185 protein-coding genes and 1 other RNA gene (1 of these 186 cut by a window edge) are annotated in these 230686 nt (G+C 65.3%); 100 read left to right on the plus strand and 86 right to left on the minus strand.

Features of this window, described 5'->3' with window-relative positions; all coding sequences use genetic code 11:
* The 12 genes from dnaA (at position 1) to ABQY64_RS00060 (ending at position 13898) form a co-directional block, all read left to right on the plus strand.
* Positions 1-1329: a chromosomal replication initiator protein DnaA gene (dnaA, locus tag ABQY64_RS00005; protein WP_016901843.1), complete on the plus strand. Its 1329-nt coding sequence runs from the start codon at positions 1-3 to the stop codon at positions 1327-1329.
* A 277-nt stretch (positions 1330-1606) separates the two neighbouring features.
* On the plus strand, positions 1607-2707 hold the full coding sequence (gene dnaN, locus ABQY64_RS00010; protein WP_016901842.1) for a DNA polymerase III subunit beta: 1101 nt from the start codon (positions 1607-1609) through the stop codon (positions 2705-2707).
* A 1087-nt stretch (positions 2708-3794) separates the two neighbouring features.
* Positions 3795-4901, plus strand: a complete 1107-nt coding sequence (gene recF, locus ABQY64_RS00015) for a DNA replication/repair protein RecF (RefSeq protein WP_349779586.1) — start codon at positions 3795-3797, stop codon at positions 4899-4901.
* A gap of 114 nt (positions 4902-5015) precedes the next feature.
* On the plus strand, positions 5016-7460 hold the full coding sequence (gyrB, locus tag ABQY64_RS00020) for a DNA topoisomerase (ATP-hydrolyzing) subunit B (protein WP_016901840.1): 2445 nt from the start codon (positions 5016-5018) through the stop codon (positions 7458-7460).
* 67 nt (positions 7461-7527) lie between these two features.
* Positions 7528-8364, plus strand: coding sequence for a CPBP family intramembrane glutamic endopeptidase (locus ABQY64_RS00025; protein WP_104646553.1), 837 nt, complete (start codon positions 7528-7530; stop codon positions 8362-8364).
* Between the two features lie 62 nt (positions 8365-8426).
* Positions 8427-9233 (plus strand): M48 family metallopeptidase, encoded by an 807-nt coding sequence (locus tag ABQY64_RS00030; RefSeq protein WP_016901838.1) that lies wholly within the window; start codon positions 8427-8429, stop codon positions 9231-9233.
* 152 nt (positions 9234-9385) lie between these two features.
* Complete coding sequence (locus tag ABQY64_RS00035; RefSeq protein ID WP_039529494.1) at positions 9386-10582, plus strand: lipopolysaccharide assembly protein LapB; 1197 nt, start codon at positions 9386-9388, stop codon at positions 10580-10582.
* Between the two features lie 267 nt (positions 10583-10849).
* Positions 10850-11407: an energy transducer TonB gene (locus ABQY64_RS00040; protein ID WP_016901836.1), complete on the plus strand. Its 558-nt coding sequence runs from the start codon at positions 10850-10852 to the stop codon at positions 11405-11407.
* An 85-nt stretch (positions 11408-11492) separates the two neighbouring features.
* On the plus strand, positions 11493-12254 hold the full coding sequence (exbB, locus tag ABQY64_RS00045) for a TonB-system energizer ExbB (protein ID WP_005912445.1): 762 nt from the start codon (positions 11493-11495) through the stop codon (positions 12252-12254).
* Positions 12255-12299: 45 nt separating this feature from the next.
* Complete coding sequence (locus ABQY64_RS00050; RefSeq protein ID WP_011035268.1) at positions 12300-12722, plus strand: biopolymer transporter ExbD; 423 nt, start codon at positions 12300-12302, stop codon at positions 12720-12722.
* Between the two features lie 3 nt (positions 12723-12725).
* Entirely contained in the window at positions 12726-13136 is a 411-nt protein-coding gene (locus ABQY64_RS00055) for a biopolymer transporter ExbD (RefSeq protein ID WP_011035269.1), read from the plus strand.
* 354 nt (positions 13137-13490) lie between these two features.
* A complete protein-coding gene (locus tag ABQY64_RS00060) occupies positions 13491-13898 on the plus strand; it encodes a biopolymer transporter ExbD (RefSeq protein ID WP_349779587.1) in 408 nt (135 codons plus the stop codon).
* Positions 13899-14025: 127 nt separating this feature from the next.
* On the opposite strand, the gene ABQY64_RS00065 is transcribed toward ABQY64_RS00060, so the two are convergent.
* The 3 genes from ABQY64_RS00065 to cls all read right to left on the minus strand — a co-directional run bounded on the left by ABQY64_RS00065 (position 14026) and on the right by cls (position 16608).
* Positions 14026-14793 carry a pyridoxine 5'-phosphate synthase gene (locus ABQY64_RS00065; protein ID WP_349779588.1) on the minus strand — a complete coding sequence of 256 codons (768 nt, stop codon included), beginning with the start codon at positions 14791-14793 and terminating at the stop codon, positions 14026-14028.
* Between the two features lie 10 nt (positions 14794-14803).
* Positions 14804-15073, minus strand: coding sequence for a hypothetical protein (locus tag ABQY64_RS00070; RefSeq protein WP_024939143.1), 270 nt, complete (start codon positions 15071-15073; stop codon positions 14804-14806).
* A 74-nt stretch (positions 15074-15147) separates the two neighbouring features.
* Positions 15148-16608 carry a cardiolipin synthase gene (gene cls / locus ABQY64_RS00075; protein ID WP_039816493.1) on the minus strand — a complete coding sequence of 487 codons (1461 nt, stop codon included), beginning with the start codon at positions 16606-16608 and terminating at the stop codon, positions 15148-15150.
* A gap of 135 nt (positions 16609-16743) precedes the next feature.
* Here cls and ABQY64_RS00080 point away from each other — a divergent pair, with 135 nt between their 5' ends.
* Positions 16744-17838 (plus strand): PA0069 family radical SAM protein, encoded by a 1095-nt coding sequence (locus tag ABQY64_RS00080; protein ID WP_349779589.1) that lies wholly within the window; start codon positions 16744-16746, stop codon positions 17836-17838.
* Positions 17839-17934: 96 nt separating this feature from the next.
* Here ABQY64_RS00080 and ABQY64_RS00085 read toward each other — a convergent pair whose 3' ends face one another.
* Together ABQY64_RS00085 and ABQY64_RS00090 are read right to left on the minus strand one after the other, a co-directional pair.
* Positions 17935-18636: a 2OG-Fe(II) oxygenase gene (locus ABQY64_RS00085; RefSeq protein ID WP_166763799.1), complete on the minus strand. Its 702-nt coding sequence runs from the start codon at positions 18634-18636 to the stop codon at positions 17935-17937.
* Between the two features lie 334 nt (positions 18637-18970).
* Positions 18971-20311 carry an outer membrane protein transport protein gene (locus ABQY64_RS00090; RefSeq protein WP_166763800.1) on the minus strand — a complete coding sequence of 447 codons (1341 nt, stop codon included), beginning with the start codon at positions 20309-20311 and terminating at the stop codon, positions 18971-18973.
* Positions 20312-20528: 217 nt separating this feature from the next.
* Here ABQY64_RS00090 and ABQY64_RS00095 point away from each other — a divergent pair, with 217 nt between their 5' ends.
* From ABQY64_RS00095 to ABQY64_RS00105, 3 genes are all read left to right on the plus strand, one after another.
* Entirely contained in the window at positions 20529-21221 is a 693-nt protein-coding gene (locus ABQY64_RS00095; protein WP_003482177.1) for a rhomboid family intramembrane serine protease, read from the plus strand.
* Positions 21222-21312: 91 nt separating this feature from the next.
* Positions 21313-21633: a DUF1820 family protein gene (locus tag ABQY64_RS00100; RefSeq protein ID WP_016901574.1), complete on the plus strand. Its 321-nt coding sequence runs from the start codon at positions 21313-21315 to the stop codon at positions 21631-21633.
* The gene (locus ABQY64_RS00105) at positions 21633-22619 is read left to right on the plus strand and encodes a D-2-hydroxyacid dehydrogenase family protein (RefSeq protein WP_104645554.1); all 987 of its coding nucleotides are present in this window, start codon (positions 21633-21635) and stop codon (positions 22617-22619) included. Before ABQY64_RS00100 ends, ABQY64_RS00105 begins: the two co-directional genes overlap by 1 nt.
* Before the next feature lie 204 nt (positions 22620-22823).
* Here ABQY64_RS00105 and ABQY64_RS00110 read toward each other — a convergent pair whose 3' ends face one another.
* Positions 22824-24332 (minus strand): S41 family peptidase, encoded by a 1509-nt coding sequence (locus tag ABQY64_RS00110; protein ID WP_104561507.1) that lies wholly within the window; start codon positions 24330-24332, stop codon positions 22824-22826.
* 141 nt (positions 24333-24473) lie between these two features.
* Entirely contained in the window at positions 24474-25772 is a 1299-nt protein-coding gene (locus ABQY64_RS00115) for a murein hydrolase activator EnvC (RefSeq protein WP_228600274.1), read from the minus strand.
* A 97-nt stretch (positions 25773-25869) separates the two neighbouring features.
* Here ABQY64_RS00115 and ABQY64_RS00120 point away from each other — a divergent pair, with 97 nt between their 5' ends.
* Both ABQY64_RS00120 and ABQY64_RS00125 read left to right on the plus strand, forming a co-directional pair.
* On the plus strand, positions 25870-26526 hold the full coding sequence (locus ABQY64_RS00120) for a hypothetical protein (RefSeq protein ID WP_026064112.1): 657 nt from the start codon (positions 25870-25872) through the stop codon (positions 26524-26526).
* Between the two features lie 60 nt (positions 26527-26586).
* Entirely contained in the window at positions 26587-28383 is a 1797-nt protein-coding gene (locus ABQY64_RS00125; protein ID WP_167705087.1) for a M28 family metallopeptidase, read from the plus strand.
* 361 nt (positions 28384-28744) lie between these two features.
* Here the strand turns inward: ABQY64_RS00125 and ABQY64_RS00130 are convergent, their stop codons facing one another.
* The 4 genes from ABQY64_RS00130 to ABQY64_RS00145 form a co-directional block, all read right to left on the minus strand.
* A complete protein-coding gene (locus ABQY64_RS00130) occupies positions 28745-29194 on the minus strand; it encodes a PepSY domain-containing protein (protein ID WP_026064113.1) in 450 nt (149 codons plus the stop codon).
* 328 nt (positions 29195-29522) lie between these two features.
* Positions 29523-30584, minus strand: a complete 1062-nt coding sequence (locus tag ABQY64_RS00135) for a glycoside hydrolase family 5 protein (protein ID WP_349779590.1) — start codon at positions 30582-30584, stop codon at positions 29523-29525.
* Between the two features lie 514 nt (positions 30585-31098).
* On the minus strand, positions 31099-32088 hold the full coding sequence (locus tag ABQY64_RS00140; protein ID WP_349779666.1) for a glycoside hydrolase family 5 protein: 990 nt from the start codon (positions 32086-32088) through the stop codon (positions 31099-31101).
* 794 nt (positions 32089-32882) lie between these two features.
* Positions 32883-33956, minus strand: a complete 1074-nt coding sequence (locus ABQY64_RS00145; RefSeq protein ID WP_349779591.1) for a glycoside hydrolase family 5 protein — start codon at positions 33954-33956, stop codon at positions 32883-32885.
* Between the two features lie 309 nt (positions 33957-34265).
* Between ABQY64_RS00145 and ABQY64_RS00150 the strand changes: the two genes are divergently transcribed.
* The gene (locus ABQY64_RS00150; RefSeq protein ID WP_016901586.1) at positions 34266-35324 is read left to right on the plus strand and encodes an NAD(P)-dependent alcohol dehydrogenase; all 1059 of its coding nucleotides are present in this window, start codon (positions 34266-34268) and stop codon (positions 35322-35324) included.
* A gap of 192 nt (positions 35325-35516) precedes the next feature.
* On the opposite strand, the gene ABQY64_RS00155 is transcribed toward ABQY64_RS00150, so the two are convergent.
* From ABQY64_RS00155 to ABQY64_RS00170, 4 genes are all read right to left on the minus strand, one after another.
* Positions 35517-36602 (minus strand): acyltransferase, encoded by a 1086-nt coding sequence (locus ABQY64_RS00155; RefSeq protein ID WP_349779592.1) that lies wholly within the window; start codon positions 36600-36602, stop codon positions 35517-35519.
* Between the two features lie 679 nt (positions 36603-37281).
* A complete protein-coding gene (locus ABQY64_RS00160) occupies positions 37282-38763 on the minus strand; it encodes an FAD-dependent oxidoreductase (protein ID WP_039514691.1) in 1482 nt (493 codons plus the stop codon).
* Positions 38764-38881: 118 nt separating this feature from the next.
* Positions 38882-43354: a glutamate synthase large subunit gene (gene gltB, locus ABQY64_RS00165; protein WP_349779593.1), complete on the minus strand. Its 4473-nt coding sequence runs from the start codon at positions 43352-43354 to the stop codon at positions 38882-38884.
* 202 nt (positions 43355-43556) lie between these two features.
* On the minus strand, positions 43557-43937 hold the full coding sequence (locus ABQY64_RS00170) for an I78 family peptidase inhibitor (protein ID WP_016901590.1): 381 nt from the start codon (positions 43935-43937) through the stop codon (positions 43557-43559).
* Between the two features lie 58 nt (positions 43938-43995).
* On the opposite strand from ABQY64_RS00170, the gene ABQY64_RS00175 reads away from it, so the two are divergent.
* Positions 43996-45297, plus strand: coding sequence for a DNA topoisomerase IB (locus ABQY64_RS00175; protein ID WP_349779667.1), 1302 nt, complete (start codon positions 43996-43998; stop codon positions 45295-45297).
* Between the two features lie 2 nt (positions 45298-45299).
* Here ABQY64_RS00175 and ABQY64_RS00180 read toward each other — a convergent pair whose 3' ends face one another.
* On the minus strand, positions 45300-45863 hold the full coding sequence (locus ABQY64_RS00180; RefSeq protein ID WP_241239527.1) for a class I SAM-dependent methyltransferase: 564 nt from the start codon (positions 45861-45863) through the stop codon (positions 45300-45302).
* Positions 45864-46396: 533 nt separating this feature from the next.
* Between ABQY64_RS00180 and ABQY64_RS00185 the strand changes: the two genes are divergently transcribed.
* Positions 46397-46546, plus strand: a complete 150-nt coding sequence (locus ABQY64_RS00185) for a hypothetical protein (protein ID WP_349779594.1) — start codon at positions 46397-46399, stop codon at positions 46544-46546.
* A gap of 240 nt (positions 46547-46786) precedes the next feature.
* Here the strand turns inward: ABQY64_RS00185 and ABQY64_RS00190 are convergent, their stop codons facing one another.
* The 3 genes from ABQY64_RS00190 to ABQY64_RS00200 form a co-directional block, all read right to left on the minus strand.
* Positions 46787-47131, minus strand: a complete 345-nt coding sequence (locus ABQY64_RS00190) for a hypothetical protein (RefSeq protein ID WP_016901594.1) — start codon at positions 47129-47131, stop codon at positions 46787-46789.
* A gap of 264 nt (positions 47132-47395) precedes the next feature.
* A complete protein-coding gene (locus ABQY64_RS00195) occupies positions 47396-48040 on the minus strand; it encodes an NAD(P)-binding domain-containing protein (protein ID WP_349779595.1) in 645 nt (214 codons plus the stop codon).
* Between the two features lie 61 nt (positions 48041-48101).
* Positions 48102-48548 (minus strand): Rrf2 family transcriptional regulator, encoded by a 447-nt coding sequence (locus ABQY64_RS00200; RefSeq protein WP_065047661.1) that lies wholly within the window; start codon positions 48546-48548, stop codon positions 48102-48104.
* 247 nt (positions 48549-48795) lie between these two features.
* On the opposite strand from ABQY64_RS00200, the gene ABQY64_RS00205 reads away from it, so the two are divergent.
* The gene (locus ABQY64_RS00205) at positions 48796-49677 is read left to right on the plus strand and encodes a pirin family protein (RefSeq protein ID WP_349779596.1); all 882 of its coding nucleotides are present in this window, start codon (positions 48796-48798) and stop codon (positions 49675-49677) included.
* Positions 49678-49909: 232 nt separating this feature from the next.
* Positions 49910-50524 (plus strand): FMN-dependent NADH-azoreductase, encoded by a 615-nt coding sequence (locus ABQY64_RS00210; protein WP_039529449.1) that lies wholly within the window; start codon positions 49910-49912, stop codon positions 50522-50524.
* 228 nt (positions 50525-50752) lie between these two features.
* Here ABQY64_RS00210 and ABQY64_RS00215 read toward each other — a convergent pair whose 3' ends face one another.
* The 3 genes from ABQY64_RS00215 to ABQY64_RS00225 all read right to left on the minus strand — a co-directional run bounded on the left by ABQY64_RS00215 (position 50753) and on the right by ABQY64_RS00225 (position 61143).
* Complete coding sequence (locus ABQY64_RS00215; protein WP_065047657.1) at positions 50753-51700, minus strand: LysR family transcriptional regulator; 948 nt, start codon at positions 51698-51700, stop codon at positions 50753-50755.
* Between the two features lie 561 nt (positions 51701-52261).
* On the minus strand, positions 52262-52483 hold the full coding sequence (locus tag ABQY64_RS00220) for a hypothetical protein (protein ID WP_039518066.1): 222 nt from the start codon (positions 52481-52483) through the stop codon (positions 52262-52264).
* Positions 52480-61143 (minus strand): GH36-type glycosyl hydrolase domain-containing protein, encoded by an 8664-nt coding sequence (locus ABQY64_RS00225; RefSeq protein WP_374151327.1) that lies wholly within the window; start codon positions 61141-61143, stop codon positions 52480-52482. The genes ABQY64_RS00220 and ABQY64_RS00225 overlap by 4 nt, the downstream gene beginning before the upstream one ends.
* A 454-nt stretch (positions 61144-61597) precedes the next feature.
* Here ABQY64_RS00225 and ABQY64_RS00230 point away from each other — a divergent pair, with 454 nt between their 5' ends.
* Complete coding sequence (locus tag ABQY64_RS00230; RefSeq protein ID WP_349779669.1) at positions 61598-63973, plus strand: penicillin acylase family protein; 2376 nt, start codon at positions 61598-61600, stop codon at positions 63971-63973.
* Here the strand turns inward: ABQY64_RS00230 and ABQY64_RS00235 are convergent.
* The 7 genes from ABQY64_RS00235 to ABQY64_RS00265 form a co-directional block, all read right to left on the minus strand.
* Entirely contained in the window at positions 63961-65007 is a 1047-nt protein-coding gene (locus ABQY64_RS00235; RefSeq protein WP_349779597.1) for an XdhC family protein, read from the minus strand. The genes ABQY64_RS00230 and ABQY64_RS00235 overlap by 13 nt on opposite strands.
* Before the next feature lie 44 nt (positions 65008-65051).
* Positions 65052-67298 carry a xanthine dehydrogenase family protein molybdopterin-binding subunit gene (locus ABQY64_RS00240; RefSeq protein ID WP_349779598.1) on the minus strand — a complete coding sequence of 749 codons (2247 nt, stop codon included), beginning with the start codon at positions 67296-67298 and terminating at the stop codon, positions 65052-65054.
* Between the two features lie 137 nt (positions 67299-67435).
* Positions 67436-68428 carry a xanthine dehydrogenase family protein subunit M gene (locus tag ABQY64_RS00245; protein WP_349779599.1) on the minus strand — a complete coding sequence of 331 codons (993 nt, stop codon included), beginning with the start codon at positions 68426-68428 and terminating at the stop codon, positions 67436-67438.
* The gene (locus ABQY64_RS00250) at positions 68425-68961 is read right to left on the minus strand and encodes a (2Fe-2S)-binding protein (RefSeq protein WP_374057694.1); all 537 of its coding nucleotides are present in this window, start codon (positions 68959-68961) and stop codon (positions 68425-68427) included. Before ABQY64_RS00250 ends, ABQY64_RS00245 begins: the two co-directional genes overlap by 4 nt.
* Positions 68962-69024: 63 nt before the next feature.
* Positions 69025-70152: an NADH-dependent flavin oxidoreductase gene (locus ABQY64_RS00255; protein ID WP_349779601.1), complete on the minus strand. Its 1128-nt coding sequence runs from the start codon at positions 70150-70152 to the stop codon at positions 69025-69027.
* The gene (locus ABQY64_RS00260; protein ID WP_349779602.1) at positions 70152-70442 is read right to left on the minus strand and encodes a hypothetical protein; all 291 of its coding nucleotides are present in this window, start codon (positions 70440-70442) and stop codon (positions 70152-70154) included. The genes ABQY64_RS00255 and ABQY64_RS00260 overlap by 1 nt, the downstream gene beginning before the upstream one ends.
* Before the next feature lie 276 nt (positions 70443-70718).
* On the minus strand, positions 70719-71615 hold the full coding sequence (locus ABQY64_RS00265) for a LysR family transcriptional regulator (RefSeq protein WP_104554745.1): 897 nt from the start codon (positions 71613-71615) through the stop codon (positions 70719-70721).
* A 233-nt stretch (positions 71616-71848) separates the two neighbouring features.
* On the opposite strand from ABQY64_RS00265, the gene ABQY64_RS00270 reads away from it, so the two are divergent.
* From ABQY64_RS00270 to ABQY64_RS00285, 4 genes are all read left to right on the plus strand, one after another.
* Complete coding sequence (locus tag ABQY64_RS00270) at positions 71849-72697, plus strand: SDR family NAD(P)-dependent oxidoreductase (protein ID WP_104561541.1); 849 nt, start codon at positions 71849-71851, stop codon at positions 72695-72697.
* A 444-nt stretch (positions 72698-73141) separates the two neighbouring features.
* Positions 73142-73540, plus strand: a complete 399-nt coding sequence (locus ABQY64_RS00275; protein WP_016901597.1) for a BlaI/MecI/CopY family transcriptional regulator — start codon at positions 73142-73144, stop codon at positions 73538-73540.
* Between the two features lie 2 nt (positions 73541-73542).
* Positions 73543-75387: a M56 family metallopeptidase gene (locus ABQY64_RS00280; RefSeq protein WP_349779603.1), complete on the plus strand. Its 1845-nt coding sequence runs from the start codon at positions 73543-73545 to the stop codon at positions 75385-75387.
* 211 nt (positions 75388-75598) lie between these two features.
* Positions 75599-76729, plus strand: a complete 1131-nt coding sequence (locus ABQY64_RS00285; protein WP_349779604.1) for a saccharopine dehydrogenase NADP-binding domain-containing protein — start codon at positions 75599-75601, stop codon at positions 76727-76729.
* 220 nt (positions 76730-76949) lie between these two features.
* Here the strand turns inward: ABQY64_RS00285 and ABQY64_RS00290 are convergent, their stop codons facing one another.
* Positions 76950-77738, minus strand: a complete 789-nt coding sequence (locus ABQY64_RS00290) for a DUF1868 domain-containing protein (RefSeq protein WP_349779605.1) — start codon at positions 77736-77738, stop codon at positions 76950-76952.
* 10 nt (positions 77739-77748) lie between these two features.
* Positions 77749-80412 carry a TonB-dependent receptor gene (locus ABQY64_RS00295; protein ID WP_374151328.1) on the minus strand — a complete coding sequence of 888 codons (2664 nt, stop codon included), beginning with the start codon at positions 80410-80412 and terminating at the stop codon, positions 77749-77751.
* 105 nt (positions 80413-80517) lie between these two features.
* Here ABQY64_RS00295 and ABQY64_RS00300 point away from each other — a divergent pair, with 105 nt between their 5' ends.
* On the plus strand, positions 80518-81675 hold the full coding sequence (locus ABQY64_RS00300; protein ID WP_011035309.1) for an ROK family protein: 1158 nt from the start codon (positions 80518-80520) through the stop codon (positions 81673-81675).
* Positions 81676-81817: 142 nt separating this feature from the next.
* Positions 81818-83977: a type III secretion system effector avirulence protein AvrBs2 gene (avrBs2, locus tag ABQY64_RS00305; RefSeq protein WP_349779606.1), complete on the plus strand. Its 2160-nt coding sequence runs from the start codon at positions 81818-81820 to the stop codon at positions 83975-83977.
* 165 nt (positions 83978-84142) lie between these two features.
* Here avrBs2 and ABQY64_RS00310 read toward each other — a convergent pair whose 3' ends face one another.
* Positions 84143-85651, minus strand: coding sequence for a ribonuclease H-like domain-containing protein (locus ABQY64_RS00310; protein WP_349779607.1), 1509 nt, complete (start codon positions 85649-85651; stop codon positions 84143-84145).
* On the minus strand, positions 85648-88143 hold the full coding sequence (locus ABQY64_RS00315) for a DEAD/DEAH box helicase (RefSeq protein ID WP_349779608.1): 2496 nt from the start codon (positions 88141-88143) through the stop codon (positions 85648-85650). The genes ABQY64_RS00310 and ABQY64_RS00315 overlap by 4 nt, the downstream gene beginning before the upstream one ends.
* Before the next feature lie 173 nt (positions 88144-88316).
* Here ABQY64_RS00315 and ABQY64_RS00320 point away from each other — a divergent pair, with 173 nt between their 5' ends.
* Complete coding sequence (locus ABQY64_RS00320) at positions 88317-88979, plus strand: hemolysin III family protein (protein WP_039511099.1); 663 nt, start codon at positions 88317-88319, stop codon at positions 88977-88979.
* An 81-nt stretch (positions 88980-89060) separates the two neighbouring features.
* Here ABQY64_RS00320 and ABQY64_RS00325 read toward each other — a convergent pair whose 3' ends face one another.
* From ABQY64_RS00325 to ABQY64_RS00340, 4 genes are all read right to left on the minus strand, one after another.
* Complete coding sequence (locus tag ABQY64_RS00325) at positions 89061-89363, minus strand: plasmid stabilization protein (RefSeq protein WP_039411584.1); 303 nt, start codon at positions 89361-89363, stop codon at positions 89061-89063.
* Positions 89360-89833 (minus strand): hypothetical protein, encoded by a 474-nt coding sequence (locus tag ABQY64_RS00330; protein ID WP_349779609.1) that lies wholly within the window; start codon positions 89831-89833, stop codon positions 89360-89362. The genes ABQY64_RS00325 and ABQY64_RS00330 overlap by 4 nt, the downstream gene beginning before the upstream one ends.
* Before the next feature lie 86 nt (positions 89834-89919).
* Positions 89920-90441 carry a hypothetical protein gene (locus ABQY64_RS00335; protein WP_016902924.1) on the minus strand — a complete coding sequence of 174 codons (522 nt, stop codon included), beginning with the start codon at positions 90439-90441 and terminating at the stop codon, positions 89920-89922.
* A 170-nt stretch (positions 90442-90611) separates the two neighbouring features.
* A complete protein-coding gene (locus ABQY64_RS00340; protein WP_024940059.1) occupies positions 90612-91049 on the minus strand; it encodes a helix-turn-helix domain-containing protein in 438 nt (145 codons plus the stop codon).
* Positions 91050-91282: 233 nt separating this feature from the next.
* On the opposite strand from ABQY64_RS00340, the gene ABQY64_RS00345 reads away from it, so the two are divergent.
* Complete coding sequence (locus tag ABQY64_RS00345; protein ID WP_349779610.1) at positions 91283-92086, plus strand: SDR family NAD(P)-dependent oxidoreductase; 804 nt, start codon at positions 91283-91285, stop codon at positions 92084-92086.
* Between the two features lie 101 nt (positions 92087-92187).
* On the plus strand, positions 92188-92517 hold the full coding sequence (locus ABQY64_RS00350; protein WP_241235272.1) for a YciI family protein: 330 nt from the start codon (positions 92188-92190) through the stop codon (positions 92515-92517).
* A 159-nt stretch (positions 92518-92676) separates the two neighbouring features.
* Here the strand turns inward: ABQY64_RS00350 and ABQY64_RS00355 are convergent, their stop codons facing one another.
* Positions 92677-93768, minus strand: a complete 1092-nt coding sequence (locus ABQY64_RS00355; RefSeq protein WP_349779671.1) for an ATP-grasp fold amidoligase family protein — start codon at positions 93766-93768, stop codon at positions 92677-92679.
* Between the two features lie 455 nt (positions 93769-94223).
* On the opposite strand from ABQY64_RS00355, the gene ABQY64_RS00360 reads away from it, so the two are divergent.
* The gene (locus ABQY64_RS00360) at positions 94224-94937 is read left to right on the plus strand and encodes a hypothetical protein (RefSeq protein WP_349779611.1); all 714 of its coding nucleotides are present in this window, start codon (positions 94224-94226) and stop codon (positions 94935-94937) included.
* A gap of 10 nt (positions 94938-94947) precedes the next feature.
* Here the strand turns inward: ABQY64_RS00360 and ABQY64_RS00365 are convergent, their stop codons facing one another.
* Complete coding sequence (locus ABQY64_RS00365; protein WP_349779612.1) at positions 94948-95841, minus strand: LysR family transcriptional regulator; 894 nt, start codon at positions 95839-95841, stop codon at positions 94948-94950.
* A gap of 139 nt (positions 95842-95980) precedes the next feature.
* Here ABQY64_RS00365 and ABQY64_RS00370 point away from each other — a divergent pair, with 139 nt between their 5' ends.
* Positions 95981-96733, plus strand: a complete 753-nt coding sequence (locus tag ABQY64_RS00370; RefSeq protein WP_349779613.1) for an SDR family oxidoreductase — start codon at positions 95981-95983, stop codon at positions 96731-96733.
* 204 nt (positions 96734-96937) lie between these two features.
* On the opposite strand, the gene ABQY64_RS00375 is transcribed toward ABQY64_RS00370, so the two are convergent.
* Positions 96938-97264 carry a nuclear transport factor 2 family protein gene (locus ABQY64_RS00375; protein WP_104561577.1) on the minus strand — a complete coding sequence of 109 codons (327 nt, stop codon included), beginning with the start codon at positions 97262-97264 and terminating at the stop codon, positions 96938-96940.
* A gap of 86 nt (positions 97265-97350) precedes the next feature.
* On the opposite strand from ABQY64_RS00375, the gene ABQY64_RS00380 reads away from it, so the two are divergent.
* From ABQY64_RS00380 to ABQY64_RS00395, 4 genes are all read left to right on the plus strand, one after another.
* A complete protein-coding gene (locus ABQY64_RS00380) occupies positions 97351-97698 on the plus strand; it encodes a helix-turn-helix domain-containing protein (protein ID WP_104561559.1) in 348 nt (115 codons plus the stop codon).
* A 202-nt stretch (positions 97699-97900) separates the two neighbouring features.
* Entirely contained in the window at positions 97901-98041 is a 141-nt protein-coding gene (locus ABQY64_RS00385; protein WP_166772907.1) for a hypothetical protein, read from the plus strand.
* Between the two features lie 1037 nt (positions 98042-99078).
* Positions 99079-99849 carry a hypothetical protein gene (locus ABQY64_RS00390; protein WP_146092607.1) on the plus strand — a complete coding sequence of 257 codons (771 nt, stop codon included), beginning with the start codon at positions 99079-99081 and terminating at the stop codon, positions 99847-99849.
* Positions 99850-99984: 135 nt separating this feature from the next.
* A complete protein-coding gene (locus ABQY64_RS00395) occupies positions 99985-101694 on the plus strand; it encodes a deoxycytidylate deaminase (RefSeq protein ID WP_104561561.1) in 1710 nt (569 codons plus the stop codon).
* A 629-nt stretch (positions 101695-102323) separates the two neighbouring features.
* On the opposite strand, the gene ABQY64_RS00400 is transcribed toward ABQY64_RS00395, so the two are convergent.
* Positions 102324-102536, minus strand: a complete 213-nt coding sequence (locus ABQY64_RS00400; RefSeq protein ID WP_166772905.1) for an XAC0095 family protein — start codon at positions 102534-102536, stop codon at positions 102324-102326.
* A gap of 604 nt (positions 102537-103140) precedes the next feature.
* Between ABQY64_RS00400 and ABQY64_RS00405 the strand changes: the two genes are divergently transcribed.
* Together ABQY64_RS00405 and ABQY64_RS00410 are read left to right on the plus strand one after the other, a co-directional pair.
* Positions 103141-103494, plus strand: a complete 354-nt coding sequence (locus ABQY64_RS00405) for a SymE family type I addiction module toxin (RefSeq protein WP_104562092.1) — start codon at positions 103141-103143, stop codon at positions 103492-103494.
* 60 nt (positions 103495-103554) lie between these two features.
* On the plus strand, positions 103555-104292 hold the full coding sequence (locus ABQY64_RS00410) for an RNA polymerase sigma factor (protein ID WP_243851886.1): 738 nt from the start codon (positions 103555-103557) through the stop codon (positions 104290-104292).
* A 223-nt stretch (positions 104293-104515) separates the two neighbouring features.
* Here the strand turns inward: ABQY64_RS00410 and ABQY64_RS00415 are convergent, their stop codons facing one another.
* From ABQY64_RS00415 to ABQY64_RS00425, 3 genes are read right to left on the minus strand one after another with little or no spacing between them, the layout of a single operon-like run.
* Complete coding sequence (locus ABQY64_RS00415; protein ID WP_024940047.1) at positions 104516-104854, minus strand: VOC family protein; 339 nt, start codon at positions 104852-104854, stop codon at positions 104516-104518.
* A 26-nt stretch (positions 104855-104880) separates the two neighbouring features.
* Positions 104881-105624 (minus strand): SDR family NAD(P)-dependent oxidoreductase, encoded by a 744-nt coding sequence (locus ABQY64_RS00420; protein ID WP_047126475.1) that lies wholly within the window; start codon positions 105622-105624, stop codon positions 104881-104883.
* An 18-nt stretch (positions 105625-105642) separates the two neighbouring features.
* Positions 105643-106047, minus strand: a complete 405-nt coding sequence (locus tag ABQY64_RS00425) for a DoxX family protein (protein WP_104562066.1) — start codon at positions 106045-106047, stop codon at positions 105643-105645.
* A gap of 92 nt (positions 106048-106139) precedes the next feature.
* On the opposite strand from ABQY64_RS00425, the gene ABQY64_RS00430 reads away from it, so the two are divergent.
* Positions 106140-106517 (plus strand): helix-turn-helix domain-containing protein, encoded by a 378-nt coding sequence (locus ABQY64_RS00430; RefSeq protein ID WP_046345229.1) that lies wholly within the window; start codon positions 106140-106142, stop codon positions 106515-106517.
* A 268-nt stretch (positions 106518-106785) separates the two neighbouring features.
* Here the strand turns inward: ABQY64_RS00430 and ABQY64_RS00435 are convergent, their stop codons facing one another.
* Entirely contained in the window at positions 106786-106965 is a 180-nt protein-coding gene (locus ABQY64_RS00435; RefSeq protein ID WP_016902944.1) for a CsbD family protein, read from the minus strand.
* 167 nt (positions 106966-107132) lie between these two features.
* Here ABQY64_RS00435 and ABQY64_RS00440 point away from each other — a divergent pair, with 167 nt between their 5' ends.
* A complete protein-coding gene (locus tag ABQY64_RS00440; protein ID WP_181109337.1) occupies positions 107133-109421 on the plus strand; it encodes a hybrid sensor histidine kinase/response regulator in 2289 nt (762 codons plus the stop codon).
* 68 nt (positions 109422-109489) lie between these two features.
* On the opposite strand, the gene ABQY64_RS00445 is transcribed toward ABQY64_RS00440, so the two are convergent.
* The 4 genes from ABQY64_RS00445 to ABQY64_RS00460 form a co-directional block, all read right to left on the minus strand.
* Positions 109490-110641 carry an HDOD domain-containing protein gene (locus tag ABQY64_RS00445; RefSeq protein WP_349779614.1) on the minus strand — a complete coding sequence of 384 codons (1152 nt, stop codon included), beginning with the start codon at positions 110639-110641 and terminating at the stop codon, positions 109490-109492.
* Between the two features lie 387 nt (positions 110642-111028).
* The gene (locus tag ABQY64_RS00450; protein ID WP_026064425.1) at positions 111029-111340 is read right to left on the minus strand and encodes a protealysin inhibitor emfourin; all 312 of its coding nucleotides are present in this window, start codon (positions 111338-111340) and stop codon (positions 111029-111031) included.
* Positions 111337-112407, minus strand: a complete 1071-nt coding sequence (locus ABQY64_RS00455) for a M4 family metallopeptidase (protein ID WP_349779615.1) — start codon at positions 112405-112407, stop codon at positions 111337-111339. Before ABQY64_RS00455 ends, ABQY64_RS00450 begins: the two co-directional genes overlap by 4 nt.
* 110 nt (positions 112408-112517) lie before the next feature.
* Positions 112518-113174, minus strand: a complete 657-nt coding sequence (locus ABQY64_RS00460; RefSeq protein WP_104562074.1) for an SDR family oxidoreductase — start codon at positions 113172-113174, stop codon at positions 112518-112520.
* Positions 113175-113497: 323 nt separating this feature from the next.
* Between ABQY64_RS00460 and ABQY64_RS00465 the strand changes: the two genes are divergently transcribed.
* The 5 genes from ABQY64_RS00465 (at position 113498) to proP (ending at position 118078) form a co-directional block, all read left to right on the plus strand.
* Positions 113498-113956 (plus strand): NUDIX domain-containing protein, encoded by a 459-nt coding sequence (locus ABQY64_RS00465; RefSeq protein WP_349779616.1) that lies wholly within the window; start codon positions 113498-113500, stop codon positions 113954-113956.
* Between the two features lie 281 nt (positions 113957-114237).
* Positions 114238-115374 (plus strand): alpha/beta hydrolase, encoded by a 1137-nt coding sequence (locus ABQY64_RS00470; protein ID WP_181141164.1) that lies wholly within the window; start codon positions 114238-114240, stop codon positions 115372-115374.
* Between the two features lie 100 nt (positions 115375-115474).
* Positions 115475-115873 (plus strand): host attachment family protein, encoded by a 399-nt coding sequence (locus tag ABQY64_RS00475; protein WP_016902952.1) that lies wholly within the window; start codon positions 115475-115477, stop codon positions 115871-115873.
* Between the two features lie 21 nt (positions 115874-115894).
* On the plus strand, positions 115895-116230 hold the full coding sequence (locus ABQY64_RS00480) for a thioredoxin family protein (protein ID WP_039515739.1): 336 nt from the start codon (positions 115895-115897) through the stop codon (positions 116228-116230).
* A 357-nt stretch (positions 116231-116587) separates the two neighbouring features.
* Complete coding sequence (proP, locus tag ABQY64_RS00485; protein ID WP_102253049.1) at positions 116588-118078, plus strand: glycine betaine/L-proline transporter ProP; 1491 nt, start codon at positions 116588-116590, stop codon at positions 118076-118078.
* Between the two features lie 140 nt (positions 118079-118218).
* On the opposite strand, the gene ABQY64_RS00490 is transcribed toward proP, so the two are convergent.
* Positions 118219-118692: an SRPBCC domain-containing protein gene (locus ABQY64_RS00490; protein ID WP_237348039.1), complete on the minus strand. Its 474-nt coding sequence runs from the start codon at positions 118690-118692 to the stop codon at positions 118219-118221.
* 172 nt (positions 118693-118864) lie between these two features.
* Here ABQY64_RS00490 and ABQY64_RS00495 point away from each other — a divergent pair, with 172 nt between their 5' ends.
* On the plus strand, positions 118865-119653 hold the full coding sequence (locus ABQY64_RS00495; protein ID WP_237348043.1) for an EcsC family protein: 789 nt from the start codon (positions 118865-118867) through the stop codon (positions 119651-119653).
* A 95-nt stretch (positions 119654-119748) separates the two neighbouring features.
* Here the strand turns inward: ABQY64_RS00495 and ABQY64_RS00500 are convergent, their stop codons facing one another.
* Positions 119749-120105 carry a hypothetical protein gene (locus tag ABQY64_RS00500; RefSeq protein ID WP_146090922.1) on the minus strand — a complete coding sequence of 119 codons (357 nt, stop codon included), beginning with the start codon at positions 120103-120105 and terminating at the stop codon, positions 119749-119751.
* A 183-nt stretch (positions 120106-120288) separates the two neighbouring features.
* Between ABQY64_RS00500 and ABQY64_RS00505 the strand changes: the two genes are divergently transcribed.
* Positions 120289-120933 (plus strand): DUF938 domain-containing protein, encoded by a 645-nt coding sequence (locus ABQY64_RS00505; RefSeq protein ID WP_349779617.1) that lies wholly within the window; start codon positions 120289-120291, stop codon positions 120931-120933.
* 124 nt (positions 120934-121057) lie between these two features.
* Here the strand turns inward: ABQY64_RS00505 and ABQY64_RS00510 are convergent, their stop codons facing one another.
* From ABQY64_RS00510 to ABQY64_RS00560, 11 genes are all read right to left on the minus strand, one after another.
* Positions 121058-122815 (minus strand): carboxypeptidase regulatory-like domain-containing protein, encoded by a 1758-nt coding sequence (locus tag ABQY64_RS00510; protein WP_349779618.1) that lies wholly within the window; start codon positions 122813-122815, stop codon positions 121058-121060.
* A gap of 115 nt (positions 122816-122930) precedes the next feature.
* Entirely contained in the window at positions 122931-125204 is a 2274-nt protein-coding gene (locus ABQY64_RS00515) for a hypothetical protein (RefSeq protein WP_349779619.1), read from the minus strand.
* Positions 125201-126388 (minus strand): BatA domain-containing protein, encoded by a 1188-nt coding sequence (locus tag ABQY64_RS00520; protein WP_349779620.1) that lies wholly within the window; start codon positions 126386-126388, stop codon positions 125201-125203. Before ABQY64_RS00520 ends, ABQY64_RS00515 begins: the two co-directional genes overlap by 4 nt.
* A 43-nt stretch (positions 126389-126431) precedes the next feature.
* Positions 126432-127328: a DUF58 domain-containing protein gene (locus tag ABQY64_RS00525; RefSeq protein WP_349779621.1), complete on the minus strand. Its 897-nt coding sequence runs from the start codon at positions 127326-127328 to the stop codon at positions 126432-126434.
* Between the two features lie 13 nt (positions 127329-127341).
* On the minus strand, positions 127342-128334 hold the full coding sequence (locus tag ABQY64_RS00530; RefSeq protein ID WP_127159690.1) for a MoxR family ATPase: 993 nt from the start codon (positions 128332-128334) through the stop codon (positions 127342-127344).
* Positions 128335-128580: 246 nt separating this feature from the next.
* Positions 128581-129399 (minus strand): DUF4159 domain-containing protein, encoded by an 819-nt coding sequence (locus ABQY64_RS00535; protein ID WP_349779622.1) that lies wholly within the window; start codon positions 129397-129399, stop codon positions 128581-128583.
* Positions 129396-130730 (minus strand): TldD/PmbA family protein, encoded by a 1335-nt coding sequence (locus ABQY64_RS00540; protein WP_024940480.1) that lies wholly within the window; start codon positions 130728-130730, stop codon positions 129396-129398. The genes ABQY64_RS00535 and ABQY64_RS00540 overlap by 4 nt, the downstream gene beginning before the upstream one ends.
* 14 nt (positions 130731-130744) lie before the next feature.
* Complete coding sequence (locus ABQY64_RS00545) at positions 130745-132379, minus strand: TldD/PmbA family protein (protein WP_164739551.1); 1635 nt, start codon at positions 132377-132379, stop codon at positions 130745-130747.
* Between the two features lie 784 nt (positions 132380-133163).
* Positions 133164-134792, minus strand: coding sequence for a TldD/PmbA family protein (locus ABQY64_RS00550; RefSeq protein ID WP_166763835.1), 1629 nt, complete (start codon positions 134790-134792; stop codon positions 133164-133166).
* Between the two features lie 195 nt (positions 134793-134987).
* Positions 134988-136142, minus strand: coding sequence for an epoxide hydrolase family protein (locus ABQY64_RS00555; RefSeq protein WP_166763836.1), 1155 nt, complete (start codon positions 136140-136142; stop codon positions 134988-134990).
* A gap of 1 nt (position 136143) precedes the next feature.
* Entirely contained in the window at positions 136144-137058 is a 915-nt protein-coding gene (locus ABQY64_RS00560; RefSeq protein WP_166764148.1) for an NmrA family NAD(P)-binding protein, read from the minus strand.
* 178 nt (positions 137059-137236) lie between these two features.
* Between ABQY64_RS00560 and ABQY64_RS00565 the strand changes: the two genes are divergently transcribed.
* The gene (locus ABQY64_RS00565) at positions 137237-137878 is read left to right on the plus strand and encodes a TetR/AcrR family transcriptional regulator (protein WP_349779623.1); all 642 of its coding nucleotides are present in this window, start codon (positions 137237-137239) and stop codon (positions 137876-137878) included.
* Between the two features lie 149 nt (positions 137879-138027).
* On the opposite strand, the gene ABQY64_RS00570 is transcribed toward ABQY64_RS00565, so the two are convergent.
* The 6 genes from ABQY64_RS00570 to ABQY64_RS00595 all read right to left on the minus strand — a co-directional run bounded on the left by ABQY64_RS00570 (position 138028) and on the right by ABQY64_RS00595 (position 143200).
* On the minus strand, positions 138028-138282 hold the full coding sequence (locus ABQY64_RS00570; protein WP_039509942.1) for a DUF2164 domain-containing protein: 255 nt from the start codon (positions 138280-138282) through the stop codon (positions 138028-138030).
* Between the two features lie 119 nt (positions 138283-138401).
* Positions 138402-138788 carry a hypothetical protein gene (locus tag ABQY64_RS00575; RefSeq protein ID WP_349779624.1) on the minus strand — a complete coding sequence of 129 codons (387 nt, stop codon included), beginning with the start codon at positions 138786-138788 and terminating at the stop codon, positions 138402-138404.
* A gap of 79 nt (positions 138789-138867) precedes the next feature.
* Positions 138868-139335 carry a LuxR family transcriptional regulator gene (locus ABQY64_RS00580; protein WP_349779672.1) on the minus strand — a complete coding sequence of 156 codons (468 nt, stop codon included), beginning with the start codon at positions 139333-139335 and terminating at the stop codon, positions 138868-138870.
* A 1095-nt stretch (positions 139336-140430) separates the two neighbouring features.
* Positions 140431-140691 (minus strand): hypothetical protein, encoded by a 261-nt coding sequence (locus ABQY64_RS00585; protein ID WP_047126452.1) that lies wholly within the window; start codon positions 140689-140691, stop codon positions 140431-140433.
* A gap of 23 nt (positions 140692-140714) precedes the next feature.
* Positions 140715-141731, minus strand: coding sequence for a class 1 fructose-bisphosphatase (locus ABQY64_RS00590; protein ID WP_047126451.1), 1017 nt, complete (start codon positions 141729-141731; stop codon positions 140715-140717).
* Between the two features lie 266 nt (positions 141732-141997).
* A complete protein-coding gene (locus tag ABQY64_RS00595) occupies positions 141998-143200 on the minus strand; it encodes an amino acid aminotransferase (RefSeq protein WP_016903903.1) in 1203 nt (400 codons plus the stop codon).
* Positions 143201-143357: 157 nt separating this feature from the next.
* On the opposite strand from ABQY64_RS00595, the gene ABQY64_RS00600 reads away from it, so the two are divergent.
* The 4 genes from ABQY64_RS00600 (at position 143358) to ABQY64_RS00615 (ending at position 147132) form a co-directional block, all read left to right on the plus strand.
* Positions 143358-145496 (plus strand): TonB-dependent receptor, encoded by a 2139-nt coding sequence (locus tag ABQY64_RS00600; protein WP_349779625.1) that lies wholly within the window; start codon positions 143358-143360, stop codon positions 145494-145496.
* 135 nt (positions 145497-145631) lie between these two features.
* A complete protein-coding gene (locus ABQY64_RS00605; RefSeq protein WP_349779673.1) occupies positions 145632-145931 on the plus strand; it encodes a hypothetical protein in 300 nt (99 codons plus the stop codon).
* A gap of 125 nt (positions 145932-146056) precedes the next feature.
* Positions 146057-146437, plus strand: a complete 381-nt coding sequence (locus tag ABQY64_RS00610) for a cupin domain-containing protein (protein ID WP_003487955.1) — start codon at positions 146057-146059, stop codon at positions 146435-146437.
* 203 nt (positions 146438-146640) lie between these two features.
* Positions 146641-147132 carry a hypothetical protein gene (locus ABQY64_RS00615; protein WP_349779626.1) on the plus strand — a complete coding sequence of 164 codons (492 nt, stop codon included), beginning with the start codon at positions 146641-146643 and terminating at the stop codon, positions 147130-147132.
* Between the two features lie 324 nt (positions 147133-147456).
* Here ABQY64_RS00615 and ABQY64_RS00620 read toward each other — a convergent pair whose 3' ends face one another.
* Positions 147457-149346: a sigma-54-dependent Fis family transcriptional regulator gene (locus ABQY64_RS00620; protein WP_349779627.1), complete on the minus strand. Its 1890-nt coding sequence runs from the start codon at positions 149344-149346 to the stop codon at positions 147457-147459.
* Positions 149347-149584: 238 nt separating this feature from the next.
* Between ABQY64_RS00620 and adh the strand changes: the two genes are divergently transcribed.
* The 3 genes from adh (at position 149585) to ABQY64_RS00635 (ending at position 152695) form a co-directional block, all read left to right on the plus strand.
* Positions 149585-151114 (plus strand): aldehyde dehydrogenase, encoded by a 1530-nt coding sequence (gene adh / locus ABQY64_RS00625; protein WP_349779628.1) that lies wholly within the window; start codon positions 149585-149587, stop codon positions 151112-151114.
* A gap of 135 nt (positions 151115-151249) precedes the next feature.
* On the plus strand, positions 151250-152278 hold the full coding sequence (gene adhP, locus ABQY64_RS00630; protein ID WP_349779629.1) for an alcohol dehydrogenase AdhP: 1029 nt from the start codon (positions 151250-151252) through the stop codon (positions 152276-152278).
* A gap of 21 nt (positions 152279-152299) precedes the next feature.
* Positions 152300-152695: a DUF779 domain-containing protein gene (locus ABQY64_RS00635; protein ID WP_102583418.1), complete on the plus strand. Its 396-nt coding sequence runs from the start codon at positions 152300-152302 to the stop codon at positions 152693-152695.
* A gap of 49 nt (positions 152696-152744) precedes the next feature.
* On the opposite strand, the gene ABQY64_RS00640 is transcribed toward ABQY64_RS00635, so the two are convergent.
* Entirely contained in the window at positions 152745-152924 is a 180-nt protein-coding gene (locus tag ABQY64_RS00640) for a hypothetical protein (RefSeq protein ID WP_039529303.1), read from the minus strand.
* A 154-nt stretch (positions 152925-153078) separates the two neighbouring features.
* Between ABQY64_RS00640 and ABQY64_RS00645 the strand changes: the two genes are divergently transcribed.
* Together ABQY64_RS00645 and ligD are read left to right on the plus strand one after the other, a co-directional pair.
* Positions 153079-154038 (plus strand): Ku protein, encoded by a 960-nt coding sequence (locus ABQY64_RS00645; RefSeq protein WP_349779630.1) that lies wholly within the window; start codon positions 153079-153081, stop codon positions 154036-154038.
* A gap of 9 nt (positions 154039-154047) precedes the next feature.
* A complete protein-coding gene (ligD, locus tag ABQY64_RS00650; RefSeq protein WP_349779631.1) occupies positions 154048-156825 on the plus strand; it encodes a non-homologous end-joining DNA ligase in 2778 nt (925 codons plus the stop codon).
* A 362-nt stretch (positions 156826-157187) separates the two neighbouring features.
* Here the strand turns inward: ligD and lldD are convergent, their stop codons facing one another.
* Both lldD and ABQY64_RS00660 read right to left on the minus strand, forming a co-directional pair.
* A complete protein-coding gene (lldD, locus tag ABQY64_RS00655; protein WP_104596901.1) occupies positions 157188-158348 on the minus strand; it encodes an FMN-dependent L-lactate dehydrogenase LldD in 1161 nt (386 codons plus the stop codon).
* 136 nt (positions 158349-158484) lie between these two features.
* Positions 158485-159051: an isoprenylcysteine carboxylmethyltransferase family protein gene (locus ABQY64_RS00660; RefSeq protein WP_104596907.1), complete on the minus strand. Its 567-nt coding sequence runs from the start codon at positions 159049-159051 to the stop codon at positions 158485-158487.
* Between the two features lie 33 nt (positions 159052-159084).
* Between ABQY64_RS00660 and ABQY64_RS00665 the strand changes: the two genes are divergently transcribed.
* The 3 genes from ABQY64_RS00665 (at position 159085) to ABQY64_RS00675 (ending at position 161655) form a co-directional block, all read left to right on the plus strand.
* Positions 159085-160311: a sensor histidine kinase gene (locus tag ABQY64_RS00665; RefSeq protein WP_349779674.1), complete on the plus strand. Its 1227-nt coding sequence runs from the start codon at positions 159085-159087 to the stop codon at positions 160309-160311.
* The gene (locus ABQY64_RS00670; RefSeq protein WP_024939865.1) at positions 160308-160940 is read left to right on the plus strand and encodes a response regulator transcription factor; all 633 of its coding nucleotides are present in this window, start codon (positions 160308-160310) and stop codon (positions 160938-160940) included. The genes ABQY64_RS00665 and ABQY64_RS00670 overlap by 4 nt, the downstream gene beginning before the upstream one ends.
* Positions 160941-161196: 256 nt before the next feature.
* Entirely contained in the window at positions 161197-161655 is a 459-nt protein-coding gene (locus tag ABQY64_RS00675) for a hypothetical protein (RefSeq protein ID WP_349779632.1), read from the plus strand.
* Between the two features lie 351 nt (positions 161656-162006).
* On the opposite strand, the gene ABQY64_RS00680 is transcribed toward ABQY64_RS00675, so the two are convergent.
* Positions 162007-162411: a hypothetical protein gene (locus ABQY64_RS00680; protein ID WP_047126440.1), complete on the minus strand. Its 405-nt coding sequence runs from the start codon at positions 162409-162411 to the stop codon at positions 162007-162009.
* On the minus strand, positions 162408-165758 hold the full coding sequence (locus ABQY64_RS00685) for a winged helix-turn-helix domain-containing protein (protein ID WP_349779633.1): 3351 nt from the start codon (positions 165756-165758) through the stop codon (positions 162408-162410). The genes ABQY64_RS00680 and ABQY64_RS00685 overlap by 4 nt, the downstream gene beginning before the upstream one ends.
* 292 nt (positions 165759-166050) lie before the next feature.
* Between ABQY64_RS00685 and fabV the strand changes: the two genes are divergently transcribed.
* Both fabV and ABQY64_RS00695 read left to right on the plus strand, forming a co-directional pair.
* Positions 166051-167259, plus strand: a complete 1209-nt coding sequence (gene fabV, locus ABQY64_RS00690) for an enoyl-ACP reductase FabV (protein WP_104553781.1) — start codon at positions 166051-166053, stop codon at positions 167257-167259.
* Between the two features lie 225 nt (positions 167260-167484).
* Positions 167485-167784 (plus strand): hypothetical protein, encoded by a 300-nt coding sequence (locus ABQY64_RS00695; protein WP_349779634.1) that lies wholly within the window; start codon positions 167485-167487, stop codon positions 167782-167784.
* A gap of 195 nt (positions 167785-167979) precedes the next feature.
* On the opposite strand, the gene ABQY64_RS00700 is transcribed toward ABQY64_RS00695, so the two are convergent.
* Positions 167980-169002: a sugar kinase gene (locus ABQY64_RS00700; RefSeq protein WP_211921518.1), complete on the minus strand. Its 1023-nt coding sequence runs from the start codon at positions 169000-169002 to the stop codon at positions 167980-167982.
* A 285-nt stretch (positions 169003-169287) separates the two neighbouring features.
* On the opposite strand from ABQY64_RS00700, the gene ABQY64_RS00705 reads away from it, so the two are divergent.
* The 8 genes from ABQY64_RS00705 (at position 169288) to ABQY64_RS00740 (ending at position 185288) form a co-directional block, all read left to right on the plus strand.
* Positions 169288-172068, plus strand: coding sequence for a TonB-dependent receptor (locus ABQY64_RS00705; protein WP_349779635.1), 2781 nt, complete (start codon positions 169288-169290; stop codon positions 172066-172068).
* Between the two features lie 245 nt (positions 172069-172313).
* Positions 172314-175514, plus strand: a complete 3201-nt coding sequence (locus tag ABQY64_RS00710) for a TonB-dependent receptor (RefSeq protein WP_349779636.1) — start codon at positions 172314-172316, stop codon at positions 175512-175514.
* 12 nt (positions 175515-175526) lie between these two features.
* The gene (locus tag ABQY64_RS00715) at positions 175527-176504 is read left to right on the plus strand and encodes a pectinesterase family protein (RefSeq protein WP_349779637.1); all 978 of its coding nucleotides are present in this window, start codon (positions 175527-175529) and stop codon (positions 176502-176504) included.
* Positions 176504-177532 carry a pectate lyase gene (gene pelA / locus ABQY64_RS00720; protein ID WP_349779638.1) on the plus strand — a complete coding sequence of 343 codons (1029 nt, stop codon included), beginning with the start codon at positions 176504-176506 and terminating at the stop codon, positions 177530-177532. The genes ABQY64_RS00715 and pelA overlap by 1 nt, the downstream gene beginning before the upstream one ends.
* Positions 177533-177620: 88 nt before the next feature.
* Positions 177621-181424 carry a LamG-like jellyroll fold domain-containing protein gene (locus ABQY64_RS00725; RefSeq protein WP_374151373.1) on the plus strand — a complete coding sequence of 1268 codons (3804 nt, stop codon included), beginning with the start codon at positions 177621-177623 and terminating at the stop codon, positions 181422-181424.
* A 281-nt stretch (positions 181425-181705) separates the two neighbouring features.
* A complete protein-coding gene (locus ABQY64_RS00730; RefSeq protein WP_349779640.1) occupies positions 181706-182320 on the plus strand; it encodes a hypothetical protein in 615 nt (204 codons plus the stop codon).
* Positions 182317-183141 carry a hypothetical protein gene (locus ABQY64_RS00735; protein ID WP_349779641.1) on the plus strand — a complete coding sequence of 275 codons (825 nt, stop codon included), beginning with the start codon at positions 182317-182319 and terminating at the stop codon, positions 183139-183141. Before ABQY64_RS00730 ends, ABQY64_RS00735 begins: the two co-directional genes overlap by 4 nt.
* 140 nt (positions 183142-183281) lie before the next feature.
* Positions 183282-185288, plus strand: a complete 2007-nt coding sequence (locus tag ABQY64_RS00740) for a hypothetical protein (protein WP_349779642.1) — start codon at positions 183282-183284, stop codon at positions 185286-185288.
* 368 nt (positions 185289-185656) lie between these two features.
* Here ABQY64_RS00740 and ABQY64_RS00745 read toward each other — a convergent pair whose 3' ends face one another.
* Entirely contained in the window at positions 185657-187105 is a 1449-nt protein-coding gene (locus tag ABQY64_RS00745) for an XVIPCD domain-containing protein (protein ID WP_349779643.1), read from the minus strand.
* Positions 187102-187647: a hypothetical protein gene (locus tag ABQY64_RS00750; RefSeq protein ID WP_374151329.1), complete on the minus strand. Its 546-nt coding sequence runs from the start codon at positions 187645-187647 to the stop codon at positions 187102-187104. The genes ABQY64_RS00745 and ABQY64_RS00750 overlap by 4 nt, the downstream gene beginning before the upstream one ends.
* A gap of 663 nt (positions 187648-188310) precedes the next feature.
* Here ABQY64_RS00750 and ABQY64_RS00755 point away from each other — a divergent pair.
* Positions 188311-188664, plus strand: a complete 354-nt coding sequence (locus ABQY64_RS00755) for a SymE family type I addiction module toxin (RefSeq protein ID WP_349779645.1) — start codon at positions 188311-188313, stop codon at positions 188662-188664.
* A 43-nt stretch (positions 188665-188707) separates the two neighbouring features.
* The gene (locus ABQY64_RS00760; protein ID WP_349779646.1) at positions 188708-189445 is read left to right on the plus strand and encodes an RNA polymerase sigma factor; all 738 of its coding nucleotides are present in this window, start codon (positions 188708-188710) and stop codon (positions 189443-189445) included.
* Between the two features lie 135 nt (positions 189446-189580).
* Here the strand turns inward: ABQY64_RS00760 and ABQY64_RS00765 are convergent, their stop codons facing one another.
* Together ABQY64_RS00765 and ABQY64_RS00770 are read right to left on the minus strand one after the other, a co-directional pair.
* Positions 189581-189886 (minus strand): hypothetical protein, encoded by a 306-nt coding sequence (locus tag ABQY64_RS00765; RefSeq protein WP_181142813.1) that lies wholly within the window; start codon positions 189884-189886, stop codon positions 189581-189583.
* Between the two features lie 103 nt (positions 189887-189989).
* A complete protein-coding gene (locus tag ABQY64_RS00770; RefSeq protein ID WP_078537354.1) occupies positions 189990-190277 on the minus strand; it encodes a hypothetical protein in 288 nt (95 codons plus the stop codon).
* Between the two features lie 841 nt (positions 190278-191118).
* Here ABQY64_RS00770 and ABQY64_RS00775 point away from each other — a divergent pair.
* Positions 191119-191343 carry a hypothetical protein gene (locus ABQY64_RS00775; protein WP_102583677.1) on the plus strand — a complete coding sequence of 75 codons (225 nt, stop codon included), beginning with the start codon at positions 191119-191121 and terminating at the stop codon, positions 191341-191343.
* A 173-nt stretch (positions 191344-191516) separates the two neighbouring features.
* Here ABQY64_RS00775 and ABQY64_RS00780 read toward each other — a convergent pair whose 3' ends face one another.
* The 3 genes from ABQY64_RS00780 to ABQY64_RS00790 all read right to left on the minus strand — a co-directional run bounded on the left by ABQY64_RS00780 (position 191517) and on the right by ABQY64_RS00790 (position 194693).
* Positions 191517-192248 (minus strand): carbon-nitrogen hydrolase family protein, encoded by a 732-nt coding sequence (locus ABQY64_RS00780; RefSeq protein ID WP_349779647.1) that lies wholly within the window; start codon positions 192246-192248, stop codon positions 191517-191519.
* A gap of 238 nt (positions 192249-192486) precedes the next feature.
* The gene (locus ABQY64_RS00785) at positions 192487-193722 is read right to left on the minus strand and encodes a hypothetical protein (RefSeq protein WP_349779648.1); all 1236 of its coding nucleotides are present in this window, start codon (positions 193720-193722) and stop codon (positions 192487-192489) included.
* Positions 193723-194027: 305 nt separating this feature from the next.
* Positions 194028-194693, minus strand: a complete 666-nt coding sequence (locus tag ABQY64_RS00790; protein ID WP_024940570.1) for a hypothetical protein — start codon at positions 194691-194693, stop codon at positions 194028-194030.
* Between the two features lie 284 nt (positions 194694-194977).
* Between ABQY64_RS00790 and ABQY64_RS00795 the strand changes: the two genes are divergently transcribed.
* Positions 194978-195598 carry a DUF4142 domain-containing protein gene (locus ABQY64_RS00795; RefSeq protein ID WP_349779649.1) on the plus strand — a complete coding sequence of 207 codons (621 nt, stop codon included), beginning with the start codon at positions 194978-194980 and terminating at the stop codon, positions 195596-195598.
* A 173-nt stretch (positions 195599-195771) separates the two neighbouring features.
* On the opposite strand, the gene ABQY64_RS00800 is transcribed toward ABQY64_RS00795, so the two are convergent.
* Entirely contained in the window at positions 195772-196647 is an 876-nt protein-coding gene (locus ABQY64_RS00800) for a hypothetical protein (protein ID WP_349779650.1), read from the minus strand.
* A gap of 365 nt (positions 196648-197012) precedes the next feature.
* Between ABQY64_RS00800 and ABQY64_RS00805 the strand changes: the two genes are divergently transcribed.
* The 9 genes from ABQY64_RS00805 to ABQY64_RS00845 all read left to right on the plus strand — a co-directional run bounded on the left by ABQY64_RS00805 (position 197013) and on the right by ABQY64_RS00845 (position 210385).
* Complete coding sequence (locus ABQY64_RS00805) at positions 197013-200129, plus strand: maltotransferase domain-containing protein (protein WP_349779651.1); 3117 nt, start codon at positions 197013-197015, stop codon at positions 200127-200129.
* The gene (gene treS / locus ABQY64_RS00810; protein ID WP_046345283.1) at positions 200126-203476 is read left to right on the plus strand and encodes a maltose alpha-D-glucosyltransferase; all 3351 of its coding nucleotides are present in this window, start codon (positions 200126-200128) and stop codon (positions 203474-203476) included. The genes ABQY64_RS00805 and treS overlap by 4 nt, the downstream gene beginning before the upstream one ends.
* Before the next feature lie 11 nt (positions 203477-203487).
* Positions 203488-205671, plus strand: coding sequence for a 1,4-alpha-glucan branching protein GlgB (gene glgB / locus ABQY64_RS00815; protein WP_104574511.1), 2184 nt, complete (start codon positions 203488-203490; stop codon positions 205669-205671).
* Positions 205672-206059: 388 nt separating this feature from the next.
* Positions 206060-206359 carry a hypothetical protein gene (locus ABQY64_RS00820; RefSeq protein WP_349779652.1) on the plus strand — a complete coding sequence of 100 codons (300 nt, stop codon included), beginning with the start codon at positions 206060-206062 and terminating at the stop codon, positions 206357-206359.
* Positions 206349-206621 carry a hypothetical protein gene (locus ABQY64_RS00825; protein ID WP_184609740.1) on the plus strand — a complete coding sequence of 91 codons (273 nt, stop codon included), beginning with the start codon at positions 206349-206351 and terminating at the stop codon, positions 206619-206621. Before ABQY64_RS00820 ends, ABQY64_RS00825 begins: the two co-directional genes overlap by 11 nt.
* Positions 206618-208168, plus strand: a complete 1551-nt coding sequence (locus ABQY64_RS00830) for a PepSY domain-containing protein (protein ID WP_104571314.1) — start codon at positions 206618-206620, stop codon at positions 208166-208168. Before ABQY64_RS00825 ends, ABQY64_RS00830 begins: the two co-directional genes overlap by 4 nt.
* Positions 208169-208337: 169 nt before the next feature.
* Positions 208338-208805: a metallophosphoesterase family protein gene (locus ABQY64_RS00835; protein WP_237348014.1), complete on the plus strand. Its 468-nt coding sequence runs from the start codon at positions 208338-208340 to the stop codon at positions 208803-208805.
* Between the two features lie 105 nt (positions 208806-208910).
* Positions 208911-208983: non-coding RNA, sX9 sRNA (locus tag ABQY64_RS00840), on the plus strand.
* Between the two features lie 253 nt (positions 208984-209236).
* Complete coding sequence (locus tag ABQY64_RS00845; protein WP_104571312.1) at positions 209237-210385, plus strand: aldo/keto reductase; 1149 nt, start codon at positions 209237-209239, stop codon at positions 210383-210385.
* 77 nt (positions 210386-210462) lie between these two features.
* On the opposite strand, the gene ABQY64_RS00850 is transcribed toward ABQY64_RS00845, so the two are convergent.
* The 3 genes from ABQY64_RS00850 to ABQY64_RS00860 all read right to left on the minus strand — a co-directional run bounded on the left by ABQY64_RS00850 (position 210463) and on the right by ABQY64_RS00860 (position 214286).
* The gene (locus tag ABQY64_RS00850; RefSeq protein ID WP_349779653.1) at positions 210463-211395 is read right to left on the minus strand and encodes a rhamnogalacturonan acetylesterase; all 933 of its coding nucleotides are present in this window, start codon (positions 211393-211395) and stop codon (positions 210463-210465) included.
* A gap of 162 nt (positions 211396-211557) precedes the next feature.
* Complete coding sequence (locus ABQY64_RS00855) at positions 211558-213180, minus strand: carboxylesterase/lipase family protein (protein ID WP_349779654.1); 1623 nt, start codon at positions 213178-213180, stop codon at positions 211558-211560.
* Entirely contained in the window at positions 213177-214286 is a 1110-nt protein-coding gene (locus ABQY64_RS00860; protein WP_349779655.1) for an alpha/beta hydrolase, read from the minus strand. The genes ABQY64_RS00855 and ABQY64_RS00860 overlap by 4 nt, the downstream gene beginning before the upstream one ends.
* 140 nt (positions 214287-214426) lie before the next feature.
* Here ABQY64_RS00860 and ABQY64_RS00865 point away from each other — a divergent pair, with 140 nt between their 5' ends.
* The 14 genes from ABQY64_RS00865 to ABQY64_RS00930 form a co-directional block, all read left to right on the plus strand.
* Positions 214427-215248, plus strand: a complete 822-nt coding sequence (locus tag ABQY64_RS00865) for a 2-keto-4-pentenoate hydratase (protein WP_039514172.1) — start codon at positions 214427-214429, stop codon at positions 215246-215248.
* Positions 215249-215285: 37 nt separating this feature from the next.
* The gene (locus tag ABQY64_RS00870; RefSeq protein WP_024939517.1) at positions 215286-216284 is read left to right on the plus strand and encodes a TRAP transporter substrate-binding protein; all 999 of its coding nucleotides are present in this window, start codon (positions 215286-215288) and stop codon (positions 216282-216284) included.
* Positions 216285-216294: 10 nt separating this feature from the next.
* A complete protein-coding gene (locus ABQY64_RS00875) occupies positions 216295-216816 on the plus strand; it encodes a TRAP transporter small permease (protein WP_016901233.1) in 522 nt (173 codons plus the stop codon).
* The gene (locus tag ABQY64_RS00880; protein WP_016901232.1) at positions 216816-218099 is read left to right on the plus strand and encodes a TRAP transporter large permease; all 1284 of its coding nucleotides are present in this window, start codon (positions 216816-216818) and stop codon (positions 218097-218099) included. Before ABQY64_RS00875 ends, ABQY64_RS00880 begins: the two co-directional genes overlap by 1 nt.
* A 236-nt stretch (positions 218100-218335) precedes the next feature.
* Entirely contained in the window at positions 218336-219919 is a 1584-nt protein-coding gene (locus ABQY64_RS00885) for a family 43 glycosylhydrolase (RefSeq protein ID WP_349779656.1), read from the plus strand.
* Between the two features lie 141 nt (positions 219920-220060).
* Positions 220061-221119: a LacI family DNA-binding transcriptional regulator gene (locus tag ABQY64_RS00890; RefSeq protein WP_024939515.1), complete on the plus strand. Its 1059-nt coding sequence runs from the start codon at positions 220061-220063 to the stop codon at positions 221117-221119.
* Between the two features lie 205 nt (positions 221120-221324).
* On the plus strand, positions 221325-222179 hold the full coding sequence (gene kduI, locus ABQY64_RS00895; protein WP_016901229.1) for a 5-dehydro-4-deoxy-D-glucuronate isomerase: 855 nt from the start codon (positions 221325-221327) through the stop codon (positions 222177-222179).
* A 146-nt stretch (positions 222180-222325) separates the two neighbouring features.
* Positions 222326-223081, plus strand: a complete 756-nt coding sequence (gene kduD / locus ABQY64_RS00900) for a 2-dehydro-3-deoxy-D-gluconate 5-dehydrogenase KduD (RefSeq protein WP_054592011.1) — start codon at positions 222326-222328, stop codon at positions 223079-223081.
* Positions 223082-223309: 228 nt separating this feature from the next.
* Positions 223310-223972: an RpiB/LacA/LacB family sugar-phosphate isomerase gene (locus tag ABQY64_RS00905; RefSeq protein ID WP_039517782.1), complete on the plus strand. Its 663-nt coding sequence runs from the start codon at positions 223310-223312 to the stop codon at positions 223970-223972.
* Positions 223973-224194: 222 nt separating this feature from the next.
* On the plus strand, positions 224195-225313 hold the full coding sequence (locus ABQY64_RS00910) for a GDSL-type esterase/lipase family protein (RefSeq protein ID WP_184353016.1): 1119 nt from the start codon (positions 224195-224197) through the stop codon (positions 225311-225313).
* Between the two features lie 181 nt (positions 225314-225494).
* Entirely contained in the window at positions 225495-227231 is a 1737-nt protein-coding gene (locus ABQY64_RS00915) for a peptidase M61 (RefSeq protein WP_184353015.1), read from the plus strand.
* Between the two features lie 459 nt (positions 227232-227690).
* Positions 227691-228098: a hypothetical protein gene (locus ABQY64_RS00920; RefSeq protein WP_349779657.1), complete on the plus strand. Its 408-nt coding sequence runs from the start codon at positions 227691-227693 to the stop codon at positions 228096-228098.
* Positions 228095-229561: an ATPase domain-containing protein gene (locus tag ABQY64_RS00925; protein WP_184353014.1), complete on the plus strand. Its 1467-nt coding sequence runs from the start codon at positions 228095-228097 to the stop codon at positions 229559-229561. The genes ABQY64_RS00920 and ABQY64_RS00925 overlap by 4 nt, the downstream gene beginning before the upstream one ends.
* A gap of 2 nt (positions 229562-229563) precedes the next feature.
* Positions 229564-230686 carry the 5' portion of a diguanylate cyclase domain-containing protein gene (locus tag ABQY64_RS00930; RefSeq protein WP_349779658.1) on the plus strand. The gene runs 494 nt beyond the window's last position, so the window shows 1123 of its 1617 coding nt (coding positions 1-1123); the start codon lies at positions 229564-229566; the stop codon falls past the right edge of the window.

A 230686-nucleotide genomic window follows, 5' to 3' on the forward strand; every position in this document is an offset into this window, starting at 1 on the left:
ATGGATGCTTGGCCCCGCTGTCTGGAACGTCTCGAAGCCGAATTCCCGCCCGAGGACGTCCACACCTGGTTGAAACCCCTGCAAGCCGAAGACCGCGGCGACAGCATCGTGCTGTATGCGCCGAACGCCTTCATCGTCGACCAGGTCCGCGAGCGCTACCTGCCGCGCATCCGCGAACTGGTGGCGTATTTCGTCGGTAACGGCGAAGTGGCGCTGGCGGTCGGCTCGCGTCCACGTGCGCCGGAACCGCAGCCGGCACCGATGGCGGCGCCCAGCGCGCCGGTTGCCGCGCCGATCGTGCCGTTCGCCGGCAATTTGGATTCGCACTACACCTTCGCCAACTTCGTCGAGGGCCGCAGCAACCAGCTCGGTCTGGCGGCCGCGATCCAGGCCGCGCAGAAGCCGGGTGACCGCGCGCACAACCCGCTGCTGCTGTACGGCAGCACCGGCCTGGGCAAGACCCACCTGATGTTTGCCGCCGGCAATGCGCTGCGCCAGGCCAATCCGGCCGCCAAGGTGATGTATCTGCGCTCGGAACAGTTCTTCAGCGCGATGATCCGGGCGCTGCAGGACAAGGCGATGGACCAGTTCAAGCGCCAGTTCCAGCAGATCGACGCGCTACTGATCGACGACATCCAGTTCTTCGCCGGCAAGGACCGCACGCAGGAGGAGTTCTTCCACACCTTCAACGCGCTGTTCGATGGCCGCCAGCAGATCATTCTGACCTGCGACCGCTACCCGCGTGAGGTCGAAGGCCTGGAGCCGCGGCTGAAGTCGCGCCTGGCCTGGGGCCTGTCGGTGGCGATCGACCCGCCCGATTTCGAGACCCGCGCGGCAATCGTGCTGGCCAAGGCGCGCGAGCGCGGCGCCGAGATTCCGGACGACGTGGCGTTTTTGATCGCCAAGAAGATGCGCTCCAACGTGCGCGACCTGGAAGGCGCGCTCAACACGCTGGTGGCACGCGCCAACTTCACCGGCCGCTCGATCACGGTGGAGTTTGCCCAGGAGACGCTGCGCGACCTGTTGCGCGCCCAGCAGCAGGCGATCGGCATCCCGAACATCCAGAAGACCGTGGCGGACTACTACGGCCTGCAGATGAAGGACCTGCTCTCCAAGCGACGCACCCGCTCGCTGGCGCGTCCGCGCCAGGTGGCGATGGCGCTGGCCAAGGAGCTGACCGAACACAGCCTGCCGGAGATCGGCGACGCCTTCGCCGGCCGCGACCACACCACCGTGCTGCATGCCTGCCGGCAGATCCGCACGCTGATGGAGGCCGACGGCAAGCTGCGCGAGGACTGGGAAAAGCTGATTCGCAAGCTCAGCGAGTAAGCCGGCAACGGTCTTGACCGCCCGCTTGGAGAAAAGCGTGGAAACGTTGGGGTCAAATGCGGGAGAATCTGTGGATAACGTTGCCTCGCAGGTCGGGCGGAAAACTATCCACAGGTTTTACCGCCAGACCAGGGGCACTAGTCCAACGACTTTCAGGCGCTAATTTGTCTTTGGAAACAAACAGTTATGGTGGTTATCCGCTGAAAACGGCCCTACCATCACCACCAAGCTTTTGATTTATTCCATTATCTTTTAAAGCATAGGGGCACGGAACCACATGCGTTTTACACTGCAGCGCGAAGCCTTCCTCAAACCATTGGCCCAGGTGGTCAATGTGGTCGAACGCCGTCAAACCCTGCCGGTTCTGGCCAATCTGCTGGTGCAGGTCAAGGACGGACAGGTCTCCTTGACCGGTACCGACCTGGAAGTGGAAATGATCTCGCGCACGATGGTGGAAGACGCGCAGGACGGCGAAACTACGATTCCGGCGCGCAAGTTGTTCGACATCCTGCGTGCCCTGCCCGACGGCAGCCGCGTCACCATTTCGCAGACCGGCGACAAGGTCACGGTGCAGGCCGGGCGTAGCCGCTTCACCCTGGCCACGCTGCCTGCCAACGATTTCCCGTCGGTGGACGAAGTCGAAGCCACCGAGCGGGTTGCGGTGCCGGAGGCAGCGTTGAAGGAGCTGATCGAGCGCACCGCGTTCGCCATGGCCCAGCAGGACGTGCGCTACTACCTCAACGGCTTGCTGTTCGACCTGCGCGAGGGCTTACTGCGGTGCGTGGCCACTGACGGGCACCGTCTGGCGCTGTGCGAGACCGAGCTGGAGAAATCCGGCGGTGCCAAGCGCCAGATCATCGTGCCGCGCAAGGGCGTGACCGAGCTGCTGCGCTTGTTGGAGGCGGCAGATCGCGAAGTGGAGCTGGAAGTTGGCCGTAGCCATATCCGCGTCAAGCGTGGCGATGTGACCTTCACCTCCAAGCTGATCGACGGCCGCTTCCCGGATTACGAGGCGGTGATTCCGATCGGCGCGGATCGCGAGGTCAAGGTGGACCGTGAGGCGCTGCGCGCATCGCTGCAGCGTGCTGCGATCCTGTCGAACGAGAAATACCGTGGCGTGCGAGTGGAAGTGTCACCGGGTCAGCTGAAGATCAGCGCACACAACCCGGAGCAGGAAGAAGCGCAGGAAGAAATCGAGGCCGACACCAAGGTCGACGATCTGGCCATCGGCTTCAACGTCAACTATCTGCTCGACGCGCTGTCTGCACTGCGCGATGAGCACGTGGTCATTCAGCTGCGCGATGCGAACTCGTCGGCACTGGTGCGTGAGGCTAGCAGCGAGAAGTCGCGTCATGTGGTGATGCCGCTGCGTCTCTGACGCCGCGTTCCACGTGGAACACTAAGAGCCCGGCGAAAGCCGGGCTTTTTCGTTTTGGAAAGCGAGAGCGCTGAAGTCGTTGTGGTGTAAGGCTTTGAGAGGCTTGAGCGTCTTTGGGCATCCGCTTTGCGCTGGTTAGGTACCAAGCTGCTCTGGTGCATTAGCCGGAGCTGCTCTGCCTTCGGGCAGGATCCTCGGAGTAGCAGCGCCGCACGGTCACCAATCCAGGAACGTTTCGATAGACGCCACTCCCGGGAGTCAGACTTCAACGACCGCACAAGCGCATCAGTTCATTTGCTTGGATTGACGTGCGTAAGGTCGTAGGCGCGCGATATCAAAACTAAGGGGCATGAGCCTGGCGCGCTGCTGTCGTCCGCATGGATGCTTGGCCAATCTGTGATTGGAGGCAGCCCCAAGGATCAGTACGCTGTTTCGCCCAGGGACAGTGCCACGTGAAATCGGTGTGCTCCGCGCAAGTAAACAACCCACCCGGGACCTGTTGAGTTACGAAGACCCTGTTGGCAGGTTCACGGCATGCACGTGGAACAACGGGCTTCTCCTCGTGTCACCCGCCGACTTTGGGAAAAGCTGGCGTTGTCGCAGCCTCAGTGAGATTCGGTAGTCATGCGCTGTGGTTTTGTCGTCAAGCAAAGTCATTCGCACGGGAATCAATCTGAACAATTTCATCAAGCGCGGAGTGCTTCACTCCGAACCGAGACGTACAGCTACGTCTGAATTTGCTTGGTCTCAAGCCGGTTTTTGAGTTATGCACATCGAGCTTTGCTTTTAAATCTATAAATAATTTAAGAGCTTGGTGGTGATGGTAGGGCCAGATTTCGCCGGAAACTACCCTATGTGTTTGTTTTTAAATTACTTTTAGGCCTCGAAACCCTGTGTTTAGACCCGTGTAGAGGGGTCGACAACCTGTGGATAAGCGGAAGCGGTTGTTCGGGCCTGCTTTTTATCCACAGGTTGTCCCCTGCCTGTCCCTTGGGTCACTTCACGTCTGCACGGGCAGGATCCGCATCGATCACGTATCCTCCGCTCCGACCGGGGTGCCGGATCACAGCGCAGAGCAGACCGATCGATGCACGTAGTGCGGTTGTCCATCCATCGACTTCGTCGTTTCGAGACCGTCGACCTCCACCCCGCCAGTTCCTTGAACTTGCTGACCGGCGATAACGGCGCGGGCAAGACCAGCGTGCTGGAAGCGTTGCATCTGATGGCCTACGGCCGCAGCTTTCGTGGCCGTGTACGCGACGGGCTGATCCAGCAAGGGGCCGGCGATCTGGAAGTCTTCGTGGAGTGGCGCGAGGGAAACGCCGCTACAAGGGAACGCACGCGGCGGGCGGGCCTGCGCCACAGCGGCCAGGAATGGACCGGCCGGCTGGATGGCGAAGATGTCGCCCAGCTGGGCGCCTTGTGTGCCGCGCTGGCTGTCGTGACCTTCGAGCCTGGCAGCCATGTGTTGATCAGTGGCGGCGGTGAGCCGCGGCGGCGCTTCCTGGACTGGGGGCTGTTCCACGTGGAACCTGACTTCCTGGCGCTGTGGCGGCGCTACGCGCGGGCGCTCAAACAGCGCAATGCCTTGCTCAAGCAGGGCGCGCAGCCGCGCATGCTCGATGCCTGGGATCACGAGCTCGCCGAATCCGGCGAAACGCTGACATCGCGCCGTCTTCGCTACCTGGAGCGCCTGCAGGAGCGACTGATTCCGGTCGCCACGGCGATCGCCCCGTCGCTCGGGCTGTCCGCGCTGACGTTCGCACCGGGCTGGAAGCGCCATGAGGTGTCGTTGGCCGACGCGCTGCTATTGGCACGCGAGCGTGATCGCCAGAACGGCTACACCTCACAAGGGCCGCACCGGGCCGATTGGGCGCCTGCCTTCGATGCATTGCCGGGCAAGGATGCGCTCTCCCGCGGCCAGGCAAAGCTCACCGCCCTCGCCTGCCTGCTGGCACAGGCCGAAGACTTCGCCCACGAGCGCGGCGAATGGCCGGTGATCGCCCTGGACGACCTGGGCTCGGAGCTGGACCGCCACCACCAGGCCCGCGTGCTGCAGCGCCTGGCGTCCGCACCGGCGCAGGTACTGATCACCGCAACCGAAATGCCGCCCGGCCTGGCCGAATCCGGCAGGCTGCTGCATCGGTTCCACGTGGAACACGGCGAAGTGGCCGTGCTGACGCCCTCCGCGTAACCGTCGGCGGCGCAGGTGGGCCGACTGGTATAATTTCCGGGCTATCCCCCTTTTCCCACGGTGCGATGCGGCTTCCGTCGCCTGCGCCCGTGTTGTGGAGCTAACGGCACACGCATGACCGACGAACAAAACACCTCGCCCACCCCCAACGGCACCTACGACTCCAGCAAGATCACCGTGCTGCGTGGTCTGGAAGCCGTCCGCAAGCGCCCCGGCATGTACATCGGCGATGTCCATGACGGCACCGGCCTGCATCACATGGTGTTCGAGGTGGTCGACAACTCGGTCGACGAAGCCTTGGCCGGCCATGCCGACGACATCGTGGTCAAGATCCTGGTCGATGGCTCGGTTGCGGTGTCCGACAACGGCCGTGGCGTGCCGGTCGACATCCACAAGGAAGAAGGCGTCTCGGCGGCGGAGGTGATCCTCACCGTGCTGCATGCCGGCGGCAAGTTCGACGACAACAGCTACAAGGTATCCGGCGGCCTGCACGGCGTGGGCGTGTCGGTGGTCAATGCGCTGTCCGAGCACCTGTGGCTGGACATCTGGCGCGACGGCTTCCACTACCAGCAGGAATACGCGCTGGGCGAGCCGCAGTACCCGCTCAAGCAGCTGGAAGCCTCGACCAAGCGCGGTACCACGCTGCGCTTCAAGCCGTCCGTGGCGATCTTCAGCGACGTCGAGTTCCATTACGACATCCTGGCGCGCCGCCTGCGCGAGCTGTCGTTCCTCAATTCTGGCGTCAAGATCACCCTGATCGACGAGCGCGGCGACGGCCGTCGCGATGATTTCCACTACGAAGGCGGCATCCGCAGCTTCGTCGAGCATCTGGCGCAGCTCAAGTCGCCGTTGCACCCGAACGTGATCTCGGTGACCGGCGAGCACAATGGCATCGTGGTGGACGTGGCCCTGCAGTGGACCGACGCCTACCAGGAAACCATGTACTGCTTCACCAACAACATCCCGCAGAAGGATGGCGGCACCCACTTGGCAGGTTTCCGCGCCGCGCTGACGCGTGTGCTGAGCACCTACATCGAGCAGAACGGCATCGCCAAGCAGGCCAAGGTCGCGCTGACCGGCGACGACATGCGCGAAGGCATGATCGCGGTGCTCTCGGTCAAGGTGCCCGACCCCAGCTTCTCCTCGCAGACCAAGGAAAAGCTGGTCAGCTCGGATGTGCGTCCGGCGGTGGAAAACGCCTTCGGTGCGCGCCTGCAGGAGTTCCTGCAGGAGAATCCGAACGAAGCCAAGGCCATCACCGGCAAGATCGTCGACGCCGCCCGTGCGCGCGAAGCCGCCCGCAAGGCGCGCGACCTGACCCGCCGCAAGGGCGCGCTGGACATCGCCGGCCTGCCCGGCAAGCTGGCCGACTGCCAGGAAAAAGACCCGGCGCTGTCCGAACTGTTCATCGTCGAGGGTGACTCGGCAGGCGGCTCGGCAAAGCAGGGCCGCAACCGCAAGAACCAGGCGGTGCTGCCGCTGCGCGGCAAGATCCTCAACGTCGAACGCGCGCGTTTTGACCGCATGCTGGCCTCCGACCAGGTCGGCACGCTGATCACCGCGCTGGGCACCGGCATCGGCCGCGACGAGTACAACCCGGACAAGCTGCGTTACCACCGCATCATCCTGATGACCGACGCCGACGTCGACGGCTCGCACATCCGGACCCTGCTGCTGACCTTCTTCTACCGGCAGATGCCGGAGCTGATCGAGCGCGGCTACATCTACATTGGCCTGCCGCCGCTGTACAAGCTCAAGCAGGGCAAGAGCGAGCTGTATCTGAAGGACGACGCGGCGCTCAATGCCTATCTGGCCAGCAACGCGGTCGAAGGCGCGGCGCTGATCCCCGCCACCGACGAGCCGCCGATCACCGGCGAGGCGCTGGAAAAGCTGTTGATGCTGTTCACCAGCGCCAACGAGGCGATCGCCCGCAACGCACACCGCTACGACCCGGCGCTGCTCACCGCGCTGATCGACTTGCCGCCGCTGGATGTGGACAAGTTGCAGGCCGAAGGCGAGGTGCATCCCACCCTGGATGCGCTGCAGGCGGTGCTCAACCGCGGCACCCTGGGCACGGCGCGCTACCAGCTGCGTTTCGACCCGGCCACCGATGGCGCCTCGGCGTCGCTGGTGGCGGTGCGCAGGCACATGGGCGAGGAATTCACCCAGGTATTGCCGATGGGCGCGTTCGAAAGCGGCGAGCTGCGTCCGCTGCGCGAGGTCTCGCTGGCCCTGCACGACCTGGTGCGCGAAGGCGCGCAGATCGTGCGCGGCAACAAGACCCACCCGATCACCAGCTTCGCCCAGGCGCATGCCTGGCTGCTGGAAGAGGCCAAGCGCGGCCGCCAGGTACAGCGCTTCAAGGGCCTGGGCGAAATGAACGCCGAACAGCTGTGGGAAACTACGGTCAATCCGGACACGCGTCGCCTGTTGCAGGTGCGTATCGAAGATGCCGTGGCCGCCGATCAGATCTTCAGCACTTTGATGGGCGATGTGGTCGAGCCACGCCGCGACTTCATCGAGGACAACGCGCTGAAGGTGTCCAACCTGGACATCTGAGCCACCGTCGCCCGTCGGCGCATCGCTTTGGCGCTGCGCCGACGCCTGCGGTTTTTTCAGGACGACGATGAGCGCAGATCCTTCCCCGAGGCCGGTACCGACGCCGGCCGCCGGCACCGCCCCGCTGCTGCCGCCATTGCTCGGCTTCGGCATCGATGTGCTGATCGCTACCGGCCTGCTGCTGTCGCTGAGCGTGGCCGGGTTCGCGCTCTGGGGCGTGTTCCGCGGTGTCAGTGCCGTGCAGGCCGCCAAGGCGCAGGGCCTGACGCTGTCCTCAAGCGAGATCATGGCCACCATCGGCCAACCCGGCGTGCTGGTGCAATTGCTCACCGCGCTGGTCAGCACCGCCTCGCCGGCGCTGCTGTTGTATTACTGGCGCCGCCGCGCCAGCGCAGACGAACACCGGGCCTCGCGCGCCGCTGCAAGGCGTGCCTCCACCTGGGGCTGGACCGCGCTGATCGCGGTTGGCGTGTTCCTGCTCAGCAATCTGGTCAGCGTCGCGGCGTCCGCGCTGGGCATCAAACCGGTGCCGACCAACCTGCCGCTGATGGAAGAAGCCATCAAACAGTGGCCGCTGGCGCTGGTGGTGTTTGCCGTGGCGATCGCCCCGGCGTACGAAGAATTGCTGTTCCGACGCGTCTTGTTCGGCCGCCTGCTCGCCGCCGGCCGGCCCTGGCTGGGCATCGCGCTGAGCAGCGCGATCTTTGCGCTGGTGCATGAAGTGCCCGGCGTCAGCGGCAACGGACCGGCCGCCATCGCGCAACTATGGCTGGTCTACGGCGGCATGGGCGCGGCGTTCGCATGGCTGTACTGGCGCACCGGCACGCTGTGGGCACCGATCGTGGCGCATGGCGTCAACAACGCTACCGCCCTGGCGGCGCTGTACTTTTTTGGCATCGGCTGAGCCGTTTGACGAAAAGTTAAGACGAGCCTGCCAAAATGCCCCCAGGGTTCAAGGGGGATTGAATGAAAGCCAGGCTGTTGATCGTTGTCGCCGTCTTTGCACTGACGGCATGTGCCACCACAACCTCGCCGACCGGCCGCCGACAGGTGGTGGGAGGCGTCACGCAGGACCAGCTCGACAAGCTTGGCGCCGAATCGTTCGCGCAGACCAAGGCCAAGGAAAAAGTCAGCACCGACGGCAAGCAGAACGCCTACGTGCAATGCGTGGTCAATGCGCTGGTGGCGCAACTGCCGCCGCAGTGGCGCGAAACCCGCTGGGAAACCGCGCTGTTTGTCGATAACGAAGCCAACGCATTTGCGCTGCCCGGTGGCAAGGTCGGCGTGAATACCGGCATCTTCACCGTCGCCAAGACGCAGGATCAGCTGGCTGCCGTGCTCGGGCACGAAATCGGGCACGTGATCTCCCGCCATCACGAAGAGCGCATCACCCGCCAGCTCGGCGCGCAGACAGGCCTGGGCATCATTGGCGCGTTGGCCGGTGCGGCCTACGGCGACGGCGCCGCCAGTGCGGTCAACCAAGTCGGCGGGATGACTGCCCAGACCGTGTTCCTGCTGCCCGGCTCGCGTACCCAGGAGAGCGAGGCCGATGTGGTCGGCCAGCGCCTGATGGCCCAGGCCGGCTTCGACCCTGCCCAGGCAGTCACGCTGTGGCAGAACATGATGGCCGCCAGCGGCAATCGCCAGCCGCAGTGGCTGTCCACCCACCCCGACCCCGCCAATCGCATCCGCGAACTGCAGGCAGACGTCAACCAACTCGAACCGGTTTACCAGCAGGCGCGACAGGACGGGCGCGTGCCGCGTTGCGGCTGATTTCGCAGCGCTTACGTACCGAATGTCGCAACACAGCATGGAAACCGTTTTCGGGAACTGAGACTTTCTGCTAAGTTTGCCGGCTCAGATTTTTCGTACAGCGTTTATTCCGCTTTTCGTACCGCCCGACGGCGGCTCGTCCGAGGTGAAACATGAAACTGCTCAACCGCAAGCAAGCCCTGTTGTCCCTGTTCATCGCCGCGTCCCTGGGCGGGGCTGTCGTCACCGACGCGGTTGCGCAGTCGGATCGGTCGTCCGAGCGCGCCAGCCGCAAGTCCAAGAACAGCGGCAAGGCCGAAGAGTTGTATCCGCAGTCCACCCGCGCCGCGCCGACGATCAAGCCTTCGTCCAAGTTGGGCAGCAAGCTGCAGAAGCTGATCGAAACCTTCAACAAGGGCGAAGACTTCCCGGCCGTGCGCACACAGGCCGACGAGATCCTTGCCAATGGCTCGGCCAACGAAGCCGACAAGGCGCTGGCCTCGCAGCTGGCCGCCCAGGCGGCGTACAACATGGACGACACTGCCGCTGCCAAGAAGTACCTGCAGCAGGCGATCGGCCTCAATGCGCTGGACAACAACGGCCAGTTCCAGTCGATGCTGATGCTGGCGCAGTTGCAGATGCAGGACGACCAGCAGGCCGAAGGCCTGGCCACGCTGGACAAGTATCTGGAAGAGAGCAAGTCGCAGCGTCCGGAAGACCTGATCCTCAAGGGTCAGGCGCTGTACCAGGCCGAGCGCTACAAGGAAGCCATTCCGGTGCTGAAGCAGGCCATCGCCGCCTCGCCCGAGCCGAAGGACACCTGGAATCAGTTGCTGATGGCGTCCTACGCCGAAGCCGGCCAGACCGGTGAAGCCGTGGCCGCTGCCGAAGCGCTCGCCGCCAAGACGCCGAACGACAAGAAGGCCCAGCTCAACCTGGCCAGCATGTATATGCAGGCCGACCAGATGGACAAGGCCGCCGCAGTGATGGACAAGCTGCGCGCTGCCGGGCAGTTGACCGAAGAAAAGGAGTACAAGCAGTTGTATTCCATCTACGCCAACACCGAGAACAAGGAAAAGGACGTCATCGCGGTCATCAATGAAGGTATGCAAAAAGGCATCCTTAAACCCGATTATCAGACATACCTTGCGCTCGCACAGTCGTATTACTACAGCGAAGACGTGCCCAAGGCGATCGAGAATTGGCAAAAAGCCGCACCGCTTTCCAAGGACGGCGAGACCTATCTGAATCTGGCCAAGGTGCTGCATTCGGAAGGTCGCATCCCGGAGGCCAAGCAGGCCGCGCAGCAGGCAATCGCCAAGGGTGTCAAAAAACCTGATGACGCCAAGAAGATCATCAATCTGAAGTAAAAAAGAAAATAAACCCCCGAAATCCCTGTGTTTTTAGTGGTTACAGGACTCGGGATTGGTATAAGCTTGGGGGTTCCTGCGGTGTCAAAGCCGTCCGAAAACCTGGGGATCATCACAGTGATCCGGGGCCCCCACTGAAAGAGCCATTGGCGCATGACGGAACAACTCGTTATCCACAGGCATGACTATGATGCCGGGAACCAGGGTCTGAGCTGGGCCCGCATTATCGGCATTGCTTTCGTAATTGCCTTGCACCTCACTGCACTGATGATGTTGCTGATCCCTGCAGTGGCGCCGAAGGCTCCGGCAGAGAAGGAGCGCACCACCATGGTCACCTTGGTGGATGCACCGCCTCCTCCCCCGCCGCCGCCGCCGCCGCCGCCGCCGGAAGACAAGCCGCCACCGCCGGTCAAGAATCTGTCGCCGCCGAAGCCGTCACCGGTTCCGCCGCCGCCGGAAGCTCCGGTTGTCGATGTTCCCGAACCGCGTCCCAGCGATATCGTCACGCCGCCGAGCCCGCCGGCTCCGCCGCAACCGCCGAGTGACATCGGCGCCAGTGTCGATATCTCGTCCAAGAACATGAACCCGCCGAAGTACCCGCCGGCTGCATTCCGTGCCGGTGTCCAAGGCGAGGTCATCCTGATCGTGGATGTGGATGCAAGCGGCAACGTGACCAATGTGTCGGTCGAAAAGTCCAGCCGCAACCGCGACCTTGACCGTGCCGCGATGGACGCAGCACGCAAGTGGAAGTTCAACGCCTCCACTGTCAACGGGCAGAAAGCCGCCGGACGTGTCCGCGTCCCGGTCAACTTTGCTCTGAACTGATCCCACGGGCCGGCCACGGTCGGCCCAGGATCCTGTCTTCCTTTCGCTCCACCCTTCATCACCACACACAACAAAGGTAAGCGTCATGCTGCAGGAATTCTTTATCGCCGCCGCTGCAGGGGGCTCCAATCCGTCGGCCGCCCTGTCGCAGATGGGCTTCGAGCACTTGATCACTGAAATGACGTCCAGCCCCGGCGATTTCGCCGTGTCCTGGGTCGTTCTGATCACCCTGATCGCCATGTCCGCTGCCTCCTGGTACTGGACCGTCATCAATATCTTCCGTGCCACCCGTCTGAAGAGCGCGGCTGACCGCGTCACCACCGCGTTCTGGGATGCCCCGAATGCACAGGACGCCATCCGTGCCATGGAAGAGCAGCCGGCTTCCGAGCCGTTCTCCAAGATCGCACTGGACGCAGCGCAGGCTGCTGCTCACCACCAGCGCGCCGAAGGCAGCACCGGTGGCCTGGGCGAGAGCCTGAGCCGTTCGGAATTCGTCGATCGCGCCCTGCGTCAGGCCGTGACCCGCGAAAGCACCAAGCTGCAGTCGGGCATGACCCTGCTGGCCACCGTCGGTGCGACCGCGCCGTTCGTCGGTCTGCTCGGTACGGTGTGGGGCATCTACGGTGCGCTGATCAAGATCGGTGCAACCGGTTCGGCCTCCATCGACGCCGTTGCCGGCCCGGTGGGTGAAGCGCTGATCATGACCGCGATCGGTCTGTTCGTCGCAATCCCGGCCGTGTTCGCGTTCAACTTCTTCTCCAAGGTCAACAGCTCGGTGATCGCCAAGTTCGACACCTTTGCCCACGACCTGCACGACTTCTTCGCCACTGGTTCGCGCGTTCGCTAATCCGTAGTAAAGAACGACTTCGCAACGATTTAGACGGAGCCCGTTATGGCCTTCAGTAGTGGAAACAGCGGTGGCCCGATGGCCGACATCAACGTGACGCCCCTCGTGGACGTGATGTTGGTGCTGCTGATCATCTTCATCATTACGGCACCGCTGATGTCCCATAAGGTCAAGGTGGAGCTGCCAGAGGCCAACCTGATCCAGAAGGAAGATGCGGAGAAACGCGCCGCGCCGATCACCCTGGCCGTCAAGGAAGACGGGTCGCTGTACTGGAACGACGAGCCGATTTCCAAGGAAGCCTTGGAATCGCGCCTGTCTACTGCCGCACAGCAGACACCGCAGCCGCCGCTCAATTTGCGTGGCGACCGCACGACCAAGATGCGTACGATCAACGAGATCACCAAGATCGCGCAGGGTCAGGGCATGTTGGACGTCGGCTTCGTCGCAACCAAAGAGAAGGGGCAGTAAGCCATGGCATTCAGTACCGGTGGAAACCGCGGCCCAATGGCCGACATCAATGTCACGCCCCTGGTGGACGTGATGTTGGTGCTGCTGATCATCTTCATCGTGACCGCGCCGATCATGACCTACCCGATCGCCGTGGATCTGCCGCAGCGGGTGCTCAACCCGCCACCGCAGACGACCGAACCGCCGCCGCCGATCGAGTTGCGGATCGACGCCAGCAACCAGGTGTTCTGGAACAACAGCCCGACCCCGGTCGCGCAGTTGCAGCAGAAGATGGAAGAGGTGGTGCAGGCCGATCCGACCAATCAGCCGGAACTGCGCATCGACGCCAATGAAGATGCGGAGTACGAAGTGATGGCCAAGGTCCTTGCTGCGGCGAAAAACTCGCAGATGAAGAAAATCGGCTTCATGCAGTAAGACATCGCAAGACCGCAACACAACAGTCATGACGCGACTGCAACGCCACCGGAAACGGTGGCGTTTTTTTATGCTCGATCAATCGGGTGCTTGCTGCCGCTATGTTCGACACGCACGGATGCGGCCGGCTGTTTGCCAGGACGTTGGTATCCGTTTCCCGGGCACCGGGTGAGTGATGCCTGCAGTGACCCTCAGGTCGTCCGCGCAAGCAAACCGCCGGAGGTGCAGCGGCAAGTCGCAACGGCACGCTTCGGGGCTTGGCCCGCCAGAGGCGTCTGCCCTGCCCTTCCCTCACTGCCGACCAGGTGTATGCTCGACCGTGCAGCACCCACCCTCATAGCACAGGAGGCAGTCATGGCTTTCAGTACGGCAGGCAATCGGGGACCGCTGGCGGAGATCAATGTCACGCCGCTGGTGGATGTCATGTTGGTGTTGTTGATCATCTTCATCGTCACCGCTCCGATGCTGGCGCGGCCAATCACGGTGGACCTGCCACAGCGCAGCGAGCAGGCCCAGTCACGCATGGAGCCGCCTGCACCGATCGCGTTGCGTGTGGACGCCAGCGGGCAAGTGTTCTGGAATGCCAGCCCGATAACGCTGCAGCAATTGCAGCCCAGGTTGATCGAACAGATGCGCCAGGCAGCCGGCAATCAGCCAGAGCTGCGCATCGCTGCCAGTGCGGATGCCGAATACGCGGTGATGGCCAGGGTGCTGGCTGCAGCCAAGAATGCGCAGGTGGATCGCATCAGTTTTGTGCAGTAAATGGGTGATTAACCAGCCTGGTAAATCAGCCGTAAGTCATCGATAACGATTGAATCGGGGCAGAGACCCTGCCCCGATTTAATGTCCGGTAACCAAGCAACGCATCCACATAATCAACTTGATTATCTCAAGCGCTGATCGATGCGCCGCGCAGTATGTCCAGATAGGCGCGCACTGTTACATCCAGGCTTTGATACAAGGCCTCGCTGATCAATGCATGGCCGATCGAGACTTCGAGCACACCGGGGACAGCGCTCAGAAAATCACCGAGATTGGCCTGCGACAAATCGTGTCCGGCATTGATGCCCAGACCTGCGGCGGCTGCGCGTTGCGCCGCACTGGAAAACAGCTTGAATGCAGCATCCGGCTGGCCGCTCAGATGCGCCTGCGCATACGGGCCGGTGTACAACTCGATGCGGTCTGCACCGAGTGCTGCCGCCTGCGCGATAGCGGGGTTGTCGGCATCGACAAACAGACTGACGCGAGCACCGATCGCCTTGAACGAGGCGATCAGCGTGGCGAGGTGGGCGGTGTCCTGGGCAAAATCAAAACCGTGGTCGGATGTCAGCTGTCCATCGCCATCCGGTACCAGGGTGACCTGTTCGGGGCGGGTGACACGACATAATTCCAGCAGGCCCGGATAACCGTCGCGCGGTGGTGCGAACGGGTTGCCTTCGATATTGAATTCGACGCCGTGCTCGCGTGTCAGCGCGCTCAGCGCCAGCACGTCGTCGGCGCGAATATGCCGCTGGTCCGGACGCGGGTGCACGGTGATGCCTTGCGCACCGGCGGCAATGCAGGTGCGTGCGGCCTGCACCACATCCGGATCGTGGCCGCCGCGCGAATTGCGCAACACCGCGATCTTGTTGACGTTGACGCTGAGCTGGGTGGTCACTGCGTCGGTCTCAGGCTTGCGGCTCGCCGTCGCGCGTGGCGTTGAGGGCGGCCGCCTTGCGGGCTTCGGCGATCTCGCGCAGGCGGCGCAGCTCGGCCGGGTCGATCAGGCTGCTGGTGTCGCGCTGGGTATCGCCCATGCGCGAGGCGAACCAGCCGCGCGTCCACAGCAACAGCAACAGCAGTGCCACCAGCAGCGAGGCCACCAGCAACCACACGTGCGGCGTGCTGAAGGCCAGCACCAGCGCACCCAATGCCATAAGCAGAAACAGCCAGTGCATGACAAGCTCCCCGATCAGTGGCGGCAGTGTAGCGCCGCGCCCGGCACGGTTCCACGTGGGCGCGGCGATGCGGCTCAGAGCAGCGGTGACAGCAGCCGCGCACAGGCTTCGGGCAGCCGCGAGCGCCACAGCGGCCGGTGGCGGACGAAGCGCACTTCCTGCGCCTGCTGCAGGTCGGCGTCGATCAAGCCGGCCAGCTCGGCGGCCACCGCCTGGTCGCGGAACAGCATCGACAGCTCGAAATTCAGGCGAAAGCTGCGGCTGTCGAAATTGGCGCTGCCGACGATGCAGACATCGTCGTCGGCCAGCAGCGCCTTGGTGTGCAGCATGCGCGGGCCGTATTCGTAGATGCGCACGCCCGCCTCGAGCAGCTCGTCGAAATACGAACGCGCCGCGTAGGTGACCAGCCGCGAGTCGCTGACGCGCGGTACCAGCAGGCGCACGTCCAGGCCCCCCAGTGCGGCCGAGGTCAGCGCCATGCGCGCGGCCTCGCCGGGGACGAAATACGGCGTGACCAGCCAGACCCGATGCCGGGCTTCGTGAATCGCAGCGACCATCAGCCGGTGGATCGACTCCCACGACGAATCCGGCCCGGAGACCAGCACCTGTGCGTCGACATCGCCTTGCGCACGGCTCGGCACGTCTTCGGGCCATAGCTGCTGGCCGTGGAAGGCAGCGCGGCCCTGCCCGGTGGCGTAGAGCCAGTCTTCCAGGAACACCAGCTGCAGGCTGCGCACCACGTGGCCCTGCAGGCGCATGTGCAGGTCGCGGTAGGCATCGCTGCGGACCTGCTCGTTCTCCTCGTCGGTGACGTTGATGCCGCCGGTGAAGCCGATCCTGCCGTCGACCACGACGACCTTGCGGTGGGTGCGCAGGTTCAACCACGGCCGCTTGAACGGCTTGAGCAGCTGGGATGGATGGAACCAGGCAGTCTCCACCCCGGCCGCGCGCAGCGTGCGCAAGCTGCGCCGGGTCATCGCCGACGACCCCACCGCATCCATCAGCAGGCGCACCTTGACCCCGGCGCGTGCGCGCTCCATCAGCGCATCGCAGATCGCGGTGCCGCTGTGGTCGGGCTGGAAGATGTAGTACTGCAGATGGATATGGTCGCGTGCACCGCGGATGGCCTCGATGATGGCCGCATAGGTGGCCGCGCCATCCACCAGCCAGTGCACTTCGGTGGCGCTGCTGGGGGCCAGCCCGGTGGTGGACTGGGCGATCTTGGCCAGCTCGGTGCAGTCCGCATCCGGCGGGCAGACGCTGCTATAGCTCTCCATGCCCGAGCGCGAACGGCCGCGCCGCAGTCGCTGGCGTTTGACCTTCTGCGGACCGAGCCAGTAGTAGATCAACAGGCCCAGGTACGGCAGCGCCGCCAGCGACAGCACCCAGCTGAGCGTGGCCACCGGCTCGCGCTTCTGCAGCACGATCCAGCTGGCGATCCACAGCAGGTACAGCACGTAGGCGGCGAGGAGAAGCGCTTCGAGGTGGGGAATGGTGGCCAGCCGATCCCACGCGCCCTGTACGGATGCGAACATGCGCGGATTCTACGGGGCGCACGCACCGCCGCGATGACCATGCGGCCAACACGATCGCCGCGCCGGGTCTGAAAACTTCATCGTGGCGCGCCCCTGGTCGCATCGATTGAGACCCGCCGGCCGTACGATGACGCGATGGCAACTGCGATCAAGGGCCGTGGTGCGACCGGCCATCTGCCCGGACGCTTCGAAACCACCACCCAGCAACCGGTGGACGATGGCTGGTACGCCGACGACGGCGAGGAGTTCGCCGCGCCGGCGCTGCGCACCCAGGTCACCGAGGAAACCGCGCGCAGCATCATCAGCCGCAATCAATCGCCGGACATCGGCTTCTCGCAATCGGTCAATCCGTATCGTGGGTGCGAGCATGGTTGCAGCTACTGCTTTGCGCGGCCCTCGCATGCCTATCTCAATCTGTCGCCCGGGCTGGATTTCGAGACCAAGCTGTTCGCCAAGACCAACGCGCCGGAGCTGTTGCGCCGCGAACTGTCGCGCCCGGGCTATGTGCCCAGCCCGATCGCACTGGGCATCAACACCGATGCCTACCAGCCGATCGAGCGCAAACGCGCACTGACGCGGCGCCTGATCGAGGTGCTGTGGGAGACCCGCCACCCGTTCACGCTGATCACCAAGAATGCGTTGGTCACGCGCGATCTGGACCTGCTCGCACCGCTGGCACGCGAGGGCCTGGTCAACGTGCATTTTTCGGTGACCACGCTGGACCCGCATCTGTCGGCCAGGCTGGAACCGCGCGCGTCCGCACCGCATGCCCGCCTGCGCGCGATGCGGGCGCTGCACGAGGCCGGCGTGCCGGTCGGGGTGATGGCCGCGCCGGTGATCCCGTGGATCAACGACCATGAGCTGGAAGCGATCCTGCAGGCTGCGTCCGCTGCTGGCGCGCACAGTGCTGGCTACGTGTTGCTGCGGCTGCCGCACGAGGTGGCGCCACTGTTCCGCGACTGGTTGCAGACCCATTACCCGCAACGCGCCGGGCACGTGATGAGCACGATCCAGCAACTGCGCGGCGGCAAGGATTACGACAGCGCCTTCGGCACACGCCTGCGCGGCCAGGGCGTCTATGCGGAGTTGCTGGCACGCCGCTTCGCCCTGGCCCACCGCCGCAGCGGTTTCGACGCACGCGACATGCCGGCATTGGACACGACCAAGTTCCGCCGCCCCGCTCCGCCGACCAAGCCGGTGCCGCAGTCGCCGCAAGGCAGTCTGTTCTAGGGGCGGGGAATCGGGATTCGGGAATCGGGAATCGTAACGGCGACAGCGATTCGCAACAGCGCGGCTCTGCTGTTGCGATTCTCCATTCTCGATTGCCTATTCCCCGCCGTACAAGGCACTCGCCGACTGGAACAGGATCCAGCTGGTGGCGATGAACTTGTCGCCGCCGACCGGGCGGTTGCCGCGGTGGGTGTGGGTGAAGGCGGTGGGGGCGATCAGCAGGCTGCCGGTGCGCGGGCGGGCCTTGCGCTGCTGGAACAGGAATTCGGTTTCGCCCTGTTCGAACTCGTCGTTGAGGTACAGCGTCCACAGCAGATGCCGGTGCAGCGTGTCGGCACTGGCATCGCGTGGATACAGCTCGCAATGCCAGTACGGATAGCCGCCCTGGTCGGCGGTGTACCACTGCAGGTTGATCGCGCCCGGGCGCAGGCAGGTACGGGCCAGGTCGCCCAGCGCCTGGTCGCTCATCTGCGCGATGTCCTCGGCCACCAGCCGGTGCGGGCTGCCGTCGGCGGTGGTGACCTGCAGCATCAGCGGTGAAATCAGGGCTTGTGGATAGTGCCGCAGATAGGTCAGCACGCCTTCGAACACCGCTTGCTGCAGGCGGTTTTCCACCGCCGCCCATTCGGCTACGCCGCTGATGCGCAGGTCGCGGCTGTGTTTGAGTTCGGGAAACACGCCGCCACCGATGCGGCCGGGATGCAGCTGCCGGCTGTCGCGCATGCGTTGCACGATGGCGGCGCAATCCTCGCGCGAGACGGCGTTGTCGGTGATCTGGATGAAGTCGGGTTGGCTCATGCGCACGACCATAGCAATCTGCGCTACCGCCTGCACAGCGCGTCTGGCGGGGTATGCGGCCTGGATCGGCGCGTTCCGCTGAGGCATCACCGTTGCATGCCCCGGCGCTGCGTCGCCCAGAAAGACAGCGCCTCAGCATGCACCACGCGCTCGCCACGCCAGTACGCCACTGCGATGGCGCTGGGTGATGCGCTTGCCTAGATCGTCTGCGGGAATCTACTTGCGCAGCCGCAGTCAGCCGCCGGCCTGCAACGCACGTAGTGGCGCGTGCAAGGCAGCAAAGAAAAACCCCGCCGTAGCGGGGTTTTTCTTTACATGCGTGGTGCTACGACGATCAGAACTTGTAGTTGACCGAAGCAGCCAGCACGTCGCCCTTCACCTTGTAGCTGCCCGCCAGACGGTCGCCGGTGGCACTGCGGGTGTCGCTGGTCGGGTCGCTGGTGAACAGGTGGGTGTAACCGAAGTTGTATTCGGCCTGCTGCGACGGACGCCAGCTCAGACCCAGCGAGACCCACTTGCGGCTCGCATCCGGCACGCGCACGTCGCGGTGCTCGGCGGTGGTCGGGGTCTGGTCGTACGCCAGGCCGCCACGCAGGGTCAGCGTTTCGCTCATGCGGTAGTCGGCACCGATCGAGGCGAAGGTGGTGTCGCGGTAGGAGAAGTCCAGCACGCTGTCGGGCTGGTTGGAGGCGAAGTCCACGGTCACCTGGTCGAACTTGCTCCAGGCGGTGCGGGTGACGTCGGCCATGACCGACCACTGCTCGTTCACGTTGTGGGTGAAGCTGGCGGTGGCGCTGGCCGGCAGCCTGACGGTGGCGCGGCCCTTGGTGTCGACGAAGGTGCCCGGAGCGGCAACGCCCAGGACTGCCGCAGCCGGACCCGGCACGGTGAAGTCGGCATCGCCATCGGTGATCTTGTGATCCACTTGCGAACGGTAGCTGAAACCGATGTGGGTGTTCTCGTCGATGCTGAACAGGCCGCCGAGGGTGAAGCCCACTTCGGTGCTGTCGCCCTTGATGCGCGAGTAGCCATCGGCATTGCCGGGCGCGAAGCCCGGCACGCGGCGCGCGGCCAGCACGCTGCCGAAGTCGACCGCATTGGCCAGATCGATATCCAGACGCTCGGCGAACACCGACGCACCGAAGGACACGTACGGGTTCACGTCGTAGGAGAACGCGACATTGAAGTCGATCGCCTGCAGCTCGGTCTTGGTGCCGTGGTAGCGGCCAACCCAGTCACGGTCGTATTCGGTCTTGAAGCCGAACGGCACGGTCAGCGAGGTACCCAGGTGCATGTTGTCGTTCTCGCCGAACGGCACGTGGAAGTACATCGCCGGGACCGGCGCGATCATGCCGGCGTCGCCGCCATTGCCGCCGGAGACCGGGGCGCCGTTGGCGTAGGTGGCGGTGTCAGGCTGGAACTTGGCCGAGAAGCTGATGGCGCTGACGTCGGCCTGGAACAGGCGACCGTCCAGCTGGCGCATGCCGGCCGGGTTGTTGGCGATGATCGAGGCATCGTCCGGGGCGCTGCCCGAACCTGCGAAGGCGCGGCCAAGACCCTTGGCGCTGTTTTCCTTCAGCTGGAAGGCGGCGCCGTGGGCCTGGCCAACGGCGAGTACGCCGGCAATACCGACGGCCAACAGGGTGGCGCGGCTGAGAGTGGAAGCGGTAGACATAAGGTGGTGCTCTCCGGATAAAGACTGCAGTGGTCGGTACAGCGCCCGCGCCCAGCGCCAAGTGGCTGCTGGAGCGCGCCGGAAACCCCCCCCCGACATACGACGCCGTACGCAGTATACCCACCACAATTAACCGAACAATAACGAAGCACGTTTTGATCGGCTGGACAGGTTAGGGATGGGTTCAGGAGCGTGAACCCGCTAGAGTGCCACTCCGATGTTCGTCTCTCTCCCCTCCCGCAAGAAACCCACCCCGCGCTGGGCAGTGCCGTTGCTGTTCGCAACCGTGTGGCTGGCCTATCTGTGGTCGATCAGCCGGCCCGGCGAGGCACGCAATACGCTGTGGCTGGACTGGGGCGCGCTGTCCAGCGGCGTGTCCAACCTGGGCGACTGGTGGGCGACGCTGCGCGACGGCAGCGTGCTGCGGCTGTTCACCGCGCTGTTCCTGCATGCGGACTGGTCGCACCTGCTCGGCAACCTGGTGTTCCTGCTGATCTTCGGGCTGCCGGCCGAGCGCATCCTCGGGCCGTGGCGCCTGCTGTTGCTGTTCCTGGTCGGCGGCGCGGCCTCCAATCTGGCGGCAATCTTCGCGATCGGCACGCCGGACCGGGTGATCATCGGCGCTTCGGGTGCGGTGTCGGCGTTGATCGGCACCTATCTGGCGCTGTTCCCCGGCGCCAAGCTGGGCGTGGTGCTGCCGCTGGGAGTGTTTCTGGAATTCATCCGGGTACCAGCACCGTTGCTGATCGGTGCCTGGGCGCTGCTGCAGGTGGTGTTTGCCTACATCGGCCCGGCCTTCGGCATGGTGGCGTGGTCGGCGCATATCGCCGGGTTCGTATTCGGCATCGTCTACGGGCTGTATGTGCGCGCGGCGATCGCGCGGCGGCTGCGCAAGCGCCACGGGTTCTAGCGCGGCGGCAATCGTGCAAGACGCACCGGGGCGCCGTGTTGCGCCGGCCGCGCACTGCGTCGCTGCGCGGTGGCGCGTCTATAATCGCCGCATGTCCAAGCCCCTGTACAAAGTCACCTTCCTCAATCACGGCAAGGTCTACGAGCTCTACGCCCGCCAGGTCACCGGCAGCCATCTGTGGGGCTTCAACCAGATCGGCGAGCTGGTGTTCGACGTGCACGACGGGCTGGTGGTCGATCCCACCGAAGAGCGCCTGCGCGAAGAGTTCGGCAACACCAAGACGCTGCACCTGCCGATGCAGAGCATCGTGCGCATCGAGGAAGTCGAGAAGAAGGGCCAGTCGGTGATCCGCGATGCCACCACTGGCGACAAGGTGGTCACGCCGTTCCCGTTGCCGACCAAGCCGCGCTGATGCGCATCCTGGTGCCCGACGATTACCAGGGCGCCGTGCGTCACCTGCCCTGCCTGCAGCGCCTGCACGGCCACGATGTGCAGGTGCTGGGCGCGCTGGCCACCGACCCCAACGAATGGGCCGAGCGGCTGGTCGAAGCCGATGCGCTGGTGCTGATCCGCGAACGCACCCGCGTGGACGCCACGCTGTTGCGGCGTCTGCCGCGACTCAAGTTGATCAGCCAGACCGGCCGGATCGGCGCGCATGTGGATGTGGCTGCGTGCACCGAGTTCGGGGTGGCGGTGGCCGAAGGCGTCGGCTCGCCGGTGGCACCGGCAGAACTGACCTGGGCCTTGATCCTGTCGGCCAGCCGGCGCCTGGGCGAGTACCAGCGCGCGCTGCACCAGGGCCGCTGGCAGGCGCTGGGCGATCCCGGCCTGGGGCGCGCGTTGCACGGGCGTACGCTGGGCATCTGGAGTTACGGGCGGATCGGCCAGCGCGTGGCTGGCTTCGGGCGTGCGTTCGGCATGCAGGTGCTGGTGTGGGGCGGCGAGGCCTCGTGCGCACAGGCCGCGCGCGATGGCTTCGACATCGCCGCCAGCCGGCAGGACCTGTTCGAACGCAGCGATGTGCTGTCGCTGCATCGGCGCCTGACCGCGCAGACCCGCCACCAGATCAGTGCGCAGGATCTGGCGTGGATGCGCCCGGATGCGTTGCTGGTCAACACCAGCCGTGCTGAGCTGATCGCGCCCGGCGCATTGCTGGCCGCGCTGGATGCGGGCCGGCCGGCGCAGGCGGCGGTGGATGTGTTCGAGCGCGAGCCGGTGCTGGATCCGCGCGACCCGCTGCTGCAGCATCCACGCGTGCTGGCGACGCCGCATCTGGGCTACGTGGAAAGCGACAGCTATGCGCTGTACTTCGAAGCGGCGTTCGACAATGTGCTCGCATTTGCTGCCGGTGCGCCGCGCAACCTGGTCAATCCCGAGGTGTTGGCGATTACGCGATAGCGCTTGGTTGACGCGGTGGTGATTGGGCAATCGGGGAGGCTTGTCGCGACCGGGGTCGCTCCTACAAACGCTTCGGGGTCCAAACCCGCCGGCGCTGTGGTGGCCGGGTGATCCAGGGATGCGTGCAGGTGGCGTCGCAGTGCCGACGCGTAGCGATCGGGCCTGGCGCGCAGCGGGTGATTGGCCCGCTGCGCTGTGGCCGGATTACTTGACCGGTTCGGCCGGCGCAGGCGCCGCTGGTGCGGCTGGCGGCGCTGGCTTGGCCTTTTCAGCCGGTTCGCTCGGCTTGTCGGCAGGCTTGGGCTTGTCGGTCGCGGCCGGGCGCGCGGCAGCCGGCTTGGGCTCGGCCGCGGTCTTGGCGGCCCTGGCCTTCTGCGCTGCCTGTGCCTTGGCCTTGAGCGCGGCTTGCGCCTTGGCCGCCGAGCCGGGCTGCTTGAGCTCGGCCAGCGCGGAGGCGATCGGGCCATCGCCCGGCAGCACGTCGCCGGCGCTGTAGCCCTCCTCGCCTTCGGCATCGCCACGCAGATGGCCCGGCAGCGTGGCTTCGCTGAAGTCGGCCAGGCTGGCCGGCACGTCGGCATCGCCCGGTTGCGGTTCCGGGGTGAGCAGCACTTCCGGCACGATGCCGCTGGCCTGGATCGACTTGCCGCTGGGGGTGTAATAGCGCGCGGTGGTCAGCTTGACCGAGTCGCCGTTGTCCAGCGGCAGCACGGTCTGCACCGAGCCCTTGCCGAAGGTGCGGCTGCCGATGATGCGCGCGCGCTGGTTGTCGCGCAGCGCGCCGGCCAGCACTTCCGAAGCACTGGCCGAGCCGGCGTCTACCAGCACCACCACCGGTGCGCCGCCGAGCAGATCGCCCGGGGTGGCGTCGAACTTGGCATCGCTGATGGAGATGCGCCCGCGCGTGCTGACGATATTGCCCTTGTCGAGCAGGTCGTCGGCCACCTGCACCGCCGAGGTCAGCAGCCCACCCGGATTGCTGCGCAGGTCCAGTACCAGGCCGCGCAACTTGCCGCCGGCCTGCAGCTGCTTGAGGTTCTTCTGGAAGTCGGCACCGGTGTCGGCCTGGAAGGTGCTGATGCGGATATAGCCATAACCCGGTTCCAGCAGCTTGCTGCGCACGCTGGCCACGCGGATGGTCTCGCGCTGCAGGGTCACATCGAATGGCTTGGGCGCCTTGTCGCGCACGATGGTCAGCACGACCTTGCTGCCGGATTCGCCGCGCAGCGGCTCCATCGCCTTGCTGGCGTCGATCGGCTTGCCGTCGATGGCCACGATGACGTCGCCGGCGCGGATGCCGGCGCGCGCGGCCGGGGTGTCGTCGATCGGCGCGATCACCTTGAGCGTGTTGTCCTGCTGCTGCAGCAGTTCCACGCCGATGCCGTCGTAGGCGCCGGTGGCCTGCTCGTCGAAGGCTTCGGCATCTTCCTTGTCGAAATAGGTGCTGTGCGGGTCCAGATCCGAGAGCAGGCCGCGCACCGCTGCGTGCATCAGCTTCTTGTCCTCGACCGGGTCGACGTAGGCCTGCTTGACCGCGTTGTACACCGCCACGAAGCGGCGGATCTCATCCAGCGGCACCTTGGAGACGGCGGCTTCGTTGGCTTCCGGATCGTCCGCAGTGGCCTGGGCGGCGGCGGGACTGGCTTTCTGCGCCCAACCGGGTGAGGCGAACAACGCCAGCGACAGGGCAACGGACAGGACGGCTACGCGCATGAAGCACTCCGACAAAGAGATAAGACGCCCCGCAACGGAGCAGCCTGGATTATGCGCGAAGCCGCGGTAAATCCGCGTTGACTTGGCAGGGCCAGGTATGGCGGCGGTCATGCACCGGCACACGCGAAGCGTGCGCGGCACTCAGCGGCGCTGCAACCAGCTCGACGGATCCACCGGCTGCCCGTTGCGACGCAGTTCGAAGTACAGCGCCGGCACGCCCTGCCCGCCCGAGCTGCCGACCTTGGCCACCGCTTCGCCGCGCTTGATCGACGCGCCGGCATCACGCAACAGTGTGTCGTTGTGCGCGTACAGGCTCATGTAGCCGTTGCCGTGGTCCACGATCAGGATCATGCCGTAGCCGGTCATCCAGTCGGAGAACACCACCGTGCCATCGGCCACCGCGGTGACGGTGCTGCCCTTGGGCGCGCCGATCAGCACGCCCTTGCTGGTGTGGCCGTCGGGCAAGGTGGCGTTGAAGCGCGCCAGCAGGTTGCCCGAGACCGGCCAGCTCAGGCCGCCGACCTTGGGCGCCGGTGCGCTGGCAATGACCTTGGGCGGGGTCTTGCCGGGACGCTCGGGGCGCTCGGTCTTGCTGCGTTTGGCCTGCGCGGCGGCTTCGGCGGCGGCGCGTTTGGCGGCAGCCCGCCGTTCGGCCTCGGCCTTGGCGGCGGCCGCGCGCAGGTTGGCGAGCAGCTGCTCCAGCGATTTGGCGTCCTGGCCCAGGGCTTTTTCGCGCTCGGCGCGCTGTTTGTAGCGGTCGTCCAGCTGCGCGACGGTCGCCGCCTGCTGCGAGCGATCCTTCTGCAGCAATGCGGCCTGCGCCTTTTGCTGCGCACGCGCCGCATCCAGTGCCTGGCGACGGTTGGCGATGTCCTGCTCCACCTTGGTCAGCGCATCCAGCTGCGTAGTCAGTGCCTGGATGCGCTGCGCACGCGCGTTCTGCACGTAGCGATGATCGGCCAGCATGCGGGTGGCATCGCCCACGGTGTCCTGCGACAACAACACCTTCAACGGCGCGTTGCGGCCGACCTGGTCGGCAGCGCGCAATAACGCGGCCAGCTGCACGCGCTGGTTCTGCAGGCCGCGCTGCAGCTGCGCACGGTCCTGCTGCAGCTTGCCCAGGTGCTGTTCCTGCTCGCGCATCGCCGTTTCGGTCTCGCTCAACGCACGCGAGGTCCTGGCCACCTTCTCATCGGCCTGGCGCAGTTGCTGGGCGGCGTTGCCGCGCTTGCCCTCCAGCTCGCGGCGGTCGGCGCTGATGGTCTTGAGTTCGTCGCGCAGCTGCTGCAGTTTGCGCTCGGTTTCGCGCTGGCTTTGCGCACCGGCCGCGGTGCTGCCCAGCAGCGTGCAGGCCAGCACGGTCGCCGCCAGCCACGCGCGGGAGCGGCCGCTGGCGGGGGCGGACGGCAGGCGCGATCGCGGGGCGGGCGACAGGGGCAACGAAAGGTCCAGTGACTTCAGGCAGGTGCGCGATTGTAGCCAAGCATGGTGTGATCGCCGCCACGCCCAAGACAGCCGCCGCCGCGCAAGGTTCAGCATGAAGCCCCAGCATCTTCTTCTGGCATTGTCCCTGGTCTGCACAAGCGCCTGGGCCGACGAGGACATCAGCAAGGTCAACGGCCGCATCAGCGCCGAGGCCGGCAAGGTCTATGGCGGGCTGGACACCGTCAACGGCTCCATCGAGGTCGGCGCCGGCGCGCAGACCCGGAGTGTGGAAACGGTCAACGGCAGTATCCAGATCGGCGACAACGCCCGCACCGGCGATGTCTCCACGGTCAATGGCGCGATCACGCTGGGCCAGAAGGTGGTGGTGTCCGGCGGGCTGGAGACGGTCAACGGCAGCGTGCTGGTGGAGCGCGGCAGCCGCATCAGCGGCGGCGTGGAAACCGTCAACGGCAGCATCGGCCTGGTGGAAACCGAGCTCGGCGAGGGCATCGAGACCGTCAACGGCGACATTACCGTCGGGGTGCGCTCGCATGTGCGTGGCGGGATCGAGGTCACCAAGCCGAACTTCAGCTTCTCGTTCAAGCCTGCGCGCAAGCCGCGCGTGGTGATCGGCCCGGATGCGGTGGTCGATGGCCCGCTGGAGTTCGAGCGCGAGGTCAGCCTGTACGTGCACCGCACTGCGAAGATTGGTGCCGTCACCGGCGCTACCGCGCGCAGCTTCGACAGCGACGTGGCGCCCAAGGACTGACGCGCTCACCACGGGCCCAGCGCCTAGAATCGGGGGACCTTCGCCGCACGAGGAGTCCCGATGCCCCGCAAGATCCTGTTGTGCCTGGCCGCGACGCTGGCCCTGGCCGGCTGCAAGCGTGAACCCGCCGATGCGCCGAGCGCGCCCGCCGCGCAGGCACCGGTCGACAGCGCGCCCAGCGCGCCGGCCAGTCGCCACGCCTTCTCGCCGGAGCTGACCAGCGGCGACTTTGCCGAGCTGGTCAAGACGCTGGCCTCGGACGAGTTCGAAGGACGCGGCCCCGGCACGCCGGGCGAAGAAAAGACCGTCACCTATATCCGTGACCAGATGCAGCGCATCGGCCTGCAGCCGGGCAACGGCGACAGCTGGTTCCAGGACGTGCCGATGGTGGAAACCACCGCCGATGCGGCCACCGCACCCAGCCTGCGCAGCGGCGAGCAGACCCGCACGCTGGCCTTCGGCACCGACATCGTGGTCGGCACCCGCACCGGCCAGGCCGAGGTCAAGCTGGACAACAGCGAGCTGGTATTCGTCGGCTACGGCGTGGATGCGCCCGAACAGCAGTGGAACGATTACGCCGGCCAGGACTGGAAGGGCAAGACGGTGGTCATGTTCGTCAACGATCCCGGCTTCCACACCGGCGATGCCAAGCTGTTCGACGGCAAGCGCATGACTTACTACGGGCGCTGGACCTACAAGTTCGAGGAAGCCGCCCGCAAGGGCGCGGCCGCCGCGCTGATCGTGCACGACACCCCGGGCGCCAGCTATGGCTGGGACGTGGTCAAGAATTCCTGGGCCGGCCCGCAATACGACCTGCCGGCCAAGGACGATCCCGATCCGCGCCTGCCGGTGCAGGGCTGGATCAGCGCCGAGACCGCCAAGCAGTTGTTCGCCAATGCCGGGCTGGATCTGGCGCAGGCCTACAAGGACGCCAGCAAGCGTGGCTTCAAGCCGGTGCCGTTGAAGGCCAGCTGGTCGGTGGACCTGAAGAGCACGATCGCGGAGAAATCCTCGCGCAACGTGGTCGGCGTACTGCCGGGCAGCAGCCATGCCGACGAGGCGGTGCTGTACATGGCGCACTGGGATCACCTGGGCAAACACCCGGGCGAGAGTGGCGACAACATCTATAACGGCGCGGTGGACAATGCCACCGGCGTGGCCGGCATTCTCGAGATTGCCGACGCGTTCGCGCACGAGGATCCCAAGCCAGCGCGGTCGGTGGTGTTCGTTGCGGTGACGCTGGAAGAATCCGGCCTGCTCGGTTCCAAGTACTACGTGGCCAACCCGAGCTTTCCGCTGGACAAGATTGCGGCGGTGATCAACCTGGATGCGATGTCGGTGGCCGGGCGCGCACGCGATATTACCGTGGTTGGCATGGGCAGTTCGGAGCTGGAAGATATCCTCAAGCCGATCGCCGCGATGCAGGGCCGCACCCTGCATGCCGAAGCCACGCCGCAAAGCGGCTCGTATTTCCGCTCGGATCACTTCAACTTCGCCAAGGCCGGCGTGCCGGCGCTGTATGCCGATGGCGGCGAAGACCTGCGTGAGGGCGGTACTGCAGCCGGGCGCGCGGCCGCCGAAGACTATGGGCGCAATCGCTATCACGCCCCGGGCGACGAATACGATGCGGCCAGCTGGAAGCTCGATGGCACCATCGAAGACCTGCAGGCGGTGTATGGCGTGGGCAAGGAGGTGGCCGCCGGCCAGCGCTGGCCCAACTGGTATGCCGGCAACCCGTTCAAGGCTGCGCGCGATCGCATGATGGCCGGCAAGCCCGCTGCGGGTGCCGCAGCAGCGGCGCCTGACGCCGAAAAAGACGCCGCTGCCGAGGGCAAGAAGGCGGCGCCGGCGCGTTGAACGACGCCAGCACCGCATGCGATGTCATGCAGCTACTGCATGGCGTCGTGATGCGGCCTGCAAGGTGAGCGGCAGCGCTGCGCCCGCGTATCGCGACCAACACAAAGGGCCTCCTGTTGGAGGCCCTTTGCGTTGGTTCGTCCTGATCGTGGCGGCTGCGGACGAGGTCACGATCCGTGTCGATGCAGTGCATCGATGCGTCAGATCACGTGCCACATCCCACTGAAGTATGTCTCTTGGTCGGTGCTCTTCTGAGAGAGGATGCCACCGGCCTGGGAGAGGCCTTCGATCGTGCTGCCGACAACGCGTTGCCATCAACGCGGCGCATTGTCGGCGCGTCACCGACTCCGGGATGCGTTGGTCAATCGTTATCCACGCTCACCACGTGCCCGTCTTCCGGGTCGACATGCAGATCCACTTTCTGCCCACCGCGTTGCTCGGCATCGGCCTTCCACAAGCCGTCCTCGAACTTGAGATCGTGCACATTGGAATAGCCGCCGGTCGACAACGCGGCGCGGATGTCGGCCTCGCTCAGTTTGGAAGTGGTCTGGTCGCCATACACGCGGCCGGTCACTGGATCGATACGCACATCCACATCCTTGCCGTCGCCGCTGCGTGCGTCGGCGGTCCACACGCCATGTTCGAACTTGACGTCGTGCACCTTGGTATAGCCCTTGTCGGTCAGCATGCTGGTGACCTCGCGGGCGGTCAGTGCCTTGGCCGGCTTGTCGGCGGCGGCCTGCGCAAACGCGCCCTGCGCTGCCAATGCGAGTGCGCCGATCAGCGCGGTCTTCATCAGTCGATGTGCCATGTGATGCTCCTGCAGTGAAGTGCGCCCATGCTGGACGCGGCTTTATCGCTGCCAGGTGAATAGCCGTCAGAAGTGGGGGCAAGAGTTCAGTGAGCTCAAGCTTCGGTGATGATGCGCTCGGGGTGCACCTGATGCGCAAGCACGTTCATCAACGGGTGTTTGCGGCGTTGCAGCGCAATGACGCGCAGTGTGCTTCAGAGCGACGTACACGGTGCCACGTCGAGACCGTCCTGTTCGGCCTGTCATCCAATAGATAGCCGGTACGAAGATACAGAAAAAAGCGAGCCTCCTTGCGGCGGCTCGCGTGACTCAACCCATCTGCCTCACATTACGGAATGGCGCGTGTGGCGCGCACCGCCTGCGGCGAGAGGATGGACATCTGCGGCTTGTCGGTGCCGTCCTTGTTGGGATGCACGCTGTACTGATAGCTGACGTTCCACCACGAACCGGCGGCCCACCAGGTCCAGCCCGACCAGACATCTGCATTGGCATCGATATAGCGGAGCATGCCGCGCAGTGCTTCATTGCAGACGGGGTTGTTGGCGGTGCCGAATTCGCCCAGAAACCCGCGCCTGTGGTTGGTGCGCAGCCACTCGGTGAAACTACGCAGACGCTCGACACCGATGGTGGCACTGACGCAGACATTGGTGGTGCCGCTGGAATCGGCATCCAGGTATTGATGCACTTCGAACGCGTAGCGATTGAGCGGATCGTAGATCGAGACCAATGCGGTTGCGTTGGAATAGCCATCGTTGGTGGGCGAATACCAGCTGTGCGCACCGGTCCATAATGCGCCGGGCACCAGAATCAGGTTGTTCGCACCGGTGGCACGAATCGCATTGATGCTTGCCTGTGCAGTGGCAGCCCAGGCGCTGGCGGAGACGCCATTGGGCTCATTCATCAGCCCGAAGATCACCGCGTTGTCGCTGGGAAATGCCAGCGCAAGGCGGCGCCACAAATCGGCGAATGTGGCGATTGGCACTTCGTCGCCACCGATCTTGTAGCCGTAGTATTTGCCGTAATTGTGGATGTCCAGCACCAGATACATGCCCGATGCCTTGGCGCGTGCCACGGCTTGCTGCACCAGGGCCAGTTGGGTCGGATCCAGTTCACCGCGTGCACTGGGCTGCAGACGTTCCCACAGCACCGGCAGGCGGATCGTGTTCATGCCGACGCCGGCGAAATAGGTGTAATCGCTGGCCGATGCATACATATAGTCCTTATTGAGGACGCCGGGTTTTTTGGACGATGCGAATTCGGCGCCGGATAAATTGACGCCGGCATACGTCAGTGCGCGTGTTTGTGCGTAGACGGGTGCGAATGTGCCGAACAGGATGCAGAGCAGAGCGCAGCGGAAAACGGTGCGCAGCGTTTGAGAGACAGCAGACATAAAAACAACTCCTTCGACGACGGGGATGGTGTGTCGCAGCGGTTTGCGTGCGATCTGCGCGAGGTGCGCCACACCTGTCGTAACCAATGCATCTGCCGTGCCGAAATGCCCACCACATCGAATGTGAATTAAATGTGTAGGCTGGGTCGCAGTCACTTACCGCAAGGGTCACGTTCTGGAACAGCACGCTGTGACGCGCCGCGTTGCAAAGCGGTCGCGCACGCTTGTCGATACCGCCATCGCATGCATGGCGCTGTCGAAAAATCGGCGAATGGATGCGCTCGCCGTCAACGGTGCGACGTCGGATCACTGACGCTGCACCGCTGTTGCGCGCGCGCACGTAGCGAGCGCTAGAGCGCGCGCTGAGTGCTGGCGTTTTATTGCGTGAGGACTGTGCTCACCGCGGCTGGGCGCGGCTGCTGCCTGGCATCGGCATGTACCGGGCGTACATGCGTGAGCTGGGTGTTTGCTCCGCAGCGTGCGACGGTTGCCCATCGCACGCTGCTTGCTCCGACTAGTGGGTGATACGTTTTGCGCGTGCGCTCAGGATCGACATCTGCGGCTTGTCGCGGCCCTGCGCATCGGGCTGCACGTTGAAGGGGTAGCTGCGGTTCCACCATGCGCCGGCGGCCCACCAGGTCCAGCCCACCCACACGTCGCGGTTGGTTTCCAGGTAGCCCAGCATGCCGTTGAGTGCGCTGTTGCAGGTGGCGTTGTTGCCGGTGCCGAACTCGCCGAGAAAGCCTTGCTTGTGATTCAGACGCAGCCATTGGGTGAAACTGCGCAGGCGGTCGGCACCGGCGGTGCTGCTGACGCAGCCGGCGCTGGTGCCGCTGGAGTCCGTGTCCAGGTACTGATGCACTTCGATGGCGTAGCGATTGAGCGGGTCGCGAATGGAGGCCAGCGCCACTGCGTTGGACTGGCCGGCAACGGTGGAATACCAGCTGTGCGCGCCACTCCATAGCGCGCCGGGCACCAGGATCAGATTGGTGGAACCGGTCTTGCGGATGGTGTCGATCGATGCCTGCGCGGCGTTGGCCCAGGACTGCGGATTGATGTCGTAAGGCTCGTTCATCAGCCCGAAGATCACGCTGTTGTCGTTCTTGAAGGCGAGCGCCAGGCGTCGCCACAGATCGTTGAAGGTGCTGATCGGCACGCGCGCGCTGCCGATCTTGTTGCCGTAATACCTGGCGTAGTTGTGGATATCCAGGATCAGGTAAACCTTGGCGGCCTTTGCGTTGGCCACGGCCTGGCGAATCAGCGCCAGCTGCGCCGCATCCAGCTCGCCACCGGCCTTGGGTTGCAGGCGCTCCCACAGGATGGGCAGCCGGACGATGTTCATGTGTTTACCGGCGAAGTAGCGGTAATCGCTGGCAGCCGGATACAGGTAGTCGACATTGAGCACCCCGGGCTTCTGCGAGGATTTGATTTCTGCACCGGAAAGATTGACGCCTGCGTACTTCAGGCGGTTCTGTGCATGTGCGAACGGCACACCCGCAAGCAGCACGATGACAAGCAGCAGCAATGACAACGCACGGCTGGACAGCCGGCGCATCGGAGTGGGGGAGGGCAGCATGGGTGACTCCTGAAACATTCGCGGGGGAGATGCATTGCCCTGGCGTGGACCTGCCACGTGCATGACGACACTGCATCGCGTTTCACCCTAAGCGCATCGAGACATTCAAACTACGAATGCGAGCTATCACTTAATTCGAGCTGTGAGCGACTTCGCAGTTATTGCCAAACATGCACACGCTTTGTTGTGGTAAAGCGACACCGCGCGGTCACTCGCGTTGCATGCCGGTTGCAATCTGCGCCGAATGGCTGCGGAAGTACGCCGCATCCCGCATCGCTGGCCAGTTGTGGTGCGATCGCAACGCCGCAGGTTGCTGGCGTCGCACGCGCGGCAGCGATGCACATCGCAAGTGCGACATGCGCCGCACTGCGCGGGGAATTATCAGAACGCAACGCGCGGCGCAGCACGCGCAATCGCAACCGTGCTGCTGCGCGATCAACACGCATGCACGTGCAAAGTCACCTGGTGCGATTGCGGAACTTCGGCACTTGCCATGTGCAGCGCACGATAGGTGTGGGCTGCGTCATGCTTTCCGCAGCGGGCAGCCAATGCATCTGCTGCAATAGGCAGATGGGATTGTGGCTGCGATGGATGCAGCACGCTGTCTGCAATCGTTGGTGGATGTCATTGGTGACGCGTGGCAGGACAGGGCGGATGGCGCGCAAAAAAAACGGTGGCCGCAGCAACCGCTGCGACCACCGTGATCGACCTTCCCGCGCGGTTTACTTGGTCGCGCGGCGGGCGTACTTGCTCAGAATCGACATCTGCGGCTTGTCGCTGCCGTCCTTGCCCGGCTGCACGGTGAAGAAATACTCCGGCTTCCACCATGCGCCAGCGGCCCACCAGGTCCAGCCCAGCCACACGTCACTGTTCTTTTCCATGTAGGTCAGCATGCCTTCCAGCGCCTGGTCGCAGACCGGATTGTTGGCGGTGCCGAATTCGCCCAGAAAGCCCTTCTGCTTGTTCTCGCGCAGCCATGCGGTGAAGCCGCGCAGCTTTTCCTCGCCAACCGTGGCACTGGTGCACACCGGCTTGGTGCCGCTGTAGTCGTTGTCCAGATACTGGTGCGCTTCGAAGGCCAGGTTATTGCCCGGGTCCTTGAGAATCTCCAAGGCCTTGGCATTGGAGACGCCATAGTTGGAGCTGCGCCAGCTATGCGCGCCGCTGTAGGCGGTACCCGGCACCAGGATCAGGTTCCTGGCGCCGGTCTTGCGGATCGCGTTGATCGCACCTTGCGCCGCGCTCGCCCAATCGGTGGCGGAAATGCCGTTGGGCTCATTCATCAGCCCGAAGATCACCGACTTGTCGTCCTTGAATTCGAGCGCCAGCCGGCGCCACAGATCCGCCACCGCGGCGGTGGGCACCTCGCTGCTGCCGATGCGCTTGCCGTTGTACTTGGCGTAGTTGTGCACATCCAGGATCAGGTACTGCTTGTTGGCCTTGGCCGCATTCACCGATTTCTTCAGCAGCGCCAGTTGCGCCGCATCCAGATCGCCGTTGAGCTGTGGCTGCAGGCGTTCCCACAGGAACGGCAGGCGAATCGTATTCATGCCCTTGCCGGCGAAATAACTGAAATCCGACGCGGCCGGATAGATGTAGTCCTTGAACAGGGTGCCGGGCTTCTTGCGTGAGTTGAACTCGGCGCCGGACAGATTGACGCCGACATACTTCAGGCCGCTGGATTCCTTTCCGGGGCGCGCAGGCTCCTTGGCGTGCGCCAGCGGCAGTGCGGCCAGCAAGGTCAGTGCGAGTGCGGCACTGCGCAAGGATGGGAGGTTGGGGGGAGAGCGGAACATGGAAGCCTCCTTCGGCATCGACGTAGGCGGCCGCAGGGGGAGGGCACGGCCAGCAGGGATGGTGCAGGGCAGGATGGTGGTTGGTCAGCGTAGAAGCTCCGGCGTTAGCGCGCCATTCACGCCGGCAAACGCCGATTTGATCGTGCGCAAACACCCGCATGGCGCACCATGCCGCTGCGGTCGCGTCCGCAACCCGGCAGGCAAGACGCACTGTCGCAGGAGTGCGACAGGTAGCTGTCTTAAGCTAGAGCCACCCATTTCTTTGTCTTCCGCACTGTTGCGGGGGACGTCACATCCTGGAGTCTCCCCATGAGCCAAGCCCACGCGTACGCCGCCCAAACTGCCGATCAGCCGCTTGCACCGTTCGTGTTCGAACGGCGCGCGCCAGGCCCCAACGATGTGCAGATCGATATCGCCTACTGCGGTGTGTGTCACTCGGACCTGCATACCGCACGCAACGAATGGCACAACACGCGCTACCCGTCGGTGCCCGGCCACGAGATCGTTGGCCGCGTTACCGCGGTCGGCGATGCGGTCACCGGCTTCAAGGTCGGCGATCTGGCCGGCGTCGGCTGCATGGTCGACAGCTGCCGCAGCTGCGCGTCCTGTCAGGAAGGCGAAGAACAGTATTGCGAGCAGGGCTTCACCGGCACCTATAACGGCCCGATGTTCGGTGGCGGCGAGAACACCTACGGTGGTTACTCGGACCACATCGTGGTCGACCAGAAATACGTGCTGCGCATCTCGCACAGCGATAACCTGGCCGCAGTGGCACCGTTGTTGTGCGCCGGCATCACCACGTATTCGCCGCTGGCGCACTGGAAGGTCGGTCCCGGTCAGAAGGTGGGCGTGGTCGGTCTGGGCGGCCTGGGTCACATGGCGGTGAAGATCGCCAAGGCGATGGGCGCCACCGTGGTGCTGTTCACCACCTCCGAGAGCAAGCGCGCCGATGCGCTGCGCCTGGGCGCCAGCGAAGTAGTGGTGTCCAAGGACGAGGCGCAGATGGCCGCACAGGCCAACACGCTGGATTTCATCCTCAACACCGTGGCCGCGCCGCACAACCTGGACCCGTTCCTCAATGCGCTCAAGCGCGACGGCGCGATGGTGCTGGTGGGCGTGCCCGAGGAGTCGCATCCTTCGCCGAGCGTGTTCAATCTGGTGATGAAGCGCCGCACCCTGGCCGGTTCGTTGATCGGCGGCATCCGCCAGACCCAGGAAATGCTGGATTTCTGCGCCAAGCACAACATCGTCTCGGACATCGAAACCATCCGCGCCGACCAGATCAACGAGGCCTATGAGCGCATGCTCAAGAGCGACGTGAAGTACCGCTTCGTGATCGACATGGCCACGCTGGACAAGGCGGCCTGATCGCCTGGCCTGCAGCCCTGCCACAGGGCTGCAGGTCGGTTGCCGGCGCTAGGGTCGGCCCAAGAGTGACGCGGCATGGAATGCATCACCTGGGGCTTGGAACGGTAGTGCGTGGTCGTATGACCGCACGACATCAGCCTTACCAGCCGGATCGGCAGCGCCGCTGAGCGGCACTGCCGGCATGCACTCCCGCTATGCGGACACCGGCGAGGCATGCAGCTTGCCGGCGACAGGCAAGCTGCGTGGGCGACGCACCGGCAGCGGTGCGGAGAACAGCAGGTTCAGCGCGGGCAGGCGGCCCGGTGCACGCAGCACGCACAGCACGGCCGGCGCCAGCACGCCGACACTCAACAAGGCGAAAAACAGCACCGTTCCCTCTTCGATCCAGCGCGGCAGCAGGTAGGCCAGGACGATGAACGGCGGAAAATGGCTCAGGTAGAACACCACCGAGTTGCGGCCCACATAGCGGATCGCCTGCGCGGCCGGTTGCCGGTTGGCCCACATTGCCGCGGTGATCAGCAGCGGTAGCGCGATCAGCACCAGCGGCAGGTAGCCGATCCAGATGCCGTGCAGCGCGGTGAGATTGGCGATCAGCACGATGGCGCACAGGCTCAGGCACGACAGCGGCCAGATCCAGCGCGGTGCTTGCCGTAGCAGGGCCGGCACCCGGCCGGCCAGCAGCGTGCCGATGTAGAAGAACGCAAAGTAATAGAACGGATCGGCACCCTGGCGCAGCAGCGGCCCCAGGCAGACCGAGCCCAGCACGGTCGCGGCCAGGACCAACGGCGCCGGCAGCCGGCGCAGCAAGGGCATCAGCACCAGAAACACGAACAGGTAGAACAGGAACCAGGTCAGTGCCACGTTGCCGACCGCGATCTTGCCCAGGTCCAGCCAGGCGATGGGTTCGGCCTTGGCCAGCACCGAGCCGGCCTCGCGCAGGGCGAAGATCAGCACCGACCAGAGCAGGTAGGGATACAGCACGTGCCGTAGCTTGCCGCCGAGGTAGGGCGCGATGCCCTTGTCCAGCCCCCGTGCCACGAACAGGCCCGAGAGCAGGAACATCAGCTGCATGCGCAGCGGCGCCAGCGAGCGGTTGAGGCGCTCGATCGACAGCATCAGTGCGCTGCTTTCTTCCGCCGCACCGCCGCGCAGTTCCGGGTAGGCATCGAAGGCAAAGCCGTAGGCGTGCAGCACGATCACCATCAACACGCTGGCACCGCGGAGCCAGTCCACCCAGTCGTCGCGTCCGTATTGGCCGGTAGTGAGTTGCTGTGTCATGAGGTTGCTTCCTTGGTGGGCCCACGGCTTCGCCGCCGCGGGGCGCGGCGACAGATGAATGAGGTCTGGAGTCCGCGGCGGCGGTATCGCGCACCGGGATGGGACCGACTGCCGTCATTGCCGAGCACATCCGGTTCGGCGCAGGGCGTCCTGCGCGTCTGGAGGTGGGTCGGCAGGATCGCGTTAGAGGGCGACAGCAGATATGTGACTTAAATCACACTTCGATAGTGGGTGCAATCGTCGAGGCTGCAGATCGACGCGGGCCTGCGTCCATGCCGATGGCAGGCTCAAGCGTGCGTGCGAAAGGCTGCACGGCGGCTGGGCGCTTGCGTTTGCTGGCACTCCTGTCCGGCGCGCCGTGTGTCCAGCGAGGTGTCGATCGCGGAGGAGGCGTGCGTGTGTCCTCGCGTGCTGCGGGTCGGACAAACCACGACCTTGCGGATGCGATATCGGCGTTGCGCCACGAGGCGTCTGGCCTGCGTGGCAGGCAGGTGGAGCTCTGGGTCATGAGTCAGGCGAGAGTCTGGTCGCCTACAGGAGCGTTCTCCGCACGGTGGGTCGCGGTGGATGCGCTGCATCGAGCAGCGTCATGCGGCCTGGCCGCCAACGCAGCGTGCGGGCTGCCCGCACGCGAGCCGGTAACCAGCGGTGGGCGCCGAGCCCACGCACTGGTCGGCACTCAGGCGGCAGCCGGTTCCTTGACCTGCGCCTTGACGCCCAGCAGCTGCACGATGCTGCCGGCCGCATCGCGGCCTTCGGCCACCGCGGTGACCACCAGGTCGGCGCCGCGCACGCAGTCGCCACCGGCGAACAGGCGCGGGTTGCTGGTCTGGTAGGGCAGGCGGCCGTTGTCGTCGGCCGGTGCGACGATGCGGCCGTTGCTGCCGGCTTCCACGCCTTGCGCTGCCAGCCAGTCGGGCAGGGTCGGCGAGAAGCCGAAGGCGATGATCACCACGTCCGCTTCCAGCAGCGATTCGCTGCCTTCCACCGGTACCGCGTTGCGCCGCCCGCTGGCATCGGGCTCGCCGAGCCGGGTTTCCACCACGGTCACGCCGATCGCCTCGTCGTCGGCGCCGGATTCGATCGACAGCGGCTGACGGTTGAACAAAAAGCGCACGCCTTCCTCGCGCGCGTTGGCGACCTCGCGTGCCGAGCCCGGCATGCTTGCCTCGTCGCGCCGGTACGCGCAGGTGACCTTGGCCGCACCCAGGCGGATGGCGCTGCGCACGCAGTCCATGCCGGTGTCGCCGCCGCCCAGCACCACCACGCGCTTGCCGTTGAGATCGGGTAGCGCCATCTGGTCTTCCCAGCCGGCGATCGGCCGGCCGTGCGGGTCATTGCCGCTGACGATGCGGCTGTTCTGCACCAGGAACGGCAATGCCGGCAGCACGTTCTTCAGGTCCTGCCCGGGCAGCCCGCCATCGGTGTAGCGGTAGGCACCGGTGCCCAGGAACACCGCATCGAACTCGCCCAGCAACTGCTCGATGCTGACGTCCTTGCCGATCTCCACGCCCAGGCGGAACTGCACGCCCATGCCTTCGAGGATCTCGCGGCGCTTGCCGATCACCGACTTGTCCAGCTTGAAGCTGGGAATGCCGAACTGCAGCAGCCCGCCGATCTGCTCGTAGCGGTCGTAGACCACTGCCTCGATGCCGGCACGCACCAGGCGGTCCGCGCAGGACAGGCCGGCCGGGCCGGCGCCGATCACCGCCACCCGCCAGCCGCTCGGCTGCACATTGCCCAGGTCCGGGCGCCAGCCCATCTTGAAGGCGGTATCGACGATGTATTTTTCCACCGCGCCGATGGTGACCGCGCCGAATTCCTCCAGCGTGCAGCTGCCTTCGCACAGGCGGTCCTGCGGACACACCCGCCCGCACACTTCCGGCAGCGGATTGGTGGAGTGGCACAGCGCGGCGGCTTCTTCGATGCGGTTTTCCTGCACCAGTTGCAGCCACTGCGGGATCGCGTTGTGCACCGGGCATTTCCAGCTGCAGTACGGATTGCCGCAGTCCAGGCAACGGCCGGACTGGTACTGCGCGTCGGCCTTGTCGAACTTGCCGTACAGCTCGCCCCAGTCACCGGACGTACGCAGCTCCACCGGAATGCGCGTGGGCATGGTCCGGGGCAGGTCGAGGAATTGGAAGGCTTGCTTGCGGCTCATAGGGCTGGAATCGGGAATGGGGAATGGGGAATCGCAACGGCGGTTCTGCGAGACGGGAGTGGAGCCGACGAACCGGGCTTTTCACCATTCCCGATTCCCGATTCACCAATCCCGTTACTCAGGCGGCACGCCTGAGTGACTCTGTCAGCGACTCGATGCTGGCGGCCTTGGGTTTGACCAGCCAGAACTTGCCGATGTAGTCGCGGAACTCGTCCAGGATCTGCTGCGCCCAGATGCTGCCGGTCAGCTCGCGGTGGCGGCTGATCAGGGTGTGCAGATGCTGGCGATGGTTCTCGAAGCCCTCGGCGGAGACGCGGTGGATGTCGATCAGTTCGTGGTTGTAGCGGTCCACGAAGTCGCGCTCGATATCCAGCACGTAGGCCAGCCCGCCGGTGAAACCGGCGCCGAAGTTCAGGCCGACCTTGCCCAGCACCAGCACCACGCCGTCGGTCATGTACTCGCAGCAGTGGTCGCCTGCGCCTTCCACCACTGCCAGCGCGCCGGAGTTGCGCACCGCAAAGCGCTCGCCCGCCCGCCCGGCCGCGAACAGCTCGCCACCGGTGGCACCGTACAGGCAGGTGTTGCCCACGATCGGCGTGCTGCGCGCCTCGAAGCGCGCCCCGCGCGGCGGGCGCACCACCAGCCGGCCGCCGGCCATGCCCTTGCCGACGTAGTCGTTGGCCTCGCCTTCCAGCTCCAGCTGCAGGCCACCGGCGTTGAACGCGCCGAAGCTCTGCCCGGCGGTGCCGCGGAAGCGCAGGTTCAACGGCGCATCGCTCATGCCGTGGTTGCCGTGCACGCGCGCGATGGCGCCGGACAGGCGCGCGCCGATCGAGCGGTCGGTGTTGTGGATCAGGAAGCGATGGTCGCCGCCGCGCTTGTTGGCGATCGCATCGGCGAGCAGGCCGTCCATCTGCGTGGCCAGGCTGTCGGGCGATTCGTACAGGCGCTGGGCGGCGCAGTGGCTGCCGTCGTAGCGGGCATGCGTCAGCAGGCGCGACAGGTCGACCTTGACCCCGGCACGCGGGGAAACCTCCAGCTGTTCGAGCAGGTCGGTGCGGCCGACGATGTCGTCTAGCGAACGCACGCCCAGGTAGGACAGCCACTGACGCACTTCCTCGGCCAGCAGGCGGAAGAAATGCTCCACGCGCTCCGGCAGGCCGGTGAAGTAGTTCGCGCGCAGGCGCTCGTCCTGGGTGGCCACGCCGGTGGCACAGTTGTTGAGGTGGCAGATGCGCAGGTACTTGCAGCCCAGCACGATCATCGGCGCGGTGCCGAAGCCGAAGCTGTCGGCGCCCAGCAACGCGGCCTTGACCACGTCCAGGCCGGTCTTCAGGCCGCCGTCGGTCTGCAGGATGGTGCGCTCGCGCAGGTCGTTGGCCACCAGCGCCTGGTGCGACTCGGCCACGCCCAGTTCCCACGGCACGCCGGCATAGCGGATCGAGCTGACCGGGCTGGCGCCGGTGCCGCCGTCGTGGCCGGACACGGTGATCAGGTCGGCGCCGGCCTTGACCACGCCGGCTGCAATGGTGCCGACGCCGGCATGCGCCACCAGCTTCACAGACACCAGCGCGGTCGGGTTGACCTGCTTGAGGTCGTAGATCAGCTGGGCCAGATCCTCGATCGAATAGATGTCGTGGTGCGGCGGCGGGCTGATCAGGCCGATGCCGGGCTTGGCATAGCGCAGCCGCGCGATCAGCTCGTTGACCTTGTGGCCGGGCAGCTGGCCGCCTTCGCCGGGCTTGGCGCCCTGGGCGACCTTGATCTGCAGCACTTCGGCGTTGACCAGGTATTCCGGAGTCACGCCGAAGCGGCCGGAGGCCACCTGCTTGATCTTGGAGCGTTTCTCGGTGCCATAGCGGGCCGGGTCTTCGCCGCCTTCGCCGGAGTTGCTACGCCCGCCCAGGCGGTTCATGGCGATGGCCAGCGCCTCATGCGCTTCGGGCGACAACGCGCCCAGGCTGATCGCGGCGGTATCGAAGCGACGCAACACATCTTCGGCCGGGGCCACCTCGTCCAACGGGGTCGGGGTGTCGGCACGCTTGAGCTGGACCAGATCGCGCAGCGTGGAGGCCGGGCGCGAATGCACCGCATCGACGTACTTCTGCCAGTCGCCGGCATCGCCGGTGCGGGTGGCGCGCTGCAGCGTCATGACCACGTCGGGGTTGTACATGTGGTACTCGCCGCCGTGCACGTACTTGAGCAGGCCACCCACTTCCGGCTTGAGCTGGTCGTTCCAGGCGCATGCGGTGAGCTCGCGCGCCTCGGTATCCAGCCGTGACAGGCCCACGCCGCCGATGCGCGCGGGCGTCTCGGCAAAGCACAGCTCCACCACGTCCGGGTCCAGCCCGACGATCTCGAACAACTGCGCGCCGCGGTAGCTGGCGATGGTGCAGATGCCCATCTTGGAGATGATCTTGGACAGGCCCTTGTAGATGCCCTTGCGGTAGCGGCGGCCGATCTGCGACTGCTCGCCGCCCTTGCTCAGCTGCAGGATGCCGCGCCGGCCCAGGTCGAACAGCGTCTGGTAGGCCAGGTACGGATACACCGCGGTGGCGCCGAAGCCGAGCAGGCAGGCCATGTGGTGCGCATCGCGCGCGGTGCCGGTTTCGATGATCAGGTTGACGTCGCAGCGCAGGCCCACCTTGCACAGGCGGTGATGCACCGCGCCGGTGGCCAGCAGCGCATGCGCCATCGGCCGGTCCGGGACCGGGTAACGGTCCGACAGCAGCAGCATGACGGCGCCAGCGCGCGCGGCCGCCTCCACTTCCTGGCAGATGCGTTCCAGGCCGGCCTTGAGGCCTTCCTCCACGCTGTAGGACAGGTCGATCAGGCGGTTGCGCTCGACGTACTGCTCCATCTTCAGCAGCTGGCGCAGCTTGCGCTGGCTGAGCACCGGCGAGTTGAGGATGACGTGGTTCACCGTCTCCGCACCGGCGTGGAAGATGTTGGTCTCCTTGCCGAGCTGGGTGGTGAGCGACATCGCGATGCCTTCGCGCAGCGGGTCGATCGGCGGGTTGGTGACCTGCGCGAAGGCCTGGCGGAAGTAGTCGTACAGCGGCCGGGTCTGGCGGCTGAGCACCGCCATCGGGGTGTCGTCGCCCATCGAGCCGGTGGCTTCCTGCTCGGTCTCGGCCAGCGGGCGCAGGATCTGCTCCACTTCCTCGGTGCTGAGCTGGAACAGCTTGTGGTAGCTGCGCAGGGTCTGCTCGCTGAAGGGTTCTTCCACCAGCGAGGGGTCGATCAGTTCGGTCTGCAGATAGGTCACGCCCTGCTGCAGCCATTGCTTGTACGGCGCGCGCGCACGGTTGATGCGGTCGATGGCGTCCGAGTCCAGCAAATCGCCGCGCTTGAGATCGATCGCCATCATCTCGCCCGGGCCGAGCTTGCCCTTGCGGGTGATGCGCTCGGCCGGCAGTTCCCACACGCCGGCCTCGGAGGCCACCAGGAAATGGCGGTCGGAGGTCAGCATCCAGCGCGCCGGGCGCAGGCCGTTGCGGTCGAGCATGCAGGCAGCATAGCGGCCGTCGCAGGCGACGATGCCGGCCGGGCCATCCCATGGCTCGGTGTTGAGGCCGTAGAACTCGTAGAACGCGGCCAGGTCGGCGTCCTTGAACTCAAGCGACTGGGTCGCCGGCGGCACCAGGATGCGCAGCGCCTGCAGCAGGTCCATGCCACCGGCGATTAGCAGCTCGAGCATGTTGTCCAGGCTCTGCGAGTCCGAGCCGTGCATGGAGATCACCGGGTCGAACTCGGCGATGTCGAAACGCGGGGTCTGCCACACCTTGCTGCGCGCCTGCGCCCAGCGGCGGTTGCCTTCGATGGTGTTGATCTCGCCGTTGTGGGCGAGCAGGCGGAACGGATGCGCCAGCGGCCAGCGCGGCAGCGTGTTGGTGGAAAAGCGCTGGTGGAAGACGATCGCGCTGGAGGACAGGTCGCTGCGCTGCAGGTCCGGGTAGAACGTGCTCAGCTTGTCCGGCAGCACCATGCCCTTGTAGCTGATGCCGTTGGGCGAGAGCGTGGTGACGTAGAAGTTTTCCACCTCGCGCAGCGCCTGCTCGGCGCGGCGGCGCGCCAGGAACAGCGCCAGGGTGAAGCCGTCTTCGCTCTGCTCGGCGCCGGCATCGACGAATACCTGTTCGATGCGCGGCAAGGTGTCGCGTGCCAGCTGGCCGCAGACACTGTCGTCGGTAGGCACCACACGCCAGCCGCGGAACTGCACGCCGGCGCGGTGCAACTGGGTTTCCAGTTCGGTGCGACAGCGTGCGGCATCGGCTTCGTCCAGCGGCAGGAACACCACACCGGCCGCGTAGCGCGTGCCCAGGGCGATATCGGCATCGCGCGCCAGCCCGCGCAGGAACGCATCGGGTTTGCGGATCAGCAGGCCGCAGCCATCGCCGGTAAGCCCGTCGGCCGCCACGCCGCCGCGGTGGGTCATGCGCGAGAGCGCCGCAATTGCGGTGTCCACCAGTGAGCGGGAAGGTTGGTCGTCCAACTGGGCGACCATGCCAAAACCACAGGCGTCGCGCTCATCGCGCGCGCTGTTGTAGAGACCGTAGTCGTTGAGCCCTTGGCGAGTGCGGGGGGCCATGTCTGCCTCTTTGCGATCTGGGAGAGCGGCGACGACGTTGCAGCGCTCGATCCGTGGAGCGTTTCGAAGAGGTCACCGGATGATCGACTAGACCACAGTTGATGCGGTGCCGCAATACACCGTTACAGCTGCAACGAGGGCGGCCGCAAGGCCTTGTGCCAGCTGGCTTGGCGCCTGTTCGCCAACAGGCGCCAACCGGTACTTAGCCGCAACGCACCGAAGCGATCACGTTCTTGGCATCCACTTCCAGATTGAGCCGTTCGCCGTTGAACTCCATCGTGGTCATCTGGCCGGGTTTGAGCACGCGCACCGACTTGGCGCCGGCATCGGTGCGGGCCTGGTCGCTCACCGCATCGGTCAGCGCCTGGCCCACCAGCGATTGCACCTGGGTGGCATCGCAGCTGCCGATCGGCGGCGCTTCGGGCGCGGCGGCCGGTGCCGGTGCGGCGGCTTGTTCGGCGGCTTGCTGCGCCTTGGCGGAGACGGCTTCCTGCTCGTCCGGTTGCGGCGAACCGCAGGCAGTCAATGCCGCCAGCACGACCAGGGTACAGGCCAGACGGGCGGTAGGCAGGACAGCGCGCATCGATGACTCCAGCACAGTAGGGGAAGCCCAAGCATAAGCAGAAAACCTGCTCGCGGGCATCGCTTGCCCACATGGCGTTGTCGCAGCGTTGACGCGGCCTAGTCCTGCCCGGCTCAACAATCGGCGCCTGTCCTTCGATCCGTGCGCAATGAAAGCCAAACGTGTTCTTCGCAATGCCGCCGCCACCGCCAGCGCCGCCGGCAAGCTGGCCACCGTTGCCGCCGGCGCGGTAGCTGCCACTGCTGCGGTGGCGAGCGTGGCCGCGGTTGCACAGGCCAAGGCCACCGCGCGCGCGGCCGGGCTCACCTACGTCAACGATCAACAGCCCGGCATCAGCCGCCGCAAGGCCGGCAAGAGCTTCAGTTACCGCAGCGCGGATGGACAGCGCGTGGCCGATGCCGACACCTTGCAGCGCATCCGCGCGCTGGCGATTCCGCCGGCATATACCGAGGTGTGGATCTGTGCCAAGCCCAACGGCCATCTGCAGGCCACCGGCCGCGATGCGCGCAGGCGCAAGCAGTACCGCTACCACGCCGATTGGGCGCAGGTGCGCGGCGAGGGCAAGTTCGAGCGGGTGATCGCCTTCGGTCAGGCGCTGCCCAAGTTGCGCCGCCGGCTACGCCGCGATCTGGTCTTGCCGGGATTTCCACGTGAGAAGGTGCTGGCGATCGTGGTGGCGTTGCTGGCCGACACGCTGGTGCGCGTAGGCAACGCCGAATATGCGCGCAGCAATCGTTCCTACGGGCTGACCACGTTGCGCAACCGGCACATGGAATTCCTGCGCGGCGGACGTGCGCGGCTCAAATTCCGCGGCAAGAGCGGCCAGGATCACGATATCGAGGTGGACGACAAGCAACTGGTCAAACTGATCCGCGAATGCCAGCAATTGCCGGGGCAATCGCTGTTCCAGTACCGCGATGACGACGGCCAGCTGCAGCCGGTGGATTCGGGCGAGGTCAACGACTACCTGCGCGAGGCGATGGGCGAGGATTTCACCGCCAAGGATTTCCGCACCTGGGGCGGCACGCTGGCGGCATTGCAACGTCTGGCACGTTTGCCGCTGCCCGAGCGCATGAGCGAACGCGCGCTGACCCAGGTGCAGAACGATGTCATCCGCGAAGTGGCAGACGCGCTGGGCAATACACCCTCGGTGTGTCGCAAGGCCTACATCGACCCGTGCGTCTTCGAAGGCTGGCGCGCCGGTCAGTTGCAGGCCATGGCCACCGGCGTGCGCGGCGAGCGTCAATGGGAGGCAGCGACGCTACGCTTTCTGACCGACTCGCGCAGCAAGCCACGCAAGACCAGCAGCAAGCCGCGCAAGGTGGCCGGGCCGAGCCTGCGCCGTGCAAAATCTGCCTGAGGCTATGCTGCGCATGCGCGACGTTGGACGCGATAGGTCGTCGCAGGCGGAACGTTTCGATACGTGCGCCCGATCCTGACCGCTTCCAGGTTGAGCGCGTCGAGGATCTGTGCCGGAACCGAGCACCTGATTCCGTAGGTAAACAGATACAGCCGGCCACCAGGCTTCAACTGCATGAAGGCGCCACGCAAGATCGCAGCCACCTGATGCGCCGGCATGTTCAACAAGCCAAGGCCGCAGACCACGGCATCGACGCACGCACCATCGATGCGCGGGACCGATTCAAGCTCGGCAACATCCATCTGCAGCAGTCTTGCACGCGGAAAGCGCTGCTTGAGCAGCGCAGAAAAGGTGGCGTTGTACTCGAGCAGGGTGAGGTTGTTTTCCTGCACGCCCTTGTCGATCATCGCCTGGGTGAACACACCGGTGCCCGGCCCGAGTTCGAGGACACGGCCAGTACGTTCCGACAACTCGGAAGTGATGATGGAAGCAAGTGCGCGTCCGGAGGGGAGTATCGCGGCAACGGAGCAGGGTGCGGTGAGCCATTCGCGAAAAAACGACGTCATATACGAACGAGCCATCTATCCTCACAACATTGAAAGAGTTCGTTCAAGCAACATCTGCGCACATCGACGCAGACGCGCGATTGTGCGGAAAACAAGGCTAAAGCAAGACGCTGTCCGTAGTCGGTCCTCGCTGCGATTCGGCCACGAGAGTTCAGGTTCTTATCAGTATTGGCACCTTGGCAATGCCACGTTGGCGCTGCAATGCAGTGTCATCAACGAGCAATTTTCTGAGTGATTGCTGATGCAGGCGATGACCGAATGCGATGCGCGGCACGTGCTCAACGCCTGCGTTGTACAGGCGAGCGACAGGCAAACCGCACTATGGATGCAGCAACGCGTCAATCGGCTAGAAGCTGCGCACCAACTGCAGCGGCACTAGTGCGCCGCAACGTGTAACGCGCACTCTGGACAATCGGCAGATCACGTTTGGTGTGTTGAAGCCCTAGCGCATCCACGTGATCTGTAGGCTCTGTCCAAGCGATGCATGCAATCGCACTACGGTTGGCGCCGTTATCCAGCGTGGAGGATTGGCAATGGAAAGCGGGACGAGCGACATCAGCCGTTACGACTGGCCGTGCGATGTCACGTTGAGCGCCGATCCTGGCGAACTGCAATGGCGCGCGGCGTTGGTGCTGTCCAACGCGGATGCCTGTGTCCAGCATCTACCGGCGGACGTGCTCTGATCCGCTCGACGGTGATAAGCACCGTGCCGACGGCGCGGCATGGTGCCGTTGGCATCGGGGCCAAGGCCGACGGCAGTTTCTGCAAGCCCGTGCAGATTGAGCCGAGCAGCGCGCTGGTCCGTTCGCCAGCGCGATCTCTGGTCATGGTCCCGGCAGCAGCAGGCAACGTGGCACGTGCCTGCTGCGCACGTCGCCGTTCCAGGGACGGCGACGCGGGTGCGCCGGTGCCAGCGGCTCCGCTCAGCCGCAGTAGATCGCGGTGATATTGTTGTTCGGGCCGGTCTCGACGGTGAGGTGATCGCCGCCGCTTTCGCTGGCGCCCTGGGCCGGGTCGGCCAGGCCGCTGGCAGTGGTGCCGCCGGTGGCGCGCTCGCCGCGGCGCACGCTGACCTGCAGGCTGTCGCTGTCCACGCGCGCACGTTCGATGGTCTGCGCCGCCGCGGCCAGGCCGACCGCGCCGCGCACCTTGTCGATATGGCACTGGCCGGAGATGGCCCCGTCGATGGGCTGCACCTGCGCGACCTGGTTGGATGCACAGGCCGAGAGCAACAACACGGCAGCGAGCGGGGCGAGGGTGCGGATCATCGGTGGTCTCCAGCGGAAGAATGGCGCAAGCGTGAAGAAAGCGTTGTTGGCGTGGCATGAAGGCCGCGGACAGAAAGCGGCCCGCGGGCGGGCTTGCGTCCTTCACATGACGTGGCAGCAGGTCCGATGACCGCAACGGGGCTTCGCTTTAGCGACGCCCCGCCGGCATTGGGTGACCACTGCCCTTGCGCACAGACGCACAGGAAGCGTGGATGCCGTCCGCCAATCCCCAATCCCCAATCCCCAATCCCCAATCCCAGCCCCTCAGAGCTTGACGAAACTCGCCACCGACAACGGGCCAAACGGCAACTCGAACAACGGGCCGCCGGTGGCGAGCGGGCCCAGGTCGACGCTGGCCAATTCCAGTTGCGCGAGCAACTGGGCGACCTGCGCCTTGGCATCGGCGTCGTCGCCGGCGATGAAGAACACCCGCTTGCCTTCAGTCACCTCCAGCTTGCCGAGCAGCTGCGAGTCCAGATGGTTGAAGGCCTTGACCACGCGCGCACCTGGCACCAGCTCGGCGAACACCTGGCTGGAGGGGCGGCCGCCGGTGTCGATCGCCTTCAGCCCATAGGCGCCGATCGGGTTATCGGGGTCGGTGGCTTCCGGCGAGTCGGGGGCGACGTCCATCAAGGCGTTGTTGCTGTCGATGACGATGCGGCCGTTCCAGTCGGGCAGCCCGGCCAGCGCAGCCGGCAGGCCATGCCAGCGCACCGCCACCAGCACGATATCGGCCTGGGCCGCCTCGGCCGCAGTGACTGGCGTGATCGATGGGCCAAGCTCGGCCGCCAAGGCCTGCAGCGATTCCGGGCCGCGGCTGTTGGAGATCAGCGCGGGGATGTTCCGGCTGGCCAGAAGACGGGCGAAACCACTGCCGATAGCGCCTGCGCCGATGATGCCAATACTCATAGTGTTACTCCTGATGTATGTCGCCGACATGGCGACATTTAAACTGAAATGCAGGGTGGGGTTACCACTGCAACGGGATGCTGAACTTGCCCAGCCGCGCGACGTCTGCAGCCAGTTGCGCCACGCTGACGCCGGCCAGTTCCTGTTCCATCGCCTGCCGCGCGCGTTCCAGCGCTGGCTGCAATGCCTGCAGAATGTTGCCGCCCACTGCGCAGGCCTCGCACGGCGGCGTGCGGTGCAGGGCGAACAGTTCGGTGTTTTCCACCGCGCGGTAGACCTCCAACAGACTGATGTCCTCGGCCGGGCGCGCCAGCAGGGCGCCGCCGCCGGCACCGAGCTGGGAGCTGGTGAGCCCGGCGGCAGTCAGCCGCGACAGCAGGCCGCGGATCACCACTGCGCCGGTGTTGGCGCTATAGGCCAGGTCTTCCGAGCGCATTGGCTTGCCGCCACTGACGGCCAGGGCAGTCAGGGTATGGGCGGCAACGGCGAAGCGGGTACTGGTTGGCATGGCGATCTAGTCGATGTGTTGACGACACGGTTACATTAAAGCCCAGGTCCGTCAACTCTTTTTGACGTTACCGATCATGCGTGCGTCGGGTCCTGTCTGTATTGATGCGTGGCTATGCCGGAAGTGAGATTACTTCCAGATCTGGACGACTCCACTACAAATCTTCCGGCTAGTCCATCAATGATCGCGTCTCTACTCTTTGCTCAACGGGGCAGCGCGCCCCACCGCCACCGCAAAGGGATCTGTCATGAACGCACAACTGGCCACCGCCTACACCGCTCGGCCGCAGCGCGAGAGCAGCGTGCAGGCCGCGCCACGCCCGGTGGTGTTCCGTACCCGTGGCACCACTCGCGGCCCGATCACCCGGCTGATGAGCCCGGGCGACCTGGGCCAGCTGCTCAAGCCGTTCGTGTTCCTGGACCTGTTCACCGTCAAGCCGTCGATCGGCGGTGCGCCGATGGGGATGCACCCGCATTCGGGCATCGCCACGCTGACCTACCTGATGGACGGCGAAGTCGGTTACGAAGACAGCACCGGCCAGCAGGGCACCTTGCCCACCGGCGGGGTGGAATGGATGCGCGCCGGCAATGGCGTCTGGCACGACGGCGTGCCGGTCGGCCAGTCCTCGGCCAAGGGCTTCCAGCTGTGGGTCGCCTTGCCCGCCGCCTTGGAAAACGCCCCGGCACAGAGCCTGTATCTGTCGCCCAACGATGTGCCGGTAGACGGCCCGGTGCGCGTGCTGCTGGGTCGCTACGGCGCACTGGAAAGCAAAATCCCGGCACCGGCCGACATGACCTACCTGAGCGTGCAGCTGCGCGATGGCGAGACCTGGCGCTATGTGCCGCCGGCCGGCCATGAGGTGGCCTGGATCGCGGTGCACGGCGGGCAGCTGGAAGCGGCCGACACCATCGGCAGCGGGCAAATGGCGGTGTTCCAGGACGCCGAGCAGGCCATCGAGATGCTGGCGGTGGGTGCTACCTCCTTCGTGCTGGGCTCGGCGGTCAAGCATCCACACGAACTGGTGATGGGCCACTACTCGGTGCATACCAGCAAGGCCGCCCTGGCGCAGGGCGAGGCGGAAATCCGCCGCATCGGCGAACAGCTGCGTGCGCGGGGCCGCCTGGCCTGAGTCGGGCGCCACCGGCAGCCGAGGCAGGGCTGCCGCGTGGCCGGCACACAGCACGCGGATTGCCCGGCACACCAGCGCGCGACAGAGACTTCCGGGCGCAGTACGCCTTCCAACCAGCACGCCTTACCGGCACCTCATCTTCAACCACCAGTTCCACCACGTCGCTGCGGGTGCGCTTGCGCCACGCGTCGCCGAACTCTCACACCCCATACTTTTTTACAAAGGCACTGACATGAAACTGCTCCATCTCGATTCCAGCATCCTCGGCGCTTATTCGGTCAGCCGTCAGCTCTCGGCGGCCACCGTTGCAAAACTGCAGTCCGGCAACAGCGATATCGCCGTGACTTACCGCGATCTGGCTGCCGAGCCGCTGGCGCACCTGTCCGGCGCGCATCTGGCGGCGCAGCAGAACCCCACCGGCGACCAGAGCCCGGCACTGGCCGCCGAGCTGGCCACCAGTGCGACGGTGCTGCAGGAGTTTCTGGATGCGGACACTGTGGTGATCGGCGTGGCGCTGTACAACTTCACCATCCCGACCCAGCTCAAGGCCTGGATCGATCGGGTGCTGGTGGCCGGCAAGACCTTCCGCTACAACGCGCAGGGCGTGCCCGAAGGGCTGGCCGGCAACAAGCGCGTGATTCTGCTGGTGGCGCGTGGCGGCTTCTATGGCGCCGGCTCGCCGATGGCATCGCTGGAGCATGCAGAGAGCTATATGCGCACGGCGCTGGGGTTCATCGGTGTGCACAACCCGGAAGTGATCGTTGCCGAAGGTCTGGCCACCGGCGCAGACGCACGCCAGGCGGGTATCGCCAGCGCCCAGCAGCAGATCGATGGGCTTGCTGCCTGAGCGGGGTAGCGCGTGACGCTTGTCCGCTGGCATCGCCTGCGGCGGCGATCAAGCCACCCAATGCCCGGTGCTGATCTTTCAACCGTGGTGACACTGCATCGAGCGGACAGCGTGCCGCTCGATGCAGTGCGTTGCCCGCGTGGCGGGCGCCAACAGCGCTTCAAAGGATGTCGGCACTGATGCTGCATCGCTGGGGGCGTTGCAACCGCCTCCCTTGGCATCACGCAATCACCGCACGCCGCGCAGCGCGGCGCTATTTGCCAAGCCAATCACCTCGTTGCATTCAGGCGCATTCAATCGTGTCGTCACGGCCTGGATGAACGCCGAGACCGCACGCGGCAGATGGTGTCGGCTCGGGTAGAGCGCGTACAGGCTCTGGCCCTTGCGTTGAAAATCCGGCAGCACCACGGTCAGGCGACCTTCGTTGATATCCGGCCACGTGAGTGCCTGCGGCAACAACGCGATGCCGAGCCCGGCCACCGCCGCTAGCCGCAGCGCGCGCGCGGTGGTGGCGGCCATGCGCGCCTGCACCTGGACGTCTTCGGCAAGCCCGGACGGGCCGACCAGTGTCCAGGTAGCATATCCGCTGGGATGCGGAAAACTGATGCAGTCGTGGTGCGGCAATTCGTCCAGCCGCAACGGCCTGCCGCGCGCCTGTAGGTAGCCGGGGCTGGCCACCAGGACATCGTTGGTGTCGGCCAGGATCTGGCGGCCGACATAGCCCAGGTCCGTCACTACACCGCCCCGGAAGGCCACATCGATACGCTCGGCGATCAGATCGGCCTTGGCATCGCTGAGTACGAATTCCAGCCGTACCCGCGGATGCGCGGCGAGAAATTTGCCCACCCATTCGACCCGGAAAAAATCCAGGAAATCCGCCGGCGCCGCCACGCGCACCAGACCGGCGGCTTCGTCGCCACCGGCCACAAGGCTCTGCCCGGCCGAGGTCAGCCCGTCCACCGCATCGGCGCAACGTTCGTAAAAGGCCTGGCCGGCGTCGGTGAGGGTGAGTTTGCGAGTGGAGCGCTGCATCAGGCGCGTGTCCAGTTGCGCTTCGAGCTGCTGCACGCGCCGGCTCACGCTGTTGGGCGCAGTGCCCAGCCGGCGTGCGGCTTCGGCAAAGCTGCCGCTGCGCACGACCTGCACGTACAACGCAATGTCATTGAGATCGATCACCAGCGGCCTGGACGCGTGTAAACGCGGAGTCTAAGCGTGGCGACTGCGCGTCGTCGATCACAGCAGCGTGCAGCACTGCATGTGGCGGATAAAGGTGGACCGGCGGCACAGCGCGTCATGCCCTCGAGGAGCTCGGCTTTTTTATCGCATCCAAGCGACGCGACGAGTCCAAATATTGGTTGTCTTGTGTCTTTGGGTTGCGCGGATAGACCGGATGTAGAGCGGATGATCTGGGGCTTGGCTGCAGGGCCCTTGCCCGCCCACCATCGCGGGACACGCTGCAGTTACGTCCTTGTAAGCTCTTACGCGGCATCCATGCCGCGTAAGGTCCCGCGACGGTGGGCGGGCAAGGACCCGTCGAGATGGTCGGTGTGCGTAGCTCTTCTCAAAGCAACCAGCAAAATCTCTGGTGCGGTGCCTTCGCCGATTGCGGGACCGTGTGGCGGCATGGACGCCGCCACCGAGCCCCCAGGGACGGGTTTACGGCGTGTCCCGCGAGCGGTGAGGGCACCGCGCGCTCGATTAACTCAGCGTTTGACTGAATCCAAACGCCTCTACGACTCAGCTCCTTCGCGTCAGTCCGTGACGGTGCAACAGCTGCCGCAAGCGACGTTGCACGCGTTGCAGATCCGCCTCGGCGGCCTCGTCGAGAATGCCTTTGGCCAAGGCATCGAATTGCGGCCAGAACTGGCTGGGGTCGCGCACCCGCTGCGGCCATACTGACAACATTCTGCCCAGATCGGAAAGCTGGTGATTGGTGTGGGTGCGTATGCGTGTGCTCATGTCGCGTCTCCCGGCCAGTCCAGGGCGACAGCGTGGACCGCACCGTCGTCGACCAGAGTGAAAGCAAGCTCGGCTTGCGCTATGCCGTCGATTTCCAGCCGTGGCTCGACACCGGGGCGCTGGGTGACGTCGATGACGTAGGTGCTGGTGCCGAAGCGATAGCGCAGCTGGTACTGGGGCCAGCTGGCCGGGATGCACGGCACGAGGTGCAGGCGCTCGCCATGGCGTTGCAGGCCGAGCAGCGATTCGGTTAGCAAGCGGTACATCCAGCCGGCTGCGCCGGTGTACCAGCTCCAGCCGCCGCGGCCGGCGTGCGGCGCCACTGCGTAGACATCGGCCGCCAGCACATAGGGTTCGGCCTTGTAGCGCTGCACGCCCGCCGCGTCGCGGGCGTGGTGGATCGGGTTGATCATGCCGGCCAGTTGCCAGGCCCGCGCGCTGTCGCCCAGATGCGCGAAGGCCATCGTCGCCCACACCGCCGCATGCGTGTATTGACCGCCATTTTCGCGTACGCCGGGCACATAGCCGCGGATATAGCCGGGGTCGTGTTCGGTACGGTCGAACGGCGGTACCAGCAGCTTGACGATGCCGGTCTCGGCATCCACCAGTTGCTGACGCATCGCTTCCATCGCCTGCGCACCGCGCGCCGGGTCCATCGCACCGGACAGCACCGCCCAACTTTGCGATAGCGAATCGATACGGCATTCGTCCGAGTCGCTCGAGCCCAGCGGCGTGCCGTCGTCGAACCAGGCACGCCGGTACCAGCGCCCATCCCAGGCATGCTGTTCCAGCGCATTGCGCAAGGCGTGGGCGTGCGCACGGCAGGTCGCCGCGAATGTCGCATCGTCGCGCTGCACGGCCACGTCTGCGAACCTTAGCAGCGTGTCGTAGAGGAAGAACCCCAGCCACACGCTCTCGCCCTTGCCGTCCTTGCCGACCCGGTTCATGCCGTCGTTCCAGTCGCCGCTGCCGATCAGCGGCAGGCCGCGTTCGCCCAGCCGTGCCATGCCGCGCTGCAGGGCGAGCACGCCGTGCGCGTACAGCGACTGCATGTTGGCGGTGATCTGCGGCAGGTCGTAATACGATTCCTCGTCGGGCTTGAGGGCGCGCCCGTCGATAAAGCTCACGCGCTCGTCCAGCACACTGGCGTCGTTGGTGACATCCAGATAGCGGCATAGCGCCTGCGGCAACCACAGAAAATCGTCCGAGCACTGCGTGCGCACGCCGCGGTCCTGTGGCGGGTGCCACCAATGCTGCACATCGCCCTGTACGAACTGATGCGCGGCGCAGCGCAGCAGATGCGCGCGGCTGAGCGCCGGCTGCGCGTGCACCATCGCCATGCTGTCCTGCAACTGATCCCGGAAGCCGTACGCGCCACCGGACTGGTAATAGCCGCTGCGTGCCAGGAACCGGCAGGCGATGGTCTGGTAGAGCAGCCAGCCGTTGGCCAGCAGATCCACCGCTGGATCGGGCGTGGTCACCTGCACGGTGCCCAGCACCTGCTGCCAATGCGCGCGCACCGCCAGCAAGGCGGTGTGCGCGGCGGCCACGCCACGGCTCTGGCGTGCCAGTGTCAGTGCGGTGTCGCGATCCACCGCCGCGCCCAGGCGGAATACCGTTTCGAAGCTCTGTTCGGCCGCCAGCGTGACCGGGATCTGGATCGCCGCGCACGGGTCCAGGCCGGCACCCACGCGCCCGGACAAACGCTGCCGCGTGAGCGCGGCCGGTGCTGCCAGGCTGCCATTGCGCCCGATGAATTCGCTGCGGTCGGCAGTGATGCTGCGGCTGGGTGCATCGGCATCGAAGAACGCCACGCGCCCGTCGAACTCGGTGTTGTACGGGTTGCGCGCGGTCAGCACGCTGCTGCCCAGATCCACCTCGCTGACCACATGCAGCTGCGAGCGGGCGCGGATATCGCCCAGCACCCATTCCACGTACCCGGTGACGCTGAGCCGGCGTGGGCGGCCGGAAAGATTCTTCAACCGCAGATGGCTGAACTTGATCGGGCGCTCCACATCCACGAACACCCACAGCTCGCTGCCGATGCCGTGTTCGATATGGCTGTAGACGCTGTAACCGAAGCCGTGGCGCACCGTGTAGCGACCGCTGCCGCGGCATGGCAGCGCCATCGGCGACCACACCTGGCCGGTGTCTTCGTCGCGCAGGTAGAACGCTTCGCTTGAGGCATCGCCGACCGGGTCGTTATGCCACGGCGTGAGGCGGAATTCGTGCGCGTTTTCGGCCCAGCTGTAGCCGGGGCTGCTGTCGCTGACCACGCTGCCGAACTGCGCATTGGCCATCACGTTGCACCACGGCGCCGGTGTGGCGGTGCCTTCGTCCAGGGTGATGCGGTATTCGCGGCCGCCGGCGGCGAAGGCGCCCAGGCCGTTGTCGAACAGCACCGGTTCTTCGGCGGCGGCCTGCAGGGTTCGGTCCAGGTAGGCGGCGTGGGTGCTGCTGAGGTAATCGGCGCTGTCCAGTTGCTGGATGGGCTCCAGCAACGGCGGATGCGCACGCGCGCTGGGGTGGCGTTGCAATTGCGCGTCCAGGGTGCCGTTGGCATCGCTAAGGATCGCGCGCGCCACGGTCTGCAGCAGCACGCGGTCTTCCTGCGAGATGTGTTCGATGGCGCGCACGAAGATGCCGCCGGGGCGGTCGAGCACATTGGCTTCGGGGTCGGCGGCGATCAGGCCCACAATCGCGTCCTGCAATTGCTGCCGATAGCCTGCCTGGCTCTCGTTCCAGATCACCAGATCCGCGCGCAGGCCTTTCAGGCGCCAGTACGCGTGCGCCTGCACCAGCTGGCGCACCAGATCCAGATTGTCCGGGTCGGTGATGCGCAATAGCACGATCGGCAGATCGCCGGAGATGGCGTGACTCCACAGCGCCGACTGGCCGCGATGGTTGTGCAGCAACACCTCGCTGTCGGCGCGCAGTTGCGGGTCGACGAACAGCACGCGTGCGGCCAGCCGCTCGTAGAGCATCGCGTCTTCCAGCGAGGCGTTGATCTGCCGGCGGATGACCTGGCTCTGGGTCAGCGCCAGATCGAACACGCGGTCGGCCAGACGGCGGTCGCGGTACTTGTCGATCAAGGCGGTGCAGGCCTCGCGTTGGGTGCCGACGCCGTAGACCATGTCCACCTGCGCCTGTTGATCCGGCGCCAGCGAAATGCGGCAGCGGATCGCCACGATCGGGTCCAGCACCGAGCCGGCCGCGCCGGACAGGCTGGCGTGCGCGTGTGCGTGCAAGGCCAGCGGATTGCGCGTGCTGCGCCCGCGCCCGACAAATGCGGCGCGGTCGGTCTCGTAGGAGATCGACGCCACGTCGGCATCGTGCACTGCCACCAGATGCAGCATCCACGGCTGCGCTTCGTCATGCCCGCGCGGGCGGCGCGTGCATAGCAGCGCCTGTTTGTCGGCCAGGATTTCGGTCTGCACGAACAGGTTGCTGAAGGCCGGATGCGCCTCGTCGGCCTGCGCCGGTGCCAGCACCACTTCGGCGTAGGTGGTGATCTCAATCACCCGCGTCTGCCGCGAGCGGTTGCGGATGCGCAAGCGGCGCAGCTCCACATCGTCTTCGGCGGAAATGGCGATTTCCAGATGGCTGTCGTAACGCTGGTGGCTGCCTTTGAACTCGGCCTTGGCATCGGAAAAGATCGCCTCGTAACGCTCCACCGGCACGCAGGTCGGCTGATGCGCGGCCGACCACACCGCGCCGCTGTCCACATCGCGCAGATAGCAGAACGTGCCCCAGTGGTCGCGGGTGCCGTCTTCGCGCCAACGCGTCACCGCCATGTCGCGCGCGCGGCTGTAGCCGCCACCGGCCGACGTCAGCATGCCGTGGTAACGCCCGTTGGAGAGCAATTGCAGCGCCGGCTGCGGCAGATTGGGGTCGCGATGGATGCGCAAGGCCATGCCGGCTTCGGTGGCCACCGGGCGCTCGGCGGCGTCGGCCAGGCCTTTGACATACACGCCAGCGCGCGGTGCACGCTCCTGCAACAGCAACAGCGTGGCCTGGAATTGCGGGTCGGCGACAAAGCGCTTCTGCATCGGCGCATCGCGCAACACGTGGTCCAGCGCCAGCAGCGCCATGCCCTGGTGATGCGACATGAACGAGCGCACCAGCGCATGCTGTTCGCCACGCGGCACGCGCGAGGGGGTGTAGTCGATCGCCTCGTACAAGCCGAAACGCCCGCCAAATCCCAGCGCCTGCAGCTGCTGCAGATTGCGGCAGGCTGCATCCGGCTCGACCATCAGCGCCATCGCACTGGCGTAGGGGGCGATCACCAGATCCTGGCCCAGGCCGCGCTTGAGCCCGAGCCCGGGCACACCGAATGCGCGGTACTGATAGTTGCGCCGCGTATCGACGGTGTTGTAGCCCGATTCGGACACGCCCCACGGCACATCGCGTGCGGTGCCATAGCGGATCTGCGCCTGCACCGCACCGCGCATCGAGCGGCTCAGCAAGGTCTGCGGGTAGCTGGGCATGACCAGATCGGGCATCAGGTACTCGAACATCGAGCCGCTCCACGACAGTAGCGTGGGCTCGGCGCCGGTGTCGGTGAGCGTGCGGCCAAGTGCGAACCAGCTCTCCTGCGGCAACTTGCCCTGGGCGATCGCCACGAAGATCCCCAGGCGCGCTTCGGAGGCGAGCAGATCGTAATGGCCGCTATCCAGGCGCTGGTCGTCGACGTTGTAGCCGATCGACAGCAACTGCTGGGCGGGGCTGTAGAGGAAGTCGTAGTCCAGCTGCGCCAGCTGCCCGGCGATATGCGCCAGCCGTTGCAGCTCCTGCACGCGTCCGGCGGCCCAGGTCTGTACGCCGGGTGCGTGGTCGCTGACGGCGAGTTGCCGGAGCGTGGCGACCGTGGCGCCAGGGGGCGGCGTCGCGTGCGCATCGGTACCGGCAAGCGTGGTTGCGCAATGGCCCACTTCGGCCAGGGCCGCCTCGCAGCTGTCGATCAAGCGTTGCGGCCACGGCTCGTCGTCGCTGTCCGGCATCAGCGCCAGGATCGTGTGGCTCTGCGCCAGCAGCAGGCGCAGCGCTTGGTCGGCCTGGTGCAGGCTCAGCGCGGGCTGGCTGCGGATGCTCTGCAAGCTCTGCGACATGGCGTCCAGCGCATTGGCGGCGGCGTCGCTGCGTGTCTGCGCTCGCGATGCCAGCACGCCCAAGGTGTCGGCCAATCCATCGAACACCGCCATCGACACCGCCGGTGCATCCACCAGTGCCAGCAGGCCTTGCCGCAGCGTCAGCAGATGCCCGACCAGGTTGCCGCTGTCCACGGTGGAGACGTAGCGCGGCAACAGCGGCACCAGCGTTTCGGTGTCGTACCAGTTGTAGAAATGGCCGCGATAGCGCGGCAGCGCTTCCAGCGTGGTCAGCGTATGGGCCACGCGGGTCATCACGCCGGCCACCGTCAGGTAGCCCAGATCGTAGGCGGCCAGATTGGCCAGCAGGCCCAGCCCGATATTGGTCGGCGAGGTGCGGTTGGCCACCACCGTGACCGGGTATTCCTGCACGTTGTCCGGTGGCAGCCAGTGGTGCTGCGCGGTGCAATGGCTTTCGAAGAACGCCCAGGTGCGCCGCGACAATCCGCCGAGGAAGGCACGTTGTTCCTGCGACAACTGCGCCACCGGTGCGGCGGGTTGTTCGCCCAGCCAGGCCATCAGCCAGGGCGCGGCCATCCACGCCAGCCCCAGTGGCAACGCCGCCCACAGCGCCAACGGCGCCCACCACGCCACCACGGCGATCGCCAATGCCGCGCTGCACGCGGCGCCGGCCATCAGCTGTTGCTCGGCATTGCCGCTGCGCGCGCTGCGTTCCACTTCGCTGGAGGGCGCCCACTGCAGCAGATGGCGCCGGGTGATCGACATCCGCACCAGCGTGCGGGCGATGGCGGCCAGCTGCATCCCTGCTTCGAACGGCAGGCAGGCCAGCACCACGCCGGTGCGCAGCAGATGCTGACGCAGCCCCACACCAACCTGGCGCGCGTGATGACGCAGCCCCAGACCCTCGGGCGGATGCGCCAGCGCATACAGCGCCGAACACAGCCCCGGCAGCAGCCATAGCACCAGTAACCACAGCGTCCAGCGCAATGGCGTGGGCGAACACAACCAGCCGATCAGCAACAGACTCAGCGCGGCCGGGGCCACCAGGCTGCGGCGCAGGTTGTCCAGCAGCTTGCCGCGCGACAACCACGACAAGGGATTGCGCGCGCGCCGGCCACCGCGGTCGGGCACCCACGGCAGCAACCACGGCAGCAACTGCCAGTCGCCACGCACCCAGCGCGCGCGGCGCTTGGCATCGGTGGCATAGCGTTGCGGGTGGCGCTCGTACAGACGCACGTCGCTGAGCAAACCGGCGCGCACATAGCAGCCTTCCAGCAGGTCATGGCTGAGCACGCGGTTATCGGGGAAGCGGCCGGCCAGCACCTGCTCGAAGGTGGCCACGGCATAGATGCCCTTGCCGATGAAGGAGCCTTCGCCGAACAGATCCTGATACACGTCCGAGACCACACGCGTGTACGGGTCGATGCCCGGCTCGATGCCGAACATGCGCGCCAACCGCGACTCGCCGCCCTCGCTCATGCCGGTGCCCAGGCCCGGCTGCAGAATGCCGTAACCGGCCTCGACGATCTGCCCGGCTGCATCCATGCGCGGCACATTCAACGGATGCGACATCGCCCCGACCAGCGCGCGTGCCGCATCGCGCGGCAGGTGGGTGTCGCTGTCGAGCGTGATCACATAACGCACCTGCACCAGCGCGGCGACATCGCCTTGCACCTGCAGGAATTCGTGGGCTGCCTGCAGCGGTGCAGCGTTGGCGCAGAGCACGCGGTTGAGCGCTTCCAGCTTGCCGCGCTTGCGCTCTGCGCCCATCCAGCAGCCTTCGCCCGCGTTCCACTGGCGTGCGCGATGCAGCAGGAAGAAGCGATCGCCGTGGGCATCGGCATAGGCCGCGTTGAGCCGGTCGATATGCTGCGCCGCATGTGCCACCAATGCCATGTCGCCAGGCAATAGCGCTTGCGCGGCATCGAGAAAATCGGTGAGCAGCGCGAAGTACAACTGTTCGTCGCGGTTGGCCAGGTAATGCACCTCCAAGGCGCCGACCAGCTCGTCGATGGCCTCGTGACTGGCCAGCATGCTCGGCATTACCACCAGCGTGCGGCAATCGGGCGTGATGCCGGCACGCAGGTCCATGCGCGGCAACGGATGCGGGCGCACCCATAGCGTTGCCACCCAGTTGACCAGGGCAATGCCCAGCTCGCTGGCGGCCAGCAGCGCGATGCCAGCGGTGATCCACCACAGCGCCGGCGGCAGTGCGCTCACGCCCTGCAGCAGCACGCCGCTCCACAGCACGGCGATCACGGCGATCGGTAGCAGATACACCGGCAGCGCTACGCGTCGCGCGCGTGGGCGCGGTGGAGGCGGCGTATCTGCCGCTGCTGAGTCGCGAAGCGCGGCACGCAGCCGCGGCAATCCCGCATCCACCAGGTAATAGCCCACGTGGCCGGCCACCGGCATCGCGGCATCTGCGTGCGCCGCCAGCTGCAGCACCGCCTCGGCCACGGCCGGCTCGTCGCGCTCCAGGCGCTGCGCCAGCTGTTCCACCACATGCCGGTAGGTATCGCGGGTGTGGAAATCCATGCGCGCATACACGTCGGCCGGATCCTTGCGCAAGGTCTGCTCGACCACGCTCATGGCCTCGACGAAATCGCGCCAATCCATGTCGTCCAGAAACCGCAGGCTGCCGATGCTGTTGCTGATCGCCACCTGCTCGGCCGCCTGGCGTTGGCTTTCGGCGTGCACCAGGCCTTCCACGCTGTGGCCCTCGCTTGCCAGCCATTGCTCCACCCAGGCGCTGGCCATCGACAACACCGGGCCGCGGCCCTGGATGCCGCGCGTCAGCTCGGCCACGAACGCACCGGTGGCCGGTGGCTGTGAGCGCGCCAGATCGGCCACCACCACCACCACGTCCTTGGGTTGCGCCGCCGCCGTGGCGTTGAGCAACGCGGCCCAATGCGCGGCCAGGCGGGTGTCGCGCCCGTCGTGCATGATGTCCTCGGCAATGCGGCGCAGATTGTCGATCAGCGCCAGCCGCAACATGATCGGAATCGCCCACAGCTCGCCGAGCTTGAGCGGCGCCACCTGTTGGTAGGCCGCGATAAAACGGCTCAGCGTGATCGCATCCACGCGCCCGTCGCCATGCGCCACCACCTGCAAGCCCAGCTCGTAGACGCGCGGCAGGCCCACCGACGTTGGTGTGCGCAGACGCGGTAATTGCCGGCTATACCCAGGCGGAAGATGCTGACGCGCCAGGCGCATCTGCTCTTCCACCAGATAATAGTTGTCCAATAACCACTCGCCGGCCGGATGCAGGCGCAAGCCATCGGCAGACATTTCGGCCAATCGCGCTGCGGCCGTGCCGAGCGAGCGCTCGTTGAATTTGAGTTGTGACAGCAGCAGCTCGCGGGTTGGCCCGGTATAGAGCACATGCGCCTCCGCCAGGCTGTGCCCCAGCGCCTCCATCTGCTCGTCGCCAAGCAGGGCCGCGCCTTCAGGCACGGCAGCGCGCACCGACGGATGCTGCAGGGTTGCTGCTGGCTGGGTAATCGACTGCCACCAGAGAGAAAACGCAGAAGCCTTCCGCTGTGGCGGCATCGAGACATGACCTGTGCAGCATAAGAGCCGCTAGAACCACGATCATGCGCGCTTGGTCTGGCCGGCATGTGAAGGCACTACGTCGAGGCATTGCAATCGTTGGCCTGGCGACAAACGCTCATGCGCCACACTGCACGCGCGCCTCCATCGACGCAGCTGCAACGGGCCGTACGCGGATGGTGTCGATCGCCGCCAGACGATGCGCGGCCAGGAGTGCAGACACGATTCGTTTCTCGCGCCGCTGGTTCTCCGGCAACCCGATGTACCACGCACCCCATGCCGCACCCTGCGCGCCTGTTTATGGGATAACTGACATGCCGCTGAGTACCACTCTTTTCACCCGCAAGGTGCGCCACGCATGATCTGGATGAGCATGATTGCGACACGCAAGATCGCGAAAAGCACGATCTCGATCGGCAAGACAGCGCTCTGGTGTCTTGCGGTGTGCCAGCTGATGCTCAACAGCGCAGCGGCGGCCACGCCGACGCACGCCACGCTGACAGTTGCGGGATTGGAGCAGCCCGCGCAGATCCGTGTGGATCGCTGGGGCGTGGCGCATCTCTATGCCAAAACCGACAACGATGCATTTTTCGTGCAGGGCTTCAACGTGGCACGCGACCGCCTGTTTCAGCTGGATCTGCTGCGCCGCAAAGGGCTTGGTCACCTGTCGGCGGCATTCGGACCTGCGTATGTGCAGCAGGATCGCGCCGCGCGGTTGTTTCTGTATCGCGGCAGCATGGCCGAGGAGTGGAGCAGTTACGGGCCCGACGCGCAGCGCGACGTGACGCGGTTTGTCGCCGGCATCAACGCCTACATCGATTGGTTGGGCGCACATCCGCACGCGCTGCCGTATGAATTCCGCACGTTCTCGTATCGCCCGGAAAAATGGGCGCCGGAAGACGTGCTGCGTATCCGCACCACCGGCCTGAGCCGTAACGTCAAAAGCGAAGTGGCGCGTGCCAAGGTCGCGTGCAAGGCCTCGCTTGCTGTCGATGCCGTGCGCCAAAAATTGCAACCGGCCTGGACAACCATGGTGCCTGACGGACTGGATCCTTGTCTGCCCGAAGATGTCTTGAAGGTCTACGAGCTGGCAACGCAAAGCCCCAGGCTCAGCGCCGACACGCACGTGGCAGAGGCGCAGACACCGCCATTGCGGCCGGGCGAGGAAGCCTTCGCCGAAGGCAGCAACAACTGGGTCATCGCACCGCAAAAATCCGCCACCGGTCACGCGGTATTGGCCGACGACCCGCACCGTGCCTACAGCGTTCCCAGCCTGCGCTACTTCGTGCACCTCAACAGCCCGGGCCTGGACGTTATCGGTGCCGGCGAGCCGACTGCACCCGGGGTTGCAATCGGCCACAACCAGACCAGCGCGTTCGGGCTGACCATCTTCAACATCGATCAGGAAGACCTGTACGTCTATCGCCTGAACCCGGCCGACAACGCGTCCTATTGGTACAACGGCAAGTGGGAGCCGCTGCACACCGAACACGCCGCCATCGCGGTGCGCGATGGCGCAGCAGTCGACGCGCAGCTGCAATTCACCCGCCACGGGCCGGTGATCTACATCGATGCAGACAAGCACATCGCCTACGCGATCCGCTCGGTGTGGAGCCAACCCGGTGCCGCGCCGTATCTTGGCTCGCTGCGGTATTTGCGCACTACTTCGTTCGAGCAGTTCAAGACTACGCTCGCGCAGTGGGGCGCACCATCGGTCAATCAGGTCTACGCAGACATCAAAGGCAACATCGGTTGGGCCACTGCCGGCATGACGCCGCGCCGCCCGCGCTCGGACGGCCTGCTGCCGGTGCCCGGCGACGGCCGCTACGAGTGGGATGGCTTCTGGAACGCCGATGTCCTGCCTTCGGCGAAGAATCCGGCGGCAGGCTTCATCACCACGTCCAACGAGATGAATCTGCCGGCCGGTTATCCGTATGCGCAGCGCAAGATCGGCTTCGAATGGGCCAACGACGCGCGCCATGCGCGCATCACCCAGGTGCTGTCGCAGCTGCCGACGGTGAGCCTGCAGGATTCGGAAAGACTGCAGAACGACCAGGTATCGCTGCTGGCGCAGCGCCTGGTCGCCTTGATCGCCCCGCTGCAGGCGCACGACGAGGCCACCACTGCGGCGCTCGGCTTGCTCAAGCCCTGGGACGGCACGGTGAGCGCCACCTCCGCCGCCGCTGCGCTGGAGGAGCTGTGGTTCAGCCGTTATCTCGGCGATGCCTACAAGGCGCTGGTGCTGCGTCCGTCGGAGGCGGCCACCTTCGGACTGCCCGATGCAGCGGTATTGATGGATGCGCTTGAACATCCAGGCGCGGCCTTCGGTCCCGCACCGGCGGCACGCCGCGATCAACTGCTGCTGGAGTCGCTACGCAGCGCGTACCTGGCGCTGGTGGAGCTGCAGGGCCCGGATCCTGCGCAGTGGCAGTGGGGCAAGCTACACGTCAACAAGGTCTCGCATGCGATGAGCGCGGCGGTCGGCAGCGATCGTGCGCTGCTGGATGTCGGCCCGTTCGCCAAGGGCGGCAGCCCGTACACGCCGAATCAATCCAGCTATGACCCCAGCGATTTCCGCCAGACCATCGGCCCATCCGCACGGCTGATCATCGACCTCGGCAACTGGGACAACTCGCGCGCGATGAACTACCCAGGCCAATCCGGCGACCCGGCTAGCCCGCATTACCGCGACCTTGCACCGATGTGGCTGCAAGGCACGTATTTTCCGTTGCTGTACACGCGCGCTGCTGTCGACGCGGCGACCGAGCAGATCGTGGATCTGGTGCCGGCCGCACGCCCAGGTTCAGCGCACGTGGGTCACTCCCACTGAGAACGTCCAGACCTCCATTGTTCCAACTCCGCGCAGACGCTCAGTGCAATTCCGGCTGGCCCGGAACTGCCTAAGCGCAGTCCCACCGGAGATCGCAATGTCGGTAGCAGCCTTGCGCGCAGTTCAGGTTTGACGAACCTGAGCAGATCCTCGCGCCGGCGGGCAGGGCCAAGCAGTCCCACGAAGGCGCAAGGCGAGGCTGCCAACGCCTGCAGCGACTCAAGATCGAGTTCGAAATTGTGGTGCATCAACAGCACCGCATCCGGCGAAAAATCAGCCAACAGCGCCGGGACGGACACCGATGCATCGAGTGCCGCTGCGCCGCTGCGGTGACGCCACGTCGCGCGCGGCTCCCTGTACCTGGCCTGCCAGCCCAGGTCTTGCAACATCGCCGAAAGGTAGGTCGCTTCGGGGCCGGCCCCCAGCACCAACACGCGCGGCGGTGGCGCAATGCGAATGTTCCAGCAGTTGGACGGTTGCACATGCTCCGGCAACACGGCCGCGAGCACGCATTGGCTGATGTGCGCCGCACAGCCGAGGCGGATTTTGCCTGAGGCCATGACGGTCACATCAAGTGACGCGCCGCCTGCAGACCAGGTGTCGATGGCGGCGTCCAGGCAAGGGACGGCGCTGACTGGAAACAGCGCGACCAGTTGGCGGCCCCGACACCCTGTCGCGCCAGCGGAGAACAGGGCGCTGTCCTCCAGGTTATCGATCTCAAGCAGCTGCAACGTGTCGGTTTCAACCGCCAGCTCGGCACACGCAAGCAGGGCAGGTTCCAGGCAACCGCCGCTGAGCCACCCCACATGCCGACCCGAGCCGAACAGTGCCAGCGTGCCTTGCCTGGCATACACCGACCCTTCGGTGTCGAGCACGACGGCGAGCGCGGTGGGCACGCCGTCAACGCTGCTGGCGCGCGCTGCGGCAAGCACCACTGCTTGCGCGCCAGCGCTGCGCTCGTTGCACCTGCGCCAATCACAGGGCATCGGCACAGCGGCCGAGAGTCCGCTGTCGATCGAAAGGTTCCCAGCCATCCCTCACCTCGGTCGCCAACGCCTGACGCGTGCATCGTGCGTGCTCATCGTCCGGCAAGCTTGTCCAGCGTGATCGGCAGGCTGCGGATGCGTTTGCCGGTGGCATGAAAGACCGCATTGCCGATCGCCGGTGCGACGCCGACAACACCGATCTCACCCACGCCCTTGCCGCCAAGCGCGCTTGCCTGCAGGTCGGGAATGCCCACGGAGATGACCTCAATGTCAGGCACGTCGGCATTGACGGGCATCGCATAGTCGGCAAAGTTCGCATTGACGGTGCGGCCGTCGCGCTGGTCGATGTGGCCTTCCTCGAGAAGCGTCTGCCCGAGCCCCATGATCATGCCGCCGATCCACTGGCTCTCGGCTAGTTTCGGATTGAAGATGCGCCCGCTATCGAATGCCGAGACCATGCGTTTGACGCGGATCGTGCCAAAGTCCTCGTCGACGCGGACCTCGACGAACTGCGCGCACCAGCTGTGCGCCGAGACGCCGCCTTCCAGCGCGGTTTTCAGTTGCGCGAAACTGCGATCGGCCTCGTTCTTCATTTGCTCGGTGGCATCGGCGGCGAACGTATTGCCTTCGACCGCCAGGCTGCTCTTTCCGACCGCCTTAAGCAGGTCGGCAATGGCGATACCGCCACGACGGCGCCGCGCGGGCCGGATGTAGCCGTCCTTGTAGACGAGTTCGGCAGGCCTGGCGCCCGCCAGCGGCGAGCGCGGGTCGGTCGCTGCAAGTGCCAGCAGGAGCGCACGCGCATTTCGCGCTGCACGGTCGACTGCGCCGGCCAGGTTGTTGGCTTGCTGCGAGCCACCGGCAAGCGCGGAGCGGGGCAGCACGGTATCGCCTAGGCGAACCACGACATTTGCGACAGGCACGCCCAGGGCCGCTGCTGCGGTTTGCGCAAGGATGGTGTAGGTCCCGGTTCCGATATCGGTACCGGCGCTGAGCACCTCGATCTTTCCGCTGTCGTGAAACACGAGCCTGGCTTCACTGGCGGTGCGGATCATCGGATAGGCGCCCGCTGCCATGCCATAGCCGATCAGCTCGCGACCCTCGCGCATCGAGCGCGGTTGCGGGTTGCGCTTCCACCAGCCGATAGCCTCGGCGCCAGCCGCATAGGCTTCGCGCAGCTGCCGTGTCGTCCACGGCAACTTGCTGCTGGGATCCATGTCGGCCCAATTGGCCAGGCGCAAGGTGATCGGGTCCATGTCCAGCGCGTAGGCCAGCTCGTCCATGGCGCTTTCCAGCGCGTAGGCACTTGGATTCTCGCCGGGGCCGCGCTTCCATCCGGGCATGACGGTGTGCACCGGAACCACGTTCAACCGGGACGAAAAGTTCGGTGTGGCATACATGATCTTGGTGACATTGTTGCAGGCCTCGACATGCACCTCGTCGATGGCGGTCTCGTTCCAGCTCTCGTGGACGATCGCGCTGATTCGTCCATCCTTCGATGCACCGATGGAGAGCGTCTGCCGCGTTGCAGGACGCCCGCCCAGGCCGGTAAAGGTCTGTGGTCGGGTCAGCGAGACCTTGACGGGCCTGCCCAGCTGCCGCGAAGCCGCGCACGCCAGTCCCACATGCGGATGCGCCCCGATCTTGGAGCCGAACCCGCCGCCCACGTAAGGCGAGATGACCCGTACCTTCTCGATATCGATGCCCAGCCATTCCGACACCACGCGTCGCGCGCCTCCCACCCACTGGCTGGGCTCCCAGACGGTCATCTGGCCGTCCTGCCACGAGGCGATACAGGCATGCGGCTCCAACGGCACGTTGTATTCGCGCGCGGTCGTGTACGCGACATCGACCTTCACCTCGGCGCTGGCCAGCGCTGCCGCTGCATCGCCCCACGTCGCCCCCATCGCATCGACAACCTGCGGTGTCGCCTTGGCGTCGTTGAGGTCGAGGATGGGCGTGGCGTCTGCATAGTCGATCTGGAGCAAGCTCGCCGCTTCGGTTGCCTGCTCGAAGGTGTCGGCGACCACGAGCGCGAGATGCATGCCGTTGAATCGGATCACATCGTCCTGTAGTGGCGTAAATTCCTCGGTCGCGCCGCCGCCCTTGCTGTAGACCGTTGGCTTGTTGAGTTTCAAGGGATGCTGCTGGGTGTAGACATCGATCACCCCGGGCAAGGCCAGGGCAGCCGATGTGTCGATACCGACCACACGCCCGGCAGGACGGGTGGATTGCACGGTGACGCCGTAGGCCATGTTCGGCAGCGTCTGTTCGATTGCATAACGGGCATTGCCCGTGACTTTCAACGGGCCTTCCGCGCGCGACAGGCGCGCACCCAATGGTGATTCGGCGTGGGCAGGCAGACTTGCGGCGGCTTCCTCACCGGCCAGGCCAACGCCGGTGGCGGCAACTGTCGCTGCACCCACGCCCAGTTTGATGAAGGTGCGGCGGTCAAGTTCCAGCTCGGTCTTGTGGGTCATGCGATGCCTCCTACCTGCATCAGAGCGCGTGCCACCACACTGGGCGTCAGAGCGATCTTGAACGCGTTGTGTCCGCTCGCCTTCGCCTCATCGACCGATGCTGCGGCCGCAGTGCGCAGCGTTCTCTCGTCGAGCGTGGCGCCGTTGAGCAATGCTTCGACCTGGTGCAATCGCCAGGGTTTGGTTGCGACACCACCTACGGCGATGCGCGCCTGCCGAATGGTGGTGTTGTCGGCTTCCATTTCTAGACCGACCGCGGCGCTGGCTGCAGCGAACTCGTAGGACGCGCGATCACGGACCTTGAGATAGTGCGAGCGCTTCAGTGCGGGCGAGCGCGGGATTTCAATCCCGATGATGATCTCGCCCGGTCGTAACGCGTGCTCAAGATGCGGCGTCTGCCCTGGAAGCAGGAAGAAGGCATCGGCCGGAATCCGCCGTTGCGTGGATCCCTGGAGAAGGACCACCGCATCGAAGGCCACCAGCGACACCGCAAGATCGCCCGGATAGATGGCGATGCAGGCATCGCTGGTTCCGAACACGGCATGATTCCGGTTCATACCGTCCATCGCAGCGCATCCGGAGCCGGGGTTGCGCTTGTTGCAGTTCGAATAGGCGCCGGGGTCGCGGAAGTAGGTGCAACGGGTCCGCTGCATCAGGTTGCCGCCAATGGATGCCATGTTGCGCAATTGCGCAGAGGCAGCACGCCACAGGCTCTGGGACAGCGCAGGAGCGAGCTGCTGGATGTCGGGGTGATCGGCAACCCTGCTCATCTTGGCAAGCGCGCCGATACGGATGACATCGACCGAGATCGCGATGGTGTCCAGGCCCTGGATTCCGGTGAGATCGACCAGGCGTGCAGGGCGCTCGACGTTGAGCTTCATCAGATCGAGCAGCGTGGTTCCTCCGGCAAGGAACTTCGTCTCCGGTTTGCTGCCTTCGGCAATCGCCATGGCGGCATCCTGTGCACGCAGGTAGTCGAAGCTCCTCATCGCACGGTCTCTTTCTCAAGGCGGCTGGCCGCATCGCGCACGGCCGCGACAATATGGGGATAGGCGCCACAGCGACAGAGATTGCCGCTCATGTACTCGCGAATCTCGCTGTCAGTACTTGCGTGACCTTCGCGGATGCAGGCGACAGCCGACATGATCTGACCAGGCGTGCAGTAACCGCATTGGAAGGCATCGCGTTCGACGAATGCACTCTGGACCGCGTGCATCACACCATCGGGCCCCTGCAAGCCCTCGATCGTGGTGACCTGATGGCCCACTGCCTGGACCGCCAAGGTGAGACAGCTCAGGACGCGTTCGCCATCCAGATGCACCGTGCAGGCCCCGCACTGTCCGTGGTCGCAGCCCTTCTTCGTTCCCGGCAGGCCGGCATGTTCGCGCAGTGCGTCGAGCAGTGTTGTACGCACGTCGACGCGAAGTTGGTGGCGCTGGCCATTGATGTCGAGCGTCAAGGGAAGGGTTGCTGACATCGCATTTCCTTTTGAAGGTGGGGCTAAGGGATCGCGCGTGGGCATCGGGCTTGCGGCCGTGGCCGGTATTCCCACTGCTGGCCGGCCAACACCACATCTCCGCTGGACTCAGGCGGCTTTTCGAACGTTGAACCACCCTGTGGTGCTCGCGATAACCGCCCAAAGCTTGGCGGGAATGGCAAGACGCTGAACGTCGGACGCGGCGATATCGAATGCGACCTCTCCCTGTGCATCGCCCGTCGCGAAGTCGACCCAGTCCGGATTCATCACCAGCCCCTGGCCGACCGCGACCACACCGACTCCCGCAGCAAGCGCGTCCTCGGCGTGTTCCGGTGTCCGGATCTGGCCCGCTGCAATGAGCGGCACGCGGCCAGCCAGATGATCCCGCAGGACTTCAATGATCCTCGGGCCGTCGGGTGCATCGACCGGGCGCGCTTCAAGCGCATCCCCCAGCGACACATGCAGATAGTCAACACCGCTATCGATCAGGCGATCGACCAGCGCGAGTGATTCGGCAATGCGTAGGCCGTCCGCGTGCGGTTCGTCGACGGTGATGCGATAGCCCAGCACAAACGGTGTGCTGGCATGGCGTGCGATGGCGTCACGAACGGCCTGCACCACCGCGACAGGAAAGCGCATGCGGTGATCGAGGGAGCCGCCCCAACGATCGGTCCGGCGATTGAAATGTGGGGACAGGAAGTTCTGCAGCAGGAACCCGTGCGCGCCATGCAGCTCGACACCGTCGAAGCCTGCCTCGATGGCACGACGGGTTGCCTCGCCGAAGGCGCGCACAACGGCCTGAATTTCCTCATCGGCAAGCGCGCGCGGCACGACCGCCGGTGCATAGGGGCCAGCGTCGCCGGCAACCGCGCTTGCGGCAACGATGTCCGAGACCAGTTCCGGGCTGGTCTTGACGCCGGCGTGGAAGAGTTGAAGGATCGCCGGCGCACCTCCGCTTTTGGCAGCGGTTGCAAGCCGCTTCAGGCTGGGAATGAAGCGGTCGTCATACGCGGCGAATTCGTCGGTGAATCCGATCCCGTTTTTCTGCACATGCGTACAACCGGTAATCACCAGTCCCACGCCTCTGACACGTCGCCGGTAATAAGCCTCCTCTGCATCGGACACCGTGCCGTCGGCATTGCCAGCCCATGTGGTCATCGGAGCCATCGCGATGCGGTTGCGCAGCGTCAGGCCATTGCCAAGTGAGAGAGGTTGGAGAAGCGCTGTTGAAGTCATTACAGGGGTTCCATCATTTGCAAGAGTTGAAAGCTGTTTGTCCGAGGTCTTGAAAGATCAACGTCCTCAAAGCGCCCGCTCGCCTGATCGACAGGGCGATGGCGCTGGAGCACACCGAAACGTCCACAGAGAAAGTGATCCGGCATCGGCGCACGCTCACCACAACGGCGCCCGGTGCAGACGCCAACCGGGGCTACCGATGCTTCAGGCAGTTCGGTTCCAACCCCGATGCTTGCCAGGATCAGGTTCGAGTTGGAAAGGCCCGGGTTACTGGGTTTGGGAGGCTGCATGGTCTGGATTCCTGCTCAGATGCGTGCACACGGACGGTGACCCCTGCGCGCGTTGTCGAGATACCAAGACCATGGACACGGTGATGGGCCGTGCTTGCACACGAGCCTGATCGGGTTCAGGTCTTGAGCGGCGATGCGCTGGGAAGACTTGCCCGAACGACGATAGGCCGTTGGCGATTAAGAGACTAGATGGCTAATTTCGAATGTGCCTAGAAGGCCGTTTTCTTAGTCGGCCGTATTGGCCGAGTGCCGGCGTTGAGCCGGCCTGCAGCGATGTCAGGGGCGGCGGTAGCGAAGCGCTTCGAGTACCAGCGCAAACGCCGGCGCGTGCTGTCGGCGGCTCGGGTAATACAGGTGATATGCCGGCCGTGGCGGCGACCAGGCACCAAGCACCTGCACCAGTGCGCCGTCTTCGAGGTCGGCGGCCACCTGGTCTTCCGGGAGATAGGCCAGGCCCAGGCCGTCCAGCGCTGCCTGGTGCATCATCCGCAATGAACTGAAAGTGGCCCGGCCGTCGATGCGAACCTTCAATTCGCGCCCGCCCTTGTAGAACTCCCACGCGTACGTCCCCCCATGGGTGGGCAGGCGCAGCCTCAGGCAGCTGTGCTGCGTTAGATCGTTGGGGCTGACCGGGCGTTTTCTGTTGGCGAAGTAAGCGGGCGCCCCGACGACGGCGAAGCGGAAATCGCGGTTGAGCGGCACCGAGATCATGTCCTTGTCGACCTGCTCGCCCAGCCGTACGCCTGCGTCATAGCGGTCGGCCACGATGTCTCTCAGCGCGTACTCGCTGATGATTTCGATGTTGATGTCGGGGTATTCGCGCAGCATCGGCGCAAGCCGCGGCCAGAGAATGGTTTCGGCAGCGTGTTCGACGGTGGTGATGCGCACCGTGCCCGCCGGCTTGTCGCGCATGCTGCTGAGCGCGGCGATCTCGATTTCGATTTCGTCGAAGTGCGGGCCGATGCGGTTGAGCAGGCGTTCGCCGGCCTCGGTGACCGACACACTGCGCGTGGTCCGCGTGAGCAAGGTGAGACCCAGGCGCGCCTCGAGCGTTCGAACCGTATAACTCAGCGCCGACTGCGAGACCCCCAGTTGGGCAGCTGCTCTGGTAAAGCTCTGCTCGCGCGCGACTGCGATGAAGGCCAGGAAGTCGTTGACGTTATCTCGGCGCATTCATAAATCCAGTTTATAGGTGCATGCGGATTATATGGGCTAATCAGTTAATTGGCCTTGCGCTATGTTGCATCCAACAGCCGCCGATTGGCCAGCAGAACACACATGGCCATTGCAGATTCCGTGGGCGGACCCTGCACGCGTAGCAGGCCCGCAGGGATGCAGTTACCACGTCCTCTCACCACCTGCGCGATGCGTGGGTGACAGCCGATCAACACACAGAGATAGATCTCATGACCGACAACAACGTTTGGTTCATCACTGGCACCAGCCGAGGGCTGGGGACCGATATCGCCCGGCAAGCATTGGACGCCGGCCACCGCGTCGTCGCCACGGGGCGCAATGCCGATAACGTGTCGAAAGCGATCGGGTCACACGACAATCTGCTGGCTATCGCGCTCGATATCACCGACCCGCACGCCGCGCAGGCCGCAGCGCAGCTCGCGGTCGATCGCTTCGGCAGCATCGATGTGCTTGTGAATAACGCAGGCAACTTCTACGCCGGTTATTTCGAAGAGATCAGCGACGCGCAATTCCGGGCGCAGATGGAGACGAACTTCTTCGGCCCCTTGAATGTCACGCGCGCAGTTCTGCCGATCATGCGCAAGCAGCGCAGCGGTCAGGTGATCACCGTTACCTCCACCGCCGCCTTCGTGGGCATGGAATTTTGCGCAGCGTATGCGGCCTCCAAGTTCGCGCTGGAAGGTTGGGTCGAGTCGCTGCGTTATGACGTGAAGCCGTATGGCATCGAGGTGATGGCGGTCGAGCCGGGATTCTTCCGGACCGAGCTGCTGGTCGAAGGCGCCTCGACGATCTGGCCCGAACTCTCCATTGAAGACTACGCGGCGCGCACGGCGCAGACGATTGCTGCATGGAAGGGCATGAACGGCCAACAAGGCGGCGATCCTGCAAAGCTCGCCGCTGCGCTGGTGGCGCTGTCCGGCGCCGACGAGCTGCCACTGCGCTTTGTGGCGGGCGCCGACGCCATGGACATCGTCGAAACCGATCTGAAAACCGTTCAAGCGCAGATCGATGCGCAACGCGACTTGTCCGCGTCGCTGTCCTTCGATGCAGCTGCGTAGACCCGCAACGCGTCTTTGCTGATCGCCGCATTGATGCCATTGCAACTGACAGGACGTTTCGCGCTGGTGACCGGTGCGAACAGCAGAATCGGGGCGGCGACAGTCGCCTCGCCAGCCTATCGTCTGTTCGGGTCGTGCAGTCTTGAACGGACCTTATTTCCCTGGCAGTAGTGCAAAGATCGCACGCAGCCCTCCAGCTGGTTGGCCATCCTGGAAGTCGGAGCCAGCCATGGAGTGGGCGCGTGCGCTTTCGTAGAGCTGTGGAAGATCCACGGAGCAGTAGAGCGACCGGCTCTTCATTCTCAGCCCTTGCCTGCAGCGTGCTCCCACGCCCGTCCGCGTGCCGCCGAGTTCCGCACCGCGGCAACGCTCTCCTTGGCCCCCCTGCCATCCGACCTATTGACTACAGTTGTCGTCACGCTTACGGTAGCGACAACTGTAGTCATGGAGAGCGGCATGCGTGGCAAGACCATCGGGGACCAGGAGCTGGCCCTGCTGCAACACATCGAAGAACAACGGCAGGCCAGTGTCGGCGAAGTGGCGGCCGCGTTCGGTGAGCCGCGTGGGCTGGCGCGCTCGACCGTGCTGACCATGATGGAGCGCCTGCGCGCCAAGGGCTTCCTGCGCCGCGAGCAGGTGGACGGCATGTACCGCTACAGCGCCACCAGCGGGCAGGACGCGGTGGTGCGCTCGGCGGTTGGGCAGTTCGTGGAAAAGACCTTGCAGGGCTCGGTGTCGCCGTTCGTGGCGTGGATGTCGCAGCGCGCCAAGGTCAGTGACAGCGAGCTGGCCGAGCTCGAAGCCCTGGTCGCCAAGCTGCAGTCGCAGCGCAAGGAGGATTGAGCATGTCGCCAATGATCGAAGCCTTGCTTTGGAGACTGGGCGCCACCAGCGTGCAGACCGCCGTGCTGGCGTTGGCGGTGTGGGCGCTGTGCCGCGGGGTGAAGCGCTTGCCGGCCACCACGCAAACCTGGTTGTGGTGGTTGGTAGGCGTGCAGGCCGTGGTTGGCCTGCTGTGGAACGCGCCGCTGCAGTTGCCGGTGTTGCCCGCAGCCACGCCCACGCCTGCCTTGATTGCCGGCAATAGCCTGGCGCCGATGGTGATGGCCAATGCCAGTGCATCCGGCGCCAGCGCGGTCGCCAGCGCGGGCGCGGCAGACGTGCTGCAGGGTGCAAGCGGTCCGTCCTGGGCGCTGTGGCTGGCCGCGTTATGGGTTGCCGGCGTTGCAGTGATGGCGCTCGGCACAGTGCGCGCATACCGACGCAGCCGCGCCCTGGTACGCGCTGCCGCACCGTGCACCGATCGTGCCCTGGTCGCCGCACTGCGCATGGCCGCAGAAGCGCATGGCCTGTCGCAGCCGCCGGAAATATGGCTGTCGCAGCAGATCGTCTCGCCGCAGTTGATCGGGCCCTGGCGCCCGGTCTTGCTGCTGCCCGCCGCACGCCTGCCGCACATGGCCGACGACGATCTGGACATGGCGCTGACCCATGAACTGATCCATCTGCGCCGGCGCGATCTGTGGTGGGGCTTGCTGCCGTCGCTGGCCCAGCACCTGTTCTTCTTCCACCCGCTGGTGCATCTGGCCGCGCGCGAATACGCCACCGCCCGCGAGGCCGCCTGCGATGCCGCGGTGGTCGCAGGCCACCGTCATTGCCGCCACGACTATGGCCGGCTGTTGCTGCAACTGGGCGTGGCACCGCGCCCGCACGGCGGCGTGGCCAGCGCCTCGCCGTCCTTCCTCAGCCTCAAACGGAGATTGCTCATGTTGCAGAACCCGACCTCGTTCCCGCGGTTTGGCGCGGCCCTGATCCTGGGCGCGGTGGCCATCACCGGCGTGCTGCCGCTGCGCCTGGTGGCCATGCCCGCAGCGCCGGCTGTTGCTGCCGCATCAGCGGCCGCACCGGCCAAACCAGCTGCCGGCGTGTCCAGCACAGCGGCACCGGCCACTGCCGCCGCTGCAGCTGCACCGGCAACTGCGGCAGCAACCGCCGCACCGGCAAACGCCGCCGCACCGGCTGCAGCGGCGTCATCCACCAGCCAGACCTTCACCACCACCTCTACGCACGGCCAGATCAACCTGTCGCATGACCCCGACCGCGATGCCTACGTGCTGCTGCAGGGCAACGACAGCGTCATGAATGGCTCGGTGGACGATCTCAAGCATGTGCGTCGTCTGGCCGGCAAGGATGGCCAGCTGATGTGGTTCCGCAAGGATGGCAAGCAGTACGTCGTGCGCGATCCCGACACCTTCAAGCGCTTGAATGCGGTGTATGCGCCAGTCACCAAACTGGGCCAGGCGCAGGGCGCGCTGGGCGAGCGCCAGGGCGAGCTCGGCGAGCAGCAGGGCGAGTTGGGTGCGCAGATGGGTGAGCTGGGTGCACGTGCTGCCGACGCGGCCGCAAAGCACGTCAATGCATCCTTGCTCGACACCGATGCGCACACACAGCAGGCCGCCGAGCGTGCGGCGCGGGAAGCAGAACGCGCAGTACGTCAGGCCGAACAGGCCATGCAGCGCAGCGGCGCCCAACAGCGGATGCAGGCGCTGGCCAGGCAGCAGGCGGCGCTCGCCACCGAGCAGGCAGATCTGGCCAGCCAGCAGGCCGCCGCCAGCGTGCGCGCCGACAAGGAAGCCCAGCGCATCATGCGCGAGGCGATCGCACAGGGGCTGGCCACACAGATCGAGGGCTGATCGCCGCAGGCCGCTGCTCGCCGAGACTGTGCAGCACGCGCAGACGGCGAGCAGCTGGCGCCCTCTCGGCCGGAGGCAGTGACTGGCGTCAAACCGGCTCGGCGCCGCACGCGCCGTGCAGGCACGCGCGGCGGGCGACACACAGCGCTGGTGACTCGGTGACGCCGCTGCTCGCCGATACTGTGCAACAGGCGCAGACGGCGAGCGGACAATGACGTACCGGGTGGTGGTGTTGGGGGGCTTCGGGCATTTCGGCGCGCGCATCGTGCGGGCGCTGGCGGCAACGGCGCAACTGCAGGTGATCGCGGCCGGGCGGCATCCCGGCGATGTGGCGGCCAAGTGGCCGGATGTGGCACCCGGTCGCATCGCGTGCTGTCGCCTGGATATCGACGCAAGCGATTTTGCCGCGCAATTGGCGGCCACTGCCGCCGATGCGGTGGTGCATACCGCAGGCCCGTTCCAGGGCCAGGATTACGCCGTGGCGCACACCTGCCTGCAGGCCGGCATGCACTACATCGACCTGGCCGACGGCCGCGCGTTCGTCCGCGATTTCCCCGCGGCAGTGGATGCAGTGGCAAGGCAAGCGCAGCGTGTGGCCATCAGCGGCGCCAGCACCTTGCCCGCGCTGTCGAGCGCCGTGATCGATGCCTTGCTCCCACGTTTTTCCGCGTTGCGCGACATCCGCATGGTTATCGCGCCCGCGCAAGGCACACCGCTTGGCCTGTCCACCGTGCGTGCGGTGTTGTCGTACTGCGGCACGCCGTTCGCATGGCTGCATGAGGGCCGCTGGCAAACGGTGGTGGGCTGGGCCAGACCCACACGCGTGCAGTTCGCCCAGCTCGCGCCGCGGCTTGCGTCGCCCTGCGATGTGCCCGATCACGATCTGCTGCCACCGCGCTATCCAGGCGTGCAGAGCGTGCAGTTTCGCGCAGCGTTGGAAGTGCCGTTCCTGCAGCGCTGCCTGGCCGGTGTCGCCTGGTTGCGTCACCACGGCGTGCCATTGCCGATGGCGCGCCTGGCCGAGGTGTTTGCACGTGCGGCACGCTGGTTTGATCGCTTCGGCACCGACCTCGGTGGCATGCGCGTGGAGCTGCGTGGCATGAGCCATCCCCAGGCTGGCGGTCCCCGGCCGCTGCGACTGCATTGGGACCTCACCGCTGCGATGCTGCACGGCCCGGAGATTCCCTGCTTCGCCGCAATCCTGCTGGTACGCAAACTTGCCGAAGGGCAGGCATTACCGATCGGCGCGCATGCCTGCATGGGCTTGTTGACCCTGGCCGAATTCGAGCAGGAGTTTGCAGCGTGGCAGATGGTGACCGAGGTGTCGGAAGTGCGTGTCTGAGGACACGTCGTGCACGACCGCTGCAGACGCACGCATCACCACACTGTGCGCAACACCTAACACCAGTACGTCACAACCAACGTGCCAGGGAGTAGAGCCCCTCTCCCGAGGGGAGAGGGGCTTTACAGCGCTGCGCGTCCGTACACACGGCCAATGATCAGCTTGCAGCGCCGCAGCAGGTGTCGTTACACGCACAACAGATGGCCATACGCACTCAACGTCACACCTCGCGGAGCGTACGAAACGCATACATATCGTTGAACGTGCAGAAGTGGAAAAGCGGCACCGTGATCGGGCCGGCGGCAGCCAGCCGCTTCAGCCACACGCCCACTGCAGCGTGGTAGGCCGCCTGTTCGTCGGCATCGAGCGTCTCGCACAGATAGGCCAGCGAGATGTGGAACCGGTAGTGGCTATAGTCCGGGCGCTGCAGTAGCGTCAGCGCCATCAGGCCCTTGCGCGCCGTCTCCAGCCGCTGCGCGGTGGCCGCATCGGCAGGTAGCAACGGAATCAGCAGATTGTCGTTGCTGCCGGTCATGGCCGCGGTGGGGTCGATCACAAACTGACACGCCCCCAGCGGCGTGGTGTTGCGCTGTTGCAACCGCGACAGGAAGCTGGCGTTGATGTCGGCCAGCGCAGCATCGCGCGCCAGATCGCTCGGCCACGGCCCGTGCGCGCGGTCGGTTTCATTGACCCCGCCCAGCAAGGTCACGTGATAGCTGCTGGGCGGCAGCACGGCGAGCTTGTTGGCAAAGCCGTGCTTGGGCAGCTCGCGGTAGATGTCCAGCACCCGGTCGAAGCTGGCGTAGCCATCGCCCTGCTGCTCGAGATGGCCGACAAACGTGTTGCCGGCAAACAGCATCGGCCGCCTGGAGCGCAGGAACTTGCGGCCCACATCCGCGGGCGGCGCTGCACCGGCAAGCGAGGGTAATGCGGTTGCCAGCAACGAAGCGCCGGCGGCGCCGGTGAGCAGACGACGGCGGCTGAAGGTGGTATCCAGACATGACGACATGCTTAGCTCCTCAAAGTTTGACGTTGACGCCGACCATCACAGTGGGGGCCATCTTCCAGGCCGATTGCACATACTCCTGATCGCGGCCGATGCGGTATTGGTAGCCCTGGCCAGCCAGGTTGAGCACGTCCAGGCTCAGCGACACCGCCGGGGACACGTCCCAGCCCAGTTTCAGATCGATGCGGTCCAGCGGTTGCTGGTAACGGTTGCGATAGAACTCCTGCAGGCTGCTGTAATTGGGAAAGCGGTCATCCCACAGCTCGCCGGTGCGGCTCCAGGCTAGCGTGGCGCGCAACGGCCCACGGGCGTAATTCAGGGTCAGATTCCACAACTGTTTGGGCTGCTGCGGCAGCACGTCCAGGGTGGTGCTGGTGCCATCTCCGAGCACCACCGGGTAGTCCACGTCCAGGAACGTGACATTGGCGGTCACCGACAAGCCGGCCAGCGCGGGCAACCACGGCCCCAGCTCCTTGATGGCCCCCAGCTCGGCGCCGCGCAGGCGCACCGGCCGGTCCACATTGCGCGGCTGGGTGACCAGCACCTGCTCGCCGTCGATGCTGTCCATCTGGCCGTAGCGGAAGATTTCGTCGTCGATGGTCTTGTGGAACAGCGCGACCGACAGCAGGCTGCCGCCGTCGTCGAAGCTCCAGTCATGGCCAAGGTCCAGGTTCTGCGAGCGGCGCGGCTGCAGGTCCGGGTTGCCCTGGTTGAGCGTGGGCGGTGTGCTCCCCAGCGTGAGCACGCCGCCGTTCAAGGCCATCTGGTCCAGGCGCGGGCGCCCGATCGAGCGCGACACGCCAACGCGCAGCGTGCCGTTGGCGCTGGTCTGCAGTTGCCCGCTGAGCGATGGCAACCAGTTGCGGTAGGTGCGCACCGCGCTGACCGGTGTCCAGGTGGTTCCGCTCAGCTGCTGGCCGGCGCTGGCAAAGCGTGTCTGTTCCAGACGGATGCCGCCAGCCAGCAGCCAGCGCTCGCCGCGCCATTGCGCCTGGGCAAAGCCGGCGCGCACCTGTTCGTCGACCCCATAGCTGCCGCTGTTCTGCGCGGTGGTGTCCACCACCCCGCGCGCCTGGCCGGCCAGGGCATCCCAGCGTGCGTCGGCCAATGCCGGGTCGATGGTCATCATCTCCCTGTTGCAGCCCAGGGCGCAGGTCGGGCGGCCCAGCACGTCGGCCAATGTGTCAGGCAGGCCGTTCCAGGTAGTGCGCTGCACAGTGGTGCGCATATGCGTGCGGACCTGCCGCGCGCCCGCGGCCAGCCCCAGCCCGCGGCTGTCCTCGTCCATGTTGCGACGCAGCTCCAGCTGCAGGTCGCCGACCCGTTCGGCGTAGTCGGTGCGCTCCTGCTGGTGATAGGCGTTGGGGTAGCGCGCCGGGTCATCAGCCAGGGCCGGATCCAGGGGCGTGAAGGCCGGCAGCGTGCCGCTCCAGTCGAACCCGTACCCCAGGCGATTTTGCTGGAAGCGGTCCCAGGTCTGCGGGTTGTCCACCGTGGCGCGCGAGGTGCTCGCGCGCAGCGCGGCGCGCCACTGCGCCGGCAACTCGGCCAGCAGCTCGCCATTGATGCCCGTCAGCGCGCGCTTCCAGCGCAACCGCCCCAGTTCGACGTATTGATTGAGGTTGTCGAGCGTGCCGCTCTGCGCGCCGGTGCGGGTCAGGCGTGCGCTGTTCTGCACCTGGGCGTTCTGGGTATTGCGGTCCGAGGCCTCACGCTGGCGGAAGCTGTAGCCGGACACATGGCCGCTGAGCGGACCCTCCGGCTGCCAGTCCACGCGTGCGGTCAGGCCGCGCCGTTCGCGAGTGTTGGCGTAGTTGTACCAGCGCCGTTCGCCGGGAACCGCAGCGCCGGTGCCCCCGTAGGGCACCGGGTCGCGCGTGTCGTCGGCGGCGTACCAGTTCAAGCCGCCGCCGTTTTCCTGCTGCGGCACCGCGATCTCGCGCCGCCACTGGCTGGCAGCGCCCAAAAAGGCGAACTGCCCGTCGCGACCGAAGCGCTTGCCCCATTTCAGGTCGCCCTCGCCAACCGGCGAGCGGCCGCCGTAGCGGCTGCCCATCAGGTTGGCGCCGCCCTTGGCCGAGAAGGTGAGCAGGCCGTCCGGGCGCCCGAAGCCGGTGGCGGTGACCAGGTTGGTGACCCCGCCGATCGCGCCGCCATCGTTTTCCGGCAGGAACGACTTCGCCACATCGATGCGGTCGACAAAGTTGGCCGGCAGCACATCCATCATCGCCTGGCGGCTGCCGATGTCGTTGCTGGCAAACGCAAATCCGTCGATCAGCATGCTGTTGTAGTTGCCGTTGAGGCCACGCACCGTCACGTAGCGCGGCTCGCCCTGGTACTCCACGGTGCTGACGCCGGTGACCCGGCGCAGCGCATCGCCCACATTGAAGTCCGCCAGCTGCCCGATGCTGTCGGCGGCGACCGAGTCCACGACGGTGGGCGCGGCCTGTTTGGTGGCGATGGCGCGCGTGTTCTGCGACTGGAACGAGGTGCGCACCTGCACCGCATCCAGGGTCTGCGGCGAGGCATCGGCGGGCGCCTCGGCGGCCTGCGCCGGCGCCTGCATCCAGCCCGAAACGGCCATGCCCAGCGCGAGCGACAATGTGCGACGCTGCGCGATGCAGGCCGGGCCGGGCAGACACAGGAAGCCAGAGGGGGAGCGATGAAACAGACGCATGGCACGATCCGCACTGTCGGGCAGCCCCAACGTGGTGGCCGCAAGCCGATTAAATTAATCTGCTTAATTTAAGCTTATGTGACACCACCGGTTCTTTTCCCTTCCATGTCTTCCTTCTTCGCCCACGCGGCCATTCGTTCGCATTACCGCCGTCGTAGCGACGGCCAGGCCGCCGGTTCCAGCGAGCGCGCGTTGCTGGATCTGATCCGCAGTGCCGGCCAGCTGGCGCGTGCGGATCTGCCGCGCGCCAGCGGGCTCAGCGTCCCCGGTACCAAGGGCATCATCGACCCGCTGGTCGCACATGGCCTGCTCCAGCTCGGCCCGTCGTTGCGGCGCGGGCGCGGTCAACCCAGCGTCGAGCTGAGTCTGGTGCCCGACTACGCATTCAGCGTGGGGGTCTCGTTGATGGTCGATGGCATCGCGGTGGTGCTGATCGACTTCGCCGGGCAGGTGCGCGGCATGCGCCAGCTCACAGCGTTCCCGCTGACGCTGGACTTGGTCGCGGCGCAGTTGCCGGAATTGGTGGAGCAGTTGCTGCAGGCGGCCGGTGTCGACCGGCAGCGGCTGTTCGGGGTGGGCGTCAGCATGACCGGCCCGCGCATCGGCGATGGCACGCGGGTCAATCCGCCGCTCACGCTGGCCGCCGAATGGATGCAGGTCGAGCTGGACCGCTTCATCGCCGAACGCCTGCAGTTGCCGGTCTGGATGGACAACGACGCCCATTGCGCCGCCCTGGCCGAAGCCTTGTACGGGGTCGGCCGCCAGTCGCCGGATCTGGTCTATCTGACCATCGCCGACGGGTTTGCCGCAGGCGTGATCGCCGCTGGCAGCGTGCACCGCGGCGCGCACGGCAACGTGGGCGAACTGGGGCGCATCTCGGCCATCACCGGCAGTGCGCGGCCCACGCTGGAAAGCCTGCGCCAGGCGCTGGTCGCCGATGGCCATGCGCTGCCGGACCTGCACACCATGCTGCAGCACTACGATCCGGCATGGCCGCAGATCGAGGCCTGGCTGGATGCGGTGCAACCCACCGTGACCCTGGCGGTGGCGGCGATCATCGCGTTGATCGACCCGCGCGTCATCGTCTTTGGCGCGCGCCTGCCGGCAGATCTTGCGCAGCGGCTGATCGCCCGGGTCGCCTTCGAGCCGGCGCCACGGCGCGGCGTCGCATCGCCGTATCCGGCATTGCTGGTCGGGCAGGTGCAGGCACACGCCACGGTGCTGGGCGCGGCCATGCTGCCGTTCAAGGAAACGCTGTTCTAGCGCAGGCGATGGACCAGCCGGCGTAGTGCGCCGGCGTTGCGGCGGGGCATCGTTTCGCATCGCGGCGGCATAGTTCGCCTCGGTTGCGCATTGTCATCTGCCAAGCGGTTTACTGGCCGCCCGCAGTGCTCTTGAGGTCGTCATGCGTATTGCTCCCTTGCAACCCGCCGCCACGCCCACCACCGCGCTGGCAACACCGGCGCACACCAGCGCGATCACCCCGATGGAGGTGCCGCACCCGCCAGGCGGCAACCCGCCGTTGCGCGCACGCCCGCGTCGCCAGGCCGCCGTGCTACCGCCGCTGGTGCCATTGGACGACAGCGCGATGACCGGCAAGCAGGCATTGGTGGCGCTGGACGGCGAGTTCTCCGAGCAGCGCCTGGCCGAAGTGCAGGCGCACCAGATCACCTTGCAGGCCGCGCAAAGCGCGCTGGCCAAGCAGTTGGCTCAGGAGGCCACTCCCGCACCCGGGCCCGACAGCATCGCGGCACGCTTTGCCGCCGGAACGCTGCAGCCGGTGTATCTGGACACCGCCGCGTTCGACGAGATGACCGCCAGCTTGCCCGAGCACTCGCGTGCAGCGGCCGGCCCGGTGCTGGTCGATGCGCAGCAGGGCCGCATCGTCTTCGATCTGGGCCACGCGTTTGCGCCTGGCGATACTTTCAGCGATGCCGCATGCACGGCATTGCGCAAGGCGCTGGATCTGCGCGCCCATGGGTTGGAAACACCCGGCTGGCTAAAGCCCGCCGCGTCCACGCCCGCGCAGCCGCGGCGCAAGTTGCAGCAGGCCGCGCGCTACCACGGCCACGAGGTGCCGGCGCGCGACGGCGGCGCAGCGTTCTTCAAGCGCAACGACCATCATCTGGTGGCCGGCAAGGACGCGCTGCTGCGCAAGCACCGCAAGGAGCTCGTCCACGACGCGTATTTCCAGGCGCCCAGCACGCGCGCGCTGGGCAAGGACGTGATGGTGCACCGGGGCCTGTTCGACAACCACGCCGGCATCCCGGAAAACTCGCTGGCCGCCATCGATCGCGCTTACGAACACGGCTATCGCAACCTGGAGCTGGATGTGGAGGTCAGCGCCGACGGCGTACCGGTGTTGATGCACGACTTCAGCATTGGCCGCATGACCGACGACCCGCAGAACAGATTGGTCTCGCAGGTCCCGTTCGCGCAGTTGCGCGAGATGCCGCTGGTGATCCGCAACCCGGTCGACGGCAACTTCATCAAGACCGATCAGAGCATTGCCGCCGTGGAGCAGGCGCTGGAGCACGCGTTGCAGAAGCCGGAGGCGATGTCGGTGGCGCTGGATTGCAAGGAAGACACCGGCGAGGCGGTGGCGATGCTGCTGATGCGTCGGCCGGACCTGCGCCAGGGCGCTGCGATCAAGCTGTATGCCAAGTACTACACAGGCGGCTTCGATCAATTTTTGTCCAATCTGTACAAGCACTACCAGATCAATCCGCTGCACTCGCAGGACGCGCCCCGCCGTGCCGCGCTCGATCGCCTACTGGCCAAGATCAACGTGGTGCCGGTCTTCAGCCAGGGCATGCTCGCCGACGCGCAGTTGCGCGATTTCTTCCCGGGCAAGGACGATGGCCCGGAGGGGCTGGCCGACACGGCGGTGCAATGGCTGGAAAGCTGGAACCGGATGCGCCCGGTCATCGTGGAGGCGGTGGCCACCGATCAGCAAAGCGCTGCGGGCAAGGCCATGGAGCTGACACGCACACGCCTGCGCCAGCCCGACTCGTCCTACGCGCAGGCGGCATTCTCGTCCGGCTACCGCTACGAGGATTTCTCGCTGCCGCGCGCCAACCACGACAAGGACTATTACGTCTGGCGCAACTTCGGCGAGATGCAGAAGCTCAGCGGCGAAGCCTTCGGCATCCAGCGCACCACCGCCGGTGCCTTTCGCGACGCCGGTGAAAGCCTGCTGACCGACCAGCCCGAAGAAGAACTGCTCGCGCTGCTGGAAAACCGCACGCTGGCGCGTGGCCACACCGGCATGGAACTGGACCTGCCGCCAGAGACGCCCATCGACAGCGCACGCGATGCAGCGATCGTGCAGCAGCGCACCAGCGAATTCCGCGCCGCGTCCAGGCCTGCCGACCCGGCGCATGTTGCGGCCGTGCGCGAAGGCCGGCTTCTGGATCGCTCGGCAGACCATTCGCACGATGCCGCCGCCAGGCAGGCGGTGGATGCACGCGCCGACACGCTGGGGCGGCTGACCGATCAGTACCGTGGCGCACCGGTGACCCATTACCTCAACGAGCAGGCCAGACAGATCGAGCCGGGCGAATGATGCCGGCGCACTGATCCTGCGCCGGCGCGCGTGACTTGGCGGCATGACCGCTCAGGTGCTCGCCAATGGGTGGCGGCCTTGCAGTGTTGCCGGTGGACATCGCCTCTGCCGGCAAACTGCAGTGGCGCGCGCACCCAGGATGCGCGCATTGCGCCTGCTCTTGCGCTACGGCGTCTCCAGCATCGGAATCACTTCACGGTCCTGCGCGTCCACCGCCACCAGGCGCTGCATCAGCAGCGACAAGGTCACCACGTCCTGGTGATTGTGCTCGGCCACGCGGCGCAGGTTGCGCGCGCTGCCGCCGCGCAGGTAACTCAACCAGGCGGCCGGCGCTTCGGAGCCGGGCAGGTCGTCTTCGCGCACCACGCGTAGCAGCTGCCGTTCGATGGTGGCTAGCTTGCAGTTCTCCCAGGTGCCGCGATAGCGGCGCCGAGTGGGGAACAGCAGGTCCACATGATCCAGCGCAGAGATCGGGTCGCCGCGGCGCGCCAGCCGGTAGCGCGTCTTCAACAACGGCGCGTCGTAGCAGCGGCCGTTGTAGCTGGACAGCACCGTCTGCGGCGACAGCCAGCGGCGGAACAGATCCAGCATCGCGCTTTCGGCCGCCATCGTGGACATCATCAACTGGCGCACGCGCAGCCCGCTGCCCTGCGTAGCGTCGGTGTACCAATCGGCCACGCCGATCATGAAGGCGCGCGTGCCGGTGCCGCCGGCCAGGCCGGTGGTTTCGGTGTCGAAGAACAATAGATCCATCGGGTCCACCGCGTCCTCGCGCTTGGCGAAGGCCAGCGACAGCGCCTGGCGCGGGATCGCCTGCGGCAGGAACGCTTCGATCAGGTGCAGGCCGGGCGCGATCTCGTTGCCGGGCAGATGCCGGTCGGTGGACGCCGCGCGTACCGGTGCGTGCGCCGAGACCGCGCGCTCGCGCAGGCCGATCATCTTGCGCAGGCCGGCGATATCGGTGCGTCGCTGCGGTGGCGGGTTGGATGTGGGTGCAACCGGAGTCGCGCGCATCGCCGGCACGCGCGCTGCCGCATCGGCCGCCGCACCTGCCGGCTTGTGGCGCACATCGTGGTCCACCCAGGCAAACGCCGAGCTATCGCGCGCAGGCGCTGCAGCAACCGGTGCCTGCAGGGCGCGGCGCGTCATGGCCGGTGCGCTGGGCTGGGCACGCGGTGCACCGGCAGCCTCTGCGCTGCCGGGCTGCGCGCTTCGTACAGCCGCCTCGCGCGGCAAAGCGCGTGACGCAGACGCAGCAGCACCCGGCGCAAGCTGGCGTTGCGCACGCGTGGGCATCACCGCATCGTCCTTGCGCGCCGTGGGTGTCAGCCCGCCGACCTGGCGGCGCAGCAGGCGCAAGCGTTCTGCGCTCACCCCAGGATCGCTGCCAGGCACCGGCGCTGCCGGCGCACGCATTGGCTGCGCCGCCGCAGGCATGTCACCTGCGGCACGCGTGCGTGCATTGCCTGCCGCAGCATCCGCACCGACTGCATCACCCGAGGTACGCGCCACCGCTGCCGCGCGCAGCGGGTGGGCATCGGCCTGCGCATCGACCGCAGCGGAAACATCCGCACCATCCGCTGCAGCGCCATCTGCAAGCGCCGCCGGCGCCGGCACATCGGCATGCCCGGCCTGACGCCGCAACAAGCGCAACCGGTCCGCACTCACGCTCATGCAAGCACGTCCAGCGCCAGGTCATCGTCCACCTGGGTGGCATGCCGCAACGGCGCATCCGCATCGAACAGCAGCGCCAGCACGGTCAAGGCCAGCGACTTGGGCGATTCGCCCTTGCCTTCCTCATGCGCGGCCAGCACCGGGCCTACGCAGGCCGGGCAGCCGGCGCTGCAGTCGCAACGCCGCACCAACTCGTCGGCGCGCTGCAGCAGCTCGGCCTGGCGCAGCCACAGCGGCTCGCTCAGGCCTACGCCGCCGGGGAAGTTGTCGTACAGATACACCGTTGGCACAAAGGCCTGCTGCAGTTCCACCGCGCCTTCTTCGCCTTCGTCCACGCCGCGCAGCTGTCCGCGCCCGGTCTGGTCGGCCACCGCAAACCACGCGCCGTCGCCATTGCCCACGGCTTTTTGCAGGTCGCGCGCATCGGCCATCACCGCCACCGTGGCCACCACGTGCAGCGCATAGGCCGTACCCAGAAAACCATCCAGCGCATCCTGCTTGGAGGCGAATGCCTTGCCCAGCGTGGCCTGCGGCAACTGCCACCACACCGCGGTGGTGTGCAGTTCCTGGTCGGGCAGATTGACCGGCCCGTAACCGATGTTCTCGTGCGTGTAATAGCGGATCTTCTTGTAGCCGGACACGCGCCGCACCACATGCACCTCGCCGTGATGCGAGTCGCCGCGCCCGGCCACGCCGCCGTCGAAGCGGTCCAGCACCTTCAGCTTGGTGTAGTCGATGCTGTCGGTGTAGTAGTCCACATGCGTGCGCGTGACATAGGCCTTGCGGCCTTCCCAGTCCAGCCGCTCCACCTGGTACGGCGTGCTCTGCACCATGTGGATGGCGCCTTCGTACAAGGTCAGCGCCGCGGCCGAATAATCCACCTCGGCGATGATCTGCTGCTTGCCGTCGCTCTTGTCCACCACCACAAAGTTGCCGTCGGCCACCGAGCGCAGGCTCACCGCATTGGCCGGGTAGCTGTCGGCAATCCACTCCCAGCGGTCGCCTTCCTGGTGGATCACTTCGCTCTCGGCCAGCGCTTCCAGGAACACCAGCGGGTCGATCGGCCCGAACGGCTCGCTGGCAATGAACGGCAGCTCGAACGCCGCGCAGCGGATGTGGTCGAACAGGATCAGCGGCTGGTCCGGCGCAATGCGCGCATGCTCGGGCGAGGCATCGGCAAAGAAATCCGGGTGCCGCACCACGTATTGATCCAGCGGTTGCGAGCTGGCCACCAGCACGCCCAGCGCCGGCTGCTGGCGTCGCCCGGCGCGGCCGAAGCGTTGCCAGGTCGCCGCCACGCTGCCGGGGTAGCCGTTGAGGATCACCACATCCAGCGCGCCGATATCCACGCCCAGCTCCAGCGCCGAGGTGGACACAATGCCGTCGATATTGCCGGCGCGCATCGCGCGCTCCACCTCGCGCCGCTCGGTGGGCAGGTAGCCGCCGCGGTACGCACGGATGCGTGGCGGCTTGCGTGGGTCGTGGTCGAAGATGTCCTTCAGGTACTTGGTCAGCACTTCCACCATCAGGCGCGTCTGCGCGAACACCAGCGTCTTCAGGCCGCTCTTGATCGCGATGCGCGCAATGCGGTTGCTCTGCGAGCGTGCCGATGCGCGCAGCCCCAGATCGGCATTGACCACCGGCGGGTTCCACAGCAGCACGTGCTTGTCGCCGGTGGGCGCGCCGGATTCGGTGATCGCATGCACCTGCTCTTCGATCAGGGCCTGCGCGTGCGCGTGCGGGTTGCCGATGGTGGCCGAGCACAGGATGAACTGCGGGTTGGCGCCATAGAACGCGCAGATGCGCTTGAGCCGGCGCAGCACGTTGGTGACGTGGCTGCCGAACACGCCGCGGTAGGTGTGGATCTCGTCGATCACCACATAGCGCAGGTTCTCGAAGAACTGCGCCCACTTGGTGTGATGCGGCAGGATCGCCTGGTGCAGCATGTCCGGGTTGCTCACCACGATGTCGCCATGCAGGCGGATCGCCTGGCGTGCATCGCCGGGCGTATCGCCGTCGAAGGTGAAGGCCTTCACCCCCAGCTCGCCGGCGCGGTTCAATTCCAGCAGCTCGGCCACCTGGTCCTGCGCCAGCGCCTTGGTCGGGAACAGGTACAGCGCCTTGGCCCCGGAGCGCATCGCCGCGCTCACCACCGGCAACGTGTAGCACAGCGATTTGCCCGACGCGGTGGGCGTCACGATCGCCACATGTTCGCCGCGTTGGGTGGCCGCCCAGGCATCGGCCTGGTGGCTGTAGAGCTGGCTGATGCCACGCGCGCGCAAGGCGTCGGCCAGCGCGGCCGGCACGTCGGCGGGAATCGGCGCATAACGGCCGTCGCGCCCGGGCAGGGTAAAGCTGCCGGTGATGCGGTCGTGGTAGCGCCGTTCCAGGCGTTCGGTGAGCAGTGCGCCATCGCGGCTGGGCCGGCCATCGGTGGTGGCCAGCGCGCGTTCGGCGGTTTCGGTGCGGGGAGCGAGGGCAAACGGAGGCATACGGCGGCTCCCAAAGAGGGGCATGAGACAGGGGAGGTGTCTCAGGGTATGAGACCAGCGCCGAACCGGCGAGCCTGTGTCACTGAGCGGATTCAGCAAGCCGGGTATTCTGTTGCCCCCACCGCGTCACCGTTGCCTTGCACGCTGTGGCTCCCCCATTTCGAAGAACTGCCGTGCCCGTTTCCCCCAGCCTTACCGCGCCGCACTACAAGACCCGTTCCGCCCGCCGTGCCGATGTGATCGTGCATGCCGCCGGCCTGTTCCTGGCCATCGTCGGCGGCGCCTGGATGGTCTGGCGCGCGCATGCCAACCAGACCATGCTGCTGGCTACCTGCGTCTACGCGCTGGGGCTGCTGGTGATGTTCGGCTGCTCGGCGGCCTACAACTTCGCCCCGCCGCAACGCCAGCCGATGCTGCGCAAGTTCGACCACGCCGGCATCTTCGTGATGATTGCCGGCTCCTACACCCCGTTCCTGCTGGTCGCCCTCGACGGCACCTGGCGCTGGGCGATGATCCTGGGCGTGTGGGGCGTGGCCTTGTTCGGCGTATTCGCCAAGCTGTTCCTGCCCGGCATCGCCAAGGGCTTCTGGGTGGTGATCTATCTGTTGCTGGGCTGGGCCGGCATCGTGGTGATCAAGCCGCTGCTCGCTGGCCTGGACAGCACCGTGCTGTGGCTGATCGCCGCCGGCGGCGCGTTCTACACCGTGGGTGTCACCTTCTACGTGCGCAAGTCGCTGGTCTACAACCGCGCCATCTGGCACGCCCACGTGCTGGGCGGCGCGCTCTCGCACTGGTGCGCGATCTGGTTGTGCCTGCAGCCGTTGGGTGGGGTGTAGCGCGCTGTCGATGTCGTCGAGCAGTCGCGTATGCCCATCGCTCGGTAGCATCGACGCGTCATGGATCTATTGATCGCCTGACTACGTCGGCTTCCAATCAGAGCGCGCAGGTACGAGGGCAAGGATCAGCACATCGTCGCCGTCGCGTGTGTAGATCAAGAGATATCTGCCGTCCTGGCAGGTGTACAACCGCGTTCCCGGCAGTGGCCCAGAGTGATAGGTGGCGGCACCATCCAGCGCGTCGCCCTCGGTTTCGATCCGGTCGTCCTGTTCACATGCGGCAAAATAAATCTGCGGGTCGGAGATTTCGATCGCGCGCGCCAATGCTGAAGCGAGCAACGCGGTGCGCGCATCCAGCGCGCTCTGCTTCCAGGCCACGCTCACGCACGCGTGCCCTTTGCAGCCAGGGCTGCCTCAAGCGCCGCACGGTGTTGCGTCTTGAGCGTCTTCATCTGCTGCTTCGCCTGCGCGCTGGAGAGTGCGGGGCGGGGGTCGGCCAGGGCATGCTCGGTCTGGGTGCGTAGCGACACCGCATAGCGTGCATCCAACTCCTTGACCTTCATCGCCTCGGAGCGGTCAGGCCGGCGCTTCGCATTGCCGCCCTCGGCGTCCCACTGCGCAGCGTCCACGTGAAGCACGTCCAATGGCATGCCCATCTCGCGCAAGACCTTTAACGCACTTTCGAAGCTGCCAAACCGGCGCGGCGCATTCGCCTTGGTGGCCAGCACACGGGTCTGGTCATGGGTCTGCAATTGCACGGTCCAGGCACCGGCTTCCCCGATGACCGACGCGTGCCTGACCGCACTGGCGTCGACCAGGGCACGTGCGGTCGCCAGCTTGACCAGATTCGTCATGGCGTTATCCAGTTAACGATTAGGTGGTAGCCACTTTATCATTGATCTGGCGCGCCAGCTAACGGTTGGCAGTCAGGCTCACACCCTCACAGCTTGGTCTTCATCACCGCCTCGAACGCCGCATCCGGCGCGATGCTGTCGGAGAGCACGACCACCGAATGCAACGTGCCCTTTGCCTGCACGTTGTATTCAAAGCCCACCGGCTTGCCGCCGCGGCTGAACACCTCGATCTCGCTGTACTCGCCGAGCCGGCCTTCATAACTCTCGCGCTCCAGCCCGTGCTCCTTGGCAAAGGTGCCGGCGGCGCTGCGTGCGCCCTCCCACACCGCGTCTTCGTAGCTCATCGGCTGCAGCAGGCTGATCATGTGGGTCGCGCAGGCGTTGGTGCTGGTCACGCCATAGCCATCGACCTCGCCCAGCAACGGGATCTTGCGGACATCGCGTTTGGGCGTGGCGGTGACGGTGCAGCCAAGCTGCTGCAGCTCGGCAAGGGTGAAGTGCTCGGACTCCGGGCGCGGCGCGCTGGGGGTGGCCGTGCCACCGTTGCAGGCAGACAGCAGGCCCAGACAGGCGAGCGGCAGGAAGCGGCGTAGGGAAACGTGCGACAACGGTGACGTCCTTGTAGTGATGGGAAGTGCGGCGCGGCTTTCCTCGACATCGGCGCGCAACATGACGCCAATGCGTCACGCAGTTTGCCCAGGTCGGGGCAGCCAGGGCGCGCGAGGGTAGCGCGTCAGGCGTCAACGCATGCTGAGAGCCATCCACCACGCCGCCGCGCTTACTCCGGCATCACCATGCGGATCGCGCGTGTGCCGATCTCTGCGCCCGTGACTGCGTCGATGGCAACCGGCTGCAGTTCGGTGCCGGTTTCCGCATCCAGAAAACGCAGCAACTTGCCCTCGCCACGGTGCTTGCGGCCCCACGCGCCGATCATGAACAGCACCGGCAGGTAGTCGCGCCCTGCCTGGGTCAGCACGTACTCCTCGCGCGGCGGGCGGGTGGAGTACAGGCGCTTTTCCAGCAGCCGCTCCTCGGTCAGCGTCGCCAGCCGCTTGGTCAGCATGGTCGGGGCAATCCCCAGGCTCTGCCGGAACTGATCGAAGCGGGTCAGCCCGGAATTGGCGTCACGCAGGATCAGCATCGTCCACGCATCGCCCAGGAAGGTCAGGCTCCGGGCGATCGGGCACAGGCTGTCCGACGACGTTTTTGAGTTCATATCATTTCCGTATTGACTCACTATCAAATCGATACTAGCATGCGGCGCATGGGCAGTCCAACCGGGCGTATCAGGCAGGTGACGGGCGCCCAGGCCGCGGCGGCAACCGCGGCGGCAGTCCGCATCAACGCACACCGCAATGCAGGTCAGCGTCAGGCACCGCGCAGCTGCACGCCGATGGCTGGCGATGTTTCTCCACCTTTCCTAAACCGCATTCCTTCAGAGACACCACAATGAAAAAGACAGTGCTGATCACCGGCGCATCCTCAGGGTTTGGCCTGTTGCTGGCCACCAACCTGCACAAGCAAGGCTTCAACGTCATCGGCACCAGCCGCGAGCCGGAAAGGCACCAGGCCAAGCTGCCGTTCAAGCTGCTGCGCCTGGATATCGACGATGACGCCTCGATCCAGTCGTTTGCCACCACGCTGTTCCAATCGGTCGACCGCCTGGATGTGCTGGTCAACAACGCCGGCTACATGGTCACCGGTATCGCCGAAGAAACCGCCATCGACGTGGGCCGCCAGCAGTTCGAAACCAACTTCTGGGGCACGGTCAAAACCACCAATGCGCTGCTGCCGTACCTCCGCAAGCAGCGGAGCGGGCAGATCATCACCGTCAGTTCCATCGTGGGGCTGATCGGGCCGCCGAACCTGTCGTATTACGCGGCCTCCAAGCACGCGGTGCAGGGGTATTTCAAATCGCTGCGGTTCGAACTTGCCCAGTTCAATATCAAGGTCAACATGGTGGAGCCGGTCTGGTTCAAGACCAATCTGGGCCACAACGCAGTGCCTGCCGCCGGCAACACCATTGCCGACTACAACGCTTACCGCATGCAGGCCAACGCGGCGACCCAGAAGGGAATCGACACCGCAGAAGCACCGGACGCCGTGGTGGACACTATCCAAAAGCTGATCCAGGCCAAGGACCCCAAGTTCAGCAACCCGGTCGGGAAGATGACCGGCATGATCCTGTTCCTGCAGAGTTACCTGCCAAAGATGTTTGAAGGCGCGATTTTCAAAAGCATCAAAACAGCCTGAGTGCTGTGCGTTACATGCAGCGCCAATCCAGCTGCTGATTCCATCAAGTAAACCGCGCAAAACCCCCGTGTTATCACCCGATCAACGGCTTTGCTAAAGCCGTGACGCATCCCCTATGCCACGAGTACACGAGAATGAAAGCGTATTTCTGCAAATTCATCCCGCCGCGCGCGGACTTTCTGGCCACCATGTCGGATCAGGAAAAAGCCCTGATGCAGCAGCATGCCGCGTTTCTGGACCAGCGCCTGGCCGAGGGCGTGCTGCTGGCGCATGGCCCGGTCATCGATGAAACCGGCGGCTTTGGTCTATCGCTGTATCAGATTGCCGACGACCAGGATATTGCCGCCATCACCGCACAGGACCCGATCATCAAACACGGTGTCGGCCAGTATGCGCATTACCCCATGCTGCATTTGAAGGCGCGCGGATAAACGCCGCGCTGCAGGCGGCACGCTCAAATCGTCATCGCAGCAGCGCGTTGCGGTGGCGAGCGTGCGCCGCGCATGCAGCAAGCCATGGCGGCCGCAGGCGTGCTGCGCTCAGGCCACGCTGTCAGTTGCCCGCCGCCCGGACGGGGCGGGCAAGCGCTCTCACCGCACCGGCACCCGCGCGCTGGCGCCCAAACCCTGCGTGGGAAATGCTGCGGCCACCGGCGCACGCCGCTGCACCCACATGTCGCCCATCATCCGGTCCAGCCCGCGGTCCAGGCCGGTGACCAGCCCCGCGCCCGGGGTAAAGGTCAGCTCGCCGAAATAGACCTGCCCGTGCTGGATATACCAGTCCACCCGCACGTAATCGAAGTCGCTTGCCAGCAGCTTGCTCAGCTCCAGCGCCTGTTCCAGCAGCGCCGGCGCGCAGGGCGGTGCGCGCCCGTCGTCGCGGATGCGGTGAAAGGCCTCGTGCAGGTTGCCCACAAAGAAGGTCATGCCCAACTTCGGCGTGTCGAAGCGCCCGTAGATCACCTGCAGCACGTACTGAAAACTGCCGTCCGCCTGCCGGAACATGTGGAACTTGTAGTCCACCGGCACCTGCTGCGCATCGCCGATGTACTGCTCCACCAAAATGCGCGGCGGAATATCGCGGTAATGGATCTCGCGCACCTTGTCGGAAAAGTCGGTCTGCAGCCACTGGCCGCAGCGCTCGATGATGCGGCGCTTCTGCTGCGCATCGGGCTCATCGCGCACCACCTCCACCATCGCCGCGCCATGGTTGGCCTTGATCACGGTCTGCCGCCACTGCGGCAGGCGCAGCAGCTCCTGCGGGTCGGTGCTCTCCAGCAGCAGCGGGATCAGATGCGCCTCACCGATCCTGGCCGCCACATACGGGCGCACCGCAAACTTGTCCGCCAGCCGCCGGTACAGCGGGTAATCGCCGTGCACGCACTTGCGGTAGAGAATCTTCTCGTTGAAGCACTTGGGCGCGTATAGATCCGGCAGCCGGCCGAAGGTGTGCAGGTAGTACAGCCGGTCCTGGTGCCGCCAGGGCAGGGTGCGCAGCAGGCCGCGCGCGCCCTTGCGCAGCAGGCGCTTGAGGCTGATGGCGTCAGTGGCCGGCGCAGCTGCGCCAGGCGATGCGGCCGGGCGGGCGTCGCCTGCAAACCGCGTCAACCCCGGCAGCAGCGCAGCCCACGGCTCACCTGCTGCCCCAACCCGCGCTCCCAGCGGCTGCGTCTGCAGCCCCATCCCGTTGTCCATCGCCAGATCCCTCTTCTCGTCGTTTAGTGAGACGCAGGTCACAATTAAGTGTGATGCTAGTCACGGTATACGGGAAAAGTAAGAAGAGGGTTGCGAAACGTCTCAAGCAGACCGATTTCGCAAAGATCAGTGCGTTTTAGGGCTTGAAGACGGGCTTGGCGGCTGCTGTCGCGTCCGCTTTGCTGCGTTGCGGCAGCCTGCGCGGGCTAGGGCACGCGGCCACGGCCGGTTACCGCCTGGGCAGAACGCTGCTCAGGGCCGTAGCCGGAGGTCGCGCAACTCAAATGGCGGCGTGTGCGCTCCGCCACGATGGGGAGGTGCACCCAGGGGAAGCGCCAGGCGTTGAAGGCCAGCGCAGGCCCGCACTCAGGGGACGCAGTCGCATCGCGGCCCAGGATCGAGCAACATCAGGCGATACCACTGCAGTCCGCAACGGATGGCCCATGCACGTCACCAAATTCCTGTCCCTGGCAGCGCTGTGCCTTGCGCTTGCCGCCTGCGCAGACACAGACCAGCCAGCACAAGCCGATAAGGCGCCCACATCGGCACGGGCAGCAGCCAGCCCCGCCACCGCAGATGGCAACGCAGCCGCACTACCGCCCGACCAGGCGGTCAATAGCCATCCGCCTTCGGTCAGCCAGCAGGCAAGGCGCTATCTCTGCCCGCGGGGCCCCAATGCCTGCCCGGCCGGTGGGCCGTTGATCGCCAATTCCGATGCGGAGGCGCAGTGGCTGTTGCGCCATGGCTACCCGACGGAACACGAACTGGCCCGCTTGGAAACCCTGACGCTGGACCAGCTCAAGGCCGAGTCGCAGGCAGGCAACCAGGCCGCAACGGTGATCTACGGCAAAAAGACCGCACTGGCGGGCCGTTTTTATCAGGGCATCGGCATCCTGCGGCGGGCCGCGGTGGCGGGGAACCTGTATGCGTACTACGGGCTGTCGGACGTGTACGTCAGCGACACCGCAAACAAGAACCTGGTCGACAGCCTGGCCTACCTGCGCCTGGCCTACCTGCTGGGCGATGCAAAAGCCTCGGCCGTCATCGCATCGCGTGGCTTGAGCAGTGTTGAAAACGTCGTTGCCGACGAGCGCGCCGCCTCACTGCACAAGACGTTTTCCAAGTATCAGCGCCCGTCGCCAAGGCCGCTGGAATAACGCCGGGCGATCAGACTCCCACATTCAGCTGCGGAATCTTGGCAAACGCCTCGGCAATAAAATCCATGAACACGATCGCCCGCTTCGGCACCAGCCGGTTGGCCGCATACAGGATGTGCATGGGCACCGCTGGCGCGGAGAATGCGCCCAGCACGATCTGCAGCTGCCCGGCCTTGAGCCCCTGCTCGAACAACCACTCCGGCCCCTGCCCGATGCCCAGACCCGCGCTTACCGACTCGCGCGCGGCCTCCGGCGAATTGACCCGGATCCGGCCGGACACCGGCACTTCCACATCCTTGAAACGCCAGGTCGCCCCGGAGGCCAGCAGGGTGTACAGCACGCAATCGTGCTGGCGCAGGTCCTCGGGCACGCGGGGCACGCCGCGCTCGGCAAGATAGGCGTTGCTTGCCACGCACACGCGCTTGAACATGCCGATCCGCCGTGCGCGTAGCGCACTGTTTTCCAGGTGGCCGATGCGGATGGCGAGTTCCGCGCCCTCGTCGAGCAGATTGACGAAGCGGTCGTTGATCTGCAGATCCAGCTCCAGGCCCGGAAAGCGCCGCAAAAACTCCGGCACCAGCGGCATCACATAGTGGTGCGACAACGCCGTGGGGCAGGCCACCCGCAGCAAGCCGGAGGGCTGCACGTTGTCGTGCAGCGCCATCTCCGACTCGCCCACCGCATCCAGGATGCGGCGCACCTCCGCGTAGTAGCGCTCTCCTTCCGGCGTCAGCACCAGCTTGCGGGTGGAGCGGTTGAGCAGCCGGGTGTGCAGGTGCTCTTCCAGCGCCGCCACGTGGCGGCTGACATTGGGCTGGCCCAGGCCCAGGTCGCGCCCGGCCGCTGAAAAGCTGCCGGTTTCCACCGCACGCGCAAAGCAGGTCATCAGCAGAAACCGGTCCATCGCCCATCCTCATTCATGCGCATACCGCATGAATGGTATGTGCCCGCGCGGTCTTCCGCCACATTCGGCATGGGCCCAAGCTGCACCGCATCGAAGGCCGGCCACGCGCGGCGGGCCTGCCACCTCCCAGGAGCACCCCATGTCCCGTCTAGCAGGCAAACGTACCCTCATCACCGGCGGCACCAGCGGTATCGGCCTGGAGACCGCCCGCCAGTTCCTGGCCGAAGGCGCCCGCGTCATCGTCACCGGCAACAACCCCGAGTCCATCGCCAATGCCAAGGCCGCGCTGGGTGCCGAGGTGCTGGTGCTGCGCGCCGATTCGGCCAGCGTCGCCGCGCAGCAGCAACTCGCGCAGGCGGTGCAGGCGCATTACGGCCAGCTCGACATCGCCTTCCTCAATGCGGGCGTGTCGGTGTGGGCACCGATCGAAGAGTGGACCGAACAGGCCTTCGACGCCTCCTTCGCCATCAACGTCAAAGGCCCGTACTTCCTCATGCAGGCGCTGCTGCCGGTGTTCGCCAACCCCGCCGCGGTGGTGCTCAACACCTCCATCAATGCGCATGTGGGCGCGGCCCGCTCATCGGTGTATGCAGCCACCAAGGCGGCGTTCCTGAGCATGGCCAAGACACTCTCCAGCGAACTGCTGGCGCGCGGCATCCGCCTCAACGCGGTCAGCCCCGGCCCGGTGGAAACCCCGCTGTACGACAAGCTCGGCATCCCCGATGCGTACCGCGCCCAGGTCAACCAGGACATCGCCGCCACCATCCCGCTCGGCCGCTTCGGCACCCCGGACGAAGTAGCCAAGGCCGTGCTGTACCTGGCCTCGGACGAATCCCGCTGGACGGTAGGCTCGGAACTCATCGTCGACGGCGGCCGCACGCTCAACGGCTGAGCGTTTCTGGAAAGTACCGGCAAGAACAGCGGATGCACTGTCGCCTGACGCGATCACTTCGATGCCGATGCCGCTCAGAGCATCGCCACCGGTAACAGCGCATCTTCGTAGTTGCCTACCGGGCACCTTCCTCGGCGATCGTGTCAGGCGGATGTTTCCAGGATCAACGCCTTGGTGGATGAAGCATGGCGCCGGCACACCCGGTCAATGAATCTCCAACGCCGCAATCTTGCCGCCCACCAGCTGGAACACATGCTCCAGCTGCAGCGGGCTCTGCGGGAAATCGCCGGACACCTGCGCGGTGACACTCACTTGCTCGCCCTGGGTGTGCACGCCAACCGGCACCGCACGATACGGCGTTGTGGCCTGCGTCTGTGCCAGCCATGCGGCTATCGCGGCAGCACCACGGTGCTGGCGATGCTCGTCATGCACCACCGCATCGTCGGCCAAGTGCGGCAGCAGCTCCGTGGCATCGCCGGCATTGCTGGCGGTAAAAAAGCAGGCAATGGCGTTGGGCAGGGCAAGTGACATGGCGGCGGTCCGGTAGAAACGGTATGCCATGATCAGCAGCGGCATTGCATGCCGCAAGAACGCACGCAAAGGTAAGTCACGCACCCATGGGAAAGCCGCACACCCCGGACACCGCCGCGTGCGATGTCGAAGCCCTGCTCAAACTCATCGAAGGCCGCTGGAAACTGCTGCTGCTGTTTCACCTGTTCGACGGCAAGGTGCAGCGCTACTCGGACCTGGAGCGGCTGATTCCCGCCATCTCGCAGAAGATGCTGGCCCAACAGTTGCGCCAGATGGAACGCGACGGGCTGGTGCTGCGCACCGTCTACGCGCAGGTACCGCCGCAGGTGGATTACCGCCTCACGCCATGGGGCCAGGCCCTGTGCCCTGCGCTGGATGCAATGCTCACCTGGGGCCAGGCGCGGCAGCCGTTGCCCGAACCGTCGCCGCAGTGATGGCTCGGCACGCCGCTGTGGTACGCCGGCCTTAAAAAATCAGGCACACAGCACCACGCATATCGCCAGAGAACTGACCCGGATAACGCACCGGCGGTCTTGCAGACTCTGCCGTCTCGCGCGCTGCAACCAGACTTGTGCGGCCAACATAATCGGCCTAGTTTCGCCTCGCCACCATTCGGGTGGCGAGGAGGTCACACGCATGGCGACCAACGAGAAAACCGGCCCGAAAGCGGCCAAGGCCGCAAGCAAGGTCTTGCGTAGCGGCAGCACCGGCAAGGATTCGAAAACAGCGGCCGCGTCCGCTTTAAGCCAGGCACCGGACAAGAAAAAGAAGAAGTAATCAAGCGAGCGCTGCAGTAAATCTGTAGAGGCGCTCGACCAAGCACGAGCGCCTCTTCCTCAAGTGGTTTTTGGTGCGCGAAGTTTCAACCAATGACACCGCTGGTAAAAAATGTCGGGTACCCGCTGACAAAACCCCTACATAACGGTAGGGTGCAGACTAGAACGGGGGTTCATGCATGGAAAGCAGATGGGCAAATGCCAGATTTACGGGGGTGCGATCGTCAACATGGCTGCTTAGGCTCGCTGTGGAAGTTGATGCTTTTTTAATCATTTCCAGCGGTATGCTGCGACTGCGGCTGGAAAAAAATAGTCCAGTTGCAAAAGGTGGTAGGCAATACATCAGCGAAGCGCTTGCATACTTCGCATGGAAGATGCATGGCACGTACTGTCTGGCCGCGCTCGCCCCGTCTGTCGGAGACTACCATCGCTGCAAACGGCTGAACATCTACCCCAAGCTAGACAACTTAGCCGTCAACGGATGGTGCCAGTTTGAACCGCTGGAGGGCGAAGTCTTCCGCCGTCGAAACTATGCCATGAAAGAGGTCAGCCCGGGGGGCACTGACGGCAGCACTGACAGATCTTGCGCGAAGATGGGCAGCGCATATTGGTGCAACGCATGCCACGCAGACGCCAGTAAGTGCGTGTGATCGTTTTCCATGAAGCATACAGCTCGCTCGCGCGTCACAACTCGCGGGAGTTGAATATTATTTACGCTAGTATTTATAAAAATGAGAATAAGCGCTTTTCGCAAGGAAAGTCGATTGTCTTAATGAGTACTACACAACTAGAGAGATTAGGGTGGTGCGGTCGCCCAAGACAACGCATGCCACCCACAATGCGTGTTGGGTCAAGCTTCGAGGCAGTTCCAAGTAGCAAACCAAAAGTACCTTATTGCCGCATTTGGTGGAAGTTCACTCTTGCGTTAACAAATAAGTGGGCCGGCATGAATTTTTACCGATGTACAAGGTTCGAAGGTTTGCGAGTCGCGGGGTAAATTAGCCCGGCGCTTATCTAAGTACTAGAGGTGAATTGATAGTGGCAAATTACATAAAAAGAGATGTTATAGCTGAAGCATACACGCATTTGGAAGTTAATATTTTTGATGACAAGTCGCAGCTCAGTAAACTTGAGAAAGAATTAAAAGAATTTTTCGGCGTACGGGCGAGTTTCATATTCGGGACGGAAGTCGACGTCCGAGTCGAATTTGAAGAGGGAAGCTTAAAAACCAAAGTGATTGCTTATGCTTCGGCAGCAGCAGTTCTTCTCGGTCCGGTGGCCAACTATAGCTCCTTCAGGGAAAGTGTCGCTCAGATGGCAGCAGATGCGGCTGCACTGGCGCAAATGGCAAACATCGAAGTTGTGTTTAGAACAAAAACCCCACGCTGTGATCGGATCAGGATAGAAAAAAGACGTGGCGTTTTTGGCCGCGTAGACGCGTTTCTAAGTGAACTCGACAGCATCGGCAATGAGTTAAGTGGAACCAGCTTGCCCACAAAAAAGGCAGAAATTAAATCGTTGGACGCAAGCATCGATAATTTAATAAATTTAAATAACAAGATTGATATCTTGTTCGAGAAGTTGGAGTCTGATGAGACGATTGCTTGTATCTCCGCTGGATTACTCAAGGAATTTAAAAAGTTGCCTCGAACTTTTGGCTGGGAGAGAGAGATGAAAAGAAATAGCTCTATACGTGCTCAAATTCTAAATAGTGACCCTGCTTTGTCAGCAGCTGCGAGCGGAACTGCAGCAAGGTATGTAGCCGCTGTCAAGCAAATAGAAAAAAACTTGGAAAATAGATTGGAGTAAGCTAATTGCTTTAACGGATGAAGAGATATCTGTTCGAATATATTTATGGCCGATCATGGTAAGGGTGTAATCCTAAGGCGGGATATCTGGGAGCCCTTACAGATCACTATAAAAGAGGAGTGAGGATAAGATAAAATGAGCAGCAATTTGACCGCCGGAATTGAGCGAGTTTACCTAGAGCGCAGTGACTTCATGGTCTTGGCCCTAACCGGTCGAACAGGAAGTGGTTGCTCAACTGTTGCAGAGCTGCTTTGTAGGGATTTTAGTTCAGTCCCGAGCTATCTAGATGCGCTCGAGCCAATCGAAAAAAGAAAAGGGGGGATAGCCGCCTCTTTTCTTAGCAAGGCGTGGCTTCCATTTCGCCGAATCACGATATCATCTATCATTCTATCTTGCCTCGCATCTTGTGATGACAATGCTATTGATGCGTTGTTGAAGGCAAGTAAGGTCCCTGCTGAACGCGCACTATTATTTATGTCACTCTTGAAAGAGTTAAGGGGGACGGATAAATTCTCAGAATACATCTCTTATATTGAAAGCAGAAGTGATAGAGCAAGTGCGCTCGTTGCTTGGTTGTTTTTTACGGAAATAGTAAATTCCTTTGCACTTCGTGCAAAAGACGCCTTGGCGGCAAGCTATGCGGGTGTTTTTCAATCGGCAGGCGATAACTTACGCTTAAGCGGCACGGCAGTTAGTTCAGCGGTAGATGCAAACAAACTATTTTTTTTGATGGAGGTTGTTAGGCGTCTTTGTATGGGGGCCGTTGATAGCGATCGTAAGTATAATATAAAAAGTACCAGGATCGTTGTTGATGCGGTCAGAAACTCTCTTGAACTCGTATATCTTAGGGACAAGTTCTCGGCATGCTATGCGATAGCTGTGACTTCACCCGATAAAGATCGGCGAGACCGATTGTCGAACGCTGGAATATCTTTAAGGGATATCGATGCTTTGGATAAGAGGGAGTATTTGAAAAAATCACTAGGAGCCTACTCTGATTTTGTCTCACAGAATGTACAAGATTGTATTCAGCGTTCAGATTTGTTTCTTAACAACTCTGGCGGCGTTGAAGCTTTTGAGTCCAACATAAAAATTCTGGGTAACCAGATAATTAAGTATGTGGCCCTCATGCTGCGTCCAGGGATAATAACCCCGACCCGTGATGAACGTTGTATGCAGCTTGCTTTTGTTTCTAGGCTCAACAGCGGGTGTATATCAAGGCAAGTAGGAGCGGCTGTCGCAGACCGCGCGGGCTCTATCAAAGCCGTTGGGTGGAATGACGTCCCCAAGGGGCAGGTTTCATGTCTTCTGAGAGACGTTTCAGACCTGATATCTAAAGATGAAGACACGTATAGTGACTACGAACGTAAAAATGCCGAATTTAGAAGATTTATAGACAAAAAGTATGATCGCCGACATGGGATTAAGGATGCGCAGGGTCTATCATGCCCTTACTGTTTCAAGGATTCTTATAACGAGTTGAAAGGAAGTAGTAATCAAGTCCACACAAGATCCCTTCATGCGGAGGAAAATGCGTTTCTACAGCTTGCCAAGACTGGGAATAGTGGTATTGAAGGGGGGGTGCTTTATACTACAGCCAGTCCTTGCGAGTTATGTTCAAAAAAAGCATTTCAACTAGGGATGACGGAAGTTGTTTATGTTGATCCTTATCCTGGAATTTCATCGGATCATGTTCTCGCATATGGAAAGTTCAGGCCAAAGCTAAGACTATTTAGTGGGGCTGTAGGACATACGTATCACAAGCTATACGAAGCAATATTGCCAATTAAGGACGAGTTACTAGCACGCCATAATGAAGATCCACAGCGCAAGTTGGGAATCTAGGAAAAAGAGGAAAAGTACTAAATCATTTTTATCGTTGCGAATAATAATCTACATCTCTAACCACGCAGATACCGCTCTTATCACCCGCAAAAGCTGACGTTTGCTCCAACCATTCCGTAGCCGCTTTATAGCTTGGCCGCTCATGCGGGTGTCACTCTGTCGCTTGGCCTGTGCCATGCGAAGCCCGGCAACACGATGATGGAATCCGATATAGCAAGGAGGCTCTTGGAAATCACCTCTTTTCGCAGTGTCATGTTCTCGATGCTCTGACAGCAAAGCAACCATGCCCGAATGCGGGTGCGCACTGGACTGCTCGCAATTTAAAGAGTGTGGTGTTGTGAGCCATGTAGTTGTATGACTGCCGTGTCGGCGGGATGAATTGCTCGTCGCCTTCTTGGATTGAGCGCATGCTTTTGCCGACACCCCGGTCCCTCAAGCAAATATAAAAATTGTTGCTAATGCCAGCGCTACACATTGCGCGGTGGTCGCCCCCGCCCACGTTGTTCCCTTTAACGCAGTGACCCGAGCCCAGTCTCTTAAGACGAAGGTGGCTTAGCCCGCTTGGTGTCCGGGCCTTGTCTTTAGGCGCGTGTCGCCTAACGTACACAAGAATAGTGCTACTACGGCGCTCAATTTAGATCATTGAGTATATCGTCCACCTGCTCAGCCAAGTGCTGTAGGCAATGTGCCCATTGCTGTAGTGGAATTGCTGGTGCACCCGGCGGGCCTTCGTCGCGGGCGCGCGGTGCGGCCAGGGTAGCGAGCAGGCGCAGTTGGTCGCGTATGCGTAGCAGACGGTATTGCGAGCCTTCGGACATCCAGTAACCGGGTTCGTTGTGCATGCCGCTCTCCTTGCCGTGAGGCAGCTCCCGCTGCACAACGCAGCGGGATGCCGGGAGGCTAGAAACCGCACACAGCCGGCGGGCTTATTCCCCTTGCGGGTGTTGTATTCGCCGCCCTCCCGGCGTAGGAACGCCGAGCAGTGCCAAGCCAGATGGCCGAGCACAAAAAACCCACCAAAACTCGGAGGTGGGTACCGCTGTGTGAGGAGTTTCTAGGCTCCGGCTGGAAGTGTGAGGGTGGCGCAGGGCAGGGTCAAGCTGAGGTGACTGGCCGGGTGCGGAGAAGCCGCCTACATAGAAGAATTCTCTGGCTAAGCGCAGCACTGCAATGAGTCGCTGCAACCAGTTGACACACCACCCAACGCGTAGCAATCTCGCTGCAAGGAGCCTAGAAACTCCTCACACAGCGGCACCCACCTCCGTCAAACCGGTGGGTTTTTTGTGCCTGCAGTTTCTTGCATGCGTAATCGGCGTGACACTTGCGTCGGAAAGCGGCTAATGCGAATCCCTTTGGGAAAACGCCCGCCGTCTGTGTGCGGTTTCTAGCCTCCCGACATCCCGTCGCGTCGTGCGACGGGGCTTGTTCGTCAAGGAGGGCTTTGCCATGCGTCGATCCCCATCCCGTTCCACGTCTGCGCGCAAGCGCGCCACGGTGCCGCCGCCTACCGAAATCGTCTGGCGCTCGCTGGATCCATCGATCCAGCCGCGTCCGTACCTTGAGCGCACGCCCATCCCGGAACCTCGCGTCGAACCCCGCACACCGCGGCGGCCCGGCCGCCCACGTGCGCCGCAGCAGTGCACCGTCGGCTATGGGTACTATCCCGACAGTCACCAGCGCATTCCCACCCTGCGCCTGCGCGGCCGCTGGCTGGAACAATTGGGCTTTGCCATCGGCAGCAAGCTGCACATCCGCCAGCGCGATGGCGAGCTGGTCATCAGCGTTGTAGACCCACATTGATCACGCCGCAGCGCATGCGCGCACCGCATGTGCCCGGCCCGTTGCTGGAGACGTCGCATGATGAGTGAGGGCATGACCGGCGCGTCGCGTGCAGACCGTCACGTTGTCATCGGCCAGGCGGTCGCGGCACGCGCATACGCCGCAAGCGCGGTGCCGGTTGAGCGATACGGCAGCCGCCCGTGGCGCCACCGCAGCGCCTACGCCGTGCGCGAGTTGCCGGCCTGCGCGCCGATGGCGGGCATCTACGCGCTTGGCCGCTTCACCACGCGCTGGCAGGTGCGCGAGGAGCGCGCGCCGCCCAGGGAACGCTTCGACCAGGCTGTGGTGCAGCTGCAGGCGGAGCTGCTCACCTACATGCGGCGGCGCCTGCGCGACCCGCACACTGCCGCCGACCTCGCCCAGGAAGCGCTGCTGCGCCTGCTGGCCTACCGCGACACGCCAGACATCCACAGCTACAAGCTGCTGCTGTACCGCATCGCTCATAACGTGGTGCTGGAGCATTGGCGCACGCGCCACCGCAGGCACGCCGCCCGCCATGTGCCGCTGGAGGACAGCGAACCGCTTGCCGCCACCGGCACGGCGGTGGACCAGCTGGTGGACGCCCGCCGCACCCTGCAGCACCTGCACACCCACACGCTGCCCGCGCTGCCGCCCAAATGCCGCCAGGCCTTCATGCTCAACCGCTTCGACGGCCTCACCTACCCGGAAGTCGCCGCCGTCATGGGCATCTCGGTCAAGATGGTGGAAAAGCACATCAGCCGCGCCCTGGCCGCCTGCCGCGCGGCTGTGGGTGAGTGATGCCGGCAAATTGCGCCGCCGACCATTGGGGCGCATTCCGCCGTACAGTGGTACCACGCAGTGACGCTTGTCAGGCGTAAGGGAACAGACGCCAAGGCACCGCCGCTGCCAGCGCCGCCGAGATGGAACCTGCGGCACTCTCCGCCAACGCATAACGCATCGCGCAGTGGATCGGTGCTGCCGCCGGCGCTGCCGTTCGGCATGGCGTCTAGCCGCAGGCGCGCTATTGGGCGATGAGATCGAAGGTGTTGCCATCCGGGTCGGTGAGGGTCGCGTAGCGGATTTGCGGCAATGCAACGGTCTGCACCAGCGTTCCCCCAAGCGCAACCAGGCGCTCGGTTTCGCTGTCCAGATCAGGCGTCCTCAGATCGACATGGACGCGGTTGCGTTGGGTCGGCACGTGGTCGATCTTTTGAAACTGGAACAACGGCAGGTCCGGCGACGCGGCCAGTTGCACCACCGTGCCGTAGTCGTTGGCAACGGCGATCTTCAGGGCGCGTGACCACCAGGCGGCCAGTGCCTGCGGGTGGGCGGTGTCGATGGTGACTGCGTGGATCTTCATGCAGGTGTCCTTGTCATGGGGTCCGGTCAGCGGGCGCTGTCGATGAGGGAGCCGCCGTCGGGCGTGAGGCTCGACCCGGTAATGAACTGGCTGTCGGCGCTGGCCAGAAACAGCACGACCGGGGCAATGTCTTCTTCCGGCGAGCCGTAACGGCCCAGCGGATTGGTGGGCGCCGGGACGTTGGTCTCTGGCCCCCACGTTTGCGCAACCGGCAGGATGGTGTTCACCGTGATCTTGTCCGCGCCCCATTCGCGGGCGGCAGTGCGGGTGAGGGCGCGGATGGCTTCCTTGGCCATGTTGTAGGGGCCGTAGCCCGCCATCCCGACCACGCCGGCCATCGAGCCGAAATTGATGATGCGGCCGGCGCCGCTTGCCTTGAGGTAGGGGTAGGCCGCCTGCATCGCGCGCAGGTACGCGACAGGGCCAAGATCGAGGTTGCGCTGCAACTGCTCCGCCGACAGCTCGAGGATCGAGGAGAACGGCACGCTTGGGTCGAAGGCGTTGTTCACCAGGATGTCGATGCCGCCGTAGGTGGCGGCCACCGTGTCGATGGCTGCGGTGAGCTGAGCGGCCTCGCCGATGTCGCAGACAATGCCAAGTGCCGTGCCGCCTGCAGCAGTGATGTCGGCAACGACTGCATCCACGTTTGCGGGGGTGCGCGAGAGCACGGCGACCTTTGCGCCTTCTGCAGCGAACAGCTTGGCGGTTGCCCGGCCAATACCGCGTCCTGCACCGGTGACGATGGCCACCTTACCGTTGAGTCGGGACATGATGTTCTCCTTCGGGGATCAGGGTGTGCTCAGGGATGCCGCGACGACCGCGGCATACGGTGATGCGGGGTGGCGTGCTGCGTTCTGGGTAGTGAACGAGGCCACCAGCACCACCAGCCCCAGTGCCGCCGGAATGGCGCCCTTGGGGGTGCGCGCGCCCAGATGGGCCATGCCGGACAAGAGCAGGTGATAGAACATGCCGGCGTAGGCCAGATCGCTCAGCGCGGTGTTGAAGCGCCACACAATCGCCACCGGGCCCAGGATCTTGATGACGATCATCCATGGCACCAGCAACGGTGCCGAATACCCCAGCTCGGCCTGCGCCTTGCGCACGAACTCGCCCTTGGCCAGATACATGCCGGCAGAGGCCAGGTACAACAGGCACAGCAGCGCGGTACTGATCCAGTAAATAGAAATGCTCATGGTGTTTGCCAGTTAATATTTAAATGCAACCGGCCATCAGAATGTCGCCTAAGATATCGATTGAAAAGTAGGATGAATCACCGGGGCTTAGTATGAAAAAGCAGACCATTGAGGACGGCGAGCACAACATGCACGAACAGATGCGTCGCGCATTTGCGTTGCTGTCTGGCAAATGGAAGCTGGAAATCATGTGGCTGCTCAATCAGCGCGTGTATCGCTTCGGCGAGCTGCGCAAGGCCATCCCCGGTGTTACCCAACACATGCTCACCGCCCAATTGCGCGAGCTGGAAGCAGATGGCCTGGTCACGCGCACCGTGTTTGCGCAGGTGCCACCGCGCGTGGAATACGCCATCACGCCAAAGGCGCGCGGACTGGGCCCAACGATGGAAGCGCTGACCGTGTGGTGGCAGCAACATGGCGACAGCGTTGCGAAGCGGCCTGCTGCACGCGGCCGCAAGGCCGGCGTTTAGGACGCACGCCCGGGAGTGCGTTGTGCGCGTGCACGTGGCTTGATCACCGTTGCGGCGACGTGCAAACACTCCTGGCCGTCAGCCTGGTAAATCAAAAACCATTTCCAAACCCCAAAAACGCCAACGCCCCGATCATGTCGGGGCGTTGGTGCGATCTCTCGCCGAAGTGGAATCTACCGTCTACGTCGTCATGCGTGACGCCTGACGGCCAATCCACTACTTCAGCGCGGCGGGCGTAATGCCTGCCTACGGTGCTGACTTGCCAGCGTTACTTGGCGGCGTCGCGCACTTTGTCGGCGACCTGGCCAGCCTTGTTCTGCACCTTGCCGACGTTCTTTTCGGCAGCGCCTTCCAGCTCGGTGCTCTTGTCGCCGGTGACACGGCCAACGGTTTCCTTGATGGAACCCTTGACCTGCTTGGCGGTACCTTCGATACGGTTCTTGTCCACGGGGTGCCTCATACGGTTGGGGATGTTGCGGCCCAGTCTGTACCCGCAGGACGTGAGTGCGACGTGGGCATGCCGTCATCCCCGCGTCAGCACGCATGGCCGCCGCGCAGCGTGGTCGCGGGGCACGCGCGTGTCTGCACGGCTTGCTGAGGTCGCTGCGTGCCACAATGCGCGCACTTTCCGCCAGGCAATGCCGTCACGTGAGCACACAGCGCCCCGCCACCGAGTCCGCCGGCCTGGAGTTTCTTGCGGGGGGCGGCGAGATGGGCGCGCTGATGCGCGCACACGATTGGGCCGCCACGCCGTTGGGGGCACCGGAGACCTGGCCGCAGTCGCTGCGTTCGTCGTTGTCGGTGGTGCTCAACTCCACCCTGCTCGGTGCGGTGCTGTGGGGGCCGGAGCTGCGACTGCTCTACAACGACGTGTATGTGCAATCGATGGGCGACCGTCATCCGCAGGCGCTGGGCCAGCCGGTGACCGAGGTATGGAAGGAAACCTACGCGCCGATCGCGCAGGACTTCGCCCGGGTGATGCAAACCGGTGAGGGCTTCGGCCAGGGGGTCATCGCCTTGCCGATGCTGCGCAACGGCGTCAACGAGATGACCTACTGGAATGCCACCGCCTCGCCGATCCGCGGCGAAGACGGCAGCATCGTGGGGCTGATGAATATCGCCATCGAAACCACCGCGCAGGTGGCGGCCGACCGCAACCGCGACATCCAGCACGCGATGTTGAGCAACGAGAACACCCACCTGGTGCACGAGGTGGTCAACCGCACCAGCGAGCGCGATCGCGCGCTGGAGGCGGAAACCGTGGCGCGCCGCAATGCCGAGCGCGTGCAGCTGGCGCTGGCGGCCGGGGCGATCATCGGTACCTGGATCTGGGACCTGCCCACCGATGCGTTTTCGGTGGACGAGGCGTTTGCGCAGAACTTCGGCTTCGATCCGTCCACCAGCCGCACCGGCCTGTCGCTGGAGCAGGTGATCCAGACCGTGCACCCGGATGACCGCGAGGGGCTGCGCGCGGCCATTGGCGAGGCGCTCGCCCGTGGCGGTGCCTACGCGCACCAGTACCGGGTCAAGCGGCGCGACGGAAAGTATTACTGGCTGGAAGCCAATGGCCGGGTCGAAAAGGGCGCCGATGGCACGCCGCTGCGCTTTCCCGGCGTGCTGCTGGACATCGAGGCGCGCCACGCGTTGTCGGAAGAGCGCGACCGCGCGCTGGCGGCACTGCGCGAGCTGAGCGACACGCTGGAGCAGCGGGTCACCGAGCGCACGCGCGAGTTGATGACGGTGGAAGAGGCGCTGCGCCAATCGCAGAAGATGGAAGCGGTGGGGCAGCTCACCGGCGGGCTGGCGCACGACTTCAACAACCTGCTGGCGGGCATTTCCGGCGCGCTGGAGCTGATGAGCCTGCGCATCGAACAAGGCCGCTTCCGCGATCTGGAGCGCTACGTGGCCACCGCGCAGGGTGCCACCACGCGCGCGGCTGCGCTGACCCACCGGCTGCTGGCATTTGCGCGGCGGCAGACGCTGTTGCCCAAGCCGACTAACGTCAACCGGCTGGTGGTGGACATGCTGGAGCTGATCCAGCGCACGGTGGGCCCGGGGATCTGCGTGGAAAACCTTGCCGCGGCCGAGCTGTGGCTGGCCCTGGTCGATGCGCCGCAGCTGGAGAACGCGCTGCTCAACCTGTGCATCAACGCGCGCGATGCGATGCCCGACGGCGGGCGCCTGTGCGTGCAGACCAGCAACCGCTGGATCGACCGCGAGATGGGCCAGCAGCTGGGCATGCCGGAAGGCCACTACCTGTCGCTGTGCGTGAGCGATACCGGCACCGGCATGCCGCCGGATGTGGTGGCGCGCGCGTTCGATCCGTTCTTCACCACCAAGCCGATCGGCGAGGGCACCGGCCTGGGCCTGTCGATGATCTACGGGTTTGCCAAGCAATCCGGCGGGCAGGTGCGCATCCATTCGGAAGTGGGCAAGGGCTCGACGGTGTGCATCTACCTGCCGCGGCATGCCGGTGCCGACGACAGCAGCGACGGCGACACCGCCACGCTGGAACTGGCGCCCTCGCTGGCCGGCGAAACCGTGTTGATCGTCGACGACGAACCGTCCATCCGCCTGCTGTTCACCGAGGTGCTGGAAGAGCTGGGCTACACCGTGCTAGAAGCCGGCGACAGCGCCACCGGGCTGGGCATTCTGCAATCGCCGGCGCGCATCGACCTGCTGATCAGCGACGTGGGCCTGCCCGGCGGCATGAACGGCCGGCAGATGGCCGATGCCGCGCGCGTGGGCCGGCCCAGGCTCAAGGTGCTGTTCATCACCGGCTTTGCCGAACACGCGCAGTTGAACGACCGCCACCTGGAACCGGGCATGGCGGTACTGGCCAAGCCGTTCAGCGTCAGCCTGCTGGCGGCGCGGGTCAAGGAGATGATTGCGAGCGAGTGCTGAGTGGTGGCGCTGCGTATGCGCCTGTCAGGGCAGGTGGGTGTGCCCGGCCTGCCGCGACCGGGCCGGCCTCACTCCACGCTGGCGGCGACCAGCCGTTGCCATAGCGTGGCGTTGGCCGCGTGGTCCGGCTCCAGCGTGGACAGCACGCCCAGCGCATGCTCCTCCTGCTCGGCGCCGTGGCGGGCGAGCATGGCCAGCGCGGCGGCCAGCCGGCCGTAACGCAATGCCATGCCGAGCGAGCTGGTGAGCAGGGTGGTGTCGTGCTCGGGGCGTTGCTCGTCCAGCGCGGTGCCCAGTGCGGCGGGCAGGTCCCAGGTGGTGGCAATGGTCTTGGCGACGGCGGCGGTGTGGCGCTCGACCAGCGTGGCGGCCACTTCCAGGCTGTAGGGCAGGCTCGGGCGCTCGGCATAGGCATCGCGCAGCACGCGCAGGATCACCACCGCGCCCAGGCCTTGCAGCAGGCCGGCCAGCTGCGCCGACAAGGTGTCGCCACCGCGCTCGCGCATGTAGGCGGCTGCTGCAGCGGCGGTCCGCAGGGCGTAGTCCCACACCGCCGCCGGCAGGCGCGCGTACAGGCCGCCCTCCAGGCTCAGCACCGGCTGCATCACCGCAGCGGCGACGATCTGGCGCACGCCCTCGGTGCCGATATGCACCACGGCCCGCTCCAGGCTTTCCAGCGGGCCGCCCTGCGGGCGATACAGCGCGCTGTTGGCGATGCGCAGCAGGTTGGCGGCCAGCGCCGGGTCCTGCGCGATGATCGCGGCGATGCCGCGGCCGGAAGCATCCGGGTCGTTGACCGCGCGCATCAGCTGCGGCAACAACTGCGGGCGGCGCGGCAACAGCTGCGGGCGCAGGTCCACGTGGTCGAGCGCAGCGCCCACCGCCGCCAGCACCGCGGCCTGGGCCGGGTCGGTTGGCAGGTGGCCGTCGGCCAGCGCCGGGGTGGACATCACCGCGGCATACATGCGGCGCAGCAGCGGCTGCATCGGTGGCGGCCCGGACGGCAAGGGCTGTGCTGCAGCGGCGGCATGTGCCTGGGCCTGCGGCGGCGCCGGCATCTGCTCAGCCGCGGGCTGCGGCACGTACGGCGCCGCTGCGGCATGCGTAACGGTGGCAGACGCGGCAGTGGTGCGCGCGCGCTGGCGCAGCAGCAGCCAGGCGACGACGCCGGCGAGTCCCAGGCCGGCAAGCAGTCCGGCGGCAAGCAGCAACACAATCACAAAGGTCCAGGAGTCGTCCGATCGGTGCAGCGACTATCCGCGAAGCCGGTGTTGACGGCAATGCAGGCGTGCGGCGGCGTGCGATGCCAATGGCGCCCGCCACGCGCGCGCGCCAGGCCCGGATACCGGCAATGACCTGCTGCACTGCAGCGATGAGTAGGGTGTCTTCAAGTTGACTGCTGCGCTGCACGTGGCGCTAACGCCGCAGGCCGCACTATGCGTCACCAGCTGTGCAGCCCTAGAGCATCTAGGCAGCTTAAAGGGTGCAGGCATCCGCAGTTGGACCACTTTCGATACGAAGACACCGCGCACTGCGCGGTGTCTTCGTTTGTGGATGGCGATGGGCACGCGCGCGGCATCGCTTGCGGCGGCATCGACACAGGCGCGCTACAGCGTGCCCTGTTTCCACAGCCGCACGATCGCGGCCGGTGCATGTTCTTCGGGGATGCGTAGCGGTTCGCTGGCACCGTCCCAGGCAATGCTGAAATAACGGCGATCGCCGCCACCGGCCTGCGGGCGCGGCAGCGCATGCACCAGGCACTGGTCCAACAAGGTGCGCAGCTGCAGGCGCTGCGCCTCGTCCAGGTCATCCATCACCAGCTGGCGTTCGCGCCGCATGGCGGGGAAGGCGGCCACCCCGCCCTCGCGTGCCAGCCGCAAGGTCACGCCTGCATCCACCGGCGGACGCTGTGGACTCATGCCAGCACGCCCACGTCGCGCCAGGCCTGTTGCACCGCGGTTGCCTCGGCACTGCCGGCACCGTAGTCCGCACCGGCAATGCTGACGGTGAGCGCGGCAAAGGTGGCGAAGTCCGCACCGGCGGCCAGGTTGCCGCCGCTGAGCGCGCGGTACCAGATGCGCCCGGTCTTCTCCCAGGCGTAGCCACCGATGGCCACGGCCGCGCGATAGAACGCGTGATTGGGAATGCCGGAGTTGTAGTGCACGCCGCCATCGTCCTCTTGTGTGTCGACGTAGCCGGCCATGCTGGCCGGTTGCGGATCCTTGCCCAGGGCCGGGTCATCGTACGCCGTGCCGGGCGCGCGCATCGAGCGCAGGCCCACGCCGTTGATGCCGGGCATCAACAAGCCGGCGCCGATGATCCAGTCCGCCTCGCTTGCCTGCTGCTGCAAGGAGTACTGCTTGATCAACACGCCGAACACATCCGACAGCGACTCGTTCAGGGCACCGGACTGGCCCTGGTAGATCAGGTTGGCGGTGCGCTCGGTCACGCCGTGGGTCAGCTCGTGGCCCACCACGTCGATGGCGATGGTGAAGCGGTTGAAGACCTCGCCATCGCCATCGCCAAACACCATCTGCTCGCCGTTCCAGAAGGCGTTGTCGTAGCCACGCTCGTAATGCACGGTGCCGATCAACGGCATGCCGTCGCCGTCGATGGAATTGCGCCCGTACACCGTCTGGAAGAAGTCGTGCGTGGCGCCGAGATAATCGTAGGCCTCGGTCACCGCCACATCGTCGGTGGCGGCAGCGCCCTCGGCACGCACCAGGGTGCCGGGCAGCGCGGTGCCTTGTTGGGCATCGTAGATCTGCCGCTGCACGGCTTGCGCGGCGGGCGTGCTGGCAGCATCGGCGGCCAGCGTCTGGGCCCGTGCGAGCAGGCCGAGCGCGCGCTGCTGGCGCAGCTGCGCGGTGATCTGCCGCGACAACAGCGCGCACTGGCGCGCCCGCTCGGGCGCGGCCTGGGCCACATGGTCCAGCAGGTACGGCGGCAGGATGCCGGCACGGCGTGGCGCGACGAATGCAGACATAAGCGACCTCCACAATGGGCTGCGCCCGCGACTATGCCGAGGCCGGCTTTAGGAATTCGTTAGGCCGGTGCACGGTGCGCCGCGCGCAGGCATCGCGATAGGCCTGGCGTTCATTCCAGCTGCGACAAGGCCTGCTGGATTGGCGTTTGCCCGTCGATGAAGCCCACCGTCTTGCCGATGGTGGCCGGCATGGCCAATGCCGCGGCAATGACCTGCGCCACGTTGGCGCGCGACACGCCGCCATCGGCATCGCTGCCCGGATCGCGGGTGATACGGCCGCTTGGCGGCTCCTGCGTGAGCCGCCCCGGCCCCAGCACGGTCCAGTCCAGCGTGGTGGTGCGCAGCTGCGCATCGGCGGCGGCCTTGGCCTGCGCGTAGGCGAAGAAGCCATCGTCCGGGCCGATGCCGTGTTCCAGCCCGGCACCGAGATAGGACACCATCACGTAACGGCGCACGCGTGCCTGCGCGGCGGCATGCATCGACCGAATCGCCGCATCGCGGTCCACCGCGTAGGTGCGCGCCGCATCGCCGCCACCGGCGCCGGCCGACCACACCACCGCATCGTGGCCGGCCAGTAGCGCGGCGATCGCATCGGTGTCGGCCTGTTCGATATCGAACACCTGCGGGGTGGCGCCGTCGGCAATCACATCGTCTGCGTGTGCAGGATTGCGAAACAGTGCGGTGACCGAATGCCCACCGCGCACAAGCAACGGCGTCAGCAGACGCGCGACCTTGCCATGGCCACCGATCACGACGATACGCGACATTCCAACCTCCAAGACGGTGCGCCATGACGGCGCGGGCTACGCGCATCCTCGCCAACCTGGCGCTAAGGCAGCGTGGATGGGCGTGGAGAGGCGCTCCGTATGTGCATGCACTTGCAGGTGCGTGGATTCGATCCAGCGGGTGCTTGCTTAGCGCGGCGCCATGGTGATCGCCCTGCGCATCACGCGAGCAGGCGCGTGCGATGCACTGCATCGACCGGGCGGCATCGCGCAGCCTTGCCGGCATCCTCGTCACCGGCATGCAAGGCGCAGATGCACCACCTGCCTGCCGCACATCTGGGACACTACGCGCCACAATTTCCGGAATGCCTATGTCCAACTCAATCGATACCGACCTACGTCCACGCGTTGGCTGCGGCGCGTTCATCCGCCGCGCCGATGGCCGCCTGCTGCTGGTGCAGCGCGGGCGTGCGCCCGAGCAAGGCCATTGGGGCCTGCCCGGTGGCAAGGTGGACTGGATGGAAACGGTGGAACACGCGGTGGTGCGCGAAGTGCTGGAAGAAACCGGCCTGCACGTGCAACTGCAAGGCGTGCTGTGCATCGTCAGCTACTTCGAGCCGGACCTGACGCCGCCGCAGCATTGGGTCGCGCCGGTGTATCTGGCCGCGATCCAGGGCAGCGAGCACGCCGAGCGCCGCGAGCCCGAGGCGATCGCCGACATCGGCTGGTTCGCGCTGGATGCACTGCCGTCGCCACTGACCACCTCCACGCTGCAGGCGGTGCAGCATCTGCCACCGACTGCGGCGTCGACACCTGCCGGCTGAGCGCATGACTCGATGCATGCGTCGATGCACCGGTGCATGCCGTGGTGGTGCCGGTGACCGCGATGTCGATGTCTGCCGGATGCAAGGAAACGCATCTGCCTGCCTGCGACGGCGAACGCTAGCGCACGCTTGATGCGATGCTCCGATTGCACGCTGTGGTGTGCGTAGTTGCAGCATTTTCGTTACATCGCGTCGTTACATGCAGCGCCATTATCTGCACGCGATGCAAGCCGGCCGCTGACGGTATCCTTGGCGGTTCGACTTGCCTGGGAGGGCACTGCATGACACGTCATTGGTTGAACAAAACGCTGGCGCTCACGTTGATCTGTACTGCGTGCAGCGTGCACGCAATCGCCGCCGAGCCGGCACCACCGGCGACCGCATCGGCCCCCGATGGCATCCGGCATGTGCCCGCATTCGACCTGCCGGTGTCGGAATATCTGAGCCCGGCCGCGCGTGCGCATATGGCCGCCGGGGTGGCCCGCGCCGATCCGTTGGACAAGGCCGACAACGCCACCTTGCTCAAGCAATTGCCGAGCATCCGCGCCGACACCGAGCGTTGGGCCAAAGGCGTGATTGCGCAGCTGCGCACGCGCTACGCGGTGGAGATCACGCCCGAAACCTGGAACGGTGTGCCGGTGCTGCGGGTGGAGCCGCGCACGCGCACACCCGAACAGGCCAAGCGCATGTTGATCGAACTGCATGGCGGTAGCTTCGTGATGGGCAGCGCGGCCTCGTTCGGCTTGATGGAAGCCATTCCGCTGGCGGCAATGACCGGCATGACCGTGGTCGCGGTGGATTACCGCATGGGGCCCGAGCACCATTTCCCGGCTGCCAGCGAGGATGTGGCGGCGGTGTATCGCGCCGCGCTCAAGAGCTATGCGCCAGAGCGCATCGGCCTGTTCGGTTGTTCGGCAGGCGGCGTGCTCACCGGTGAATCGCTGGCGTGGTTTGCCAAGGAAAAGTTGCCGATGCCGGCGGCGGCAGGGCTGTTCTGCGCCGCAGGCGATGCGCGCTACCGCGGCGATTCGCGCATTGTGGTGGCGGCAGTCAACGATGCCTTGTTGCCGGACAAGGCCGGTGCGTTGCCGATCTGGGAAGACCTGTACTACGGCGACAACGTGGACTTCCACGACCCGCTGGTGTCGCCGGTATTTTCCGATGCGGTGCTGCAGCAGTTCCCGCCAACGCTGTTTCTGACCGCCACGCGTGCTGCCGAGCTGAGCAATGCCGCCTACACGCATGCGCGCCTGGTGGACCTGGGCCGCGAATCAGACCTGCATGTGTGGGATGGCCTGGGGCACGCCTTCCACCTCACCAACGCACTGCCGGAGAGCCAGCAGGCGCTGCGGGTGGCGGCGCGTTTCTTCAGCAAGCACCTGGGCCTGCCGCCGCCGCCGCTGGCCGCACCACGCTAACGCCACGCTGACACCGGCTAGGCGCGGCGCTTACATCCTCTCACCTAGGTTGAGGCCGACTGGCGTTGCACATGCAGCGCCGTTCTATCAGGAGAATCGAATGAGTCTGCAAATTCCTCAGGGTGCGTTGGTGGTGGTGGCCGATGGCGGCGAAGCGCGCTGGTTCACCAACACCGGTAACGAAGCCAAGGTGGTGCTGCGCCAGCACGCGCGCACCGATGTGCAGAACGTCGACGACGATGGCCCGGCCGGCAAGGCGCCGCAGGATCTCAGCGAGGCGGACATGGACGAAATGACCTTTGCCAAGCAGTTGTCGCATGCGCTGAACGATGGCGCGCTGAAGCACGAGTACACGCACCTGGTGCTGGTCGCCGACCCGACCACGCTGGGCCGCGTGCGCCCGCTGCTGCACAAGGAAACCCAGCAGCGCCTGGTCGGCGACCTGGCCAAGGACCTGACCAACCTGCCGCTGGAAGAGATCCAGCGCGCGTTGTCGTAAGCACACCGGAGCGGCTAGACGATGGGGTTTGTTCGCGACTACGCCACCCAGGCGCCCGAACGCAGCGAGGTGGATGCACAGGCCGGTCTGCAGGTGCTGGAATTCGGCACCGACTGGTGCGGCCACTGCATTGCCGCACAACCGCTGCTGCAGAAACTACTGGGTGGCGTGGCGGCGCTCGACTACCGCAAGATCGAAGATGGAAAAGGGCGGCCCCTGGGCCGCTCGTTCCGCGTCACGTTATGGCCGACCATCATCCTGCTGCGCGACGGTGTGGAAGTGGCGCGCGCCGTGCGCCCGCAGACGCGCGAGGATCTGCAGCCGCTGCTGTCGCAGTTGGGTGAGGCGCTGGTGTAAGCGTGTACCGCGCCTGATCGATAACGCGCACTATGGCAGGACATGCGCAGTGCACTGAGGGCGCAATGTACGTGCCTAATCCGCCAGATGCCTTGAAACAAGGGCTTTTCAGCGATGCGCCGCCATCGCTGCTGCAGCGATCTGCGCGCTGTAGTACCATAACGGGCTGATCAAGCCCTTGGGCATTGCCCATCCCTTGGTCGTCTGTCCCGCAGCGTCGCTGAGTCCACGCGGCCGTCCGGGAATGCCTCCGGCGTCATCTTGTGCATGTGCCATTGCCATGCCTGCGTGATGCGCCGTGTCCTGTGCGTTGCCAGGGCGAGCGGGCAGCGATGGCCGCACATGGAGACACAACACATGCACGACACGCGCGCGATTGCCTCGCACTTCGGTTGGTTCAAGCGCCGCCGCCAACTGCAACTGGACGAAGTCACCGTGGTGGACCGCGGCATGCTGCGCAAGGCGGTGGGCGCCGCCGCGCTGGGCAATGCGATGGAATGGTTCGACTTCGGCGTGTACGGCTATCTGGCGGTGACGTTGGGGCAGGTGTTTTTCCCGGCCAGCAATCCCACCGCGCAGTTGATTGCCACCTTTGCCACGTTCACCGTCGCCTTCCTGGTGCGGCCGATCGGCGGGCTGGTGTTCGGCCCGCTCGGTGACCGCTACGGGCGGCAGAAGGTGCTGGCCGCGACCATGATCCTGATGGCCCTGGGCACCTTCAGCATCGGCCTGATTCCGTCCTACGCCAAGATCGGCCTGTGGGCACCGGCGCTGCTGTTGCTGGCGCGGCTGTTGCAGGGGTTTTCCACCGGTGGCGAATACGGCGGCGCGGCGACCTTCATTGCCGAATACGCCACCGACCGCAATCGCGGGTTGATGGGCAGCTGGCTGGAATTCGGCACCCTGGGTGGCTACATCGCCGGCGCCGCCACGGTGACGGTGTTGCACATGACGGTGACCCAGGCGCAGATGCTCGACTGGGGCTGGCGCGTGCCGTTCCTGATTGCCGGCCCGCTGGGGCTGCTGGGCCTGTACATGCGCATGAAGCTGGAAGAAACCCCGGCATTTCGCGCCTATACCGAGCAATCGGAACAGCGCGAGCGCGAAACCGCCGCGCAGGGCCTGCTGACGATGCTGCGCCTGCACTGGCCGCAATTGCTCAAGTGCGTGGGGCTGGTGCTGGTGTTCAACGTCACCGACTACATGCTGCTGACCTATATGCCCAGCTATCTCAGCGTCACCATGGGCTATGCCGAGAGCAAGGGCCTGTTGCTGATCATTCTGGTGATGCTGGTGATGATGCCGCTCAACATCGTCGGCGGCCTGTTCAGCGACAGGCTGGGCCGCCGGCCGATGATCATCGGCGCCTGCGTCGCATTGTTCGCGCTGGCCATCCCCTGCCTGCTGCTGATCGGCAGCGGCCACGACGGCTTGATCTTCGCCGGCCTGATGCTGCTCGGCCTGGCGCTGGTGTGCTTTACCAGTTCGATGCCGTCCACGCTGCCGGCGCTGTTCTACACGCCGGTGCGCTACAGCGCGTTGTCGATCGCCTTCAACGTGTCGGTGTCGTTGTTCGGCGGCACCACGCCGCTGGTGACCGCCTGGCTGGTGGAGCGCAGCGGCGACCCGCTGGTGCCGGCGTACTACCTGATGGGCGCGGCGGCGATCGGCCTGGTGACCATGCTGTTCGTGCGCGAAACCGCCGGCCTGCCGCTGCGCGGCTCGCCGCCGGCGGTGGCTACCGATGCCGAGGCGCGCGCATTGCTGCGCGGCGACAGCCCGGTGACGGTGGATGCGCAGCTGCCCGGCAGCACGGCGCCTGCCATGGGCCAGCCGCATACGGCGTAAGCGGACCCTGCGTGAGCGAGCGGTCCGCTATGTCGCCATCGGGGACGACAGTTGGCACGCCAGGGCGCGTGGCTTGATGGATCGGCGTCTACCGTATCGCCCTTATGCCAGCCAGTGGGCGGCCGTGACATCAGCCGCCGCTAGCGCAGCGTGCGACCGCCGCTGTTGGGCAGCTCGGGGCTGCGCATGTCGGCCGACGGCATGCCTTCGCCGGTTTCCACATAGCGCTTGAGGCTGCTGCCCAGGAAGAAGCGCCAGCCGCGCGCGCAGGCTTCCTTGCAGGGCGAGTCGCGGTAGCCGGAGTGTTCGAACTCCACCTGCGTGCCCTGGCTGGTGGAGCGCAGATCGAAGCGCATCACCGTGCCCTTCCAGGCGTCGGTGTCGAGCATGTTGGAGGCATGGCAGCGCCAGCGCACCAGGCGGTAGTCGGCACCGTCGTCGATGCTCAGCTCCACCCGCCAGCCCTGCCGGCTCCAGTCCAGCCGCACCCGGTTCTCGACCAGGCTCACCTCGCGCGTCCACCAGCGCGCCAGCTGCATGGGCTCGGACAATGCGGCGCAGACCACTTCGGGCGCGGCCGCAATGACGATGCTGTGGCGGATCTCACGATTCATCTGATCGGCATTAGCTGCTTGAACCCCGATGATGGCGCATTTTGCCAGCCAATTGCAGGGTAGTGTTTTCGCTTGCCGAGTTCGCTCGTCCGGCGCTCACATGGCGCTGGGTACCATCGGCGCAAGCCCCCAACGACGAAGAGCAGGCATGACGACGCTTCCGATCCCGGTGATGGACGTTGCCGCGCAACGCGATCTGGCCACCGCGCACGCGCTGTTGGAAAACCCCGGCGTGGCCGCCCGATTGGCCAATGCAATGGGCGCGCCGATCGAGAGCCTGATCACCCGACGGCTGCCGAAGCTGGTCACTCGCAGCATCGACAGCGTGACCCGCCGCGCGCTGCAGGTGGCGATGAAATCGGCATTACTGAGCCTGCGCGGCAAGACCGATCTGCAGCAGCCTGCGTCCACCGCACGCCACACCATGGCGGTGGCTGTCGCCGGTGGTGCGGGCGGATTCTTCGGCCTGCCCGGGCTGTTGGTGGAGCTGCCGGTGACCACCACGGTGATGCTGCGCTCCATCGCCGATATCGCCCGTTCCGAAGGCGAATCGCTGCACGATCCGGAAACCGCGCTGGCCTGCCTGGAAGTGTTGGCGCATGGCGGGCGCAGTGTCAGCGACGACGGCGCCGAATCGGGCTATTTCGCGGTGCGCGCAGCAATGGCGCAACAACTCAGCGCTGCGGCGCATTACGTCACCGCGCACGGCTTTGCCAGCAAGGGCGCACCAGTGCTGGTGTCGCTGGTGTCGCGCGTTGCGGCCAAGTTCTCGGTCAATGTCGGCGAAAAACTCGCCGTGCAGGCGGTGCCGCTGGTCGGTGCGGTGAGCGGCGCAACCCTCAATACGGTGTTCATGCGCCACTTCCAGGCGATGGCGCGCGGGCACTTCATCATGCGCCGGCTGGAGCGGCGCTATGGCGAGGATGCGGTGCGAAGCGCGTATGAGAAATTGACCAGCTAAACGGTGATAAGGCACCGGACCCGCAAGGATGGGGACAGATCCTTGCGATCCGGTGCCACTTTCAGCTGATCAACAGACGATGTTCCTGCCTGAGTTCAGAGCGGTTGCGGTGTACAGAGTGCGCGCGCACTCGCCGAGCCGATGAACTGATTGTTGGCGTCGCTCACCATTACATTGGCGGTGATGAACGTACTGCTGCGTGGGCAATAGAAGTTGCAATCTTCGCTGTTGGTGCAATTTCTGGGGAAGATGGCGCCAGCAGTATTGTTGAAGGTCCATGCATATTTGAATGGCGTTGGTGATCCCGGGCTATCTACGCCAGCCCAGCAATAATCACTGCCTGTGCAGTCGAGTATTACAGTGGAAGCTTGTGCATTTGCAGTGGGTGCGGCAGCAAAACTCGCAGCAATCGCTAGGAAACTCGTGGTCAAAAAAGCAACGGCCTTGTTCATGCAGATCTCCTCCGGAGTATGTCCCCGCGTCATCATGCACAAACGATAGCGAGGCATTTGGGATGGGGATCGCTAAATCGATGGGCATGCGCCTGCGTGAAAACCACCGATGAGCGCATGAGCTCGCTGGATGTTTTGCATCCATAATGCAGAGATGTCCTGACGTTTCTCTCGATGCTCCTTATGACCAAACCGTTCTCACCTGCATCCGCACGCAACCGTGACCCGATCCTGGAGGTGTTGCAACGGCACTTTGCCGACCGCCGCAATGTGCTGGAAATCGGTGCCGGGACCGGGCAGCACGCGGTGCATTTTGCGGCGGCGATGCCGTGGTTGCGCTGGCAGGCCAGCGATCATGTCGACCATCTGCCGGGCATGACGCAGTGGCTGGACGAGGCAGCATTACCGAATACGCCGCCACCGATTGCATTGCAGGCGGTGCTGATGCCGACACCGGGCCTGGCGCCCACGCCACCATTGCCGCCTGCGCAGGCAGGCGAGCCTGCCGGCTACGACGCGGTCTACAGCGCCAACACCTTGCACATCATGGGCTGGCCGCAGGTGCAGGCGTTGTTTGCGGGGTTGCCTGCGGTGATGGCACCGGATGCGCTGTTGGTGGTGTATGGGCCGTTCAACCGCGATGGCCAATTCACCAGCCAGAGCAATCGCGCGTTCGATGCGATGTTGCGTGAACGCGATGCCGCATCGGGCATTCGCGATGCCGAAGCGGTGGATGCACTGGCGGCGTCGGTGGGCTTGCAGTTGATCGACGATGTAGCGCTGCCGGCGAACAACTGTTGCCGGGTGTGGTCGCGTCAGTCGCGTTGAGTGTGTCGCCGAGAGATTGCTGATGTTGCAGCACTGCTGTTTTCCAGTGCAGTGGAGTGCAAAGGCCCTGGAAAGCGCGCCGCACGCGAGCCTGCGCTGATGAAGTGGCCGTGCGCTGCGGCAGTCAGCGCCTGCGTCGTTCCAGCCACCACAGTGCTGCGGCCAGCGTGAGCCAGGCCAGCAGCCATGGCCAGCGGGCGCCGGGTTGTGCTGTTGGCGCGCCGACGCTTGCGGGCGTGTCATTGGCGGCCATCGCAACGGTGGCGTCGCGGGTCTGCTGGGTGTGCAACGCGGGGGCATCGCCAGGCGCGCGGACATAGAGCCAGCGCTGTTCGGTACCGGTCTGCAGACGATGCCAGCCTGCGGCGGCCGGCCAGTAGGCGGCGCAGGCCCGGGTGCCGCTGGCGGGATCGATCAGCAGCGCCTGGGGTGTATCCGTAGGGCCGATGACGGCTGCGTCTGCGGCGACACCGCACAGCGTCATGCGGTGCTGCGACCAGCCTGTCTGTACCGCAGCGGGCGCGCTGCCGCCTGCGCGGGCGACAGCGCTCACCAGCTGCGCCCACAGCGCGGCATGCAGGTCGCTGCGGCCGGCCAGGACCAGGGCAAAGCTGTCTTCGATCAGGCCAATGCCGATGCGGCCGCGGCCTTGCGGCCGCCACCAGCCCAACGCGCTGCCGTCGTCTGCGCGTGCGGCGATCACGGCGTCGGCCTGTTGCGGCTGCAGGGTGCGGCGTTGCAGGGGTGGCAGTGGCGCGGCGTCGGCCGGCGCTGCGGCTGCATCGCTGGCGCCGGGCGATGCCACCAGCGAGCGCGGCGCGGGGACCGCTGCGCTGGTGCTGCCGCCTGTCACGGCCAGGCCCAGCTCGCCGAGCGCGGCGCGGGCGGCAGCATCCAGGGGGCCGTCGGTGCGCACCAGCACGCCCAGGCCGCGGCCGATCGCAGCGCGCACGCCCTGGCGCTGCGCGTTGCCCAGGGCGACCAGGCGGCGCTGGTCGATGACCAGCAGGTCCAGCGCATCCAGGCTGGCCGCATCCAGCGCAGCGCCCTCGCCCAGTTGCACGCCGGGGCCGACGGCGATCTGGCTGCGCACCTGCATGCCGGCATCGCTGGCCCAGCGGCGCAGGTATTTCAGTTCCGGCTGCGGCGCGCCGGCCAGCAGCAGCACGCGCGCGGACGGCACTGCGGCGATCAGCACCGGCACCGGCACGCGGCCGCGTTCGGCGCCTGCGCCATCGCGCAGGCGCAGTGCGAACAGCAGCTGCCCCGGTGCGCGCGCCAGGCCACGCAGCTGCACCTGGCCGGCCGCATCGGCGGTGGCGGTGTCGACCACCTGCCCGGCCGGATCCAGCAACTCCACCCGCGCGCCCGGCAGGCCCTGCACGCGCGCGCTGATGGCGATGCGTTCGCCGGGTGCGACCGGCGGCGGCGTGGAGACGGCGACCAGACCGGTCGGCGCCGGAGCCAGCGCCAGCCGCACAGGGATGCGCAGGCCGTCGCGGTCGCGTGCGGGCAGGCCGCTGCCATGCACGACCAGCGCGGTGGTGCCGGGCGCGCGCCGCAACGCGGTGGCCAGGTCCGGTACGCGTGGCACGCCGGGCAAGGCGGGCGCCTCGGGCAGGGCGACCCACGGCGCAGCAGTCGGGCGAACCTGGTCTGCCGGGGTGCCTGCGGTGGCGACATGCAGTTCGCTCGTACTGCCGGCGCGCGGCGGCGGCAGCAGCACCGGGTAGAGCAGGCCGGCCAGGAGCGCTTGGGCGGCAAGCAACAGCCACAGCCGCGCGCGTGGTTGCCGGGCGTGTGCGCGCAGCAGCCGGAACCAGCTCAGCATCACCAGCAGCAGCAAGGCACTGCCGACCAGCCAGGGCAGCGCGAGCGTCATGCCTGCGGCTCCGTTTGCGTGCATCCAGCCCGCCGTGGCCCCAGGCGCCGGGTTGCCGCGCGCGCATGCAGCAGGCGCAAGCTGCCGCGTGCGGTCAACCGGGGCGGTGGCAGCATCATGGTTGCGGCTCCTGGCGCAGGGCATCCAGATAGCGCTGGCCGCGCGCGTCGGCAGGGGCGCGGCGGTGCAGCGGGGCCGGCGGGGCGACGAGGGTGCGCCAGACCTGGGCGCGCAGCTGGGCGCGGCAGCTGGTGCAAGCGGGTTCGGCGCGCAGGGTTTCCACCGCCGCGGCCAGGCCCAGCGGATCCTGCAGGCGCTCCTGCTGGGTCTGCAGCCACTGCGCGTAGCGGGCCAGGGTGGCGTCGGGTACCGGGGCCTGCTCGCCGAGGGCGTCCCACAACTGCAGCGCCGACGGGTCCGGATCCGGGCGGCTGTCCAGGCCGGCAGCACGGTCGCCCAGGCCAGCGCGGTCGCCGCTCAGGCGGCGGCCGGGATCGATCGGCGGCAGCTGCGTGCCGACCCGCGCCAGGTAGATGCGTTCGGCCTGCTGCACCTGCTTGATGAAGCCCAGCGCCTTGTTGGCAAACGGCAACGCACGCTCCGGGTGGCCCTGGCGCAGCTCGCCCTCGGACTGCCACATCTGGTCCAGCGCGGCGCGCAGCAGCGCGCGGGTCTGCGGGTCTAGCAGGGTGGCGGCTTCGGCATGGTCGTGGGTGTGCCCGAACTCGGACAGCACGTCCTGCGCCTGGCCGAAGCCGCCGCGCTCCGGCGCCCCGTCGCCATGCCCATGGTCGTGGTCGTGGTCGTCCAGCGCAGCAGCGCCGGCCTCGGCGGCATGGTCGTGCGCATCGTGCCCGTGTTCGTCCCGGGCGGGCGCGGGCGCCGCAGGCGTTGCCGGCGCATCCGCGGTGGGCATGTCGGCAGTGGGCAGATCGTCGGCCGGGGCGTCGCTGGTCGGCGCTTCGTCGGCGGTCGGCGGGCCCTTGGGCGCGCCTTCGCTCTCCTCGCCCAGGAACTGGCCGTAGCGCAGCCGCAGCAGGCGCTGGTCCACGCCGATGGCGTCGGCGCGCTTGAGGTAGGTGGCCGGGTCCAGGCGCGGCTTTTCCTTCAGCAGCGCCTCGGCGTCGATGATGATCTGGCGCTGGCTGCGGAAGTAGGCCGGCAAGGTCTGCTTGACGCTGGCGTCCAGGCCGGCAGCCATGGTCTGCTCCGGCGGTGGCCAGCGCAGGATCACGCTGGCGCTGCGGCCTTCCTGCGGGCCAGGCTGGCGGGTGTCGTGCACGATGAGCTGGGCGATCAGGTCGTCGCCGGCGGCCATGCCCAGCGCCTGCGGCGGCAGCGTGGTGGAAAAGCCGCGCAGCCGGGCCGGGCCGCTGCCGCCGAGCGTGCGGCGCTGGGTCTTGAAGGTGATGTTTTCGCCGCTGCCCTGGGCCAGGGTCAGGCGCAGCTCGGCGCTGGCGGCGACCGCGTAGTCGTCGCTGGCTTCGAAGCGCAGCGTCCAGCCTCGATTGCCGGTCTGGGACGGCGTCCACAGCACCAGGCTCTGTTCGGGTGCCAGCACGCGTACCTGCGGCGGGCGGTCGGGCAGCACGTCGAGGCGATGCAGCTGGCGGTCGGCCGGGGCGCCGTCGATGAGGATGCGGTACAGGCTGGCGCGCTCGGCGACCCACTGGCCCTGCCATCGATCGGTGCTGCCTTGCCGGGCCAGCGCGATGCGGCGGCCGTCACTGAGCCGCAGCGCCACGCTGCGCGGGGCCGGGTTGACCTGCAACTGCCAGTGCAGCCGGGTACCGGTGGGCACACGCGCATCCAGGCCGGGCAGGGGCGCGGGCGGCAGACCGGTGTAGGCGGGCGGGGTGCTGTGCAGCCGCGCCTGACCCAGGGTGGGGGCGCCGGTGCCGGCGCGGGCAGCGGCGATCCGGTCGTTGCCTGCGGTGGGCCGGTGAGCGGGGTGCGGCCACAGCAGCACCGCGGCGCAGGCGAGCAGGCCGGGCAGGCCCCATGCCCAGGCGCGCCGCCAGGGCCAGGCCGGGCGCAGATCACGCGGGGTGCTGCGCAGGCGTTGTTCCAGGCGCTGGCGCTGCAGGGCCTGCAACGGGCCGAGCTGCCCGGCCGGGGCGAACAGCAGGTCGCTGCTGTCTTCCAGATCGGCGTCGCGATCCAGCCGGCGGATCAGCCAGGTCTGGTCGAGCCGGCGTGCCGCCAGCAGCGCCACGCCGATCAGCACCAGCAGGCCCAGGAGCAGCAACGGCAGGATCGCCGGCTGCGTACCGGTGCGCCACGCCAGCAGCGCCGGCAGCACAGCCAGCGGCAGCCCGCACAGCAGCACGCCTGCGGCCTGCCGTCGCCGCGCGGCCTGCCAGGCGTGGTGCAGGGCCGGCGTGCTCATGCCGCGTTGCTCCGGCGGGGCGCGGTGGCCAGCCAGCGTTCGATCGCAAACAGCAGCAACACCAGGCCGATCAGCCATGGCGCCAGCGGCCAGGGGGCGCTGGCCAGGCGGATGGCGGGGCCGCGCTGCGGCTGCTGGGTCTGCGCCAGCGCGCGCTGTGGTGCGGGTGTCGACTGCAGGGCGTCGTGCAGGCGGGTGGGGAAGTCGGCATCCAGCAGCGCCGGCAGCCGCTGCGGCTGCAATGGCGCGGCCCAGCGCAGCAGGCGGCCGCGGCCAACCGGTGCGGCATCGATCAGCGCGGCGCCGTGTGCGTCCTGCAGCAGCGCTTGCCGCGGGCCCGCCAGTGCGGGCGGGGCCGGCGTCTGCGCATCGAGCAGCAGCTGCCCGCCGGCCGCGACCCAGGCGATGACCGGCGCCGGCGGCGGGCGCTGCGACAGCCAGGCCACCACCGTGCCGGCTGGCCAGCGCGCCGGCTCGGCCGCGCTGGGGGCGCTCACCGGCAATGCGCCGGGCAGTGCCCAGGCGGCATGCACGGCGCGCAGATAGCGCAGGGCCGGCTCGGTGGGGGTGTCGGTAATTGCCTGCAGCCGCAACGGTGGGACGGGCGCCACGGCGGCCGCCGGCGACTGGCCGGGCAGCACCTGCCAGCGCACCTCGCGCGACAGCTGCAGGCGTTGCGCATCCAGCGGCCCCCACTGGCTGGGCACGATCACGCGCAGCGCGGTCTCCGGCGGCAGGCTGGCATCGAGTTCGCGCAGCAGGCTGCCGACCGGCGGCGCGGTGCCGGCGGGCGGGGCGGGTGGGTGTGTCGCATCGGCAGCGATCGGCGGGAAGCCCGGGGCCAGCCACTCCCACTGCGCGTTGGCCGCGTGGCCGAGCGCCCGGGCCGCGGCCAGATCCACGCCGGGGCTGACCACGACGCGCGGGCGCGCCTGCTGGGGGTCGCGCAAGGCCGGCTCGGCCAGTAGCAGCGCCACTGCGGCCAGCAGCAGCAGGCGCACCAGCAGCAGCGGCCATTCGTCGAAACGCAGCCGATGCCGGGGCCGCGGCTGCGCGCGCAGCCAGCGCAATGCGGCAAAGTCGGTGGGCCGGTGTTCGCTGCGTCGGGCCAGATGGATCAGCAACGGCAGCAGCAGTGCGGCCAACGCGGCCAGGCCAGAGGGGAACAGCAGGAGCAGGTTCACTGCTGCGCTCCCTCAGCTGCGGCGCTGGCGCCGGCGCGCTGGCTCATCGCCGCGCACCGTGTGCAAATAGCTCGCGCAATGCCGCATCCGGTGGCGCATCCAGATAGTGCACCGCGTGCGCAATGCCGGCCGCCTGCCAGCGTGCCTGCAGCGCGCGCTGGGCAGCGCCGAAGCGTTGCAGATACGCAGCGCACATCGCTGCGCCGTCGCCGAGCAGTTCTTCGCCGGTTTCCGGGTCGCGGAAGCGGTGCCCGCCGCTGAAGGGAAAATCGCGTTCGTCGCAGGTCAGCACCTGCAGCTGCATCACCTCGCGGCGTGCGGCGGCGAGTTTTTCCAGCGCGCCGAGCAGGTCCTGGTCGAAGCCGTCGCCGATCGACAGCACCAGCGCATGGGCGGCGATGCGTTCCCACAGCGGACGCAGCGCGTCCATGCCCGGCCAGCGGCCACCTGCGCGCAGCCCGTGCAGGGCCAGCCAGAGCCGGTCGCGCTGGCGCGGCCCGCCACCGGCCGGCACGGCCACCAGGCCATCGCCATGCACCGCGAACAGGCCGACCTGGTCGCCTTGCCGCAGCGCGACCTCGGTAGCGCACGCGGCCAGGGTCGCCATCGCCTGCAGGCGGGTGACCTGCGGGCGCGCCTGGTCGGCCTGGCCGGCGGAGGCGGTGGCGTCCAGCAACACCCACAGCGTCAGCGGGCTTTCGCGCTCGGCCTCGCGCACGAAGAACCGGTCTGAGCGGGCGTAGAGCTTCCAGTCGATCTGGCGCAAGGCATCGCCGGGCTCGTAGGCGCGGTATTGCGAGAATTCCAGCCCGGCGCCGCGGCTGCGGCTGGCGTGCTGGCCGATCCCCTGCGCACCCTGCGCCTGCCGCGCACGCAGCTGCAGGCCGCGCAGGCGGCTGCGCAGCTCGGCGGGCATCAGTGCCGGCACGTCCATGCTCACGCCGCAACGCGCCTCACGCCGGGAACGGCACGGCGCGCAGCAGCGCGGCGACCACATCGTCGGCACTGCGTTGTTCGGCCTCGGCGGCGAACGACAGCAACAGGCGGTGGCGCATCACCGGCGCGGCCAGCGCGACGACATCCTCGCGGGTGGCGGCAAGGCGGCCATGCAACAGCGCACGCGCCTTGGCCGCCAGCACCAGCGATTGCCCGGCGCGTGGGCCGGCACCCCATTTGATCCACTGGCGCACGTCCTCGCTGGCCTGCGGGCCGGGGCGGCTGGCCCGCACCAGGCGATTGATCCAGGTCAGCAGATCCGCGCCCACATGCACGTGCCGCACCTGTTGCTGCAGCGCCAGCACGCTGTCGGCGCCCATCACCCTGGGCACCTGCGCGCTGCTGGTGCCAGTGGTCTGGCTGAGGATGTCGCGCTCTTCCTGCTCGCTGGGATAGTCCACCCGCACATGCAGCAGGAAGCGGTCCAGCTGCGCTTCCGGCAACGGATAGGTGCCGGCCTGCTCGATCGGGTTCTGCGTGGCCAGCACGAAGAACGGCGCCGGCAACGCATAGGTGGTGCCGGCGTAGCTCACCGTGCGCTCGCTCATCGCCTCCAGCAGCGCGGCCTGGGTCTTGGGCGGGGTGCGATTGAGCTCGTCGGCCAGCAGCAGGTTGGTGAAGATCGGCCCCTGCTGGAACCGGAACTGGCGATGTCCGGTGCCGTGATCCTCTTCCAGCAGCTCGGTGCCGAGAATGTCGCTGGGCATCAGGTCCGGGGTGAACTGCACGCGGCGGAACTGCAGCTCCAGCGCCTGCCCCAGCGAGCGCACCAGCAGCGTCTTGCCCAGGCCGGGCGCGCCTTCCAGCAGGCAGTGGCCGCCGGCGAGCAGGCCGATCAGCAGTTGCTCCACCACCGCGTCCTGGCCCACCACCGCCTGCGCCAGGGCCGCACGCAACGCGCCAAGTTGGGAGAGCTGCCGGGTGAGGGTGTCGTCGTTGGGGGAAGTCATGGGAAACGTCTCGTTGTGGGACTGCTGGCGTAGGAGCGCGCGATGCGGCGTTAGCGATAAGGCATCGCGCGCCAGCGCGCTCCTACAAAAGCGTGCGGAGCTCGCGGGTGCGACGGCGGTGGTTGGCGGTGGATGCCGTGCCCGTGCCTGTGAAACATCTCACGCGATCTGTGCAGGAGCGCGCTGGCGCGCGAGGCGGTGTTACCGGTACGGCATCGCGCGCCAGCGCGCTCCTACGGATCGATTTCAGTTGGTCAATGCATACATCACGATGTTCACTGCGAACTTGGTGTTGTCTTCGGCCAGGAAGCGTTTGTTGCGCCAGTCGTAATCCCATTCGCAGCCGTAATCCTTGTTGCTGTACAACACGCCGAGCCGGCCGTCGATGCTGATGCCCCTGAGATAATCGTGCACCAGGTCGTCGCCCCAGCCATTGAGCTCGAAACTGGTGGCCGGCGGGCCGTCGGGGAATTTGAAGAATGCGCTGTAGAGACGGTGGTTTTTGGGCAATTTCTGCAGCGCGGTCTTGCCGAAGATGGAGGTCATCTGCGCTTCGAACGAGGTGGCGAACAGCCCGTCGATATCGTGGTTGCAATCGTCCACGAACACGAAGCCGCCATTGCGCACATAGCGCTCGAAGTTGCGCCGCTCGGCGGGATTGAACTCCACCAGCTTGTGCCCGGACAGATAGCAGAACGGCGCCTGCAGCATGCGCGGATCGGCCAGGTCCAGCACATGTTCCTGCGGGTCCACGCGCAGCAGGGTGTAGTCGATCAACGAGGTGATCAGGTTGGACGGCATGCGCGCATCCACATCCCAATCGCCCGAGTCGTAGCGCAGCCGGGTAAACCAGAAATCGTAATTGCCCACCGCCCGCGCCTGCCGCGGTAGCGCCAACGCAGCGACGCTACCGAGCAGCAACCCAAGGAAATGACGGCGCGTCGCGGGCACCGCCAGGGCGTGTAGACCGGGAACAGGATGTGCAGGAAAACCATCGGGCCGCGAAGAGCTTGCTCCGCTCTCCCATTCCCGATTCCCCACTCCCGATTCCCGGCTCCCAGTCACACTGCATCCGACAACGAGGTAAACGTAAAGTCGCGCAACCGCATCGGCGGAATCATCATCACGTAGCTGGATTCATCGCCGGCCACGCGTACCGGCCTGCCCAGCTCGTCGATATTGTTGAGCATGATGATCGGCGATTCGTTGAAACGGAAATTCTTCACCGGGTACTTGATCTGCCCGTTCTCGATGTAGAAGGTGCCGTCGCGGGTCAGCCCGGTCAGCAGCACGGTCTGCGGGTCGACCATGCGGATGTACCAGGTGCGCGTGACCAGGATGCCCTTTTCGGTGCCGCGCACCAGCTCGGCGATGTTCTTGTCGCCACCGGCCATCAGCAGGTTGCCCGGCTCGCCGACCGCGCGCTTGCCGTTCTTCTGCGCCCAGAACCGCGAATACTGCAGGTTGGCGATCTTGCCGTTCTCCACGATCGGCATCTTCTCGCGCGGCAGACCTTCCTCGTCCCATGGCAGCACGGCGGCACGCGCATCCCACGGGTCGGCGGTGATGTTCACGCGCGGGTCGTAGACCTGCTCGCCCAGCTTGTTGCCGCCGCCCTTCTTGGACAGGAAGCTGCGGCCCTCGTCGGCCATGCGCGCATCGAAGTAGCGCATCATGAAAGAAATCAGGCCTGCCGCCGCTGCCGGCTCCAGGATCACCGTGTACTTGCCCGGTTCCAGCGCCTTGGCTTCGGACGAGTCGCTGGCCTTGCGCATGGCGATGCGGATGTCCTGCTCGGCCTTGAAGTCGGCGGCATCCTTGAGGTTGCGCCCGACCCAGCCCGAGCCGCGACCGTCTTCGGTACGCACGGTGCAGGTGTAGTCGAAACGCGCGCCACGCTGGTAGCCGAAGTTGCCCTTGCTGTTGGCGAACGCGGTAAAGCTCTGGCCATCTTCCAGGAAGCCGGCCGCGATCAATCCCTTGCCCTTGCACGGGGCGATCGAATCGGCGGCCACCTGCGCGCGGAATGCCGGGTCGATGGCGGCGGTGGATTCGCTGAAGGTGGGGCTGGGCCTGTAGGTCTGCTTGTCCACCGCCGGCATGAACTCCGGGTTTTCCGGCGCCAGCCGCGCCAGGTCTTCGGCACGCCGCACCACGCGCTCCAGCGCGGCGTCGTCGAACTCGTTGATGGTGGCGATGCCCACCCGCTTGCCGAACGCCACCTGCACCTGCAGGTCGGTGTTGTCGACGATGCCGCTGGTGGACACGTTGTTGAGTGCGAAACGGATATTGCCGTCGATCGAGCCGCTGAGCGTGGCGGTGCACTCATCGGCCTTGGACAGCTTGATGACCTTGTCCAGGATGGCCTTGGCCTGCGCTTCGGTAAGGATGCTCATGTGGGTTTCTCCTGTCAGCCGAGCGAGCGGGCGGTGTTGATGACGTTGATGCCGTCGAAACGGGCGGTGGACGAGCCATGCGAGACCGCCGAGGACTGGCTCGGCTGGCCCTTGCCGTCGAAGAACGAGCCGCCCAGGCGGTAGTCGCGTTGATCGGCCACCGCGCTGCAGGCGTTCCAGAATTCCGGCGTGCGGATCTGGTAGGCCACGTCTTCGAGCATGCGGGTGATCGCGCCGTTCTTGATCTCGTAGAACAGCTGGCCGCCGAACTGCGCGTTGTAGCGCTGCTGGTCGATGGAGAACGAGCCGTCGCCGATGATGTAGATGCCGTTTTCCACGTTCTTGATCAGATCGCTCACGCTCAACGGTGTCTTGCCGGCGGCCAGCGACACATTGGCCATGCGCTGGAACTGCACGCTCGACCACGAATCGGCGTAGCAGCACCCATCGGAGGCGGTCTTGCCGAGGATATGCGCCTGGTCGCGGATGGCCTGGTAGTCCACCAGCTTGCCATCACGGATCAGGTCCCACTGCTTGGTCTTGACGCCTTCGTCGTCGTAGCCCACCGCGCCCAGGCTGCCGGGCTGGATCTTGTCTGCCAGGATATGCACCTTGTCGCTGCCGTACTGGAAACCGGCCTTGAGCTTGTCCAGCGTGGCGAAACTGGTGCCGGCGAAATTGGCCTCGTAGCCGAGCACGCGATCCAGCTCCAGCGGGTGGCCGACCGACTCGTGGATGGTGAGCCAGGTGTGCGAGGGGTCCAGCACCAGGTCGTACTTGCCCGGCTTCACCGACGGCGCCTTGAGCTTTTCCTGCGCCTGTTTGGCCGCGGCGATCGCGTCCTCCTTCATGTCGTAGGACAGGCCGTAATTCACCACGCCATTGGGCGAGACGAACTTGCCCGAGGCGGCGCCATCCAGATACTCGTAGCCCAGGCCCATCGGCGCGGACAAGCCGTCGCGGGTGCGGAACTTGCCGCTGGCCTTGTCGATGGCGGTCACGCTCAGCGGCGCCCAGATGCGGTGCACGTCCTGGTCGATATACGAGCCGTCGGTGCTGGCAAAGTACTTCTGCTCGTTGACGACGAACAGCATCGAATTGACGAAGTTGGCGCCGGCAGCGGTGGCGGCAGCGTTGACGCCCAGCAGCAGGTCCACCTTGTCCTTGATCGGCACTTCCATCGCGTTTTTCTTGATCGGCGTCTTCCAGCTGACCTCGCCCACGCCCGGCGTGGGCGCCAGCTGCACCGGCGTGCCCTGCACCTTGGCATTGGCCTTGGCGATCGCGGCGGCCTGCGAGGCGGCCTTGGCCACGCCCTGTTCGGTGAGCTCGTTGGTGGCGGCAAATCCCCAGGCGCCCGCCACCAGGACGCGCACGCCCGCACCGATGGATTCGGTGTTGACCACGTTCTGCACCTTGTCCTCGCGGGTGATGACGAACTGGCGCAGATAACGGCCGATGCGCACATCGCAATAGCTCGCACCGGCTTGGCGCGCGGCGTTGAGGCCGGCATCGGCCAAGCGCTTCTTGCGGCCCACATCCAGCTGCGTCACCAACTGCTCGGCGGCGATCGCCTTGCCGAAGTAGGCGGGCACGATCAGGCCGCCCATGGTCAGCCCGGTCAGGGCCAGGAAATCACGTCGCTGCACGGCAACTCCCCAATGATCCCGCGCGGCGCGCAGGTAGTGTGGTGACGCACAGATCGCTATCTGCGCGGTATCGCCGATTCTTGCCGGGCGATGAACGCTGCGTCAAATGACTTTCGGCAGGGGTCCGTGCGCAAACGCGATACCTGTATGAAGCGAGTAGCGCAGCAGGCCTGCGCATGTGGCGAGCGCTGCTGACCGGCTGCGATGAATGTGGCCGCGCGTTAAGAGCTCTGGATGTCAGGCATGCGTGGTTTGTCTGCGATCGTGCATGTGCGATCCGCAGGTCATCGGGGGCGGTGTTTGCTTCATGTGGGTCTGGCTGAAAGTGTTTGGTCTGCGGCTTGGTTGCAGGGCCGTTGCCCGCCCACCATCGCAGGACACGCCGCAAGTACGTCCATGTAGGCTCTTACGCGGCATCCATGCCGCGTAAGATCCCGCGACGGTGGGCGGGCAAGGACCTGTCGAGATGGTCGGTGTGCGTGGTTACAGGCGGGGCATGACGCGGCGTCTGGATAACGGCGCATCGATCAGTTGCCAACATCAGGTTTGGCTGCAGGGCCCTTGCCCGCCCACCCTCGCAGGACACGCCGCAAGTACGTCCATGTAGGCTCTTACGCGGCATCCATGCCGCGTAAGGTCCCGCGACGGTGGGCGGACAAGGACCTGTCGAGATGATCGGTGTGCACAGTGAAGAGCGGTAAGAGCAGTGCGTGATGCGCGCTGTTCGATGCTGGTGCGCACGCTCAATCTCTGGGGCACCGCGCCCGCGACCGACCAGTTTCTCTCAACCCAAGGCGCGCGCGGTGTTGATCACGTTGATGCCATCGAAGCGCGCCGTGGACGACCCGTGCGAGACCGCTGATACCTGGCTGGGTTGGCCCTTGCCATCGAAGAACGAGCCGCCCAGGCGGAAATCGCGTTGATCGCAGACCGCGCTGCAGGCATTCCAGAATTCCGGCGTGCGGATCTGGTAGGCGCCGTCTTCCACCAGACGCGTGACCTGGCCGTTCTCGATTTCGTAGAACAACTGCCCGCCGAACTGCGCGTTGTAGCGCTGCTGATCGATCGAATACGAGCCGCGCCCGTGGATGTACAAGCCGCGCTCGACGTTCTTGATCATGTCGGCAACAGCCAGCGGTGTCTTGCCTGCCGCCAGCGAGACATTGGGCATGCGCTGGAACTGCACGCTGGACCACGAGTCGGCATAGCTGCAGCCATCGGATGCGGTCTTGCCGAGCAGATGCGCCTGATCGCGCGTGCATTGGTAATCGACCAGGATGCCGTCCTTCACCAGCTCCCACTGCTTGCTCTTGACGCCTTCATCGTCGTACCCCACTGCGCCCAGGCTGCCGGGCTGGGTGCGGTCGGCGACGAAGGTCACCGCATCGCTACCCCAGCGGAAACCGGCATCGCGCTTGTCCAGCGTGGCAAAACTGGTGCCGGCGTAATTGGCCTCGTAACCGAGCACGCGATCGAGCTCGAGCGGGTGGCCCACCGACTCGTGGATGGTGAGGAACAGGTTGCTTGGGTCGATCACCAGATCGTATTTGCCCGCCTTCACCGACGGTGCGGTGAGTTTGGCGCGTGCCTGTTTGGCGGCGGCGATCGCATCTTCGCGCGCGTCGTAACTGTGGCCGTAGCCGATGAGTCCGCCAGGCAACCGGTGCTTCTGGCTGGCATCGCCATCCAGGTATTCGTAGCCCATGCCCATCGGCGAGGACAGCCCGTCGCGGGTGCGGAACTTGCCGCTGGCCTTGTCCACCGCGGTGACGGTGAACGGCAGCCACAACCGGTGCACATCCTGATCGATGTAGGAGCCATCGCTGCTGGCGAAGTACTTCTGCTCGTTGATCGCAAACAGGCGCGAGGCCACGAACGTGGCGCCGGCATTGAGTGCGGCCGCGTTGACGTCCATCAGCAGCGCCACCTTGTCCTGCAGCGGCACTGCCATTGCGTTCTTCCTGATCGGCGTCTTCCAGCTGACCTGTCCGGCCGGCGTCACTGGCGCCAGCTGCACCGGCGAGCCGCCCAGCCGCGCGTTGGCCTTGGCGATCGCCACCGCCTGGCGCGTGGCGGTGGCCACGCCATCGCTGGTGAGCGTGTTGGTGGCCGCAAACCCCCACGCGCCATCGGCCAGCACGCGTACGCCCACACCGCTGGATTCGGCATTGACCACGTTCTCCACCTGCGCCTCGCGGGTGATCACGAACTGGCGTAGATAACGGCCCACGCGCACATCGCAGTAACTGGCACCAGCAGCCTTGGCGGTGCTGAGCGCGGTATCGGACAAGCGACGGCTGCGCGCGGCATCGTTGGGTGTGAGCAACTGCTCGGCCGCGATCAGGCGCGTATTCGGCAGCAGCAGCCCGGCAGCACCGATGCCGGACAGGGTGAGGAAGGTACGACGGTCCACGGCGGTTCTCCGTTGAAGGCCAGCGGCACGACTCCCCGCCGCGCCAGCCCCCGAGACTGGCCCGTGCGGGCGACGGCGGTCAAGGGGGCGGTGCCGGCCTGGCGTCAGGCAGCGCCAACTGCAAAGCGGAGACATCGGCACCGTCGGCAGGGCCGTGGCGCGAAGGCAATGCGGGCATGCCAGACGCGGCCGCCGTCACCGCAGCGACCGAAAGGTCGTTCGCAGATGATCGACAAAGACCGGCGGATTCTCCATTGCCGCAAAATGTCCGCCCCGCTCCGCTTCGCCGAAAAAGCGGAGATCCGCAAAGCGTCGCTCTGCCCAGCGCCGGGAAACGCGCACCTGCTCGCCGGGAAACATGCTGATGCCGGTGGGTGTGGGCATTGGATGCGAAGGCATCTCCGCCATCGCCTCATGCGCGGCTTCCCAATACAGGCGTGCAGAGCTGGGCCCTGCGTTCGGGAGCCAGTACAGCATGATGTCGTCGATGAGGTGGTCCAAGGCGAACACGTTCTCCGGCTCGCCATTGCTTTGTGAGACGTCCTGAAAGAGTGCATAGATCCATGCAGCCAGGCCCACCGGGGAGTCAGCCAAACTGAAGCCCACCGACTGCGGCCGCGTGCTTTGCAGCTTCATGTAGCCGGAAAATTCCGCGTAGTAGCGCTGGGCGTCTTCCAGCATCTTCTGCTCGGCCGGTGTGGCCTCGGCGATGTCCTGCGTGCTGGGTTCGAACATCACCATGTTCAGATGGAGACCCCGCAAGCCTGGTGGCTGCATGAATCCAAGCGCGGTTGTGATCGCACTGCCCCAATCGCCGCCCTGTGCGGCCCAACGCTCGCCATAACCCAGACGGCGCATCAGTTCGACCCATGCGGCAGCCGTGCGCCCGACGCCCCAGCCACGGGCGGTTGGCTTTGCAGAGAAACCAAAGCCAGGCAAGGATGGGATGATGAGATGGAAGGCGTCCGACGCCTGCCCGCCATGGGCCACCGGGTCACTCAAGGGGCCGATCACCTCGCGGAATTCGAGCACCGATCCGGGCCACCCGTGCGTCAGCAGCAACGGAAGCGCAGTTGGCTCCGGCGAGCGGACATGCAGGAACTGGATCTCCAGTCCATCGATCGTGGTGCGACTGCTGTTCCAGCCGTTCAATAACCGCTCGGTCGCACGCCAGTCGTAGCCAGACTGCCAGCGGTCCACCAGGCGCCGGATGCGCTCGCTCTGCGGGCCCTGGCTGTGGTCCTCCACGGTTTCCTTGCTCGGCCACCGCGTTTGCCCAAGCCGGTGTGCGAGGTCATCCAGCTCGGCCTGTGCAACCTGGATATGGAACGCTGCAATGCCATCGCGCATCTCAAGACTCCCGTGCATACGTGTTGGCCAGTGTCTGGCGGGCTGTTTGCCAGGAGCGCGCACCGTAGCGATCGTTATCCAGTGGGACCAGTTTGCCGCGCCCACTCATCATGTCGCGCAGGTATTGCATGCCCTGCCAGGGAGGGAAGGGATCATCGCTCGCGGGCGTGAGTGCACGCACCGCACTGATGATTGCCGACATCGTCCCGAGCCCACCTGGCCTGAGCGTGCGATAGCGCTGCCCGGTGAGTTGGGTGAGCAGTTGCGCGATGTCGTTGGGCGAAATGCTGTTGCCGGCAATGCGCAGGTCCCGTGGGGCCGTGGGATCCAGTGCGGCGGCCGCCGTGTAGCTGGCGACGTCGTCTTTGGCGGTGAAATCGAGCTGCTGGTTGGCGTCGCCAAAATGCATGACGCGACGGCCCGGCACCACGAGGCGCGCACTGCCCTCGAGAAGCTCCAGAAAACCGCCGCACAGAACCGAGGTGGCCGCGATCGGCGCGGCATCGAGTTGGTCTCTGAACCGGCGCCGCAAATCCAGGTTTCGATTGTCGCCCGGCCGTGTCTTCGTATAGTCCAGCGAGAAATCAGACGGGATGAAGCGAGGCACGCCGGCGCTGACCGCTGCATGCAACAGCTTTCCCTGTTGACCCAGCATGACGTCTTCCAGACCGTTGAGCGCGGAAACGACGCATGCCGCATTCCCGACCGCGTCACGCAAGTATTTGGCGTCTTCCATCTCGACATAACGGATCGTGATGTTCCTGCGTTGCAGGGCCGCAATACGGTCCTTGCCTGCGCCTTGCCGAACAAGCGCAACCACCGCGGCGCCCTGGTCCTGCAGGGCAAAGGCGATGCGGCAACCCAGGTCGCCGGTGGCGCCTGCAACAACGATTGGGGATCTCACATCTGACGTCACGACTTGCCTCTCGCTTGGGTCTTTTGCGCCAATGACGGCAACGGGAACTGCAACGGAAGATGCGAGCTGTCTGTCACGCAGCACCCAGGCCATTCGCCGGCTTGGCAGACCACGCAGCGAATAACTGAACGATAACGTTCAGTTGATGGCAATGCAAGCGGCGTGTAAGTTTTCGTGCATGAAAGCGGTCAAGCAAAAATCAAAAGGCGGACGGCCGCCACTCGATAAGGCGGGCGATGTCGAACGGCGCTTACTCGATGCGGCACTGCAACTCTTCCTGGAACGCGGGTTCGAGGACACCTCGTGCGAGGACATCGCGCGGCTGGCAGGCGCGGGCAAGGCAAGCCTTTACGCGCGCTATGCCAACAAAGACGCCATCTTTGAGGCGGTGGTCCGCCGCGATGTCGACACCCAGCCGCTGCCTGCCGCAGCCAGCGTCCCCATGGATCTGGAGGGGCGCCTGAGACACGCAGGACAAGGGATACTTGCGCATGCATTACAGCCCCAGACGGTGGCCATGATGCGCCTGGTCGTCGGCACCTCCATTCGCGCGCCAGCGCTTGCCGCTGAAGTCAACCGCATCGGCTGGGAGGGCGGGCTGCGGCGCGTGCAGATGACGATCCTGGACGGCCCGGATCAACCGGCCAATCCGTCTGCGTTGGCAAGCCATTTCGTCGACCTGGTCTTCGCGCCGCATCAACTGCGCGCGCTGCTGGGCGAACACCCGGACGACCTGATCGCCACCGCATCGGCGCGTGTGGAGTGGGCGCTTGCACTTCTCAAGGATGCTGGCCAGCTGGAGACCGGAATGGCGCAGTGACACCCTTGAATTGCAGGAATCCTTGAACAACGCAGCGGAACGCCGCGACTTGATGGCGTATTCGGCGGTGTCTCTGGCACGCGCATGTTGTCCCTGCTCGCAGCAGCGACGTGGGACTTCTCAGTGCTGTGGCATCGTGAGGTGGCGGATCACTTTTTGAAGTCGGTAGGGCGTTCCAGCTGGTAGATCGCTTCACCCAGGTCATCCAGCTTGCTGGCAACGATGGCCTGCGCATCGTAGACGCCCCGATTGTAGAAATAGGCCCCCACCTCTTCGGCGAAGAAATCCAGCAGAAACTCCGCATCAAAGCGGCCGATCTGCTGCTTCAGTTCCTCGCTGAAATACAGCTGGATCTTGCGCGTGATCGCCGCCCGCTCGCCTTCGGTGAATTTGATCTCGGTCATGGATGCTCTGGTTGGCTCAACTACGGTATCGGGGCGATGTGCGTTGCGACACAGGCAGCTAGGGGCGATGGCTGGCGGTTGAACCCAAGCGCTTGCCTGGTCGGCATCGAGATGAAGGGTCAGATGGCAACCGGCCAACGGGAAGGCCTGCCTGCCCGAAGGTAGTCAAGGTATTCGGACTCGGCAATCCCGAGGTTGGTCCAGCGCGTAGGGTCCGCCGCCAGGAATGTGCTGGCATACGTCACGGCAACGGCTGCGTCCGCAAAGATGGCGGCAGGGGCACAAGGCCCGTCTGGCTCGAAATATGCGAAGTCATACAGATCCGAATAGTCTTCGCTGCCAACGTCCTCGACGTCATACATCCATACCTCGATGCAATCGTTTGCCGGCCGTAACTCGACATGGCGAATGTATGCTGCATCGACTGGACTTTTTCCGAGAAACTGCTCAACCGACCTGCTGCGCCGTAATGTGGCTGCAAGATCGATCAGTGAAAGATATCGCATACAGGCTCCCTGCCTTCAAACTGCCGCTGCTCCTCAAATAAACGAGCCGCGCCGCGATGCGGCGTCGGCTCGCCCGTGTTCACTTGTACTGACTTGCCGCGCGTTTGAAATACGCCGTGCGCATCACCGGGTTGCCGTCCTTGAAGTACGCTTCAATCTCGGTCATGACCTTGCCGTCGGCACTGACCGTATAGGTGCGTGTGGATGCCGGGACACCTTGATACATCAACTGCATCACCAGCACGCCGGGCTCGGGCATTTTGACTGCGGCGCGATCGACCAGGTAAGTGCCCGAGGCCTTGCCCGGTGTGCCGTCCAGCAACAGCGTGGATTGCGCCTGCAGCGTCTTGTTGTCGTGTTCGATGATCTCGGCGCTGGTGGCCCACTTGTTGCCTGGAACCTGCTTGAACTCCAGGACGACACGTTTGGGTCGTGCAGCCGGCGGCATCGGCAGGCTGCTGGTGTCCAGCAGCCAGGTTCCGACCAGTGGCGATGGCGCGGTTGATGTGGAGAAGGCGGGTGTGGCCTGCAACATGACGGCAGCCACCAGTGCAACACATGCGGTCTTCATGTGAACTCCCTGATCGATATGTGATCCCTGCGGGCAGTCAGGCGACTGCTTGCAAGGCATTGCGCGTAGAGATCGACTTCCCGTAGACCGTCCCACTCCGGCCCGAGGGCGATACTCACCGCTGCCCGGTGGTGAGTCAACTTGCGGCAGGATGTGGCTGCTGGCGCAGTTCTCGTCGCTCTGCAGACCATCATTGATTGCACAATCAGCCGTTGTCACAAACAAAGACACCCGCACGGGGCGGGTGTCTGGCATGCGTCAGCGCGGCGTGTGGCTTCATTCACTTCATTCTTAGAATCCCAAAAAACCGGCGCGCGCTATTTGTGATTATTAATATAAAACGTCTACGTAATGTATTTTCTTTGCGCCAAAGGCACCGCACCCCTGAGTGGAAGTGTATTGCAGCACTATGGGCGTTCTAGAGGTCGCAGCGGCAAGGATTGCTGAATATTTTTCTTTTGCGATTGGGTCGCTCGAAAAATCTACTACCCATCTGCCATCTGAGAGGCACTCATTGTTTGTAGGCTGATTTTCAAGCCAGACAGATAAGTAAGTTAGCTCGACAACGAAGCGAGATATTGTTCCTTTCTGTGTGGTGTCCGCAAAAGCACTGCTAGGAGCAAAAAGAAATAACAACAGAATGCTAAGCTTCATTGGAAGTCCCCCTGTTAAAAATTTTACGATATATGTATTTTGCTGACGGGTGCAGTCCCATGTCGGCCGGAGTTAATGAGGAAAGCATGCTGTATCCTGGCCGTGATAATTATTCACATGCTTGGATAATAAGAGTGCTGCTCCCCAGCAGGCGAAGGCCTTACCCAATCGCATAATGCCTTATGTGAAGCCGCAATTCAAAGTTGGTTCGCTTTCGATCTTAGAAGCACCAGGAGACGCCGATGCGTTGCCCAGACTCGAACTGGTCTGCTAGCAATCTTCCAGCGGTTGGCGTCATGCAATGTCGGCGTTGCCCCGATCAGCGGTGGATCCGTCCGCCCTAATCAGCGTCGGGTCGGAGTCCGGGGATGCTACTGATGTCGGTAGGTACTATTTGTGGCTGTTTGCGACGGAGCATCAGGCGGTCCAGATGCGACAAGCATAAAAATCCGTGTCAGTTTCGATGGTGCGGCGATCAAATCTAGCGAAATTCGTATCGACCGTAATGCCGATGTTGAAATGCGCCCAGTTTTGTTGTCCAGCCGGATATTTGCCGGCACCGATCGACGCGGTTACAAGAATCGGATCGTTGGCGCTGGTCTTGATGAAATCGATTGGCGCGACGTCGTCGTCCGAGAAGGTTATCGTCCAGCATGACACCACGAACCGGGATGCCATGCTGGGATTGTCTATACCAGAGTCTAGCCCTGCGCCTTATCGAACTCCACGTGATAGCGCGTGGCCTCACTCACTTCGTTTTTCGACCCCAAGAACACCGGCACGCGCTGATGCAGCTGTGTCGGCTGGAGGTCCAGGATGCGCTCGCGCCCGGTGGTGGCCGCGCCGCCGGCCTGTTCCACCAGCATGCTCATCGGGTTGGCTTCGTACATCAGGCGCAGCTTGCCCGGCTTGGACGCGTCCTTCTTGTCCCAGGGGTAGATGAAGATGCCGCCGCGGGTGAGGATGCGGTGCACGTCGGCGACCATGCTGGCGATCCAGCGCATGTTGAAGTCCTTGCCGCGGGTGCCGTCCTTGCCGGCCAGCAGGTCGCTGACGTAGGACTGCATGGCCGGTTCCCAATGGCGCTGGTTGGACATGTTGATGGCGTATTCGGCGGTGTCTTCGGGCACGCGCATGTTGGCCTGGGTCAGCAGGAAGCTGCCTTCCTCGCGCTCCAGGGTGAAGGCGTGGGTACCGTGGCCGAGCGTGAGCACCAGCATCGTGCTGGGGCCGTAGATGCAGTAGCCGGCGGCAACCTGCTGGGTGCCAGGCTGCAGGAAGTGCTCGTCGCCGGGTTTTTCGGTGCCCTTGGGCGCGCGCAGCACCGAGAAGATGGTGCCCACCGAGACGTTGACGTCGATGTTGGAGCTGCCGTCCAGAGGATCGAACAGCAGCAGGAAATCGCCGCTGGGGTACTGGTCGGGCACTGGCTGGCTGTGATCCATTTCTTCCGACGCGCACGCGGCCAGGTGGCCGCCCCAGGCATTGGCTTCGAGCAGGATGTCGTTGCTGAGCACGTCGAGCTTCTTCTGCGCCTCGCCCTGCACGTTGCCGGTGCCGGCATCGCCAAGCACGCCGCCCAGGGCGCCCTTGCTCACGGCGATGGAAATGCGCTTGCAAGCGCGCGAGACGATGGTGATCAGCTGGCGCAATTCCGGGTCGATACGGCCGGCGTGTTGCTCTTCGATCAGGAAGCGGGTCAGCGAGGGACGCGACATGGGAGCGGGCAGCCTGTGTAGGAAGTGGTCGGCCATTGTCGCCATTGCGCCGTTAGATTTCGATCACTGGATGCGCGTTTTGCAGCAAACCTGATCGAACATGCGCGAATGTGGTGTCCAAGACTAGGGTTGCCGACATGTACCATGCGGCCTTGGCGCAGCTCTGCACACGCGCAAGGGCGGCGAACAACCACAAAAAAACCGGGAGGCTGGCGCGCTCCCGGTTTGCCGGCGTCGGCCGCGTTGGCCGATCGCGCTGCGCTCGCTTACATGCGGCTGACGGTGGCCACGGCCTGTGCCACGTAGTCCAGGTTGCGCTGGCTCAGCGCGGCCACGCAGATACGGCCAGTGCCGACGGCGTAGATCGCGAATTCCTCGCGCAGGCGGTCCACCTGCGTTCTGGTCAGGCCCGAGTACGAGAACATGCCCGCCTGGCGCTGGATGAACTCGAACTCCGGCGCGCCCAGCGTGGCCAGCTTGGCCACCAGGCCCGCGCGCAGGGCGTGGATGCGCTCGCGCATCTCGGTCAGCTCCTGCTCCCACAGATCGCGCAGCTCCGGGCTGGTCAGCACACCGGCCACCAGCGCGGCGCCGTGCGTGGACGGGCTGGAGTAGATCGTGCGGATGATGCGCTTGACCTGCGACTGCACGGCCTTGGCTTCGGCCGCAGTGGCCGAGACCACCGACAGCGCGCCCACGCGCTCGCCATATAGCGAGAACGACTTGGAGTACGAGCTGGCGACCACGTAGCTGTCGATGCCTTCGGCAGCGAGCAGACGCACCGCATACGCATCGGCCTCGATGCCCTTGTCAAAGCCCTGGTAGGCGATGTCGACGAACGGGAACAGGTTGCGTTCCTTCAACAGCCCGGCTACCTGCTTCCACTGCTCCTTGCTCAGGTCCGCGCCGGTCGGGTTGTGGCAGCAGGCGTGCAGCAGCACCACGGTGCCCGGTTCGAGTTTTGCCAGGTCGGCGAGCATGCCGTCGAAGTTCAGCCCATGGCTGGCGGCATCGAAATAGGTGTAGTCCACGACCTCGAAGCCGGCCGCGCCGAACACCGCGCGATGGTTTTCCCAGCTCGGGTTGCTGATGGCGATGGTGGAGGTGGGCAGCAGCTTCTTGAGCAGGTCCGCGCCCACGCGCAAGGCGCCGCTGCCGCCGACGGTCTGCGAGGTCGCCACGCGGCCGGAGGCCACCAGCGCCGACTCGGCGCCGAACAGCAGCTCCTGGGTGGCCTTGTCGTAGGCGGCCAGGCCGTCGATGGGCAGGTAGCCGCGCGGTTTGGCGTCCAGCGCGAGCTGCTGCTCGATCTTGTGCACGGCGCGCAACAGCGGGATGCGCCCGTTTTCGTCGTAATAGATGCCCACGCCCAGGTTGACCTTGTTGGGGCGGCTGTCGGCGTTGTAGGCCTCGGTCAGGCCCAGGATGGGGTCGCCTGGAACCTGTTCCACGTTTGCAAAGAAGGACACGGCATGACTCGCTGAAGGACGAAAGAGTGAGGGACTTCCGGGATGCTCGGCCGCGGCTGGGCCAAACCACTTCATCGTAGCAGCCCATGGCCGGCGTAGCATGCTTCGTTCCGTACGCAACGATGCGGCCACAGTACGGATGAGGGACACTACGCCCATGCCCAGACTTACCTTGTTGGCCGCCGCCTGCGGCCTGTTCGCCACGAGCGCCGCGCCGCACGTCCTGGCCGCCGATCCGGCGCCGCCCGCCTCCACACCGATCCAGCGATTGCCCACCGTGCAGGTGGACGCCGCACGCGTGCGCGGGGTGGACGACTTCGACCTGCCGGCCTCCTTCACCGTGGTGGCGGCCGATGCCGACAACCGCCGCGGCGCGCAGGTGTCCGAGCTGCTGGACGGCATCCCCGGCCTGGTGGCGCGCGATCGCCAGAACTACGCGCAGGACACCCAGCTGTCGATCCGCGGCTTCGGCGCGCGCTCCACCTTCGGCGTGCGCGGCGTGCGCCTGCTGGTCGACGGCATCCCGGCCAGCATGCCCGACGGCCAGGGCCAGCTCTCGCATTTCAACGTGCTGGGCGCCGAGCGGGTGGAAGTGCTGCGCGGGCCGTTTTCGGCGCTGTACGGCAACTCCTCCGGCGGCGTGCTGCAGCTGTGGAGCGCCGACGGCGCGCCGGGCGACCCATGGCGGCTGCGCGCCACATACGGCAGCAATGCCACCGTCAACACGGGTGCGCAATTGCTCGGCCAGCAGGGCGCGGTGCACTACAACCTGGCCGCCAATCATTTCGAAACCGACGGCTTCCGCGCCCATAGCCGTGCAAAGCGCGATTCGGTCAACGCCAAGCTCGGCTTCGATCTGGCCGAGGGCCGCCGGCTGGACCTGGTGCTCAACTATCTGGACGCACCCGACGCGCAGGACCCGCTCGGCCTGACCCGCGCGCAGTTCAATGCCGACCCGGTGCAGGCCACGGCGGTGGCCACCCAGTTCAACACCCGCAAATCGGTGCGCCAGTCGCAGGCCGGCGCCATCTTCACCCAGCAGTTCGACAGCCAGACGCTGCGGCTGATGGCCTACGGCGGGCAGCGCAGCGTGGAGCAGTTCCTGGCGATCCCGGTGGCAGTGCAGCGCAACCCGCTGCATTCGGGCGGGGTGATCGATCTGGACAGCAATTACGAGGGCGCCGATGCGCGCTGGGCCTGGCAGGGCGAGGCGCTGGGCCGGCCGTTGCAGCTGACCGTGGGCGCGAACGTCGATCGCCAGCGCCAGCACCGCACCGGTTACGAAAACTTCGTCGGCGACACGCTGGGCGTCAAGGGCGCGCTGCGCCGCAACCAGCGCGACCAGGTCGAGAACGTGGACCAGTTTGCGCAGGCGTGGTGGCAGTGGAGCCAGCGCTGGTCGGCGCTGCTGGGCGTGCGGCATAGCCAGGTGCGCTTCGACTCGGACGATCACTACATCCTCGGGCGCAACCCCGACGACAGCGGCCAGCGCGATTATTCGGCAACCACGCCGGTGGCCGGCATCGTGTTTCGTGCCGCCGAGGACCTGCGTTTCTACGCCTCGGTCGGGCGCGGTTTCGAAACGCCCACCTTCAACGAGCTGGGTTATCGCAGCGATGGCGGCGCCGGCCTGGCGCTGGATCTGGGCGCGGCGACCAGCCGCAATTATGAGATCGGCAGCAAGTGGCGAGCGCAGAGCGGCGCAGCGGTGGAAGTGGCGCTGTTCCGCGCCGACACCGACGACGAACTGGCCGTGGCCAGCAACACCAATGGGCGCAGCACCTATCGCAACATCGGTGCCACCCGCCGCCAGGGCGCGGAGCTGAGCTGGAATCAACCGGTGGGCACCACCCAGCAGCTGCAGCTGGCCTACACCTTCGTCGATGCCACCGTGCGCGATGGCTACCTCACCTGCGCCAGCAGCGGCTGCGCCACGCCCACCGCACCGGTGGCCAGCGGCGCGCGCCTGCCGGGCGTGCCGCGCCAGCAGCTGTTCGCGCGCTGGCAGTGGCAGCCGCTGCAATGGCAGTTCGCCGCCGAAACGGTGGCCTCCGACGCCACCGTGGTCAACGACATGGCCACCGAGCGCGCGCCCGGCTACGCGCTGGTCAACCTGGAAGCCTCCCGGCGCTGGACCACCACGCTGGGCGGGCTGCGCACCTTCGCCCGCATCGACAATGCGCTGGACCGGCACTACATCGGCTCGGTGATCGTCAACGACGGCAATGGGCGCTATTACGAACCCGGTCCGGACCGCACCTACACGGTCGGCCTGCAATGGGATTTCGGCGGCTGAGCCGTCAATGGGCGGTGCGTGCACACCACCGCCCACACCGCCCGTAGGAGCGCACCCGGGCGCGACAAAGCCATCCCGCCAACGCACGGTCTGCCATCGCACGCCACACCTATGACCACCACACCAGGGCCCACCATGATGGTCATCGATCACGCCCCCGCAGGCTGGTTTCTCCTGCGCGCGGACAACCGCTACTGGCTGGACATCAACTGCACGATCTCGGCCACCGGCTTCTCGCTTCTGCTGGCGTTGAACGCAACCGAGCAGGCCGACGTGCTGGCAGACGGGCATGCCGCCTGCGCACGGCTGGCCGCACAGGTGCAATGGCGGCCGCACGATTTTGCCGCGCGTGATGCCAGCGCCAGTCACGGTGCGCAGGTCATCGCAGCGGTGCGGGCGTGGCGCGCGGCAGACGCCCGCAACGCGCGCGCATGAACCCATCGCGCCGGGCAAACCGCTTGCGCTGTTCGCCACGCGCACCTGCAATGCTCCGCATTGATGCAGCGGTGACTGCCGGTGATGCGATGCACTAAGCTTGCAAGCGCATTCCCCGCACAAGGATGTTTCCGTTGAACACGCGCTACGCCCCGATCGATTTCAGCGACAAGCTCGCCCTGCTGTCGCAGCACTGGTCCCCGCGTGTCGTCGCGGAAATGAACGACTACCAGTTCAAACTGGTCAAGCTGCAAGGTGCGTTCGTGTGGCATCGGCATGCGGACACGGACGAGGTGTTCATCGTGCTGGACGGCAACATGACCATCGAGTTTCGCGACGGCGTGGTGGCGCTGTCGGCCGGGCAGATGCACGTGGTGCCCAAGGGGGTCGAACACCGCCCGGCGGCGGAGCACGAATGCAGCGTGCTGCTGGTCGAGCCGCGCGGCGTGGTCAATACCGGCGATGCGGGCGGCGCATACACCGCAGACAACGACGTTTGGATCTGATCGCTGCGCCCGGCGCCCGGCGCGCGGGTGCTGGCGGCATCGGTTTGCATCCACGCAGCCACTCCTGCATGGCGGGTTATTGCAAACACCGAGCTGCGTAGGGTGCACCTGGTCCTGCACGGCATCGCTGCAACGCCTGCGGCCAGCCGTTCGTGCGCTGCGTGCTAGGCTCGGTGTTCCGCACACAACGCATGGAGCATGGGATGACATTCCTGCACGTGGTGTCGGTTGCGGCGTTCGGCGCGACCAGTCTCTTGAGCGGCACCATCGCCAATGCCGCTGCATCTTCTGAACCAGGCACGCTGCAGGTAACGCGGACCTTTCCGGCCGATAGCCCGGCCGTGGCGCAGGTGCATCGCTGGTTGCTGGCGCAGCCGTCCAGGCAACAGCGGCCGGCAAGTGCCGCCAAGCTAGGCCAGCTGCGCACCAGTTACCGCACTCAGGCGCCAGCTGCCAGCGGGCGTGCAGACCTGACCAGTAGCGAGGTGGCCTTCCCGGAACATGGTCAGCCTGGCGATACGGTCGCCATCGACGCATGTGGCGCGGGGATGCGCTATCACTGGACGTATCGGTGGACTGCGGCATCGGCCACAGCGGGTTGGCAGTTGCAGTCCTATCACCTGAGAAACGTGCAGGACTGCGCTGCTGCCATGGCCGATCCCGACGTCTTCAAGCCGACTGCACCGCGCGGCTGAGGTGCGTGCGCACGGTGTGCAGGTCACCCGTCGCGCTCCACGGCGGCAATGCGGTCGCTGCCTGCAGCGATCGCGATGGCGGGCGGAAGTCCAGGCACTTTGAGAGGAATGGCATAGTAAGGTTCTGTACCCGCAGACTCCCTACTTGATGTGCAATGTGAGAGGGCGTTGGTCAGCGGCGGTAATGCGCCGAGCTGGCTCGCGTCGTGGTTTCCCGTTGCCTGCACGCCACCGTTTGCGTCAAGGAATACAGCATGACGCACGCCGGCACTGACGGGGGCCGCGAGGGGTTTTGGCGGTGGGCATGCGCATCCGCGCCCGGTGTCAGGCCCGTTGCGGGCCGAGCCGGCGATACAGCGTGCTGCGGCTGATGCCGAGCCGGCGTGCCGCCTGCGCGACGTTGCCGCCGCAGGCGTCCAGCGCCTGCCGCATCGCCGCCTGCGCCAGCTGCTCCAGGCTATCGGCCGGTGCCGGTGCCGGTGCCGGTGCGGCACCGGCTAGCGCCGACACTGCGGTCCGGGTGGCGAGGTAGCCCGGCAGCGCGTCGCGGTCGATGCACTCGCCGGGTTCGCTCAGCGCCACCAGCGTGCGCAGGCAGGCCGAGAGCTGGCGCAGGTTGCCCGGCCAGTCGTAGTCGGCCAGAACCCGCAGCGCGTCGCTGCTGAGCCGGCGGCCCTGGCCCAGGCGTTGCCACAGCTCCTGCACCAGCAGCGGGCGGTCTGCGTGCGCGCGCAGCGCCGGCAGCGCCACCGCATGATGGGCGATGCGGTAGTACAGGTCGGCGCGGAAGCGGCCGTCGGCGATCGCCGCTTGCAGGTCCTGGTGGGTGGCGCAGATCAGCGCGAAGTCCAGCCGCACCGGCTTGCCGCCACCCAGCGGCGACAGTTCGCGCTCCTGCAGCACGCGCAGCAGCCGCGGTTGCAGCGCCAGCGGCATATCGCCGATCTCGTCGAGAAACAGCACCCCGCCCTCGGCCTGGCGCAGCAGCCCCGGGCTGCCGTGCTTGCGCGCCCCGGTGAAGGCGCCGTCCTCGTAGCCGAACAGCTCGGCCTCGATCAGACCCTCGGGCAGCGCGGCGCAGTTCACCGCGACGAACGGGCGGCCGGCGCGCGTGCAGCGGCGGTGCAGCTCGCGCGCGAACACCTCCTTGCCGGTGCCGGTCTCGCCCTGCACCAGCACCGGCAGCTCGGCATCCAGCACCCGGCAGGCGCGCCCGAGCAGGCGCTCGATCTCGGCCTCGAACAGCGGCGCGTCGCGGTCACCGTCCTGGCGGGCGGCCGAGACCGTGATCGGTGGCTGCGTGGCGCGCCGGCGCGGCCGCGCGTCGCCGCGCTCGTCCACGCGCCCGTACAGGGCGCGGCCCTGGCGATCGAACAGGGCGCCGTCGTGGCGCAGCCGGGTCAGCGGCTCCTCGAACAGCGCGTCGTAGCGCGCGCGCCCCAGTTCATGGCGCTCCAGCCCGAACAGCTGCAGGCCGGCGCGGTTGGCTGCCACCAGGCGCCCGCCGCGGAATGCCAGCAGGCCCTCGCGCGCGGTGCCGAGCAGGGCCGGGTCGTGGTGCACGCGCAGCAGTTCGCAATCGGCGATGCCGTCGTCGAAGTAGCGGTGCTCGATGCTGGCGACTGCGCGCCGCGCCAGTCCCAGCGCGTGGATGTGCTGCAGACGCGCGTCGCCGGAGATGTCGAGCACGCCCACCAGCTGCCCGTAAGGGTCGAAGATCGGTGCCGCGGCACAGCTGAGGATGCCGTGCGGGGCGAGGTAGTGCTCGCCGCCGCGGACCTCGATCGAGCGGCTCTCCACGATCGCGGTGCCGATGGCATTGGTGCCGAACACGCTCTCGCTCCAACAGGCGCCGGGCATCAGTGCCACCCGCCCGGCGCGCTCGAGGAATCCGGTGCTGCCCTCGGCATCGAGGATCCAGCCAGCCTCGTCGGTGAGCAGCACGACGCTACCGGTGGCCGCTGCGTCGGCCGACAGCCCTTCCAGCTCGGCGCGTGCGCGCCGCCACAGGGTCTCGTGGCGTTCGCGCATCTCGCGCAGGCGTGCGGCGCTGACCGGTTCGATCGCCGGTGCAGCCTCGGCGGCCAGGCCCTGGCGCTGGCAGCGTCGCCACGACTGCAGGATCGCGTCCGGTACCTGCCCGGCCGGCATCGCGCCGCGCTCGAAGAACGAGCGCCGCGCGCGGCCCAGCTGCTGCTCCGTCGACATCGCCATCCGCCACCTCGTGTCGCAATCTGCGACAGCCCAGAAGATCACTGTCGCGATAAACACCATGTTTGCGGACACAGCGCAAGCGCCGCGCGTGATGCGCCGCAGCGAAGACCGCAACCATCGGTCGCACCTGCGGCGTGATCGGGCTGACGCAGTGCAGCAGGCAAAACCTGGCATCGCCCTTGCGTGACAACGGGGACGCCCGTCACGGGCTTCCTCCCATGTACCGCAGGAGACACCGATGAATGCCGTCACATCCGCCAAGCCGCTGAACACCGACCCGCAGTCCATCTTCAAACCGCGCTATGACAACTTCATCGGCGGCAAGTGGGTGGCGCCGCACAGCGGCCAATACTTCGACAACACCACGCCGATCAACGGCAAGGTGTTCACCTCGATCGCGCGCTCCAACGCACAGGACATCGAAGCCGCGCTGGATGCCGCGCACGCGGCCAAGGACGCCTGGGGCAAGGCCTCCACCACCGAGCGCTCCAATGTGCTGCTCAAGATCGCCGACCGCATCGAGCAGAATCTGGAATTGCTCGCCCATGCCGAGACCTGGGACAACGGCAAGCCGGTGCGCGAGACGCTCAATGCCGATGTGCCGTTGTGCGTGGATCACTTCCGCTATTTCGCCGGCGCCATCCGCGCGCAGGAAGGTGGCATCTCCGAGATCGACAGCGACACCATCGCCTATCACTTCCACGAGCCGCTCGGCGTGGTCGGGCAGATCATTCCGTGGAACTTCCCGCTGCTGATGGCGTGCTGGAAACTGGCACCGGCGCTGGCCGCCGGCAACTGCGTGGTGATGAAGCCGGCCGAGCAGACACCGGCCTCGATCCTGGTGTTGATGGAAGTCATCGGCGACCTGTTGCCGCCGGGCGTGCTCAACGTGGTCAACGGCTTCGGGCTTGAGGCCGGCAAGCCGCTGGCCAGCAACCCGCGCATCGCCAAGATCGCCTTCACCGGTGAAACCACCACCGGCCGGCTGATCATGCAATACGCCAGCCAGAACCTGATCCCGGTGACGCTGGAGCTGGGCGGCAAGTCGCCCAACATCTTCTTTGCCGATGTCATGGCCGAAGACGACGATTTTCTCGACAAGGCGGTGGAAGGCTTCGTGCTGTTCGCCTTCAACCAGGGCGAGGTGTGTACCTGCCCGTCGCGCGCGCTGATCCAGGAATCGATCTACGAGAAGTTCATGGAAAAGGCGCTGGCGCGCGTGGCCGCGATCAAGCAGGGCAACCCGCTCGATCCCAACACCATGGTTGGCGCGCAGGCCTCCAGCGAGCAGCTGGAAAAGATCCTGTCCTATATCGACATCGGCAAGCAGGAGGGCGCGCAGGTGTTGATCGGCGGCGAACGCAATACGCTCGATGGTGAGCTGGCCGGGGGCTTCTACGTCAAGCCGACGGTGTTCAAGGGCCACAACAAGATGCGCGTGTTCCAGGAAGAAATCTTCGGGCCGGTGGTGTCGGTGACCACCTTCAAGGACGAGGCCGAAGCGCTGGCGATCGCCAACGACACGCTGTACGGCCTGGGTGCCGGTGTGTGGAGTCGTGATGCGTCGCGCCTGTATCGCATGGGCCGCGCGATCCAGGCCGGGCGCGTGTGGACCAACTGCTACCACGCCTATCCGGCGCATGCCGCGTTCGGCGGCTACAAGCAGTCGGGCATCGGCCGCGAGAATCACAAGATGATGCTCGACCATTACCAGCAGACCAAGAACCTGTTGGTGAGCTATTCGCCCAAGGCGCTGGGCTTCTTCTGACACCCATGCCGGTCGCGCTCGTGCGCGGCGACGATCGGCTGGCACCGCGCGTGCGCGCCGCGGCTTTGACCTCGATCAAGGCCCCGGTTGCGGCCCGGGGCTAAGGTTCCTCAACGACAGCGACAGGAGTGCAATGTGGACAAGACGATGAAAGCTGCAGTGGTACGCGAGTTCGGCAAGCCTCTGGTGATCGAGGAGGTGGAGGTGCCGCGCCCGGCCGCCGGCGACATCCTGGTCAAGATCGAAGCCTGTGGCGTCTGCCACACCGACCTGCACGCCGCCGAAGGCGACTGGCCGGTCAAGCCGAACCCGCCGTTCATTCCCGGCCACGAAGGTGTTGGCCACGTGGTGGCGGTCGGCGAAGGCGTCAAGCACATCAAGGAAGGCGACCGCGTCGGCATCCCGTGGCTGTACTCGGCCTGCGGGCGTTGCGAGCACTGCCTGGGTGGCTGGGAAACCCTGTGCGAGGCGCAGCAGAACAGTGGCTACTCGGTCAACGGCGGCTTCGCGCAGTACGCGCTGGCCAATGCGGACTACGTCGGGCATCTGCCCAAGGGCATCGGCTTCGTCGAGGTCGCGCCGATCCTGTGCGCGGGCGTCACCGTCTACAAGGGCCTGAAGGTCACCGATACCAAGCCGGGTCAGTGGGTGGTGATTTCCGGCATCGGCGGGCTCGGCCATATGGCAGTGCAATATGCCAAGGCGATGGGACTGAACGTAGCCGCCGTGGATGTGGACGACGCCAAGCTGGCACTGGCCAGGCGTCTGGGCGCCACGGTGACGGTCAATGCGCGCACCACCGATCCGGTGGCGTACCTGAAGAAGGAAATCGGCGGCGCACACGGCGCGTTGGTCACCGCGGTGTCGCCCAAAGCGTTCGAGCAGGCGATCGGCATGGTGCGGCGTGGCGGCACGGTGTCGCTCAACGGCCTGCCACCGGGCCAGTTCCCGCTGGACATCTTCGGCATGGTGCTCAATGGCGTGACCGTACGCGGCTCGATCGTCGGCACCCGGCTGGACCTGCAGGAGTCACTGGCCTTCGCCGAGCAGGGCAAGGTTGCGGCGACCGTAGCCACCGACACCCTGGACAACATCAACGACGTGTTCGCGCGCATGCACGCCGGAACGATCGAGGGGCGTATCGTGCTCGACATGGCGGCCTGACCGCGCCGCAGGAGGCAGACGATGCAGGGCACCACCACGCAGACAGACCCGCCGTTGCAGGTGATGGCCACGCTGGCGGCGTTGCAGCTGATCGATACGCTGCGCGCACGCCACGGCGATGTGCTGTTCCATCAATCCGGTGGCTGCTGCGATGGCTCCTCGCCGATGTGTTTCCCGGTGGGCGACTTCATCGTCGGCGACCGCGACGTGCTGCTGGGCGAGATCGGCGGCGCGCCGTTCTACATCAGCCCCTCGCAGTTCGAATACTGGAAGCACACCCAGCTGATCATCGATGTGGTGCCGGGGCGCGGTGGCATGTTCTCGCTGGAAAACGGCGAGGGCGTGCGCTTTCTGGTGCGCTCGCGCCTGTTTGCCGACGAGGAGTTCGCCCGGTTGCAGCGGGCAGGCCGGGCGTAACCCGGGCCCGCCTGGCTGTGCTGCCGGGCGGGGCATCAGCCGGCTGGTTTCAGCGGTCTGCCACGGTCGACGGCGCGGTGCCGGGCTTCTTGGCCGGGGTGTCGCCATCGGCGGGAACCAACGTATCTGGCGCATCGCCGGCGCCGCGGTCCTCGTAATGTTCGGCATCGCGCTTGCCGTGCTGTTCGCCCGGCTGGGTCGGTTGGTCGCGCAGTGGGTCGCGGGACATGCGGTGCTCCTGGTCATCGGGATGGATGCGCAGTTCACCGCGCGCCTAGTGAAGGGGGCGCAGTGGCAGCTGCAGACGCACGGCTCACGCATGGATCACGGTGGCCGCGCTACAGCTATGGGTTAACTCACACAACACCCGGAGTCACACGCCGATGGCACGACCGATCTGGACCGGAACGCTCTCGTTCGGCTTGCTCAATGTGCCGGTGTCGTTGATGTCGGGCGAGCGCAAGGTGGATCTGCATTTCCGCATGCTCGATTCGCGCGACAAGAAGCCGATCCGCTTCGAGCGCGTCAACGCCGACACCGGCGATGAGGTGCCGTGGAAGGAGATCGTCAAGGCGTTTGAGTACGACAAGGGCAGCTATGTCATCGTCGAAGAGCAGGACATCCGCTCGGCCTCGCCGGAAAGCCACGAAACGGTGGAGGTGGAAACCTTTGTCGACGCCGCCGATATCGACCCGCGCTATTTCGAAAAGCCCTACATCCTGGTGCCGGGCAAGAAGGCCGAAAAAGGCTATGTGCTGCTGCGCGAGACGCTGCGCGACACCGGCAAGGTGGGTATTGCCAAGGTGGTCATCCGCACGCGCGAATACCTGGCCGCGGTGATGCCGCAGGGCGATGCGTTGATTCTGCTGCTGCTGCGCTACCAGCAGGAAGTGGTGGACCCGCAGGACTTCAAGCTGCCGGCCGGCGCGGTGGGCGAGTACCGCATCACGCCCAAGGAACAGGAGATGGCCAAGCAGCTGATCGAGTCGATGTCCGGCACCTGGCAGCCGGAGGATTACCACGACGAATTCCGCGGCAAGCTCGAGCAGATCCTGCGCAAGCGCATCCAGGCCAAGGGCGGCACCACCACCGTGGATGTCGAGCCGCCGCCGCACGAAGACGCCAGCACCAACGTGGTCGACTTCATGTCGCTGCTGCAGAAGAGCCTGCAGGCCAATACGCGTACGCCGGCCAAGAAGAGCAGCGCGCCGGCAACGGGGTCGGCCAAAAAGACCGCCACCAAGAAAGTGGCCAAGAAGGCCACCAAGAAGACCGCGGCCAAGGCCACCAAGGCCACCAAGACCACCGCCAGCAAGGCGGCACCGCGCCGCAAGGCCGGCTAGGCCCCGCCCATGTCATTGCACGATTACAACGCCAAGCGCCGCTTCGACCAGACCCCGGAGCCGGCCGGCGACACGCCGGCGCGCGCCAGCAAGCAGCCGATCTTCGTCGTGCAGTTGCATCACGCCAGCTCGCGCCATTACGACTTCCGTCTGGAGGTCGAAGGCGTGCTCAAGAGTTGGGCCGTGCCGAAGGGCCCATCGTTGCGCGTGGGCGAAAAGCGTCTGGCAGTTCAGGTGGAGGATCACCCGCTGTCGTATGCCAGCTTCCAGGGCGACATTCCGCAGGGCCATTACGGCGCCGGGCATGTGGATGTGTTCGACCACGGGCATTGGCAGTGCGACGGCGATGCGTTGGCGGCACTGGAAGCCGGCAAGCTGGAATTCGAACTGCAGGGCACGCTGCTGCGCGGCGGTTTTGCATTGGTGCGCACGCAGATGCGCGGCGGAAAACCGCAATGGCTGCTGTTCAAGCGCAGCGATGCGTACGCGGCCGATCTGGATGCCGATGCGCTGGTGGCGCAGCAGGCCGCCGGCGCATCGGCTGCTGCGGCGGCGCCGGCAACCCGTGCCAAGGCCAGCCGGGCGCGGCGCGCGCCGGCGGCAAAGGCGAGCGCCGGGGCAACTGCAGCCGGCAAACGCGCGCGCCCGGCGCGTGCGGAATCCAGGCAATGGCGTACCCGCGCCCTGGCGCTGGACGGTGCCCGCGATGCGCCATGCCCAACCGAGCTGCGCGCGCAACTGACCTTGCTGCGCGAGCAGGCGCCGGATGGCGAGCGTTGGTTGCACGAGATCAAGTGGGACGGCTACCGCCTGCTGGCCGACATGGTCGATGGCCAGGTGCAGCTGCGCTCGCGTAACGACCAGGCCTGGACGCAGCGTTTCCCGGACGTGGTGCGCGCAGTGCAGGCCCTACCGGTGCGCGATGCACGCCTGGATGGCGAGCTGGTGGTGCTGGATGCGCAGGGGCGCAGCGATTTCTCGGCATTGCAACGCGCGCTCGATGGCAGCGTCACGCAACCGCTGCGCTACATCGTGTTCGACCTGCTCGGCGTGGCCGGAGTGGATCTGCGCGACACCCCGCTGCTGCAACGCAAGCAATTGCTGCACGACGTGCTGGGCGATGTGCCGGGCACGCTGGCGTTTAGCGACCATGTGATCGGCCACGGCCCGGAGGTCTTCGCGGCCAGTGCCGGCACCGGCTGGGAAGGCATCGTCAGCAAGCTCGCCGATGCGCGGTATCGCGAAGGGCGCAGCGCCGATTGGGTCAAGACCAAGCACGAAGACAGCGATGAGTTCGTGGTGGTGGGCTACACCGATCCCAAAGGCGCGCGCAGCGGCTTCGGTGCCTTGCTGATGGCGCAGCGCGAGGGCAAGACGCTGCGTTACGTCGGGCGTGTGGGCACCGGCTTCGACGATGCCTTGCTCGGCAAGATCACCACGCTGTTGCAGGCGCTGCACAGCGACACTGCCACGCTGGAATTGCCGACGCATATCCCGGGGCGGCCACGCGATGTGCATTGGGTACGGCCGGTCCTGATCGCCGAGGTCGCCTTTCGCGGCTGGGCGAAGGAAGGCCTGCTGCGGCAGGCCGCGTTCAAGCGTCTGCGCGAGGACAAACCCATGAGCGAGTTGGGCGGCGACCGCGCCGCGCCGGGCAAGGCGCGTGCTGCAGGTAAAGGCAGTGCTGCGACAGCGACCGCCGCGCCTGCGCGCAAGGCGGCGAGTAAAAAAACGTCGAGAACGACGGTCGACGCATCCACCAGCACCGCCAGCAAGCGCGTGCGGTCGACGGCATCGAAGACGACCGCGACCTCGACATCCAAAAAGGCTGCAGCGCCCACGTCCACGGTCTCCAAATCTACGGCGTCCAAGTCCACAACATCCAAATCCAAATCCACGTCCACGTCCACGTCGACGGACGGCATCACCATCACCCATCCCGAGCGGGTGGTGTTTCCCGCAGCGGGCATCAGCAAGGGCGATGTGGCCGACTATTACCGCGCAGTGGCGCCGCTGGTGCTGGCAGAGATCGCACGCCGCCCCTTGTCGCTGCTGCGCTGCCCCGATGGCGCCGGTGGCGACTGCTTCTTCCAGAAGCACGAAGGCCGCCACCTGGGCACGCATATCAAGGCGATTCCGCTGCAGCAGAAGAGCGGCACCGAGGATTACATCTACGTCGAAGATGCCGCCGGCCTGCTCGAGCTGGTGCAGATGAACACGCTGGAGCTGCATCCCTGGGGCGCGCAGGTCGACGATGCGGAGCATCCGGATCGGCTGGTGTTCGACCTGGACCCGGGCGACGGGGTGTCCTGGGCCGACGTGGTGGCGGCCGCGCGCGACATCCGCGCCAAGCTGCGCAGTGCCGGCCTGGAGAGCGCGGTGCGCCTGTCCGGCGGCAAGGGCCTGCATGTGGTGGTGCCGATCGTGCCGGAAGCGGACTGGGAACAGGCGCGCGATTTCTGCGAGGCCTTCGCCCAGGCGCTGGCCACGCACGCCCCGGACCGCTACGTGGCCACCATGAGCAAGGCCAAGCGCCACGGCGTGATCTTCGTCGACTGGCTGCGCAATGGGCGCGGCAATACCAGCGTGTGTTCGTGGTCGCTGCGAGCACGCGAAAAGGCCACTGTCGCCGTGCCGCTGCGCTGGGAAGAACTCGGCAAGATCAGCGGCCCGGATGCCTTCCCAATGGACAAGGCCCTGCAACGGGCCAAGCGTCAGCGTGCAGATCCCTGGGAATCGGTGCTGGCGTTGCAGCAATACTTGCCCACCGGCGACGACAACCACTAAGCGCAGCCCACAAGACGACTGCGCCGCCACCAGGCGGGCGCGGTCGATACTCGGAATTGGCATGTAACGCGTACGCCGCGGCTCCTGTGCGCAGCCCGCACCGACCCGACGACTGCTCGCTACGTTCATTCGATCAGACACGCATCACGCACACAGCCTGACCAAGCACACCGACCATCTCGACAGGTCCTTGCCCGCCCACCGTCGCGGGACCTTACGCGGCATGGATGCCGCGTAAGAGCCTACATGGACGTACTTGCGGCGTGTCCCGCGACGGTGGGCGGGCAAGGGCCCTGCAGCCAAGTCGCAGACCACCCGCTCTCAGCTACCAACGCATGCCAAATCCTAAATCCCGAATCCCATCAAGGCGAGACCGCGTTCTCCCGCGTCACCCGGCTCAACGCATCGCTGCTGATCTCGGCAATCGAATGGGTGCCGGTCAGGGTCATCGCCACGCGCATCTCGCGCTCGATCAGGGTCAGCAGATTCTCCACGCCGGCCTGGCCACCGGCCGCCAGCGCATAGACGAACGCGCGCCCCAGCAGCACCGCATCGGCGCCCAGCGCCAGCATGCGCACCACGTCCAGCCCGCTGCGGATGCCCGAGTCGGCCAGGATCTTCAGCTGCCCCTTCACCGCATCGGCAATGGCCGGCAACGCGCGCGCGCTGGACAGCACGCCGTCGAGCTGGCGGCCGCCATGGTTGGACACCACGATGCCGTCGGCGCCGAAGCGCACCGCATCGCGCGCATCGTCCGGGTCCAGGATGCCCTTGATCACCATCGGCCCGGTCCAGAACTCGCGGATCCATTCCAGGTCTTTCCAGGCGATGGACGGGTCGAAATTGGCGCCCAGCCAGCCGATGTAGTCCTGCAGGCCGGTCGGGCTGCCGCGGTAAGTCGAGATATTGCCCAGATCGTGCGGGCGACCCAGCAGGCCCACGTCCCAGGCCCAGCGCGGATGCGTCACCGCCTGCAGCATGCGCCGCAGCGACGCATTGGGCCCGCTCATGCCCGAGTGCGCATCGCGGTAGCGCGCGCCCGGCGTGGGCATGTCCACGGTGAACACCAGTGTGGTCACCCCGGCCGCCTTGGCGCGCTCCAGCGCGTTGCGCATGAAGCCGCGGTCCTTGAGCACGTACAGCTGGAACCACATCGGCCGCGCGATCGCCGGCGCCACTTCCTCGATCGGGCACACCGACACCGTGGACAACGTAAACGGGATCCCGCGCGCGGCCGCCGCGCGCGCGGCCTGCACTTCGCCTCGCCGCGCATACATGCCGGTCAGCCCGACCGGCGCCAACGCCACCGGCATCGCCAGCGTCTCGCCGAACAGCTCGGTGCCCAGGCTCAGGTCCGACATGTTGCGTAGCACCCGCTGGCGCAGCGCGATATCGGCCAGATCCGTGACATTGCGCCGCAGCGTGTGCTCGGCGTAGGCGCCGCCATCGATGTAGTGGAACAGGAACGGCGGCAGGCGCGCCTGCGCGGCGGCACGGTAGTCGGAAGCGGCGGAAATGATCATCGAAGACGAACGGCAGCGGCGGGGTAGCCACTGAGTGTAAGACCATCGGTGTGGCCGGTGGACCGCTGCGCGATCTGCAGGACGCAAGCCCGGCAAGGCCCAGCGCAGTGGTGCTGCGCCGCAGCCTTATCAACTCTCACCACACCAGCGGCAGCAGGCGCCGGCTCTGCGCGGCATAGGCCGGGTAGGCAACCGGAAATGCACGCTGCAACGCGGCCTCTTCGATCCGGATGCGGTGCAGAAACGCCAACGTCACCGGCACCACGATCGCCGCCACCGACAACCCATTGCCCATGCCCAGCGCCAGCCCGTAGAACGCCATCAGCGCGCCGGTATAGGACGGGTGACGCAGCCAGTGGTATGGGCCGCTGCGTACCAGTTGGTGGTCTGACTGGATGGTCACATCCACCGTGAACCAGCGTGCCAGCACCTGGATGGCCCATACGCGCAACGCCAGCCCACTGACGATCAGGGCGCAGCCGGCCCACTGCAGCGGTGCGTACCAGCCCTGCGGCCAGCGCGCCAGCCCGCTATAGGCCAGCGCCACCGCAATGGCCACCGCCACAGACAGCACCCGCCACAGCTGCTGCAGCGTGCCCTGGTCGTGCGCGCCGCCATCGTTGGCGCGGCGACGGCGGCTGAGCAGCATTTCATAGCCTCCCCAGACCAGAGTGAGAGCGAGAAACAGACTGGAAGCAGACATGGTGTGACTCCGTGGCGATGGGGTGGCGGGGTGATGCCAGTGTGCGCACGCGCTGCGCACGGCACAGGGGCCGCAGGTCATCGATCCCACCTGCCGGAAGTCACTTTCTGCACGCGCACCATTGCCGAGTGGCCGCGCGGCCGTCAGCATCGCCGCATGCATTCTTCCCTGAGTCATCTCTCGCATCCGCTGCGGCTGGCCGGTGCGTTCACCATTGCGGCGGTGGCGTTGTCGTTCATGCCCGATGCGTCACCGCAGGGCGCCTGGCGCTGGGGCGTGCTGGCCGGCTTCACCGCGTTGTTTCTGCTGCACACCGTGTTGCCGTCGCTGCATGCCTTGCGCACTGTCGCCACGTTGCTGCAGGCGGTCCTGGCCTTGCTGCTGGTGTGGATGGAGCCGCGTGCCGGCACCGCCCCGGTGCTGCTGGTCATGCTGGTGGCGCAGGCGGGCATGACCTGGCCACCGGTGCGCGTGCTGTTGCTGGCGCTCGTATTGAACGCGGGCATGTATGCGCTGCTGGTGCAGGCCGGGTTCGAGCGACCGTGGTTGATCGTCGGCATCTACGCCGGTTTCCAGGCCTTCGCCGCGCTGACCGCGCATTACGCGCGCAGCGCCGAGCGTGCGCGCGATGCGCTGGCCTACGTCAATGCCGACCTGCTGGCCACCCGCGCGCTGCTGGCCGACAGCGCGCGCGATGCCGAGCGCCTGCGCCTGGCGCGCGAACTGCACGACGTGGCCGGGCACAAGCTCACCGCCATGCGCATCAACCTGCGCCTGCTCGGCGCCGACCCGGCGCTGGCGCGGCGCGACGAGGTCGCGGTGGTGGAGCAGCTGTCGGCCGAACTGCTGTCGGACATCCGCAACGTGGTGCAGTCGCTGCGTGACGATCAGGGCCTGGACCTGCAGACCGCCTTGCGCGCGCTGGCCGCACCGTTCCCGCGCCCGGCGCTGCGCCTGCAGATCGACCCGGCCGTGCGCATCACCGATGCCCGCGTGGCCGAGCTGCTGTTGCGGCTGGTGCAGGAGGCGCTGACCAACGCGGTGCGGCATGCCGACGCCAACGAGGTCGCGGTGCACCTGCAGTGCGCGGGCGCGCAGCTGCAGGTGGACATCTGCGACGATGGCCGCCGCGCCGAGCGCATCCGCGAAGGCAACGGCATCACCGGCATGCGCGAACGCCTGGCCGCCCTGCACGGGCAGCTTGAGCTTGGCCGCACGCCCACTGGCGGCATGCACCTGATGGCGAGGCTACCGGCATGAGTGCACATCGCATCGCGCTGGCCGACGACCAGATCCTGGTCCGCGCCGGCCTGCGCGCGCTGTTGCAGCAACAGGGCGTGGAGGTGGTCTGCGAGGCCGACGACGGCCAGGGCCTGCTGGACGCGCTGGTCAGCACCACGGTGGACGTGGTGCTCAGCGATATCCGCATGCCCGGCGTGGACGGCATTCAGGCGCTGCAGCAACTGCGCGCCCGTGGCGACCGTACCCCGGTGCTGCTGCTGACCACCTTCGACGACAGCGACCTGCTGCTGCGCGCCACCGAGGCCGGCGCGCAGGGCTTCCTGCTCAAGGACGCCGCCCCGGAAGACCTGCGCGAGGCGATCGAGCGGGTGGCCCACGGCGAGACCCTGCTGCAGCCGGTCAGCACCGACCCGGTGCGGGCGCGTTACCAGTTCCGCGACCAGCAGCCCCCGCGCGAGACCTTCAGCGAGCGCGAGGTGGCGATCCTGCGCCTGCTCGCCGGCGGCTATTCCAACAAGGAGATCGCCCGCACCCTGTTCCTGGCCGAAGGCACGGTGAAGAACTACGTCTCCACCATTCTGGAAAAGCTCGGCACCCGCGACCGCACAAGGGCGGTGTTGAAGGCGATCACGTTGCGGGTGATTTGAGGGCGGGGATTGGGGAGTCGGGAGTGGGGAGTCGGGAGTGGGGATTGGTCAGAGCGGACTCGGGAATCGGGAATCGGACACGATCTCACCAAGTTGCATGGCGTTGTTTCATAAGGAATTTGCCGGCTTCGGCAGGATTGGGCAACAACCGTAAGGTTGCCGTCAGGTCGTGTGGGCGGCCAGGCGGGAAGGTCGTCCGGCGGCCACCGAGGTCGCTCGGGGACGCGCCGCGCTCCGGTCCGCTGCGGAGTCCGTCATGCGCCTGGTCCGGTATCTGTTCGTGTTGATCGTCGTGCTGTCCACCAGCGCCTGGGCGGCGCCTACCCAGGCCGACTTGCCGATCGCCTGGGTCCAGGCCGCGCTGCATACCCAGCCGCCAACCGAGCGCGACCTGCGTGTCGGCGTGGCGCCCTGCGACCTGACCGCGCAGGGCGCGGCGGCACGAACCTGCGACAGCTTGTCCGCCCACACCGACCAGGGCGGTTGCAGCCCGGGCCCGGCCTGTCGGTCATGGGCAGGGCGTGGCGTTGGCAGCACCCATCGCATCGCTGCCGGCACGCCCGGCGCGTGGTCTAGCCGCGGCCAGTTCAAGGTGGCTTTCAGCAACGGCTCCGAGCGCGATGACCGGCGGCACCCGGTGGCGCCGCACTGCATTGCCGGCCTGGCGGCCGCGCCGGCCGGCATCCAGCCGCGCGCGCGGGACTGCGTGGGATAAGTAAGAACGTCGCCAGGCGACGCGGGCGACACCGCGGCGGGCCTGCCTGCCGCGATCTACGGTTGGCCTGAGCGCCCGGCAACGCGCACGCCAGCCAGCTCGCAGCGAGATACACCGGGACAGCCATGAGTGTCATCCGGTGGCAGCTGGTCCAGTGTGCAGGTCGACCTCAGGTACCTGCGGCAGCGGTTTGGTCGTCGCTGGCCCAAGTCTTGTGCATGCGCACGCTGTGCCGCGCCAACACACCGCAGCAACACACCGTAGCAACACACCGCAGCAACACACCGCAGCAACACACCGCAGCAACACACCGCCGGGCGGCGAGCCGCCAGGCAGGTGTCGACGCAGGGCTTACGGCCGGGGCGGGGTTTCCTGCGGGTTGATCTGCGGATCGTTGCCCACCTGGGGATCACAGCTGAACCAGGTCTTCTTGTCCTTCCGGCTTTCGTCCTCGACGATGATGGTCAGGAAGATCAGGGTCGGGACGCTATTGGCATTGGTGACATGCACGCTGCGGCCGTCGGGGCTGATCGTGGGTTGCCCGATCTGTTTCAAGGCATCGGAACTCAGCAGGCTCCTGATCTTGAAATGCCGGGGGACGACGTCTTCATCGAAGTAATAGAGCAGCGTCGATGCCTTGTCGTGCTTGTCCACAATCAGCAGGTCCGGGGCGAAGCTGTAGAAATACTCGCCGGCACCGGTGTTGCCGCCGAATCCCACCCGCGCCACCGTGAGCTTGATCTTGAAGTCCGTCATGAGCTGTCCTGTTCCTTGAAAAGCGGGGCATAGAGGGAGACGAATCCCGGGTGGCGGTAGCCCGCGTGATACAGCCATCCGAGCTGTTGCGTAACGGCGCTGCGCTGGCCCAGATGCACCTGTGCGCGAATCCAGGGGTCCAGCAGGTTCTTGTCGCGGCTGTTGCCGATGTCCTTGCCCAACACCGCCACCGCGCGCTGCCACGCCGCGCGGGCGCCGGCTGCGTCGCCGGCGGCGGCCTGGTGTTCGCCCTGCCAGACCAGCGCCTGGGCCAGCGCGGCCAGGCCGAGCAGATCGTCGGGCCTGGCGCGGTGCAGGGCATCCAGTTGCGCAACGATCGGCACCAGACCATCGGCGTGGTTGCCCGCGCGCGTGCGCTGCACGCGCTCAAGGCGCAGCGCGATGATGGCGTCCAGCCACTGCCACTCCGGCAGCGGTTGCGCCTGTGTCAGCAACCCGGCCATGGTCTGGCGGGCGCGCTCGAGGTGCCGCACCGCCAGTTCGGGCTGCCCGTCCAACGCGGCCATCCAGCCGATCTGGGCGTCGGCATGCGCCAGATCGCGGCGCCAGGCGACATTGTCCGGCTGCAGGGCCACCAGCGCCTGCAGCATGCGCAGGCTGTCCTGCGCATCGGTCTGCGCCTGGTGCAGCTGGCCGCGCGCCAGCGCCAGGTTGGAGACGCGGATCAGTGAGCCGGCCAGACGCCTGCGCCAGGCATGCGCGTCGGGATCGCGGTCGACCAGCACACGCAGCATGGCGATCTGCTCGCGGTAACCCTGCTCGGCGGGAGCCAGCGAGCCCTGCATTTCCTGCGTCAGGCTCAGCCAGGACAGGCTGTCCACCAGCTCGTAGCGCAGCGCTGCGTTGTCCGGCGTGTGTGCCAGCAACTGGCGCTTGAGGGCGATCGAGCGTGCAAACAAGCCGATCGCCGCGCCGGTCCGGCCCTGTTCCTTGGCCAGTGTGCCGAGGTTGTTGAGGGCGTAGGACAGCTCCAGTTGCCAGTGCGGATCCTGCGGCGCGGCGCGCACCAGGTGTTCGCAGGCGGCCAGGTACTGCGACCAGTAGCGTTGTGCCACGGGCAACTGCTTGCTCCGGTAGGCAAGATCGCCCAGCCAATACGCGGTCTGCCCGGTTTCGGCGTGCGCCTCCAGGGACGCCGGTGCACGTGCACGCGCCTGCTCGGCAGTGGCGGCGGCACGCGTGAATGCCGCCTGCGCCTCGTCCAGCTTGCCCTGGTTCATCAGCACCTCGCCGGTGGTGCGCAGCGCACGGGCGTGGTTGATCAGATCGCCTGGCTGCATGCTCGCGCTGGGCAGGTCTTCCAGATAGCGCAGCGCGCGGCTGCCCACGCTGTCGAGCAGCTTGAGGTTGCCCACCGTGCGCAACTGCTCGGCCAGGTCGCCCAGCATGTAGCTCACCAGTTGCTGGGCCTGGTCGCGCCGTTGTTCGGCCACCTGCTGCGCTTGCCGCGCCTGCCAACCCAGCAGCATCGAGGCGCTCGCCAGCACCACCAGCAAGGTCGCCGCCGCTGCGTACAGGCCGCGGCGTCGCCGTTGCGAGCGCTCGCAGGCATGCAGGAACGCGTGATCCAGCGCATCCAGATCCTGCGGCATGCGCCGCGCCGCCTCGCGCGCTTCGCTCAACGGGCGCCCGCTGTTGAGCAGGTGATCGCTGCGCCGGCCTTCGGCAGCCCAGCGCTGTGCGGCCAGCTGCAGCCGCTTGCGTGCCTGCAGCAGACGGCGGTTTTCGTGGATCCACTCGGCCGCGCGCGGCCATTGCCGCAGCAAGGCTTCATGCGCGACCGCAAACCCCGGCTCGCCGGCCACCAGCTCGCTGACGAACAGGCGCGCCTGCACGAAGGCATCCACCAGCACGCGCGCTGCGCCGTGCGCCGGCAGGGCCGACCACAGCGCACGCCGCGCGGTCACCGCATCGCTGTCGGGATGGATCACGCTCAGCAAGCTCAGCACCTCGCCCAATGCCGCCTGTGCGGCAGCCGGCAGGGCACGGAAGGTGTGTTCGGCATGGTGCGCCAATGCGCCTTCCAGCCCGCCCAATGCGCGGTAAGCGGCAAAGGTCAGCAGGCCGTCGTCGCTGCGTTGCGCGTGCAAGGCATGCAGCAGATGCTGCAGCAACGGCAGGGCATCGGGCTGGCGCGCGGTGGCATCGCGCAGCACATCGTCCAGCCGGCTGGCGCTGTCGCGGTCCTCTTCGAAACGCAGCCCGGCCATGGCCGCCGGCACGCGGATGATCTGGCCGATCTCGCCATCGCGCGGCGCCAGCAGATCCACATGGCCGTCGCCGCGTTTGAGTTCGACGATCTGCGGCAAGGCGTCGATCAGGCGCGGGTAGAAATCGCTGCGGGTGAGCATCAGCACCGCCACCTGCGCGCTGCTGCACAGCGCCTGCAAGGCCGCGGCCAGTGCGGCGCGGTCGGCATCGGTGATCCCGGGCGTGGCCACCAGCGCTTCTGCGTGGTCGATCACCAGCAGCAGATGGCGCTGGGTCTGCGCGCTGTCGCGCGCTGGTGGGCATTGACGCATCGCCTCGCCAATGGCCGCATGCAGCGGGGCAGGGCGCTGCAGCCACTCGGGCAACGCCGCCATCTGCGCCGGCGAAAACACCGCGCGCCCGCCCGCTGCCCAGTCGCCGAGTGCGCGCGCCAGCGTGTCGAGCACATCGCCGCCACGGCATTGCGCCAGGTTGCAATACGCCACCGCAATGGCTTCCAGGCCATCCAGCCCGCCGGGCTGCGCCAGCAACGGCACCACGCCGGCGCGCAGCAACGAGGTCTTGCCGCAGCCGCTGGCACCGCTCACCAGCACCAGCCCGCGCTGGCTGTGCAATTGCGCGCGCATCGCGCCCAGCACCTGCGCAATCGCATGGCTGCGGCCGAAGAAGACCTCGGCATGTGCGGGATCGAACGCCTGCAGCCCCACGTACGGGCTGCCGTGTCCCCACACCTGCGTGCCCATCACCGCACCGCGATAATCGTCGGGAAACACCACCTTGGGCAGCAGCCGGTACCCGCGCTTGCGAATGGTTTCGATGTAGCGCGGTTGGCGGCTGTCGTCGCCCAGCTTGCGGCGCAGTTGCGCGATGGTCTTGTGCACCGGGTTGTCGCCGTAAAAGCTGCCGTGCCACACCTCGATCAGCAACTGCTCGGCGCTGACCACCTCGCCGGCACGTTCGGCCAGCGCGATCAGCACTTCCATCATGCGCGGTTCCAGCGCGATGGCCTGGCCGTCGTCGATCAGCGCAAGCCGTTCCGGCTCGACCAGCAAGGGCCCAAGCCGAAACCGCGGGACGGAGCCCAGCTGCGTGACGCGCTCGCTTCGAAGAGACATCGCTCGGATACCGGTCGCACGGTGGGAGGGGCCTCGACGATCGCCATCAGGCGCGGCCAGGCACGGCACGGCAGGCGCAAAAGTAGCACAGGCGCTGATGCAGGAAATCGATGGTGATCGCCGTTCGTTCGCGCCCGTGCGCGGAAGATGCATGCCCGGTCGTGCGGCATGCCTGGCGCTGCAGGCGGGCTTCATGCAGCGCCATACAGCGGCGTGTGGTGCGCCTCAGGCTGTTTCGCCAGCAGGCCAGCGATTAAGATGCCGCCAGCATCTTGCTGACCAGGAGTCCACGTTGATCATCCATCCCAAAGTGCGCGGCTTCATCTGCACCACCACGCATCCGCTTGGCTGCGAGCGCAATGTGCTCGAGCAGATCGCGGCCACGCGCGCGCGCGGCGTCCGCAACGACGGCCCGAAGAAGGTGCTGGTGATCGGCGCATCCAGCGGCTACGGCCTGGCCTCGCGCATCACCGCCGCGTTCGGCTTCGGTGCCGACACGCTGGGCGTGTTCTTCGAAAAACCCGGCAGCCCCAGCAAGGCCGGCACCGCCGGCTGGTACAACTCCGCCGCGTTCGACAAGCACGCCAAGGCGGCGGGCCTGTACAGCAAGTCGATCAACGGCGATGCGTTTTCCGATGCCGCGCGCGAGAAGGTCATCGAGCTGATCAAGACCGAGATGGGCGGCCAGGTCGACCTGGTGGTGTATTCGCTGGCCTCACCGGTGCGCAAGCTGCCGGGCACGGGTGAAGTGAAGCGCTCGGCGCTCAAGCCGATCGGCAACACCTACACCGCCACCGCCATCGACACCAACAAGGACACCATCATCCAGGCCTCGATCGAGCCGGCCAGCGCGCAGGAGATCGAAGACACCGTCACCGTGATGGGCGGGCAGGACTGGGAGCTGTGGATCGACGCGCTGGAAGGCGCCGGCGTGCTCGCCGACGGCGCGCGCAGCGTGGCCTTCAGCTATATCGGCACCGAGATCACCTGGCCGATCTACTGGCACGGCGCGCTGGGCAAGGCCAAGGTCGATCTGGACCACACCGCGCAGCGGTTGAACGCGCGCCTGGCCAAGCGCGGCGGCAGCGCCAACGTGGCGGTGCTCAAGTCGGTGGTCACCCAGGCCAGCGCGGCGATCCCGGTGATGCCGCTGTATATCTCCATGGTCTACAAGATCATGAAGGAAAAGGGCCTGCACGAAGGCACCATCGAGCAGCTCGACCGCCTGTTCCGCGAGCGCCTGTACCGCGAAGACGGCCAGCCCGCCGAGGTGGACGCCGAAAATCGCCTGCGCCTGGACGACTGGGAACTGCGCGACGACGTGCAGGACGCCTGCAAGGCGCTCTGGCCGCAGGTCACCACCGAGAACCTGTTCCAGCTCACCGACTACGCCGGCTACAAGCACGAGTTCCTCAAGCTGTTCGGCTTCGAGCGCGACGATGTGGACTACGACGCCGATGTGGAGACGGACGTGACCTTCGATTGCATCGAGTTGGGGTGAATCGGGAATCGGGAATGGAGAATCGCAAGAGCGGTTGCTCCGCGCCTGGAGTTCCCAGCCCAATGAGGTTGAAAACGGCCGGCAGATCATGCTGGCCGTCTTAATAGGTCCGGCCGTGGTGGCGTTGCGCGGCCCTGCGGCGGGATGCGCTATCGACCCGCGTTGATGCGCGCGCTGCTGCAGTGTTGCGTCATGGCTTCCGGCGGCTGATTCGACGAGCACCCGATGGACAAACTGATCGCTCATCTCTTGCTGGCATTTCTCGTCAGCGCCGTGTGCGCCGTGCTGTTGCGCGTTATGCGAGTGCACATTGCGCTGAAAGCCACCGTCAATTTTGCGATCACAACCGCGGTCGTGTGCGCTGCAGTGATGCAGGACGGCTCGGCACCTCCTTGGCAGGATGCGCTGCTGATTGCCTCGTTTTTCAGCATCCCCGCCTCGGTGTGCGTGGTGCTGGTGAGCGCCGTCATGGCATGGGTCGCGAACAGGCGCCGCGCACGCGGTAGCCGTAAGGCGGCGATCTGAAGTGGGGCGGGCAACAGATGCAGCGGGTACCTGATGGCCCCGCCCAGTAGTTTCGTTAGCCGCTTCTGGTCAGGTCGCGCTGCAGCGCGCTTCATACGCTGCAGCGTTTCAACTAGATAGGCGACCAGAAGACTGAAGCGCCAGCGCTCTTAAGCTCTTACGATTCCCCAATCCCGATTCCCGATTCCCAGCGCGTCAGCGCCGCACATCAAACCGCGCATCCCCCACGCAGGCCTGCACATCGGCCACCGACAGCGGATTGAAATCGCCGGGAATCGAGTGCTTCAGGCAGCCGGCCGCCAGGCCGAAGCGCACCGTGTCGTCCAGCGACCAGCCTTCGATCAGGCCGTGCAGCACGCCGGCGGCAAACGCGTCGCCGCCACCGATGCGGTCGATGATCGGGCTCAGTTCCTCGCTGGGCGCGCGCGCCACCGCACCACTGCGCGGCACCAGCAGCGCGCCCAGGCTGTGGTGGTCCACGTTATGCGTCACGCGCTGCGTGCAGGCCATCAGCTGCAGCTGCGGGAATGCGGCAAAGGCCTGCCGCGCGGCCGCTTCCACGCGCGCTTCCAGCGTGTCCTGCGGGAACTCGCCGCCCAGCACCACGCCGATGTCGCGGTAGTCGGCAAACACCACGTCCGCACAGGCGAAGAGCTGGTGCAGGATGCCGCGCGCATCGCCCTGCCAGCGTTGCCATAGCTTGGGCCGGTAATTGCCGTCGAACGAGACCTTGACCCCGGCCGCACGCGCGGCGCGCGCGGCCGCCAGCGTGGCCTGCGCCACGTCCGCACCCAGTGCCGGGCTGACCCCGGACAGATGCAGCCACTGCACCCCGTCCACCAGGGCCGGCCAGTCGTAGGCGTCGGCCGGGGCCAGCGCAAACGCCGAGTCGGCGCGGTCGTAGACCACTTCGCTGGGGCGGTGGATCGCGCCGGTGGTCAGGAAGTACAGCCCCATGCGCCCATCCACCCGCCGCACATGCCGCGTGTCCACGTCATGGCGGCGCAACTCGCCCAGCACCGCCGCACCCAGCGGGTTGTCCGCCACCGTGCTGACCATGGCCACGTCATGGCCGAAATGCGCCAGCGACACGCCGACATTGGCCTCGGCCCCGCCGCAATGCACGTCCAGCCGCGGTTGCTGCAGCAGCAGCTCGTGACCAGGCGCCCCCAGGCGCAGCAACAACTCTCCAAAGCACAGGATACGGGCACGACTCATGCGGCAATTACCTCGGCTGTGTGGTGCGTCACGGTGGGGGGGAACCGTCGCGCGTCAGGATGACCATCGGTGTCATTCTAGCCGGCGCCAAACGCGCCGGGCGAGGCCCATGATGCGACGCGCAGTGACCGCTTGCACCCCTTTTGGGCAAATTTGGTGACGTTTTCTGCTGCGCTGCAAGATGTTACGGGAGGATTCAGCTGGTAACGTCGTTTTGACCAGCGGTGTCATTGCCGCTCACAACCAGACTTTCATGTTGTTCATGGACCCTTGGGAGGGGAGGACATGCAATTTCGGACCACCAGCCGGAAGACACCGGTTACCTTGCTGGCGTTGTCGATCGGCCTTGCGCTGAGCGGCCACCTGGCAGCACAAGAAACCACCCAAGCGCCCGCAGAACCGGCCGTCGACCTGGACACCGTCACTGTGACCGGCTATCGCGCCTCGGTGGAAAAGGCCCTGGACATCAAGCGCGGCGAAGCCGGCGTGGTCGATGCGATTGTCGCCGAGGACATCGGCAAGTTCCCCGACCTCAACCTGGCCGAGTCGCTGCAGCGCATCCCCGGCGTGGTGATCACCCGTGAGGCCGGCGAAGGCCGCGCCATCTCGGTGCGTGGCCTGGGCCCGGAGTTCACCCGGGTGCGCATCAACGGCATGGAAGCGCTCACCACCGTCGGTGCCGGCGACCAGAGCGGCGGCACCAACCGCGGCCGCGGCTTCGACTTCAACGTGTTCGCCTCGGACCTGTTCTCGCAGCTGATCGCGCGCAAGACCGCCTCGGCCGATGTGGAAGAAGGCTCGCTCGGCGCCACCGTCGACCTGCGCACCGCGCGCCCGTTCGACTACAACGGCTTCACCTTCGCCGCCAGCGGTCAGGCCGCCTACAACGCCATGGCCGAGAAGGCCAACCCGCGCGTGGCCGCGCTGATCGCCAACACCTGGGCCGACAACACCTTCGGTGCCCTGCTGTCGGTGGCCTACACCGAGCGCGAAGTGCTGGAAGAAGGCGCCAACACCGGCCGCTGGGCCAACGGCCCCAGCAACGGCAACTTCAGTGCCGCCTCGCCGTACGCCGCGGCGCGCTCGGCCGATGTCTACCACCCGCGCTTCCCGCGCTATACCCAGCAGATCCACGACCAGGAACGCCTGGGCGTCACCGGCTCGCTGCAGTGGAAGCCCACCGACCGCACCACGCTGTCGCTGGACGCGCTGTATTCCAAGATCGACGCCAAGCGCGACGAGCACTACATCGAAGCGATCTCCTTCAGCCGCAACCGCGACGGGCTCACCCCGCGCCGGCCGGAGCGCGACGGCAAGCCGGGCACCATCGTGCGCAACGGCGAGATCCGCAACAACGCGCTGGTCTATGGCGAGTTCGACAATGTCGATATCCGCTCGGAAAACCGCCACGACGAGTGGAACACCAAGTTCACCCAGGTCAGCCTGGACCTGGAGCACCGCTTCAACGACGACTTCAGCATCAATGCCCGGGTCGGCACCTCGCGCTCTGCGCACGAGAACCCGGTGCAGACCACCATCATCATGGACAAGTACGACGTCGACGGGTACAGCTACGACTACCGTGGCAACAGCCGCGCGCCGGTGCTGAATTACGGCATCGACCCGACCAACCCCGCCGGTTGGGAACTGGCCGAAATCCGCCTGCGTCCGCAGTCGGTGGACAACGACTTCGACACCGGCCAGATCGACTTCAACTGGAACATCAGCCCCGGCTTCCGCCTCAAGGGCGGCGTGCTGGCCAAGAACTACAGCTTCAGCACCGTCGAGCTGCGCCGCGCCAACGAACTGGCCGTGCCCACCTTTGCCAACGGCAGCACCATCGTGCCGGCCGACCTGACCGAACAGGCCGGGCTCAAGGGCATCAACGGTAGCCCGTCCAGCTGGGTGGTGCCCAACCTGGATGCGGTGGCCGACCTGTTCGGCATCTACAGCAACAGCGGTACCTTCGCCGTGGCGCCGCGCGTCAACAACAGCCGCAGCGTCGAGGAAAAGGACCGCGGCGTGTGGTTGATGGGCGAGTTCTCCACCGACCTGGGTTCCATCCCGCTGTCGGGCAACTTTGGCGTGCGCTATGTGCGCACCGAGCAGGAATCCACCGGCTATGCGCTGATCAACAACGCACCGGCGCTGACCACCGTGGGCCGCAAGTACAACAACACGCTGCCCTCGTTCAACCTGGTCGCCGAGCTGGCACCGGACCTGCTGCTGCGCCTGGGCGCGGCCAAGGTCATGAGCCGCCCCGGCCTGGGCAGCCTCACTCCCGGCGTGACCGTGGCGGTGGCCGGTGGTGCGCGCACCGTGGCCGGCGGCAACCCGGACCTGGACCCGATCGAAGCCACCAACGTCGACCTCGGCCTGGAGTGGTACTTCAACGAAGGCGCCATGCTCGGTGTCGGCCTGTTCTACAAGGACATCGAGAGCTTCATCCAGACCGCGCGCGAAGTGCGTCCGTACTCCAGCAGCGGCCTGCCGGCCTCGTTGCTGGAGGGCACCGGCGCCACCGTCAACGACGACTTTGCCTTCAGCATCCCGCTCAATACCCCGGGCGGCGAATTGAAGGGCGTGGAAGCCAACTACACCCAGCCCTTCACTTTCCTGCCGGGCAAGTGGGCCAACCTGGGCGTGCAGCTCAACTACACCTGGGTCGATTCGCAGATCCAGTACCTGGCCAGCAGCGGCGCACCGGTGATGAAGAACGACCTGCTCGGGCTGTCGCGCTCGTCGTGGAATGCCACGCTGTTCTACGAAGGTGAATCCTTCGCCGGGCGCGTGTCGGCCACCAACCGCGACGACTACCTCACCCAGGCACCGGGTGCGGAAACCGGCTTCAACGTCGACGGCGTGCACGGCATGACCGGCACCACCATCCTCGACGCCTCGCTGCGCTACAAGATCAGCAAGCAGCTGGAGCTGAGCCTGGAAGGCATCAACCTCACCAACGAAGCCTCCGACGAATGGGTGTCCTCGCCGCGCACCGGCCAGCTGCCGCTGCAGTACGCCGAAACCGGCCGCCAGTACCTGCTGGGCCTGCGCTACAAGTTCTGACCCGCTGTCTGCCCGCTGCGCACACGCGCAGCGGGCCCCGATCCGACGCCTGATCGCTGCGCATGCGTTGCCGTTGCTGCACGCATGCAACGCGGTGGGCGTGATGTTGGAAGCGTCAGGCACCACGCAGCGGACAGTCGCCTGACGACTGCGCAGCGGTGCTGTCGGTCGCTCATGTCGACGCCGGTGGCCCGTGGGGAGGCTGAGCGCGTCATTGCAGCCAGTGCCATTGGAGTGAGTGCATCATGCAAGCCCGTTTGCGTCGTCCCGCCGCCGAGGCAGGCGTCCGCCTGTCCGCCGCACGTCTGTCGGTGGCCATCGTCCTGGCCTTGCACGGTGTGAGCGCTGCCGCGCAAGCCGTCGGCCCGCCGGCCACGCCCACCGATGCGGTCGACCTGGACCGCGTGCAGGTCAAGGCCACCTACCGCGAAAGCCTGCAGCAATCGCTGGATGCTAAGCGCTACAGCGTGGAGCAGGTGGATGCCATCTATGCCGAAGACATCGGCAAGTTTCCCGATCTGAACCTGGCCGAATCGATGCAGCGCATCGCCGGCGTCTCCATCGACCGCGAAGGCGGCGAGGGCAAGCAGATCTCCGTGCGCGGTTTGGGTTCGGACTTCACCCGCGTGCGCATCAACGGGCTGGAAGCGCTGGCCACCGCCGGCAGCGGCAGCGATGGCGTCAACCGCAGCCGCGGTTTCGACTTCAATACCTTTGCCTCCGAACTCTTCAGCCGCGTCACCATCAGCAAGACCCAGTCGGCGCAGATGGACGAAGGCTCATTGGGTGCCACGGTCGACCTGCGCGGCTCGCGCCCGTTCGACTTCGACGGCTTCGAAGCGGCCGCGTCCACGCAATACGGCTACAACGACCTCTCGCGCGAAAAGGACCCGCGCTTTTCCGGCCTGATCAGCAACATCTGGGCCGATGGCCGCGTCGGCGCGCTGATGTCGGTGTCCTACAGCGAGCGCCATCTGCGCGAAGAGGGCTACAACCCGGTGCGCTGGGAGCACGGCAACTACCGCAACTCCAACCAGAGCACCGCCACCAACAACGGCACCTACGGCTTCTGTTCGCCGGTGGGCTACAACCCGCAGACCCCGCGCAACCCGCTGGCCAACGAAACCCCTGCCGGGGTCGGCTCGCAGGCCAACCAGGACCGCAACAACGGCTGGGGCAGCTACGGCATCAGCGCCACCAACTGCGGCACCGGCATCGCGCGCCCGGCCAACACGCCGGAGAACATCCAGGCCTACGAAACCGCCACCAATGCCTGGATTCCGCGCTACCCGCGCTACATCCGCACCGACCACGAGATCAAACGCCTGGGCGTCACCGGCGCGCTGCAATTCAAGGTCAGCGACGACACCCTGCTGAACTTCGACATGCTGTATTCCAAGCTGGACAAGGACCAGCGCGAAGACTCGGTCGGTGCCAACCTGCACCGCACCGCCAACTTCGGTGGCAAGACCCAGATCGCCGTGCGCGAGGCGCAGGTGGACGACCAGAACCGCCTCACCTACGGCGTGTTCGACAACGTCGACTTCCGCACCGAATCCAGCAACATCGAAGAATCCACCGAGTTCAAGCAGTTCAGCCTGGACCTGCAGCACCGCTTCAACGACCAGGTGCGCGTCAACGCGTTGGTCGGCCACTCGACCTCGGACTACGAACGCCCCGAGTTTTCGATGGTGAGTTTCGACAACACCAACCTGGACGGCTTCGTGCTGGATCGGCGCGGCGGCGGCGACTACCCCAGCATGACCTTCCCGTTCGACGCGGGTAACCCGAACAACTGGCAGTGGCTGGGCTACGGCGCAGTGCCGGTCAACAGCAACGGCACCGCGCGCGGTACCAACATCAGCGAGGTGCGGCTCAACCCGCAGTCGGTGGGCAACACCTTCGACACCGCCAAGGTGGATCTGGAATTCAACATCAGCCCCACCTTCACCTTCCGCACCGGGCTGGCCTACAAGAACTACGACATGGACACGTCGGAGTCGCGCAACATCTCCTACGGGCGACTGGCGCAGGCATTGCCGGCCGGCGTGGGCGTGGGCGATTTGAGCACCAACCTGGACGGCTTCGGCCGCAGCTTGAACGGCAGCTTCCCCACCACCTGGGTGATTCCGGATTTCCAGAAGGTCGCCGACCTGCTCAACATCAATTGCGACTGCGACACCGGTGTGCCCGGCGGCGACTACCGGCTGGCCGATGTCGGCCACTTCGGCTCGTCCAACAACAATTTCGCCGTCAACGAAAAGAGCCTGGGCACCTACCTGCAGCTGGACTTCAACACCGACCTGTGGGGCCGCGCGCTGCGCGGCAACCTGGGCGTGCGCTATGTGCAGACGCAGATCGCCGCCAGCGGTTATGCGCCGTGCACGGCCACTGCGGCCGGTGCGATTTCGCCCAACTGCCAGTCGTTCTTCGGCGTGGCCAGCGCCACCGCCGCGGCCGGCGAGCGCCTACTGGTGCCCACCACCGTCAACCACAACTACCGCGACATCCTGCCCTCGTTGAACCTGTCCTGGGACGTCAGCGACGAGGTGGTGTTGCGCTTCGGCGCGGCCAAGACCATGGCGCGCCCCACGCTGGCATATCTGTCGCCCAGCGTCAGCGGCGGCCCCACCCAGTATTTCGACGACGGGCGCTTTTTCTCGATCAACCTGGGCAACCCCAAGCTCGACCCGTTCCGCTCCACCAACTACGACCTCAGCGCCGAGTGGTACTTCCGCGAGGGCTCGCTGCTGTCGGCGGCGGTGTTCTACAAGGACATCGACAGCTACGTGCAGCGCACCCGTGTGCTCAGCACCTGGGAAGCGATGGGCTACTCGCTGGATCTGCTGCCCGCAGGCTTTACCCCGGACACCATCTTCAACGTGCAGAGCTACTTCAACACGCCCGGCGGCCCGCTCAAGGGCTTCGAGCTGACCTACCAGCAGGCCTTCGACTTCTTGCCCGGCTTCTGGCGCAACTTTGGTGTGCAGCTCAACTACACCCAGGTCGATTCCAAGATCAATTACCTGTTCAGTACCGCCGGCAGCAGCAATACCAGCATCACCACCACCGCCACCGAGCGCGACCTGCTCAACCTTTCGCCGCAGTCCTACAACGCCACCGTCTATTACGACGACGGCCGCTTCAGTGCGCGCGTGTCCACCAGCTACCGCGATGGCTACATCAACAACATCCTCGCCCAGGAAGACGTCTACGACCTGGATGGCAAGCGCCTGGTCACGGCCGACGTGACCGGCAAATACAGCGTGGAAAACGTGGATTTCAACATGTCCTACAAGCTCAACGACCAGCTGTCGCTGACGTTTGAGGCCATCAACCTGCTCGACACCCCCGACCGCCGCTACGTCGATTCCACGCTGGAACTGCCCGACAAGTACACCGTCACCGGGCGCCAGTACTACATCGGCGCGCGCTACAAGTTCTGACAGGAGCAACGCATGCAACCGCATCGCAGGATCGTGTTACGTACTCTCGCTGCCACCGCCTTGCTGGCGGGGCTGTCGCTCGGCAGCAACGCCGCCATTGCCGCCGACCCGGTCTACACCGTGGCCAAGCAGGGCAGCGCCGGCTACCGCACCGTGCAGGCCGCCATCGATGCCGCCGTGCAGGGCGGCAAACGCGCGCAGATCAACATCGGCGCCGGCACCTACCAGGAACTGATCGTGGTGCCGTCCAACGCACCGGCGCTCAAGCTCACCGGTGCCGGCGCCACCCAGACTATCATCACCTACGACAACTACGCCTCACGCATTAATCCGGCCACCGGCACCGAGTACGGCACCTCCGGCTCGTCCAGCGTCATCATCGCCGGCAACGACTTCACTGCCGAGCAACTGAGCTTCGGCAATCACGCCGGCCCGGTCGGGCAGGCGGTGGCGGTGCGCGTGGATGGCGACCGCGCCGCGTTCCGCAACGTGCGCTTTCTGGGCTACCAGGACACGCTGTACCTGCGCGGCGCCAAGCTGTCCTACTTTCTCGACTGCTATGTCGAAGGCACCGTGGACTTCGTGTTCGGCGCCGGCACCGCGCTGTTCGAGAACGTGCAACTGCACTCGCTGGGTGACGGCTATCTCACCGCCGCCTCCACCCCGCAGGAGAGCGCACGCGGCTTCGTGTTCCGCAATGCGCGCGTCACCGCTGCCAGCGGCGTGACCCGCGTGTTCCTGGGCCGGCCGTGGCGGCCGTATGCCAGCGTCAGCTTCATCGGCAGCCAGCTGGGCGCGCACATCCTGCCCGAGGGCTGGAACAACTGGGGCAACGCCGCCAACGAGGCCACCGCCCGCTACAGCGAATACCAGAGCAGCGGCGCCGGCGCCAACCCGTCGCGCCGCGTGAAGTGGTCGCGCCAGCTCACCGCTGCGCAGGCCGCCGCGCTGGATCGCAACACCATCCTCGGCACCTGGAGGCCGTTCTGATGCGCAAGCTCACCACCTTCGCCCTCGCCACCGCGCTGCTGCTGGCACCGCTGTCCGCACTGGCCGACAAGATCGCCGACAACATGCTGTTGCTGCAGACCGCCTCCGGTGGTTGGTCCAAGCAGTACAAGGGCGTTGCCGTCGACTACAACCGCACCTTCACCGCTGCGGAAATCGCCGAGCTGCAGCAACCCGGGCGCAAGGACGACGCCACCATCGACAACAAGGCCACCACCTACGAGATCGGCTACCTCTCCACGCTCTACAAGACCGACAAGAACGCCAAGTACGTGGCTGCCGCCAAGCGCGGCGTGGACTATCTGCTCACCGCGCAATACGCCAACGGCGGCTGGCCGCAGTTCTACCCGGACCTGTCGTCCTACCATCACCAGATCACCTACAACGACGATGCGATGGTGCGCGTGCTCAACCTGCTGCAGGACATCAGCGAGGGCAAGGGCGACACCGGCGCGCTGCTGCGTGCCAGCCACGGTGCACGCGCCCGCCAGGCGGTGACCAAGGGGCTGGAATGCGTACTCGCCACCCAGGTCAAGATCGGCGGCACGCTCACCATCTGGGGCGCGCAGTACGACGAAGTCACGCTCAAGCCGGCCAAGGCGCGCGCGTATGAGCTGGCCTCGCTGGCCTCCAGCGAGTCGGTCAGCATCGTGCGCTTTCTGATGCGCCAGCCAAACCCGTCCACGCAGATCAAGAGCGCGGTCGAGGCCGCTGCGCGCTGGTTCGACACCCACCGCATGCGCGATCTGGCCACCAAGAAGATCGACGACCCCACCCAGGAAACCGGCCAGGACGTGATCCTCGTCGCGCAACCGGGTGCGTCACTATGGGCACGCTTCTACGACCTGCAGAATCAACGCCCGCTCTACGCCAACCGCGACGGCAAGGCCTTGACCGAGTACATGCAGGTGCCCAACGAGCGCCGCGTCGGTTATGCCTGGCACGGCACCTGGCCGGACAAGCTGTTGAAGGACGACATTCCCAAGTGGCGCACCGCCAACGGTCTGTAAGTGCGTCGTCGCCACCGCGTGCAAGCGCGCGGTGGCTGTTTTACGTTTTGGAATTGACGAGGTGAGCGTGTCGAAGTTCTTGTTGGGAATGCTGTGCCTGATCGCGCTGCCGGTGAGCGCGGCCACCACCACCGCGCCGGAGCTGTTGTTCCGGGTGTCGGCCGACCGCGACCTGCAGGCCGATGTGGCCCGCGGCGACGGCGTGCCCAACTTCCGCGACAAGATCACCCTGGTGCCCACCGGCAAACGCGGCAACGCCATCGAATGGGCCGACGACGGCGTGCTGTCGTGGAATGCGCCCGGCAACCTCTACACCCAGCGCGGCACGCTGAGCTTCTTCTGGCGCGCACGCTATCCCGTGGGCGAGGCGCCGTTCGTGATCTTCCGTGTCGGCTATGCCGACCACACCAGCTGGGACATGGCCTGGCTGCGCATCGACTGGAACGGCCAAGGCTTCGATGCCTTCGTCACCGATGCCAACCTCGCGCGCACCCGCGTCTCCTTCAAGCTCGACAAGGCCCCGGCCGCCAGCGACTGGACCCACATTGCGTTTGCCTGGGACGAAACCCGCGGCGTGCGCCTGTACGTGGACGGCAAGGAAGCCGCACGCGTGGACTGCGGTGCGCCCTGCGCCAACGGCGGCGCGCTCGACTTCGACGCCGCGCTGGACCAGTTCGGCCTGGCCGGCCGCGTGATGTCGCCGCACCAGGTGCAGAGCCGCTACAACTTCCTGCGTGGCAGCGACTTCGACGAGATCCGCATCTACGACCGCATGCTCGACGCCAGCGGCGCCGCCGCGCTCGCACGCCTGCAGGAGCCCGCCACCGCTGAAGCACCCACCGGCAACGCGCAGCACGCCGCCTTCCTGCACCGCTTTGGCTGGGACAACGGCCACGCACCGCCGCTGCTGGACGCACCGGTCACCCGCATCCGCAAGGTGGAGTTCGCCGACGCACGCGACCTCAAGCAATGGATGTGGAAGGCCACCGACGGCATCGCCGAAACCACCTGGCCCGGCGTCTACAACCGCTCCCGGCTCCCGGGGCGCGATGACTACTTCCAGCTGCCGGACTGGAACACCTATGTCGAAGGCGGCAAGGCGCTGGACCTCACCCTGCCGGACGAGGCCTTCAACCGCATCGAGCTACGCGGTGCCGCCTATGGCCAGGCCACTTACACCGCGCCCAATGCACAGGCGCAGCCGCTGTTCGCGCGCAGCCAGGGCGTGGTGCGCAGCGTGGACCAGTTCGCCCAGCGCCGTGGCGGCACGCTGCGCTTTGCCAACACCGCGCAGGAAACCCCCATCCAGGAAATCTGGGCCTACAACGTGCAGCCAGGCGAGGTGCCCAAGGGCAGCGCGCAACTCAGCTACACCGTGCGCAGCGACATCCAGCCCGACTACGACAACCTCGCCCCGCTGCGCGATGTCATCGCCGGCCGCTACCCGCCCGGCGAGCGGCAGACCGTCATCGCGCTGCCCACCAAGGCGCCGGCGCGCAAGCGCCCCAGCGACAAAGCCGCAGCAAGCGCGCAGCAACCCATCGTGCACATCCTGGTGCCCTCCAGCCTGGGCAACCCGCCGCCGGACCAGGCGCTGATGCGCAGCTGGTCCTACGGCTGGGAGAACATGCACGACGGCCTGGACGGCATCGCCATCACCCTGCCGGCGCTCAATCTGCCGGCCACCCACAACGGCAGCATCCCGCTCAACATCCGCATCAAGGACCCCATCTGGCCCGCGCGCGACATGATCGATGTTTCGGTGGCGGTCGTCCCCGGCCAAGCCCGCACGCTATGGCTGGACCTGCGCGACCGCATCCTCAGCAACGACAGCCTGATGCTCAGCATCGCCGCCGCCGCGCCCGGCTTCAACGCCAACGCGCTCGACGGCACCCAGCTGCAACTGGTGTTCAAGCCGCGCGCCGAGGCCATCGAAGAGCACGTCGCCGACCGCTTCAACCAGGTCAAGGACAACTGGGGCTTTCTGGTGGAAGAACACACCACCTCCAAGCGCCAGCTGCTCTACAAGCGCCTGGATGCCGACATCACCGACCTGCTGCGCGTCGACCCGGACCAGGCCCTCGGCCGCCAGTACTGGAACGACATCAGCTACGCCAACCAGGGCGCGTTGCCTGTCGAACTGCCCGCCGTGCCCAAGGGCGTTCCCGCCTGGGCGTTCTGGCAGCTGCAGGACCTCAGCGCCACCCGCCGCTACATCCGCTGGTGGATCGAGCAACGCCAGGTGGCCTACGGCGATTTCGGCGGCGGCATCTCCGACGACTCGGACCTGGTGCAGCAATGGCCCGGCGTTGCGCTGATGGGCGTGGACCCGGACATGCTCAACGCCTCCATGCTGGCGCTGTCCGATGCCAACTACCGCAACGGCATGTTCACCAACGGCCTGTCCACCATCGAAACCGACGAGCTGCATTCGTATGAGGAGGGCATCAACCTCAACAGCGCCCTGCTATATCTCAACTGGGGCGACCCGCGCACCGTCGAGCGCCTGATGCAGACGGTGAAGGCCTTCGACACCATCATCCAGGTCAACCCGCAAGGCCACCTGCTGTTCGCCAGCAACTGGTTCGGCGGCCGCAAGGTCTACCGCGAGCCCAACTGGCAATGGCAAAAACCGTACTCCTTCCCCATCGTGCACCCGGCCATCCTGCTGGGCGGCTATAACGCCGACCCCAACAGCCGCCGCATCGTCACCGGGTTAGCAGACGGCTATCTCGCCCACGCCTACACCAACGCCAAGGGCAACTGGGCGCTGCCCAACGAGATCAACTGGCAAACCGGCAAAACCCGCGGCGGCGAACTGTTCGAAGGCAGCGGCGGCGCCGACACCTTGCACACCTTCTGGGCCGCCTACCGCTTCACCGGCGAGCAGCGCTATCTCAAGCCCATCGACTACCGCGTCGCCAACAGCGGCCCCAATGGCCTCTCGCTGCTCAACGAAAACTTTCTCGATGTCATGGGCAAGCGCAGCGACTGGAGCGGCAAGCTCATCGATGCCGCAAACAAGGACGACGGCAGCGCCCCGGACTTCCCGCACCACGTGGCCTGGGAGCAGACCGGCAATCTGGATTATCTCGCCGCCATTTACCGCAGCGAGGCGCGGGAGAAACTGCAGAACTTCTACATGAACACCGAAGGCCACTGGTGGAGCGACCGCGTGGAATCCCCCACGGTCAACCTGCAACGCGCACGCCTAGGCGGCGTGGCGCTCAAGCGCAACCAGACCTACCCCGGCCACACCGTCAGCTGGCGCTTCAATGACCCGGAGGCCGCCACCCAAGTGGCCATCGCCATCCCCGCACCCCAGCAAGACCGCTTCACCGTCATCGCCTACAACACATCGAATAAAAACCAGCGCGCCAGCATGACCGGCTGGAACGTCGCCCCGGGCCAATGGCGCATCACCCAAGGCGTGAGCAAAGGCAATGACGGCAAGCTCGACAGCAACGCCAAGACGCAAGAGATCGCTTTCGAAAAAAGCGCCTCCATCGACATCGACTTCCCCGCAGGCCGCACCACCGTCCTGCAGCTCGAACGCATTGCAGCCACCACCCCTGTCGAACTACGCCCGGACCTGGGCATTGGCCACGGCGATGTGCGCGTGACCGCGGACGCCATCGAAGTGATAGTGCACAGCCTCGGTCATGCCGACGCTCCGGCCGGGTTTGTGGTGCTGGAGGATGCGCGTGGGAAGGAGTTGGCGCGGGCGGCGTTTCCGGCGTTGGAGGCTCCTCGGGATTTGGTGCCTAGGACGGCGGTTGTGCGGTTGCCTATGCTACAGGGCAGCGCTGGCAAGGGCGCGCGGTTGCGTCTGGTGACGGAAGGCGAGGTTGCTGAGGTGACTCAGTGCAACAACACGCTGGCAGTGCCTTAAAAGCAGGCAATAAGCTTGAGGTCGGTTCTTCCTAGATCTCGGCGTTAGGCGGCAAGGAAGCCGGAGTAACAGGACTAGCCCGCAAGGGCGCGACCTAACACCTGCCGGCAGAGTCAGGAACACAGCCAAAAAAGATGAGCCTCAAATGCTTGTAGCGATTGACCGCAGCTAGGGAGTCAGCGAGGATCGTGTGATGCGTGCGACGTCAGAGAGAGACAAGTTAAATTCATCAAATTAATCTCGTCTAGCAAAGTCCAATCCAGGAAGATAAGAGGGAATGTATGTTTGATGACGCGCAACACCAATTAGAAAAAATCCTGACACTCGTCCAGCTCTGTCCTGAAAAGTTGCAAGAAAAGTGTTTTGAGTTGTTGCTAAGTGCTTACCTGGAAAGCAAATATCCAAAGCACTCGTCGGCTATGCCGATAATCAGTCAAAGTGAAGTTGCAAAGCATAATGATGCAACTCACGGGGGGGGGAATAACAACCTCGTTCCTGAAGTCATCCGCACACGCTTCCACTCGCTAGTTGCGCGAACAAAAATTTCGCTCGGCAGAGCAGTCGAATTATTTGATTTCAATGTTGATCCGTTCGTGTACCACGGCGTCTCGGTTCCCGGCAACTCTAATCGAGAAAAGATGCGGAATGTCGCGCTGCTGCTTTCGTTGAAGAGCTATTTGACATCCGCTATCTGGGTAGCCGACTGGAAAGAATTTCGGGTCACGTGCATGGACCACAGCTGCTGGGATCAAGGAAACTCCTTTAAGGCGATGAGTCACGAATGGTTCAAGGCTGCATCATCAGCTGATGGCATTACTCTTTCTCCGTCAGGCATAAGAGCATCCGAAGCTCTGTTCGCTAAAATTGTTGGCGGTGAGGATAATCAAACGGCATGAGTCCAACCAGCGAGGAACTTGAGACATTTCTAGATCGAGTCACACGTGCCTACTCAGATCTAGGGACCAATCACAACTTTGCCCGCGTCGAGCAATCTAGCGCAGTTGCAGAGATTGCACGCGACTGGTTGCGATTGTCTGCTGCACTCAAAGAGACATCAGATGGATTGCTGACGTCAGTTGAACACTTCGATGCGAGAATGGCTGACATTCTCAAAGCATCTAAACAAAGGACCCGAGCGTCTACTTTTAGAAAACTTTTAGAACCAGTAAAGTCCAATCTTATGGACGCAGTAGTTGTGCCACTCATGAGGCATGAGGGAAGCCCAGCGCAAGCAGCTGCGCGTCAGCTTGAAGGAATTTTCAAGGGATTGGTGACTATGGAAGAAGCCAGTTATATCTCTGAGGCTGCTCGTTGCTCTGCAGTCCGCTGTCAACGTGCGGCGCTAGTTCTGCTATGGGCTGCTGCAATGGCGAGATTTCATTCTGAGATTCAAAACGCGGGGTTCGCGAATTATAATCTGGCGGCGGCTAGTACCACTAAGAAAAAGGGGAGTCCGTTTAACCGTGTGACAAATGCAATTAATATCACGAGTCTTGCCGACCTTCAGCTCGGGCGTGATTTCGACATTTTAGCGGTTGGGATGGACCTGTGGGGTTACGATAGTCAAGCCTTTGATGAGCTAAATCGCTGCCTGAATATTAGGAATAGTGCCGCACATCCCGGTTCTTTCGAGCCCACGAGTCTCGACGTGCGGCAGTTTGCTGAAAAATTGAAGCGTTACGTCTTTGAGACGGTTGGGTTTAAAAATCCTTTTTAGCATTTTAAAAATCGTCAGCGTTAAGGGGGTTTGCCAGGATCAAAGATGGCACGAGTCAATCTTTTAAAGTTCGGCCGCTTTATTTTGCTTTTTAATATATAATTATTTAATAAAAAACCAATCCAAAAATATAAGCCGCCATGGTCTACGAAAACAAAAAGCAGCAGGTTTATCCTGGAATTAACCCCCGGGCGTTGTTAAGGAATTTTCCGAGCGAGGAGCAGGAAATTGTAAAAAACTTGTCCGCCGATTTCTATATAACTGGTGGGTTTAAAGAAGTTTCGATGGGGCAAAGCGTCTATAGGTATTTCTTCCTAAAATTTCCAGATGACAAGGCTGCTGCATTTGGAGTTAAGGATGAAGTGATTGTATTGCTCAGCCCCTTCGAGCAGTTCGAGCCAAGAACTTTAGACGCGATAGAAAAAATCCAGGAAAAAAATCCTGGTTTTCGGCTTGATAAGATCAGTGCATTTGTAATATCTAAAGATAATAAATTTATTGAAAAGTTGGGCACCACAATAAAAACTCAGAAGGAAAGTCGCCTTATAACGCCTTTTACGTACGATGAGCTCTCTGGACCGAAGCCTACTGCGTATTTTAGGAAAAGAATTAAAGATTTCTTCTTCGAGCGAAATTTGTACGATTTCGACTCTCCTTTGCGCAGGGATCTCTACTTTTTCGGGCGTGATGATTTGTGTCAAAGCCTAATAGACAAACATCAAACCGGCCAGAACGCTTCGTTATTCGGGCTTCGACGGAGTGGAAAAACGTCCATATTACTGTCTGTGTGTAGACGAATAGGTCAGCAAGCTGGCTTCGCATCTTTGATAGACTGCCAAATTCTTTATCAAATGCAATGGTGCGGAGCCTTGCATTATGTGATAGCAAAAGTTAATGAGGATCATCATGCAAAAATAATCATCGATAAAAATGATTACAATGAAGAAAATGCAACTATCTCGTTTATAAGAGATATCGAGAAGATAAGTAAAAAAATCAAGAAAAGCGTCTTGCTTGCATTTGATGAAATCGAACAGGTAACGTTTGATGTATCTTTTTCGGAATCATGGCGGAGCGGAGCGAGTTATGTTAGGTTTTGGCATACAATTAGAGGAGTTTCACAAAGGCAAGAAAATCCGATCACTATTTTAATTGCGGGAACTAATCCAAAGTGTTTGGAAACTCCGTTTGTTATGGGTGGAGATAATCCGCTTTATGGGCAAATAAAGCCAGAGTACATTCCTGGATTCAGTGTCGCCCAGGCTAAGCAAATGATCGAAACTCTTTCCTCATACATGGGAATATCAATTGAGGAGGACGTTTACTCATATCTAGTTAGAGAGTTTGGGGGGCATCCGTTCTTAATGCGGCAAGCCTGTTCGCACATGAAGTCTACCTTGAAAGAAGAGTCGGATCGCAAGATTGATAGGCTTTTCTTCGAAAGATCTGTCTACACATTTAGTGAGGGACTAGGCCGCGGATTTTGTGAAATGGTGATTGGGGTGTTGGCTGAACATTATGCAGATGAGTATACAATGCTCAGTTATCTTGCTCGGGGCGATGTGGATGATTTCACGGCTCTGGCTAAAAGCGATCCAGCATACACACAGCATCTGATCGGATATGGAGTGCTTTGCAAGTCTGGCGATGGGTATGATTTCAAAATCGATGCTGTGAAGAAGCATTTGTCAGCAAAAGAGCGGTACCAGAAGCTCAATCTATCCGAGTCTGAGAAGCTTGCTGAAATCAGTGCAAGACGTAATGAAGTGGAGCACAAGCTCCGAAAATTGATTTCTCAGGTTCTTCGTTCTTTACATGGCGAAGATGAAGCAAAAAAAATTGTGCTTTCTAAACATGACTCGAAAGCTCGGGCAAAATATTCTCATTTGAACTATAAGGATTTATTTGATGCGAACAAGCACGAAATATATTTCAATGATCTAAGGGAGTTGATGAGGAAAAGCTGGGAGGATGGTTTTAGGAATGTGTTCTCGGAAGATGTTGAGAAATTTAACTCAAGGATGATTTTATTGAATTCAATTGGGCGCAGTGATGCACACAAAAAACATGTGAGCGACGCCGACATGCAAAGTTTTCGGGGCGCAATGACGTGGCTTGAGTTAAAAGTAGATGATTATTTCAACTAGCGATGAAAGAGCAGGTTCAGGGAACGGAGTCAGGTTAAATTTATAATTTATCAAGATGAAGTCAACCGAACAGCATGGACGATCACTGTCTGCCACGCGTGAAACGGGGTCAGGTTCACTTAGAAGCGGAGTTAGATTCACTTCTTGGGAAAAGTCTTCTAGATAAATGCGTAAGAGTATCTCCCACGCGTCGCATCGGCAGGGCGGCGTTCTCAGATCTTTATCACTGCTATTCCACTCCAAGCAGTTGACATCCCAACCAACCCGTGGAAGAACGGGGTCAGATTCACTTAGGCATCAGCTCCTGTTCCTTGTCGATCAATGGCTGCTAGCCGTTTGATGATGAAAAGTGCGGGTATGTCATCGCCTCAAAGCGATGGAACAGGGCCGCGCTGTTGTTCCTGCAAGCGCTGCTGTTCCACTGCCAGTTCTTGTGTGCGCTCCTGCGCTAGTCGCTGGTTGACAGATTCCAGTTGGTTATAGCTCTCTTGAACAGGCCGAGCCGCAGCGTCGGCCGTCGGCATATGGGCGCGCAACATGGCTGGATCCTTTGGATCGCCTTGCACTACGAACAGTGTCTGCGCAGCGGGCAGGTCTCTGGTCCTTTCGCTGAGTAGCACGTGGTCCACCCGGGTTAGTCGGTTGTCTTTTGCTAACGTCAGCAGACTGGCTGTCATCCGTTCACTAGTAGCGTCGAACGTGCGGCCGTTGGTGGCGTCCAGCTGCTCCACTTTGCCTCGGATCTGCTGATGCATGGCATGGTCCGGGTGCCCCGCCTCTGCAGGCGTCAATGCGCGTCCAGGCTCATTCGGTGTCGCAAGATGGGGAGAGCTAACGCCGCGTGCGCCGATGTCCTTGAGCTGGACCATGCCATAGCCGTCCTTGCCAAGGTCAACGATGTTGAAGGTCTTTACAGACCCGAGGTCCAGCCCGTTGCGCTCCAGCTGTCTTGGTTCCAGGCCCAAGGATTTGAGATCGATGCGGATTTCCGGAGGCTGACGGTCATGCGCCAGATGCGCGTAGTTCTGCGCGATGTGGCTGACTGGGTTGACGCCATAGTAGTTCCGGTAGTCGGAGTCGCCATGCGGGCCTAGCGTGCCACTGCTGTCGTAAAAGCAGTGCTCAACAGATTTGGTCAGCGCATCGTTGCGGGAAAAGGGCTGCTTGGTGAGTGCATCGTAGGTCAGCCCATCCGCAAATTGCGGAGCGCCGTTCGGTTGTCGCACGACACACCGATTACTCGACCGGTCGAGCAACTCCTTCTCAACCACACTGTCGGGCATCTCAGGGTTCAGATGTTTGATTCGATCATGCAGGGCACGCATTCCCGAGATTTCTGACAGTGCTTCGTCTGCGCGAGTCGAATCCAGGTAAACACGGGTAGGACCAGTCAGGTCGACCTGATGCTCGCGATCGTCGTAGGCTTCCTGCATCCGGTTACTCATACTCTTGCCGAACTCGGCAAGGGCGTTGGCACGATGCTGGGCCAGTACGCCGTGCATCGTTTCATGGCCCATGACCTCGGTCAGATAGTCGATGCGCCCTGAGCCTGTGAAATCTTTGAACGCTGCTTCACTGATGTTGAGTGTGCCCGCCTTGCCGTCCTTACCATCCTGGAAGTGGCCGCCGTTGTTCTGTCCATGCGAAACAGCAATCGCGCCAATTCGACCTTTCTCAATGGCATCACCTAGCAGGTTCGACAGATAAGGTGATTCGGCGATCGTCTGGCGAATGCTGTCCTCTGCACCAGCAGGAAGTGCAGGGTCTTTTGCCATCTGGGCAAGTAGAGGCTCGATACGTGAGTCAACCCGGTTCATGGCTTGCCTCCATCGATCTTGACGCTATAAACGCACTCTTCTGGCCTGCCTTGTTCATTGGTTCGATAGAGAAGCAATGAGACCGAAAAAATCTGACTTCCGCCGTTGATCGCGCGCCAATGCTGGCGTAGCCATCCACCCTGAAACGGCCGCTGCCCGCCGCGCGTGTATCCCATCCCTTCGAGCGCTTTGGAGAGTGCTTCTGCTTGCCAAATGCAGGTGGAAGTAGGCACGCGCGTGGGGTCGCTATGGTCAGGTGGAGTCACTGCAACCTCTATCCGCGAGAATCCATCTTTCGTTGGGCGATGCGTCGCGTAGAGCTCATAGCCATCGACCAGAGGAACTTCCTTTACTTCACGCCACGGGTATGCCGGATCAGACGGTGGTCCAAGCTTGATGCCAAGTGCTGACTCCATCTGGGGATAGTCCATATCCGCTGGCACTGTCAGTCCATCAATGAAGCGCAGCAGCCGGCGCTGCAATTCTTGCAAAGTAGTATTCGCAGAGACGATGTCGGCGCCGTTGTCGGTACCTCTGCTCATCTCTTGAGGGGGCGGCGTCACTGTCGCAGCAGATGACGTGCCTGCATCCCGCTTTGCTTCATGGGGCGTGCGAGCGCATGCACTTGGCAGCGCTAGTGAAAGCAGCAACAAGGGAAGCAGGTTTCGGAAGCTAATTTTTATCATTGGGATCCTGCGACTCACGCGGCATCGCGCAGATGGTCAATTGTCACCCGTGCCGTCTGTGTCATGCACTACCGAGCCCGAACCTGAGTGGCGCGATAGTGATGGATAGCGAGGGAACGTAAAGCTATTTGCGGGAGGGTGGGGATGTGCTTGGAGTAGCAATCTCTCTAGGTTCAATCCAACTCTGACCCTGCTGCTTCAAACGTTGACGCAAGGATCTTCCATCAACGCTTTCCAGATTGCCAGCATCAGCCAGTTGACATGTCACGCAGCGCGTAGCAGTCTTTTCGGCAAGGAGCGTAGAAACTCCTCAGAGAGCGGTACCCACCTCCGTCAAACCGGTGGGTTTTTTGTGCCTGCAGCATCTTGCGAGCACAACCGACGCGATGCCTGCGTCGGGAGGGCGGCTAATACAACACCCTTCGGGGAAATACGCCCGCCGGCTCTCTGCGGTTTCTAACCTCCCGACATCCCGTCGCCACCCAGCGGCGGGGCTTGTTCGTCAAGGAGGGCTTTGCCATGCGTCGATCCCCATCCAGTCCCAAGCCAGCGCGCAAGCGCGCCACCGTGCCGCCGCCCACCGAGATCGGCTGGCACTCGCTCGACCCCTCGATCCCGCCCCGGCCCTACCTCGAGCGCACCCCCATCCCCGAGCCCCGCCCCGATCCCAGCAAGCCGCGCCGCCCAGGCCACCCGCGTGCCCCGCAACGCTGCACCGTCGGCTACGGCTACTACCCCGACAGCCACCAACGCATCCCCACGCTGCGCCTACGCGGCCGCTGGCTGGAACAACTCGGCTTCACCATCGGCAGCAAACTCAACATCCGCATGCGCAACGGCGAGCTGGTCGTCACCGTAGCACCTGCCGAGTGACCAACCCGCCTCCGCGCGTGTACCCCGCAGTTGGAGAACTCGCATGGTGAATGACACCCTGGCCGGCACCTCCGGCAGATACCCGCGCTTCGGCAGCAAATGGGTGCCGCTGCCGGTCGAACGCGCGACCAACACCTGCACCGCCTGGCATCGACGCAGCGCCGCAGGCACCACCGCCACTACACGCACGCCGTACGTCGCACATCCGCGCGCCGCATCTATGGGCGACTACACCCGCATACGCCACACGACGCGTTGGCGCGTACGTGAGGAGCCGACAGCGGGCAGGGCGCGTTTCGACCAGGCCATTGGCCTATTGCATGCCGACCTGCTCGCCTACATGCGCCGGCGCCTGCGTGACCCCGACACCGCCCACGACCTCACCCAGGAAACGCTGCTCCGCCTGCTGGCCTACCGCGACGCGCTTGATATCGGCGACTACGCACTGCTGATGTACCGCATCGCGCACAACGTGGTGCTGGAGCATTGGCGCACGCGCCACCGCCGCCATGCCAACGCCCACGTCGCACTGGACCTGATCGCACCACTGGCCGCAGACGGCGCCCACGTCGACCAGATCGCCGACACCCGCTGCATCCTGCAGTACCTGCACATCCACACGCTGCCCGCACTACCGCCTAGATGCCGCCAGGCCTTCATCCTCAACCGCATCGACGGCCTCACCTACCCGCAAGTGGCCGCAGCCATGGGCATCTCGATCAAGATGGTGGAAAAGCACATCAGCCGCGCACTGGCTGCGTGCCGGGCCGCTGTGCAGTGATGCGCCTGGGCTGCGTTGTCTACCGGATGAGAACATCAGGATGCATCCTCGCTGTGTTGTACACGCATGCCGGTGCGCTACGACCAGCAAACATCGATGCAGATAAAAAACCCTGCCGAGGCAGGGTTTGATGCATCAGTAACCGGATCCATAAGGATCGACGGCGTCAGCCCTCGATGGTCCGTAGGTTGGCTGTGGTGCTGGCTGGCGATAAGTGTTCTGTTCTTTATACGGATCGACAGTTCCAATTTTTCCGGTGTATGGATTCACGTTCCCACGTGTCGAATAATTGTCGAGCGTTGTGCTGTTGGCCGCACTGCGATAGTGAGGTTGCACATAAGTGCCATCAGCGCGGTGGTAACCATTGACACGGGTCTGCGCGCACACTGACGCGGAGGCGAGTGCTACCACGACCGCCAAAACGATCTTTGCCTTTTTCATGGATGTTTCCTCGTAACGACTTGATGGTTATGCAGGGCCGCAGAAGACGAACGACGTAAGGGCCGTTTGGCCCGAATGGTGTGGCCAGCTTGGGCCATCAGCTTCACTGTGCTCCAGCTCGGTAGTCGGCAATCATTGCCTTGGTCACGTCCTTTGGGTAGCACAACGGGGCGTAGCCACCACCACGGCTATATGCGCTTCTACCGCCGCAGCTGCTGCCATTGCGTGCCGCGTTGTACGGGCAGGGACAGTTGCCGGGATATGCATTGATCGATTGTTGAATCAGCAGCGTCCTGATGTTGGCATCAGACAACGCTGTAGAAGGTCCTTTGGCAAGTGCGTGTGGCGCAAATGCCATTGCTAACGCAAGCAAGCAGAACTGCAGTCGCATGGGTTCGTCCTAATGTCGCACGTTAGGTGCGCAACAGAACATGCAAGGCTTGTTCCCGCGTCCTATCGAGTTCGCTCTCACATACGCTATAAATGGCTGTGCTCGCTTTCCGCCGTATTCAAACGCCTACACCGCGATCGTCTGAAGGTGGAAGCGAGCGAACTCTTCAAAAGCCAGGACCAAACATGACCCCCAGATGACTTTGTTAATGGGCTGAAGACCCAATGCGCGGATGCAGCCGTTCACGACTGCGTGGAACTTCTTAACGCCCCGCCGGGCCGTAGGCCCCAACAATCTTTGGTTAGCTTGTCCGTCTGGTATCGCGGTCTCGCTACTGCCGACAAAGCCAACGTTGTCGCCGCATTGCAAATGGCGGCCGATGCAACGCTGTTCGGCGTCTTGTGTGTTATCGACGGTGTTCGCGCTATCGAGGATCAATCAACCAAGTCCAAGTTCAGACTCACAGCCACATGCAACGGTTCAACGTCACTCATAGCGCCCGGACCCGAAGATCTTCATGCTCTTCTACAGAAAGATTCTCTGTAAGAAAAGAAGTGCGCCGCGCATATGCAGCAGACACCGTCTAGCTCTGGCGCAGTGCGCCGCAGGTGAGCTGGGCTGTACCTCACACAAGGCGATAATGCCACCAGAAGTGGGGTCAGGTTAATCTAATGAGTCGACTTGACCTCTCATTCCTTCATGGCGCATCCGCAATGCAAACGTGGTTGCCATTTTTATGCTGGACTCGATATCGTTGAATCATTGACCAAGAGCCCAGAGTGCGGGAATATCTTACAGTAGTAGTTTAATCGCTCACTGCGGATTGCAAAGGACTTCATGGATGAATAAGAAGATGCGCCCTTCTCTTAGTGGCCTGATCAACACGTATAGCAAAATCGGTCTCATATTATTGGCGGTGGCCGCACTGGTTTTCTTGAGGGGCCTAATCAAGGCTCCTTCGCCCAGCGATGAGATCCGGCAGTTGGTTGTCATTGGCCTTGCCGTGATGGGTGTCATCCTGTGTACGCTTGGCTTTCTTACGGTCAAGCAGCCTGATGGCAGATAGGCTTTGTCTAACTCTGACTTTGATAGATGTCCATTGACAATTTTTTATCAACGCAGCTTGCTGTGAGAGCTGGCTCACGCCGCTTCATTTCAGTGTGCTGAGGTCTCTAATCTGCACGACATTAACCGGGCCAGTGAAAAGCAAGAGAGCGATGGATGAGCAACAGTGTGACCTCAAGGCAATCTGAAGACGCTCGCTTCTCCATTCCTTGTGTCGTACGCCACCAATGCCTCCTGGAAGGCATCAGCGCTGCAAACGAGGTCACCTTCATTGCTCCAGATGGCAGACCGCCCCGCTCCTATGAAGGTATCGGCGGGGCCTACACAATTCGCCATCAAGACAGTCATGGAATGCGTTTTTGCAATCGTCGGATAGTGACTGTAGGCCGATGCCACGCCTCTTTCCGACTTGGCCACGCTTGCCAGATACACGCCAGCACCTGACGCTGCAGCTTGTTCTGCATGGCTTGCCTGCAGTGACTCGTAGCAAATGACAGGCGCCAGCAGCTGATCTGCGTGTCTGAGCACAAGCTGCTCGGTACCGGCGGTGAAGAACGGTAACTCGTCGGGGTGTAACTGCTGTTTGGAGTAGCTTGTGCGCTCCAGTCCCGGTTGGAAGCAGAGCAAGCTGATTTCGGTGCCTTTTGCTCCCTTCGTGGGCGCGCCAACGGCGATGAGCATGCTGTGCCGGTCACTTGCCAGCTGAAATTGATCAAAGCGCTGATCGGCCGGGTGCACCGCCAGCGCCTGCGCGAATCCGGGTTCGTAACCAGTGAGGGAAAGCTCGGGAAAGACCAGCACATCCGCACCCTTGCTCGCCGCCAGGCGAATGACATCGAGGTGCTTACCGATGTTCTCATCGATTTGGCCAGGCGTTGAAAGGATTTGCGCAGCTGTCAGCTTCATTGCCTGTCTCGTGTCCACGTGTTGGGGTTGAGCGTAGCGGATTCCGAAAGGCGGGTAACCAGAGTACGCTTGAAAGCCCGGATATGCTGCTCGAACGCCTACACTTTCGAAAGCGGGACGTCTTGCCTGGATGCCCATCTTCAGCGCCGGTCTCAGGAGGATAGGTTGCCCGGATGGTTGCCGGTCTTCTCCAGCGTGATTGGTTATAAATCACGGGGCGCCGCACTGAAGCAGGGACTCACTTGTTGAGCACCTTGGTTGTCCACACCTGGTCGTAGTCGGCATTGTGTGCCTTGGTGAATCCGTTGGCATCACTGCGTCCATCGTCGACTTTCTGGCCATCCTTGTAGATCACGTAATGGCGCCCGCCGGCAGCCTGGTCGCCGTGGTAATGCAGCTGCATCCGGTACACCAGCCTGCTCTCTTCTACTGCTGGCGCCGCCTGCTGCCGTATAACGCTGCTGGTCATTTGCTGTATCTGCAACAGCGGTGTCGTCTGCTGCGGATGGGCCACGACCCAGCGCATGAAATTGGCTTGGTCCTGCGCTGACGCTTGCCCGGACGCTGGCCAGATGTAGAGAAACGTTGCCGGCGTATTGGGTGCTGTATTGACGGCCGGCATGTGCCACTCATAGACCTGTTGCTTGCCGTCGGCTGTCGTCATCTCGAGCAGGCGGGCACTGCCTTGCGATGGGTTGCCGGCGGCACCTGACAGTTCACTGATCGGTGCCAGGCCGGAGTCCGGTACGGCGCCCGCCAGTGCCAGTAGCAGATCGCGCTGGTTTGTCACTTCCTGCTCGTTCAACGACAGCGAGCGCAGGTAGCGCGAACGCAGACTGAAACGGTAGCGCGCTTCCTGCAGGGTGAATTCTCCCTCGACCCTGGAGGCTTCGTGCCAGTCGTGTCCGGGTGCCAGATTGACGGTGCCGTGCATGACGCATAACCCCTGCTGGGACTGTGCCGCTGGCGGGAAGGGGGATGCGCTGCTGGTGATCGAGGCCAGGATTTCCTTGGTGCGCCGTTCGGTGATGTCCTGCAGGCGGCTGATCGCCGTCTTCTGGAAACGAAAGGTGGTGCCGTCGCGATGGGCGAAGCCGGTGACCTGTACGACATTCGGGTCGAGCGGCAACGTGTCTTCCGCGTGTGCGACGATGACCTTGCCATCATCCTGTGCCAGTGTTTCCACCGGCTTGACCAGTTGGCGCACCTTGCCATCGCTGGCCGATGCTTGTGCGGTCAGCAGGCGCTGCTCGTAGCTGGCGGCGTCCTCGCGGTAGGTATCGATGTCGCCCCAGTAAAACTGCGCGGAACTCCCCAGAAAATGCAGGGGCACACCAGCCGTCACGGCAAGCCGCCCGATGCAGTAACTGGTGTTGACGGGATTGTCCGCCGACGGCAGCAACGATTTGTTGGTGGTGTTGGTTGTGCTGCAAGCGGCAAGCAATGCCACAGCAGAAAGCAGCGGCGCGCGCATCAAACGCGTGGCGGAATGTCTCAACGCAATTCCTTCAAAACAGCAATCGGCAAGGATAGATGACGCCGGTCTACGCGGTGCGTCACCCCTGACAAGGTCTTCTGGCGCGTCCTGCTGCTATCGCTATCCACTGGACCGCTTGCGGGATCGAGCGAGCCGAACCCGTTCTGGTCGGTGCGGGTCACCGCAGACCGCACCGCGCTGCTTCGCATCGGCTTTTATGTCGCGTGGTGGTCGATGGCGTGCCTGCCTCCGCTGCGCCTGCCACTGCAGGCGTGCGACGCACCGGGTGGCTCGGCTTGCGATTACTTCTTTCGGTACACCCCGCCGAAGGAAACGTTCATTCCGCCGCATTCCAGGTTGTCGTCGGCCAGCAGCATGTCGCCCAGCAATTGCAGGCGCACCTTGCAGGTGTCCTCGTTGACTTCGACGCGGTTGCCTTCTGGATAGCCGCGCGCGGTGACCGAGCCCGTGTGTGGACCGCCCGGCGTCTGTTCCGGGTCGGGAAAGGCGCTGGGCCAGTACGCATCGCCGTTGACGGTGATGCTGCCGTCTGGGTTGGTGGTCAATTGCAGCGTGTTGTCGCCGTCGTGCCAGTGGCCGTTCCACGCCTGCGCTGTGGGCGTGGCCGCGCTTGGCTGCATCTGCAGGCTCGACTGTGCGACCCAACCAGCATTGCCGCCTCCCTTGTTGGGATAGAGCACGCAAACGTAGGCATTGCGGCGCTGCGCCGTCAGGACGATATCGTTCTTGACCACATAGGCGCGCCCCTGGCATGCGGCCCCGCCCGTGTCGGGGCAGCCATCGGTATCCTTGAGCAGGTACAGGCGCGGCGGGATGACCTTGCCGAGTGAGAACGCCACCGGCGCGCTGGTGAACAACCCATTGCGGCAGGTGGCATCGTCGTCGGCAGGCGCGGCGTGGACCAGCGGCGAAACGCCCAACAGGGCAAGCATCCAGGCCTTGTGCATGGCTATCACTCCAAATGTGGCGCGGTAGTGTGCGGCAAACCGGGCCGTCTTTCAGCAGGAAAGTGCCACCACACGCCACGCACGCCATAGCTGCGCTGACCACGTCCAAGTCCACGCCCGCGCGCAAGCACGTGTCGGCGATTGCGGCGTGGTGCCGCGCATGGTGCGGCGTTGTGCATTCGCCTCCGGGAGATGCGTACGTCTGAATCACTCAGTGGACGTGTATGAGCCTTCTTCACCTGGGCAGGCAGATGCTGCTGTCTCCAATCGAGAGGGAGTGGAGCATGAAACAGTCACTGTTGGTCCTGTCCATCGTCGCGGCGCTGGCGCTCGCTGGCTGCAAGCCGAATGCCGACAAGGAGGCCGCAGCGCCTGCCGCGTCCACCGAGCCGACGCCGACCGGTGGCGCGGCGACCCCGACCACGCCGCCTGTCGGCGAAGCCAGCCCGGCGCCTGAAGGCGCGGCACGCGCGAGTTCCGGAGACGACATCGCCCTTGGCTTGCTCGGGGCGGTGGACAACCACGAGATCGCCGCAGCGAAGCAGGCGCAGGACAAGAAGGTCACCGGCGCGGTGCTGGACTACGCGAAGATGATGGAGAAAGAGCACACCGAGAACCTGGACAAGACCAAGGCGCTGGGAACGCTGGCCGAAACCCCGGACGTCAAGAAGCTGGAGAGCAAGGGCGAGCAGGACCTGTCCATGCTGGGGCAGAAGTCCGGCAAGGACTACGCGGCGGCCTACATCGATGCAATGATCGCCGGGCACAAGGACGCGCTGCAGCTGATCGAAACACAGATGATGACGGTGGCGTCGACCGAGCCGGTCAAGCAGCACCTGACCGAGACCAAGACGCACGTCGAGCAGCACCTGGCGAAGGCGGAAGCCATCAAGAAGGCGATGTGAGCGTGGGCGTGGCAGATCGCCGGTCTGCCACGCCTGGCCTGCAAGCGGCGAATGAGCGTGACGTCGCCATTTTGAGCGTCACGGAGCTGCGCGGATGTCGATCAAACGTTCTCTGGCGATGCGTTCGAGCCCACGTCGCGTTGCCGCAAACGTGGTGGCAATCGACTTTCTGCTCAGCGGCAACGATCGAAGGTTCTGACGCGGGTTTGCTCTGCAATGATCAGGCGGTCTTCCATCTTGCTCAGGATGAAGACTGCAGGAACGTCTTTCTTCGGCGCGTTGGCAGACGCGGTGATGATGCGCCATGTCCATGGTGTGCGTGCCAGCAGCGTGACCGCGTTGGGCCAGAGGTCTTCGCCCTTGCCGGTCATGTGATCCCAGCCGAACTGGATGAGGTGCTTGGGGTCCGCTGTCTCGGCGTCGCGGCAGGCGATCCCTGCGGTGACCCAGGCGCCTCGCAGTTGCTCGGGAAAATGGGCCTTGGGGACGTGTGGTTCATAGCTGCCAGCGCCGGTAATGCGCGTCAACGCGCCTGGCTTCCAGGTGTACGTCCAGCTGTAGCGGCCGGGGGCGGGACAGCGCTGCGACCCGTCCGGATTGGGTTGTTCCCGTTTGCAGATCGGCGAATTCTCCTGCACGACGAACACGACCTCGATGCGGTTGCCCTGGACTGCAAGAGTCATCACTTCGCCAGGAATCTGCTCGCTGGCGTCTGGCGTGTAACCGGTCTTGCGTGCCCTGGTTTCCCATTGGTCGATCGGAGCGCTGACGTTGGGTGCCTTCCTGGGTGGTTGCTTGCGCAATACATCGATGCTGTTGGGGCAGTCGGAAGTGGAACCCGAGCAATACGAAGAACTCAAATAGACGATCTCATCGACTCCATCCTTGTCCAGGTCGACAACCTGGACGAAGCCGGCGTAGTCCTCCTTGACGATGTCGTCGTTGACGCTGACGTCTTGCCAAAGCCCTACGATCTCTCCGGCACGGCTCGGGCTCAGCCTCTGATCCTTTGCGGTTGCAACTGTGGCGATGGCCAGCAGTGCTGCCATGACGTAGCTCCGCATCCTTGCTCTCCCTACAGGTTGAGGCCATAGCCTACAACCCTTGGGAGTTGGCCAGCGCTGCCTGAGCCCTCACCACAGCCGCGCTTGTTTGATTTTCGTCAATTCCACCGACACATGAAATTCGCAGTGGGGGTGCTTGACTGCATCGGTCAAGAATCGTTGCGGAGTTGCGCATGAGTGCAGTCACGGTAGAAAGGGTCGACCAGGCCTTGAGTAGGCAGGGGTCGATCCGGACGGGAGTTGGACTGGTGCGTCGTGACCGAGCGCCGGTGGATCTGCGGGGTGGGTCGGCCCGTGTCGTCTCCTTTGTCACGGTGCGTGCGCGCGCCGTGGTCTGCTGAGGAGGCGCCATGCGGATCTGTGTTCTCAATGAGGCAAACGGCGAGCAGGCCGGGCTGGAGCAGCGCTGCAAGTCGGCGCGTGAGGCCGGCTTTGACCATGTGGTGCTCGCGCCGCCATTTGCGCGCGACGCCGAAGGCCGGCTGAGCGAAGTCGCCACCACCGGCGAGGAAGACGCGCAGCGTCTGCGCGAGGTGGTGCAGGCCGCGCACCGGGCCGGCGTGAAGCTGCTGCTCGATGTGCGCCTGGATGAAGTGGGCGGTGCCAGCGCCGTGGTGCGCGACAACCCGCAGTGGTTCCGCGCACGCAGCACGGCGGTACCGGACCCGCGCCAGCCGCGCGCCACGCCGGAAGTGGCCGAGGCACGCTTTACCTATGCGCAGGAAGGTGCGGCGCTGGTGGAATGGTGGAGCGCACGCTTGCTGGACTGGGCCTCGCAGGGCGTGGCCGGCTTCCGCCTATTGCAGCCGCAGCAGGTGCCGGCGCAGCGCTGGCGCGAGCTGATCGCGCGCGTGCATGCGCAGGCGCCGGAGGTGGTGTTTGCGGCGTGGACGCCGGGCCTGGGCATCGAGGCCTTGCAGCAGCTGGCCGGTGCCGGGTTCGATGTGGCGTTCTCCTCGCTCGCATGGTGGGACGGGCGCGGCAGCTGGTTCTTCGACGAAGACACGGCGCTGCGCGCGTTGGCGTCGCAGGTCGTGGCGGTGGTGGGCGCGCCCGATGGCAAACGTGCGGCCACTGCCGGGCAGCACTGGCAACTGGCCCAGGCACTGGGCGGGGCGTGGTTGCTGGACGAGACGCAGCTGGAGACGTTGCCCTTGTCGATCAGGGCCCGCGATGGCGTGCCACCGAGCAATGCCGGTTTGCGGTTGCGTCCGCTGCTGCGCGAGGGCACCGGCCTGACGGCGGTGGCGATCGAGCCGCTGGGCGGCTTGCCGTCGCTGCTGTTGATCAACGGCGACGCCGATCATGTGGTGCCGGTCCCGGCGCCGGATCTGCTGCGCCTGCTCGGCGATGCCGAAGCGCTGGTGGGCGAGGACGGCAGCACGCTCTCCGGCGCAACGCTGGAAGCATTGGAGCCGGGCGAGGTGCGGGTCTATCGCAGCGTGCCGGCCCGGCACGTGCTGGCGGTGCCGCGCATGCGCCCGCGCCCGCAGACCGCGGCCGCCTGGCCGCGCGTGTGCATCGAGTCGGTGACGCCGTCGGTCGATAACGGCCGCTTTCCGGTCAAGCGCACCGTGGGCGACCGCATCTGCGTGGAAGCCGATGCGTTCTGCGATGGGCACGACCGTATCGCGGTGGCGGTGCTGTGGCGCCCGGCCGATGCCAAGACCTGGGCCAGCGCGCCGATGCGTGCGTTGGGCAACGATCGCTGGCGTGCGGAGTTCCCGCTGGAGCGCATCGGCACCTATGAGTTCCGGGTGGAAGGCTGGCGCGATGTGTTCGCCACCTTGCATGCGGATCTGGAAAAGAAGCGCGCCGCCAACACGGTGCTGCCGGTGGACGTGCAGGAAGCGGTGGCCGTGGTGCAGGCCGCGCACGCACGCAGCAGCGGTGCCTTGGCCGAGCGCCTGCAGGCCGTCCTCACCCGTATCGGCGCGCAGAGCGAGCCGCTGCAGCAGCTGGCGATCGTGCTGGAGCCGGACACCGCGCAGGCGATGGCAGCGGCCGACGACAAGCCGTTCCGCTCCGAGACGCCGGTGACCTTCCGGGTGGAGTCCGAGCGGCGCGCGGCGCATTTCGCCAGCTGGTACGAATTGTTCCCGCGCTCGCAAAGCGGCGATCCGCAGCAACACGGCACCTTCGACGATGTGATCAAGCGCTTGGCGCATATCCGCGCGATGAACTTCGACGTGCTGTACATGCCGCCAATCCACCCGATCGGCGCGAAGAACCGCAAGGGCCGCAACAACTCGGTCACCGCGGTCGACGGCGAGCCGGGCAGCCCGTATGCGATCGGCGCGGCCGATGGCGGCCACACCGAGGTGCATGCCGAGCTCGGCGGGCTCGAAGGCTTCCGCCGCTTGATCCAGGCCGCACGTGCGCATGGGCTGGAAGTGGCGCTGGACTTCGCCATCCAGTGCGCGCCGGATCACCCGTGGTTGAAGGACCACAAGGACTGGTTCACCTGGCGCGCGGATGGCTCGATTCCGTATGCGGAGAACCCGCCGAAGAAGTACCAGGACATCGTCAACGTCGACTTCTACGCCAGCGGCGCGGTGCCGGACCTGTGGAACACGTTGCGCGATGCGGTGCTGTTCTGGGTCAACGAGGGCGTGACGCTGTTCCGCGTCGACAACCCGCATACCAAGCCGTTCCCGTTCTGGGAGTGGTTGATTGCCGATATCCGCGGGCGCCGGCCGGATGTGGTGTTCCTGTCGGAGGCCTTCACCCGGCCGAAGATGATGTACCGCCTGGCCAAGTGCGGTTTCTCGCAGTCCTATACCTACTTCACCTGGCGCAACCACAAGCACGAGTTGCAGGAGTATGTGGAAGAGTTGAACCAGGGCGTGCCGCGCGAGTGCTTCCGTCCGCACTTCTTCGTCAACACGCCGGACATCAATCCGCTGTTCCTGCAGACCAGTGGGCGCAACGGGCATCTGATCCGCGCCGCGCTGGCAACCACGCTGTCGGGGCTATGGGGCATGTACCAGGGCTTTGAGCTGTGCGAGGCCACGCCGTTGGCGCCGGGCAAGGAAGAGTATCTGGACTCGGAGAAGTTCCAGCTGCGCGCCTGGCCCGAGCGTGCGCCCGGCGACATCGTCGATGAGATCACCCGTTTCAATCAGCTGCGCCGCATGCACCCGGAGCTGCAGTCGCACCTGGGCACGCGCTTCTACCAGGCGCACAACGACCAGGTGTTGTACTTCGGCAAGTTCCTGGATGCCGGCTACCTGTCGCGCAGCCGCAGCATGGTGTTGGTGGCGATCAACCTGGACCCCAACGCTGCGCAGGATGCCGCAATCGAAGTGCCATTGTGGGAGTTGGGCCTGCCCGATCACGCCAGCGTGGCGGTGGACGACCTGTGGGACGGCCACCGCTTCACTTGGCAGGGAAAACAGCAACACATCCGTTTAGAGGCGACGCGGCCGTTCGCGTTATGGCGCATCCGCGCAGGAGAGGTCGCATGAATGCAGTCCCATCGTTACAAGCCGACGCGGAACAGTCCGCGGTGGTTGCAGACCAGCTTTGGTACAAGGACGCGATCATCTATCAGGTGCACGTCAAGTCGTTCTTCGACTCCAACGACGATGGCATCGGCGATTTCCCGGGGCTGATTTCCAAGCTGGATTACATCGCCGAACTCGGCGTGGACACCATCTGGCTGCTGCCGTTCTACCCCAGCCCGCGCCGCGACGACGGCTACGACATCGCCGAATACATGGCGGTGCATCCGGACTACGGCAGCATCGAAGACTTCGAGCAGCTGGTGGCGCAGGCGCATGCACGCGGCATCCGCATCGTCACCGAGCTGGTGATCAACCACACCTCCGATCTGCACCCGTGGTTCCAGCGCGCACGCAACGCGCCGGCCGGCTCGCCGGAGCGCGACTTCTATGTGTGGTCGGACACCGACCAGGAATACGAAGGCACGCGGATCATTTTCTGCGATACCGAAAAATCCAACTGGACCTGGGACCCGGTGGCCGGGCAGTACTTCTGGCACCGCTTCTATTCGCACCAGCCGGACCTGAACTTCGACAACCCCGCGGTGCTGGAAGCGGTGCTGGAAGTGATGCGCTTCTGGCTGGACCGCGGTGTGGACGGGCTGCGTCTGGATGCGGTGCCGTACCTGATCGAGCGCTCCGGCACCTCCAACGAGAACCTGCCGGAAACCCACGCGATCCTGCGTAAGATCCGCGCCACCCTGGATGCCGAATACCCGGACCGCATGCTGCTGGCCGAGGCCAACATGTGGCCGGAAGACACCCAGCAGTACTTCGGCCAGAACGCCGACGAATGCCATATGGCGTTCCACTTCCCGCTGATGCCGCGCATGTACATGGCGATCGCGCGCGAAGACCGCTTCCCGATCACCGACATCATGCGCCAGACCCCGGAGATTCCGGAGAGCTGCCAGTGGGCGATCTTCCTGCGTAACCACGATGAGTTGACGCTGGAAATGGTCACCGACTCGGAGCGCGATTATCTGTGGCAGACCTATGCCGCCGATCGCCGCGCGCGCATCAACCTAGGGATTCGGCGACGCCTGGCACCGCTGCTGGAGCGTGACCGCCGCCGTATCGAACTGATGACGTCCTTGTTGCTGACCATGCCCGGCACGCCGGTGCTGTATTACGGCGACGAGATCGGCATGGGCGACAACATCCATCTGGGCGACCGCGATGGCGTGCGCACGCCGATGCAGTGGTCGATCGACCGCAATGGCGGCTTCTCGCGCGCCGACCCGGCGCAGCTGGTGCTGCCGCCGGTGATGGACCCGCTGTACGGCTTCCAGGCAGTGAATGTGGAAGCGCAGATCCGCGACCAGCATTCACTGCTGACCTGGACCCGCCGCGTGCTCAGCGTGCGCAAGCGCTATCAGGCCTTCGGCCGCGGCAGCCTGCGCTTTCTGTATCCGGGCAACCGCCGCATGCTGGCCTACCTGCGGTGCTACCAGGACGAGACGGTGCTGTGCGTGGCCAACCTGTCGCACACGCTGCAGGCGGTGGAGCTGGACCTGTCCGAGTTCGAGGGCCGCGTGCCGGTGGACATCATCGGCGGCGGCAGCTTCCCGCCGGTCGGGCGGTTGACCTATCTGCTCACCGTGCCGCCGTTCGGCTTCTACGCGTTCCAGCTGGTCAGCGAGGGCACCTTGCCGGACTGGCATGTGCCCAGCCCGGTGCCGTTGCCGGACTACCGCACCCTGGTGTTGCGTAGCGATACCGACGAGAGCAATGCGCTGCTGCCGCATCTGCCCACGCTGGAAGCGGAGATCCTGCCGGCCTGGTTGTCGGCACGGCGCTGGTTCTCGGCCAAGGACCAGGCACTCAAGCACGTGCGCATCTCGCGCCGCACGCCGCTGCCGGGCGCCGAGCCAATGAGTTTGCTGGAGCTGGAAGTGGAGCTGGAAGACGGCCACCACGAGAGCTACATGCTGCCGGTCGGCATCGTGTGGGAGCGCGACCAGCCCAGTACCCTGGCCGAGCAGCTTGCGCTGGCGCGGGTGCGCCAGGGCCGTGAGGTGGGTTACCTCACCGATGCCTTCGCGCTCAAGCCGATGGTGCGCGGGGTGATCGACGCCTTGCGCGACAACGCCGCGCTGGAGTTCTGCGATGGCGACGATGCCTCGCAGCAGGGACAGGTGCGCTTCGAAGCGACACCGGCGCTGGCCACGCTGGAGATACCGCAGGATCCGGAGATCCGCTGGCTGTCGGCCGAACAGAGCAACAGTTCGCTGGTGGTCGCCGACAAGGCGGTGTTCAAGCTGCTGCGGCACGTGGCCAACGGCGCCAACCCGGAGATCGAGATCGGCCGTCGCCTGACCGAGATGGGCTACGCCAACGCTGCGCCCTTGCTGGGCAGCGTCAGCCGTATCGATGCGCAAGGCACCATCACCACGATCGCGCTGCTGCAGGGCTTCATCCGCAACCAGGGCGATGCCTGGCGCTGGACGCTGGACCATCTGGCACGCAGCTTCGACGAATACGCCACCGCGCAGACCGACGAATCGCGTGCCGAGGCCATCGCCGGCTACGACGCCTTCGCCGCGGTGGTCGGCAAGCGCCTGGCCGAGTTGCACGAGGCCTTGTCGCGCGACACCGACGATGCCGACTTCGCCCCGCAGCGCATCGACCTGCCCACCGCCAACGATGTGGTGGCCGGCGTTGCACGCCAGGTCGAAGAGATGTGGGACACCGTCAATGCCCGTCTGGCCGGCAGCGACGATGCGACCGAACGCGAAGCGCTGCAGGCAGTGCTGGCCGAGCGCCCGCAGCTGGATGCCTTGCTCGCCCAGGCACCGAGCGTGCTGGCAGACTCCTTGTTGACCCGCGTGCACGGCGACTTCCACCTGGGCCAGATCCTGGTGGCCTTCGACGATGTGGTGCTGATCGACTTCGAAGGCGAGCCGGCCAAGCCGCTGTCCGAGCGGCGCGCCAAGGCCAGCCCGCTGCGCGATGTGGCCGGCTTCCTGCGCTCGCTCGATTACGCCAGCGAAGTGTCGGCACGTGGCGAGGAAGGCACCGCCGCCCGTGCGGGCGTGGGCGTGGACACGCATCTGGACGAGTTCCTGGTGCAGTTCCGCCGCCGCTCCACACAGGCGTTTCTGGACGCGTACCATGCCGTGCTCGACGCCAGTACGCACCCGTGGATCGCACCGGCAGCGTTCAACGCGGCCACCTTGCTGTTCCTGGTGGAGAAGGCCTGTTACGAGGTGCGTTACGAGGCTGCCAACCGCCCCGGCTGGCTGATGGTGCCGATCGAGGGCTTGCGACGCATCCTGCACCGCGCGCGCGCTGGTGCGGGAGACACATGATGAGTGGAGTGATGACAGCAGTGACCAATCGATGGGATCCCGGCGCAACCCGCGCCCTGGCCGAGGCACGCCATGGCGACGCATTCGCCATCCTGGGCGCGCACCCGACCGACAGCGGTCGGCTGCTGCGCACCTATCAACCGGGTGCCGACTACGTCAATGCCGTGCTCGACGATGGCAACGTCATCGCGCTGGAGGCAGGCCCGGAGCCGGGCCTGTTCGCCGGCGCGTTGCCGGCGCAGGGCGGCTACCGCCTGCGCATCGGCTGGCCCGGCGGCGAGCAGGACACCGCCGACCCGTATGCGTTCGGCCCGCAGCTCAGCGACTTCGACCTGCACCTGATCAGCGAAGGCCATCATCTGCAGTTGGCCGACGCGCTCGGCGCCAACGCGATCGAAGTCGATGGAGTGCGCGGCACGCGCTTTGCGGTGTGGGCACCCAATGCCACGCGCGTGGCGGTGGTGGGCGACTTCAACAGTTGGGACGCGCGCCGGCATCCGATGCGGCTGCGGCACCAGTCCGGCGTGTGGGAACTGTTCGTGCCCGACGTCGGCCCGGGGGCGCATTACAAGTACCAGCTGCGCGGCCCGCATGGGAACGAGTTGCCGGCCAAGGCCGACCCGGTGGCGCGGCGTGCCGAGCTGGCGCCGGGCACCGCCTCCATCGTGGCCGACCCCACCCCGCATCAGTGGAGCGATGACGGCTGGATGGCCACGCGTGCGCGCCGGCAGGCGCACGACGCACCGATGAGCATCTACGAGATCCATGCCGGCTCCTGGTTGCGCGAGGAAGGCGTGGACCTGGACTGGGATGGCCTGGCCGACCGCTTGATTCCGTACGTGGCCGATATGGGCTTCACCCATGTCGAGCTGATGCCGGTGACCGAGCATCCGTTCGGCGGCTCGTGGGGTTATCAGCCGCTGGGCCTGTTCGCGCCGACCGCGCGCTTCGGCTCGCCGGATGGCTTTGCCCGCTTCGTCGATCGCTGCCACCGCGAAGGCATCGGCGTGATCGTCGACTGGGTACCGGCGCATTTCCCCACCGACGCCCATGGCCTGGCGCATTTCGACGGCACCGCGCTGTACGAACATGCCGACCCGCGCGAAGGCTTCCACCGCGACTGGAATACGCTGATCTACAACCACGGGCGGCGCGAGGTGTCCGGGTTCCTGATCGCCAGTGCGCTGGAGTTCCTGCAGCGCTTCCACGTCGACGGCCTGCGCGTGGATGCGGTGGCCTCGATGCTGTACCGCGACTACAGCCGCAATGCCGGCGAGTGGGTGCCCAACATCCATGGCGGCCGCGAGAACTACGAGACCATCGCCTTCCTGCGCCGGCTCAACGAGGTAGTGCGCGAGCACACCCCGGGTGCGGTGATGATTGCCGAGGAATCCACCGCGTTCCCCGGCGTCACTGCCGATGTGGCGCACGGCGGCCTGGGCTTCCACTACAAGTGGAACATGGGCTGGATGCACGACACCCTGCATTACGCGGCGCTGGATCCGATCTACCGCCGTTACCACCATGGCGAGCTGACTTTCAGCATGGTCTATGCGTATTCGGAGCGCTTCGTGCTGCCGATCTCGCACGACGAAGTGGTGCACGGCAAGGGTTCGTTGCTCGGCCGCATGCCGGGCGACGACTGGCAGCGCTTTGCCAACCTGCGCGCCTACCTGGGTTACATGTTCACCCACCCGGGGCGCAAGTTGCTGTTCATGGGCTGCGAATTCGGCCAGCCCACCGAGTGGAACCACGACGGCGGCATCCCCTGGCATCTGCTCGACGACCCGCGCCATCGCGGGGTGCAGACCCTGGTGCGCGATCTGAATCGGCTGTATGTCGAATACCCCGCGCTGCACGCGCAGGACGACGACCCGGCCGGGTTTGCCTGGGTGGTTGGTGATGACGCGGCCAATAGCGTGGTCGCGTTCCTGCGCAAGGCAAAGCGCGGCGATGCGCCGGTGCTGGTGGTGATCAACTTCACCCCGATCGTGCAGCACGGCTACCGCATCGGCGTGCCGCAAGGCGGCCAGTGGCGCGAGGTGTTCAATAGCGATGCCGGCATCTACGGCGGCGCGAATCTGGGCAATGGCGGTGTGGTGAGCGCCGAGCAGCAGTCCATGCATGGCCATGCGCAATCCCTGCCGCTGCTATTGCCGCCGCTGGGCGTCATCGTGCTGACGCCGCAGGGCTGATGCAGCACACACAGCGCCGGACCGCTGGTCCGGCGCTGCGGCACCTGTTAGATTGCGCGCCGTAGAGCGGCCAACACCTCGCTGCGCGCGCCCACCGGGCGGTGCAGCAGGGGTGTCACCCGCTCATTAGGCGGCCCGGAGAGGGCTGCCGGGCACAGCCGCCGCCATGCCTTCCGTCGACCGTGTGTACGGGAGTGTTGTGCGTGGGCATTTTGATGGCTGTGGTTTCTTCGATGGTTGATCCGTTTATCCATGTTGTGCGCATCGCTGGATGCGCGCATGCACTGGTGTGGGTTACATATTCGCTGTGTGTCGGCGCGCAAGGTGGCGGCGCGCGGCCAGCGCAGCTCGGTGTGTTGCGTTTCTCCGCGTCGACGCGGGCGCAGGCATGAGCGGTTTGATGACCTGGTGCTACCTGCTCACCGCTGCGGCGTCGGCGCTGGCGTTCTACCTGGCAACACGGCATCAACGCCTGTGGCCGCAGCGCCGGCTGTCCCCGCGCGCGCTACGCGTCGTCGCCAGCGCATTGCTGCTGCTGTCGCTGGGTTGCGCCATGCAGGCCTTGGGCACCTGGGCCGGCATCTTCGCCGCAGTGACGGCGCTGATGCTGGTGGCGGTGGCGCTGCCGTATCTGGATGCCTGGCTGCAGGCGCGTACGCAACGCAGGCAGGTGCGCCATGTGGGCTAGATGGCTGGCTGCAGTGGTGCTGGGTCTGCCGCTGGCGGTCGGCGTGGTGGGCCTGTGCGCCCTGTTGCTGCCGGGGCCGCAGCAGAGCTACACGCTGGCGTGGTTGCTGCTGATGTTTCCGGCCTGGGTGGGCGCGATGGCGCTGCCGTTCGTGTTCCGTAGCGCATCGCGCGCCTGGGTCGTGCTCGGCGGGTTGACGCTGCTGTGCTACCTCGCGCTTGCAGGCATCAAGGCATTGGGCTGGACGGAGCTGGGCGCATGAAAGCATCGACCTTGCGCGCGTTTCTGTCGGTCCACAGCTGGATGGGTCTGTTGGCGGGCATGGCCTTGTTCATCGCCTTCTACGCCGGCGCCATCACCGTGTTCACGCATGAACTGAGCGGCTGGCAGACCACGCCGCCTGTCACACAGCGTGCGCCGGTAGATCCCGTCGCCGCCGCGCAGACCTTGCTGGATGCGGTGATCGCCCGGCATCCGCAGGTGGCCGAATCCTTCCTGGTGCTGCTGCCCGGCGAGCACGGGCCGACCCCGCGGCTGTACTGGTATGGGCCGCAGGCCGAGGCCAGTGGCGGCATGCGGCAGTATCAACAGACCGCCGATGGCCGCCTGCTGGAATTGCCGCAACGCGTGGGCTTTGCCGATTTCCTCTACGACCTGCACTTCACCGCCGGCCTGCCACGCGTGTTCGGCACCTATCTGTTCGGTGTGGTGAGCGTGCTGTACGGGCTGGCGTTGCTCAGCGGGGTGGTGTTGTACGCGCCGGTGTTCTTCAAGGACCTGTTCGCGCTGCGGCCGGGGCATAACCTCAAGCGCCTGTGGCAGGACGCGCACAATGTGGTCGGCATGTTGTCGCTGCCGTTCCATGTGATCTTTGCCTGGTCCGGCGCGGTGTTGTGCCTGGGCGTGCTGTTGCTGGCGCCATTTCAGTTCCTGGTGTTCGACGGCAAATTGATGCAGATCCTGGCGCCGGAGTTCGAACTCACCCCGCATGTGCAACCGGCCAGGCGTGCGGCGCCGGTGTTGCCGGTTGCGGTGCTGCTGGACAAGGCGCGCGCAGCCAGCCCGGGCTTTGTACCGGAGAGCATCGGGTTCCATGATGCAGGCGATGCCCATGCACGCGCGGAAGTGTATGGCCACAACGATCAACGCCGCCTCAACACACTCGGTGGCGTGGCCTTGGACGCGGCAACCGGCCAGGTCCTGCGCGTGCTCGAACCAAGAACGATGTCACCAGGCACCTCCGCCTTGCGCGGGCTGCAAGGGCTGCACTTCGGCAACTTCGGGCATGCGCCGGTGCAGTGGCTGTATTTCCTGCTTGGGTTGGGCGGCGCGTTCCTGTTCTACAGCGGCAACCTGTTGTGGATCGAAACACGCCGCAAGCGTCGGCTGGTGGATCAACCGCGCCGCACCCACGCGATGGCGCGCCTGACCATCGGCGTCTGCCTGGGTAGCGTCGCCGGCATCTCGGCCTTGTTCATCGCCGCACGTTTGCTTCCGCAAGGGCAGGAGCGCTATGTCTATTACGCGGTCTTTGCGGCCGTGCTGGTGTGGGCGCTGGTCCGCCCCACCGCACGTGGTGGGTACGAGGTGTTGCTGGCCTGCGCTGTCCTCACGGCGCTGATTCCGCTGGCCAGCTGTGTTTCGGCACATGGCGTGGTGCTGCCGTGGCAGGACGCGACGGTGCTGGTCGTGGACCTGATCGCCCTGGTGTTGGCATGGGCGTACTGGCAACTGGCGCGTGCGAGCAGGCGGCGCGGGCTGCAGGGCGATCCCAACAGCGTCTGGGCGTGGAAGCGCGCAACGCGCTGAGTCGATGCACTGACGCGATTGATGCCTGGCACGCCACGGTGTGCCAGGCATCATCCGCAGCGGAGCGCTTGGTCACTGACCATGCGGCTGGCCCGACAACCTGGCCCGTTGACGCGACGGCCTCGCCGGGCAGTGCATCCTGATCGCCCGCCACCTTCACCCACACCCGATGACGGCTGCCGTCTTACGCATTGGCCTGATCTCCGACACGCACGGCGTGCTGCGGCCCGAGGCCGTGGCTGCCTTGCAGGGCTGCGCGGCGATCATCCATGCCGGCGATGTAGGCAAGCCGGAGATCCTCGCCGCGCTGCAGGCGCTGGCACCGTTGCATGCGATCGCCGGCAATATTGATAACAAGCCATGGGCAGCGCAGCTTCCGCAAACGCTGGATCTGCTGATCGCAGGCGTGCGCATGCATGTGTTGCACGATCTGAAAACGCTGGCAGCGGATGTTGCTGCCGATGTGATCATCAGTGGGCACTCGCACAAGCCGTCGATACACACGCGCGACGGTGTGCTGTACATCAATCCGGGCAGCGCCGGCCCGCGTCGCTTCAGCTTGCCGATCAGTGTGGGCACGCTGTGGCTGGGCGATGGCCCGCCGCAGGCGCAGCTGCAATTGCTGGAAATACGCTGATGCAGGGTGGGTCCGTGCAACAGAGACTTGCGCAGGGATCTGGAACGGCCAGCAAAAAACGACTGCACAGCCGTCATGCGTGCGCGGCCGATGCTCGGAAGCGGCATGTGCCATGCGTGCACTGCGCTTCTGAGCGCGCCGTCCGCACCCACCTGAAGACCGCTACGTTTTGTTAGCCGCTTTTAGACAATGCCGTGCGATGAAATGCATCGGCCCGGCGCACAGGCCACTTCCGCATGCCCTGAGCATGCGGTGCATGCGATGACCGCCAGCAGCGACCGCTGACAACCTGTGCTGACGTGCCTGCTTGCCCAAACCTGCGCGCGAGTCGTTCGTTGCCTGCATGTGTAGGCTCGCGGTCCCTGCGCTGACCTTGTCTGCACGCAGGCGGGACCATCCTTGTGCATCGAGTCGCCGCAAGGATTTTCCCCATGAATACCCGTCGCCAGTTCCTTTCCGCCGCCGCTGCCGGCACCGCGGCATTGGCCGCCGCCCCGTTGTTGGCACAGACCTCCGCACCGGGCAGCGTGATGCCCACGCGCGGCAAGGCGGCCGCATCCGCGTTGCCGACCAATTCCGCAAGCAAGGGCGCACGCTATCGGCCCTCGAGTCGACTGGGCTTTGGTGGCGTGGCGATCGGCAATGGGTTTGCGCCGACCAGCGATGCGCAAAGCGAAGCGACCCTGGCTGCGGCGTGGGAATCGGGCGTGCGGTATTTCGATACCTCACCGTGGTACGGCCTGGGCCTGTCCGAGCGCCGTACCGGGCACCACCTGCACAATCACGCTGCAGACGACTATGTGTTGTCGACCAAGGTCGGGCGCCTGCTGACCGCTACCGAAAAACCGCCGAAGACGATGTGGCAGCAGCCGTCACCCTTCGATTATCGCTACGACTACAGCGCCTCCGGTGTGCGTCGCTCGATCGAAGACAGCCTGCAGCGGTTGGGCGTGTCGCAGATCGATATCGCCTACATCCACGACCTGTCGCCGGAGAACGAGAAAGACCTGGGCATGCCGTGGGAACAGCGTTTTGCCGAAGCGGTGAAAGGTGCGATGCCCGAGCTGACCAAGATGCGCAAGGAGGGCCTGATCAAGGCCTGGGGCTTTGGCGTCAATCGCCCCGAGCCGGCCCTGCGTGCGATCGAAGAGGCCGACCCGGACATCTTCCTGCTGGCCTGCCAGTACTCGTTGCTCGATCACGCGCAGGCGCTGCACGACACCTTCCCGAAGATCGCAAAGCATGGCGCGTCGGTGGTGGTCGGTGCGCCGCTGCTGGCGGGCTATCTGGCCGGGCGCGAGCGTTATCTCTACGACGGCACCGTGCCGGAATGGGCACCGGCCAAGCGCCAGAAAGCACTCGCCATCTGCGAGCGCCACGGCGTGGATCTGCGCACGGTCTCGCTGCAGTTTGCCGCCGCACCCAAGGTGGTGTCCGCGGTGATTCCGGGTGCGCGCACGGCCGAGCAGGCGCATGCGAATGCGGCCTCGATGCGCGTGGCGATTCCGGCAGAGGTATGGGAAGAGCTCAAGCGCGAGCAGGTGATCGAAGCGGATGCACCAGTGCCTGTGCTGGGCTGAGGCTTACGCGTGGTGGTGCATCGCAAACGCCTGCGCTTACGATGCACCACGTCACGCCCCAGGCATCACTTCACCCATCACGGAATCAACAACGGCCGCAACGCAGGCACTTGCCTGGCCAGTTCGTCGGCGACAATCGCCGCGAACAGATCGGCACCTTCGGCACCCAGATGGGTGTAATCGAATGCCAGCTTGGCCTGGCCCATCGGCTCGGCACTGGCGTTGTCCTGTGCACGCGCAGCGGCGACAGCAGGCGTAGCGGGCGTCGATATGGTCTGCGCCGGTGTCTTGCCGATGGTGGTGCCCGATTGCGCGGCTAGCACCTGCTCCGGGTCGGCCGGCCGCTGCGCCAGGCGCATTGCCAGCACCGGGCCCATGCCTTGCACCAGGGCGCGGCTGTGCGCGTGCAGGTCGATCAACGGCACCTGCAATTCCTGCGCGAGCGTGCGCGTGGCCTCGGCCCAGGGCGCCAGATCGTCCAGCAACTGACCGCGCGCGAACTGCCGCCGCGTCAACGGCGTGACCAGCACCGGAATCGCACCGGCAGCACGCGCCTCGGCCACATAGCGGCGCAGGTTGGCGGGGAATTCGGTCGCCAGGTCGGTGGAACGCCCCGGCTTGCCCGGTTGATCGTTGTGGCCGAACTGGATCAGCACATACACCTGGCGATACCCGCCGCTGCGTAGCTCGTGCAACGCGATGTCCCACGAACCTTCGGCACGGTAGTTGGACGTGCTGCGGCCGCCGCGCGCCAGATTGAGGCAGCTCAGAAACGAGCTCACATGCTGTGCGCAAAAGCTCGGTCCCCAGCCGCCCTGCACGGCGGTGGTGGAGTCGCCGACCAGCACGATTTTGCTGGCGGCAAGCGCGGGCGCAGCGGCGGTGGAGGCCGATGCCTTGGATGCGCGCGGCGTACCGACCTGCGCGGCAGCGGCCGTATCGGAAAACGTCAGGCAGGCAGCGGCCAGCGCTGTCAGCAGCATCGGTGCAACAAAAAAGTCCTTACGCATGCCTCACCTCGAAAACGAATGAAACAATGCTGCGCTCGCTGGATGGAGGCAGCCGGCGCTGCGGAATCGGCCTGTCCTGCGCAGACATCCCGGTCTGCGGACGTTCGCACCCGTGCGTTGACCGCACACCACGTGCTGATCGCCCCGCCGGAACGAAAGCGCTCAGAACGTACCGCGCTGGATGAAGGGCGCCTGCTGGTAGAGCCGCCGTTCGCCACCGCGCGGGTCGTTGTCCATCCGGCTCGGCACATCGAACAGCAACGTGTCGCGGTGCTGCAACGAGTACTGACGCCAGCGTGGCAGGCCGCGATGATTCGGGTCGCCACTGCGCGCGAAGGCGAGCAGCGCCTCGCTCATCTGCTCGGCCATGCGCTGCGCAGCGGCGCCGTCGCCGGTGCGCGAGCCGGGCTGCGCAATGGTGTCGAAGACCAGCGGGATATCCAGCGTGTGGAAGGCGCCGAACTTGCCGCCATCCAGCGGCGAGCCCCAGTCAAGCTGGTACACCCAGGTCGGCGCGCCCTGGCGTGCACGCGCTTCGGCCTCCTCGACCGCGCCGCGCCACGAGCGGCCCGCCGTGGTCGCGGCAAAGAACACGTCCGAAGGCGAGTACTGCGGATACAGCCGGCGATATTCGGCAATCACCACCTGCGGCAGCAGGTCGACGTACTGCTGGCTTTCCAGCCTGGCCGGCAGCTCGTCCCAGCTCAACGCAAAGTTCTTCGCGTCGTTGCCGAGAAACGCGCGCGTCTCGTCGCGGGTATTGCCGATCACAAGCGGAATCCTGGCCGATTGCAGTGGCGCGGTCGGCCAGAACGGATGCACCGGCACATTGCGTGCATCCAGCACCGGGCCGAAGTACAGCGCGCTGTTTTCCACCCGCGAGGGATCGCGCAGCTGCGCGGCAGCCAGCAGTTGCGCAACCGGCAGCGTGCGGATGCGCGCAAGCTCGCCGGGCGCCAGTTTCAAGGCATCCAGCAGCAACTGCGCACGCTGCGTGGCTGCACGCGGGCCGGCCACGGTGACCTGCTGCCCGCTCATGGTCCAGGCACGGTGGAACAGGCCACGCGCGGCCGGCATCGCCATCAGGGTGGCGATCTTGGCGCCGCCGCCGGACTGGCCGAACACGGTGACATTGCCGGCATCGCCGCCGAATTCGACCGCGTGCTGGCGCACCCACTGCAGTGCCTGGATCAGGTCCAGCTGCCCGGCATTGCCGGAGTCGGCAAAGCCGGCATCGCCCAGCTGCGCCAGCGACAGGTAGCCGAACAGGTTGAGCCGGTGATTGACGGTGATCACCACCACGTCGCCGCGTTTGCACAGGCGCACGCCGTCGTACAACGGGTCGCTGCCGGAGCCGGTGGTGTAACCGCCGCCGTGGATATAGAACAGGATCGGGCGCTTGCCGCCATCGCGCAGGCCCGGCGTCCATACGTTGAGGAACAGGCAGTCCTCGCTGGTGGGTTCGCTGGCTTTGGGTTGCGGTGCGGCTGCACCGAAGGCGCTGGCATCACGCACGCCCTGCCAGGGCGTTTCCGGCACCGGCGCCTGAAAGCGCCGCGCTGCGGTGTCGCCGCCGTACGGAATGCCCTTGAACACGCAGATACCTTGATCGCGATAACCGCGCAGTGCGCCGCCACGCACGTGTGCCAGCGGCGTACTGTCGTCGCGCGCAGGCGCTGTTGCGGCTGGGCCTGCGAAACCCGGCAACGCGGCTGCAGCGGTGGCGAGCAAGCCGCCGCGCAGCAGCGTGCGTCGCCGCGCGTCTGGCGTGGATGGCGGCGTCATTGCGCGGCGTCCTGCACCGGTATAGAGGCAGGTGCAGCGACATATCCATTCCCAGTCGTCGCAGATGCAGTCGCGGGCGTTTGCACCTTGCTGACATGCGCGATCCAGGCCTGTGCCAGCTGCGGCCAGGCGGCCACGGTCAGGCCGCTGTCGCTGGCGGTGCCGAAGCCATGGCCGCCCTGCGGGAAGACGTGCAGCTCGCTCGGCACGCCGGCGCGCAGCAGCGCGTCGTGCATCAGCAGGCTGTTGCGCACCGACACCACGGTGTCGTCCTGCGCATGCAGCAGAAAGCTGGGCGGGGTCCGCGCATCCACATGCAGTTGCGGCGAATACGCACGCACCTGCGCATCGGCTGGACTGCTGCCGAGCAGGCGCTCGCGCGAGCCGGGGTGCGCGTTGGCGCTGTCCATGTCGATGACCGGGTAGACCAGCAGCGCAAAATCCGGCCGCGCGCTCAGTGCATCGGCCGCATCCACCTTGGGGTAGACCTGCGCGGCGTAGCGGGTGGCCAGGCTGGCGGCGACATGGCCGCCGGCCGAGAACCCCATCACCCCGACCCGCTGGGGGTCGATGCCGTAGTGGGCGGCGTTGGCGCGGATCAGCCGCAGCGCGCGCTGTGCATCGGCCAGCGGCACGTCGGCGCCGCTCGGGTGGCCTTCGCCGGGCAAGCGGTAACGCAGCACGAACAGGGTGATGCCGGCCTGGTCGACGAAGCTGGGCACCAGTGCGCTGCCCTCGTTGTCGAGCACGATGCGCTGGTAGCCGCCGCCGGGGGTGACCAGCAGGGCGGTGCCGTTCGGCCGCTTGGGCCGGTAGACCACCAGGTAAGGCGTGCTGATCTGCTGGATGTAGCGATCGGGCAGGGCCGAGTCGCTGCTGCGTTGGACGATGCGCTGTGGCTGCGGCAGCGGCTTGTCCCCCGGTGCCATCCCCTTGGGCCATAGCAGGATCCGGCTGGCCTGCTCGGCTGCGGTATCGGCGCCGGGCACCTCGGCCGCCAGCAGTGGCCCGGTCAGCAGCGCTCCCGCCATCACCACCACCGTCATGCACCGGCGCATGACGCTCGAAAACGCGGCAAACACGCGCGTCGGGCTTGTCTGTTTCATCCACCCCTCCCAGGGTTGCTTCGTTGCTGCGGCCAGTTTTGCCGCACTGCACATTGCCAATGACACCGGTTTACCATATACAGCACACCGTGCCACTGTCGATTGGCAGTGCAACAAAAACACCTATCAGGGAGACACCCTTGAGCAACGACGCCGCCACCCCACCATCCTCCACATCCTCGCTGTCGCAGATCGCCCAGCGCTTTGTGGAGGCACGCCGTGCAGGGGCATCGCTGCCGGACTTTCCAGGGCAGATCCCCGACGATCTGCTCACCGCCTACCAGGTGCAGGATATCGCCATCAGCCAGTGGGACGACCAGGTGGTCGGCTGGAAGGTGGGCTACATCGCCGCCGAGCGCCGCGATGCATCGGGCGACGAACGCCTGCTGGGCCCGATCTTCTCGCACAAGCTCTGGAATGCTACCGGTGGAACAACCGAATTCCCGATCTACGAAGGCGGCTTCGGTGCGGTGGAGGCCGAGTACGTGCTGCGCCTGGACGCAGACGCGCCGGCCGAGCAGACCCACTTCACTCCTGATCAGGCGGCGCAGCTGCCGGCCACGCTGTTCATCGGCGTGGAAATCGCCAGCAGCCCGCTGGCGACCATCAACAAGCTGGGCCCGCGCGTGGTGATCTCCGACTTCGGCAACAACAACGGCCTGATCCTGGGGCCGGAAGTGACCGATTGGCTGGCGCGCGACGAATCCGCGCTGACCGCCGAAACCCTGATCGACGACCAGCTGGTCGGCACCGGCGGGGCCACCACGCTGCCGGGCGGCTTGCGCGCGGCCTACGCATTTGCGCTCAGTCGTTCGGCCCGGCGCGGGCGTCCGCTCAAGCGTGGTGATCTCATCGCCACGGGCAATGCCACCGGTATCCATGACATCGAAGTGGGACAGCATGCCCTGATTCGCTTCGCCGGCATCGGCGACATTTCCTGTACGGCTGTGTCCGCCAAGTAACGCCGGACCCAGTGACCAGACGCTTGGGAGGGCGCCAATGATCACACGCAGACATTTCCTCGGTGCCGGGCTCGGTGCCGCCGCGGCCGGCCCCTGGCTGGGCGCGGGTGCCACCACGCCGATCCCCGGCGGGCAGCTGCTGACCGCCACCGACGTGCATGTCGGCGACTACCCCACCGTGGAGGCGGTGCGGTGGTTCGGCAAGCAGCTGGAGCAACGCAGCAACGGCCGGCTCAAGCTGCGCCAGTACCACTCCGGCCAGCTGGGCCGCGAGTCGGAGGCGATCGACATGGCGCGCTTTGGCGCCATCGACATCACCCGGGTGTATTCGGGCGCGTTGAACAACACCTTTCCGCTGACCCAGGCGCTGTGCCTGCCGTACGTGTTCGACTCGGTGCCGCATCTGCGCCGCGCCATCGATGGCCATGTCGGCGACAGCGTGCTGCGCAGCTTCGAGCAGCGCGACCTGGTGGGCCTGGCGATCTACGATTCCGGTGCGCGTTGCTTCTACAACACCAAGCACCCGCTGCACCGCCCGGAAGATCTCAAGGGCCTGAAACTGCGCGTGGCCTCGTCGGACATCTTCCTCAAGCTGATGCGCATGCTGGGTGCCAATCCCACCCCGATGTCGCTGGGCGAGACGTTCTCGGCGATGGAAACGCACATGATCGACGGTGCCGAAAACAACATGCGTAGCTTCCAGTCCAGCCGGCATTTCGAAGCCGCGCATTACTGGTCGCAGAGCGAGCATTCCTATGCGCCAGACATCCTGGTGATGTCGCGGCAGAGTTTCGAATCGCTGCGCCCGGACGATCGCGCCCTGGTGGTGGAACTGGCACGCGCCTCGGTACCGGTGATGCGCAATCTGTGGGATGCCTCGGAGACCGTCGCGCGCAAACAGGTGATCGATTACGGCGTCAAGCTCAATCAGGTCGACATGCCGGCGTTCCGCGCCGCCGCCGCGCCGCTGCTGGCCGAATACCGCAAGCAGCCGGAGATCGAAGCGCTGTACCGCCGCATCCGCGATTTTGCATAGAGGTGACCCGATGACCGAACCCGAGACCGTCGCCGTCCCGGTCGCGCCGTTGCAGCGCGCGCTGGACCGCGTTTCCGATACCGCCGTTGGCGTGGCATCCATCGCGCTGCTGGGCCTGGTGGTCGTGCAGGGCTGGCAGGTGTTCACCCGCTACGTGCTCAACGACTCGCCCAGCTGGACCGAGCCGGTAACGCTGCTGTTGCTCAGCACCGCGCTGAGCCTGGGCGCGGCCGCCGGCGTGCATACCAACCGCCACTTCGGCTTCTACCTGCTGGGCGAACACGTGCCGCCGCTGGTGCGCAGGGTGTTCGACCTGATCCGCCCGTTGATGATCATGTCCATCGGTGCGGTGCTGGCGTGGTGGAGCGCGGCGCTGCTGCTCGATGGCCTGGATATCAAGATGGCCGGCGCGCAGATGCCGCAGAGCATCAACTACCTGCCGCTGTCGATCGGCGGTGCGCTGATGGTGATCTTTGCCTTGTACAAGCTGTGGCGTGTGCTGCGCCCGATCCAGGCCGGAGGAGTGCGCTGATGGGCATTGCGATGTTGTTGGGGACCTTCGTGGTGCTGCTGCTGATCGGCGTGCCGGTGGCGTATGCGCTGGGCGCGGCCGCACTGGCCACGCTGCTGTATCTGGACCTGCCCACGGTGGTGCTGGTGCAGCAGATTTCCGCCGGCAGCGGCTCGGCCTCGTTGATCGCCATCCCGTTGTTTATCTTCGCCGGCGAGCTGATGCTGCGCGGCGGTATCTCCGAACGCCTGATCGCACTGGCGTCCTCGCTGGTGGGGCGGGTGCGTGGTGGCCTGGGCCAGGTCAGCGTGCTGTCGTCGCTGTTCTTCGGCGGCGTGTCCGGCTCGGCGATCGCCGACGTCTCGGCGGTCGGCGGCACCATGATCCCGCAGATGATCAAGCGTGGTTACGACCGCGACTACGCGGTCAACGTGAGCATGACCGCCGCGCTGGTGGCGTTGCTGGTGCCGCCTTCGCACAACCTGATCCTGTTCTCGGCCGCGGCCGGTGGCGGGCTGTCGATCGCCGACCTGTTCGCGGCCGGCATCTTCCCGGCGCTGCTGATGACCGCGGCGATGATGGTCACCGGTTATGCGGTGGCCCGCCATCGCGGCTACGGCACCGAGCCGTTCCCCGGCTGGCGCGCAGTGGCGCTGCGCCTGATCGGCGCGTTGCCGGGCCTGGGGCTGGTGGCGTTGATCTTCATCGGTATCCGTGCCGGCATCTTCACCGCGGTGGAGAGCGCGGCGATCGCGGTGGTATACGCCTTGATCGTCACCGCGCTGCTGTATCGGCAGCTGCGGTGGGCCGAGTTCTTCGCCGCGGTGACGCATGCGGCGCGCACCACCGGCGTGATCCTGTTCGTGATCGCCACCGCGGCAGTGTTCGGCTGGCTGCTGGCCTACCTGCAGGTGCCGGCGGCGGCGGTGAAGTTCCTGCAGGCCATCGCCGACAGCAAGAACACCGTGCTGTTGATGATCGTGGTGATGCTGTTGCTGCTGGGCATGTTCATGGACCTGGCGCCGAAGATCCTGATCTGCACGCCGATCTTCCTGCCGGTGGTCAAGGCCTACGGCATCGACCCGATCCATTTCGGTCTGGTGATGGTGCTGGCCGGCGGCATCGGCCTGATCACCCCGCCGATCGGCTCGGTGCTGTTCATCGGCACCTCGATCGGGCAGATCACCATCGCCCAGAGCATGCGCACCATCTGGCCGTTCTGGCTGGCGGCCCTGGGTGTGCTGCTGATCGTGGCGTTCTTCCCCGAACTGTCGCTGTGGTTGCCACGCGCGCTGCGCGCGTAAGTGCCCGCGATCCCGACTGCGTCCGTCAGGTGGGCGTCGTCGGTGCGTGGCAGCGGCCTGCACGGCGCGTGCGATGCGATGTCCGCACGCCGCGCCTCGCTCGACAAACGCCTGGCGACGTTACCGGCGCGCTGCCCGGCGTCGCTGCTGGCAAGTAGTTCCGCCTTCATCCAGGCGGCCGACGCTCCAGGCGCTGGCCGCCGCATCGCCCCGCCGTGCGGGGACCAGGAGCAAGCATGCGTGTGCGTATCGCTTCAAACCGTTTGCGTTGGCTGCTGGCCGGCGGCCTGCTGCTGTGTGCCGGGCTCGCTGCCGCGGCCGACTGGAAGCGCGGCATCGAACACCAGCGCATCGCCGACCAGGGCGACGGCACCTTCCTCAACCCGGTACTGGCTGGCGATCACCCCGACCCGTCGGTGCTCAAGGACGGGCAGGACTACTACCTCACGCTGTCCTCGTTCGATGCCTACCCGGGCCTGCCGATCTGGCATTCGCGCGATCTGGTCAACTGGCAGCCGCTGGGCCATGCCATCACCCAGAACGTCGGCGCGATCTGGGCGCCGGATCTGATCAAGCACGGCAAGCGCTACTACATCTACTTCCCGGCGCGCCGTGGCGACCAGGGCGAGCGCAGCAACTTCGTGGTCTGGGCCGACAACATCAAGGGCCCGTGGAGCGCGCCGATCGACATCGGCCTGGGCAAGTACATCGACCCCGGCCATGCGGTGGGCGAGGACGGCAAGCGCTATCTGTTCCTGAGCGGTGGCGATTACGTGCAGCTCTCCGACGACGGGCTCAAGGTGGTCGGCACGCCCAAGCATGTCTACGACGGCTGGAAATACCCGGAAAGCTGGGACGTGGAAGGCTACGCCCAGGAAGGCCCCAAGATCACCCGCCACAACGGCTGGTACTACATGACCACCGCCGTCGGCGGCACCGCCGGCCCGCCGACCGGGCACATGGTGATCACCGCGCGTTCGCGCTCGATCCACGGCCCCTGGCAGAACGCGCCCAACAACCCGATCACCCGTACCAGGAGCGCCGACGAGCCGTGGTGGTCGCGTGGCCACGCCACCCTGGTGGAAGGCACCGACCAGCGCTGGTGGATGCTCTACCACGGCTACGAACACGGCTACTGGACCCTGGGCCGGCAGGCCTTGCTGGACCCGATCGAGTGGACCCCGGACGGCTGGTTCGTCGCCAAGGGCGGCGACCTGGGCACGCCGCTGAAAAAGCCCAGCGGGCAGGCCTTGCCGCATGGGCTGGCGCTGTCGGACGACTTCCGCGCCAGCACGCTGGGCCCGCAGTGGGCGTTCTTCAACCCGGCCGCCGACGAGGCCAAGCGGCTGCAGGTCGGCGATGGCGTGTTGCGCCTGCAGGGCAAGGGCAGCGCCCCGCGCAACGCCTCGCCGCTGACGGTGATCGCCACCGACCAGGCCTACCAGTTCGAGGTGCAGATGACCGTGGCGCCGGGCGGTCAGGGCGGGGCGCTGCTGTTCTACAGCGACAAGCTCTATGCCGGCGTGGGCAGCAATGGCGAGAACTTCGTCATGCACCGCTACGGCGAGGAACGCCCCGGCACGCTGGCCCCCAGTGCGACCGGTGGCACCTTGTGGCTGCGCGTCACCAACAACCGCCACATCGTCACCATCCACAGCAGCACCGACGGCACCACCTGGACCAAGTACCCGGTGCAGATGGAAGTGTCCGGCTACCACCACAACGTGGCCGGCAAGTTCCTGGCCTTGAAGCCGGCGCTGTATGCCGCCGGGCAGGGCCAGGTGGAGTTCCGCAACTTCCGCTACCGCGCCCTGGACTGACCGTTCTGCATCGCCGGGCATGCCGCCGCGCTGCCGGCTGCGGCGTGTCCTGCACGGCGGGTCCGGGGTGGCGGCAGGCTTCGCTCAGGTCTGCCGGCCGTCTGGCCGGTAGAATCCAATCAACTTCACTGGTTGACCGCTATGCCCGCCCGCAAGATGCCTGAAGAGGGAATGCCCGGCCTGCCGAAGGGCAAGGTAGCCACGATCAACGACATCGCGCGGATGTCGGGCGTGTCCAAGAAGACCGTGTCGCGGATCATCAACAACTCGCCGCTGGTGCGGCAGGACACCCGCGAAAAGGTCGAGGCGCTGATGCGCGAGGTCGGCTACGCGCCCGACCCGCTCGCACGGGGGCTGGCGTTCCGGCGCTCGTTCCTGATCGGCATGGTCTACGACAACCCCACCGCGCAGTACATCGTGGACATGCAGTACGGCGCGCTGGACGCGCTGCGCGGCTCCAGCTTCGAGCTGGTGGTGCACCCCTGCGACAGCCGCAGCCCCGGCTACATCGAAGGCGTGCGCCGCTTCGCCCAGGCGCAGAAGCTGCACGGCGTGATCCTGGTGCCGCGCGCCTCCGAGGACCAGGCGCTGGCCGACATGCTGGCCGAGATCGGCTGCCGCTACACCCGCATCGCCTCGGTGGCGCTGGACACCACCTCGCAGACGGTGATCACCCACGACCGCGACGGCGCCGCCGAGGCTGCCGACTACCTGCTCTCGCTCGGCCACCGCGACATCGCCCTGGTCACCGGCCCCAGTGCCTACCGTTCCTCGATCGAGCGCACCTCCGGCTTTGCCGACGCGCTGACCCGGCGCGGCATCGAACTGCCGCCCGAGCGCATCGTCGAAGCCGGCTACACCTTCGAATCGGGCGTGGCCGCGGCCGAAAAGCTGCTGCTGGGCAAGAAGCGCCCCACCGCCATCTTCACCGGTAACGACGAAATGGCCGCCGGTATCTACAAGGTCGCGCTGCGCGCCGGCATCAGCATCCCGCGCCAGCTGTCGGTGATCGGCTACGACGACAGCTCGCTGGCCTCGCGCCTGTGGCCGCCGCTGACCTCGGTGCGCCGCCACACCCGCGACACCGGCCGCACCGCCGCGGCGATGCTGATCCAGCCCGACAACGCCCCGCAACTGCCCACCGCCAGCGTGCGCCCGCACCTGATCGTGCGCGACTCCTGCCAACCGCCGGAAGATTGAGCGCGTCAAGCCCCTCCCACTAGGGAGCGCGCGCAGCCTCGTACCCCCATCCGGCGCTACGCGCCCCTTCTCCCGACGGGAGAAGGGCGAGGCCGGCGCACCGCCATGCGGCTATCGTGCACTGCGCAATGACACCGGTTAACCAGAGCCGGTAGAATGGCCTGGTGCAAGCCAATCCCCCCGCGCTTGGCACCGGAGATCGCGCATGTCCCTGTACTGCAAGACCCACTACGCCACCCATCCCGACGCCATCAAGGGCGCCAGCAACGACGACCTGCGCGAGCTCTATCTGCTCGATGGCCTGTTCGTCGACGATGCGGTCACGCTCAAATACACCCACTACGAGCGCTTCGTGCTCGGTGGCGCAGCACCGCTCGGCACCACGCTGGAACTGCCCAGGCAGACCGAACCGGCGTCTGCCGCCGGCCATCCGTTCCTGGAGCGCCGCGAGCTGGGCATCCTCAATGTCGGCGCCGGCACCGGCAGCGTGACCGTGGACGGCACCGTCTACACGCTCGGGCCGAAGGACGGCCTGTACGTGGCGATGGGCAGCACCGATGTCAGCTTCGCCTCGGACGATGCCGCCAACCCGGCCAGGTTCTATCTGGCCTCGACACCGGCGCATGCGCGTTTCGAGACCAAGCAACTGTCGATCAAGGATGCCGTGGCGCTGGAGCGCGGCGCGCTGGAAACCAGCAACGAGCGCACCATCTACCAGTACATCGTGCCGACCACCTGCCAGTCCTCGCAGCTGTTGCTGGGCCTGACCGTGCTCAAGCCGGGCAGCGTCTGGAACACCATGCCGCCGCATCTGCACGACCGCCGCAGCGAGGTGTATTTCTACTTCGATCTCGGCGCCAACGACCGCGTCTATCACTTCATGGGCGAGCCGGACGCGCAGCGCCACATCGTGATCCAGAACAACGAAGCGGTGGTGTCGCCGCCGTGGTCCATCCACATGGGCGCCGGCACCAGCAATTACGCCTTCATCTGGGCGATGGGCGGCGAAAACCTGGATTACACCGACATGCACGTGCTGGACATCTGCCAGCTCAAGTAAGGCCAAGCGTGCCGGGCAGCACCGCACTCACCGCGTCGATGCGCTAGCGCCATCGACGCGCCAGTTCCACCCCATGCCAGCGGCCGCGCATCGCGCGGACGCACGCACTCATCCAACGTGGCACACCCAGCAGGAGCGATAAGGTAATGAGCAATCCGTTCAGTCTCGAAGGCAAGGTCGCACTGGTCACCGGTGCCAACACGGGCTTGGGCCAGGGCATCGCGCTGGCACTGGCGCAGGCCGGCGCCGACATCGCCGCCGCCGGCATCCAGGCGCCGACCGAGACCGAGGAACTGGTCAAGGGCCTGGGCCGCCGCTTCATCGCCATCCAGGCCAACCTGATCAGCGTCGAACCGGTCGAGCGCATCCTCAAGGAAACGCTGGACGGCCTGGGTCGCCTGGACATCCTGGTCAACAACGCCGGCCTGATCCGCCGCACCGACGCGGTGGATTTCAGCGAGCAGGATTGGGACGACGTGATGAACGTCAATCTGAAATCGGCCTTCTTCATGGCGCAGGCCGCCGGCCGCCATTTCATCGCCCAGGGCAGCGGCAAGATCATCAACATCGCCTCGATGCTGTCGTTCCAGGGCGGCATCCGCGTGCCGTCCTACACCGCCAGCAAGTCCGGCATCGCCGGCATCACCCGCCTGCTGGCCAACGAATGGGCCAGCAAGGGCGTGACCACCAATGCCATCGCGCCCGGCTACATGGCCACCGACAACACCGCCCAGCTGCGTGCCGACCAGGACCGCAACAAGGCCATCCTGGACCGCATCCCGGCCGCGCGCTGGGGCGTGCCGGCCGACCTCGGCGGCACCGCGGTGTTCCTGGCCAGCAGCGCCTCGGACTACGTCAACGGCGCCATCATCCCGGTCGACGGCGGCTGGCTGGCACGCTGAGTCAAACCCACGCGGTGCCTTCTTCCTCCGGGAGAAGGTGCCCGAAGGGCGGATGAGGGGCGGGGTGCACGCACATGACCAGACGCGTGCCGCAGCTCCGACAAGTTCTTCAGCACCTGATCGCTCACCGACAAGCACCTGAAAAGCGAAGCAAGACCGCATCCAGGCGCGCACACCTAATCCAATCGCACAGTCGACACAACTTCCCCAACCAATCGGAGCATCCCCATGAAAATTGCACTCATGAATGAGTTCAGTCAGGCCGGCAAGAACCCGGTGATCCTGCAGCAGCTCAACGACGTCGCCGGCGAGCAGGGCCACAGCGTCTTCAACGTCGGCATGGACGGCGACAACGACCACCGCCTGACCTACATCCACCTGGGCATCGTCGCCAGCCTGCTGCTGAACTCCAAGGCCGTGGACTTCGTCGTCGCCGGCTGCGGCACCGGCCAGGGCGCGATGATGTCGCTCAATGCGCATCCGGGCGTGTTCTGCGGCTATTGCATCGAGCCGACCGACGCCTACCTGTTCGCCCAGGTCAACAACGGCAACGCGCTGTCGCTGGCGTTCGCCAAGGGCTACGGCTGGGGCGCGGAAATCAACGTGCGCTACATCTTCGAAAAGGCCTTCAGCGGCGAGCGCGGCATGGGCTACCCGGCCGAGCGTCGAGAATCGCAAGCCGCCAATGCCGGCATCCTGACCCAGGTCAAGCAGGCCACCGCCAAGTCCTACCTTGACGGCCTGCGCGCCATCGACCCGGAGCTGATCAAGCAGGCCGTGGGCGGCGAGCGTTTCCAGCAGTGCTTCTTCGACAATGCGCAGGACGCGGAGATCCGCAACTTCGTCGCCGGCGTGCTGGGCAAGCCCGAAGCCACTGCAGCAGCTGCGTAATTAGTCAGTGCGTTTTAGCCCCTCTCCCGCCGGGAGAGGGGTTGGGGTGAGGGTAAGGCGGAAGACAGCTGCCCTAAACGGCAAAGGCTTGGAAGGCTTGAGACGACAGTACGGCCGTCCAACATTTCCTGTGCCGCCGCACCCTCATCCGCCCTTCGGGCACCTTCTTCCGATGGGAGAAGGAACAGCGTCGCGTCCTAAGCATTTTTCCCGGAGCCCACCATGCGTCTGCTGCTGTTCGCATTGCTGCTGCTCTGCGCAGATAGCGCCCGCGCCGATCCACACCGCATCTTCATCGCCGGCGATTCCACCGCCGCCGAATACGGTGCCGAGCGTGCGCCGCAGGCCGGCTGGGGCCAGATGCTGCAGGAGTGGTTCGACCCGGCGCAATGGCAGGTGCGCAATCACGCCAAGGGCGGCCGCAGCACCCGCAGTTTCATCGCCGAAGGGCGCCTGGATGCCATCGCCAAGGACATCCAGGCCGGCGACGTGCTGCTGATCCAGTTCGGCCACAACGACGCCAAACACGAAGATCCAACCCGCTACACCGACCCGCAGGGCGACTATCAGCAGTTCCTGCGCCGCTATATCGCCACCGCGCGCGACAAGGGCGCCACGCCGATCCTGATCACGCCCGCCGCCCGTCTGCTCTACGACTTCGGCGCGCTGCTCGACACCCACGGCCGCTACACCCTGGCCATGCAGCAACTCGCCGCGCAGGAGCGCGTGGGCCTCATCGATCTCAATGCCAGCTCCAGCGACTGGATCCGTGCCCTCGGCGAACAGGCGGCCAGGCCGTACTTCCTGTTCGTTCCCGAACAAGGCAAAGCCGACGGCACCCACTTCAGCCGCGCCGGCGCCACCGCCGTGGCATGCCTGGTCGTGCATGGCTGGGTGCAGTTGCAACCCGCTCTCAAGCCACAGCTTCTCCGCGATGCCGATTGCGGCGCCGCCGCCGACACCGCCGCCCCAAACGCGGCGCAGGCGCATCCCTCGCTGGTGGTGCACGAACGCGATCTCGCACGCGCGCAACCCGGCCCGCATGGCGGCGCCGGGCCGACCACGGCGTATCCGTTCTTCGCCGACGCACCGCAGCTGCCGCTCGTGCTGCGCAAGCGCGTGCTGCACAAGGGCGCCGGCATCGGCCTGCATCTGCATGACAAGGACGAGATCTATTACATCGTCAGCGGGCGCGGGCTGTACGCGCTGGACGGCAAGCAGTACCAGGTCACTGCCGGCGATGCGCTACTGACGCGCCCGGGCAGCACCCATGCCTTGCAGCAGACCGGCGATGAGCCACTGGTGCTGCTATTGGCCTATCTCGCCAAGCCGGCAGGCTGAGCCGTCGCCCCGGTGCACCGCACCTGCCGGCACCGCAACTGCGCCGCCCCACCGCTGTACTGCGGTGTCATTCGGTCCAGGCCGGCAGCCATCGCTGCGTATTGCGCAGCATGACCTTCGGCATGCTGGCAGGCGGCCTCGACCGGCGGCATGATCGGCCATCCCCAACCGCCCGACGCGCATGAAAACTCCCTGGTCGCTGCTGTGTGTACTCCTCACGCTGGCCGCTGGCGCAGTGGCCAGCCCGGCGCCGGCAGAGCCTGCTCCGGTTGCGCTGGACCTAGAGCTGGCACCGCACGCAGTCGAGGGCGAAGTGAGCACGGTGGAGGTGCGTCTGCGCCTGGCGACGCTTCGCGTTGCGCGCGGCGGCATCGTGGCGCAGCTGCCGATGCAGGTGGAAAACGTGGATACCGCTGCCGAGCACATCGCCGCGATCGAAGCCACCGATACGCAGGGGACGGTGCAGCTTGCCGGGCGTGCGGCCACGGCGCAGGAAAGCGGTGACCAGGGCCCGCTGCGCGTCTGGATTGCGCCACGTGCGCTCAGCGGCCCGCTCAGCCTGCACTACCGTGTCCCGGCCAATGCGACTCGGCCGCCGCGCGGCCCGGCACCGCCAATTTCGTTCCGCAACGATGACCATGCCTTTTCTGCGCTGTCGAGCATGTTTCTGGCGCTGCCGCCGGAAGAACAAAGCTACGCGCTGACCATTCGCTGGGATCTGTCGCAGCTGCCCGACGGCGCCAAGGGAGTGAGCTCGTTCGGCCAGGGCACGGTGCAGGTCGCGCAGATCGACAACAACAGCTTGTCCGGCGTGTTCTTCATGGCCGGGGAGGTTGGGCGCTGGCCGGCCGTGCCGCGTGCGGACGGGTTCTCGGTCGCCTGGCAGGGGCAACCGCCCTTCGATGCGGCCGCGTTGTCCGCGTGGGTGGGCAAGCTGCACGACCAGTTCGAGCTGCTGTTTCCGCAGCCCGCGCCCGCGCCCTACACCATCTTCCTGCGCTACAACCCGGTCAACGCCGGCGGCGGGACCGCATTGAACCAGTCCTTCGTCACCACCTATGGCGAAGGGGACGGGGCCGATCTGGACCTGATCAAGATCACCTTGTCGCATGAGATGTTCCATACCTACCAGCCGCACCTGTCCCGGCACGGGCCCGAGTCCACGACCTGGTTCAGCGAAGGCTCGGCGGTGTTTTACGAGGCGCTTCTGCCGCTGCGATTCGGCTTGCTCACTCCGCAGCAATTCCTGGATACGCTCAACATGACCGCGGCGCGTTACTACACCAATGCGCTGGGAAATCTGCCGAACGCACGCATCGATGAGGGATTCTGGAAGGACACCCGCATCCGCACGCTCGCCTACGACCGCGGCATGTTGTATCTGGCCACGGTCAACGATGCGCTGCGCAAGCGATCGCAGGGCAGACGTTCGCTGGATGACCTGTTGCGTGCGCTGCTGGAGATCGGGCAGCAGCGCGAGGCAACCCAGGCCGATTGGGAGGCCTTGTTGAGAGCAGAGCTGGGTGACACGGCGGTGCAGGACTTCCACGCCTTCCTGGCCGGAACTGCGCCGCTGCCGGCATCGGATGCGTTCGGGCCGTGCTTCCGCAGGACCAGCAAGCCATTGCGGCGCTACGTGCTGGGATTCGAGCCGGCGGTGCTGGCCGAACCCAGGCGCATCGTGCGCGGCCTGATGGCGGAGTCTGCGGCTGCGCAGGCGGGAGTACGCAATGGCGACGAGATCGTGCGGCCGGTGCCGCAGGACGGCATCCAGGGCAATCAGACCCAGCACCTGAAGCTGCGCCTGCGCCGCGACGGCAAGGAATTCGACGTGGACTATCTGCCACGCGGCGAGCAGGTGGACACCTGGCAATGGGAGCGCGTGGCGGGTGTGGACGATGCGCAATGCCGGCTGTGAGTCATGCGCGGCATCGCTTGCCGGCACCTGACCAACGCTGCGCAACGCACGCGTTGCAGCGTCGGCATCGACGCACTGCGGTGACAGTGCGTCAGAGATGTCATCAGCGGCTGCAGGTTGGCTGCGTTGCAGGGCAGGCGGCGAGCCAGTAAGCCGCGTAATTGATCGCGCACGCAGCCGCGTTCCCTGGCGCACTCAGGCCACCAACACGGCCGGCACCAGCACCAGTGCGCTGCGTAGCAACGTATCAATGCCGCGCATCAGCCTGGCTGGTGCGCGTAACCGGGCAGACGGCATGGGTTCGCTTTCGCGTGCAGCGTGCGCGGCGCGCGAGCGAGCGAGCAGCCTCATGCAGGTGCCTGCTCTGCGACCGGTTGCGACTGCGGAAACGGTATACAGTGGACCGACACTCTCGCAGGCCCGCGCATAGGCATGGATCATCCTGCACTAGCCGCAGCCGTGGCAATTCTCGAACGACAGGTCGCTGCGGGTGCTGAAGCATCGACGATCGCGTCCACCGTCGTGGCGATGTTGCAGCAAATCGACAAGGTGCTGACTCCCATCCTTGGACCGCGCGGTGTCGCGGCGCTGTTCAAGCGTGCGCTGTTTCTGACCAAGGACGAGTTTCCGTGGTTGGACGAGGCCTTCGTTGCGGTCGAGGCGTCCGATGACCGCAATGCGGTCGAGACCGTCGGCGTGGTGCTGCGTCAACAGCGTACGGAGACGGCCGCCGCTGGCGGCGCTGCCTTCGTGCACACCTTCCATGCGGTGCTGGTCAGCATGATCGGCCCAACCTTGACCGAGCGCTTGTTGCGTTCGGTCTGGGTCACTTTTTCCAGCGGATTTTCCGCGCAGGACATTCCATGAGCAGCAAAGTCGCCATCCACTGCCTGCAGACCGGCGTACCCGGGCTCGACGAGGTGCTGGGTGGAGGATTGCCCGAGTTTTCGTTCAATCTCATCGCCGGCCCGCCCGGATGTGGCAAGACCACGCTGGCGCATCAGCTGATGTTCGCACTGGCAACGCCGGAGCGTCCTGCACTGTATTTCACCGTGCTGGGCGAGCCGCCGTTGAAGATGCTGCGCTACCAGCAGCAGTTCGACTTCTTCGACGCCGAGGCGATCAGCAGCGCGATCCATTTCATCAATCTGTCCGAAGAAACCCTGGCCGGCGATCTGGACCAGGTGCTGCTGCGCATCGTGGCCGAGGTGCAGGCACATCGGCCGGCAATGGTGTTCGTGGATTCGTTCCGTTCGGTGGTGCTGGCCAGCAATGCCGACGGCAACGTGCACAACAACCTGCAGCGTTTCGTGCAGCAGCTGGGCATGCTGATGACCAGCTGGCAATCCACCACCTTCCTGATCGGCGAGTACTTCGTGGAGACCGATGCCAACCCGGTATTCACGGTCGCCGACGGGCTGATCTGGCTGCGCCAGAGCGTGCAGCGCAATTCGATGGTGCGCAAGCTGGAGGTCATGAAGATGCGCGGCAGGCCGTCCCTGCCGGGCTTGCACAGTTTCCGCATCGACAGCGCAGGCCTGCGCGTGTTCGCCCCAATCCCCAGCGTGGGCGGCCGCCAGGATGCGTTGCCGGCGCACGTGGCACCACGTCTGGGCATGGGAATCGACGGGCTCGATGCCATGCTCGGCGGCGGATTGCCGCAGGGCTATTCGCTGCTGGTGGCCGGGCCGTCCGGGTCGGGCAAGAGCCTGCTGGCAGCGGCATTCCTGATCGAAGGCGTGCGCAACGGCGAGACCGGGGTGCTGGCGCGCTTTGAACAGCATGGCCCGCGTTCGCGCATCCCGGCGCTGTCGGCGCTGATCGCCGGTGGTCAGGTCGCGGTGGTGGACAGCCGCGCGCCGGACCTATCGATCGACGAGATCCTGGCGCTGCTGCTGCAGGAAATCGCGCGCCTCGGCGCCTCGCGCGTGGTGATCGATTCGCTGTCCGCATTCGAGCTGGCGCTGGCGCCCACCTTCCGCGAGGACTTCCGCGAATCGCTGTCGCGCCTGGTGGTGGCCCTGGCCGGCACCGGCGTGACCGTGGTGATGACCTCCGAGCTGGAGGACCGTTACACCGATCTGCGCTTCAGCCCCTACGGTACCGCGTTCATGACCGACGCCATCATCGTGCAGCGCTACGTCGAAGTGGACAGCCGGCTGCGGCGCATCCTGGCGGTGGTCAAGGTGCGGGCCAGCGCGCATTCGGACGAGCTGCGCGAGTTCCATATCGACCAGGCCGGTCTGCATCTCGGTGCGCCGTTGCTGCAGCAGGAAGGCCTGCTCAGCGGCAGGTCCACCCGCAAGCCGGCTGCCGCCGACGGCGGATGAGCATGGAGCAGCCGCCCCGCAACGCCGATACGGACCTCGCCAGGCGCGAGCTATCGGAGCTGCGGCGCCAGACGCGCAGCGTCCGGCGGCAACTGCGGCATCTGCATCAGGATCTGGCGAGTCTGAAGAGCCAGTTGCCGTCTGCGCTGCATACCGACCTGCAGGCTGCCAACGAACAGCTGGTGCTGTCCTCGTTGCTGGCGCACAGCAAGCTGGACGACCACGCGCACGCATTGCGCGAAGCGGCGCGCAACGCCAACCGCGATCCGTTGACGCAATTGCCGAACCGCGCGCTGCTGTTCGAGCGGCTGGAACAGTCCATCGTCGCCGCGCAGCACCAGAGCACGCGGATTGCCTTGCTGTTTGTGGACTTGAACGATTTCAAGCGCATCAACGATCTATTCGGGCACAGCACCGGCGATGAATTCCTGCGCCTGGCCGCGCAGCGGCTCACTGCGGCGGCGGCGCCCTCGGGCATCGTGGCGCGCTACGGCGGCGACGAATTCGTGGTGTTGCTGGACGGTGTCGACAGCCACGATGCGGCCGCCACCATCACCCGCCAGCTGGTGCAAAGCCTGGACACGCCCTGCCTGGTCGGCAAGCACGAGCTGCACCTGGGGGCGAGTATCGGCATCAGCGTGTACCCGGACGATGGCGAGACCGGGATGACGCTGCTGCAGCATGCCGACGATGCGATGTACTGCGCCAAGCGCAACGTCGCGGCGCGTTTCATGTTCTACCGCGATTGCATCGCCCTGGACCTGGAGCATGCCGCTCCGGCGCCGGCCGCTGCCGATCCGCGACCGTTGCCGGATGATCCGCACGATGCGCTGCGTCAGGCCAATAGCGCCTTGATCCTGGCCGCGCTGAGCGCCCAGCAGTTGCATGCGGCAGCCGAGCAAGGGGTGCAACGACAGAACGAGATGCTGGCCTTCGTCGCGAATGAATTGCGCAATCCGTTGACCCCGATCCTGGTCGCCAGTTCGATGCTCAACAGCCTGCCCGGCGCCGAGTTGCCGCGGATGCGGCACATCATCGAGCACGAGGTGCAGCACATGACGCGCCTGATCGGCGACCTGCTCGATCTGTCGCGCGTGCGCACCGGCAAGCTGCGCATCCTCAAGC

The organism is Xanthomonas sp. WHRI 7065 (assembly GCF_040203115.2).
Taxonomy (GTDB): Bacteria; Pseudomonadota; Gammaproteobacteria; order Xanthomonadales; family Xanthomonadaceae; genus Xanthomonas; species Xanthomonas arboricola.

Bases quoted from the DNA above. Each gene is read 5' to 3' on its own strand.
- ABQY64_RS00610 (WP_003487955.1), top strand. From the start codon at position 146,057: ATGTTTCCGTTGAACACGCGCTACGCCCCGATCGATTTCAGCGACAAG.
- ABQY64_RS00135 (WP_349779590.1), bottom strand. From the start codon at position 30,584: ATGTCTGCTGTCTCTCAAACGCTGCGCACCGTTTTCCGCTGCGCTCTG.
- ABQY64_RS00225 (WP_374151327.1), bottom strand. From the start codon at position 61,143: ATGCCGCCACAGCGGAAGGCTTCTGCGTTTTCTCTCTGGTGGCAGTCG.
- ABQY64_RS00660 (WP_104596907.1), bottom strand. From the start codon at position 159,051: ATGTCTGCTTCCAGTCTGTTTCTCGCTCTCACTCTGGTCTGGGGAGGC.
- ABQY64_RS00315 (WP_349779608.1), bottom strand. From the start codon at position 88,143: ATGCCTCCGTTTGCCCTCGCTCCCCGCACCGAAACCGCCGAACGCGCG.
- ABQY64_RS00100 (WP_016901574.1), top strand. From the start codon at position 21,313: ATGTCCAAGCCCCTGTACAAAGTCACCTTCCTCAATCACGGCAAGGTC.
- ABQY64_RS00490 (WP_237348039.1), bottom strand. From the start codon at position 118,692: ATGAATCGTGAGATCCGCCACAGCATCGTCATTGCGGCCGCGCCCGAA.
- ABQY64_RS00415 (WP_024940047.1), bottom strand. From the start codon at position 104,854: ATGAAGATCCACGCAGTCACCATCGACACCGCCCACCCGCAGGCACTG.
- ABQY64_RS00275 (WP_016901597.1), top strand. From the start codon at position 73,142: ATGGAGAGCGGCATGCGTGGCAAGACCATCGGGGACCAGGAGCTGGCC.
- ABQY64_RS00375 (WP_104561577.1), bottom strand. From the start codon at position 97,264: ATGTCACTTGCCCTGCCCAACGCCATTGCCTGCTTTTTTACCGCCAGC.
- ABQY64_RS00230 (WP_349779669.1), top strand. From the start codon at position 61,598: ATGCTCAACAGCGCAGCGGCGGCCACGCCGACGCACGCCACGCTGACA.
- ABQY64_RS00035 (WP_039529494.1), top strand. From the start codon at position 9,386: ATGAAACTGCTCAACCGCAAGCAAGCCCTGTTGTCCCTGTTCATCGCC.
- ABQY64_RS00730 (WP_349779640.1), top strand. From the start codon at position 181,706: ATGTTTGATGACGCGCAACACCAATTAGAAAAAATCCTGACACTCGTC.
- ABQY64_RS00425 (WP_104562066.1), bottom strand. From the start codon at position 106,047: ATGAGCATTTCTATTTACTGGATCAGTACCGCGCTGCTGTGCCTGTTG.
- ABQY64_RS00515 (WP_349779619.1), bottom strand. From the start codon at position 125,204: ATGAGCACGCCGGCCCTGCACCACGCCTGGCAGGCCGCGCGGCGACGG.
- gltB (WP_349779593.1), bottom strand. From the start codon at position 43,354: ATGGCCCCCCGCACTCGCCAAGGGCTCAACGACTACGGTCTCTACAAC.
- ABQY64_RS00365 (WP_349779612.1), bottom strand. From the start codon at position 95,841: ATGGACCGGTTTCTGCTGATGACCTGCTTTGCGCGTGCGGTGGAAACC.
- dnaN (WP_016901842.1), top strand. From the start codon at position 1,607: ATGCGTTTTACACTGCAGCGCGAAGCCTTCCTCAAACCATTGGCCCAG.
- ABQY64_RS00635 (WP_102583418.1), top strand. From the start codon at position 152,300: ATGCAGGGCACCACCACGCAGACAGACCCGCCGTTGCAGGTGATGGCC.
- avrBs2 (WP_349779606.1), top strand. From the start codon at position 81,818: ATGCGTATTGCTCCCTTGCAACCCGCCGCCACGCCCACCACCGCGCTG.
- ABQY64_RS00705 (WP_349779635.1), top strand. From the start codon at position 169,288: ATGCAATTTCGGACCACCAGCCGGAAGACACCGGTTACCTTGCTGGCG.
- ABQY64_RS00575 (WP_349779624.1), bottom strand. From the start codon at position 138,788: ATGCGATATCTTTCACTGATCGATCTTGCAGCCACATTACGGCGCAGC.
- ABQY64_RS00880 (WP_016901232.1), top strand. From the start codon at position 216,816: ATGGGCATTGCGATGTTGTTGGGGACCTTCGTGGTGCTGCTGCTGATC.
- dnaA (WP_016901843.1), top strand. From the start codon at position 1: ATGGATGCTTGGCCCCGCTGTCTGGAACGTCTCGAAGCCGAATTCCCG.
- ABQY64_RS00675 (WP_349779632.1), top strand. From the start codon at position 161,197: ATGCGCCTGGTCCGGTATCTGTTCGTGTTGATCGTCGTGCTGTCCACC.
- glgB (WP_104574511.1), top strand. From the start codon at position 203,488: ATGACAGCAGTGACCAATCGATGGGATCCCGGCGCAACCCGCGCCCTG.
- ABQY64_RS00150 (WP_016901586.1), top strand. From the start codon at position 34,266: ATGAGCCAAGCCCACGCGTACGCCGCCCAAACTGCCGATCAGCCGCTT.
- kduD (WP_054592011.1), top strand. From the start codon at position 222,326: ATGAGCAATCCGTTCAGTCTCGAAGGCAAGGTCGCACTGGTCACCGGT.
- ABQY64_RS00040 (WP_016901836.1), top strand. From the start codon at position 10,850: ATGATGTTGCTGATCCCTGCAGTGGCGCCGAAGGCTCCGGCAGAGAAG.
- ABQY64_RS00200 (WP_065047661.1), bottom strand. From the start codon at position 48,548: ATGCCAACCAGTACCCGCTTCGCCGTTGCCGCCCATACCCTGACTGCC.
- ABQY64_RS00925 (WP_184353014.1), top strand. From the start codon at position 228,095: ATGAGCAGCAAAGTCGCCATCCACTGCCTGCAGACCGGCGTACCCGGG.
- ABQY64_RS00805 (WP_349779651.1), top strand. From the start codon at position 197,013: ATGCGGATCTGTGTTCTCAATGAGGCAAACGGCGAGCAGGCCGGGCTG.
- ABQY64_RS00025 (WP_104646553.1), top strand. From the start codon at position 7,528: ATGAGCGCAGATCCTTCCCCGAGGCCGGTACCGACGCCGGCCGCCGGC.
- ABQY64_RS00090 (WP_166763800.1), bottom strand. From the start codon at position 20,311: ATGTCTACCGCTTCCACTCTCAGCCGCGCCACCCTGTTGGCCGTCGGT.
- ABQY64_RS00405 (WP_104562092.1), top strand. From the start codon at position 103,141: ATGCGTCGATCCCCATCCCGTTCCACGTCTGCGCGCAAGCGCGCCACG.
- ABQY64_RS00455 (WP_349779615.1), bottom strand. From the start codon at position 112,407: ATGTCTGCATTCGTCGCGCCACGCCGTGCCGGCATCCTGCCGCCGTAC.
- ABQY64_RS00785 (WP_349779648.1), bottom strand. From the start codon at position 193,722: ATGCGCGCGCCGCTGCTTTCTGCTGTGGCATTGCTTGCCGCTTGCAGC.
- ABQY64_RS00670 (WP_024939865.1), top strand. From the start codon at position 160,308: ATGAGTGCACATCGCATCGCGCTGGCCGACGACCAGATCCTGGTCCGC.
- ABQY64_RS00180 (WP_241239527.1), bottom strand. From the start codon at position 45,863: ATGACGTCGTTTTTTCGCGAATGGCTCACCGCACCCTGCTCCGTTGCC.
- ABQY64_RS00830 (WP_104571314.1), top strand. From the start codon at position 206,618: ATGAAAGCATCGACCTTGCGCGCGTTTCTGTCGGTCCACAGCTGGATG.
- ABQY64_RS00910 (WP_184353016.1), top strand. From the start codon at position 224,195: ATGCGTCTGCTGCTGTTCGCATTGCTGCTGCTCTGCGCAGATAGCGCC.
- ABQY64_RS00600 (WP_349779625.1), top strand. From the start codon at position 143,358: ATGCCCAGACTTACCTTGTTGGCCGCCGCCTGCGGCCTGTTCGCCACG.
- ABQY64_RS00050 (WP_011035268.1), top strand. From the start codon at position 12,300: ATGGCCTTCAGTAGTGGAAACAGCGGTGGCCCGATGGCCGACATCAAC.
- ABQY64_RS00190 (WP_016901594.1), bottom strand. From the start codon at position 47,131: ATGATCCGCACCCTCGCCCCGCTCGCTGCCGTGTTGTTGCTCTCGGCC.
- ABQY64_RS00820 (WP_349779652.1), top strand. From the start codon at position 206,060: ATGAGCGGTTTGATGACCTGGTGCTACCTGCTCACCGCTGCGGCGTCG.
- ABQY64_RS00710 (WP_349779636.1), top strand. From the start codon at position 172,314: ATGCAAGCCCGTTTGCGTCGTCCCGCCGCCGAGGCAGGCGTCCGCCTG.
- ABQY64_RS00890 (WP_024939515.1), top strand. From the start codon at position 220,061: ATGCCCGCCCGCAAGATGCCTGAAGAGGGAATGCCCGGCCTGCCGAAG.
- treS (WP_046345283.1), top strand. From the start codon at position 200,126: ATGAATGCAGTCCCATCGTTACAAGCCGACGCGGAACAGTCCGCGGTG.
- ABQY64_RS00715 (WP_349779637.1), top strand. From the start codon at position 175,527: ATGCAACCGCATCGCAGGATCGTGTTACGTACTCTCGCTGCCACCGCC.
- ABQY64_RS00145 (WP_349779591.1), bottom strand. From the start codon at position 33,956: ATGTTCCGCTCTCCCCCCAACCTCCCATCCTTGCGCAGTGCCGCACTC.
- ABQY64_RS00380 (WP_104561559.1), top strand. From the start codon at position 97,351: ATGGGAAAGCCGCACACCCCGGACACCGCCGCGTGCGATGTCGAAGCC.
- ABQY64_RS00760 (WP_349779646.1), top strand. From the start codon at position 188,708: ATGGTGAATGACACCCTGGCCGGCACCTCCGGCAGATACCCGCGCTTC.
- lldD (WP_104596901.1), bottom strand. From the start codon at position 158,348: ATGATCATTTCCGCCGCTTCCGACTACCGTGCCGCCGCGCAGGCGCGC.
- pelA (WP_349779638.1), top strand. From the start codon at position 176,504: ATGCGCAAGCTCACCACCTTCGCCCTCGCCACCGCGCTGCTGCTGGCA.
- ABQY64_RS00400 (WP_166772905.1), bottom strand. From the start codon at position 102,536: ATGCACAACGAACCCGGTTACTGGATGTCCGAAGGCTCGCAATACCGT.
- ABQY64_RS00450 (WP_026064425.1), bottom strand. From the start codon at position 111,340: ATGAGTCCACAGCGTCCGCCGGTGGATGCAGGCGTGACCTTGCGGCTG.
- ABQY64_RS00235 (WP_349779597.1), bottom strand. From the start codon at position 65,007: ATGGCTGGGAACCTTTCGATCGACAGCGGACTCTCGGCCGCTGTGCCG.
- ABQY64_RS00745 (WP_349779643.1), bottom strand. From the start codon at position 187,105: ATGAACCGGGTTGACTCACGTATCGAGCCTCTACTTGCCCAGATGGCA.
- cls (WP_039816493.1), bottom strand. From the start codon at position 16,608: ATGTTCGCATCCGTACAGGGCGCGTGGGATCGGCTGGCCACCATTCCC.
- ABQY64_RS00735 (WP_349779641.1), top strand. From the start codon at position 182,317: ATGAGTCCAACCAGCGAGGAACTTGAGACATTTCTAGATCGAGTCACA.
- ABQY64_RS00825 (WP_184609740.1), top strand. From the start codon at position 206,349: ATGTGGGCTAGATGGCTGGCTGCAGTGGTGCTGGGTCTGCCGCTGGCG.
- ABQY64_RS00125 (WP_167705087.1), top strand. From the start codon at position 26,587: ATGCCCCGCAAGATCCTGTTGTGCCTGGCCGCGACGCTGGCCCTGGCC.
- ligD (WP_349779631.1), top strand. From the start codon at position 154,048: ATGTCATTGCACGATTACAACGCCAAGCGCCGCTTCGACCAGACCCCG.
- ABQY64_RS00585 (WP_047126452.1), bottom strand. From the start codon at position 140,691: ATGGCATCCCGGTTCGTGGTGTCATGCTGGACGATAACCTTCTCGGAC.
- gyrB (WP_016901840.1), top strand. From the start codon at position 5,016: ATGACCGACGAACAAAACACCTCGCCCACCCCCAACGGCACCTACGAC.
- ABQY64_RS00070 (WP_024939143.1), bottom strand. From the start codon at position 15,073: ATGCACTGGCTGTTTCTGCTTATGGCATTGGGTGCGCTGGTGCTGGCC.
- ABQY64_RS00460 (WP_104562074.1), bottom strand. From the start codon at position 113,174: ATGTCGCGTATCGTCGTGATCGGTGGCCATGGCAAGGTCGCGCGTCTG.
- ABQY64_RS00420 (WP_047126475.1), bottom strand. From the start codon at position 105,624: ATGTCCCGACTCAACGGTAAGGTGGCCATCGTCACCGGTGCAGGACGC.
- ABQY64_RS00185 (WP_349779594.1), top strand. From the start codon at position 46,397: ATGGAAAGCGGGACGAGCGACATCAGCCGTTACGACTGGCCGTGCGAT.
- ABQY64_RS00280 (WP_349779603.1), top strand. From the start codon at position 73,543: ATGTCGCCAATGATCGAAGCCTTGCTTTGGAGACTGGGCGCCACCAGC.
- ABQY64_RS00060 (WP_349779587.1), top strand. From the start codon at position 13,491: ATGGCTTTCAGTACGGCAGGCAATCGGGGACCGCTGGCGGAGATCAAT.
- ABQY64_RS00555 (WP_166763836.1), bottom strand. From the start codon at position 136,142: ATGCGCGATGGCATTGCAGCGTTCCATATCCAGGTTGCACAGGCCGAG.
- ABQY64_RS00510 (WP_349779618.1), bottom strand. From the start codon at position 122,815: ATGACGCTCGCGCTGCCCTGGCTGGTCGGCAGTGCCTTGCTGCTGCTG.
- proP (WP_102253049.1), top strand. From the start codon at position 116,588: ATGCACGACACGCGCGCGATTGCCTCGCACTTCGGTTGGTTCAAGCGC.
- ABQY64_RS00270 (WP_104561541.1), top strand. From the start codon at position 71,849: ATGACCGACAACAACGTTTGGTTCATCACTGGCACCAGCCGAGGGCTG.
- ABQY64_RS00750 (WP_374151329.1), bottom strand. From the start codon at position 187,647: ATGAGCAGAGGTACCGACAACGGCGCCGACATCGTCTCTGCGAATACT.
- ABQY64_RS00430 (WP_046345229.1), top strand. From the start codon at position 106,140: ATGAAAAAGCAGACCATTGAGGACGGCGAGCACAACATGCACGAACAG.
- ABQY64_RS00540 (WP_024940480.1), bottom strand. From the start codon at position 130,730: ATGAGCATCCTTACCGAAGCGCAGGCCAAGGCCATCCTGGACAAGGTC.
- ABQY64_RS00790 (WP_024940570.1), bottom strand. From the start codon at position 194,693: ATGCACAAGGCCTGGATGCTTGCCCTGTTGGGCGTTTCGCCGCTGGTC.
- ABQY64_RS00355 (WP_349779671.1), bottom strand. From the start codon at position 93,768: ATGGGGCTGCAGACGCAGCCGCTGGGAGCGCGGGTTGGGGCAGCAGGT.
- ABQY64_RS00110 (WP_104561507.1), bottom strand. From the start codon at position 24,332: ATGCGCGTAGCCGTCCTGTCCGTTGCCCTGTCGCTGGCGTTGTTCGCC.
- ABQY64_RS00835 (WP_237348014.1), top strand. From the start codon at position 208,338: ATGACGGCTGCCGTCTTACGCATTGGCCTGATCTCCGACACGCACGGC.
- ABQY64_RS00120 (WP_026064112.1), top strand. From the start codon at position 25,870: ATGAAGCCCCAGCATCTTCTTCTGGCATTGTCCCTGGTCTGCACAAGC.
- ABQY64_RS00310 (WP_349779607.1), bottom strand. From the start codon at position 85,651: ATGAGCGTGAGTGCGGACCGGTTGCGCTTGTTGCGGCGTCAGGCCGGG.
- ABQY64_RS00740 (WP_349779642.1), top strand. From the start codon at position 183,282: ATGGTCTACGAAAACAAAAAGCAGCAGGTTTATCCTGGAATTAACCCC.
- ABQY64_RS00855 (WP_349779654.1), bottom strand. From the start codon at position 213,180: ATGACGCCGCCATCCACGCCAGACGCGCGGCGACGCACGCTGCTGCGC.
- ABQY64_RS00780 (WP_349779647.1), bottom strand. From the start codon at position 192,248: ATGAAGCTGACAGCTGCGCAAATCCTTTCAACGCCTGGCCAAATCGAT.
- ABQY64_RS00875 (WP_016901233.1), top strand. From the start codon at position 216,295: ATGACCGAACCCGAGACCGTCGCCGTCCCGGTCGCGCCGTTGCAGCGC.
- ABQY64_RS00590 (WP_047126451.1), bottom strand. From the start codon at position 141,731: ATGTCGCGTCCCTCGCTGACCCGCTTCCTGATCGAAGAGCAACACGCC.
- recF (WP_349779586.1), top strand. From the start codon at position 3,795: ATGCACGTAGTGCGGTTGTCCATCCATCGACTTCGTCGTTTCGAGACC.
- ABQY64_RS00530 (WP_127159690.1), bottom strand. From the start codon at position 128,334: ATGACTTCCCCCAACGACGACACCCTCACCCGGCAGCTCTCCCAACTT.
- ABQY64_RS00615 (WP_349779626.1), top strand. From the start codon at position 146,641: ATGACATTCCTGCACGTGGTGTCGGTTGCGGCGTTCGGCGCGACCAGT.
- ABQY64_RS00440 (WP_181109337.1), top strand. From the start codon at position 107,133: ATGCGCGCACTTTCCGCCAGGCAATGCCGTCACGTGAGCACACAGCGC.
- ABQY64_RS00695 (WP_349779634.1), top strand. From the start codon at position 167,485: ATGGACAAACTGATCGCTCATCTCTTGCTGGCATTTCTCGTCAGCGCC.
- ABQY64_RS00260 (WP_349779602.1), bottom strand. From the start codon at position 70,442: ATGCAGCCTCCCAAACCCAGTAACCCGGGCCTTTCCAACTCGAACCTG.
- ABQY64_RS00845 (WP_104571312.1), top strand. From the start codon at position 209,237: ATGAATACCCGTCGCCAGTTCCTTTCCGCCGCCGCTGCCGGCACCGCG.
- ABQY64_RS00055 (WP_011035269.1), top strand. From the start codon at position 12,726: ATGGCATTCAGTACCGGTGGAAACCGCGGCCCAATGGCCGACATCAAT.
- ABQY64_RS00205 (WP_349779596.1), top strand. From the start codon at position 48,796: ATGAACGCACAACTGGCCACCGCCTACACCGCTCGGCCGCAGCGCGAG.
- ABQY64_RS00155 (WP_349779592.1), bottom strand. From the start codon at position 36,602: ATGACACAGCAACTCACTACCGGCCAATACGGACGCGACGACTGGGTG.
- ABQY64_RS00245 (WP_349779599.1), bottom strand. From the start codon at position 68,428: ATGAGGAGCTTCGACTACCTGCGTGCACAGGATGCCGCCATGGCGATT.
- ABQY64_RS00765 (WP_181142813.1), bottom strand. From the start codon at position 189,886: ATGAAAAAGGCAAAGATCGTTTTGGCGGTCGTGGTAGCACTCGCCTCC.
- ABQY64_RS00160 (WP_039514691.1), bottom strand. From the start codon at position 38,763: ATGAGCCGCAAGCAAGCCTTCCAATTCCTCGACCTGCCCCGGACCATG.
- ABQY64_RS00295 (WP_374151328.1), bottom strand. From the start codon at position 80,412: ATGCGTCTGTTTCATCGCTCCCCCTCTGGCTTCCTGTGTCTGCCCGGC.
- ABQY64_RS00085 (WP_166763799.1), bottom strand. From the start codon at position 18,636: ATGAGCCAACCCGACTTCATCCAGATCACCGACAACGCCGTCTCGCGC.
- ABQY64_RS00795 (WP_349779649.1), top strand. From the start codon at position 194,978: ATGAAACAGTCACTGTTGGTCCTGTCCATCGTCGCGGCGCTGGCGCTC.
- ABQY64_RS00130 (WP_026064113.1), bottom strand. From the start codon at position 29,194: ATGGCACATCGACTGATGAAGACCGCGCTGATCGGCGCACTCGCATTG.
- ABQY64_RS00605 (WP_349779673.1), top strand. From the start codon at position 145,632: ATGATGGTCATCGATCACGCCCCCGCAGGCTGGTTTCTCCTGCGCGCG.
- exbB (WP_005912445.1), top strand. From the start codon at position 11,493: ATGCTGCAGGAATTCTTTATCGCCGCCGCTGCAGGGGGCTCCAATCCG.
- ABQY64_RS00905 (WP_039517782.1), top strand. From the start codon at position 223,310: ATGAAAATTGCACTCATGAATGAGTTCAGTCAGGCCGGCAAGAACCCG.
- ABQY64_RS00505 (WP_349779617.1), top strand. From the start codon at position 120,289: ATGACCAAACCGTTCTCACCTGCATCCGCACGCAACCGTGACCCGATC.
- adh (WP_349779628.1), top strand. From the start codon at position 149,585: ATGAATGCCGTCACATCCGCCAAGCCGCTGAACACCGACCCGCAGTCC.
- ABQY64_RS00290 (WP_349779605.1), bottom strand. From the start codon at position 77,738: ATGTCGTCATGTCTGGATACCACCTTCAGCCGCCGTCGTCTGCTCACC.
- ABQY64_RS00755 (WP_349779645.1), top strand. From the start codon at position 188,311: ATGCGTCGATCCCCATCCAGTCCCAAGCCAGCGCGCAAGCGCGCCACC.
- ABQY64_RS00770 (WP_078537354.1), bottom strand. From the start codon at position 190,277: ATGCGACTGCAGTTCTGCTTGCTTGCGTTAGCAATGGCATTTGCGCCA.
- ABQY64_RS00330 (WP_349779609.1), bottom strand. From the start codon at position 89,833: ATGACGAATCTGGTCAAGCTGGCGACCGCACGTGCCCTGGTCGACGCC.
- ABQY64_RS00300 (WP_011035309.1), top strand. From the start codon at position 80,518: ATGTCTTCCTTCTTCGCCCACGCGGCCATTCGTTCGCATTACCGCCGT.
- ABQY64_RS00665 (WP_349779674.1), top strand. From the start codon at position 159,085: ATGCCAGTGTGCGCACGCGCTGCGCACGGCACAGGGGCCGCAGGTCAT.
- ABQY64_RS00470 (WP_181141164.1), top strand. From the start codon at position 114,238: ATGACACGTCATTGGTTGAACAAAACGCTGGCGCTCACGTTGATCTGT.
- ABQY64_RS00645 (WP_349779630.1), top strand. From the start codon at position 153,079: ATGGCACGACCGATCTGGACCGGAACGCTCTCGTTCGGCTTGCTCAAT.
- ABQY64_RS00340 (WP_024940059.1), bottom strand. From the start codon at position 91,049: ATGAACTCAAAAACGTCGTCGGACAGCCTGTGCCCGATCGCCCGGAGC.
- ABQY64_RS00850 (WP_349779653.1), bottom strand. From the start codon at position 211,395: ATGCGTAAGGACTTTTTTGTTGCACCGATGCTGCTGACAGCGCTGGCC.
- ABQY64_RS00480 (WP_039515739.1), top strand. From the start codon at position 115,895: ATGGGGTTTGTTCGCGACTACGCCACCCAGGCGCCCGAACGCAGCGAG.
- ABQY64_RS00775 (WP_102583677.1), top strand. From the start codon at position 191,119: ATGAATAAGAAGATGCGCCCTTCTCTTAGTGGCCTGATCAACACGTAT.
- ABQY64_RS00620 (WP_349779627.1), bottom strand. From the start codon at position 149,346: ATGGCGATGTCGACGGAGCAGCAGCTGGGCCGCGCGCGGCGCTCGTTC.
- ABQY64_RS00105 (WP_104645554.1), top strand. From the start codon at position 21,633: ATGCGCATCCTGGTGCCCGACGATTACCAGGGCGCCGTGCGTCACCTG.
- ABQY64_RS00410 (WP_243851886.1), top strand. From the start codon at position 103,555: ATGAGTGAGGGCATGACCGGCGCGTCGCGTGCAGACCGTCACGTTGTC.
- ABQY64_RS00210 (WP_039529449.1), top strand. From the start codon at position 49,910: ATGAAACTGCTCCATCTCGATTCCAGCATCCTCGGCGCTTATTCGGTC.
- ABQY64_RS00030 (WP_016901838.1), top strand. From the start codon at position 8,427: ATGAAAGCCAGGCTGTTGATCGTTGTCGCCGTCTTTGCACTGACGGCA.
- ABQY64_RS00495 (WP_237348043.1), top strand. From the start codon at position 118,865: ATGGACGTTGCCGCGCAACGCGATCTGGCCACCGCGCACGCGCTGTTG.
- ABQY64_RS00700 (WP_211921518.1), bottom strand. From the start codon at position 169,002: ATGAGTCGTGCCCGTATCCTGTGCTTTGGAGAGTTGTTGCTGCGCCTG.
- ABQY64_RS00475 (WP_016902952.1), top strand. From the start codon at position 115,475: ATGAGTCTGCAAATTCCTCAGGGTGCGTTGGTGGTGGTGGCCGATGGC.
- ABQY64_RS00095 (WP_003482177.1), top strand. From the start codon at position 20,529: ATGTTCGTCTCTCTCCCCTCCCGCAAGAAACCCACCCCGCGCTGGGCA.
- ABQY64_RS00080 (WP_349779589.1), top strand. From the start codon at position 16,744: ATGGCAACTGCGATCAAGGGCCGTGGTGCGACCGGCCATCTGCCCGGA.
- ABQY64_RS00640 (WP_039529303.1), bottom strand. From the start codon at position 152,924: ATGTCCCGCGACCCACTGCGCGACCAACCGACCCAGCCGGGCGAACAG.
- ABQY64_RS00680 (WP_047126440.1), bottom strand. From the start codon at position 162,411: ATGACGGACTTCAAGATCAAGCTCACGGTGGCGCGGGTGGGATTCGGC.
- ABQY64_RS00725 (WP_374151373.1), top strand. From the start codon at position 177,621: ATGCTGTGCCTGATCGCGCTGCCGGTGAGCGCGGCCACCACCACCGCG.
- ABQY64_RS00220 (WP_039518066.1), bottom strand. From the start codon at position 52,483: ATGAGCACACGCATACGCACCCACACCAATCACCAGCTTTCCGATCTG.
- ABQY64_RS00685 (WP_349779633.1), bottom strand. From the start codon at position 165,758: ATGTCTCTTCGAAGCGAGCGCGTCACGCAGCTGGGCTCCGTCCCGCGG.
- ABQY64_RS00370 (WP_349779613.1), top strand. From the start codon at position 95,981: ATGTCCCGTCTAGCAGGCAAACGTACCCTCATCACCGGCGGCACCAGC.
- ABQY64_RS00265 (WP_104554745.1), bottom strand. From the start codon at position 71,615: ATGCGCCGAGATAACGTCAACGACTTCCTGGCCTTCATCGCAGTCGCG.
- ABQY64_RS00255 (WP_349779601.1), bottom strand. From the start codon at position 70,152: ATGACTTCAACAGCGCTTCTCCAACCTCTCTCACTTGGCAATGGCCTG.
- ABQY64_RS00885 (WP_349779656.1), top strand. From the start codon at position 218,336: ATGCGTGTGCGTATCGCTTCAAACCGTTTGCGTTGGCTGCTGGCCGGC.
- ABQY64_RS00860 (WP_349779655.1), bottom strand. From the start codon at position 214,286: ATGAAACAGACAAGCCCGACGCGCGTGTTTGCCGCGTTTTCGAGCGTC.
- ABQY64_RS00800 (WP_349779650.1), bottom strand. From the start codon at position 196,647: ATGGCAGCACTGCTGGCCATCGCCACAGTTGCAACCGCAAAGGATCAG.
- ABQY64_RS00385 (WP_166772907.1), top strand. From the start codon at position 97,901: ATGGCGACCAACGAGAAAACCGGCCCGAAAGCGGCCAAGGCCGCAAGC.
- ABQY64_RS00395 (WP_104561561.1), top strand. From the start codon at position 99,985: ATGAGCAGCAATTTGACCGCCGGAATTGAGCGAGTTTACCTAGAGCGC.
- ABQY64_RS00500 (WP_146090922.1), bottom strand. From the start codon at position 120,105: ATGAACAAGGCCGTTGCTTTTTTGACCACGAGTTTCCTAGCGATTGCT.
- ABQY64_RS00360 (WP_349779611.1), top strand. From the start codon at position 94,224: ATGCACGTCACCAAATTCCTGTCCCTGGCAGCGCTGTGCCTTGCGCTT.
- ABQY64_RS00465 (WP_349779616.1), top strand. From the start codon at position 113,498: ATGCCTATGTCCAACTCAATCGATACCGACCTACGTCCACGCGTTGGC.
- ABQY64_RS00345 (WP_349779610.1), top strand. From the start codon at position 91,283: ATGAAAAAGACAGTGCTGATCACCGGCGCATCCTCAGGGTTTGGCCTG.
- ABQY64_RS00250 (WP_374057694.1), bottom strand. From the start codon at position 68,961: ATGCCCACGCGCGATCCCTTAGCCCCACCTTCAAAAGGAAATGCGATG.
- kduI (WP_016901229.1), top strand. From the start codon at position 221,325: ATGTCCCTGTACTGCAAGACCCACTACGCCACCCATCCCGACGCCATC.
- ABQY64_RS00570 (WP_039509942.1), bottom strand. From the start codon at position 138,282: ATGACCGAGATCAAATTCACCGAAGGCGAGCGGGCGGCGATCACGCGC.
- ABQY64_RS00285 (WP_349779604.1), top strand. From the start codon at position 75,599: ATGACGTACCGGGTGGTGGTGTTGGGGGGCTTCGGGCATTTCGGCGCG.
- ABQY64_RS00870 (WP_024939517.1), top strand. From the start codon at position 215,286: ATGATCACACGCAGACATTTCCTCGGTGCCGGGCTCGGTGCCGCCGCG.
- ABQY64_RS00915 (WP_184353015.1), top strand. From the start codon at position 225,495: ATGAAAACTCCCTGGTCGCTGCTGTGTGTACTCCTCACGCTGGCCGCT.
- ABQY64_RS00565 (WP_349779623.1), top strand. From the start codon at position 137,237: ATGAAAGCGGTCAAGCAAAAATCAAAAGGCGGACGGCCGCCACTCGAT.
- ABQY64_RS00170 (WP_016901590.1), bottom strand. From the start codon at position 43,937: ATGCGCGCTGTCCTGCCTACCGCCCGTCTGGCCTGTACCCTGGTCGTG.
- ABQY64_RS00195 (WP_349779595.1), bottom strand. From the start codon at position 48,040: ATGAGTATTGGCATCATCGGCGCAGGCGCTATCGGCAGTGGTTTCGCC.